The sequence below is a fragment of the Rhodococcus sp. PvR099 genome (assembly GCF_017833315.1).
GTDB classification, from domain to species: domain Bacteria; phylum Actinomycetota; class Actinomycetes; order Mycobacteriales; family Mycobacteriaceae; genus Rhodococcus_G; species Rhodococcus_G oryzae.
Genome location: NZ_JAFIBV010000001.1, coordinates 1,967,501 through 2,198,186, shown reverse-complemented (window position 1 = coordinate 2,198,186; position 230,686 = coordinate 1,967,501). Strand labels below are relative to the sequence as shown.

Sequence of the window (230,686 nt, the reverse complement as noted above, 5' to 3'; positions counted from 1 at the left end):
TCCCTCGGCGGTCCTTTTCGAGATCACCAGCCTGGCGGCGATGGCACTGTTGGTCAGGCCCTCCGCGACGAGGCCGGCGACCTGGAGTTCGCGGCGGGTCAGGGTGGTCTTGCCCGTGTCGGCCCGCTCCCGAGACGACCCGGTGGACTCGCCCAGCGCGTAGGCGACGGCCTCCCCGAAACTCGCGGACGCGCCCTTGCGGTAGCTCGCGTCGAACGAATTCGGCGTGAGTGCCTTGCGGGTCAGTCGCTCGCACTCGTCGTGCTGGGCGCGCAGCCCCGGGATCGCGATCTCCGGAAGGCCACCCGTCTGCCGCATGGCCTGCGCGCAGCCCAGCAGCACCGCGGACCTCGTGTGGTCCCCAGCGGCCGCGGCGATCCAGGCCAGGCCCTCGAGGCTCGGAGCGGCGCCGAACGAATTGTCGACGGACCGGGACAGTCGCAGAGCCTGTTCCAGCAGCGCGATCGCCCTCGCCGGCTCGGTCGTCCACACCGCCAACCCGAGCGTCCGCACGGCCCACGACCGGAACGCGAGCTCGCCGCGCGGCTCAGTGATGTCCAGCACCTGTTCGAGGTAGTCGGCTGCACGCTCCGGTTGTCCGAGCAGCCCGCTGGCCACCTCGGCGCCGGTCAGGGTGATGACCCGCAGGAGGTGGGCGTCGGGCGGACATGTTTCCAGAACGGCGTCGAAATGTGCTGCCGCGGTGGATATGTCATTGGCGCCCAACGCCAGAACGCCTGCGGCGTAGAGCGCGGTCGCGGCGGCGTCCGGGTCGCCGGTGTCCGCTGCCGCCGCTCGCGCCCACCCGATCCACTGGGCGCCGGTCTCGATGTCGCTCCGAAACCCGTTGAGCGCCGCGCCGAGGCTCACCGCCCGCACCCATTCCGGGCCGCGCGGAACGTCCTCGACGGTCAGCAGTCGCTCGGTCCAGCGGGCGCCCTCGTTGATCTGTCCGCTGATGAGCCAGAACGGGTACAGTGCGGCCGTGATGCGCAGACCGGCGGCCACCTCACCCGGCTCCGTCATGCTGGTATCCAGTGCCTCGCGAAAGTTCTGCTGGTCCAGCTTCAGGTGGGCGATCCAGTCCAGCTGGCGGGGCCCTATCCAGTCGCCTTCCGCCCTCAGCGCCAGGCGCCCGTACCAATCCAGGTGGCGTCGCCGCATGAGTGCGTACTCGCCGGACTCCGCCAGCTTCTCGAGGCCGTACTCGCGGATGGTGTCCAGGAGCCCGTACCGCCCCGCCCTGGCCGATTCCTCGTGGATCAGGATCGACTTCTCCACCAACGATGCGACCAGGTCGAGCAGCGCGCCCGGCGTCAGGTCGGCGCCGCAGACCTGCTCCACCGCGGTGAGCTCGAAGCTGCCGGCGAACACGGAGAGGCGGGCCCACAGCTGTTGCTCCTGCGGCGTGCACAACTCGTGGCTCCAGTCGACGCTGAGCCGGAGGGTCTGCTGCCGCGTCGGGGCGGTGCGTCCGCCGCGGGTCAGGAGCGTGAAGCGGTCGGTGAGGCGTTGCAGGATCTGTTCGGGAGACAGTGCGGCCAATCGCCCCGCCGCCAGTTCGATCGGCAGCGGCAACCCGTCGAGCCGGTGGCAGATCCCGGCCACGGCGGCCATGTTCCCCTCTGTGAGCACGAATTCCGGAACGACCGCGGCGGCGCGTTCGGCGAACAGGGTCACCGCGTCGTAGCTGGGCAGTGCCCCCAGATCGAGTTGGCGGTCGGGGGCGGGCGCGCTGAGCGGCGGAACCCGCAGGGTCGCCTCGCCTCCGATCGCGAGCGATTCCCGGCTGGTGGCGATGATGCGCAGCTCGGGGCAGTACCTGAGCAGCGTCTCGGCGAGGGCCGCGACCGCATCGATAACCTGCTCGCAGTTGTCGAGGACCAGCAGGATCTGGCGCGGCTCGAGAAATTCCGCGAGGACCGTCTGCAGCGGCTCGCGAGAGAAGGACTGCAGCCCGAGTGCGGCCGCCACCACGCCGACCACCAGCGACTCGTCGTGCAGGTCGGCCAGTTCGACCAGCCACGCCCCGTCGCGGAAGGCACGCTGGACGCTCGTCGCGATCCGCAGCGAGAGGCGGGTCTTCCCGACGCCGCCGATGCCGGTGAGCGTCACCAGGCGGGAGGTCGTCAGCATCTCCTTCGCCTCGGTCAGTTCGTTGCGACGATTGACGAAACTCGTCAGCTCCGCGGGCAGGTTCCCCTTCCGGCCCCGCGTCGACGGCCCGGTCGGTGGGACCCCGCCATCCGCCGACGGACGACGATCGGACCGCTTCGCGGCGATGGATTGCAGTGCCATCTCGTCGACCGGAAGACCGTGGCGGAACTGGATCTCACGCAGAACGTCGCCGAGCCGCGCGGCCGTGGGGCGGGCGTCCGGATCGGCGGACATGGCGTGCTCGATGGCGGCGGCCACGTCGTCGGGAATGTCGAGTTCGCGCAGGTCCGGAACGGGCTGCGAGGTGATGCGCACGAACTGCGCGACGACCTGCTCGCCGGTGCGACGTTCGAAGGCCGCGTGGCCGGTGAGGGCGCAGAACACGGTGGCACCGAGCGCGTAGACGTCCGCGGCGGCGCTGGGCGGGCCGCCGCCGAGGACCTCGGGCGCGGTGAACGCCGGGGTGGCGGTGAACGTGCCGGTGGCGGTCTCGAACCCGTCGGGGAGATGTGCGATGCCGAAGTCGGAGAGCGCCGACTCGCCGAAGTCGGTGAGGATGACGTTGGCCGGCTTGATGTCGCGATGCAGGATGCCGAGCCGGTGCGCGGATTCCACCGCGCCCGCCAGCTTCACACCGAGTTGCAGCGTCTGCTCGAGCGAGAGTGGGCCGTGTTCGCGGATGCGCACATCGAGCGATCGCTGCGCGTGATAGGGCATCACTATGAAGGGAAGGCCGTTCGCGGTGGTGCCGACCTGCAGGACGTTGACGATATTGGGATGCCCGGTGAGCCGGCCCATCGCCCGCTGTTCCCGGACGAAGCGCGTCCGATTCTCCTCGTCGAGGTCGGCGGTGAGCACCTTCACGGCCACGGTGCGGTCCAGCGTCGCCTCCGTGCAGCGGTAGACGACGCCGAAGCCGCCGCGCCCGATCTCGGTCGCATCGGTGAACCCGGCGGCGGCCAGCTCCGATGTCACCGTCGGGGGCGCACCGCGCTGGGTCGCGAACGGATCGTCACCGACCATCGGTCATGCCGATCTGTGGTGTTCTCGACGATGCGGCACGGCACTCACCTCACGGGCAGATCCCGGGAGCGGACGTGGCCGACCGCGAGAGCTGGCCTGGCTCCGGAACTCCATAGTGCCACCCGAACGTGGTCTCAGCCCCGGTCCTGTTCGACCATCCAGGCGGCGACCTGCGTTCGCGAGGTGAATCCCAGCTTGGCGAGCATGCGCTGGACGTGTCCCTCGGCGGTCCGTTGCGAGATGAAAAGCCGGCCGGCGATCGCGCTGTTCGTCAGCCCCTCCGCGACGAGGCGGGCCACCTGGAGCTCGCGTTTGGTCAGGGTGGGTTTGTCCGTGGCGGCCGGGCTCCGAGGCGGCGCGGAGGACTCCGCCAGTGCGTACGCGACGGCCTTCCCGAAGCTCCTGGAGGCACCCTCCCGGTAGCTCGCGTCGTAGGACTTCTGCCCGAGTGCCTTGCGAGTCTGTCGCTCGCACTCGTCGTGGTGTGCGCGCCAGCTCGGGATTGCGATGCTCTGTACGCCCCCCAGCTGCCGTATCGCCTGCGCGGAGCCGAGCAATACGGCGGACCTCGGGTAGTCGCCGTCGGCCGCGGCGTTCCAGGCCATGCAGTCGAGACACAGCGAGGAGCCGTACGGATCGTCGAAGGATCGGCACAGTCGCAGCGCCCGTTCCACCAGCACCATCGCCCGCCGTGGATCGGTCGGCCACACCGTCAACGCCAGCGTCTGCAGGGCCCATGCCCGGAACACGACCTCGCCGCGGGGCTCGGTGATGTCCAGCATCTGCTGCAGGCAGTCGGCTGCCGTCGCCGTCTGTCCGAGCAGCCCGCGGGTCACCTCGACACCGGTCAGGACGGCGAGCCGCAGGAGGTCGTTGTCGGCGGGGCACTTCTCCAGGGCGGAGTCGAAATATGTTGCTGCGGTGGGCACGTCATTCGTTGTCAGCGCGAGAAGGGCCGCGGCGTAGTCGGTGGTCGCGGCACCGACCGGGTCGTCCGGATCCACTGCCGCGCGCGCCCATCCGACCCATTCCGTGCCTGCGGCGATGTCGCCACGGAAGCCGTTGAGCACCGCGCCGAGGCCCACGGTGCGGACCCACTCCGTGCCTCGCGGAACGCCCTCGACGGTCAGCATGCGTTCGGTCCAGTGGGCGCCCTCGTTGAGCTGGCCGCTGGCAAGCCAGAACGGGAACAGCGCGGCCGTGATCCGGAGACCGACCGCCGCGTCGCTCGGACCCGCCATGCTGGCATCGAGTGCCTCGCGAAAGTTCTGCTGATCCAGCTTCAGGCGGGCGATCCAGTCCAGCTGGCGGGGGCCTATCCAGTCGGCTTCCGCCCGCAGCGCCAGGCGCTGGAACCAGTGCCGGTGGCGTCGCCGCATCTCCGCGTACTCGCCGGACTCCGCCAGCTTCTCGAGGCCGTACTCGCGGATGGTGTCCAGGAGTCCGTACCGGCCGGTGGCCGCCGATTCCTCGTGGATCAGGATCGACTTCTCCACCAGCGACGCAACCAGATCGAGCAGCGCACCCGGCGTCAGGTCGGCGCCGCAGACATGTTCCACCGCAGCGAGCTCGAAGCTGCCCGCGAACACCGACAGGCGAGCCCACAGTTGCTGTTCCTCGGGCGTGCACAACTCGTAGCTCCAGTCGACGGACAGCCGGAGGGTCTGCTGCCGGGTGGGGGCGGTGCGTCCGCCACCGGTCAGGAGCGTGAAGCGGTCGGTGAGCCGCTGCAGGATCTGCTCGGGTGACAGGGCCCGCAATCGTCCCGCCGCCAGCTCGATCGGCAGGGGCAATCCCTCGAGCCGGTGGCAGATCCCGGCCACGGCGGCCATGTTGTCCTCGGTGAGCGTGAATCCCGACACGACCGCGACGGCGCGGTCGGCGAACAGGGTCACCGCGTCATAGTTGGGTAGCGCCCCGAGATCGAGCCGACGGTCGGGGGCAGGCGCGCTGAGCGACGGTACCCGTATTGTCGCCTCACCGGCGATGCCGAGCGATTCCCGGCTGGTGGCGAGTATGCGCAGCTCCGGGCAGCGTTGCAGCAGGGTTCGGGCCAGGTCCGCCACCGCGTCGACGAGCTGCTCGCAGTTGTCGAGCACCAGCAGGGTCTGGCGCGGCGCGAGGTACTCCGCGAGGACCGTCTGCATGGGTTGGGCAGAGAAGGACTTCAGTCCGAGAGCGGCCGCCGCCACGCCGGCCAGCAGCGACTCGTCGTGCAGGTCGGACAACTCCACCAGCCACGCGCCATCGCGGAAGCCGCCGCGCTGGGCGCTCGTCGCGATCCGCAGCGCGAGGCGGGTCTTCCCGACACCGCCGATCCCGGTGAGCGTCACCAGCCGGGAGGTCGACAGCATCTCCTTCGCCTCGGTCAGCTCGCTGCGACGGTCGACGAAGCTCGTCAGGTCGGCGGGCAGGTTTCCCTTCGTGCCCCGCGTCGAGTGTCCGGTCAGCTGGCGCGTGTCGCTCGTCGACGGCCGACGATGACCGCGCTTCGGGGTGGCCACGGACTTCAGGGCCATCTCGTCGACCGGAAGGCCGTGGCGGAACTGGATCTCACGCAGGACGTCGCCGAGCTGCGCGGCCGTCGGGCGAGCGTCCGGATCGGCGGACATGGCGCGCTCGACGGCGGCGGCCACGTCGTCGGGGATGTCGAGTTCGCGCAGGTCCGGCCCGGTCTCGACGGCCGGGTGGCCGGTGAGAGCGCAGCACACCGTCGCACCGAGCCCGTACACGTCCCCCGCGGCACTGGGCGGGCCACCGCCGAGGATTTCGGGTGCGGTGAAGGCCGGAGTCGCGGTGATCGTGCCGGTGGCGGACTCGAACTCGTCCGGCAGGTGTGCGATGCCGAAGTCGGCGAGCGCCGGTTCGCCGTAGTCGGTGAGGATCACGTTGGCCGGTTTGACGTCTCGATGCAGGATGCCGATGCGGTGCGCGGACTCCACCGCACCGGCCACCTTCACACCGAGCTGCAGTGCCTGTTCGAGCGACAGCCGACCGTGGTCGCGGAGGCGAAGGTCGAGCGAACGTCGCGGGTGATAGGGCATCACCAGGTAGGGCAGGCCGCTCGAGGTGGTGCCGACCTGCAGGACGTTGACGATGTTGGGGTGCCCGGTGAGCCTGCCCATAGCCCGCTGTTCCCGGAAGAACCGGGTGAGGTTCTCCTCGTCGAGGTCGGCGGTGAGCACCTTCACGGCCACGGTGCGGTCGAGGGTCGCCTCCGTACACCGGTAGACGACGCCGAAGCCGCCGTGGCCGATCTCGGTCGCATCGATGAACCCGGCGGCGGCCAGCTCCAATGTCACCGAGGAGGTCACATCGCGCTGGGCCACGGACGGATCGTTTCCGGCCATCGGTCACGCCGACCTGTCGCGCGTATGGCGTCCTTGACGATGCGGCACGGCACTCACCTCGGCAGCAGATCCGGCCTTGCTCCGGAACTCCATAGTGCCACCGGTTCGGGGCGGTCTACCAGCGGTCCACCGGGAAGTCGGTGCGCTGTGATAAGCCTGAGCCGACCATCGGGGAGTTTCGAACGTAGGGGGAGTACGTGCTGACGCTGCACCGCGCCGAACGCTCCGACACCCTGGCGGCCGCGCTGGCCGACGTGCTGAGGAGCCCGCTGGCCGACCCGTTCGCCCCCGAGGTGATCGCGGTCCCCGCCAAGGGCGTCGAGCGCTGGCTGACGCAGCGGTTGTCGGCCACCCTCGGCGCGGTAGACGGCGACGGGGTCGCGGCGAACATCGAGTTCCCGTCGCCGACCCGGCTGGTGGACGAGGCCCTGGCCGCGGCGACCGGGATGACCGCGGACGAGGACCCGTGGAACCCGGCGCGACTGCTCTGGACACTGCTCGGCGTCATCGACGACGTGCTCGACGAGCCGTGGGCGTCGGTGCTGGCGCGCCACCTCGGCAACGGCACCGACGACCACCGGCGCGGCCGCCGCTTCGGCACCGCCGCGCACCTGACCGAGCTGTTCCGCAGCTACGGCGCGCAGCGGCCGGCAATGCTGGTCGACTGGGCTGTTGGACGCGACACCGACGGCGCCGGCGGCCCGCTCGACGACGACCTGCACTGGCAGGCGGAGCTGTGGCGGCGGCTGCGCGGGCGGGTGGGTACCGAAAGTCCCGCCGAGCGGCTGGTCGACGCCTGCGCCCGGCTGCGCGACGAGCCGGGCCTGCTCGACCTGCCGGACCGGCTCTCGGTGTTCGGGCCCACCCGGCTCACCGCCGCCCAGATCGACGTGCTGTCCGCGATCGCCACGAATCGCGATGTGCACCTGTGGGTTCCGCACCCCAGCCCCGGCATGTGGGCGGCGTTGGCCGACCGCGCACCGGCGGCGACCCGCGCCGAGGACGACGGCGCGCTCGCCGTCACGCACCCGCTGCTCGCCGGCCTGGCCCGCGACGTCCGCGAGCTGCAGGCCCGGCTGAGCCGCCCCGGCATCGAGCACGCGCACCACCCCGCAGCCCCGACCCCGGACACCCTGCTCGGCCGGCTGCAGGCCGACATCGCCGCCGACCGCGCGCCCGCCGCCGGAGCGAACGCCGACGGCAGCGTGCAGGTGCACTCCTGCCACGGCCCGGCCCGGCAGGTGGAGGTGCTGCGCGAATCCCTGCTGCACCTCTTCTCCGGCGATCCGACGCTGGAGCCGCGCGACGTGCTGGTCATGTGCCCGGACGTGGAGACCTATGCGCCGCTGGTGCGGGCCGCCTTCGGACAGGAATCGGTGGGGCACCCCGGGCACCGGCTGCGGGTGCGCCTCGCCGATCGCGCACTGCACCAGACCAATCCGGTGCTCGCCGTCGTCGCCACGCTCCTCGGGCTGGCCGACGGTCGCGTCACCGCCAGCCAGGTGCTCGACCTCGCCGCCGCCGAACCCGTCCGCCGCCGCTTCCGGTTCACCGACGACGACCTCGAGCGGCTGCGCGAGTGGACCACCGCCGCCGGGGCGCGGTGGGGGATCGGGCCGTTGCAGCGCACCGACTTCGGGCTCGGCGACTTCCCGCAGAACACCGTTCGGTCGGCGCTGGACCGCATCCTGCTCGGCGCCGCCGCCGACGGGGCCGACGGCCAGTGGCTCTCGCTGTCGCTGCCGCTCGACGACGTCGACAGCAACGACATCGACCTCACCGGCCGGCTCGCCGAGTTCGTCGACCGGCTCGACGTGTCCCTGCGCGGGTTGCGCGGACCGCAGCCGACCGACCGGTGGTCGGCGGGCCTGGCCCGCGCGCTTGACCTGCTCGTCGACGTGCGCGAACGCGACGCCTGGCAGCTGGGGCAGGCGCAGCGCGAGCTCGCCGCCGCCGTCGAGCACGGCGACGACCGCGAGCTGCGGCTGGCCGACGTGCGCGCGATGCTCCGCGCCCGGCTGGCCGGGCGGCCGACCCGCGCCAACTTCCGCACCGGCGAGCTGACCGTGTGCACGATGGTGCCGATGCGCTCGGTGCCGCACCGCGTGGTGGTGCTGCTCGGGCTCGACGACGAGGTCTTCCCGCGCGGCGCGGGCGTCGACGGCGACGACGTCCTCGCGCGCAGACCGCTACCGGGGGAACGGGATCCGCGCAGCGAGGACCGTCAGCTGCTGCTCGACGCGGTGATGTCCGCGAGCGAGAGGCTGGTGCTGTTCTACACCGGCGCCGACCCGGTCAGCGGCTCCCGGCGACCGCCCGCGATCCCGCTCAGCGAACTGTGCGACGTCCTCGACACCATGGTGGGCCGCACGGAGGCGGCGCTGACGCGGCATCCGTTGCAGCCCTTCGACGCCCGCAACTTCCGGCCCGGGGACCCGTTCAGCTTCGACGCCGCCGCGCTGGCCGGGGCGCGGGCCGCGCAGCGCCCGCCCGAACCGGAGGCCGCGTTCCTCGCGGAGCCGCTGCCGCCGACCACCCCGGGCGATGTCGACCTCGCCGAGCTGGTCGCGTTCCTCGTCCACCCCACCCAGGCGTTCCTGCGGCAGCGGCTCGGGCTGCGGGTCCCGGAGCTGGATGAGGACATCGCCGACGCGCTGGACCTGGAGCTGGACCCGCTGGCGAAGTGGGACATCGGCGAACGGATGCTCGCGACGCTGCTCGCCGACGGCCGGGACTTCGCGGAGGGCGTCGCGGACTTCCGGGCCGCCGAGTGGCGCCGCGGCACGCTGCCGCCGTTCGGCCTGGGCGAGGGGGCCCTCGGCGAGATCGAGGCGACGGTGCGCTCCCTGGCCGCCGCCGGACGTCAGCCCGGCGGCGCCGAGACGATCGACGTGGACGTCGATCTCGGGTCGGGTCGGCGGCTCACCGGCACCGTCGGCGGCGTGTACGGGACGGTGATCGCGCGGACCACGTTCTCGCGGCTGGCGGCCAAGCACCGGCTGACGGCGTGGGCGCAGCTGCTGGCGGTCGCCGCGTCGGCGGGGCCGCGCGAGACCGCCTGGCGGGCGGTGACCACCGGCCGCGGCCAGTACCGCCGACCCACCTGGCAGTCCACCCTCACCGCGCCGGAGGACGCGCTGGCCCAGCTGGTGCGCCTCGTCGGGCTGCGCGACCGCGGGCTGCAGGCCCCGCCGCCGATGGCGACCGGCGCGTCGGCGGCCTACGCGGAACGCCGCTCCGGCGGCGCATCCGTGGAGATGGCGATGGAGGCCGCGGGCAAGGAGTGGGGCGGCACCTTCGGCGACGCCGCCGACCGGCACCTCGGCTATGTGTACGGGGCTGCGCCCGCGCTCTCCGTGCTCACCGAAGCGCCGGATCCGGTGGAGGGCAGCGTCTTCGGCGCGGTGGCCCGCGAGCTGTGGGACCCGCTGCTGGCGGCCGAGACATTGGGAGAACCGTGAACGGGCGCACCGCCTTCGACCTGCTCGGCCCGCTGCCGAAGGGCACCACGGTGCTCGAGGCGAGCGCGGGCACCGGCAAGACCTACGCCATCGTCGGCCTGGCCGCGCGCTTCGTCGCCGAGGCCGGGGTGGACCCGGCGAGCCTGCTGCTGGTCACGTTCAGCCGCGCCGCGACGAAGGAGTTGCGCGAGCGCACCCGGGAGCGGTTCGCCTCTGCCGCGGCCGGGCTCGCGGACCCATCGGCCAGCCGGGACCCGCTCGTCGCGCACCTCGCCGACGCCGACCCCGACACCGTGGCGCTGCGCAGGCGCCGCCTGTTGCAGGCCCTGTCCGACTTCGACGCCGCCACCATCGCCACCACCCACAGCTTCTGCCAGCGCATGCTCGACGGCCTCGGCATCGCCGGGGAACGCGACCCCGACGCGGTGCTGGTCGAGGAGGCCACCGACCTCAACGCCGAGGTGATCGGCGACCTGTACCTGAGCACCTTCGGCCGCGGCGGGTCGCCCTCGCTCACCCCGGGTGAGGCGCGAAAGGCGGCGCGGGCGGCGATCTTCGACCCGCAGGCCGCGCTGGCGCCCGACGATGCGGACGGGACCCCGGCGGCGGACGCGGCCGCGTTCGCCGCCACGGTGCGGGCCGAGGCGCACCGCCGTAAGCGCGCCGTCGGGGTCCGCGACTTCGACGACCTGCCCGCCCTGCTGCACGGCGTGCTCACCGACCCCGTGCACGGCCCGGCCGCCTGCCGCCGGGTCCGCGACCGCTACTCGGTGGTGCTCGTCGACGAGTTCCAGGACACCGACCCGCTGCAGTGGGGGATCCTGCGCAGCGCCTTCCACGGGCAGTCGACGCTGATCCTCGTCGGCGACCCGAAGCAGGCCATCTACGCGTTCCGCGGCGCGGAGGTGCTGGCCTACCTGGACGCGGTCGGCGCCGCCGACAGCCACCAGGAGCTCACCACCAACTGGCGCAGCGACGCCCCGCTGCTGGACGCGCTCGCGCACCTGCACGGCGGTGCGGCGCTCGGGCACCCGCAGATCGTGGTGCACCCCGTCGACGCCGCCAAGCAGGGGTCGCGGATCGGCGGGGCGGTGCCGCTGCGGCTGCGGCACCTGCCGCGCGCGGGCGCGGGACCGTTGGGCAAGACCGGCTTTCCCGCCGTCGGGCCGCTGCGCGGGCGGGTCGCGGCGGACCTGGCCGCGGACATCGTGGGGCTGCTCGGCGGCGACCAGACGGTGGACCGGGGCCCCGGCCCGCGGCCCGTCGAGCCCGGTGACATCGCGGTGCTGGTGCGCACCAACGCGCAGGTGGCGCTGGTGCACGACGCGCTGGATCGGGCCGGGGTGCCCGCGGTCACCGTCGGCGGGCTGAGCGTGTTCCTCACCCCCGCCGCCCGCGACTGGCTGTGGCTGCTGCAGGCGATCGAGCAGCCGCACCGCTCGGACCGGGTGCGGCTGGCGGCGCTCACCCCGCTGCTCGGGCGCACCGCCGCCGAGCTCGACGGCGCGGGCGACGACGCGGTCGCGCAGATCGGCGGGCGGCTGCGGGACCTGTCGGCGGTGTTCGCGCAGTCCGGGTTCGCGGCGCTGTTCGAGCGGCTCGCCGCGTGGAGTGGGCTCGAGGCCCGGATGCTGTCGCGTGCCGCGGGGGAGCGGCGCCTGACCGACCTGCGGCACGTCGCGCAGCTGCTCAACGAGGCCGCCGTCGCCGAATCCCTCGGGCTCACCGCGCTCACCCGCTGGCTCACCGACCGGATGCGCGACCCCGCGATCGGCGGCATCGACCGCAGCCGCCGCCTCGACAGCGACGCCGCGGCCGTGCAGATCGCCACCGTGCACGCCACCAAGGGCCTCGAGTACCCGATCGTGTACCTGCCGTACGCGTGGGACGCGGCGAAGAACCCGAAGCCGGACAAGCTGCTGCTGCACGACGCCGACGGCCGCCGCATCCTCGACGTCGGCGGGCCCGAGGGGCCCGGCTACAACGAGCGTAAGAAGCGGCACGACGAGGAGGAGGCCGGGGAGGAGCTGCGGCTGCTGTACGTCGCGCTGACCCGGGCCATGTGCCAGCTGGTGCTGTGGTGGGCGCCCGCCTACTCGACGAAGGCGGCGCCGCTGCACCGGATGCTGCTGGCCCGGCGGCCGGGTGAGCTGGCGGTGCCGGCCCAGGAGCGGGTGCCCGCGGATCCGGATGTCGCGCAGCGGCTCTCGGCGTGGGCTGGCGACTCCGAGCTGGTGCGGGTGGAGGCCGTCGGCGCCGACCCGATCGCGGTGCCGGAGTGGACGCCACCGCAGGAGGAGGTGGGGGAGCTGGCCGCGGCGCGGTTCGACCGCGACCTCGACGCCGCCTGGCGGCGCACCTCCTACTCGGCGCTGACCGCGCACGCGCACGACGCCCCGCCGAGCGTCGGCAGCGAGGCGGAGGAACCCGAGCTCGACGACGAGCCGGACGAGCCGCCGCTGGTCTCGCCCACCGAGGCCGTGGGCCTGCCGTCGCCGATGAACGGGCTGCCCGCCGGGGCCGCGTTCGGCACCCTGGTGCACGCGGTGCTGGAGGAGGTCGACACCGCCGCCGCGGACCTGGAGGCCGAGCTGGTGCGGTGCTGCCGCGAGACGGTGGCCGCCGGGTACTCGGGGGTGGACCCGGACGCGCTGGCCGCGGCACTGGTGCCGGTGCTGCACACCCCGCTGGGTGGCGGGCACACGCTGGCGTCCATTCCGCCGTCGGACCGGTTGCCGGAGCTGGACTTCGAGCTGCCGCTCGCCGGCGGCGAGGACGCCGACGCGGAGGTGACCCTAGCCGGGGTCGCGCCCCTGCTGCGCCGGCACCTGCCCGCCGACGACCCGCTGGCCGGTTACGCGGCGCTGTTCGAGACCCTCGGCGCGGCCCCGCTGCGCGGCTACCTCACCGGCAGCATCGACGCGGTGCTGCGGCTGCCCGGGCCGCGGTTCGTGGTGGTGGACTACAAGACGAACCGGCTCGCGCCGGGCGACCTCACCACCGCCGACTTCACCACCAAGACGATGGCCGCGGAGATGATGCGCGCCCATTACCCGCTGCAGGCGCTGCTGTATGCGGTTGCGCTGCACCGCTACCTGCGCTGGCGGCTGCCCGGCTACGACCCGGCCACCCACCTCGGCGGGGTGCAGTACCTGTTCGTGCGCGGCATGGCCGGCCCGGACAGCCCGGCGGGCGCGGGCGTCTTCGACTGGTACCCGCCCGCCGCGCTGGTGACCGAGCTGTCGGACCTGCTGGCCGGAATCGAGGGGGCGCCGTGACCGAGGTGCAGGTGGCGCAGCGCGGCAAGGGCGCGCTGCGGGTGTTCAACGAGGCCGGGGTGCTCGCCGCCGCGGACGTGCACGTCGCGCTGCGTCTCGGCGCGCTCGGCGGGGAGGACGCCGAGGAGGCGCTGCTCGCGACGGCGCTGGCGGTGCGCGCCGTGCGCTCCGGCTCGGTGTGCCTGGACCTGGGCCGGATCCGGGAGGTCACCGTCGACGTGCCCGCGGACGGGGAGGCCGTGGACCTGGAGGCGCTGCCCTGGCCCGACGACGCGGACGTGCTGGCGGCGCTGCGGCGCAGCCCGCTGGTGATCGGCGGCGACAAGGGGCCGCTGCGCCCGCTGCGCCTCGTCGACACCGAGGACGGCGGGCTGCTGTACCTGGAGAAGTACTTTCGGCAGGAGCAGACCATCCGGCGGGTGCTCGACGAGCGCGCCCTCGGCCATCCCGCGGTGGACGAGGACCGGCTGCGGGCGGGGCTGACGGAGCTGTTCGGCGGCTCGGCCGCGCCGGATCGGCAGCGCATCGCCGCGGCGGTGGCCGCCACGCACCGGACGGCGGTGATCGTCGGCGGGCCCGGCACCGGCAAGACGCACACGGTGGCAAGGGTGCTGGCGCTGCTGGTCGCCGAGCACGGCGCCGGGCTGCGGATCGGGCTGGCCGCGCCGACCGGCAAGGCCGCCGCCCGGCTGCAGGAGGCGGTGCGCGAACAGGCCGAGGAGGTGAGGCTGCCCGCCGGGCTGGCGGCGATGACGCTGCACCGGATGCTCGGCTGGCAGCGGGTGGGCGCGAGCCGGTACCGCTACAACGCCGGCAACCACCTGCCCTACGACGTGGTGGTGGTCGACGAGACGTCGATGGTCTCGCTGACCATGATGTGCCGGCTGCTCGAGGCGCTGCGCCCGGACACCCGGCTGGTGCTGGTGGGGGACCCGGACCAGCTGACGTCGGTGGACGCGGGCGCGGTGCTGGCGGACCTGGTGGCGCGGCCGGTGACAGGGACGGAGAACCCGCTGCTGGCGAGGGTGGTCGGCGCGGACCTGGACGCGGCCGACGACCCGGACGAGGCCGCGCTCAGCGCGGGGGAGCGGGACCGGTTGCGCGGCGGTGTGGTTCGGCTCAGCCGCGGGCGCCGCTTCGGCGGCGAGATCGCCCGGCTGGCGGTCGCGGTGCGGGACGGCGACGAGGACGCGGTGATGGCGATCCTGCGGTCCGGGGCGGACGCGGTGTCCTTCGTGGCGCCGGACGATCTGGCCGCGCTGCGGGCCGACGTGGTGTCCAGTGCCGCAGCGGTGACCGAGGCGGCCGTGGCCGGTGACGTCGCGGCGGCGCTGCGGGCGTCGGAGGCGCACCGCCTGCTGTGCGCGCACCGCGAGGGCCCGTTCGGCGTGGAGTGGTGGGCGCGGTCGTCGATGGAGTGGATCGGCGCGGCGACCGGGACCCGGCTCGACCCGGACCGCTGGTACGCCGGGCAGCCGCTGCTGGTGACCGCGAATGATCACGAGGTGCGGATCTACAACGGCGACACCGGCGTGGTGGTGGACCGCGGGGACGGCGAGCTGGTGGCCGCATTCGCTCGGGGCGAGGAGCCGCTGCTGCTGCACCCGAGCCGGCTGTCCGCGGTGCAGACCGTGTACGCGATGACGATCCACCGCAGCCAGGGCAGCCAGTACGACACGGTGTCGGTGGTGCTGCCGGGCGAGGAGTCGTCGCTGCTGACGCGGGAGCTGTTGTACACGGCCATCACCCGCGCGCGCGGGCACGTGCGGATCGTCGGGGACGAGGCGTCGGTGCGGGCCGGGGTGCGGCGGCGGGTGCTGCGGGCGAGCGGGTTGCGGCGGGGGTAGTTCCGGGGGGCCAGCTCAGCGGGGGTCGTCGAACAGGGTGAGCTCGGCCGGGTCCTCGAACAGCTCCATCTGCCGCGGCGGTTCCACGGGTGGCGCGGGGGCCAGCCCGGGCCGGGAGAAGCTGACGACCCGCAGCGCGCCGCTGAGCGCGGCGAGGGTGTCGGACCAGGCCGCGGCCTCGCCCTCACACAGCGCGATCTCGTCCGGATCCGCCTCGGCGCGAGCCTTTTCCAGCGAGCCCCGCCACTCCGCCGCGCGTTCCGCGCTGATCCGCATGTACTCGAGGATGGTGGTGCGGTCGCGTTCGCAGACGTCGGCGGCGGTCTCGGCGTCGAGGTCCCCCTCGCCGAAGAGCACCAGCTGCATCACCGCCATCAGCGACGGCGGCACGTCCGGTACGCACTCGTGGTCCCCGGCGGGCGAGGGGGTGGTGCGATAGCCGACGGCGTCGAAGCGTGCGGCGAACGATCGGTCCACGGTCGCGAGGAACGCGGTGAGCCGGTCCAGCAGGTCGGTCAGATGTCGTGGCACGAAAGGAAACCCGGGCACCTCGATCACCGCGTTGAGGCGATCCTCGCGGAGGACGAACCGCAGGTGCGACCAGCGCGCGGTGAGGTCGGCGACCGTCTCGGCGGCCCGGGTCCGGCCACCGATCCGGTAGAGCAGTGGCACCCACAGCCGGACGACGGGTTCGGTGGCGTGCGGGATCACGAACACCGCGTGCCCCTCGATGGTCAGGACGAAGTCGCCGTCGCTGTCGACCTGCGGCTGGTCGCCGAGCAGATCGGTGAGGGCGGCCTCGACGAGATCACGCAGGTGGTCCGGGTCGCGCGGGGCGACGGCCAGCATCGGGTCGACGTCCGAGGCGAGCCAGTCCCGCACGGTGGGTCCGGTGAGATTGCCGGCACGGCTGCCGACGGCCTCGGCCCGCAGGAAGCTCGGGTGCGGCACGCTCCATACGTCGCGAAAGGCCGCGACGGCCATCGAGGCGAGCTGGTCGGACCAGCGGACGGTGCGGTCCAGGAAGTGGGCGGGCGAGCCGTCGCCTGGGTCGGCGTCGGGCGCGCAGGTGGGGTGCTGCCAGCCCAGCTCGATCAGCAGCGCCTCGTCGGCGGGGGACAGGGCGAAGCGGGGGTCGAGGAACGCGTTGGAGGGAACCTCGCAGCGCACCAGGTCCTCGGCCCAGGCCAGGAACTGCACGCACGGGAGGTAGCCGCCGACGCCCGGTTCCTCCGCGAGCTCGACCACGAGGATGTCCTCGCCGCGCATCGTGCCGATGTGGTCGGCGAGGGTGCCGCGAAACTCACGCCACGCCAGTTCGACGGCCTGGTCGAACTTTTCGAGGTCCGGCAACGGTGTGGTCCCATCTGCAGCGCGCTCCGGCCGCACTCCCGACCGTCGGCATGCAGGGTAACGCGGGGGACCGACTTTCTGGCCGAGGACGCGGCGGAGCGCCGCAGCCCCGACATCACTTGCACTGAGGATCCGTGAGGTATCCCTGTTCGCACCCGTGCCGTGTCTGAACGTCGCCTTCGCGATCCGCGCAACGGGTCCAGACGACGGCTGCGTGGTTCTCGTCTCCTCCGTCGGCGCTCAGCGCCTCGCGGTCACAAGGCGTCCGTGATGCGATCGAAGTCATCCGTCGGCATGACCGCGAGAGAAACGAGGCGACGGTCGGGCATTCGTTCGGCGAGGATCGCCTAGGCAGCGGCGATTGCCTCCGCGAGGTCCGCGGCGTCGTCGAGCGTCATGGTCAGCTGGGTACGTGCGAGCGGTGAACTACTGATGACGCCGTGAAACGGGACCATCTGATCCATCAGGGTGTCGATGGCGTCGTCGTCGAGGTCGTCGATGAGTGCATCGATCTCTGCGATCACGTTGTATTCCATTGAAGCCTCCAGTTGTCGTGGCGGGCCGACGTCGTGCCTGCACGATCGAGCATCGCGGTTCCGAGCAGTGTGGGTTACGTCAGCGCGCGACGCATGAGCGCCGCGGTTTCGTCGTTGTAGGCCACCAGCGTGACGACCTCGACCCCGGTGTTCGCGGCCGAGATCGCCGCTACCGCCTGCTTGATCGCGTCCTCCTTCGGCCACCCGTACGAGCCGCCGGAGATCAGGGGGAACGCGACGGTCCGGGCGCCGACCGAGTCCGCGGCGGCCAGGCTCCGGGTGTAGGCCGCGCGCAGCAGCGCCGACCGGTCCTCGTGGCGGGAGTACCGCGGACCGACGGTGTGGATCACCGTCGGCGCGGGCAGTCGTCCTCCGGTGGTGGCGACGGCGGCGCCGACGGTCAGACCGTCGGGCAGGCTGGTCGCGCGGAGCACCTCGCAGGCGGCGAGGATCTCCGGCCCACCTGCCCGGTGGATGGCGCCGTCGACTCCGCCGCCGCCGAGCAGCGACGGCCTGGCGGCATTGACGACGGCGTCGACGCTCAGGCGGGTGATGTCGCCCTCGACAACCTCGATCTTGGTCGTGATTGCTCCGTCGGGCTTGGCGACGGGTGCGGTGGCGGCCGCCCAGAGGTCGCGCTTGGGGTGTGCCCAGGGCATGGCCTCGAGCACGTCATCGGGGTTCCGCCCCAACAACATCGAATACCTGGCCGCGACGGACGGCGTGCGACTGTGTGCCTGCACGCAATGCAGCAGCACGCGCTTGCCCTCGGCGCGCAGGGCCTGCACGGTGCGGGCGGCATCGTCGATGACGAAGTCGAGGTTCGGGTTCTCCTCCCGGCCCTCGTCGATCAGCCAGAACGCGACGTGCTCGCCGCGAACCTGTTCGGTTCCCATACGGCACAGGCTCACCACGGCGTCGAACCCGCTCCCGGTGACGGCGTCGCTGCCGCCGAGCAGCACGCCGCCGTCGTGGGGGTGGGTGGTCAGGCGTCCGGTGCCGGAAAACTTGCTGTAGTCGAGCACCGGCGTGGACGGCCAACCGTGCTTGTCGTCGCGTCCGCCCTTCGCGGTCTTGACGGCCAGTCGCACCAGGTCCCGGGCGGTGTATCCGGGCCAGCCGTGCAGGATCCGGCGCCAGCGGGCAGGCACCGCGGAAGCTCCCCAGCGGGCGCCGAGGAGCCCGCCTGCGATGGCCGCGGTGGTGTCGGTGTCCCCGCCCGCGCGCACCGCCGCCTCGAGGGCGTCCTGCAGGTGCCGGGCGTCGGAATCGTCGGTGTTCGTGATCGCCCACCACGCGGTCTGCAGGGCGTGCACCACCCAGCCGTTCTTCGGGAAGTCGGCGGGGGACCCGTGTTCGGCCTGATCCAGCAGCGGGCCCCAGAACGCGGTGACGTCGGCGGGTGCGGTGGTCAGGTAGCCCCGCACGCCGTCGAAGGTGCCGTGCAGGACGGCGTGCCGGATCGCGTGGCTCCACAGCTGGCAGGCCTGCGCGGCGCGCGGGTCGTCGTGGGTGAGCGACGAGATCTGGGCGGCGGCGTCTCGGCAGCCGGCCTCGTCGTCGAGGTAGGCCAGCGCGACCGGTGCGGTGCGCATGAGCGAGCCGTTGCCGGCCTTGAGCCCGGTCAGGGCCTGCGCCCGTGCCTGCATGGCCGCGGCGCCGACGGGGCGGCGATCGAGAACCGCACGGGTCTGGTTGCCGACGTCGGCGGGGTCGGTGTCGTACCACCGGACGAACTGCGCGGCAACGGCATCCAGGCCGACTCCGCGGCCGATGTCCGCCCCGGTGGCGGCGACCTCCGCGATCGCGAGCGCCATCGCGGTGTCGTCGGTCCACTCGCCCGGAGCCCAATTGAACGTGCCGCCGCCGATCATGTCGATCGTTGCGTCCGCGGCCGGATGAGTGAATTCGTACCCCGCCCCGAGCGCGTCGCCAGCGGCTGTGGCGAGCAGTACGCCTGCCGCCCGATCGCACTGCTGTGTGGTCAACCCCATGTCAGCCCCTTTGATTGATATTGCTCGAACCATAGAGCACATGTGAGTTAAGATGCAACAGTGAGCAGAAACAGAGACTCGAGCGATAGGACATTGGAGGACTATCCGCGTCCCTCCGTCGCGGTCGATGTCGTCGTGCTGACCTATTCGGAGGGCGCGCTCCGGGTGGTGGTGGTCGAGCACAAACGCGGCATGCTGGCCCTGCCCGGCGCATTCCTGCATGAACGCGAACTGCTGACCGCGGCCGCCGAGCGAGCGCTGCTCAAGGCCGACATGACCGGCACACAGTTCCATCAGCTGGCTCTGTTCGATCACCCCGATCGAGACGAGCGAGGCTGGGTGCTCTCGATGGCGCACACCGCGGTGGTGCCGGCGGACGCGCTTCCCGAGACTGCCATCCTGGTGCCGGTGCACGACGGAGCGGTGGAGCAGGAACTCGGGTTCGACCATGCCGACATGGTGCGGCTGGCGGTCGACGACCTTCGCGCGCGGTACGCGGCGCGGGTCGACCCGGCGGGATTGCTGGGGGAGTCGTTCACGATGCTCGAGCTACGTCAGCTCTACGAGGTGGTGTTCGCGCGGGAACTGCAGAAGGATTCGTTCCGGCGCCACGTGGTCGGGTCCCTCGAGAAGACCGGGGAGTGGTCGAAACTCGGCAATGGTCGGCCCGCCGAACTGTTCCGCAGGAACGGCGACGCCGGGTTGCCGGCGCAGGCCGCGGTGCTGTTCACGAGATGATCGCATCCAGCGGCGGGCCGGGCTCGGCGCCGAGACCCGCTGGCGTCAGAACAGCGTCGGCTCGACCAGCGCACCCTGCCGGGCCTCGCGCAACCGGGCGCTCCACCGCTGCACCAGCCACATCTCGATCAGCTCGGGATGCGTGTTCGCCTGTGCCGCCCACGCATTCAGCAATGCCACGTACCGGTCATAGCGGCGCAGGGTGAAGCCGCTGACGGAGGGATCCTCGAGCCAACCCTCGTGAATCAGGGTGGAGACACCGAACTGTTCGATCAGCTGGGGTCGGGCACCGTAGATCCTCGCTTCGACAGCCCACAGGTATACAGCCAGCAGGGACACCCCGACGCCCGGCGTCTCGGGCCATCCCGACCACGACGCGCTCGCCGCGTGCGGCAACGCGCGCTCGCGTGCGCAGTGGTCCAGGACGGACCTGATCCGGGCGAGCTGGTCCTCGCCGACGCGGGCGTGCGGGTTGACCACGTCGGGGAAGCGGCGCTTGAAGCGGCGGTGCGGGTGGGCACCCTGCCACGCAGCGCACAGGAACAGCAGCCCCAGACCGGCGTGGTCTGTCTCCGCCAGCTCGCTGCCGAGCCGAAGATCGTTGCGCTGCACCGTCGCGATGCCCTCCGGGACGATGCGTCCGTCGAGATCGCGCCCCCGCAGCCGGATCTCGTGTCCGGCACGAGCGAGGTGTTCGTTCCACCAGTCCAGGTCGACCGGTGCGCCGTCATCGAGGACGTGCAGCGGATAGGACCGCGTCCGACACCACTGCAGGCATGCGTCCGGCGGCTCGAACCCCTCGTCACCAAAGTGCATGGGCACAGGTTGTCATCGACCACCGACAGGTCCGAGCAGGAGCGGACAGCCGGGCGCCCGCCGTGGGCGGCCCGGCCGTAGTCGCTCCGCGGTTACTTGGTGGCGGTGGTGATGCCGAGGTCGCCCTCGACGTGCTCGCCTGCTTCGCCGCAGGCGCAATCGCCGCCGCAGCCCCCGCCATCGCAGTCACCGGCGTAGCTGTCGTCGTCGGCGTCGCAGTCGAGGGTGCCGCCGAACTGGGCGGCGAAGTCGTCATCGAGGTCGTGGGTGAGGTCGTGGATCTCGTCGATCAGGTTGAGCAGGTGCTGCGGCGCGAACGGGTCCGCGTCGACGAGCGTCGAGACCAGCAGGTGCTCCTCGCTGAGCGCGAAGCGCAGCCGCGGCCACTCCTCCGACAGCGCGACCAGCTGCGTGGTGGCCTGCGCGCGGTCGGCGATGCCGGTGACGATCGACGACCACACGTGCAGCTGCGGGCCGTCGTCGGCGACCGTCACGTACACCGCGAAGCCGTGCACGGGGATCGCGATGTCGCCGTCCTCGTCGGTGTCCGGCTCGGAACCCAGCAGCTCGGCCAGGGTGCGCACGCAGAGGGTGTGCAGCTGGTCGTGCTGCTCGGTGACCACGGCGAGTGCGCCGTCGATCCGCAGCGGCTGGTCGTCGGTGGTGTCGTGGTCGCTCATGGTTCCTCTGTCCTGCGCCGGACCGGGGTACGGCTGGCCGCTGCTGTGGTGGGCTGGGTGTGCGGGTCCACGGTATCGCGGGGTGGTGTCGGTGGGTCGTCGGGTGGGTGACGGGACAGTATTACCGAACGATCGGGGCCACGAGGTCCCGGTGAGATTCAGGGGAGCCGCGTCCTGATCTCCGCCACGTGTCCGCGAATTCACAGGTTGCCGCCTTCGCTATGGGATACGACGGTGACGCGGGGTTAACGGGATCGCTGGTGCCGCGTACGCGATTGACAGAATCGATCGAGGTGGGCCCGTGAACGTAGCCCTGCGAACAAGGTGACCGCTGGCGCCTGAATTATTGGAAGGGCAATCTGGCCATCACCTGATCAGGCGTACATTCTCGACATGGGGTGCGTTCGCCGATGACGGCCAAGCGTCCAGGTGCTTCGTCGCCGTCCGTCCGTTCTCGGATGCAGGCGCAACGCCGACGCGACACCGATGCCGAACTTCAGGTCAGGAAGCGGCTCCATGCTGCTGGCGTTCGATACCGCGTCGATGTCCGTCTAGAGAAGGATCTCCGCATACGTGGAGACATTGTGTGGCGTGGGCTTCGAATTGTTGTGTTCATCGACGGCTGCTACTGGCACGGCTGCCCAGACCATGCGACCAGGCCGAAGACAAACGCCGACTGGTGGGCACAAAAGCTGGACGGCAACATTGCCAGGGATAGACGCGCCGACCGAGACCTATCGGCGCGAGGATGGACGGTCCTTCGTTTCTGGGAGCACGAGGACCCTACTGAGGTGGTCGCTGCGATCAAGGAGGAGCTTGACCGACAGAGGTGAGTCCAATGGACGAATCATGTGACTCCGCGAACGTATTGCGGTGGTTGTGGTGGGGGCGGGGAACGAGGGCGTCCTTTGGTGGCAAATAGCGGCACGCCCGGTGGTGCCAAACTTTGCGGCTCTCGAGTGGGATCACAGCGACGCGAGGGCTATCGGCGGCCGACTGACAGCCGGGGCTCGTCCTCCCGGGGGACCTCCCTGCTGGTCGTGGCCTGCTTGGCGGAGTCGTGTCGTTGATGTCGTGCCGTCGAAGCGACCTGAACCGCATGGGTTCTTGGAGACTCCTGACCTTAGAAACGAGGATGGAGTCATGCCGAAGGACCGGATCGGGATATGGGGGCGCTGGGTCGGAGAGGGAACGTCAAAATGCATCGTTCATCAATTTGGCTGGAGATCGAGCGTCAGTCTGACGAATCCTGATCGACTGCTCGCAGTATTCGCAGCAGGCCGTTCAACGTTGCGACGTCAGATGAGGAAATCGGGTCGGGTGAGAAGTGCATAAGGCTGTTCCGGATGTCCGCAGCCTGCTTGACCAGATCCACCAAGCTTTGTTGGCGGATCCCATTCCAGCTGAGCTTTCCCCAGCAGTTGGAGTCGGCGAGAAGGTAGGGGTAAGCGCCAAGGGTCAACGCCTCCAGTGTCTTCGCGCGAGCGGCTGATTCCGCGACATCTTGATCGGTGAGCATGTTGACGGACCTCCGCAGTCTCAGCTCGATCTCTTCGATAAGCATGAGAGGTTTACGGTCTCGGCCGAACTCAATCGCGAGATCGGCTGCTGTCACGATCCCCCCGAGGTCGCCGCGTTCAGTGTTGACCCACACATAGCCGTATCGCTCGACCGAGGGGACGACGTCAAGCAAGTCCTCCTTGGACGGAACCTGGGGTGGAGCTGATACCAGCGCGTCGCGCACGTAGTTGGGCTTCTGATAGAAGCTGGCAATCGCGATCGATTGCCATGTGATCGAGCCGACCAGTCGCTCATCTTCAACGACTGCGAGCTGTGAATAGTCGTACTTCAACATCAGTGTTTGGGCGTCTGCGAGGGGCGCGTCCGGGGCGACGGAAACAGGTCTCGTTGACGCGGCCGGGATGGTCGACACCGGAAAATCGATGGTCCGGGTCTGATGTATCGGCGCGGCAATATCTGCATGGCGATCAGCGCCGCCCGCCAGATCTGGAACAGTCTCGGTGGGCTGAGTGACGTTTGCAGCTGGTTCCGACTCGGCATCAGGGATCGGGCGGAGGGTGATCTCGCGATCGATTGGCCCGGACTCGATCGGGCTGTCTGTCTCAATTCCCAGCGATTCCAGCGTTTCCTGAATTTGGGCGACAGTCCCGACGGTCCTTCGGCTTACGCCGTTGTATTCGAGGAGTCTACGCACGGTCATCGTGGTCGGGAGGTTGTCCACGAGCGTCGACAGTGACATCTCCGGATCATCGGCCAGGTCGGCCATTGCCGGGTCGTCGCCAGTCTCTGCGATTGAAGTAAGGCGCCCGACGGCATCATTGCGGGAAAGTCCGCAAACGGTCAGCAAGGAACCCAGGGAGGCACGCAGATCGAGGCCGAAGGAGGAGCGTGGGAAGGGGGTTTCGATCCACTGTACCGCTCGCTGATGTGGGAAGTCGTCATCAGGCTGGAACTGGTAATTGGACTCAACCCAGCCCAACGCGACTCCACCTTCGCCACGCTTGAGTGGCATCGTCACGAGGTCGCCGATGCGTATCTCGTTGACAAATCTGTACAACTGCCCGGTCCAGTTGCCGATTGTCTGGTTCGACTGACCGGGATAATGTTCACGCAAACGCTTTTCGATCTCATTGCGGTCCGCATTGCTCAGATCGCCGGCCACCCAGCCGACACAAGTTATCCCGTTCCGAAGTGCGGGTTGTTCTCGTTCCCCGTCACTGCCCGCCCGAACCATCCATGCCCTCACGAGTCACTTTGTAGCACGTTCTGTGTTCCGTTGTGGAGGGTCAGTCGGGACGAGTGGTGCAGGGCGCAGGCGGCTGTGAGCCTGTCAGGGCACTGCCGGAAGTGGGGTCGGAGACCTCTATTTGCACGTATGTCGTGCGAACGGCGTCACCGACCGCGGATAGAATCCGCGTCTATGAGCGCTGACCAGGCCCCGTCCTTTGACCTGGCGAATCCGTCGATCGTCGACCTGTTTGCCGGACCCGGCGGACTGGACGTCGCCGCTCACTGGCTCGGGGTTCCTGTGGTCGGTGTCGAATGGGACGACGATGCCTACGAGACGCGGAAGGCGGCCCGGTTGGATACACATCACAAGGATGTGCGTGACCTCGGTCCGTGGAGCGTTCCCAAGGCGAACGTCCTCGCCGGTGGGCCGCCTTGCCAGACGTTCACTGTCGCGGGCTCCGGCACGGGCCGCAAAGCCCTTGACGTCGTCCTCGCGCTCGTGGAGATGATGGAGGAAGGTCGCGAGGCTGAGGTGAAGGACATCCTTGCGAACATGGAGGATGAGCGGACAGGTCTGGTCCTCGAGCCGTTGCGATGGGCGTTGAAGGCCCTCGATGACGAGCGGCCCTATGAGGCGATCGTGCTGGAGCAGGTGCCGGCGGTACGGCCGGTGTGGGACGCCTATGCGGCGGTGCTTGAGCGCAAGGGATACGGCGTCGATGTCGGTGTGCTTCGGACCGAACAGTTCGGTGTGCCGCAGACTCGTCGCCGCGCGATCCTCATCGCGAGGAGAGGGCGTGAAGTCAAATTGCCGACGGCGACCCATCGTGCTTTCCGGAAGGGTGTTGCACAGAAGGAAGACTCTCTGCTGCCCTGGGTGAGCATGGGGGACGTATTCGGCCCGGAGAAAGAGTTCGAGGTGATTTCGAACTACGGCACAGGGGGAATACCGTCTGCCCGCGGTCGGAGGAAATCGACCGAGCCGGCATTCACCGTCACCGGAAAGATTTCACGCAATCGCGTGATCGGCCTAGGGCCAAGCTCAACGGGTCGTTTTGAGCCGCACCACGCGGGCCAGCTTCAAACCTTCCCCTCGAACTACCCGTGGAGGGGGAAGGACTGGGCCCAGCAGGTTGGCAATGCCATCCCCCCGCGGCTTGCCGTTCACGTGCTTGCGTCCGTGCTGGGCGTCGAGCCTCCAAGCGAGGCTTTCCTCGAGCGCGCAGTGACAGGTAGTTGGTGGGACCACGTGCCTTGCGATTCGCCACTGCCCGAGGCCGGCTAGAACGCGGGTGAGGTGCCTCCCCCGCGGCTTCACCCAGCGTTTGTCGTGTCCGTCGAACGCACGACTCCAACTTTGTCGGTGGCATCTGGCAATGTTCTAGGGCTCGGCACCGGGCGCCCGAATTGTCTGTAACAAAGGGCGTACGTCGGTCGACATACCGCAGGCGACACCACGTCGGGGGCGGGCTGTTGAACGGACCGACGAGCCAGGGGTGAAAAGCATTGACGGAGAAGTGGATCGGACGTGAAGGGGTGCTGGCCGATCATGTTCGGAGTCAGACCGAACAGTGCCTCGCGGCGTACGGCGCGAAACCAAATCTGATCGAGCAGGATGCAGGTATCGAGCTCTCCAACATCGAGGGTGGATACGGCCGGAAGCAGCTCCACGAGCTCGTGCAGAACGCCGCGGACGCGATGGTTCATGCGGGCGGCCGAATCGCGCTCGTGCTGTCGAATGGTGTGCTCTACTGTGCGAACGAGGGTCGTCCGCTCACCGCGACCGGCATCGAGACCCTGATGGCATCGCACATTTCCCGCAAGCGCGACGACGAGATCGGTAGGTTTGGACTGGGTTTCAAGTCGGTCCTTGGGATCTGTGACGCACCCGAGATCATCAGCCGTGATGTGTCGATCCGCTTCGATCGCGGGGCCAGCGCCGACCTCGTGCGTGCGATCGACCCGGCTGCGTCGCGAACGCCGGTGCTGCGCATTGGTTTCCCGTTCGATCCGTACGAAGCGGCGAAGTCGGACATGGTCCTTGCCGATTTGATGCGGTGGGCCTCCACGATCGTGCGGCTTCCCCTCGTCGGCGATACCGACTGGCTCGGCGACAAATTGCTCGCGTTTCCGTCGGAGTTCCTGCTGTTCGCGAAGCACGTCAACGCGATCGATCTCCGGAACGACGATTCCGGTGACGACCAGAGCTGGTCGGCCGAGCGGGACGGCAGCCGGATCGTGCTCACCTCCGGGAACCTGCAGAGCACATGGAACGTCTTCCGGGCATCGCACAAACCGAGTGCCGACGCACGCAAAGATGCAGGGGAGATCTCCGGCCGTGGCGTCGTGGACGTGGCGTGGGCTGTGCCCTTGAAGGGGCGCAACAAGGTCGGATCGTTCTGGTCGTACTTCCCGACCAACTCCGGTACCAGCCTCACAGGAATCGTGAACGCGCCGTTCAAGACGAATGAAGACCGCCACGACATTCTGGACGGACTCTACAACCGCGAGATCCTGCTCTCTGTCCTGCCAGACCTCGTTGCGTCGAATCTGGCCGAATTGGTCGACCCCGATGACCCCGGATCCATCCTCGACCTTCTACCGAGCCGCGGGCGCGAGGCCCGTTCCTGGGCCGACGACGCGATCAACGAGCCGATCCTGAAGGCGGCATCGCGGGTGCCATGTCTTCCGGACATGGACGGCATGCTGACCCTCCCGGAGAAGATCAAACTCCAGCCCGGCTTCCTGTCCGACTTCGATTCGTGGAAGCCGCGGTGGGCTGCGGTCGCGGGTCGTCCCGCCGACTGGGTTCACGGGTCCGTCGACCGGACCGCGGAACGTCGCTACAAGGCGGAACGCCTTGTGGGTCTGTCAGGTTCGAAGCCGTACGGTGTCGGCGAGTGGCTGCATGACCTCGCCGCGGGCGCTGGTGTGGTGGGGTCGCAGGAGGCGATCAAGCTTGCTCGCCTTGTCGATACCGAGGCCTCCGACCACATGCTCGACATGCGACGGGCGAAGTTCGTTCTCGCGGCGGACGGTTCGCTGAGACTCCCGTCTGCAGGCAAGATCTTTCTGCCGGAGTCGGACGACGAGACGGGAGCTGAGTTCGTTCATCCAGCCGTCGTCGCCGACGGCGATGCCGCGACTGCGCTCGCCGCGCTCGGTATCGGTCGGCTCGATCAACTCGGTCGTCTGCGGGCGCATGTCGTGCGAATGACCGAGTCGGCGGTCACCGGTGCCATGCTCGAAGAGCTCTGGTCGTTGACGCGCGGTTTGCGGGTTGCGGATGCAGCCTCCGTGCTATCGACTGCCTTCGGCGCCGGAGGCGCTCCCGTGCGAACGCTGGCGCGCCGTCACGCCGCTGTCGCCGATGTTCTACTGCCGGGCGTCATCGTGCCCGCCGATGGTTCGCGCGATGTATCACATGCCATCGACACAGCGTTCCACGCAAGAGATCTGGAACTGCTGCGGGCGATCGGTGCCTCGTCCGAGCCGACGCTCGGCCAGCCGGACAAGAGCGAGGCCTGGTTCGCCTCTTGGGTAGACGCGGCGCGCGCAGCGTACGTGACCTGGGTTGCGGATCACGGGCATCGAGTGACCGCGGCACGAGTGCGGATCTTGTCAGGCACCGCCCTTTGCGGACTCGACATGGCTGAGCAGCTGAGCGAGGAGGGTCGCAAGGCTCTCACCGATCACGTGCTTCGTGTGTCCACGAAAGCGTGGACACTCGACGCGACCAGCTCGGCCGGCCTCGCCATGCCATACACGAACCCGGCGGTGTGGTGGGTGCGGCAGCACGGCGTCGTGGACACGGCGTACGGGTTGCGGCCGGTCCGTGAGTCCCTTGCCTCGATCGCTGGCGTGCCAGACGAGGTCTTGCCCGTTGCAAGGATTTCCCCCGAGCACGCCCAGCTGTTGGGGCTGGCGGATCGTATCGACTCGCGAGATTGGGAGCGGATCCTGGCGCGGCCCTTCCGCTATCTCGACCAGGACCGACTCAACCAGCTGTACTCGCGTGCCGCGCTCGTGGGAGCGCCGGCACCCGATGAGCTCGGCGTGACGCATGCCGCCGCGAAGACACTGACGGCGCCCGAAGAGACGTACGTAACCGACAGTCGGCCCGACTACGACGCCATGACCGCTTCCGGGTACCCGGCGGTGCTCGCCGAGGACGAACGCACGATGACAGCCTTGATGCAGCGCTGGGGACTTGTCGACGCTCGAACCGTCATCAGCCGGACGGTGATGGTCGCGGCATCGGGCGACCCGATCTCGCTGGCCGACAAGTTCCCGGGCCTCCGTGCCTTCGTGCCCACGGTGCCCGATGTCAACCTGACCCCGTGCTCGGAGCTGTCGGTCGAGCTGTCGACGGACGGCGGCACCGGCAACTCCGTCACCGAACATATCCTCCTGCGTGACGGCGAGAAGTCCATTTACTTCCGAGACGATCTGTCCGACGATCGCCTGCTTGAACTCGTCGTTGCGGAACTCCATCTCTCGGTGTCTACTGCCGACCGGCAGAAGGTCCACACCATCGGCGCGCGTGGGGAGGCGAACCGGCTGCGCCAGCGAGTCAAGGCTGAAGCCAACGAGGACCGCAAGCTTGTGATGCTCGCGGGTGTAGACGCCCTCGAAAAGGAGATCCCGGCGGGCGCGAAGGCGCTGGCGGAGCGGCGGCTCGGCAAGAAGCTGACGCCAGACGAGATCGCCGGGATGGCTCGCGCCTCCCGCGGTTCCAGCCTCCTGACCCGACTCGCTCCTGCGATCGAGGAGAAGGGCGTTGTGCTCCCGAAACTGTCGGGCGGTGTTCAAGCCGCCACGGCGGTGAAGGAACTCGGATTGTCTCCCGACTACGCGGGCTCCCGGGTGTCGGCGCCTGCGGCGCGGTTCCAGGTCATCGGCCCGGTTGCGCTTCCACCGCTGCACGACTACCAGGAACGTGTCGTGACGAACCTCCTGGAGATGCTGCGTCCGGGTGGTGACAACCGCGGAATCGTCGCACTGCCGACCGGATCGGGAAAGACGCGAGTGGCGGTGGAGTCGCTCATCCGTCACGTCAAGCAATCCGACACCGAGCCGCTGATCATCTGGATCGCGCAGTCCGAGGAGCTGTGTGAACAGGCCGTCGACACATGGTCCTACACCTGGTCGGCGTTGGCGCCCGCCGGTGCACGTCTGACGATCAGCCGGCTGTGGGGAGCCAACGACGCGGCGCCCGCGGACGACGGCGCGCACCTCGTGGTGGCCACCGACGCGAAACTCCTCTCGTTGGCGCGTCGCAGCAATCACGAATGGCTGACGAATGCCGAGGTCGTTCTGGTGGACGAGGCGCACACGTCGATCAGCAAGACCTACACGGAACTCTTCAGGTGGCTCAAGCGCGGAACGAAGGAACGCGATCGGGCCCTGCTCGGGTTGTCGGCTAGCCCGTACCGTGGCCATAACGAGGACCAGACGAAGGCCCTCATCAACCGCTACGACGCGAACCTGTTGACCGACGGCGTCTTCGACGGTGATCCGCACGAGGTGCTGCAGGAGATGGGAATCCTCGCGCGGGTGAGGCACCTCGAGCTCGACGGCATGACCTTGACGCCGGGGAAGCCGCGCAAGGCGTCCGAGGCCGAGGCCATGCACCTCGACGACTACCGCATCGATCTGAATGCCGTCGCCGCGGACACCGACCGGAACCGCGCCATTCTCGATTCCCTGGAAAAGTTGCCCACCGACATGACGGCGCTGGTCTTCGCGGCCTCCGTCCAGCACGCACAGGTCCTCGCCGCCGTGCTCTCCAGCGGAGGAATCCCGGCAGCGTCCATCGACGGGTTCACACCCGCACCGGAGCGGCGCCGGCTCATTCAGAAGTTCCGGTCCGGTGAGATCCGGGTGCTGACCAACTACAACGTGCTGTCGCAGGGCTTCGATGCACCGAAGGTGGGCGCGGTCTACGTCGCGCGGCCGACTTTCAGCCCCAACCGCTACCAGCAGATGATCGGTCGTGGACTCCGCGGTCCTGCGAACGGCGGTTCGGAGGAGGTCCTCATCGTCAACGTGAAAGACAATATCGACGCGTTCGGGACGCAGCTCGCGTTCCATCATTTCGACGGATTGTGGAGGCGGTAGTGGTGTCCGAGCCTTTGGAGCTCAATGACGTGCAGCGGACGGTCGTCGAGGCGCCGATCGAGGACCGGTTGGTGGTGGTCGCCGGCGCAGGTCAGGGCAAGACGGAGGTCGTCGCTGCGCGGATCGGATTCCTCGTCGAGGAGGAGCAGCTGTCGGCGTCGACCGAAGTCCTTGTGCTCAGCTTTTCGCGGGCCGCGGTGACCGCGGTCCGGACACGCCTGGAGCTGCGCGAGGTGGCGGCGGCGAACGTGCGCACGTTCGACTCCTTCGCCGGGCAGATTCTGCTCGACGCGGACATCGAGCCTGTCGGATCGTTCGAGGCCCGGATCCGGCAAGCTACAAAGGTCCTGGTGGAATCAGACGAGACGCCGTTCGACGTGGAATCGCTCCGGCACGTCGTCATGGACGAGGTGCAGGATCTCGTCGGTGACCGCGCGGACTTCGTACTGGCGCTCCTGCGCAGGCTGGATCCCGATGTGGGAGTCACCGCGCTCGGCGATCCGCTCCAGGGCATCTACGACTTCCAGCTCGACGAATCGAGGAGCAAGACGTCGTCGCAGCAGGTCTTCGAGGCGCTGAGGGACGAGTTCGGTGCGCGAACCGTCGGGCTGGGGGAGAACTATAGGGCGCGTGGCGCCGATCCCCGTGCGGTCGTCGAGCTGGGGTACAGACTCCGAGACATGTCGGAGGCGCACGAAGCGGAAGCTGCACTGAGCGAATTCGAGTCGAAGCTGCTCCCCCTGGGCGAGATCGACGAGTGGGCGGACATGCTGTCTGTGGACGGCGCGACTACCGCCGTCCTGTGCGCGACGAATGGCGAAGTTCTCCGGGTCTCGAAGTACCTCAACGAGAACGGTATTCGCCATGCTGTACGACGCCAGGCGCAGGATTTCGGTGCTGCAAAATGGGTCGCGCAGGCGCTCGGTTCCTTGGACGGCGTGGTCGTCAGGCGGTCCGAGGTCGAGGAGGCGCTGGAACGGATCCTCGGTGAGGAACGAGGCGACGACGCCTGGTATCTCCTCAAAGCGGCGGAAGGCGATGCGCGTCGGATCGACGCACTCAACGTGGCTCGGATCAGGGCGTTGGTGAAGTCAGGAGCCCTTCCGCTGACCCTGACCGAGCCCGATGCGAGCAACGTCATCGTCTCCACGGTGCACAGGGCCAAGGGGCTGGAGTTCGATCGGGTGTTCCTCGTCGACCGGGCATTCACGTGGGAGGACGAGGATGCGTGGGCTGCGGTCCGGTCACGGTACGTCGCCCTGAGCCGGGCGAAGGACACGATCCATCTGTGTGAACTGCCGAGGACGTACGCGTTGTACCAGGACATGCACTGGTTGCCCGGTCGGATTCAGGAGCGGGTCAATAATCGGAAGACGAAGAAGAAGCGCACGAAGGCGGTCGAGTTCCAGTGCAGGGACGTTGAGGTCGAAGTGCCGGCCTCGATTGAGGACAACGCGAACGTCGTCCAGAATAATCTCCTCTCTGAGGATCTCGTCGGGGCGCCTGTGGAGGCGGTCCTGGACGTTGCGCAGTCCACCGAGGACCTGCCGTCCTACGTTCTGCGCACCGAGGACGGACGTGTGGTCGGACGTACGAGTGAGGGATTCAACGAGTCCTTTGTCAAGGCATTCAGCATGCGCGGCGGCTCGTGGCCGGCGACTTTGTCGGGGCTCTCCGTTGTGTCGGTCGAAACCGTTGCCGGGGACCCGAGACGCTCACAGGAACTGGATGTCAGCACTTCCGGGCTGTGGCTCGCGCCGCGAGTCATCGGTCTGGCACAACCTGACTGGTCGAACATGGAGGAGATTTCGTGAGTTCGCGGGACACGTCCCTGGATGAGAAGTACCGGTTCAGGACGGAGATGGTCGACGAGCTGGCGGCGGATGTCGTCGGTCCCGGCGGTGGTGAGAACGAGACCATCGCGGAGCCGCCGCTCGACCGGTACATCGTCGGTGCGCTGTGGCCGAGCGACGATGAACGACAGGAAACCCCGGAACCGGACGGCGCTGACGCGGATCGCGAGTCGACGGACGACAGCCCTGTTGCGCAAGCCCTGATGCGATACCCGTCGTCGGTCGGCCTGACGTTCTCGGTCCGGCTCGCGGACGCTCAGGACATCACGATCGGGATCGAAGGTGCGAGCTACGTCCGCACAGGCGTGGATGGCGATGGCGCCGTCGCGGCGAAGGACAAGCGTTCCGGCGACTGGCAGCGGGTGCCCCTGGAAATCGAGCCGCTCACGTTGTCGGTTGGTTCCCCCGGCGTGGTCGGGCCGATCAAGGACGTCGTCGAGGGACTTCAGCTGTACGTCTATGTGAGGCCTCCACGGGACGGTGTCTCCACGATCTCGGTGGCGTTGCGCAACACGAACGCGGTCGCCAAGGGCGAGATGCGCGACGGCAAGGCCTGGTTCCAGGTGGGGCTGAGCATTTCCACTGTGGTGCCGGCGATCGTCGATCGCACCAGCCACGTGAACATCGGTCACGACGAGGACCTCGACAGCTCGGCCCTGCTGTACCGCAACAAGCGCACGTTCGCGATCGGACACGGCTGCGCCGTGAAGTGGGACATCGCAGCCTCAGGTGAGGCCGTGAACCGTGTTGCGACGACGTTCCTGCCCACCTACGAGGTGTCGCGGGCGCGACCGGGTCTGGTCGACGAGTCCGTGAACCTCCGGATGTCGTTCCTGGCGAGCGGTTCCGATGACGAGGTCATCGCCAGCCTGCGTGGATTGGTAAGCCGGTACCGCGAGTGGATCAAGGCTCTGGACGGCGACCTGTCGTCGGGTGAGGCCGATGTCCATGCTGAGTTGCTCGGTGTGGCACGCCGGCACGTCAAGGCGGCGGGTATCGCCGCCGACCGTATCGAGGCGGGAATCGATTTGCTCCGGGACGACCCGGTGAGCATGCGAGCTTTCCGCCTGTCGAACCACGCGATGCAGCTGCAGCGTGCGCGACAGGACTGGGTTCGCGGGGGAGCGAAGGGGACGGTCGGTGACGGCGCCGAGGACGGCTGGTACCCGTTCCAGCTCGCGTACATCCTCCTGAACCTTCCGGGACTCGCCGACAGGCACCACCCGGATCGGGAGATCGCGGACCTGCTGTGGTTCCCGACCGGTGGTGGCAAGACGGAGGCGTACCTGGGTCTCGTCGCGTTCTCCATCCTGCACCGCAGGCTCGGCGACCCCGAGGCGCAGGGCGTCGCCGTCATCATGCGCTACACGCTGCGGCTGCTCACCATTCAGCAATTCGAGCGGGCGACGATGCTCATGTGCTCGCTTGAAACGGTGCGCAAGGCGAACCGAGACATCGGCGACCTGCCGTTCTCGATCGGACTGTGGGTCGGTGGCGGCGGCACGCCCAACACGCTGGCTGAGGCTCGTCGATCGCTGAGCGACCTCGCGTCCGGGCGTGAGCTGCAGGAGAAGAACCCCGTGCAGCTGACTCAGTGCCCCTGGTGCGGAACGCTGATGGACCACAACAACTACGCGATCGTGAAGTCGCCGGAACGACACCTTCAGATCGCGTGCGGAACCGTCGGCTGCGACTTCGCAACCGGGCTCCCGGTGCACGTTGTCGACGAGGACATCTATCGGGAGCGTCCCGAGCTGATCCTCGGCACCGTCGACAAATTCGCTGCGATGGCGTGGAAGGAAGACGTCGGCAAGCTCTTTGCCCGCGACGGTGTCGGGCACCCGCCCAGCCTGATCATTCAAGACGAGCTGCATCTCATTTCCGGTCCCCTGGGCTCGATGGTCGGCCTTTACGAGACGGCGGTCGATGCGGCGTGCTCGACCGATCCCCTCGCGGAGTCGGACGACCGTGGCCGGCCGAAGGTCATCGCATCGACCGCGACGATCCGGCGCGCGGAGAAGCAGATCCGATCCGTCTTCGCGCGTCGGGCAGCACAGTTCCCGCCGCCGGGCATCAACCCGGACGAGTCGTTCTTCGCTGAGCCCGCACCACGGGAGACTCACGGCACCCGCGAGTACGTCGGCGTGATGTCACCGGGTTCCAGCCACGCGACTCTGATGGTGCGCGTGTACTCCGCGCTGCTGCAGGGGGCCAAGGACATCGACGGCGACGATGCAACGCGGGATCCGTACTGGACGTTGCTCGGCTACTTCAACAGCCTCCGTGTCCTCGGCAGCGCGAATCTCCAGGTGGAGGGCGACGTCCGCGAGCGCCTGCGGGTGGTGGCGAACAGGAAGGAGACCGAGGGGCGGGAACTGAAGCCGGCGAACGAGCTGACCAGCCGCGTCGCCTCCTCGGAGATTCCTCTGCGCCTCAAGCAGATCGAGGCGACGCTGGCCGACGGTGATCCGGACGACGTCGTGCTGGCGACCAACATGATCTCCGTCGGTGTCGACATCGACCGACTGGGGTTGATGACGGTGATGGGCCAGCCTCAGTCGAGCTCCGAGTACATCCAGGCGACCAGCCGCGTGGGCCGCAAGTATCCGGGCCTCGTAGTCACCATCTTCAACGCGGCTCGTTCGCGGGACCGTTCGCACTACGAGAGCTTCGTCCCGTACCACCAGGCGCTGTATCGGGCGGTGGAGGCTACGAGCGCGACGCCGTTCGCCGCACGGGCCCGCGATCGTGGTCTGCATGGTGTGTTGGTGTCGTTGGCACGCCTGCTCGTGCCGGGACTCACCCCGGACACGGCCGCGTACCTTGCCGAGGACAACTGGGACGACCTGCGCAAGATCGCCGATCTGATCGCGAAGCGGGCGGCAGTGGTCCTCGAGGATCCGGCGAATCCGGGCGACGCGGAAAGCGAACGCGAACGTGCGGACACGGTACGCCAGGTGGACGAGCTGCTCACCGTGTGGGCTGACGCGGGTGAGGCCAAGCCGAACATGCGGTACCAGAACGTGCGCAACCTCGACGCTGCACTGCTCGTCGACCCCTCCGACGCGTTGACGAACGACCACATCGACTACTCCCAGGAGGAGGCCCCGTGGCCGACGATGCGCAGTATGCGTGAAGTCGACGCGGAGAGCGGCCTGTACCAGATTCCGATGAAGAGGAAGTAATGACGACCGGAGCGAAGGCCCGTAGGGGTCAACTTCTCAGCACGTACGGTATCGGCGGGCTCTTCCCGTCGGAGACGACCAGTTTCATGATCGTCGGGCTGGATGAATGGCACGAGAACCGGACTCGACCGGTGAGTGAGCCGCGCCTGGCGCGTTCTCTGCGGGTGGCGGAACTGAAGTCACCGCCCGCGGGCTCGCGCGACGGGCGCGATGTTCCCGTGATCCGATTCCCGCTGACACAGGTCTGCCCGAATCCGAAGTGCCGTCGCATCGGTTCGCTGTTCGACCTGGCGAAGGACTGGAACATCGCGAAATGTGCTCAGTGCAAGGACAAGCCGCTGCTGACACCGTTCCGTCTCATCACTGCCTGCTCGAAGGGCCACATCGACGAGTTCCCGTACTTTCGGTGGCTCCACAAGGGGGCGGCGTGGGGCGAGGGAACCAAGCATGAGATGAAGATGGTGTCCCTCGGACGCACGTCCTCGCTCGCCGACCTCGTCCTCAAGTGCAGTTGCGGTGTCGCCCCGAAGAACTTGGACGGAACCTTCGGGCCGAAGGCACTCGCCGAATTCGGCACCTGCAGTGGTGCGCGGCCGTGGCTGGGTGCTGAAGCGAAACAGGATTGTGCCGAGACTCCGCGGGTGCTGCAGCGTGGTGCGTCGAACGTGTGGTTCCCGGCGGTGCGGTCGGCGATCTCCATTCCCCCGTACTCGGAAGCGCTGGCGAAACTGGTCGACAAGCACTGGGTCCTGCTCGAGGATCTCGATCCGGTTCCGCCAAAGGTGCTTGAGAAAGTCACGAAGCTGTCCAATGACAAATACTCTGCCGCGGACATCGCCGCGGAGATCGAACGGCGGCGCGGCGCCGAGGCAGACGACGATGTCAGCGAGGACGCACTGCGTCGTGACGAGTTCAGCGCCCTGATGACGGGGCGGGAGGACATCGGGATCGAGGCAGACTTCGTGTGCCTTCCGATGCCGCTGGGCTCGTCGTTGCCCGAGCTGATGACAGACGTCCGGAAGGTGACGCGACTGCGCGAGGTCCGTGCGCTGTACGGGTTCTCGCGCCTCGACGGCGTGACGGAGCCCGGTTCGGAGGGCCTGTGTGACCTGTCGCGTCATCGCACCAACTGGTTGCCGGCGATCGAGGTGATCGGTGAAGGCGTCTTCATCGCACTGGATCGTGCCAAGCTCGCGGAATGGGCCGCGAAGTCCTTCGCGCAGGGGCGGCAGCAAGCGCTCCAGACGGCTGCCGGGCGCAGGGCCGCGGAGTTCGGACGTCCCGAGGCGCCGCGTGTCGACATCGTGGAGGTCGCCGTTCACACCCTCGCGCACGTCCTGATCGACCAGCTTTCCCTGGACGCCGGTTACCCGGCGGCCTCGCTGCGGGAGCGGCTCTACGTCGACGACAACATGGCCGGCATCCTCGTCTACACGGCAAGCTCGGACTCCGCGGGCAGCCTCGGAGGTGTGGCATCGCAGGCCGCACCCGAGAGTTTCGCAGGCGTGCTGCGTGAGGGGCTGACCCGTCTGTCGTGGTGCTCGTCCGACCCGGTCTGCATCGAGTCGACGGCGTCCGGCACCGACGCGCTGAACCTGGCGGCATGTCATGCATGCGTGCTCGTCCCGGAGACCTCGTGCGAGCTGAGCAACACCTTCCTCGATCGCGCACTGCTGTTCGGCACTCCCGAGGAGGGACGCGAGTCCGAGGGCCTGTTCAGCGGATTCATCTCCCACGGCTGATCCGACCGACGGCCGGGGCGAGGCGTCAACGTCTCCCGCCCCGGCGGTCGGTGTCATACAGGTGGTCATCCCAAGATGCCGCCCTCTCGGGGACTAATCTGACCCCGATAGTTCCATGTTCGAAGGAGTCCTGAGTGGCAGACATCGCCGCTGGTGAACGCGTTGTGGTCCGTGACGAGGAGTGGCTCGTGCGGTCGGTGCGGACCACCGAGCGTGACGGCACGCGCGTCGAGGTGACCGGGATCGGCGAGCTGGTCCGCGACCAGGACGCCGTCTTCTTCGATTCCCTCGACACGATCGACCGTCTCGACCCGCGCGACGGCAAGCTCGTGCTCGACGAATCGGCGGGCTTCCGTCGCTCCCGGCTGTGGCTCGAATCGGTGCGCCGCAGCAGCCCGGTGCCAGCCGGCGAGACGCGCATCGCGGTCGGCCATCGGGGTCTTCTCGACCGGATGGACTACCAGCTCCGCCCCGCAGCGCAGGCGCTGCAGAATCTGCGTCCGCGGATCCTCATCGGTGACGCCGTCGGTCTGGGTAAGACACTGGAGATCGGCATTCTGCTGTCGGAGCTGATCCGACGCGGCCGGGGTGAGCGCATCCTCGTCGTCACGCCCCGTGCCGTGCTGGAGCAGTTCCAGCACGAGCTGTGGACGCGGTTCGCGATCCCGCTCGTACGCCTGGACTCGGGCGGCATCCAGAAGGTCAAGCAGACCCTCCCGAGTTCCCGGAACCCGTTCAGCTACTACAAGCGGGTGATCGTCTCGATCGACACCCTCAAGAACCCGGCGAAGTACAAGCACCACCTCAAGAACCACAAGTGGGACGCCGTTGTGATCGACGAGTGCCACAACCTGATGAATCGCACTTCCCAGAACAACGAACTCGCGCAACTGCTCGCTGCGCAGACCGATGCGCTGATTCTGGCTAGCGCCACCCCGCACAATGGTGATCCGAAGTCGTTCGCGGAGCTGGTGAATCTGCTCGACCCGACCGCCATCGCCGACCGGACCGGATACACCGCCAAGGACATCGAGCACCTCTACGTCCGCAGGCACCGGAACTCGCCCGACGTCAAACTGGATGTCGCGCACAAGTGGAAGCAACGGCGGACTCCGAAGATCGTCGAGGTGGTCCCCAACGCCGCGGAGATCGCGGTGTTGCGGGAGCTCGAGGACACCTGGCTCCACCCGGACGGCGGCTCGGTGGTGACGGGGCAGGGGCGGCAACTGTTCCCATGGACCCTGTTCAAGGCCTTCCTGTCCTCGCCGAAGGCGCTGCGCGCGAGCGTCGAACGCCGCCTCAAGACCCTCGACTCCGCGACGTCCGCGGAAGCCAAGGCGCTGCTGCGGCTCGACGAGCTGGCCGAGGAGGCCGACGCGAAGGCACCCTCCAAGCTGGTGACGCTGATCGACCACCTCACCGAGGTCGGAGTCGGCAAGGGCTCACCCACTCGTGCTGTCGTCTTCTCCGAGCGCATCGACACCCTCACCTGGCTCGAATCAGAGGTCGCCAAGCGGCTCAAGCTGCCCGCCAAGGCGGTACAGGTGCTGCACGCCGGCCTGCCCGACGAGAAGGTGCAGGCTGTCGTCGAGAGCTTCGGCCAGGCCAGCTCGGACATCCGCATCCTGCTGGCCTCCGACATGGCCTCCGAGGGCCTGAACCTGCACAAGGAATGCCACCAGCTGGTCCACTACGACCTGCCGTGGTCGTTCATCCGGATCCAGCAGCGCAACGGTCGTATCGACCGGTATGGGCAGATGCACGAACCGCAGATTGCCGCCCTGGCGCTCGCCAGCGACGCCGACGACGTGCCGAGCGATCTGCGGGTGGTCACCAAGCTGCTGCAGAAGGAGTACGAGGCCAACCAGGCTCTTGGCGACGCAGGCGTTCTCCTCAATGTGCGCGACGCGGAGATCGAAGAGCAGACGGTGATGAAGGCCATCCGCGACGGCAAGGATCTGGACACGGTGGTCCCGGAGGCCACGCCCGCGGCCCTGAATCCTTTCGCCGGGCTGATGGCGACCGGCGGCGGTCACGAGGGAGACCCGACACCGGAGGAGGTGCCGCGGCTGTCGCTGTTCACGGATGACGACAACTACCTCGACGACGCGCTCAAGGACGTTGCTGCCGAACCTGGCGGTCACGCCCTGGATGTGACGCGCGACGAAGACAAGGACATGATCGCGTTCAACCCGCCTGCCGATCTGGTTCCGCGGTTCCGCGATCTGCCCTCGGAGTACCTCGACGAGCAGAAGATCGCCGAGCGTCTGCGGCTGTCCGGGAGCAACGAGTTCTCGGAGGAGCGGTTGGACCGGGCGCGGAAGTCGACGGACAGCGCGTGGCCGGACGTGCACTTTCTCGCTCCCATCCACCCCGTTCTGGACTGGGCGGCAGACCGTTCCGTTTCGCGGTTCGGGCGCAACGAGATTCCCGTTCTGTCCGGCAACGTGAGCGAGTCGGTGTTCCTCACCCAGGCAGTGTGGTCGAACTCCCTCGGGCAACCCGCGATCGCGCACTGGGGTGCGGTGCGGGGTCTTCCCGACCACCCCGAGGTCGGGGACTTCGACGAGACCCTCGACGCGGCTGGAATCCGCGAGGGCGCATCGAACGCTGGGTTCGCGGACGTCGATCTGGACGCACTGCAGTACCGGGTGGGCGCTGCGGTGGACGCCGCTACCGAACACATCCGGGACAGGCGCGACGACTTCGAGGCAGACCTCCTCCGCCGCATCGACGACTACCGCAGCGGGCTGAAGGGCTGGGAACAGACTGCCCTCGGCATCGTCACCGACAGCGGCCGCCGCACCGGATCGAGACTGGACATCGAGGCGACGGTCGACCGGTCGACCGCCCTCATCGATGCACTCGCCGCCAGCGGCGACCCCTTCGTTCGCGTCGTCGCCGTGATCGTGCCGAAAGCAGGTAGCTGAGCCATGTTCGACTCCATCTCCAATGTCAACGATTACCTGTCGGAGCACTGGCTCGCGGAGGTCTTCCCCACCAAACTCAAGGACCTCGGGAAGGACTGGAAGGAACGCGCGACTCAGGGCAAGGACACCCCTCTCAAGGGGCTGGTTTCGATCAGCGGCAGCTACCTTCGTGCGCTCGGCGAGCTTCCCGAGCCGACACATCCGGACTACGCCGCTGTCGTCACCGAGATGCACCGTGAGCTGTTGCGCGCAGCAGGATTCGAGACCTTCGAGACGACCCTGGAGACCTTCCAGGGGGAGACCCCGATCGCCGTCCCGCTGCTCGGCCGAGTCCCCGGCGCGGGCGACATCGACGCCCTGCACATCCTGCAGGCGGTACCGGCGACCGACGCCGACTCCCTGTTCTCCGACGACGCCGAGCTGCTGCATCCCCTGCAGTTGACGATCACGAGCGAGAAGACCGAACAGGTCGCGTCGGTGTCCAAGGCGATCACCCAGCTGTTCGTCAGTGACCACGCCCCGCGCTACCTCCTGCTGGTCGCCGGTGGCACGGTGCTGCTCACCGACGCCGCTCGGTGGTCGGAGGGCCGCTATCTCGCCTTCGACGTCGCGACGGCGCTCGACCGCCGCGACGAGAAGGCCACGGGCGAGCTCTCCCATCACGCCGGCCTCTGGTCCGCGGACGTGTTGCTGCCCAACGACGACGGCAAGGCGACCCTCGATGCCTTCACCGAGGACTCCGAGAAGCACGCCGTCGGCGTCAGCGAGGATCTCCGCGAGGGCCTGCGCATCTCGATCGAGAAGATCGCCAACGAGGTGCTCGCGCAGCGCCGCGCGGCAGGGCTGCCGGTGGAGGGCATTCCGGAACTGCCGAAGGATCTGACGATCCAGTCGCTGCGGTTCCTGTACCGAATCCTGTTCCTGCTCTTCGCCGAAGCCCGCCCCGAGCTGGGCATCCTCCCCGTTGGCGCACCGGAGTACGGGTCCGGGTATGGGCTGGACCGGCTCCGCGAGATCATCCAGGTGCCCCTGACCGGTCGCTCCGCCGACGGGCATCACCTGCACGAATCGCTGGACCTGCTGTTCCGGCTCGTCAACGACGGTCACGGTGTCGGCACCGAGGACGGCGACGGGCTGGTGTTCGAGGCGATGCGCTCGGACCTGTTCGACCCGAAACGCACCCCGTTGATCGACGAGACGCGGATCAGCAACCGGGTATTGCAGGAGGTGCTCACCCTGCTGCTGCTGTCGAAGCCGTCGAAGAACAAGAACAAGCAGCGCGGCTACATCTCCTACGCGCAGCTCGGCATCAACCAGCTCGGTGCCGTGTACGAGGGCTTGATGTCGTACTCCGGACTGATTGCCGACGACGACATGGTCGAGGTCGCGAAGGACGGTAACGCCGACAAGGGCTCGTGGCTGGTGCCGTCCACTAAGTCGGGCGACTACGCCGCCGAGGACATCGTGTGGCGCGAGGACCGGCTGACCGGTCGCAAGGACATCGTCCGGCATGCCAAGGGCAGCTTCGTGTTCCGGCTTTCGGGACGCGACCGCCAGCGCAGCGCGTCGTACTACACGCCCGAGGTGCTGACCAAGACCGTCGTCAAGCATGCGCTCGCGGAACTGGTCACCGACGAGACGACAGCAGCCCAGATTCTCGAGTACCGGATCTGCGAGCCGGCGCTCGGCAGCGGCGCCTTCCTCAACGAGGCGATCAACCAGCTCGCAGCCGAGTACCTGATCCGCAGGCAGAACGAGCTGGGGGAGCGGATCGAACCCGAGCAGTACACCACCGAACTGCAGAAGGTGAAGGCCTACCTGGCACTGCACCGCGCCTACGGCGTGGACCTCAATGCCACCGCCGTGGAGCTGGCAGAGGTGTCTCTGTGGCTCAACGTGATGCACCGCGGACTGCAGGCCCCATGGTTCGGTCTGCACCTGCGCCGCGGCAACTCTCTGATCGGTGCTCGCCGCGCCACCTACGACTTCACTTCCCTCGGTAAGGCGAAGAAGAGCTGGCTCACGACTCCACCCGTCGACCGGCCACTCTCGGAAGGATCCATCGGCGACGGCGAGATTCACCACTTCCTCCTGCCGGCCAGCGGCTGGGCTGCCGTCGCCGATGCGAAGCAGGCCAAGGAGTTGATGCCGGAAGCGGTTGAAGCGCTGAAGAAGTGGCGCAAGGAGGTGACGAAGAAGCCGGACAAGAAGCAGCTCGACCGGCTGCGGGCGCTGTCTCGGCGTGTCGAGCGCCTGTGGGAGCTGACGCTGCGCCGCCTCACGATCAGCGAACGCGAGGTTTCGCGTCAGATCGATGTGTGGGGCGCGGACCTGCCCGCCGTCGAAACCGCTGTTGAGCGCGAGAAGGTCGAGTCGGAGCTGCTCGATCCCGAGGGCCCGTACATGCGGCTGCGGCTCGCGATGGACACCTGGTGCGCGATGTGGTTCTGGCCGCTGACCGGATCGGTAGAGGACTCGGACGACGACAAGAACAATCATCCCGGCCCTCCGAGTCTGAACGAGTGGATCGCCACCGTCGAAGGGCTGCTCGGATTTGACGGGGTGCGCAAGGGCGACGAAGACCAGGCCATGTTCCACGAGACGGTCGACAGCTTCGGTCAATTGTCGAAGATGGACGACCTCGAGCGTGACTTCTACGGCATGAGCCCGGTGTGGAAGCTGGTGTCGAAGCACCGGTGGCTCGGGACCGCGCGAGGCATCGCCGAGGAGCAGGGCTTCTTCCACTGGGACCTGGATTTCGCGCAGATCTTCGAACGTGGCGGCTTCGACCTGCAGGTGGGTAACCCGCCGTGGGTTCGGCCCTTGTGGAAAGACGACATCGCACTCGCCGAGTACGACCCGTACTTCATCTTGCAGGAGAAGATTCCCGAGACGACGTTCAAGGCGCGACGAAGCGCGGTGCTTGAAGTTGCGAGTGCTCGGGATCGATACCTCGGCGACCTGAATTCGTGGGCGGGAACCGCTGAGCACCTTGGATCAGCTATCGAGCACCCCATCCTCGCTGGCGTTCAGACGAACCTCTACACGAACTTCATGGAGCGGGTGTGGAGGAGCGCTGGCAGTCGGGGGGTGACTGCCTTGATCCACCCGGAGGGCCACTTCACTGACCCGAAGGCAGGCGCACTCCGGGCGGGCACCTATGCGCGACTCAAGCGGCATTGGCAGTTTGGAAACAACTTGCTGTTGTTTCCTGAGATTGATAACAACATTGTCTTCGGAGTCTCTGTCTACGGCCAGATAGGCGAGCCGGATTTCCTGAACATGGTTACCCTCCAAGCGCCGGCGATGGTGGACGGGTCACTCAATCATGATGGGGTCGGGGAGATTCCGGGAACGCAGTTTCCTTGGGGTGGTTGGGACCTTCGGCCGCACCTCTCACGTGTCACCCGTATCGATGAGAAGATCCTCGGCGACTGGGCACTCCTCTTCGACCCTCCGGGAACGCCCCCTCATGGGGCGCGGCTCGTCCGTCCCCTGACTCGTGAGCACACCGACATATTGTCGACGTTCGCTCGTCAGTCCACGCGTCTTGCGGACGTGGGCTACAGATGGACGAGATGCTTCGACGAGGACAAAGGGAAGAAGGACGGCTATATCGAATGGCGCACAGAGTTCCCTGCGGCCTGGGATGAGGTCGTCTATCAAGGTCCGCATTTTACAGTAGCGAATCCGCTTGTGCGTGAACCGAACAATCCGTGCAAGTCCAACAAGGATTGGTCGACATTTGACCCCGAGCTCATTTCTGAATCAGTGATTCCGCGTACCAATTACCAGCGAGCCTGCGATCGCGATGTGTACGACGGCGCGACTCCGCGGTGGGGCAATCGTCCAGTGACGGACTATTGGCGAGTCGCGTGGCGCAGAATGACGCAGTCAGGACTGGAGCGGTCATTGCATGCTGCGATAATCAGACCCGGCGTAGCGCATGTACACACCATCAACTCGTTGATGGTGTGTACATGCGCTAGCGAATGTAAACAAATCTCGAACACGGTCGGTTCTGCTGACTTGAAGCGCACAGCACTCACGGCGGGGCTTTGGTCCTCGTTGCCGTTCGACTACCTGGTGAAAGTAAGTGGCAAGGCGGACGTTCAGGCTGAGCTGGTTGACCGGTTTCCTGCCCCGATCGATCATCCGGCGTGGCCGTACCTCCTTCTCCGCACGCTCCGGTTGAACTGCCTCACTCGCGACTACGCTCCGCTGTGGGAGGGTCTGTACGAAGGCTCATTCGCAGGCGACGATTGGACTCCGGCATTCGCGACGTCCTTGGGCCTCGGTGTCGGTGAGCGAGATTGGACGATGAACACCCCGTTGCGAACCGAGTTCGAGCGTCGCGCCGCGCTGGTCGAGATCGACGCGCTCGCCGCGCTGATGCTCGGCCTCACCGCCGATCATCTGGCGTTGATGTTCCGTGCGCAGTTCCCGGTGCTCCGCAAGTACGAGTACGAGATGAACTTCGACGCGAACGGTCGCAAGATTGCGAAGGAACATCACGCGCAAGGTGTTAAGCAGCAGAAGGACGACTACAAGCTCCTCCAGGCGTACCTCGAAGGCGAAGCCTGCGGCGACCTGCTCGATCGCTACACGCCGTTCCCGCCCGACGAGAACCACGACAGTCCGTGGTTCTACAGGCCCGACCGTGAGGCCGAGATGCGCACAGCCTACGCCGAGTTCGAGCGGAGGCTCGGTCTGAATGGGTGACATTGCGGCGCCGACTTTCCCGTCTCTGCTCGCGGAGGAAACGAAGGACTCGATCACCGAGTACCTATCCACCACCTTCGCTCTCGCCGATCCGAACGCAGGATCGGCCCTCAGCGAGTTCCTGCGGCACCCGGAGACCGGGATCTTCCGCGGCCCCTACCTGAAGGTGCGCACGCCCTATCAGCAGGTGCCGGCGAAGTGGACCTCGCCGCTGGAATGGATGCCCAAGGGGTTCAGGCCCTTTCAACACCAGGCAACGGCGTTCGAACGGCTCTCCACTCGCGAGGGTGCCGCACAGCCGACCATCGTGACGACCGGAACCGGCTCGGGTAAGACCGAGTCGTTCCTCGTCCCGCTGCTCGACCATGCACGCAGGGCGGCTGCGCGCGGTGAGCAGGGGATCAAGGCGATCATCCTGTACCCGATGAACGCGCTCGTCACCGACCAGGCGCGTCGCCTCGCGAACTACCTGCACGACGACCCGCAACTGAGCGACGTCACCGCAGGCGTCTACATCGGTGGCCAGGGCCGGCGGCGCACCCCTACGCGCAACCAGCTCGTCGACAACCGCGACGAACTGCGCAAGAACCCGCCCGACATCCTGCTCACCAACTACAAGATGCTCGACCTGCTCCTCCTTCGGACCGGTGACAACCCGTTGTGGGACAACGCAGCATCGAGCCTGCAGTACCTCGTCCTCGACGAGTTCCACACCTACGACGGCGCGCAGGGCACCGACGTCGCTATGCTCGTCCGCCGGCTCGGCGCGCGCATTGGTGTCGCCGAGACCGGGCGTCCGTTGGGTCGCGTCACCCCCGTCGCCACCTCCGCCACGCTGGGCGGAGGCAGCCGCTCCAACGAGCTGCGTGAGTTCGCCGAAACCGTTTTCGGTACTGAGTTCCCACCCGAGTCTCTCGTCACCGAGACATCTTTGACCGCTTCGGACGTCGTCCCTCACGTGGATTTCAGCCTCGACATTCCCACCGTTGAGGTCATTCTCGACGCCCCGACACCGGATGCGGCGAAGGCTGGCTCGTGGGAGCCGCTGGCACGGGCTGTCCTCGAATCGAACGCAGAGCCGGGCGCTCATGTCGCCGACATCGACTACACCGACCCCGTCGCGATCGGCGACGCACTCCGCGCCCACTTCCTCACCCGCGCCGTCATCGACGCCCTCAGCGGCGAACCCCTCACCCCCTCCGACGCCGTCACCCGCATCACCCAGGCCGGTGTCCTGCCCTGGGGCGTCCACAACTCCACCCGCCCCGCCGAAGTCCAGCAGGCCCTGCTGAAGTTCCTCGCACTTCTGTCCGTCGCCCGCGTCCGTGACGACCACGGCTCGCTCCGACCTCTCCTCAACGTGCAGGTGCAGTTGTGGGTGCGGGAGCTGACCCGCATGCTTCGTCAGGTCTCCGTCGAACCCAGCTTCGACTGGTGGCATGACGGACCGCCCGCCGACGGCACCTACCTTCCCGCGGTGCACTGCCGGGTGTGCGGCCATTCGGGGTGGATGACCTCCACCACCGAGCTCGGCGATTCTTTCGCGAACGAGCCGCAGGCGATCTGGCGCGACAGCGCACGCCCCGCCACCCGCAACAAGACCCGTACCCTGCTCCTCGCGGACGCCGCCGACCAAGGCGTCAGCTTCGTCGACACCGACACCCTCGAAATCGTCTCCACCCCAGGCGAGAACACGATCGCGGTGCACTGCACCCCGGACGGCGACGAGGCCGTCGAGCAGGCATGCCCTGCGTGCGGTGCGCGCAACGCCATTCGCTTCCTCGGGTCCAGCGTCGCCACCCTCCTCAGCGTCGGCCTCACCAGTGAATTCGGCTCCCCACTGCTGGCGGACGACGAGAAAAAGACCCTTGTGTTCACCGATTCGGTGCAGGACGCGGCCCACCGGGCCGCGTTCATCGAGGGCCGCGCCTTCCAGTTCAACTTTCGCTCGGCGCTCCTCGCGGCCACACTCGGCGAACGCACCACGCTCCAGACGGCGGCGCAGCGACTGTTCTCCGACACCGCAGAAGCGCAGCTGTACTCGATCACCCCACCCGACTTCGTTCGCCGCACCGGCGTCGAAGGCGCCTGGCTCGACCACGACTCCGACGGCTGGCTGCGCAACCTGCTCGCCGTACGCATCGCCTTCCAAGCGCACCTCGAAACCGGCCTGAATGCACGCATGGGCCGGACCCTCGAACTCACCGGCGCGGTCGCCGTCGACGTCGACATCGACCTCGACCACTTCGCGACCCTCGCCCGCGACATCCATCAGAACCTGCCCCAGCTCAGCCTCACGCTGAGGGGCGGCCCCGCCGAGCAACTGAGCCTTGACGTGCCGGACAACCGGGCAACGCAACTTGCCATCGATACCTACACAGGCCCGCGCTACGACATCTGGATTCTCGGACTTCTCGAACACCTCCGCACCACCGGCGGTATCCATCACAAGTGGCTTGTGCGGTACATCCGCGACGAGGGCAAACGGTGGTCCATCTGGGGTGGCAGCGCCGAGGGTATGCCGAAGTTCCCCGCCGGCAGGCCCGCTCCCGGCTTCCTCACCACCGGAGCGGCCGGCGACACCGACTTCCACGCGTTGAACCCGCGCGGCGAGTCGCGGCTGACCGACTGGACCCGCCGGTGCCTTGGCGTCACCGCACCCGAGGCCCGTGCCCTGCTCGCCGACGTCGTCGACGTCCTCGCCGGTGACGACGGCCCCCTCGAACGGCGCAGCGGCGAAAAGGGCTCCAAGATCTACGGGCTCACGGCCGACCGCGTCATCTTGGATCCCAACGGCATCGAACGGCTTCAATGCCCGGTGTGTCACCACGTGCAACCCGCCGCTTCGAACCGCGCGGCCCTCTGGGATGGCGCGCCCTGCCCACGGATGCGCTGCCCAGGCACCTTGGCTTCGGTCGAGATCGAACCGAAGAACTTCTACCGGAACATGTACCAGCAGGGCCGCATCCGGCGCATCGTCAGCGAGGAGCACACGGGCCTGCTCGACCGCGAGGAGCGTGAGGAGGTCGAGGCACGTTTCAAGATGGGCGGCTCGCCCGTCGACCCGAACATCCTCGCCTGCACGCCCACCCTCGAACTCGGTATCGACATCGGTGATCTGAGCACCGTCGCGTTGGCGTCACTGCCGCGGTCCACCGCGAACTACCTCCAGCGGATCGGTCGCGCCGGACGATCCACCGGCAACGCGTTCATCCTCGCCGCCGTGCCCAGCTCGCCGCGAGACCTCTACTACTTCGCGGAGCCGACCCACCTGCTGGCCGGTGAGGTGCTGCCGCCCGGCGCCTACCTCAACGCCACCGAATTGCTACACCGCCAGTTCTTCGCCTTCACACTCGACCGCCTCGCAGCGGGCGGGCTCGGCACCCTCCCTGCGATGCCGTCGAAACTCGGCAGCGCGCTCGGTGGGGGCATGGACGACGGAGCCTGGCTCCGATCCGTGGTCGACGCGGTCACCGCCGACGCGGACGCGCTGAGCACCGAGTTCCTCTCGCTGTTCGGGCAGAACCTTGTTCCGGAGGCGCAGCAGGCGGTACGCGCCTTCGCAGCGATCGGGCTGCGGGGGGAAGCCGCGCGCGTGGCGCTGACCTGGCAGGCCGAGACTGACGAGATCCGCAGGCGGCTCAACGACCTTGCTCAGACCGTCGCCGAACTCGACAAGCACGGTCACCTCGACGACCAGCAGAAGGAGGACCGCAAGCGCTGCATGGGCGAATCGCGTGCTCTCGGTGACCAACTGCGCGAACGCGGTCGTCAGGAAACGCTCACCGGGCTGAGTGGCGTCGGGCTCCTCCCGAACTACAACCTCCTCGACGACGCCACCACCCTCGATGTCCACCTGTGGTGGACCGCGAACGAGGGCGGTCACTCGCCCGAACCGCAGGCCCTCGACCTCACCTACGAGCGCAGCAGCAGCACTGCGCTCACCGAACTGGCGCCGGGCGCCTACTTCTACGCCAACGGTAAGCGCGTCCAGGTCGACGCCGTCGACATCGGTCCCTTGTCCCAGCCGCTGTGGTCTCGCACCCGGCTCTGCCCGTCCTGCGGGTGGGGCACCACCAACGTCGACGCATCGCTCGCTTCCTGCCCGCGCTGCCACAGCAGCGCCGTCACCGACTCCGGTGCCGTCCACAAGGTGCTTCCACTGCAGAAGGTCTCGGCCGTGCACCGGCTCGACGACGTCATCATCGACGACGATGCCGACGACCGCACCCGCACGTTCTTCACGAAGGTCACCGGCGTCGACATCGACCCCGCCGACATCGTCGACGCGTGGAAGCTGAAGGCGACGGTGTTCGGGGCGGAGTACGCGCGCTCCGCGGTCATCCGCTCGCTCAACGTCGGACTCGGCGACGCTCCGGGCAGCGAGGCCATCATCGCGGGGGAGACGGTGAACGCCGCCGGGTTCACCACCTGCTCGCACTGCGGTGTCGTCGCCGCACGGCCCACGGAGAGGGACAGCACCCGGCACCGGGGGTTCTGCGCCACCCGCCGCGGCACCGCCGAGCTGTGGGAGCGCCTGCTCCTCTCCCACGAGCTGCGCACCCAGGCCGTCCGGTTGCTACTCCCGGTATCGCTGCTGCACTTCGAGACGACGATGACGTCGTTCAAGGGGGCGCTGCTGCTCGGGCTGCGCCGCGACTTCGGCGGCGACCCGCAACACCTCGACGTCGTCGCCTCCACCATGAGCGACGGCACCGGATCGGTGCGTCGGTTCCTGGTGCTCCACGACACCGTCCCCGGCGGGACCGGATACCTCGACCGGTTCGGCCAACCTGACCGTTTGCGTGGCATCCTCACCCTCGCCCGCGATGTGCTCGCCACGTGCCCGTGCCGGCTCGAAGGGCGCGCGGCCTGCCACCGCTGCCTCTACGGCGTCCTGCCCTCCCGCGACATGCCCCACGCCTCCCGCGAATCGGCGCTCCGGTTGCTGGACGAGTTCCTCGGTGACTGGGAGGTGGAGACCATCCCGACGGTCAGCACCGTCGACATCGCGAAGGTGCAACTGAGCGAACTCGAGCTGCAGTTCCGGGAGGCGCTCAAGGATCACATCGCGAACCAGGACGGGTGGTCCGTGGAAACCGCGATCGGTTCGAAGGGCGAAGAACTCGACCTCCGGCTCGCCAACACGAGCGGAGAGCCACGCCGCTGGCGGATGCGTCCGCTCGTGGACCTCAAGGCCGGCTCGATTACCACGCAACCCGACTTCCTGTTCACGCGCAGTGATGCACAGGGATGCGATGTCGCGGCGTACCTCGACGGGCAGAAGTACCACGCGAGCGTCGAGCACAACATCACCGACGATGACGCCCGGAAGCGGGATGCGTTGCGCCGCGACGGTCGCCGCGTGTGGTCGATCGCTTGGGACGACGTCCAGGCGTTCGTGTCGAAGTCGCTCAAGGCCGCGGTGCCCGACCTGCTGCACCAGCAGGCGCAGAACACCGCGAGCACCGGCATCGACGATCCGCGGTTGAAGGCATTATGGGGCAACCCCATCGACTTCCTCGTCGAGTACTTGGCCGATCCCGACGCCGATGTGTGGGGCGCCGGCGCGGACGGGACGGCGCTCGCCATCGTCAACCCGGGCAAGCACGGATCCGATGCGCCGATCATGCTCGCGCCCGGTTCGCTCGCGGCAGGTCTGACCTCGCTCGTCGGGGGGCAGACACCGACAGCCGACGCCGCCGGGTCCGTGATGGTGGTGCCACGCGCTGGTCTGAGCGGGCTGCCGCTCGTGATCGTCGCCGACCCGAATGATCACGTGGCGACCCTCGGCGTGCTGTGTGTGCTCGACGACCGCGCATCCGAGGTTGGAGGCCCGACGCACGTCGCGCACTGGCGTGACTGGCTGCGGTGGTCGAACGTCCTGCAGTTCCTCACTCGCCCCCGGTTCGGGCACGACCTACCGATGCGCATGGTCGAGATCTGGACGCGGCGTTCGGAAGACCCGTTCGCCGACGCGATGATCCCGTTGGCGGGCTCGGCGGTGATCAGCGCGGCGGACACGTCGATCGAGCTGAGCCCCGAATGGTCGATCGTGTGCGACTACACCGATCCCGTGCTGTCAAAGCTCATCGCGATCATGGCAAGCGAGGGCGTCGACCTGCCGGAGGCGGGTGCCGAGGTCGGACCCGACGAGTCCGTGTGGCAGGTCGAGCTGGCGTGGCCGGATACGAAGGTCGCGGTTGTCGTCGACATCGACGCCGACCGTGACGAGTGGCTCGAGAAGAACGGGTGGACAGTGGCCTCCGCTGAGGGGGCGTTCGAGCCGGATACTCTTGCACGCGAAATCGAGGATGCGGTGAAGGGGAGTACGCAGTGAAGGCCGAAGTGCGCATGCACGACCTGTTCGACAGCTCGTACGACCGACTCGAGGGCAGCGTCAAGCAGCGCGTCGTGGACTTCATCATGAAGATCCAGCGAGATCCCGAGGCTCCTGGACTCGACTACAAGATCCCGAAACTGGCGCAGAACAACCGGGTGCGTACGGCCCGCGTGACCGACCACTACCGAGCAGTGCTCGTCGTTGCCGGTGAGGACGACGGCACCGCAATCCTCTACCTTGTGGCGGTCAAGAAGCACGACGCCGCATATGACTACGCGAGCAAGCTCACCCTCCAGGTCAACGCAAAGACCGGCGCCGCCGAGCTGTTCGACGCCATCGCGCTCGAGGAAGCCGTCGACAAGGCGCGCAACGCGGAGCCCGCGGAACCATCCGCAAAGCCGATCATGCCCGCGAAGGTTAAGCAGAAGGACCTCGAACGGTTCGGCGTCGAGCCCGAGATCGCCGAGCAGCTCAAGAAGGTGACCGACGAGGACGACCTGATGGCGATCGCCGACGCGCTGCCGTCCTCGCAGGGCAACGCGGTGCTCGACCTCGCCTACGGCAAGAGCCCCGACGAGGTGTGGGCGGACCTCGTCATCGAGGATCCGGGCGAGGTGGACGTCGACGACCTCGACGCTGCGCTGCAGCGTCCGCTGTCGCGCCTCAGCTTCACCACCTACGACGGTGACAACGAGGAGGAGCTGCGCGCAGTTCTCGAGGGAGACTTCGCGAAGTGGCGGGTGTGGCTGCATCCCTTGCAGCGCAAACTCGCTCAGCACACCGGCTGGAACGGACCGTTCCGCGTAACCGGTGGTGCAGGCACCGGCAAGACGGTGACCGCGATCCACCGGGCGCGGCACCTCGCGCGCAGGCTCGAGGCGCACTCGTCCTCGCAGAAGGTCCTGTTCACAACCTTCACCAAGAACCTGTCGCGCACGATCGAGGCCCAGCTCAAGCAGCTCGCGGGGCCGACGATCGGAGATCGGGTCGACGTCGTCAACATCGACTCGCTCGCTCGCCGCGTCGTGAACGCATCGGACGAGCGCCGCAAGGCCGTCAGTTCGGTCAAGTTCGTACAGGCCGATTCCGCGGAGGTTCGGGAGCTCTGGTCCAGCGCATCCCTGGTCGCGGTCGGCCAGTGGGACACGGGGTTCCTCGCAGACGAGTGGTCCCAGGTGGTGCTCGGCAATGCGATCGTGGACGAGGCCGGCTACCTCCGCGTTACCCGCAGCGGCCGCAGCCAGCGCCTGACGCGACCGCAGCGCGCGGATGTGTGGCAGGTGATCGAGCAGTTCGAACGCCTCATGCGCTCACAGGGTTTGATGACCTTCACTCAGCTCGCCGCGCAGGCAGCGGCGCTGCTCGTCGCCGACCCGTCACTGCGGGAGCAACTCGGCTACCGCCACGCTGTGATCGACGAGGCGCAGGACCTGCATCCGGCGCACTGGAAGCTGCTGCGTGCCTTGATCGCACCCGGCACGGACGATCTGTTCATCGTCGGTGACGCGCACCAGCGCATCTACGGCCGCCCGGCGCCGTTGTCCCGCTACGGGATCGAGACGCGGGGTCGCTCACGCAGGCTCACCATCAACTACCGGACCTCCAAGGAGATCCTGAAATGGTGCCTGCAGGTTGTCGATCAGGACGTGGACGACCTCGACCTCGCCTCGGATACTCTCGCCGGCGCGCGGTCGGTCTTCGGCGGGCCCGATCCGGAGGCCGAGCAGTTCAAGAGCCAGAGCGATGAGGACAAGGGCATCGCCGCGCAGATCAACGCGTGGACCAAGGAAGGCTTCGCGTTGTCCGACGTTGCTGTCTTTGCTTTCGACAACAAGGCAGTCGGCGAGATCGCCGAGTCGTTGGATGCCAGCGGGATCGCGTGCGTTGTCGTCACTGACAAGTCCGACGAGGACAAGCTCGGTGATGCCGTCCGCGTCATGACCATGCACCGAGCGAAGGGCCTCGAGTTCCGGGCCGTAATCCTCGCCCGCCTCGGAGCCGACAACTTCCCGCCCTACTACGTGCAGAAGATGACGGGGCCCGAGCGGGAGCTCGAGGAGAACAAGCTGCGGAACGTGCTCTACGTCGCGGGGTCCCGGGCGAGGGAGAGGCTGGCGGTGGTGTGGACGAAGGAGCTGTCCACACTTGTCAACGCGTCCCTGTAGGTAGTTATGAACCGTCTGTGTGCGCTGGCCACTGCCCAACCCTCTCTCAGACGGTTCATTACCACACAGTTCGGTCAGCGTGGCCGGGTACAACTAGCGCGCATCCTGACTTCGGGGCTACCCGCCGCTTCGAAGCCGTGAGTTTGCGCTACAAGGGATGGGCCTACGCATCCTTCGTCGAAGGTTGGTGCCTGGCCTTGAACTCACCGAATCTCGCCCGAAGAACGTAGATGTGGTCGATGAGTGCTTCAGCGAAATCCAATGCATCTTCAGCATCTTGCGCGCTCACCTCCTTCCCGAAATGTGCTCCCGCATTACCTGCGATTCGGAGGAGGTCCGCCCATTCGGCCAGGACTCCATCGATCTTCCCCGATTCCTTCATTTCCTGGAGGTTTGCGGCAAGATTCCTCTTGGTGGCACCTTGATCAACGCATGTGCCTTCGAGTGTCCGGCGCACCATAACCACGGCAGCGCGATAGGCCTTTGCTTCAAAGCACTTTCGAGCCTCGGAGAATTCGGCCCGGATGTCCCGGGGCACCGCGAGGCTAATTCGACGAGGAGACGGGTAATAGATCCCAGGTCGATCGGCCTCGTAGCCACTTCCGAAGTCCTCGCGAACTTGGACGATCGGCGTCATGCACGTTTCCTGATCGCATTGCAAGAGAACGTACTCGGCAGGTGGGCCGAGGTCTGGACCCTGCTGAACGCGGCCATGTACCTCGCTCTTGGTTGGTTCGCCGCACACTGGGCAGAGGAACGCTCGCCCGTCCTGAGGTCTGCTGTTCGTGGTCAACTATTCGAATCCGTTCATTTGTCAGGTCTGGGATTGCTGGTCAACCGCGAATCATGATGCGTCTGTGGTCGGTCGTGCGGCCCGGCGTTGAGCCGAACGGGTGTCGAGGCGTTCGGCGGCGGCGTGCGCGTACTCCCATCCACGGGTGGCGAGTACTCGTCCGCCGGTGAGTGAGATTTCTGACGTATCGGAGCATGCCGGTCCAACCGGCAGCACATCCCAGTCCGCCGGCACACGTGGGGTCTCAGCCACCCACCTCTGGAAGCTGCGGATATCGTCACGTTGAAAGCCAGTCTGGACCTCCGGGGGAGATCCGGCGGTAGCGAGATTCAGGACTCGCGCGAGATCGTTCACATCGTCTGCGGATAGCACGGTCTCGCCGTCGATTGGGGAAATCATGTCGACCAGGGCAAGCGCGAGGGAACGGCATCGCACGAGCGGGCGATGTAGGTAACTGTTCGGCAGATCCTGCCGGATGAACGCGCCGACCACTGGCTCGTAAGCGGCGCCGTTTCGGAACAGCTCGCCGCCCCACCACAACCTCGCGAACGCCTGCTTGTGAATCTCACCTCGCCAGCGGTTCTCGACGATGCCCTTGCGGCCTTCCCAGCGCCACTCGACGTACCAGTGGAATCGGATTGCCAGCCATGCCCAGACATCGGGATCCGAAGCCTCGGCTCGGGTGAGGCGCAGTGCGTAGTGGATTCGGGGTGCCAGCCACCGGTCGCTGGTTGATGGATCCGCCCATGTGTCCAGTCGTGCCGAGAGGTCGTCCATCAGGTCGACGAGCACATCGATCGAGATCTGTGACTCGTCGCGACGAGTCACGGCCTCCGAATCGCTGAGCCATGCGCTGTCGGCGACCAGCTGGGATCGGGAAGCGGGGTCGAGGCGACGGACATAGCGCCGCAGGGTTTCGTGGTCAGCCACGGCGGATCTCCTCGGTCACCATTGCCAGCGTGTTCGGCACGTCCGCGAGCGCGTCGATTGCGACGTCGATGTGCGTCCACAGGTCCGCGGATTCGGCGCGCTTGCCGTGTGAGTCGTGCAGCCGGCGGTACAGCTCGTCGACGGAGGCGAAGTGGGGGATGGCGTCGGCGACCGCTTCGCACACCTGGCGGAACAGTGGGTCTGAGGGTGGTACGGGCTCGTCGTCTTCGCTCGTGATTTCCACCGCGGCGGCCCGGAACAGTGTTGCGAGCGTGTACCGCGCGATCTGCGAACCGAGGAGTTCCCGCGTCCGCCGGCGCTCGAGCTTCGCCGTCTCCGATGACAGCAGGTCCTGGAAGCCGGGGATCGCGCTGTTCAGCAGCAGCATCGGCTTGGCCGCGGACAGGTCCAGCACAGCCGGAGCGTCGGGGCTCTGCCGCGCGACCAGGGGCGAGTTGGGGGCGCCGAAGTCGACCCACGACTGCGAGATCGGAGGCTGGCCGGGCTTGACGGGTGCGGACCCGGTTCGACGACGATCGTCCAGGGAATCGAGCGACCCACAATCCTGGGAGTGCCGCGGTACTCCGACGCGATCTCGGCCACGAGGGTGGCCGTGCCCGCCAGGTCGTCGCGCGAGATGTCGATGGTTCCCTGGAGTTCGTTCGGATTCTCGTCGCGCTGGAAGAGGGGGAACGGCATGCGGATCCTCGTGGAACTGCACGACAGCAGGGCATAACCGGTCAGTTCGTCGTCGAGACCCTTGGGACTTTTCTCGTCGGTACGTGCGGTGAGCGTGAAGGACAGCGCCGCCCAGTCGCCTACCTCGGCGAGGCTCATCCGGAAGGAGTCGGAGTCGACCGCGGGCTGGACGTCGGGAAGGTCGCACTCGACTTCGTTTATCCCGCACAACCATTCACCGTCGAAGGTCGGCCACGGGTAGCGCACTCTCATGCGGTGACCCCCTTTCGTCGGGTGTTCGTCACGTTCCGAAGCTGGATGTCGACCGCGGATTCCTCAGCGGGGATCGGTAGGTCCGACACCGAAACACCGGTCACCGTCGCCTGCACGAACCTTCCCTTGTCCTTCGCTTCGAGTAGTACTGCGCCGTCCTCGATTCGGGCATCGTCCGAATGTAGGCGCTCCCACGCGACCTCCTGGCCTCCGCCGTCCAACCCGACGAAGTACAGGGCGGGACTCAGGGCCCAGCCTCCAGGCTCGTTCCTGGCCTTGACGCGAAACGTCAGGTGCCAGCGACCGTCGATGACCTTCCATTCAGTGATGTCGACGGCAGGCTTGCGGCTCGTGGTTCCTACGGCGCCACTCCCGCCGGCCTCGCCCCGCAGGAAGCTGAGGTGCTTGAACACGGCGGTCGGAGGCTTGTCTTCCGCCGGTGGGGGAGCACCGAACAAGGCGATCAGCTGCTCGGAGACGTTCTTCTCGATCGCCTGCAGATTCGGCACCCACGGTGCAACGTAGTGCGCGCTCAGACTCGACTGCGAACTCTTGTTTCGGCCGCCCCGCGGAATCCACTGATCGTGGGCGGGTGGTTCCGCGAAGCGCAGGAAGTCGTCCGCCCACCGATCTTCCGCCGACGACGAATCCGGGTTGATCGCGCCGCCCGCGAGCAGAAAGGCGTGGTACGTGTGGTTCTCGAATGTCCGGTCCAGCGTCTGCACCACCATCTCCGGCTGGCGCAGCAGGCACACCTTGTTCTCGAGGGGATCCTTCTGCTTGTCGGACTTGGTGACGACCAGCTTTGCGTTGTGCACGAACTTCGCGTGACCGGACCCGGACTTGCGCTTGGAGATCGCAATCGGGATGTCGCGAGCAACAACGGAGTACGTCTCGTCGAGTGACTCGTCGAGATCGCCCGCGTCAAATCGTCGGAGTGCGCGCACGAGTTCCGTGTAGGTGTCCTCGGGGTCGACGATGATGTCGAGTTCACGGACGCCGTCGTTCACCACCTCGATCCGCACCTGCAGACGTCGGCGCGCCAGGAGCGGCCAGAAGCTCTCCTCGATCCCGGCCCGCAGCTCCTCCGCCATCTTCACGAGACCCTCGACAGTGTGGCCACGGTCGGGTTCGTCGGGGTCGTAGAAGCCGACGATCATTGCCGACGTCCCGGGTCGTGCGCCCGAGCGGCCCAGATGGAGGCGGTCGACGAGTTGGTCGGAGGCCCACGTCGAGGTCACGTTGCCCTTCTTGCCTGGGATGCCGAAGTAGCCGCGGCCCTGGTAGGACTGGTTCCCGACGCGGTGAACCACACCCTGGTTGACCCCGAACAGCCGGTTGCGGGTGTTGCCGTCCACCGCATCCGCATCTGTGACCATCGAGTTGAACAGCACCGTCTGGATGCGAGAGAACCGCCAGTACACGGCTTTGCCGAGGCCGAAGCTGCCGCCTGAGGTCTCGTTCTTCCCGCTGAACAGGTCCAGCCGGCAGAGCTTGATGAAGTTGCCGAACCGCTCCGAGTCGATGTCGGAGAACTCGGGACCGGTGAGCCCGCGGCAGCCGTAGTCGGAGACCTTGAGGAGAACCAGAGGATCCGGCTGGGCCATCGCCTCGAGCCCGGTCTTGATGTGGCCGGCGGTGACGGCACCCGTTGATTCGTCGCTCATCGCCCGCAGATGCGGATCGAGTTCGTCCGACCAATTCAGAGCGCGCAGGAAGTCCGACTGCGCCTCGCCGCTCAGACGAATGAAGGTGTAGACCAGGCTGGGGCTTTCCTCGGAACGGGCATCGTTGGAGTTCTGCGTGCTCTCCCGTGCAAGCGAGGCGAGGCCGGCGTTCACGGTCCACTGGTTGGCGTTGCCGTAGTTGCCGTACGTACTGCTCTGCTTGTCCCATTGCCAGGCCAACTCGGCCACGATCTCCCCCTGCGTCAACTGTCGATTGTTCGGAACTGTGTGGGCGACTGTGTCGCTACAACAGCTTGACGTTGTCGAAGTACTCCGAATGTCCCGCAACCTTCGCCGTGACATCGCGGTCCTTGATGTTCGGGTACTTGCATTCGAAACCCTTGAGGCCCACCGCGACACTCCCGGCCTGCGCCGTCGCGTACGCGTACTTCAACACTCCGTCCTTGGTCGAGTAGTAGTTGTTGACGGTCCCGGTGACTGCCTCGCTCAGTGGCCGCCAATCTGCCTTCTTGCCCTCCGCAGCACCGAGGAGGTGCAGGGTCTCGATCGCCGGTGCGTCCTTGCTGGTCCCCAGGGTTTCCGCCGCCGTGATCATCGCGCGCGCACCGAGGCTGTGCCCGACGAGGATGTACCTGTCCACCTTGGTCCGAGCGAGGATGCCGGCGAGTGCGACACCCGTACGATCGGCGCGGACCACCGCGGTGTGCCATGGATTCGTGGCTAGGTCCGAGACCAGCAGCGCGGGTGCGATAGGCGCGAGCGTCTTCGCCGCCAGCTTGCTCGCCCGAGCGGCTGCGCCGGTCGCGAAAGTCATCGCCTGCTTCGTGCTCAGATTCTTCACGACCAGCGATGCCAGCTTGCTCAGTTCCTTGCTCCCCCAGTGGAGACGGTAGATGGGGGAATCGGGGTACCTCTTCTCCACCATCTGCATGGCCGACTTCCAGTTCGGGTCCTTCTCGGTCGTGAAGCCCCGTGCCACGATCACCGGGATTCCGGGGCCGTCACGAAACTTCTCGATCGCAAACGAACTGTCCTCGCTGACATACGCGTTCGTGATGCTGGCGCCCAAGGCGGTACCCAAGGCGGCTCCTGCTGCCGCGACGACGTAGGTTCCGCCAACCATTCCGAGGCCACCGGCCGCAACTGCGCCACCGCCCAGCATCGCGAGACCGTAGCTGGTTGCGGCAGCGCCGGCGTAGCCGCCGACCAAGGTGCCGATCGCGCCGCCGACCGCCGGGGCCGCGAGCAGCCCACCTGTGCCGACGACGCCAGCTGCGAAAGCACCGGCCATCGCGTATTTCGAACCGCGGCTCAGGTTGCTCTTGTCGAACACGCGGAGCTGCTCGTAGTCGTCGACGGTCTCGATCTTGTCGGCGGCGCGCTCGAAGCTGGGAAGTTCGTGGCGGTGCTCCGCGCAGAACCGCGGGATGCGCACCGACCCGGAGCCGCGTGTCGCCATGTTGAAGCACTGCGGTGCTGCACATTTCAGAGTCGGACCGCCGCAGGTCTCGCACAGATAGGCAGGAACACTGAGTCGACCGGTCTTGACCTTGCGGTGTTCGGTGCGGGCGTAGCATGCCGAGCACCAGCCGGACCGCGTGTCGTCGCCGAGTCCGTCAATCAGCTTCGCGATTTCCGCCGCGACGTCCGCGTGCGAATCGGCCTGCTGACGGTGACTGGCCTTCTTCTTCTCGTCCTTGTAACGGCGAAAGAGCTTCTCGTTCTTGGCATAGGCCCAGGTGTTGTGGATCAACGCCAGGTTGCCGGTCATCGGAGGATCGCCCTCGACTGTCGGCTCGACCGCGGTGATGGTTCCCTCCAGGCGCAGCAGAAGCCCGAAGGGCGACCGGACTTCGCAGATCATGCCGTCGTGCGAGACCGGCTTGAAGAGCACGGCATCTGTTGTCACTGTTGCCCCTGTGTTCGTTGCGGATTCGTGCGGAGAGGTGCTGTGTGGGTTCGCTGGTTTGTCGGGTCTAGGCAGATCCGCAGCGGCACCGCGGGTCATTCGACTGCCAGGTAGGAGGCCAGGCGCGGGACGGGCTTCTCTCTCAGGCGCCCGCCCGGATCGTGCCCCCGGTGCGGATCAGTCGACCACTGCGTAAACCGTGGTCGAGGCAGGCATCCAGCCGGTCGCGGCTGGGACCGGCGAGGCGCTTCTGGTTGAACACGGCCATCGTCTCCCGCATGAGGGGCTCGACCTCGAGTTGCCTGCCCCGGCACACCGCGTTCATCGCGTTCACGATCTCCTCGGGCGCGATGTCGCTGAGTGATCGGGTGACGTTGTCGGGCGTTGACCGGTACCCTCCCCATTCGGCACAGTCGAGCTCTCGTGGCCAGACGAAGTTGCCGAGCGGTGTCGCTTGGATGAGCTCCGCGGGCACACAGTCGATCACAAACCCCTTGCGTGAGGCCGAGACTCGGTCGAAGCCGAATCGTCGTCCCACGTCGCGGGCGAGGCGGTCCAGTTCGATCGGACCCTCGATCTCGACGATCTCGCGGACCGCCCCGGTGATCCGACCGCGCACGGTTGCGGAGTTCACACGATCGAGGTCCTCTCGTTCGCCGAGCGCTGTGGTCGGCGCGCACTGGTAGACGCCGCCACGACTGTTCCAGTCGCGGACCACGGACCGAGTGTCCGGCTCGTCGGTGTCGGACGTCGTGCCGACAGTCGCCACAGACGCGATCATCTCGGACTCGTGTTCGGTGACCGTGGGTGTCTGCGGGACGGTCACCGGCATGTCTGTGTCGGTCATGGCGCCCCATGTGAGCTCGCCGTCGTCGGTGGGTGCGGTGTCGTCGGGCATGTCCACGGACGCGTTGGCCTCGGCCTCCGCGATCGCGGCCGCACGCAGGGCCGCAGTCGCTTCGAGCTGTGCGTCGAAGGCTGCACGGCGTTCCTTCGCGACCGCAACTGCCGCGTCGGCCCGATCGAGCACCGCCGCGGAATCGTCGATCCAGTCCGGTAGCCACATCCGCAACGACGACCCCCAGTGCATTACCGATTCGAGAAGCTGCGGCGTCAGGTCACGGTCGGCGACGGTGGGGCGGTCCGCCCACTGTGGTCCGTCGAGGAGCACGGCAACCTGCCAGTGATCGCACCCGGGTTCGCGGACCACGAGATCGAGAACGAAGTCGGACAGTCCGTAGTTCGCCTCCACCTCGTATCCCCTGGCGCGCAGGGCGTCGCCCACGCTCAACTGGATTGCGTCGCAGTCGGAATCGGTGGCGGTCGGTCCCGAGTCGGGGCCTTCGGCCGCGAGCTCGAGGTACCCGCGCAGGTGCGCCAGACCCACCGATCGAGTCCGGGGCAGGTCGATGTCGGAGGGGTCGAAGGAGGTGACGATGACCACCTTGCGTCGAGCCCGGGTGATCGCGACGTTGAAGCGCTTCTCACCGCCGGAGCGGCTCAACGGGCCGAAGTTGAGCGGAAGCTTCGGGTCGCCGGGCTTCTTCGAGAAGCCGGTACTGAACAGGATCACGTCCCGCTCGTCACCCTGGACGTTCTCCAGATTCTTGACGAAGATTCCCTCCTCGGCGTCCGGACGCAACTGCTCGCGGACCAGCGGGTCGTCGCATTCGTCGAGCAGGTCCTGGATGAGGGTTCGCTGTTGAGTGTTGAAGGTGACGACACCGATGGTCTGCCCGGCCAGGTGCGGGGTCGCGAGCCGTGTGCGGATCTCGGCGACGATCGACTCGGCCTCGACCCGGTTCGTGCGGAACTCTCGCTTCTTGTCCTCCCGGTTGAAGTGCCCGTCGACCCGCCGCCATTCGACGCCCGCGGTGATGTCGCCGCCGGGGGAGGGCAGGCTCGCGAGCCGGCCCTCGTAGTAGTTACGGTTCGAGAAGTTGATCAGCGACTCGTCCTGGCTGCGGTAGTGCCACGACAACCACAGGCGAGGGACACCCGATTCGACGCACTCGGTGAGGATGCTCTCGGCGTCCTCCGGCGCGAGAACGCCGTCCTCGTCCTCTTCCTCGTCGTCAGCGGCGCCGACCTGACCGAACGAGGTCGGCGGCATCTGTTGCGAGTCGCCGACGATGACGGCGGACCGTCCGCGTCCGAGGGCGCCGACCGCTTGCGCGACGGTCACCTGGGAGGCCTCGTCGAAGACGACGAGATCGAAGGTCGCCGATCCCGGCGGGACGAACTGGGCGAGGGACCCCGGGCTGACGAACACACACGGGGTAGCGGCGAGGATGTGCTCCGAATACCGGGACATCAACTGGCGGAAGGTTGCTCCGCCCCGCTTGCGGTCGAGCAGTCGACGCAACTCTCCGACGTCACCGCGCAGGGCACCCGCTTGGAAGGGACGTCGAGCCAGGAGGGCGGCGGGTAGTGCACGCACCTGCTCGGCACGCAGGGCGCTTGCCGCGTTCGCGAAGTCGTCGATCTCGCCGTCCCGCAGCGCGGTGTCGAAGTTCGTCAGTCCGGTCGCGCGGCGCCGCTCGACGAGGGACGTCTGAGCCACCCCACGGATGAATGCGACCGGGGCGTCGGTCGCCGCGATTCGGCCGGTCAGCAGCAGGTCGACGAAATCGACCAGCCCCGCTTGGCGCAGCGGATCGAGGAAGGTCGACACTCGCGACCAGTCGAGGAACCTGCGCGGCCCGCCGCTGCTCGCCTCGTCGGCCCACGCGGCTCCGTCCCGCTCCCATGCGGCGAGCCAGTGCCAGCCGTTCTTCCACCGGGTCAGGGATTCGGTGGTGGTTCCAAGGCATCCCCGCCAGCGATCCCACGCCGCCGCGACCTCGGTGAGGAGTCGGATCTCGTCGGCTGTGGGAAATCCCGCGTTCTCGAGCAGTCGCCACGATTCGGGTTCCGCGTCGACGAACGCGACCGTGGCGTCGATGTACTCGAACGTCGGCTGCAGTTGAGCCACGCTGTCGGAAGACAGCGGATTCCACACTGCGGGCGCGAACGGGCCGAGGAGATTGGCCATGAGGAATTGGACGCGGGAGATGTGTTCGCGCGCACTGGGAATGGCACGCAGCAACGGGAGCGCAGATTCCGGAGTGAGATCGGCGCCAGGAACTGCGAACGGTGTGATGCTCTTCTGGAACTGCTCGGCCTTCTTCTTCTTGCCGAAGATCCCCTTGCCTGCTTCCTCAGCTTCCATCACGAAGGCTGCGGTGTCGCCTGCCTCGACGAACATCGGATTGAAGGTGGCGAGCAGGGGCTTGCAGTAGTCGTGCAGACGACTGATCTCGGCCAGGAGCGCGTCCCGATTCGTACCGAACTGCGGTCCCCGGATCCAGGCCAGGGTTTGCGTGTCGGGGACCGGACGGCCAAGTTGGCGTGACGCCGGCGCGAGGATACGTCCGATCTCCGAGGGGTCACCGAGTTGGCCGAGCAGCGACCAGACCCGGGGGTTGCCTCGCGCGGTGGCCAGCGCCGCCGTCACTCTCGTCGCCTCGGCGGTCACCTGGTCCGCGCCGACCCCGGTTGGAACAGTCCCGACAATCGACCAGGGGCAGCCGGGGTGGATCGACAACGATCGCCCGGCGCGCGAGAACTGTTCCACCGCGTCGGTGAGAATGTGACGGTCCACCGAGGGGGTCGCGACGAACGCCGCGGGAATGGGCGCGGTGGCACCGTCCCGGACATTGAGCAGGTCCTCGTAGGAGACCCAGATCGACTGGTCGACGCCGTTGCGGCTGTGCACTTTTGACGGGTAGTCGGCGAGCGGCGCGTGGCGGGCGCGGAAGTCCGCCAGCTTTGCGGTCCACCCGTGCTGGTTGTAGCGGCTGCTGTTGTCGATCGCCGCCTTGAGCTGGTCGCGAATCGCGTTGGGGCTCTGATTCTTGCCGTGCAAGTCGAGCGTGAAATCGCCCAACCCGACCTTGGTCAGGCGTTTCTTCACCACGTCGAGTGCGGCCTGCTTCTCGGCCACGAACAGAACGGTCTTGCCGAGGTCGAGTGCGTGGGCGATCAGGTTGGTGATGGTCTGGGATTTGCCGGTCCCCGGCGGACCTTCGAGGACGAAGGTGCGGCCCTGCGCAGCAAGGGCGACCGCGCGCAGCTGTGAGCCGTCTGCGGGAATCGGCACCGGCACGTCGGTCTCGTCGACCACGACGTCGTCCAAGCCGAGGTCGCCGGTCGCAAGCGGATCACGAAACGATTGCCCCGCATCATGGGTCAGGTGCCGGACGATCGGGCTCTGCTCGAGCACGTCCCAGTGATCGGTGAGGTCCTTCCACATCCCGAAGGTGCCGAACTGGCAGATCGACACCGTCGCGACCTCGTCGATGCGGAGGTCGATGTTGTTGTCGACCAGCGCGGCTCGGATTCCCCGCAGAGCGTGGTCGATGTCGAGTCCGCTCGCGTCGAGCTTCGGTGACTCGAGGGCCTCGATGGATACGTTGTGCTTGAGGCGCAGCCATTCGACGAGGCAATGGTTCGGGGTCGCGACCTCGGTGGCGTCGACGACGATCTGGTACTGGCTGCGCCCGGTTCCGCCGACGATCTTCACAGGGAGGAGGAAGAGAGGTGCGCGAGCCTCGGTGCCGGTCGAGGTGTGGTGGATCAACGCACCCAACGTCAGGTACAGGTTGGAACTGCCGGTCTCCTCGAGCAGTGTCCGTGCGGTGCGGGCGAGCTCCTTGAATCGTCGGGTGTAGCTGTCGCGAGCCACTGTCGCGTACACGGCGTGGTCGTCGGTGAGACTTGCGAGGAGAAGCTCGGGCTCGAGCTCTGCCGCCGCCCGTGCGCCCTGCAATTGATGGATCGCGGACAGCTCGTCATGCGGCAGCATCGTGATCGACTGCCCGGCATGAATGAGGTCGTCGAGGACCGGCAGGCCGGCTTTCGGAATGTGAACGTCGATCACCTGCGCCGACCGGCGAAGGTTCAGCAGCCGGTTGCGGGTGCTCAGATCGAGGAGCGACCGCTTCCACTTGCGCACCCGTGCAGGAGCGTCGTCGGTGAGGTCGAGGACGGTGTCTGCGTCCGTCGCGTTGGCCTTGAGCTGGTCGGGAAGGTCCAGAACGCTGTTCACAAGGGGGATGGGTTCGTCCGAAGGCTCGACAACGATGGTGTCGACGCTGGGAAGTGGGGTGACCCCGTCGCGGTGTGCTCCGCTGACACTGACGACACCGGACAGTTTCTCGGGCTGCGCGAAGTGTCGCCGCCCCGCTGCGACAGCGGACTTGAAGTCGCCGTCGGGAGTGTCACGGTAGTAGATCGCGTCGATGGCGACCGCGATTCCGGACTCGACGAGGTTGACCAATGCGTTCTGCTCGGTGAGCGACGACCGCACCAGCTTCGTGTTCTCGTCCTGGAGGTAACCAGAGAAGGCGTGGGAGTCGGTGAGCCAGATCAATGGGTGCAGCCCGGCGGCTTCGAGACACGCCGCATACGCGACGGACAGGTCGATGCAGGTGCCGAACCGATCTTCGAGCACCTGAGCAGTGGTGCGCACCTTCTGTCCGGTGCGCTCGAACGACGCGGGCGGATCGATGTAGCGGATGCGGCGTGATCGAAGGGACTCGTAGACGGCGGCGGCGATGAGCGCCGCGCGTTCTCGACCTTCCTGGTACCCGGCGATCGAGGAGTTCCCGGTGTTCAGGCGGAGGATCTCGGATGCTCCGTCGAGGACCGACATGACGGCACGCGTGTTCGGTTGAACGAAGGCGGCCAGGGAGTCGTGGTAGCGCGGGGCCGCGAACCACTCGTTGTGTGCGAGCACACGAATGGGCGCTGTCGCCTCGATCGGATCGCCCCACAACCGGGTCACGGTCACCGAGATCGTCGCCGGATGGCTCTCGTTCAGGGCCCTCAGGTAGTCGACCGGGGGCGTGAACGAGGTGAAGTCGTGCCAGACGGCGTCGCCGTCCGCAGGCAGGGTGCCATCGTGCGTGTGGGTCCACGTGGGGGCCAGCTGGCGGCCGTTGCCGTGCAGTCTCACGGTCACGGTCACGTCCGTCACCGGTTCGCCGGATGTGTTCGTCACCGTGAGTGCGGTGATCAGCGGGACGCTGTTGTGCACCAGCGCGAGGTTGACGGCGGGCTGTGCGAGCAGACTCACCCGCATACCCTCGGATTCCGCAATCACACCCTGCTCCAGCGACCCCATCGACCCTCCCGCGTCTGTTCGACCATCAGCGAGGCTGATGTGTCGATCACATGAATGGGCCGACGACAGGATCGTACGGGCGGGCTCGGTGCCCGTTGTCGCCAGAGGGGGCGAGTCATTCAATCGAACGACGCGCGAACTCGCGGCTGCCTCCGGGGCCATCTTCTGGCTGTTCCCGTCGTGTCGCGGCAGGCGAATCGGCGGATTCGGCTGGACCCATGTTCAGGCCGAAGCTGCCGTCGAGGACCCGACGCCATGCTGCCTCGCAACCCTCACGAGACCTGTGCGCGGTCAGAACGGGAACAGCGAGGCCGCCGCGGCGAGGTTGTGCGCCGTGCGATTCGCCACGAACTGAGCCAGAGGTCTGCGATCGAGGCGGTGTTGTCGATCAGTTCCGCCATCAGCGCGGCAAACCGGTCAATCGCCAACTCGAACGCGTCGGCGGTGGGACCCTCCCGCTCGGCCGACAGTGCGCGCGCGTGCCGTCGGAACTCCTCCAGATCGGTCACCAGCTTCGTGACGGGCCGGCCCAGGGATTCCCTCACCTCGAGCGCCGCGTCCGGGGCCGGAACAACTGACATCGCCGCGGTCATGTGGCTCTCCCTCCTCGAGCGCTTCGCACTTTCGGCCGGACCATCGATCTCACTGACTCCGTGCCCGCTGATCCGGGGACTCCGTCCTGCCGATATCCCCGGAAGTGCAATCGCCGCTCAGAGCATCAGCATTGTTGGGCCACAGGCGTTCTCGTTCGCCGTTCCCATGCTAGCGCCTCGACCGTGAGGTGCAGATTGATCTGTTCCCGCACGGGCGCACCGTCGCGGACGTGACGGCTCGGATAGGGTTGCCGATGGCGGGTCGTGGGGGTCCGTTGTCGATCGTTCGGGGGGATGTTCGTGCGGGAATGGCGTGTGTCGGTCGGGGTGGGCCTAAGTGTGCTCGCGGTCGGGTGTTCGGCTGGTGGCGGTGCCGGTGGCACGGCGAACGAGATCGCTGCGCCGACTTCCGAACCTTTGGTGTCGACTGCACTGACTGCAGCGCAACAGGATCCGCGGCCCGTGGGGAACCCGGACGATTACGCCGTCGGCGATGGCAAGCACGCCTTTCGGCTCGACTCGGTGCGGGCGGGATGCTGGTTCAATCCGAACAACCATGACGAATCGGCACCGCACATGTCATGCACCCTGCCGCTGCCCAAGACAGATCCGCCGATCACCGACCTGAACACCGGGCTCGTCGAGCCTGCAAACTCGGTGGTGATCGACGCGGAACACGCCCGCAAGGCTGTCAACGTCGCCGGTGGAATGCTCGCCGGTCCGGTGCTGCCCGCGGGCTCCACACTGACAGTCGGCGCGCTGGAGTGCACCGCGGTGTCGGGCACATCGCTCTCCTGCCGCGGGCCCGCCGGGTCGTTCGTGTTCGACGGGGACCGTGCCGCGGTGGAGGTCACTGATCTGGGTGTGCCTGCGGCCACGAAGCAGCCGACCGCACCGACACCGGCTGCACTCGGTGCGGGGCATGCGTGCGGCGAGGTGCGTGCCGCTGGAAGCGGCAGGGCGCTGCCCATTGTCATCCTTCTCGGCCACGTCGACTGCGCGGCCGCGCTGACGATGGCGGACCGATACGTGAACGATCCCACCGTCGTCAAGCGGGGCAGCGGCCAGTTCGCCGACGTCGACGGCTGGACGTGCATGTGGCCCTACCTACCCGAGCGCACACACGCGGGCTCGTATCTCCAGTGCGACGACGACGCGGTGAACCCACAGAATTCGTTCCGCATCGGGGCGTGATCTCGGTGGGCCCGTCGGGATTTGCACCAACCGACCGGAAGGGGATGTGGTGATGCCGAAAACCGGAGCAGGGGACTTTCCTCGACGCGGACCCATTTCCATTCCGGCGGTATGGCAGCACTCGCGTTACACGCTGCGGGACATTCTCGCGCTCGTGATGTTCTCTGGGTGCGGAGTGCTGTCCGCGCTCGTCGGTCTCGGTGGTTGGCTCGACGGGATGCCTGCGGCGCTCCGCTATGGGCTGGGATTCGCGTGCTTCTTCTTTCTCATCGTGGCGACCGGCGCGGCGTTCCGCAGCGCAGGGCGACGCGACGCCGACATTCGCACGGTCGTGACCGCGGGCGGTGACGCGACCGAGCTGCGTCAATCGCGTCGACTGTGGCTGGTACTCGTGGCGTTGATGGGCTGCATGACCGCACTGATGCTCGGGGCTGCGGTGGAGATCTATCTCAACGTGCCGAGCTCATTCATTCCCGGGGCGTCGGCGGTGCTCGGCGGATTCGGGTTGTACTGCCTGACCTTCCTACTTGCAGTGGTCACCGGGAGGGTGCGGCGCGGATACATTCGATTGTCCATCAACGGGATCCACCATCGCGGATGGAGTTTCGAGTCGTTTCTGCCGTGGACCGCGGTGGTCGGTGCGATCCCCGTCTACTACGACTCCCCGACGGTCCTGGTGGTCGCGCACGCGAACACGGACTGGTCGCGCCGCCCCACGGCGCGGATCTGGCGGATCGATCGACTGCCACCCGCGCCGATGATCGAGGTGGACTGCCGCAAGTTCGCGATCGATGCGGCGCTGCTGTTCCACCTCCTCGCCTACTACGCCAACAACCCTTCGACGCGAACAGAACTGGGCGCCGAGGCGGCGATCGAGAGGGCTCGTGCGGGCGACTATCCGCCGCCCACCGAGGGCATTCCAGCGCCGTGAAGCCGGTGGGGAGACGTCGCTGTGCGTACTCGCCCCACGCGTCAATCGCCTGCCAGGGCGAAGTCCGGATCTCCCACCGCACAGCTCAGGCCCGGACGCCTTCGTGTGGATGTGATCTAATATTGCGCAATATTGATTTAAGTAGGGGGAGTTGTGACCGCGTTCTTGCAATCAACCGCATTCACCGCCTTCGGTGCGCCGACCACCTGGGCGGAGGTGCTCGGCTTCGTCACCGGCGCCTGGTGCGTTTGGCTGGTGGGCCGTCAGTCCGCGTGGAACTGGCCGATCGGCATCGCCAACAACGCCGTGTGGATCCTGCTGTTCGCCACCGCAGGACTGTTCGCCGATTCGGCGCTGCAGGTGGTCTACATCGGACTCGCCCTGTGGGGCTGGCACAACTGGGTGCGCGGCCGCGTGGGGGAGACGTTGCCGGTCACGGGCACCTCCACCGCGGAATGGCGATGGCTCGCCTGCGCGGGGGTCGCGGGAACCGTCGCGCTGACGCTGCTTCTCGACACCGCGACCTCCTCGACCGTCCCGTTCTGGGACGCGGTGACCACCGCGCTGTCGCTGCTCGCGACCTGGGGGCAGGCGAAGAAGCGATGGGAGTCGTGGCTGCTGTGGATCGCCGCCGACCTGATCTACATCCCGCTCTACCTGCACAAGGGTCTGACCCTCACCGCGCTGCTCTACGTGGGATTCCTGCTGCTGTGCGTCCGCGGATTGCTGGTCTGGCGCCGCAGCATGGCCACCGCGCCTGCGTCCGCGCCTGTACCCGTGACGGCAGGCTGAGCGATGTACGAGCACGCGCTGGTGATCGGGAAGTTCTACCCGCCGCACCGCGGACACCACCACCTGGTTCGGTCGGCGGCGCGCGTTGCCGCGCGGGTGAGTGTCGTGGTGATGGCGTCGGCCGCCGAGTCGATCCCGCTGGCGGAGCGGGTGTCGTGGATGCGGCGGTCGCACGCTGGCGACGCGAACGTGACTGTCACCGGGATCGCCTGCGACGCACCGTTGGACCTGGAGGCGACGCCGGTGTGGGCGGCGCAGGTCGCCTGTATGAAGGCGGCGGTGCGGCAGATCGACGCGACACCCGTCGACGCCGTCGTCTCCAGCGAGAAGTACGGCGACGAACTCGCGCGCTGGTTCACGGCGACCCATGTCTGCGCCGACCCCGACCGCGTCGAGTATCCGATCTCCGGGACCGACTGCCGCGCGGGCCTCGCGGACAGATGGGACTGGCTCGACGAGCCGGCGCGGGCCGGGCTGGCGACCCGGATCGTGGTGCTCGGCGCCGAGTCGACAGGCACCACCACGGTCAGTCGCGCGGTGGCACAGCGCTATCGGGACCGCGGCGGGGTCTGGTCGCGGACCGGGTGGGTGCCCGAGTACGGGCGTCAGGCCACCCACGACAAGCTGGCCAGGCTGCGCTCGGTGCAACCCGGCGCCCCGGTGGAGGCGCTCACCTGGACCGGTGACGACTTCGCGCGCATCGCCGGGGAGCAGGCCCGGACGGAGGAGGCGGCAGCCCGGGCAGGATCGCCCGTCCTGATCTGCGACACGGACGCCTTCGCGACCACGGTGTGGGAGCGGCGGTACCTCGGTCCGGGCGGCGGGCGTGCATGGGAGGGCGTCGCAGATCGGCGGGCGTTGTACCTGCTCACCGACCACGTCGGAGTTCCGTTCGTGCAGGACGGCATTCGCGACGGCGAGCATGTCCGGGCCGAGATGACGGGCTGGTTCGAGGACGCGCTCACCGCGACCGGGCGCTCGTGGGTGCTGCTCACCGGTTCGCTGGAGGAGCGGGTGGAGGTGGCGGTGCGCGTGGTCGACCAGGCATTGGCGCAGCGGTCGTCGTTCAGCGCGCCGTTGTGAGCCGGTCGACGGTGACCGTCTGGACTCGCTGCACGGCCGGTTTGAGCTAGTCCGTGAGGTCGAGCCTGGGTGTCCTCCCGCATCGCACACGTACCTCGCCCCAATCGCCGTTGACGAGATAGGAACCGTCGTCGCTCACCAAACGGTCGATGTTGCCGAGGTCTTCTTCGCCGCTGGCGTCCACGAATCTGTTCGTCGATCGCCTGATCCATTCGATCTCGGTGACGTCGTCGAAGACCAGTGCGGCATTGGCATAGCAGTACCGTTCGCCGGGCAACGGGTCGTGATAGCTGGGGTGCTCCGGCGTGAGGACGGCCTCCAGCTTGAATGACAACGTGTGTGGGAGCTCCGAAATGGCGAGTACGAAGCTGTCCTCGAGATACACGCCCGACAGCCCCGGGAGCTGTGCGTAATCGCTTGTCATGGCAGGTCCCATTCGATTGGAGTGTGGTTACCGAGGCTCTTGCGTGTCACCGGGTTGCCGAAGGGGTCGATACGCAGCCCTGTCGGGTCGCGGAGTTCGACGTGCGGGTCTTCGCTTCCAGGAGCGCGCGATGAGCCCTTCTTGATGGTCAGGCGGACGACGCCGTTCTCGTCAACGTACTTGGCGGGGCCATCGGCGGCTTGCATCTTGGTCCATCCCTCCGAACGTGCGTAGTCCTCCAGCTCGCTGGCCTTCGGTTTGTTGCCGTTCTGGAAGAGATCGCCGATGTCCTTTTTCGTCGGCTTCAGTTTCGCCTTGTCGATGATCTTCTTGCCGAGGGTTTTGATTCGCTCGAGAACGAGGCGGAGCCCCCTGAGGTCGTTGCCGGCTTTGACGCCGCGCCCGACATTCTTTGCAGCCTTCCACGCGATGACTGCGTCGCGGACGATACGCCCGAACTTGGTGATCGTCTGGGCAGATTTGGCGGCCCCCGCGGCTGCGGAGATACCGAAACTGACAAACGAGGCCGCGACCGCGATGGTGGCCGTGACTGCGAGCTCGACTGCGAGATCCTCGAGGAGGTTGCTGAGGTTTTGGCGTAGTTCCTCGACGCCTACCTTGTACTCCGAGCACGATTCCGCCATCTCGCGGCATGCATCTTGCAGGCCTTCGACCGCGGACTGAAGTTCCTCGAGGTCGTCGTAGATGAACTCGACTTCCGGGGACGTCACGTCGACGAACAGGTCCATGGTCGCCTGCAACGCTGCAGCCGCGTCGGTGGTTTCGGCGCTGTTGGCAAGGGTGCTCCACACCGTGGAGGCTTCGTTCAGCTTCTCGGTATCACCGTCCGGGACAGGGATTCCGACCTCGGACGCCAGCCCGAGGCCGCCGTCGACCAGTCCGTTTCCGGGACCGCCCGCAGACGGTGGAAGTGCGGGGGTGCAGCCAGGCAGCACGGATGGCAGAGGAGGCGGCGATGGAGGTGCTCCGCCGTCGACATTGGCGTTGTGGTCCGCCATGGCATGGTTGTGACCGGCCTGCCGTAACACGGCACCGTAGTTCTCCAACGCCCGCACCGCGTCGTCGCGCCCGGCCAGGATCAGCTGTGCGCGCTCGTCATACGATGTCGCCCATTCGCGGCCGGAGTCGAACGTGCCGGCCATTCCACCGCAATGTTGTAGTGACTGCACCGCCGTCGTGAAAGCGGTGTACAGGCTGACGGCGGCATCGTTGCACCGAGTGCCCGCCGCGTAATAGGTTTCGGGGTCGGCATCCACCAGTGTCATTCGGCGCCTCCGCGCCCGAGCATCTGCAGGTTTGCGGAAACCGCGCCCGTGTACTGCTCGTGCGCCTGCCTCGCTGCCGTCCTCATTGCGTCGAGACCTTCACGCAGATCCTTCGCTCCGGCTTCCCACTTCCGATGTGCATCGGCATGGGCGGTTGCGGCTTTGCCGGTCCAACTGGCGGGAAGGCCTGCGACTCGATTCTCCAGCTCGTCGAGGTTCTCCTCGACGAAGCCGACCAGTCCGGCGATGCGGGCAATCACGTGGTCGAGCTGTTCGAGGTCGACCGTGAATCGTGACGTCATCGCGTCAGTCAAGCCGCAAAGAGCTGATCGATCCGGCCGCGGCGGTATCTTGCCTCGCGTAGTTCTCGGCGGTCACGCCTAGCAGTTCGGCCATCGAGCTCAGGGATTCGAATACTTGGACGCCGCCGTCGAACAGCTCTCGCCACCCAGCTCCGTAAGCCGCGGCGGCATTACCGGACCAACCTCCGGACATCAGGCTGTCCACCTCGGAGCCAGCAGATCTCAGTGCTACCAGAAGGTCCTGCGCGGTCTTGTACGCGAAGCGCCCGGCCTCTTGCACACCGTCGGCATCGACGAACAGGCCGTTGTTCTCAGAGCTTGATTCAGTCATTGTTCCCCCCGCATGGACGGTAGCGGTCAGCCGGAGGGCCGGGCAAATTGTGGCTGGTCGGTGGTCAGCATTTCGTGATTCAGGCAATGCGAAGGGTCTTCGGATACACCCGCCACCATCGTTGGCCGATTCGCGGCGACTGCCTGGATGGCACGACCTGGAACATCCGCCGTCGAACTCCACGGACGCCCGTCGGCGTTCATCCGAGACACTACGCGGTCGAGCCGTGGAATTTCGCTGCCACGACCCGCTACGTCGTGACGGACGGGAAGGAGGGGCAGTACCTCACCCAGCTGACCGTCACGACCCTCGCGAGTCAGGATGGGGACCTCGCGACCGATGTCGCCGTCCTGAACCTCGGGCTCGAGATAACGCAGCTTTAGAACCGCAGGTCTACGCCGCCAGCAGGTCCTTGTACTCCGGATTCTGCTCAACAAACCTCTCCACATACGAGCACGACGTCGCGATCGAGATGCCGTCCGCCCGCGTCGCGTCCAGTGCCGCCGCGACCAGCTTGCCCGCTAGGCCCTGCCCGCGGAAGGCGGGATCGGTGACGGTGTGGTCGAAGTCCCGGACGCCGTCGATCACGGTGTAGTCGGCGTGCCCGGCGAGGGTGTCGTCGACGTGGATCTCGAAGCGGTTCTCGGCCGGCTTGTGCTCGATGCGGTGCGCCACGGTGACGGGTCCTTTCGACAGAAGATTTCTCGCACGTTACCCATGCGGGGTACTAGCCGGATCAACTACGCGCCGCCGAGCGCTATTCCGGCCTCCGGCAGCGCCGGACGAAGCTCGTCCAAACTCACCGTCTCGTGCAGCCACGTCGGCGACGCGATCGGGTCCTTCAACACCCGCTGAACCGCCAGCGCCGCGACCGCCGCCGTCGCCCGCGACTGGCCGCGCCCGGTGGCCCACCACGACCTGCCGTCGCCGCCGCGGGCGGCGATCACCCAGCCGTCGCCGCCGGGCATGCCGCCCGCCGGCGCCAGCGGCGCCACCCTCGGTGCCCAGGTCAGCGCTGCCAGGCCCAACGTCGCGAGCCGGGAGTCCAGCCGCAGGTAGCTGCGGACCGGAACCCCGAGCTGCGCGGTCAGCCGGTGCTGGTCCGCGAAGTCCGTGCGCAGCGCCGGGAACCGCGGGTAGCCCGCCTCGGCCGGGAGGTCGAACCGCGTCGGCCGGGTGTAGTTGCGCACCCGGGAGCCGTCCGGATCCGGGAAACGCTTGCCCAGCAGCCCGTACGTCCACGCCGTCGCGGCCGGCCCGTGCGCCTCACCGGCCCCGAGCCCGATCAGCACGTCCACCGGCCCATCCGCGCGCGCCGCCTCGGTCGCGAGCAGGCCGCTCAGTCCGGGCGCGATCCCAACGCCCAGCAGCACCGGCCCGTCCACCCGCTCCAGCTCCCGCGCGTACTCGGACGTCGCGGTGATGTCGACGAACGGGATGCCGCGACCGGCGACCGCCGCCGCGACCGCGGGGTCCTCGGCCCCGGAGCAGTTCACCACCGCCGACACCCCGTCCAGCCCCGACTCCAGCGAGCTGGGGTCGGCCAGGTCGACCACTCGGTCCGCCCGCGATGCGTCCCGGCCGGCGGCCAGGGCGTCGATGCCCGCCGCGCGCAGCCTCTCGACCACGTGCACGCCCACTGCGCCGTATCCGCCCAGAACCAGTACCGAGGTCATGTCGATCTCCCGTTCATTTCACTAGAGTGATGCTCTAGTGCGTCACTCTAGATCTACACTTCAGTTCGTGGCAACACCGAACGAGGACGACAAGACACCGGCGCGGCGGAAGATCCTCACCGCGGCGCGCACTCTGTTCACCACCACCGGCTACGCGTCGACCACCATCAAGGCGATCGCCGCGGAGGCAGGCGTCGCGGTGCAGACCGTCTACTTCGTGTTCGGCAACAAGCGCAGCGTGCTCGCCGCGCTGCTCGACGTTTCGATCGCAGGCGACGACGAGCCGATCGCGACGCTGGACCGGCCGTGGGTCGCCGAGGCCGTCGCCGAGCCGGACCCGATGGCGCAGTTGCGGATCCAGGTGCACGGCGCGCGGCTGATCCTGGACCGGGTGGGCCCGGTGCTGCTGGCGGTGCGGGCGGCGGCGGGGGCGGACCCCGAGGTCGCGCAGCTGTGGGCAACCACCTGCGAGCACCACGAGACGGTGCTGCGGCACCTGACGACCGCGCTCGCCGAGAAGGTCGACGGGCTCGACGTGGATCGCTGCGTCGACGTCGGGCTGGCGCTGCAGAGCCCCGAGACCCACGCCCTGCTCATCGACGAACGGGGCTGGAGCGCAACGGACTACGACGACTGGGTGGTCGAGGCGTTGGCGTTCGCCGCGGGCATCGCGAACTGAGCGTTACCCGAACAGTTCCCGGATGTCCTCGGCGGACAGCGTCGCGTTGAACGCCCCGCCCTCGTCCACCACGCTGGCGAACAGCTCCGACTTGCGGGCCTGCAGCGCCATCACCTTCTCCTCGATGGTGTCCCTGGCGATCAGCCGGTACACCATCACGTTCCGGGTCTGCCCGATCCGGTGGGTGCGGTCCACGGCCTGCGCTTCGCTGGCCGGGTTCCACCACGGGTCCAGCAGGAAGCAGTAGTCGGCCTCGGTCAGGTTCAGCCCGAACCCGCCCGCCTTGAGGCTGATCAGGAACACCGGCGCCTCGCCGTTCTTGAACTCGCCCAACACCTTCGCCCGGTCCCGGGTCCTACCGTCGAGGTAGGCGTAGTCGACGCCCTCGGCGTCCAGCCGGGTGCGCACCCGGTCCAGGAACCCGGTGAACTGGCTGAACACCAGCGCCCGGTGACCGCCGTCGATCACGTCCGCCAGCTGCTCGAGCAGGGCGTCGATCTTCGCCGACGCGATCGAGGCGTGCGCGTCGTCGATCAGCGACGCGTCCAGGCTCAGCCGGCGCAGCAGCGTCAGCGACTGCAGGATGGTGAACCGGTTGGCGTCCACGTTCTCGACCAGCCCGAGGATCTTCTGCCGCTCGCGCTGCAGGTGGGTGTCGTAGAGCTTGCGGTGCCGCGGCGACAGCTCCACCTCGAGCACCTGCTCCTGCTTCGCGGGCAGGTCGGAGGCGACCTGTTCCTTGGTGCGGCGCAGGATCAGTGGCTTGATCCGCCGCCGCAGCCGGCCGAGCAGCTCGACGTCGCCGCCGTTCTCGATCGGGGTGCGGTAGTACTCGGCGAACCGGGTCGGGTTCGGGAACAGCCCGGGCGCGGTGATCGACAGCAGCGACCACAGCTCCATCAGGTTGTTCTCCATCGGGGTGCCGGTGATCGCGATCTTCGTCGGCGCCTCGATCCGGCGCATGGTCAGGTACGCCTTGGACCGGTGGTTCTTGACGAACTGCGCCTCGTCGAGCAGCAGCATCGACCAGCGGTGCGCCGCGTACTCCTCGTCGTCGAGCCGGGCCAGGGTGTACGAGGTGACCACCACGTCCGCGCCCTCGATCGACTCCATCAGCGGCGCACCGCGTTTCGCGGCCGTCTCGGACATCGCGACCACCCGCAGGTGCGGGGCGAACCGGGCCGCCTCCGACGCCCAGTTCGAGACCACCGACGTCGGCGCCACGATCAGCACCGGCGGATCGGACGGGTTCGCCTCCCGCGCCTGGCAGATGAGCGCCAGCGACTGCACCGTCTTGCCGAGGCCCATGTCGTCGGCGAGGATGCCGCCGAGCCCGTTCGACCAGAGGAAGCTCAGCCAGCGGAACCCGTCGAGCTGGTACGGCCGTAGCGTCGCCCGCAGCGAGGCCGGTGCGTCGAGGGTGGACGACGCCGCCACGTCCAGCAGCCCCTGCACCTGCTCGCGCCACCGGGCGGCCTGCCGTTCGACCACCCCGAGCGCCGCGAACTCCTCCCACAGCGAGACCTGGAACCGGCTCAGCCGCAACCCGTTCGGGTCCTGCTCGTGCAGGCCGGCGGCCTCGGCGATCAGGTCCTTCAGTCGCTGCAGCTCCGGCTTGTCCAGCGAGAGGTAGGCGCCGTCGGGCAGCAGCAGGTGGGACTGGCCCGCGGTCAGCGCGGCGAACAGGTCCCGGAACGGTACCGGGGCGTCTTCGACGCGGACGGTGATGGACAGGTCGAACCAGTCGCCGCTGTCGGTGGCGTCGGTGCCGACCCCGATGCTCAGGGTGTCGCCGGCGTCGCGGTAGTCGGCGGCGGTGCCCTCGACCCGGACCTCGATGTCCTCGCGCCCGCGCAGCAGCGGCAGCAGCTCGGTGGTCAGCCGCGCGGTGTCGAGCCCGTCGAGGCTCACCCGCGGCAGCAGCCCGCCGCCGGGACCGAGCAGCCGGTGCTGCTCGAGCGGCAGGTCCAGCCCGGCAAGCAGCGCCCGCTCCCCGGCCGGGTCGCGGAACGACTCGTCGGAACCCGGCGCCAGCTCCACCTCGTGGGCCGTGTCGCCGACGGAGTAGCGGAACCGCCAGTGCAGCCGGGCCCGGTGCCCCGCCTGGTACGCGACGTCCAGCAGCAGCGTCGGGCCCGCGATCGTCGGGGCGGTGAACGAGCCGTTGGCCGAGCGAACGCTCGCGGCCCGGCTCAGCCGCGGGTAGTAGGAGGTCGCGAACCGGTCCGCGTCGGCCGCGGGCACCGTGATCGAGGCACCGGCGATCGCCAGCTCCTGCATCGCGCGCGTCGCCGTGCCGGACAGCCGGGCGATCCGGAACGGCCACTGCGCGGGTGAGGTGGCTTGCGGGTCGTCGGGGCGCAGGTAGATCACCCCGTGCGCGTCCTCGCCGAGGAAGCCGAGCACCACCGCGGGCCCGTCGGAGTCGTCGGTGCGCACGGTCGGGGTGACGACGAGGTCGCCGCCGGTGTCGTCGATGTCCACGCACAGCTCGGCGGTGCCGGGGTGGGGGAGGGCGCCCAGCTCCTTGTTGCCGTAGAGCAGCTCGATCCCGGCCCCGGCGGCCTCGTCGAGCAGCGCCCACAGCCGCCGGCTGGTGATCGTGGTGAGGTCGAGGTCCTTCTCGGCGGACCCGTAGCCGCTGCGCCTGCGCCCGCCCAGCTGGTGCACCGTGTGCAGCTCGCTCAGCAGGTCCCGGTGCCGGGGGTCCACCTCGTGCATGGTCGGCAGGTTCGCCCAGTTCATGTTCGCGTTGACCCAGCCGGCCCGGCCGGGCCGGGCCAGCCGCGCGTACAGACGCCAGAACTGGGAGCGGGGGCCGGGGGTCAGCGTCAGCTGCACCGCCAGCGGGACGGTTCCGCCGTCGCGCCGGTCGTCGCCGCCGAGCGCGGCGCCGAGCACGTCCTCCCAGGACGGCGGCGCCGCGACGGCCTGCGTGTCCGGCTGGTCGAGGAGCGCGACCGTGAGCGCGACCGAGTGCTTGCAGTTCAGCCGGACCGGGCAGCTGCACTCGCCGCGCGCGAACTCGAGCCGCTCGGCGCGCAGGCTGAACACCGCCGACGTCCGGTACAGCTCGGTCCCGTCGACCAGGCCGACCGCCCGGCGCTCCGCGGCCAGCCAGTCCAGCTCCAGCACCGAGCCGCCGCGGGCGTAGCGGACCCCGCGGTCGTAGGTGGTCTGCCCGACCGCCCGCACCAGGGTGGTGATGGTGTGGTCGCGATCGGCGGGCGTGAGCATGGCTAGACGGTAGTCGGTGGGGGAGACAGCGCAGGTCGCGCGCCCGCCCGAACTCCTGTTCGCCGTCCTCGTGTCGTCGCGCCGGCGGGAGTACCGTCAGTCAGCGAGGCGAAACGCGTGCGTCGATTGGGGCGGATCGTGGCTGAACGCATCGGGCTGGTCGTAGCGGGAGCGGGCGCACGAGGTGCGTTCGAAGCAGGCGCCATGGCGACGCTGGCGAAACGGATGGCCGCGGACAACACCCCGCCGTCGATCCTGGTAGGCACCAGCGCCGGCGCCCTGAACGTGGTCGGGCTCGGCGGCCTCTTCGACCTCGGAGTGGTGAGGGCGGCGGACGAACTCGCTCGTCGGTGGGGATTGTTCAGGCTGGACGATGTCTTCGAGCCGGTGAACAGCGTCGTCGGGAGCGGGCTGCGCTACCTGGCTCAGATCGCCGGAATCCCGGTACGTCTTCCCAGCCTGCTGGACACCGACCCACTGCGGGACACGCTGAAGCGAATGCTGCCGTGGGACAGGCTGCACGAGAACATCGCCGCGGGAACGATCGGCGCCGTCGCGGTGACCGCCACGTCCGTGGCGACGCGGGGGACGGTCGTGTTCGTGGAGAGGAACTCGTCCGTGGACCTCCCGCTCTACGACGCGAGCCGCAACATCACGTACGTGGACACGATGCTCACCGTCGACCATGTGCTCGCCTCCGCCGCCGTGCCGGCGCTCTTCCGCCCGGTGCACGTGCCGGACTCGCACGGCTGGTCCGGTTGGTACGTCGACGGCGGTTTGCTCCTGAACACGCCCCTCAAGCCCGCGATCGATTTCGGTGCCGACCTGTTGGGTGTAGTCGCGACGCATCCCCCGACCTGGCCGACCGGGTTCCCATCCGAACAGCCCACTCACACCGGGAAGCCCGACGTGTTCGGGGCCGCGGCGCTCTCCATGCGCGCCATGCTGGCCGACCGCATGATCGAGGATCTGCGCGCGATCGAACGCCGCAACGAATATGCGCGCGTCTGCCCGGAGATTGCTCGCCAGATCAGTTTCATCTTCGCCGGTCCTGCACTGGACCAGGCCGGCGAGATCGCCGCGCTCGCGGACAGGATCTTCCGCGAACAATTCGCCTGCCTGCGAGGCACGCAGAACCCGTCGTTGTGGGCCCTGGCCCGGCTGATCGGGGGCGAGGCGGCAGACCGAGGCGATCTGCTCAGCTTCCTCTTCTTCGACCCGGCCTTCACTGAGGCGGCAGCGGAGCTCGGACGTGCCGTCGAGTTGGTCGAATCCGGGTAGGACACGTCGCGCACGACCGCGGCCTCACGCTATCGAAGCGTCGGTTCGTCCTGTGTCAACCCGTGACGCTCGCGTCGAGGGGTAGAGATTTGCACCTTGGGGTGGGTAGTCGAGCTGATGGTTTGGGGCGACCCTGGAACCCGAAGGAGCTTAGCAATGGCAAAGATTCTGGGCAGGCCCAGCGCTTTCGAGGGTAACCCCGGCAACAAGGTGTGGCTGTCGCCCAGGGACGGGCCCGAAACATTCGGGAGGACCACCGCATGGGCATGAACGGTCGAGGACACGGAAACACACCGCGGCGGATCGTCGACTATCTTGTCGACTCCGTGACCGCGCTGGGAGTTCGGCACATCTTCGGGGTGGACGGCGCCAACATCGAGGACCTCTACGACGCCATCTTCGATGCCGACGTGGACGTGACCGGAGTGGTGGCGAAACACGAGTTCTCCGCGGTCACGATGGCCGACGGGTACGCACGCTCGACGAGCGGACTCGGTGTCGTCGCCGCTACCTCTGGCGGCGGCGCGATGAACCTGGTCGCCGGCCTGGCCGAATCCTTCACCTCACGTGTGCCGGTGCTGGCCGTCGTCGGTCAGCCACCGACGGCGTCGGAGGGCAATGGCGCATTCCAGGATTCCAGCGGCCGGGCCGGGTCGATCAACGCGGTGCGGTTGTTCTCCGAAATCTCCCGCTACTGCGCGCGGGTCGAGCGGCCCGAGGACATCGCCGAGCATCTGCAGCGGGCGGTATCCGCCGCCAGGCGCGGGGGGCCGGTGGTGCTGTTGTTACCCAAAGATGTTCAGCAAGCCACCGTGACCGTGCCCCGGTTCACCCCGCCCGCCCGCCGGGTAGTTCACGATCGCATCGGGCTGGCCCGCGTCACCGAGATGATCGCCGCAGCCAGGAGCACCGGAAAAATCGTGCTCGTCGTCGGCGATCAGGTAGCGCGCAACGACGCCCGCGCGCAGCTGCGCGCACTTGCCGTCGCATTGGACGCGGCGGTCGGGGTAGCACCGGATGCGAAGGATTGCTACACCCCCGACGAACGCGGATTCTGCGGTGTCGCGGGCACGATGGGCCACGCCGAACTCGTTGACGCCGTACGGCAATCGGCATTGTGTCTGCTGGTGGGGACCCGGATGCCGATGACCGCGCGGGCCGGCCTCGACGGGGCGCTGGCCGCAGTGCCTGTGGCCAGCATCGGCGCCGAACCACCCTATCTGCCCACGACACACGCGGTCGGCATGAACCTCGGTTCGACGCTGGCCGATCTCGCGGCCGTGTTCCACCCCGACGGCGAACCGGAACCAGCAGCCCCGCAGGCCCTGACGACGCTTGAGGTGCCCGACTCCTCGGGGCCGGGACTTCGCTACCGCGAGGCAGTGGAGGCGATCGGCGCGATGCTGCCGTCCGGGTCGGACGTATTCGCGGACGCCGGGAATACGGGCGCGTCCGTCGTGCATCATCTTTCGGCGCCCCGCGGCGGGCGATTCGTGGTCGCCCTCGGGATGGGCGGCATGGGCTATAGCTTCGGCGCCGGGATCGGCTCGGCGTTCACCCGGAACAGAAGGACATTCGTGATCGCCGGCGACGGCGCGTTCTTCATGCACGGCCTGGAGATCCACACCGCGATCGAGCACAACCTGCCGGTGACGTTCATCATTTTCAACAACAATGCGCACGCCATGTGCGTGACCCGCGAGCAACTGTTCTATCGAAATCGCTACAGCTTCAACCGATTCCGGCCGTCCCTGCTCGGCGAGGGTATCGCGGCGATGTTCCCGACACTGTCGGCATTCGCCGCGCGAAGCGTCGGCGACCTGACCGACGCGCTGGCCCGCAGCGCCAACACCGAGGGTCCGTCGTTCGTTTCGGTGGATTGCGATCCGGACGAGATACCGCCGTTCCTGCCGTTCCTGACCCACCCCTGATCAAAGGAGAACTCGTGACCGTCAATATTCCCGCCCCGACAGGCCTTCCCGCTCTCAGCGACATCACCGAGGACGAAATCCCGGGTGTCCTGCGGATCGAGAATTCCGACAGGGATGCCACCACACCGATCATCATGGACATGCTGCGGTCGGTGTACCCGCACGAGCAGGTGTTCGGCCAGTTCTGCCCGGTCAACGCCTACATCGCGGCGCCGCCGCGGCAGGTGTACGAGTATCTTGCGGACACCCGGTGCCTGGAGGAGTGGACCTACAGCCTCCGCGGGTTCACCGAAGCCGACGAGACCGGGCTGTGGGTCTCCCAGGACAGACTCGGCGACCAGACGAAATGCTTCGTGCGCACCGTCACCGATTCCGGCGCGATGACGGTGGACTACCACTGCGCGTGGGATCAGGGCCAGCACCTGTGGATGATCTATCTGATGCGGGTGGTCGACGCGGAGGCGGTGCTGAACGCGCCGGGATCGGTGGTGCTGTGGAACAACTGCCACCACCCGTTCTACGACGAGAACCCCTACCCGGAGACGGCGCCGGCGGACCGCCCGGTGTGGGTCGGCGACTTCTGGGACATGTTCTCCGCCGGGCATCAGTTGGAGATGGACAACCTCAAGGCCATCTGCGAGTACCGCGCCGCCCACGGACTACCGATCAAGCCGGAGTGGATGAAGTGAGCACGACAGTGCACGCACCTATGACAGCGCCCCTGCCTGCGGTCAGCCTGGTCGACGTCGCCAGTTACCTGCCGGAAAATCGTGTTCCCACCGACTATTTCACCCAGTTCTCCCGCTCGGACCGGATGGCGAAGAACGTCATGTTCCGCTCACCGAGATATCGGCACCACGTGGCCCGTGACGAGACGGCGGTCGACATGGTGGAGCGCGCGGTGGCGCCGCTGATCGACAGGCACGGCGCGGACGCGATCTCCAGCGTGGATGTGCTGCTCACCCACACCCAGCTGCCCGACAATCCCGTCCTGGGAAGCGGCCCGGAGGTGGCCCGCCGGTTGGGGCTGCGACCGGACTGGGTGATCGACGTGCACAACAGCGGCTGCGCGTCGTTCGTGCAGATGATGGCGCTGGCCCGGACCATCCTGCAGAGCACCGATGCCACAACGGCGTTGATCGCCGCGACCCAGAACTGTGCGGGACAGGTCTTCACCCAGACCGCGATCCGCGGGCTGGCGCACGCCCCGGTCCCCGGCGACGGCTGCGGGGTCGGCCTGCTGACCAAATCCAACGACGCGCCGATCCTGGGCATCGAATGCCGCACCCATCCGGAGTTCGGCGGCGACATGACCTTCGAGGCAGTTCCGGTCTCCGATCGCAAGTACTGGGAGCCGGGGCGCGGGCAGGTCTGCGTGGGGTTCACCGAGTCCAAGATCACCAAGGTGTTCGCCCGCGGCAACCGACTGGTGCCGGAGGTCGCGCTCGCAGTCTGCGACCGGATCGGAGTGCAGTCCACCGAGGTCGACACCCTCGTCACCAACCAACCCAACCGGCTGTTCCTGCGGAACTGGCGCGAGGCCATGCAGCTGACCCCCGAGCAGCATCCGGACACCTTCGACGAATGCGGAAACCTGTTCGGCGCAGGCATTCCGGTGACACTGGACACCGCCAACCGCGACGGGCGCATCGGCAACGGGTCACTGGTGTTGATGGCCGCATTCGCCCACGCAGGCGACTTCGCCGGTGCCGCGGCCGTCCGCTGGGGAGCGGGACCGACGACATGACCGGCGACGTCGCGAAGATGCCGACGCTGTCGGTGGCGGGCGGCCGGACCCGGCCGGCGCGCCACTTCGAGCTCGGGCTGAGCGAAAACCCGTTCCCGCCGTTGCCATCGGTGCTGGCAGCGCTCCACGAACAGATGGCCCAGGCGAATCGGTACCCGGAGTTTCTACCGCAACGACTGCCGCAGATCATCGCGCAGCGGATCGGCGTGCAGCCGAGCCAGGTCGTCGTCGGATCGGGCGCCACCGGAGTGGCGATGCAGATCATGCAGACCGCGATCCGCGACGGCGAATCCATGGTGTTCGCGACACCCACGTTCGATGGCTACCCGATCATGGCCGACATGATCGGCATGCGCGCGGTGACCGTGCCGCTCGACCACTGTGGTCGCCAAGAACTACATGCGATGAGCGAGGCGGTCGACGATCGCACCGGGCTGGTGGTGCTGTGCCGACCGCACAACCCCACCGGCACCCTGGTCTCCGCAGCCGACCTGGAGATGTTCCTGTCCTCGATTCCCCAGCGGGTGGTGGTGATCCTCGACGAGGCCTACGTCGAGTTCGTCGTCACCGATGCGCTCGACGTGCACGACATCATCCGCCGTCACCCCAATGTGTTGGTGCTGCGGACATTTTCGAAGGCGTTCGGGCTGGCCGGGTTGCGCATCGGCTACGCGTTCGGAGCCGACGACCTGGTGGCGCGCGTGCGACGCCGACAATTGCCGTTCGGAATGAGCTGCGCGGCGGTGGCGGCGGTGACCGCATCCTATGCGGCCGAGGACGAATTGCAGGCCCGGGTCGCCCGGATCATCGCCGAACGCGAACGGTTGCGGAACCGGCTGCAGCAGCATGGACTTCGGGTGCCGTCCAGTCACGCCAACTTCCTTTACCTGAGCGGGCCGCGTACCGCGGACGCGCTGCAGCGCGCTGGCATAGTGGCCAAGTCCTACCCCGACGGCAGCGCCCGCATCACGGTCGGCGACCCCGCCGCCGGCCGCGCGGTGCTGCGGGCACTTCGGACGATGTGAGCCCGATCGTGTCGATGATGCTTCCGCGCGCTGCGCGGTTGAGTGCGGCCGGGCTCGGTGCGGTTCGCGCGCTCACCGCCGGAACCGATCCCGATCGCTACTTCCGGTGGCGGCGCGACCGCGACGGTGACCCGTTCGAGGTGCGGTTTCCCGGCTTCCCGCCGATCCTCTTCACCGGGCATCCCATGGGTGCCCGCGACATCTTTCGTGCGCCTGTCAATTTGGTCGAACCCCCCACGCCGAATCCGATCGCGCCGCTGGTCGGGGATGCGTCGCTGATCTTGATTTCCGGAGAGCGGCACCGCCGGGAACGGAAATTGCTGACACCACCGTTCCACGGGCCGCGGATGCGGGCGTACGGCGAGATCATCCGCGACTCGACGCTCGATGAGATCGGCAATTGGATTCCGGGACGCACCGTCGACTCGCGGTCCGCCCTGCGGGCCATCACCCTGCGCGTGATCCTGGAGGCAGTGTTCGGACTCTCCGGCACTGATCGCCCCGCCGAGTACATCCGGGTGGTCGCCGGTTTCCTCGCCGCCTACACCGTCCCACTGATGTTCGTTCCACCGCTACGCCGCGGCGTGTTCGGACGCGCGCCCTGGGATCGATTCGTCCGCGCGCGCGAGAGATTCGATGCGTTGCTGACCGAGGACATCGAGCACCGGCGCGCGAGCCCCGAGAACGACCGGGTCGACATTCTGAGCATGTTGCTCGCCGCGACCTATGACGACGGATCGCGGATCGACGACGCCGAGCTGCGCGAGGAACTCCGCACCTTGCTGGTCGCCGGGCACGAGACCACCGCGACTTCGGTGTGCTGGGCGTTGTTCCACCTGCACCGGCACCCCGCGATCCTGGAGCAGGTGGTTGCCGAGCTGCGGGACGTGGGTCCGACGGCGGCGCCCGACGAACTGGCCCGGTTGCCCTACCTGGACGCTGTGTGCAAGGAAACGTTGCGGCTGAACCCGCCGGTGCCGATCGTGCTGCGCCGACTGACCGGGCCGCTCACCGTGTGCGGCGTCCCGGTAGCCAAGGGTCGAACGGTCGGTATCGCGCTGCCGCTCCTGCACACGCACCCCGACGTCTGGGAACGGCCCGACCAGTTCGATCCGGGACGCTTCGAGGAGCGGCGCTACAGCCCATTCGAGTTCGCCCCCTTCGGCGGAGCACATCGACGGTGCATCGGATCCGCACTGGCGGAGTACGAGATGCCGATCGTGCTGGCGACCATCCTGTCACGGGTCAAGCTGGCGCTGCCGGAGCGGGACCGACACCGACCGCCCCCCGTGTCGGTCCCGCACAACATCGCAACCGGACCGCGCCGACCGATCAGGTTTGAAGTGGTTGGCCTACGACACCAGCGGGACGGGTCGGTCGCGCAGCGGGTGCCGCACCGTCCCCGCTGAGTCAGCTCAGCGCGACCGGGTGGTAGTACAGCGCGGTGTCGGTCTCCTCGACCCGGACGTCGACCATGTCGCCGACGTCGAGGTAGTCGCTGACGTTGATCCGGGAGCTCGAGCCCACGAGCCTGCGGACCGAGCGCGCCGGGATCAGCCCTTGCCGGCCGTCGAGGGTGACGGCGAGGGCGTAACGCGGGCCGGTCCGGGTGACCCGCGCGTAGACCGTCGGCTCCTCCGAACCCTCCGGCGCCGTGCCGTCCGGGTCGGCGTCGAGCTGCGCCGTCTGCCGGTCGAGCTCGGCCGCGAGCAGGTCGGCCATGGAGTCCACGTTGTCCAGCAGCTGGGCCATCTGCCGCGCCACGTCCTGGTGAAACTCGTTGGGCTTGAGTGCCTTACCCGGCTTGTACATGTCCTCGTGGGTCAGCTCGCCCCACGCGTCCTGCAGCAGCGTCTTCACCTGCACCTCGACCTTGACGCCCAAGTCGCCCTCGTGGGTGGCGACCTTGATCATCAGGACCGCGTGATAGGCCCGGTAGCCGCTGTCCTTGGGATTGGCCACGTAGTCCCGCGGCGGAACGGCCAGGCGCACCGAGCAGGCGGGCGAGGTGCAGGCCTCGTACAGCTTCTCGGTGAATGCGGAAAGGTCCCGCGGCGTCTTGCACAGCACCTTGATCCCGACCAGGTCGTGGATGGCGTCCGCGATGTCCTCGGTGGTGGTGGGCCGGGCCATCTGGCCCTCGGCGACCCGGCGCCGGACCTTGTCCGCGGTGCGCTCGCGATCCTTGATCCGGGCGGTCTTGGCGTTGAGCCGGTCGCGGTCGAGGTCCTCGAGCACGTCGTCGGCGAGGGTGTCGAGGAACGTCTGGGCGGTGACCAGCGCCGCGGCCCACGCGCGTTCGCGCTCTCTGTAGAGCTGGTTGACCAGCGCCGCGACGTTGTCCGACTTCTTCTTGGTGCGCATGATCCGATCCGGGTTCAGGGTGTACGGGTGGGCGTGGGGCCCGTCAGCTCGGCTCGTCGAACAGGGTCTGCTCGCCGGGGTCGGTGAACAGTTCCATCTGCCGAAGCGGCTTCGGGGCCGGCGCAGGGGGAGGGGTGGTGAGCTCCCCGTGGTCGACCTCCATCGGCACGGGGTCGGGCTCCGGGAAGCCCTCCAGCCGCCCGCCGAACCGCGCCGCGAACTCGTCGTCCACGGTCTGCGCGAACGAGAACAGCTGCTCGAGCATGTCGATGAGGTGCTGCGGGACATACGGATTCGCGAGCACCGCCGCCCAGGCCTCCACGCGGTCGGTCGCCAGGGTGAACTTGAGGTGCGGCCATCTGCGGTTCAGGTCGGCGATCAGCTCGCTGGCCCGGGTCCGGTCGCTGACCTCGCGCACCAGCGGCACCCGCACCTGCACCTCGCCGCCGTCGAGGTGCGGCCCGACGAACCCGACCACCCGGCCGAGGGCGAGCATGAAGTCGCTGTGGCCGTCGTCGCCCGGCGGCTCGTCGAAGAGGCGGGTCAGGGTCAGCCCGACCAGCTCGTAGAGGTGCTCGTCGTCGCGCGGCACCACCGCGGCGCCGAGATCCAGCGCGAACGCCTCCTCGTCTTGCAGATCCGGCTCGAACTCGAGCGCCTCCAGCGTCCCGACCGCCTCGGTCCGCAGGAAGCTCGGGTGCGGCACGCTCCAGGTCTCCCGGAACACGGTGATCGCCATCGCGGCGAGCTGATCGGCCCAGTTCGCGGCCTTGTCGACGAAGAACGCCGGCGATCCGGCGTCCGGCTCGTCCTCGGGCGCGCGGGTCGGGCGATGCCAGCCCAACTCGACCAGCCGCGCCTCGTCCGCGGGGGACAGCCGGTGCCGGGGATCGAGGTACGCGTTGGACGGGACCTCGCATCGCACCTGGTCGCCGCCCCACGCCAGGAACTGCACACACGGAACGAAGCCCTCCACCGAGGACTCCTCACCCAGCTCCAACGCGAGGAGGTCGTCGTCGACCATGGCAGCGACATGGTCGGCGAGGACCAACTGGAAGTCGGCCCAGGCCTGCTCGATCCTGTCGTCGAAACTCTCGGTCATCGTTCCCCCTGTCGCGTGTCGTGGAACCCCTGACATCAGCAAACCTATCGCGAGGGTCCGACGATGTCCGGGAGGCAAGCGGAGCGGGGACATCTCGATCCGGCCGCACGGTGGAACCGATGGGTGGGTCGCTGCGTCTATCTAGGGTGGACCGGTATCGATCGGCCGGGAGTGGGGAGTGTCGGGTGCGGTTGCATTTGCGGGGTCTGGCCGGGTTCGGGCTGGTGTGTGGAGCGTTGGTGCTGGTCGGGTGTGGTTCGGAGAGTGTTGCGGGGGAGGCCGAGGCGGTCGGGGCTGGTGCCGGGGAGCCTGTGTTCAGTCCGTGCGATGACATTCCAGATGAAGCGCTGACGACCGTCGGAGTGGATCCGGCGACGGAATCGCGGGACGTGCTTGGCGTCAAACAGCCTGGATGGAACGTCTGCAGCTGGAGCGGGTCTCAACATGACCTCACTGTGTTCGCGACCACGTACACGCTGGATGACGTTCGTTCGAACAAGAACAACGAGGAGTTCATTCCGCTAGAACTGGGCAACAGGACTGCGATCTCTTACCGGGAGGTCTCGGACCATGATCGGCGAAACTGCGATGTTGCGCTGGAGTCGGCCGGCGGAGCCGTTCTTGTGTCGATCGCGTACGCCAGTGGCGCACCGGTAGGTGAAGATTCATGCGCCATCGCGACGATGACGACACGGGAGCTGTTGGGGCAGATTCCGAAGTAGCGGAGGGGACGAAGTATGTCTGAAGTGCAGGATTCGGGCTGGGGTGCGATGGGGTCCGCGATCGATGGAGGACACCTCTATCTCGAACCGGAGGTAGCACGCCGCTGTGCGCAGCGCTGCGGTGAGTTTGTAGCCCAGTTGGACGAGATCAAGCGCGGTGCGCGCGCTCTTGGGAAGATGGACGGCTTCGGCGATCATCTCCAGTCGGCCGTCACGCTCGCCACGAAATTCGAGAAGAAGGCAGTCGGCGGCGACTATTCACTCGAGCAGGCGATTGGCGACCACATCGTGGAGGTCCAAAAGATGCAGCAAACGTTCGAGAAGATCGCGACCATGTACGCCTCCTCGGAGGAGCGCAACTCCTCGGGCATCGATAGCGCGGGCGCGCCCCTTGACCGCTGAAACGCGGAACGGATCGGCCCGTTAGTGCGTCTATCTAGGGTGGACCGGTATCGATCGGCCGGGAGTGGGGAGTGTCGGATGCGGGTACGAACACGGGGTCTCGTTGCGTTGGGCGCGGCTTGTGGTGCGTTGATGCTGGCCGGGTGTGGTTCGGAGACTGTCGCGGGGGAGGCCGAGGCGGTCGGGGCTGGGGCGGGCGAGCCTGCGTTCAGTCCGTGCGATGACATTCCGGACGAGGCTTTGCAGTCATTGGGAATGGATCCTGCTAGTGAATCGCCGGACGTTGCGGGCGTGAAGCAGCCGGGGTGGAAGATCTGCAGCTGGAACGAGGGCCCTCAGTTCCTGGGTGTTTTCGCGACAACACGTTCCATGGACGAGGTGCGCGACAACAAGAACAACGAGGATTTCACCCAGGTGAGTGTGGGTGATCGTCGCGGTATGACGTATCGGGAGGTTGCCGATACTGACCGGCGGAGCTGCGACGTTGCCGTGGAATCTGGAAATGGGGTCGTCTTGATCCAGATGTCCAACCTCGGCAGAGATCCGTTGGTCGAAGAGCCGTGTGCGGCAGCTACTCGAGCTGCAAGCGCCCTCTTGTCGTATGTACCTGAATAGTCGTCTCACCTGAACAGGAGTTGATTGTGGCTGAAGGGTCTGCCGGAGCTGGGTGGGCAGCGATGGGTGCCGCGGTCGGCGCGGGTCGGCTCTCCCTGGAGCAGGGAGTAGCGCGCCGTTGCGCAGCGCGGTGTGCTGAATTCGTCGACCAGCTTCGTCGAATTCAGTTCGATGCGAGTAAGCAGGCGAAGGTTGATGGTTTCGGGACACTTCAGTCCGGCATCGACCTGGCGGCCAAGTTTGGGAAAAAGGCGTCTGGGGGCGACTACTCAATGGTTCAGGCAATCGACGACCACATCACTGTGGTCCTCGAGATGCAGCAGACGTTCGAGAAGATCGAGGCCATGTACTCCGCCTCGGAGGACCGCGGCACTGCCGGCATCAACAGCGCGGGATCCCCTCTCTGACCCTGCTACCTACTTGAGCATCGCGCCCGGATTCAGGATCCCGTCCGGGTCCAGCGCGGTCTTTATCCGCCGGTTCAGCTCCATCACGTCCTCGCCCAGCTGACTCGGTAGCCAGTCGCGCTTGAGTCGACCCACCCCGTGCTCGCCGGTGATTGTGCCGCCCAACGCGATCGCCAGGTCCATCACCAGGCCGAACGCCCGCTGCGCCCGATCCGACTCGTCCGGGTCGGTGGGGTCGAACACGATCAGCGGATGCGTGTTCCCGTCGCCCGCATGCGCGACCACGCAGATCAGCACGTCGCAGTCCTCGGCGATCTGCTCGACGCCGGTGATCAGCCGCGGCAGCGCATCCATTGGTACGCCGACGTCCTCGAGCAGCAGGCTGCCGAGTGCCTGCACGGCCGGGAACACCGACCGCCGGGCCACGGTGAACGCCTCGCCCTCGGCGGGGTCGTCGGTGGCGAACACCTCAGTGGCGCCGTGCTTTTCGCAGGCCGCGACCATCGCCGCGATCTCCTCCGCGGCAACCGCGCCCGGTGCGTCGGACTGTGCGAGCAGCAGCGCCCGCGCCTTCCGGTCCAGGCCCATGTGCACGGAGTCCTCGACCGCGTTGATGCTGGCGTGGTCCATGAACTCGAGCATCGCGGGCCGCAGGTTCCTGGTGATCGCGAGGACCGCGTCGGCCGCGTCCTGCACCGAACCGAACGACGCCACCACGGTCGAGGCGGGCGGCTGCGCGGGGATCAGCCGCAGCGTCAGTTCGGTGATGATCCCGAGGGTGCCCTCGCTGCCGACGAACAGCTTGGTGAGCGAGAGCCCAGCGACGTCCTTGAGGCGCGGGCCGCCCAGGCGCACCGCGGTGCCGTCGGCGAGTACCACCTGCATGCCCAGGACGTAATCGGTGGTGACGCCGTACTTCACGCAGCACAGGCCGCCCGCGTTGGTCGCGGCGTTCCCGCCGATGGAACAGATCTCGAACGAGGACGGGTCCGGGGGATACCAGAGCCCGTGCTCGGCTGCGGCCTTCTTCACCTCCGCGTTGAACAGGCCCGGCTGTGCGACCGCGATCCGGGTGACCGGGTCGACGCTGATCTCCCGCATCCGCTCGGTGGTGAGCACGAGGCCGCCGTTGACCGCGGTGGAACCTCCGGACAACCCGGACCCGGCGCCGCGCGGCACCACGGGCACCCCGTGCGCCGACGCCCACCGCATCACCGCCTGCACGTCCTCGGTGCACGTCGCGCGGACCACCGCCAGCGGGCGCCCCGCGTTCGGGTCCGCCGCCCAGTCCTGTCGATACCCCTCGGTCAGGTCCGGATCGGTGAGCACCGAACCGTCGGGCAGTGCGGCGACGAGCTCGGTGAGGTCGGCGGTCGACATGCCACCCATCATGCTCCGAAACCCGCCGATGTCGTCGGATGTTTCCGACTCAGCGGGCAACGGCCGTACTCCGAACGTGCGGGCGCCTACCCGCCCGCGACCACCGCCGTGACCTCGAGCTGAGTGACCTCAGGTGCGGTCTTCGCGCACCCGGTCCCCGGCATCGGCAGGAACAGTGACGCGTACGCGTTCGGCGGGAACACCCGCAGCCCGGCGACAGGGGTCGGATCACACAGCTCGGGCGGGTAGTTCGCGACCTGGATGGCTCGCACCTGGGCGGTCGCCTTGCCGTTCGAGGTCAGCTCCACCGGGCCCTGGCCGGCGCCGGCCCGGGTGGCCGGCGCGCCGACCTCGGGGCCGTGCTCCTCGGCCACGTAGGAGACGCCGGGGAAGCCGTCCAGCAGGCAGGTGCGGCCGCCGATGTTGGTGAACACCAGCGGGATCATGGTCGACCCTGCCGCGCCCTCGACCTGCCCGGCCGTGAGCATCAGCTCGGTGGCCGCGCAGGTGTTCGGATCGTCCGGGGCTGTGGTGGGCGGCGGGGGACCGGCGGCCGTGGTGTCCACCGGCGGCGCCTCGCTGGCGGTCGTGGTCGTGGTGGTGGTCGGCACGGGCGCGGCCGTCGGGTTGCCCTCGGTGCCGGAGGAATCGCACGCGGCCAACGTCAGGGCCGAGGTGGCGAGCAGTACGGCGACAATCCGGGTACGGGTCATGTCATCCCCTCCGTTTCGGCATCGGACATCACAAATCGTAGTGCCTTGATCGATCTTCGATGGATTGCTCCGATTCCTATCTTTCGAACGTATGTTCTAGTAGGCTTCGAATATGGATCTGGACGAGATGCTCATCGCGCCACTGGATGTGGCCGCATGGCAGCTCGCTGATGCCGAACTTCTGCGGCTGATTCCCGCGCTCTCGCTGCGAATGCGGCAACTCGAGGCGCTGCGGGTGCGCCTCATGCACCAGGTCGACCAGCGCTGTGTGGCCGAACAGGCGGGGGCCTCATCGCCCGGCAACTGGCTCGCGGGCGCGACCACCATGACGCCGGGCCAGGCGAACAAGATCGTCCGGCTCGGGCGGGGGCTGGCGGAGCATCCGGAGGTTGCCGCCTCCTTTGATGCAGGCAGGACCGACTACGACCAGGTCCGCGTGATCGTCGAACTCCTCGCGAAGGTCCCGGACGGAGACGACCCGGCAGGCCTGAACGCTGCCGCGAAGGCTGGGGAGAGCTCCGGCGAACCCGATGACACCCAAACCGAAGCTGACGGGGATGCCGGCCCGAACGGTGACGATGGCGAAGGCGATGCGCACCGCGCCGACGGAGATGGCGCCGAGGCCGCTGACGAGCCGGACATCGAGTCGGTGATCTTCGGGCCCGACGTCACACGGTCCGAGGCCTGCGCCCGGTACCTCCTCTACGCCGCCCGCACCGAAGACTCCACCACCCTCGCCCGCCGCGCGAAGGCGCTCGATCAGATCCTCAACGGGGACAAGAAGAGAGCCGATTCGGAGAACGCCGAACTCAACGAGTTCTACGCCTCGCCCGGGCTCGGCGGCCGCGTCCACCTCAAGGGACACCTCGACGCCGCCTCCGGCGAAGCCCTCCTCACCGCCCTCTCCGCCCTGTCCAAGCCCCGTCCCGGGGCCGAAAACCGCGACGGACAAACCGGCAAGGACCAACGCTCGCCCGCTCAACGCCGAGCCGACGCCCTCACCCACATCGTCCGGAACTTTCTGGACTCCGGGCAGGCACCCGTCGAAGGTGGCGAACGACCCCACATCAACGTCTTCGTCGACGCCGACGACCTGGCCGCCACCACCGACGACCACCATCACGAACGCGACCGCCACCGCCACCTTCGGGGGCGCCGGCGCGGACCCGCCTGGATGCCCTGGTTGGGGCCGATCTCCCTCGACCTCGCCGCCCAGATCTCCTGCGACGCCGACATCACCCCCATCACCATGGACTCCGACGGCAACCCGATCGACGTCGGACGCACCACCCGCCTGATCCCCCGCAGACTCCGCCGCGCCCTGAACGCCCGTGACTGCGGCTGCGCCTTCCCCGGCTGCGGACGACCCGCCGCCTGGACCGAAGGCCACCACATAATCCACTGGTCCAACGGCGGACCCACCAACCTGTCAAACCTGGTACTGCTCTGCCGCTTCCACCACACCACCATCCACCGCGGCGACTGGACCGTCCACATCAGCAAAGACGACAGCCATCCGTGGTTCACCCCACCCACCTGGATCGACCCCAGGCGACAACCCATGCCGGCACACAACCGGCGCAACCAACTCACCTTCGCCGCCTAAAGGCGAAACCACCGGGCACCGCCCGACACCACCCCGAAACGGGAGGCGTCGGCGCGGTGCCCGCCCCGCGTTCGGGGGAGTGATGGCGGCCTCGCCGTCGAGTTGACCGCCTGGATGCAGACCCTCGCCCTCACCGAGACCGAAGCCCCGCAATGGGATCCGAACAAGTTACGACTGCGGCAGTTTTCGATCGCGGATGGATCGTCCGACATGCCCGGCGAACCCACTTGAGACGGTCTGCGTACGTACCGTAGCGACACCTGATCGAGGCCGCCCTTGTGCCAGGATCGGCGCTTGTTCCGTCCCAGCCTGACTAGTTTGAACCGGCCCTTACAGGCCGACACGGATATCACCGGAGCTCGTGGAACGCGGCCGTCAAACCCGGCTACCTCGGGTGCGTGATCGGCTCACCTCACCTCACACGCGGTAGCGGCGAGCGTCGGCGATCGGATGAGACCTGACCCATTCGGAGGTGCGGGTGAGCCCGTCGCGCAGGGAGACCTGCGGGACCCAGTCCGTCAGCTCCCGCACCCGCCTGTTGTCCGACAACAGCCGATGGACCTCGCTCCCCGCGGGGCGCTGGCGTGAGTCCTCCGTGGTGATCGATGCGGAGGAACCCGAGATCTCGATGAGCAGACCGATCAGGTCGCGGATCGAAATCTCCTTGCCGGTACCGAGATTCAGCGTCTGGCCCAATGTCCGCTCGGACTCGGCGATAGCCATGAAGCCGCGAGCGGTGTCCTCGACATAGGTGAAGTCCCGGGTCGGGGTCAGTGCGCCGACGGCGATCTCCTCTGCGCCGGAGTGCAACTGGTGCAGGATCGCGGGAATCACGGCGCGCGTCGATTGTCGTGGGCCGAAGGTATTGAACGGACGGCAGACAGAGACCGGCGTGTCGAACGAGTGGAAATGCGACAGCGCGACCATGTCCGCGGCGATCTTTGATGCCGAGTAGGGCGACTGCGGTTGCAGCGGGTGCGCCTCGGAAATGGGCACTTCTCTCGCGGTTCCGTACACCTCGCTTGTCGATGTCTGGACAACCCGTCGCACCTCGCGTCGGCGCGCGGCGTCGACGATGTTCTGGGTGCCCAGCACATTCGTCTCGAGATAGGTCAGGGGAGCCTGGTAGCTGTACGGGATTCCGATCAGTGCCGCGAGGTGGAAGATGGTGTCGACACCCTCGGCGGCATCGAGGACCTGTCCGCTGTCGCGGACATCTCCCGCGATCATCTCGATATCGTCCAGGTGTTCCGACAGGAAGCCGGCCGACGCGTAGGGCTTGTAGTGCGCCAGCACCCGTACCTCAGCGCCCTGGGTGAGCAACTGTTCGACCAGGCTGCTGCCGATGAAGCCCTCTCCGCCGGTGACCAAGACTCTTCTGCCGGACCAGAATTCATTCACGGGTACACCCCTTCGTTTGATGTGCTCAGCGTTTGATGTGTTCATGCGTTGACGACGTCGCGTGCCGCGGACTTGTGACCGCCGAGCTGCCGGATCCAGTTCGCCACCGTTCGCGCGGAGTCATTCATTCCCGGATGGGTGGCGTGTTCGACCGTGGCGCGCCCAGTGGCGTCGCCGACCAGGTCGTCGATTGATCGCGCCAGGGTTGCCGGGCTCAGGTCACCGTCCGCCAGCATCCTGGCGGCGCCGCGAGCCACGAGGGCCTGCGCGTTGTGTCGCTGATGGTCACTGATCGCGTGCGGGTAGGGCACGAGGACGCTGGGCACGCCCACGTGGGATATCTCGGCGACCGTGATCGCGCCCGCCCGTCCGACGAAGACGTCGGCACCGGCGTACACCAGGTCCATCCTGTCCAGATACGGCAGCACCAGCACGTTGCCGAGGCCTTCGACCGCGGCCGACGCCGTCGCGAAATGCTCGGGCCCCGCCTTCACGACCAGGCGGACGTCGTCGCGGGTGCGCCACTCGCGCGCCAGCGACAGCGCCGTATCGGTCAGCCGGCGAGATCCGAGGCTGCCGCCGCACACGACGACGAGTTTCTGGGCCGGCGCCGCGCCGAAGACGGTGCGTGCCTGATCGCGAATCGCCCACTTGTCGAGCCTCGCGATCTCGCGCATCAGCGGTGTGCCGACCACCCGAACCTCATTGCGGGTGAAGGCGCGCGCCGCCTCCGGGAATGCCACCGCCACCCGGGACGACAAGAGCGCGCTCAGGCGGTTTGCCCGTCCGGGCACGGCGTTGGATTCGTGAATCAGCGTCGGTATGCCCGCGAGGCGGGCGGCCAGCACGATCGGCAGGCTGGGATATCCGCCGGTGCCGAAGACGACGTCGATGCCGAGCTCACGGATCTGTCTCGCGCACTGGGCGCTGGCTCGTACGAGTCGTGTTGCCGCCCTCGCGCTGCCGCGCATGCCGGTCAGTCCGTCGACCTCGGCGGTATGAAGTCGGTAGCCCGCCGCGGGCACGAGTGTTTCTTCGAGTCTGCCCTTGGCGCCGAAGAAGTCGATCTGAACGTCGGTGTCTTCGCGCAGAGCCTCGGCGACGGCAAGACCGGGATAGATGTGTCCACCGGTGCCGCCCGCGCCGATGGCGACTCGAAGCGTCGATCGCGGTTCGAATGTCATGTCCGCACTGTGCGCGACGGAGATTAGAGCTCCGTTAGATCTCGGATCGGGCGGGCAGTGATCGCGGCCGGGCCGAGCAACGAAAGCGCCCGGCGGCCTGGAACTTCCAGGCCGCCGGGCGCTTCGCGAAACGAGTGGACAGTCTCACCACGCGTTCAAGGTGTTCAGGATCTGGGGGCGCGCCTTCCACAGTTCGGCGGACCAGTATTGCCACGAGTGGGTGCCGTTGGCCGGGAAGCTGTATGTGGCCGGGATGCCCATCGAGTTCAAGCGGAACTCGAAGGCGCGGGTGTTGGCCAGCGCCAGTGCCTCGAGTCCCATGCCCGCCGCGGTGTTGAAGTACTCGATCGGGGCGTTCGGCTGATCGTAGGGGCCCGGAAGACCGCTGGCCGCATAGACATACATGGACAGGCCGCGCAGCTGCTCGGCCTGGACGAACGGGTCGTTGCGCAACCACGCGGGCGACCAGGGCGGGCCCCACATGGAGTCGACGTTGTAGCGACCGGCATCGAGCATCGCGACGCGGATGGCCTCGCGCATGCCCGGTGCGGACAGGTTGAGGTAGCCCGACAGGGAGCCGGCGAAGGTGAACTGGTCGCGATGGTGCGCCGCGAGCGTCATCGCCGCGGAGCCACCCATCGACAGACCGAGCACGCCGTTGTTGTTGCGGGAGACCCCGCGGGTCTCGAGGTAGTTCGGCAGGTCGCGGGTCAGGAAGGTCTCCCACTTGTAGGTGGTCTGCTGTCCGTTGAGGTTCGACGGTGCCATCCAGTCGGTGTAGAAGCTGGACTCGCCGCCGACCGGCATCACCAGGGTGACGTTGTCGTTGCGGAACTGGTCGAGCGCGTTGGTCTCGAACGTCCACGCGTTGCGGTCGTCACGCGCCCTCAGCCCGTCCAGCAGGTACAGCGCGGCATTGCCGCCGCGGGAGGCCCACTGGATCTGCACCTTGATCGGGCCCATCTCCGAGGGGACCCACACTTCCTCGTACCCACCCGACGGCGCGCGGTGCGCGACGGGCGCGGCGCCCGCGGTTGCCTGACCCGAGATCCCCGCGAGCATCGCGCACGCTAGCAGCGCCGCTGTGACGGTGAGCAGGCGTTGGAGAAGTCGGTTGGTCCATTGTGGTCTGGCAATGCTCATCAAAACTACTGGGTTCCGTCCTGTCCGTGCGATGTGCGGCGGCCGCCCCAGCGGAGAGTGGCACCGCCCCGACCCACATCGGGCACGAAGGTACGGACGAATTATTAGCGAACCTTAAGAAATGGGAGCCCTCCTGGGGCAACCCGAAATCGGCGAGTTCTACATCACATGGGTGCGCCTGCCCGATGGGGACCGGGTGGCGATCCGGCCCTACTGGTGCCCGTCGTGCAGGCATTCCTCGAACAGCGTCCGCACCTCGTCGACGTGCTTGTCGAGCGTCTCCACGGTCCAGTTCTCGGTGCTCACCGGCTCCAGCACGTCCACGTACACCGTGCCCGGATGTGCGACAAGTGAGTTGCGCCACATCAGTTCTCCGGCGTTGTGGATGACGATCGGCACGATCGGCACCCCCGCCTGGATCGCCAGGTGGAAGCCGCCCTTCTTGAACCGGCCGAGGCGCGGCGTCACCGTCCGGGTCCCCTCCGGCGAGATCGCGATCGAGATGCCCGACTTCAGCTTGTCCACCGCCGGCGCCAGCGCGGCCTTCGCCTTCTCGCTGTCCGACCGGTCGATGTACGCCACGTCCAGCAGCGCGCCGATCGGCACGAAACGCGGATCGCGGGACGCCTCCATCTTCGCCACCCCGGTCACGTCGCGGCGGATCACGCCGCCGACGATCAGCATGTCCAGGGAACTGGTGTGATTGAACATGAACACCGCGGGCCGATCGCTCCACGCGTTGTCCTTGCCGCTGATCTTCACCGAGACCCCGCAGATCGCCAGGGCCAGGTCCGGGCCGAAGGTGCCGACGAGGTTCGCCGCGCTCTGCCGGTTGCGCAGCACCAGCCCGGCCGCGCCGCCCGCCACGGCCGTCGCCATCAGCGCGCCCACCGCGGTGGAGGTCCGCAGCACCGACACCGGATCGGCGCCGAGCTGCGGCTTGCGCAGGTTCACCACCGGCCAGCCCTTCCGCTGGGCGACGCCGGTCAGCTTGCGGTCCGGGTTCAGGGCCACCGGATGGCCCACCGACTCCAGCATCGGAATGTCCTCGCCGCCATTGGAGTACGCGAAGCTGCGGGACAGATCGGCCTCCTTCCGCTCGGCATACGAGCGCAGCGCGTCGGCCTTCGCCTGCCCCCACAGCGGCGGCGTGCTCAGCTCGCCGGTGAGCATCCCGTCCACCACCTCCGGTTCCGTCGACAGCACGTCCGCGATGTCGAGGTCCGCCGCCACCCACTGGGCTTGGTACGGGGTGGCGGAGGTTGCCATCACGATCGTGTGGCCGGCGCGCCGGTGCGCGGCGAGCAACCCGCGGACCTCCGGGTAGATCATCCCGGCGATCTCCTGCCGGAACAGCCGCTGCCCCCACTCGCGCAGCTCGTCGTCCATCCGCCCGGCCAGGGCCTGGACCCCGATCCGCATCAGCCCGCCGACGTCGGCGCCGCGGAACTGGGTGTCGATCGCCGCGCCGGTGGTGCGCAGCAGCTCGGCGAGGCTGATGTCGAAGCGGCGCAGCCGATCCCGATACACCACGCTCGCGGAGTAGCCGCTGATCAGGGTGCCGTCCAGGTCGAACGCGGCGAGGGTCCGCGGGCCGGGCTCGGCGGCGGCGATGGCCTTGTGCAACGCGTCCACATCGCTCACAGATCACGCTCCTCGGGCGAAGTGCTGGGCTCCCGGAACTGGTCGAGGCGCCCCTGGGTGAGGCCGCGGATGTGCCGTATCCGGGCGACCAGGGTGCGGATCTCGGCGGCGAATGCCGTCCGCCGCCGCGCCAGGTCGCCGTCGGCGTCCCAGTCGGCGGCCTCGACCAGATTGCGGTTGCGTGCCAGTTTCAGTGCGGTGCCGAACAGCTCGCTCGAGATGGACTCGCTGCTGGCGATCTGCTGGCGCAGCCGGCGCTGCTCGGCCAACGCGAGACACGTTGTGATGAAGTCCTTCTCGTTGAACTTTCCGGACAACGGGGTGTGGACCAGCTGATCCGCCACCACCTCGTAGGCCTCCAGGAATGGTTGCAGGACCCGGTGCGCCAGGTAGGGGCGTACCCGGTCGAGCATCTTCTCGGCCAGCTTCGGATCATCGAGGTTGCTCTCCCACGTCGGGTCGATCAGGCCCATCTCCCGGCGCATGTCGTGCTCGAAGGTGTCCCGGTCACTGAAGAAGAACTCGAACTTGAGCAGATCGCGGATCCGCTTCGCCTCGATCCAGCCGTCGACCTCCAGGTTGCCGTACTGCGCTTCGATGGCGCCCAGCAGCACCAGCTCCGTGATCGCCCGGACCACGAAGAAGTGGATGGTGTTGTTGCGGTAGAACGCCGCCACCAGGTGCTGGTCCTTGCCGAGGTAGTAGACGCGCGTGCCGCCCTTGTCGAAGCACTGCAGCACACCGGATTCGACGTGCGTGTCCAGGGCCTTGCGGTACACCTGCGGGTTCTGCAGGTCCACACCGCCTGCGGTCGGTAGCGAGCGGGCGGAGATGTAGTCGACCAGTGGCGTGAGGATGAAGGCCAGCTCGGGGACGGTGAGCGCGCGGTCCTCGATGCCGAGGAAGGCGAGCATGACCAGTGACGACACCGTGATCGGGGTGACCTCGTTGATCCGATGGCACACCTCGAACGCGGTCTTCTGAATGGCCAGCCGCAGGTCCTTCTCGCCGCCGAGCGACTCGGCGAGCGAGAGCGGCCGTCCGATGGTCACGTGCGCCACGCCGTGCCGCTTGCCCTGGGCGCGCACGTAGCCGACCATCCAGCGCAGGCTCTCCTTCGTCTTCGCCTCGCCGTGCGCCTCGGCGGCCATCGCGCTGACCTCGTAGAGCTGGTCGTAGGTGAGCGAGACCGGTACCAGGTAGACGTCCTTGATGCCGCTGGATTGATAGGCCTTGGTCAGATAGGTGAGCAGCCCGAAGCGCGGTGGCCGCAGCTTTCCGGTGCGGCTGCGTCCGCCCTCGATGTACCACTCGAGGTTGAACCGCTTGATCAGCAGATAGCGCATGTACTCGCGCAGCGTCCACTTGTAGACCTCGTCGCCGTCGAACTTGCGGCGGATGAAGACGGTGCCGCTGCGCCTGCTGATCGGCCCGATCGGCCAGAAGCTGACGTTCAGCCCGCCCATCACGTGATTGAGCGGCAGGTCGTTCGCGAGCAGCGCCGGCCGCAGCACCAGCGGATCCAGGTACGAGCGGTGACTCGGCAGGAACACCAGCGAGTGCTCCCGGTTCAGCTCACGCAGTTCCTCGAACCGTGAGGTGTCGACATCGAGCCGGTAGGCGCGGGAGAAGTAGCGGCCCAGCCGATCCCACAGGGCGATCGCCCGCCTGCTCTGCGCGGCCACCATCTCGCCGAGCGCCTCCCTGGCCCGCTTGTCGACCTCGGCCGGCGGGACGTTCAGCCGCAGGGACAGGTCGCTGATGCCGGCGTGGAAGCGGGCGGTGTCGGTGATCTCCTCGGTCACGAACCTCGACACCTTGTACTGATTGCCGAGCAGGGCGCGCTCGGACCGTTCCAGCGCGAGGGCGGCCTGCCTGCGGATGTATTCCGGCAGCGAGCCGCCGCCGCTCTCGTCGAGCCTGCGCTTGAGGTCGCTGAGGGGGGCGGGCTCGCCCTCGATCACCTGGCAGCGCGCCGGGTCGCTGCGCAGCACCCGCCGCTGTGCGCCGTGGCCCGGGTGCAGCGGATCCCTCGGGGACAGCGCATCCCGCAGTCCGGGTCGATGCCCGTTGTCGGGCGGTGGCAGCCACACCACGCGCACGGGGGTGAGCATCGGGTCGTCCTGCCTGCGGGTGAGCTCGGCCAGCGACTGGCTGCCGATCGGCACCGCGGTCGCGGGCTGCCCGGTGTCGGTGGGTCGGCGGCTGAGCCATGACCGCAGCACGTCGTCCTCGGCCGCCGTCACGGTCTCGGTGAGATAGACCCGAGGGTGCTGCGTGCTCGTCATCGTTGCGTCCCTTCGTTCGGGCCGGCCAGTGCGACAACCTCGTCCAGGCTCTCCTGCAGGCAGCGCATGAACAGTTTGGGAGCGGTGACCGCTGCGGTGTCGAGGTTGACACCGATGCAGCAGGTGCCCACGTGCGAGACCAGGGTTGCCATCACCGCGCAGCCGGGTGCGGGACCGAACGGGAACATCCGCTCGATCCGGGCCCCCGCGAGATACACCGGGACCGGGACGCCCGCGACGTTGCTGGCCTGCAGGTCGAGGCCGGTGGACTGGGACAGGTACCACTCGGCGAGCAGCCAGTTCGGCAACCGCTTGAGCACTGGAGCGGCGAGGTCGATCGCGTCGATCGCCGGTTCCTCGCGCAGTCCGAGGACGATGGCGCGCACCTTCTTGATCCGCTCGACCGGGTCCGCCTCGGCGGCGGGCCCGGCGAACCGGACGGCCGCGAACCGATTGCCGCCCGAGGGGTCCGAGGCCGCCCGCATGTTCACCGGCATGCCCATCGGGATCGGGCCGATCTGCTGGCCGTGGGCCTGCGCGTAACGGCGGAAACCGCCGAGCAGCGCGGCGACGTACGCGTCGTTGATCGAGCCGTGCGCGGCGCGGGCGGCGGCCTTGAACTCGGGCAGGCCCACCTCGAGTACGCCGAACCAGCGACCGAGCCCACGCCCGCGCAGCAGTGGCAAACCCGCCGCCGGGGGAGGGGTGACGATGCGGCGCAGCGAATTGGCATAGCCGAGTGCGTCGCTCGCGGCGCCGATCGGGTCGGCGAGGGCGCCCACCGCGGCCCTGGTCGCGCCCGTGATGAGCCCGGTGATCCGGCCGGGCGCCTTGCGCACCTCCGTCATTACGTCCTGGCCGAGCGCCTCGAAGTGGGAGAGGTGCTCGGGCGGCGCGGGCAGCCGGTCCGGCTTGTTGGGGCTGGGCGCGGACCGGCGGCTGTGCAGCAGCGTCATCATCCGGATGCCGCCCATGCCGTCGGTCATGCTGTGGTGCGTCTTGACGACATACACCGCGCGGCCGTCGTCGAGGCCCTCGATGAGCATCGCCACCCACGGCGGCCGAGCCTTGTCGAACGGCTCGGTGCCCATGTGCCTGCAGATCCGCAGCGCGTGGTTGAAGTCGGCAGGCGCAGGCAGCCGGATGCGCCGCAGGTGATAGCCGAGATCGAACTCGGGGTCCACCGACCACACCGGGTTGCCGAGACCGAACGCGGGCTCCACCGCGCGCATCCGGATCCGGGGGACGATGTGCGAGGCCCACTCGTGCGCCCGCACCAGGCGATCCCAGTCCGGCGGGCGATCGAGGAGGTCGACCGCGACGATGGGGGTGCGCAACCGTGGCTGGGACTCCTCCATCCGCCACATGCCGGTCTCGAGGTCGGACATCGACCGGTCCCAGCCGTCCGCGACGGCGGACAGGTCGACGTCGACCGCGCTCGGTGGTATCTGCGGAACGCCGTCGGTCATGCCCGCACTCCCTCGGTCGTCGAGTCCTCCCGCGGTTGGCACTCCCGGCGCAGAGCCAGCGGAGCGCCCACAAAGCCAGTGTGGACCCGTCGGGTGGGGGACGCACAGGGTTTCGGGGCCCCGGTGGCCACTGGTACGGGTGGTTACTCGGCGACCCGGATGTTCTCGTTCCAGCGCGCGGGTCCTTCCCCGAGTGACCGCGTCATCATCCGGTGGGCTCTACGCTGTCAGTGCCGACACGTCGAGGTCGGTTTGACCACTTGTTTAACGGTAGGTGATGCGCATTACACATGTGGTGACCTGGTGATATATGGCGAGAGTGCGAGTTCGGGACTGCCCGGCGGTTCCGGGCGATCACGCTCGGCACCTCAGTTGGTCGGGCGTTCATCCGATCGGCCGCGCCGCGACACATGCATCGCCTAACGTGCACATGTAGTTGCTCTATTGAGGGGTCGGATTTTGTCGTTGGAACGCGGGCCCGTCGGGGGTCAGGGTGCTGCAGGCTCCACCGAGGAGCGCTCAACCTCCAGGGGTGAGTTGTTTCCACTTTCGGCAGCTCAGCGTGGTATTTGGTTTGCGCAGCACCTGCTCGGGGACGTGCCGATCGCGATCGCGCAGTACGTCGAGATCGTCGGCGACCTCGACATCGAGGCCCTTGCCGATGCCGGCGCCACCGCCGCCCGTGAGATGGGCACCGGCATGCTCCGCATCACCGAGGTGGACGCCGAGCCCTTCCAGCAGATCGACCACTCCCTGCGGGACCGGATGGCGCAGGTCGATTTCCGCGGCGACGAGGATCCGCACGCCGCGGCCCAGGCCTGGATGCGTGCCGAGTACAGCGCGCCGATGGACCTGCTCTCGGACCGGCTGATCGAGTCGGCGACCCTGCGCGTCGGCGACGACCATTACTACTGGTACTCCCGCATTCACCACATCGCGCTCGACGGCTTCGGTGCGATGACCTTCATGGGCCGCACCGCCGAGCGGTACACCGCGATCGTCGAGGGCCGCGAGCCCGACGAGCTCAGGGCCACCGCGCTGCCCGACATCAGTGCCGAGGAGGCGACCTACCGTTCGTCCAGCCGGTTCGAGAAGGACCGCGAGCACTGGGCGGAGCGGGCGCGCGACCTGCCGCCCGCGATCAGCCTGTCCGGCCGCACGGGCCCGGTCGGGCCCTCGTCCCTGGTGATCAGCGGCCCCCTGCCGGCCGCGGCCGAGGCCGCCGTCGCGCGCGTCGCGGACCGTCAGCCCGGTGCCTCGCTGGCGACGGTCGCGGTCGCAGCCGTCGCCGCGTACCTGTCCCGACTGACCGGTGAGGACGACATCGCGCTGAGCCTGCCGGTGTCCGCCCGCACCACCGCCAAGCTCCGTCGCTCCGGCGGCATGGTGTCCAATGTCGTGCCGCTGCGGCTGGCGGTGGCCGACGACACCACCCCGACCGATCTGATCGGCGCCGTCGCGCTCGAGCTGACCGGCGCGCTGCGACACCAGCGGTACCGGCACGAGGACATCCGGCGCGACGCCGGGTCGGGCGGGGCCAGGCGCGGCTTCTTCGGACCCGCGATCAACATCATGATGTTCCACAGCGAGATCCGGCTCGGTGAGCTGATCGGCCGCCTCAACGTGCTCACCACCGGGCCCGTCGAGGACATCTCGGTCAACATCTACCCGAGCGTGGCGGGCAGCCACGCGCACATCGACTTCGAGGCCAATCCCAATCTGTATTCGGAGGAGGAACTGCGCGGGCACCACGCACGTTTCCTCGAGTTCTTCGCGGCCTTCGCCGCGGCCGAGCCCGACGCAGCCGTCACGGCCCTCGAGGTGCTGCACCCGGACGAGTACGCCGACCTGGTGCCGTTCCGCGGTCCGGCGGCCCTGCCCGCCCGCACGCTGCCGGACCTGCTGACGGCAGGGTTCGCCGCGAACCCGGACGGCATCGCGATCTGGACGACGGAGACCGAGGTCAGCTACCGGGAGCTCGAGGCCAAATCGAACCAGCTCGCGCGGTTGCTCATCGATGCCGGAGCGGGGCCCGAGACCTTTGTCGCGCTTGCGTTCTCGCGTTCCGCCGACGCGCTGGTCGCGTGCTGGGCGGTAGCGAAGGCGGGGGCCGCGTTCGTCCCGATCGACCCGAAGCTGCCCGCCGACCGGATCGGCCACATGCTCGACGACTCGGGTGTGCTGCTCGGACTCACTGGTGCGGACCGGGTCTCGCTGCTGCCGGATTTCGTCGACTGGATCGTCCTCGACGACAGCGCCGTCCGGCGCCGGTGCGAGTCGCGTTCGGCGTCACGGATCTCCGACGCCGACCGAGTGGCGCCGCTCGTGGTGGAGAACACCGCGTACATGATCTACACCTCCGGCTCCACCGGTGTGCCGAAGGGCGTGCTCGTCACCCACTCGGCGCTGGTCGACTTCGCCGCCGGCTCCCGCGACGAGCTGCGGGTCTCCGCTGCCTCGCGGGTGCTGCGGTTCTCCTCCGCCAGCTTCGACGCCTCCGTCTTCGAGATGATCCAGGCGTTCAGCGCGGGGGCGACCATGGTCGTCGCGCCTGAGCAGATGTTCGGTGGCGACGAACTCGCCGAACTGTTGCGGGAGCAGCGGGTCACCCACATCTTGTCGGCGCCGACCCTGCTCAGCACCGTCGAGACGAAGGGTCTCGAACACCTCGAGGCCGTGGTGGTGGGCGGCGACATCTGCACCCCCGACCTGGTCGAGCGGTTCGCGGAGGTCTGCCGTTTCACCAACAGCTACGGTCCGACGGAGACCACCATCGTCATCACCACCGGCGATCCGCTCGACGGCAGCACGCCGATCACGATCGGCCGCCCGATCCAGGGCGCCGAGGTGATGGTGCTGGACCGCAAGCTGCGGCCGGTTCCGGTCGGCGTCGTGGGTGAGCTGTATCTGGCGGGCGCCGGGTTGGCCCGCGGCTACCATCGACGCCCCGAGTTGACCGCGGACCGGTTCGTGGCCAACCCCTTCGGTGCGCCCGGCTCCCGGATGTACCGCAGCGGTGACGAGGTCCGCTGGACCGCCGATCACCAACTCGACTTCGTCGGCAGATCCGATTTCCAGGTCAAGATCCGCGGCTTCCGGATCGAACTCGGCGAGATCGACGCGGCGCTGCTCGCCCAGGACGGCATCGACTTCGCCGTCACCATCGCCTACGAGACCGCCAGCGGCAGTACGGCCCTGGTTTCTTATGTGCGGCCGGAACCGGGCGTCGACATCGACCCGGGCGCCGTCACCGCGCGACTGGCGGAGTTCCTGCCCGCGCACATGGTGCCGGCCGCGGTGATGCCGCTCGAGCAGGTGCCGCTCACCTCGGCGGGCAAGCTGGACCGGCGGGCGCTACCCGAGCCGGTCTTCGGCTCGCGCGACCAGCAGTACCGGGCGCCGAGCACCGACGCCGAGCGGCTGATCGCGGGTGTCGTAGAGGAGGCGCTCGGTCTGGACCGGCTGAGCGTGGACGAGTCGCTCTTCGCGGTCGGTGCGGACAGCATCATCGCGATGCAGATCGTGGCCCGCACCCGTGCACTGGGACTGAGCTTCACCGCGCGGGAAGTGTTCGAACGCAAGACCGTTGCCGAGATCGCCAAGATCGCGGTGCCTGTGACCGCGGCGCCCGCCGTGGCACTCACCGAGCTCGAGGGCGGGGGAGTCGGGTCGGTGGCGCTGACCCCGATCGTGACTTCGCTCCTCGATCGCGGCGACTTCGACGCTTTCTACCAGTCGGTGCTGTTGACCCTGCCCGAACAGGTCGACGGCGACCGGCTCCGGCGGGCGCTGCAGGCCGTCCTCGACCGGCACGACGCGCTCCGCTCACGCCTGCGCCGCGACGTCGGTGGTGACTGGGTCTTCGAGACCGGCGCGCCGGGAACAGTCGACGCGCCCGCGCTGATCACTCGCGTGGTGACGCCGAGTGTGCCCGGCAGCCCCGCCTTCGACGAGTTGGTCCTCGCCGAATGCGGCGCAGCCGCAGCGCGTTTGGATCCCACGGCCGGGGTCATGGTCCAGCTCGTGTGGCTCGACCCGCAGGAGTCCGCCGGCCGACTGCTCGTGGTGATCCACCACCTCTCCGTCGACGGGGTGTCCTGGCGGATCCTGCTTCCGGACCTCGCCACCGCCTGGACCCAGCTCGGCGCGGGCCTCGAACCGGAGCTTGCGCCGGTCGTCACCTCGCTGCGCCGGTGGGCGCACGGCGTGCTGGACTCGGCGCGCAAGGGCGACCACGCCGCGGAGCTGCCCCGGTGGAGCGAGATCCTCGAAGGCCCTGACCCGCAGCTCGGCCGCCGCGCGCTGGACCCCGCCCTCGACCGCGTCGGGGACGCGGAGCGGGTGCACGTCGAGCTCGCAACCGCGACCACGCAGAGCCTGCTCACCACCTTGCCAGGCGCATTCGGGTGCGGCGTGAACGACGGACTGCTGTCCGCTCTCGCCGTCGCGCTGACGGCCTGGCGCCGCGACCGCGGGATCGACGGGTCGTCGGTGCTGCTCACCCTGGAGGGCCACGGCCGCGAGGAGGAGGCCGTCGCGGGGGCGGACCTGTCCCGCACCGTCGGCTGGTTCACCAGCGCCTTCCCCGTTCGCCTCGAACTGCCGAGCGCAGATCTGGACGACGTGCTGGCGGGTGGCCCCGCGGCGGGCACGGTGATCAAGGCGGTCAAGGAGCAGCTTCTCGACGTGCCCTCGCGCGGAGTCGGATTCGGCGTACTGCGTCATCTCGACGCGGAGGCGGGCGCAGTCCTTGCGCCGCTGCCCGTGCCGCAGATCAGCTTCAACTACCTCGGCCGGCTCGGCACCGGCCACCTCGGCGAGGCGCTACGGCACCTCGGCTTCACCCCGGATCCCGCCGCACCGGACCTGAACGCGGGCAGCGGGCTCGCGATGACCGCGGCCGTCGCCGTGGACATCAACGCGATGGTCGTGGACGGCGCCGACGGCCCGATCCTGCGGGCGTCGTTCGCCTTCCTGCCCGGCCTGCTGACCGTCGAGGAGATCGACGCCTTCGCGGCGCTGTGGCGCCGCGCGCTCGAGGGCCTGGCCGGGCACGCCGAGCAGCCGGATGCGGGCGGACTGACCCCGTCGGACCTGCCGCTGGTGTCCGTCAGCCAGCACGAGATCGATCGCTGGCAGCACCGCTACCCCTCGCTGACCGACGTGTGGTCGTTGTCCCCGCTGCAGTCCGGCATGCTGTTCCACGCAACCCTGGCCGCGGAGACGATCGACGTCTACACCGCGCAACTCGTGATGGATCTGGCCGGCACCGTTGATCCCGCCCGCCTTCGCGGCGCTGCGAACGCGCTGGTGGCCCATCATCCGAACCTGCGCACGGCATTCGTCTACGACGACAACGGAATCGCCGCACAGCTCGTGCTCGATCAGGTGGACGTGCCGTTCGTTGAGGTCGACCTGACCGAGGTCGCGGCCGCCGGCCGCGAGGCCGAACTCCGGCGCCTGCTCGACGAGGAGCGGGTCGCTCGCTTCGCGATGGATCGGCCGCCACTGCTCCGGATGCTGCTGATCCGCACCTCCGCCGATCGGTGCGTGCTCGCACTGACCAACCACCACATCATCCTCGACGGCTGGTCGATGCCGCTGCTCGTGCGCGAGCTGCTGGTCCGGTACGCCGCGGGCGGCGCGGGACCGGCCCTGCCCGATGCCCGCCGCTACCGGGATTACCTGGAGTGGCGGGCGTACTGGGACTCCGACGAGTCCGCGCACGCATGGGCGGGCGTCCTCGACGGGGTCACCGAGCCGACGCTGATCGCGTCGGCGCAGGCCCCGGCCGCCGGGCTCGGCTTGCCCGGCGAGGTGGACGTCGCGCTGCCAGCCGGTCTGGTCGATGCGCTCGGCGAGCTCGCCCGTGCACACGGCGTCACCCTCAACACCGTCATCCAGACCGCGTGGGGACTGTTGCTGTCCCGCTTGCTCTCCCGCGATGACGTCCTGTTCGGCGCGACCGTGTCCGGTCGGCCCGCCCAGCTGCCCGGCGTCGAGGAGATCCTCGGACTATTCATCAACACCGTGCCGGTGCGGGTCCGGGTGGATCCGCACGCGACCGTCGCGCAGTTGCTGCGCCTGGTGCAGGACGAGCAGACCGCGCTGCTCGAGCACCACCAGCTGGGGCTCGCCGACATCCAGGCCGAGGCCGGTCTCGGCGCACTGTTCGACACCCTGACCGTCTTCGAGTCCTACCCGGTGGACCGGGCCGGCTTCGACGAGAACACCGACATCGCCGGCATGCGCGTCACGGGGCTGCAGGGCCACGACGCGACGCACTATCCGCTGACGCTGATGTCGATCCTCGACCCGCAGCTGCATCTGCACCTGCGCTACCGCACCGATCTGTTCGATCTCGTGGATGCAACCACGCTCGCGGATCGGCTGGCGCTGGTCCTCGGTGCGATGGCCGAGAACCCGGAAGCGACCGCGGCCGGTGTGGAGGTGCTCGGCCCCGCCGAACGCGAACTCGTGCTGCGGGCGTGGAACGAGACCGACCACGAACTCGAGCCGGCAACCCTGGTCGACCTGTTCGAGGCGCAGGTGGCCCGCACCCCTGACGCGAACGCCGTCGTGTTCGGCACCGATGCACTGTCCTACGCGGAGTTCGACGCCAGGGCCAACCGGTTGGCGCGTCACCTGATCGGCGCGGGCGTCGGGCCGGAGTCGCTGGTCGGGATCGCGATGCGCCGCTCGGTGGAGATGGTGATCGCGATCTACGCGGTGCTCAAGGCGGGTGGTGCCTACCTGCCGATCGACCCCGAGCAGCCCGACGAGCGGATCGAGTATGTCGCGGGGCTGTCCGCCCCTGTCCTGGTGCTCAGCACCGTCGCCGACCGCGAGTCGATGCCCGCGTCCGTCGCAACAGTCGCGGTCGACGAGCTGGACCTCGCCGATCTGTCTCCGTCGGCGGTGCGCGACGGTGACCGGGCGGCGCCGCTGCGACCGCATGCCACCGCGTACGTGATCTTCACCTCCGGCTCGACCGGCAGGCCCAAGGGCGTGGCGGTCCCGCATCGGGGGATCGTCAACCGGCTGCGGTGGATGCAGGACAGCTATCCGCTCGCCGGGGATGACGCGGTGCTGCTCAAGACCCCCGCGACGTTCGACGTCTCGGTGTGGGAACTGTTCTGGCCGTTGCAGACCGGGTCCAGGATGGTGATCGCGGAAGCGGACGGCCACCGCGAACCGGTCTACCTGGAGACCGCAGTCCGCGAGTACGGCATCACCACCATGCATTTCGTGCCGTCGATGCTCGAGGTGTTCCTCTTGGGCGCCGACATCGCCCGGTGCGGCTCGCTGCGCCGGATCTTCACCAGCGGCGAGGCGCTCGCGCCGGGCACCGTCGCGGCGCTGCACGGCCGCACCGATGCCGAACTGCACAACCTGTACGGGCCCACAGAGGCGTCGGTCGACGTCACCTACCACCGCACGGCGGTGGACGAGACGGTCGTCCCGATCGGGGCGCCCGTCTGGAACACCCAGACCTACGTGCTCGATGCAGGGCTGCGCCCGTCGCCCGTCGGTGTCGCGGGAGAGCTCTATCTCGCGGGCGTCCAGCTGGCCCGCGGGTATGTCGCGCGGCCGGACCTGACCGCGGACCGCTTTGTGGCCAACCCGTTCGGTGAGCCCGGCTCGCGGATGTACCGGACCGGTGACCTGGTGCGCTGGAACGCAACCGGGGAACTGGAGTACATCGGCCGCACCGACTTCCAGGTCAAGCTGCGCGGCCAGCGCATCGAGCTCGGCGAGATCGAGGCCGCGCTGCTGCGCGACGATCGTGTGGCCCAGGCCGTCGTGGTGGTCCGAGGCGACGGACCGGCGGGGGACTACCTGGCGGCGTACGCGGTGCCCGCCACCGGTTCCGGCCTCGACGATCAGGTGCTGGACACCGGCGCTGTGCTGGACGCCGTCGCAGGGGCGCTGCCGCGCTACATGGTGCCGTCCGTGCTGACGGTCCTCGACGCGCTGCCGCTGAACCCGAGCGGCAAGCTGGACCGCAAGGCGCTGCCCGCCCCCGAGTTCGCCGGTACCGCCGAGTTCGTCGCCGCGAGCACCCCCACCGAGCTGGCCCTGGCCGAGATCTTCTCCGGGGTCCTCGAATCCGCGCACCCGGTGGGCGCGACGGACAGCTTCTTCGACCTCGGCGGCAACTCGCTGGCCGCGACGCGGCTGCTGGCCAGGGTGAACGCCGAGTTCGGCACCCGGGTGAGCGTGCGCGAGCTGTTCGAGGCGCCGACGGTCGCCGGGCTGGCAGCCGTCGTGGATGACGTGCTCACCGGCCACGTGCACCGCCAGGAGTTGCTCGCCGGCCCGCGTCCCGACCCGATCCCATTGTCCCCGGCGCAGTCCCGGATGTGGTTCCTCAACCGGTTCGACCCCGCGTCCGGCGCATACAACGTCGCCGCCGCGCTGCGGATGACCGGGACACTCGACGTGTCCGCGCTCGCGGAGGCCGTCGCCGACATCCTCGAACGGCACGAGTCGCTGCGGACGGTGTACCCGGACTCGCCGTCCGGCCCCTACCAGCAGATCCTGCCGACATCCGAGGTGCTCGACGAGCTCGCGCTCGACTCACTCCGAGACGACGAGCCACTCGGGGCGGACGAACTGGCCGAGCGGGTCCGGGCCGCGGTGGCCTCCGGCTTCGACGTCACCGCGGAGATCCCGCTCGAGCTCACCCTGCTGACGGCCGGGCACGACGACCACGTGCTGGTGGTCGTGGTGCACCACATCAGCATCGACGGATGGTCGATCCAGGCGCTGGCCCGGGACCTGGTGCAGGCCTACTCCGCCCGCACGGGCGGGCAGGCGCCGTCGTGGACGCCGCTACCGGTGCAGTACGCGGACTACGCGGTGTGGAAGCGCGCAGTGCTCGGGTCCGAGGACGACCCGGACTCGACCGCAGCCCGCCAGATCGACTACTGGACCGCAGCCCTGGCAGGCGCACCCGAGGTGCTGGCCCTGCCGACCGACCGCCGACGACCCGCCGTGCCGTCCTATCGCGGCGGCACCGTCGAGTGCGAACTCGACACCGCCGCCTATGACGCGGTGAAGGCCCTCGCCCGGTCGACGAATTCGACGCCCTTCATGATCCTGCATGCCGCCCTCGCGGTGCTGCTGGCACGGATGAGCGACACCGCCGACATCGCGGTCGGCACCCCGGTGGCCGGCCGCGGTGAGCAGGCCCTCGACGATGTCGTCGGCATGTTCGTCAACACCCTGGTGCTCCGCACCGAGGTGGACCCGGCCCGGTCGTTCGCCGCGCTGCTCGAGCGGGTCCGGGCCACCGACCTCGCCGCATATGGCAATGCCGACGTGCCGTTCGAGCGTCTCGTCGAGGTGGTCAGCCCGGCCCGCTCGACCGCCCACCACCCGCTGTTCCAGGTGGTGCTCGCGCTCGAGGACGCCCGCGAACACACCATCGCCCTGCCCGGACTGCAGATCGCCTCGGAGCCGATCGATTTCGGGCTCGCCAAGTTCGACCTGCAGCTGACCGTGACCGAGCACTTCGACGGCAGCGGTGACCCTGCCGGTGCGATCGCCGCCTTCACGTACGCGCGGGACCTGTTCGACCGCCGCACCGTCGAGGGCTTCGCCGCGCGGTTCCTGACCATCCTGCGCGACGGCACGGGCGATCCGTCCCGGCCCATCGGCGACTTCGACCTGCTCGACGGCCATGAGCGCGCGACGCTGGTACCGGTGACGGGCCAGGCGCCCGCCGAGACCCGTACCCTGCCCGAACTGCTGCTCGAATCGATCCGGAACCCGCGCGACATCGCTCTGGTCGAGGGCGAGGCCGAGCTCACCTATGGCGAGCTGGACGAGCGCTCGAACCAGCTCGCCCGAATCCTCATCTCGCGCGGCGTCGGACCGGAATCCTATGTCGCGCTTGCGGTCCCGCGCTCCATGGAGTCGGTGCTGGCGTTGTGGGCCGTGGCCAAGACGGGCGCAGCCTTCCTGCCCATCGACCCGACCTACCCGGCCGAGCGGATCGCGCACATGGTCACCGATTCGGCTGTGGCCATCGGTGTCACCGTGACCGCACACCGGGGCGAGCTCCCGGACACGGTGTCCTGGATGTCACTCGACGACGAGGTCACGGTGGCGGAGCTGTCTCGCGCGGACGCCGAACCTGTCGGCGACGTCGACCGGCTCGCTCCGCTCCGGCCGGGGCATCCCGCGTACATGATCTACACCTCCGGCTCCACGGGCACGCCCAAGGGTGTGGTCGTGACCCACCTCGGGCTCGCCTCCTTCGTGGCCGAGCAGCGCGCCGACTACGCCGTCGGGCCGGATTCGCGCACCCTGCATTTCGCGTCGCCGAGCTTCGACGCATCGATTCTCGAACTGCTGATGGCGGTCGGCGGCGGCGCGGCGATGGTCGTGGTGCCGGTCGGCGTCTACGGCGGCGCCGAGCTGGCCGGGGTGCTCCGGTCCGGCCGTGTCACGCACGCCTTCGTGACCCCCGGCGCGCTCGCCACCCTCGACCCCGACGGGTTGGACACGATCGGCGTGGTCGTCGTCGGCGGCGATGCCTGCGAACAGGCACTGGTTCGCCGTTGGGCGCCGGGACGCCGGATGTTCAACGCGTACGGCCCGACCGAGTCGACCATCATGGCCACCCACCAGGGCCCGCTGGAGCCGGGCCTGCCGGTGCTGATCGGGGCACCGGTGGTCGGCACGGACGTGGTGGTCCTCGACGGGCGGCTGCATCCGGTGCCCGCCGGCGTCGCCGGCGAGCTGTACGTGGCGGGCGTCGGCCTGGCACGCGGCTACCACGGCCGGTCCGGGCTCACCGCGGACCGCTTCGTCGCGAACCCGTTCGGCGAGCCGGGTTCGCGGCTGTACCGCACCGGTGACCTGGTCCGCGCCAACCCGGCAGGCGAGGTGGAGTACCTGGGCCGCACCGACTTCCAGGTGAAGGTCCGCGGACACCGCGTCGAGCTCGGCGAGATCGATGCCGTGCTGGCCGGGCACGCGAGCGTGCAGGCGGCGGTCACCGTCGGCCATACCGGCGCCGATGGCGTGGTGACCGTGATCTCCTACGTGCTCCCGGTGCCGGGCCGGACCACCGACGCGGACACCCTCACCGCGCACGCGCGGGAGCTGCTGCCGGTCTACATGGTGCCGTCGGCGATCACCGTGCTGGACGAACTGCCGTTGACGCCTGCGGGCAAGGTGGACACCCGCGCGCTGCCGGAGCCGGTGTTCACGGTCCGCGAGTTCGTCGCGCCCCGCACCCGCACCGAGACCTCGGTGGCCGACGTCTTTGCCGAGGTGCTCGGCGTCGAACGCGTCGGTGCGGACGACGACTTCTTCGCGGTCGGCGGCAACTCGCTGAGCGCGACCCGGGCGATGGCCCGGATCAACGCGATCGCGGGCACCGGGCTGGGCGTGCGTGAGCTCTTCGAGGCGACCACGGTCGCGGCGCTGGCCGCCCGCGTGGACGGCGCGCAGCGCGAGATCGTCCGCCCGGAACTGGTGGCCGAGGCGCGCCCCGCGTGGGTGCCGCTCTCCGCCGCGCAGCAACGGATGTGGTTCCTCAACCAGTTCGACCCGACGTCCCCGGCCTACAACATCCCGCTGGCCGTCAGCCTCACCGGCGCCCTCGACGTGCCCGCGCTGGCGGCTGCCGTGCGCGATGTGATCGATCGGCACGAGTCGCTGCGCACGGTGTTCCCCGCCTCGGAGCAGGGCCCGCACCAGGTGATCGTGCCCGCGGCTCGGATAGATCTGGACCTGACCCCCGTCCCAGTATCGGGCAGGGACGAGCTGCGCGCCGCCATGGTGGCGTTGCTGTCGCAGGGCTTCGATGTCACCGCGGCGGTTCCGGTGCGCGGGAGCCTGTTCCGGCTCGCGGATCGGGAACACGCTTGCTCCGCAAGCTCCGCTCAGAAGCACGTGCTGGTGCTGGTGGTGCACCACATCAGCGGCGACGGCGCCTCGACCGTGCCGCTGGCCCGCGACCTGATGATCGCGTACTCCGCGCGGACCGTCGGGGAGGAGCCGTCCTGGCGGCCGCTGCCCGTTCAGTACGCCGACTTCGCGCTCTGGCAGCGGCGGGTCCTCGGCGACGAGGACGACCCCCTGTCCCTCGCCGCCCGGCAGCTCGCGTACTGGCGCGGCCAGCTCGCCGGTACCCCGGGCGTGCTCGAGCTGCCGACCGATCGGCCCCGGCCAGCCGTCGCGTCGTATCACGGCGCCCGCGCCGACCTGGAGATCGGCGCCGAGCTGACCGCGGCACTGAACGCACTCGCACGCGAACACAGCGCCACCCTGTTCATGGTGCTGCACGCCGCGCTGTCGGTGTTGCTCGCCCGGCTCAGCGGGAGCACCGACATCTCGGTGGGCACCCCCATCGCAGGCCGAGGTGAGCAGGTGCTCGACGATGTCGTCGGCATGTTCGTCAACACGTTGGTGTTGCGCACCGAGGTCGAGCCGGGCACCGCCTTCACGGACCTGCTGGCGACCACCAGGAGCACGGACCTGGCCGCGTACGGCCACGCCGACGTACCGTTCGAGCAGGTCGTCGACGCGGCGAATCCGCCTCGTTCGCAGGCGCACTCGCCGCTGTTCCAGGTGGGGCTCTCGCTCCAGAACCAGGGCGTCGGCTCGCTCGAGCTGCCGGGCCTCACCGTGGCCGCGCTCGACCCGGGTGTCGATGTCGCGAAGTTCGACCTGGAGCTCACCTTCCGCGAGCACGGCTCCGGCGGTGGCATGGCGGCCTCGGTGACCTACGCCGCCGACCTGTTCGACCGGGACACGATCGACGGGTTCGCACGGCGGCTGGTGCGGGTGTTCGAGTCCGTCGCGGCGGATCCGGCGATTCCGGTCGGCGAGATCGAGGTGCTCGACGCAGCCGAACGGCTCGCCGCCATGGCGGGCCCCGCGTTGCCCGCGCCGCCGGTGCGTACCCTGCCGCAGATCCTCGCGGCCGGTGCGGGAATCGACCCGGCGGCGGTGGCCCTGCGCTGCGCAGGCGATGTCGAGGTGTCCTATGCGGATCTGGAGGCCGAGTCGAACCGGCTGGCGAGGCTACTGCTCGGACGCGGCATCGGTCCGGAATCGTTCGTGGCCACTTCCTTTGCCCGGTCCGCCGAATCCGTGCTCGCCCTCTGGGCGGTCGCGAAGACGGGCGCGGCCTTCGTGCCGATCGACCCGGCGCTGCCCGCCGATCGCGCGCGGCACATGCTCACCGACTCGGGGGCGGTCCTCGGCCTGACCGTCGCGGCCGAACGCGATCGGCTGCCAGGCACGGTCGAGTGGCTTGCGCTCGACGACGTCGAGCTCACCCGCCAGCGGTCCACACTGCCCGCGGGCCCGGTGTCGGCCGACGAACTCGCCGCGCCGATCGACCCGGCGAGCGCCGCGTACATGATCTACACCTCCGGCTCCACCGGCGTCCCGAAGGGCGTGGTGGTCACCCACACCGGCCTGTCCACCTTCTGCGCGGACGTGCGCACCGAACTGGCCGTGACGAGTTCGTCACGGGTGCTGCGGTTCTCGTCGTCGAGTTTCGACGCCTCGGTGTTCGAGATGCTGGTCGGTTTCAGCGCAGGCGCCACCATGGTCATCGCGGCGCCGGGGATCATCGGAGGCGGTGAGCTGGCCGCACTGTTGCGGTCCGAGCGGGTCAGTCACATCCTGACCGCGCCCGCGGCACTCGGCACGGTCGACGCGGACGGGCTCGAGGACCTGCGCTCGGTGATGGTCGGCGGCGACGTCTGCCCGCCCGAGCTGGTGGCGAGGTTCGCGCCCGGCCGCAACTTCTTCAACAGCTACGGGCCCACCGAGAGCACCATCGTCATCACCGTGACGGCGCCGCTTGGCGAGGGCGACCGGATCACCATCGGGACACCGCTCGAGGGTGCCGGGGCGGTCGTGCTCGACCGCCGCCTGCGCCCCGTCCCCGTCGGGGTGGTCGGCGAGCTCTACCTCTCCGGTCCCGGTCTCGCCCGCGGCTACCACCGCCGCGGCGCGCTGACGGCGGCGAGCTTCGTGGCGAACCCGTACGGCGACGGCCAGCGGATGTATCGCACGGGCGACCTGGTACGCCGGACCCGTGACGGGGCACTGGATTTCATCGGCCGGGGCGACACCCAGGTCCAGCTGCGCGGCCTGCGCATCGAGCTCGGCGAGATCGAGGCTGCGCTGGTCGGCCGTCCTGGCGTTGCCCAGTCGGTGGTCGCGCTGCACCGCGACCCGCACACCGGGGAGAACCTGGTCGGATACGTGACGGCCGAGGCGGGCGTCGCGCTGGACCCGCAGGAGCTACGCACCGCGATCGGCGAGGCGTTGCCCGCTTACATGGTGCCGTCGGTGGTGATGGTGCTCGACGCGCTGCCGATCAACGCGACCGGCAAGCTGGACCGGCGCGCGTTGCCGGTGCCGGAGTTCGTGACCGACCGCGAGTTCCGCGGCCCGACCAATCCGGTCGAGGAGGCCATCGCCCGCGTCTACGCCGAGCTGCTCGGAGCGGAGCGGGTGTCGGTGGACGACAGCTTCTTCGAGCTTGGCGGCAACTCGCTGCTGGCGACCAGGCTGGTGGCCCGGGTGAACTCCGCCCTCGGTACGTCGCTGGCGATCCGCGCGGTGTTCGAGCATCCGACGGTGGCGGAGCTGGCCGTGCGCGCCGAATCCGCGTCGCTGGAGGCGGGCCGCATCCCGCTGGCGAGGATGCCGCGGCCGGAACGGATTCCGCTGTCCCTTGCCCAGCAGCGGATGTGGTTCCTCAACCGTTTCGACACTGCGTCCGCGGTGAACAACATCCCTCTCGCGCTGCGGTTGTCCGGCCGGCTCGACGTGACGGCGTTGCGCGCCGCGGTCGCCGACGCGGTCGAGCGGCACGAATCGCTGCGCACCGTGTACCCGGACGGCGATGACGGGCCGTGCCAGGTGATCCTGCCGACCGAACAGGCGGTCCCGGAGCTGGTGCCGGTCCCGGTCGTCGAGGACGAGGTGCTCGCCCGCGTGATCGAACTGGCGACCACCGGTTTCGATGTCACCACCCAGGTCCCGTTGCACGTGCAGTTGTTGCGGGTCAGCGAGACCGAACACGTGCTTGCGCTGGTGGTACACCACATCTCGGCGGACGGCTTCTCGATGGGCCCGCTGGCGCGGGACGTGATGGTCGCCTACGCGGCGCACCTGCACGGGGCGCAGCCGACCTGGGCGCCGCTCGAGGTGCAGTACGCGGACTACAGCCTCTGGCAGCGCGCGGTACTCGGCGACGAGCAGGACCCGGCCTCGGTGGCCGCGCGTCAGGTTGCGTACTGGACCGCCGAGCTTGCCGGCCTGCCCGAGCAGCTCGATCTGCCCGCCGACCGGCCGAGGCCCGCCGAACAGTCCTACCGCGGCGACACCTACGCGTTCACCCTTGACGCCCGCACCCACCGGGCCTTGCTCGACCTCGCCCGCGGCCAGGACGCCACGCTGTTCATGGTCATGCACAGCGCATTGGCGGTGCTGCTGAGCAGGCTCGGCAACGAGCCCGACATCGCGATCGGCTCGCCCATCGCCGGTCGCGGCGAGGAAGCGCTCGACGACCTGGTCGGCATGTTCGTCAACACCCTGGTGCTGCGCACCCGGGTCGGCCAGGACCAGCGTTTCAGCGAGGTGCTCGACCTGGCGCGCGCGAACGACCTGGCCGCCTTCGGCCACGCCGACGTGCCGTTCGAGCGGCTCGTCGAGGTGCTCAACCCGACCCGGTCGACCGCGCGGCACCCGCTGTTCCAGGTGGCGCTGTCCTTCCACAACCTCGAGCGCAACCGGTTCGCGTTGCCGGACCTCGAGATCGGGGTGCTCGACGCCGGGTTCGAGCCCGCGAAGTTCGACCTGCACCTGACGCTGGTGGACCGCCATGACGAGACCGGGGATCCCGCCGAGATCGCCGGGTCGTTCACCTACGCGACCGACCTGTTCGACCGGGACACCGTCGCACAGTTCGCGGCCCGGTTCGAGCGGATCCTGAGGACGGTGATCGCCGACCGGGACACCGTCGTCGGCGACATCCCGATCCTCGACCCTTTGCACCGCGAGGAGCTGGTGACGGGGCGGAATCAGACCGGTCACCCGGTGCCCGAGACGACGCTCGCCGAGATGTTCGACGCGCAGGTCCGCCGGACCCCTGGCGCGACCGCGACGGTGTTCGAGGGCGCGGAACTGACCTATGCGCAGTTCGACGCTCGGGCAAACAGGCTGGCCCGCGAGCTCATCGCCCGCGGTGTCGGTCCGGAAGCCCGCGTGGCGCTGGCCATCCGGCGTTCGGTGGAGCTGCTCGTCGCGATGTACGCGGTGGCCAAGGCGGGCGGCGTGTATGTGCCGATCGACCCGGACCACCCGGCCGAGCGCACCTCCTACGTGCTCGACTCGGCGCGGCCGGTGGCGCTGCTGACCACGACCGGCGTCTCCGTCACCCCGCCCGACGGGGTGGACCTGCTGCTGGTCGATGGCCTCGGCAGTGTCCTCGACGAGCACAGCGCGGCGCCGATCACCGATGCGGACCGGATCTCCCCGCTGCGGCCGGAGAACACCGCCTACGTGATCTACACCTCCGGCTCGACGGGCAGGCCGAAGGGCGTCGCGGTGCCGCACCGCGCCATCGCGAACCAGTTGCTGTGGAAGCAGTCCGAGTATTCGCTCGGGGCCGACGACGCGGTGATGCTGAAGACCGCGGCCACCTTCGACCTGTCGGTGTGGGAGTTCTGGTGGGCGTTGACCACCGGGGCGCGGTTGGTGATCGCGAAGCCGGGCGGCGAGCAGGACCCGTCGTACCTGGCCCGGTTGATGCGCGAGACCCGGGTCACCACAATCCATTTCGTGCCGTCGCTGCTGACCGCGTTCCTGGCCTCGGTTGGCTCGGAGCTGATCCCGTCGCTGCGCCGCGTGATCTGCATCGGCGAGGCGCTGCCCGCCGAGACGGTGCGCCGGTTCGCCGAGTTCAGCGATGCGGCGATGTTCAATCTGTACGGCCCCACCGAGGCAGCGGTGAGCGTCACCCACCACCGTTGCGGGCCCGAGGACGAGCGCACCGTGCCGATCGGTGTGCCCGAGTGGAACACCCAGGTGTACGTGCTCGATGCGCGGCTGCACCCGGTGCCGGTCGGGGTGCCGGGCGAGCTGTACATCGCGGGCGCCCAGCTCGCCAACGGCTATGCGGGTCGCGCCGACCTGACTGCCGACCGCTTCGTCGCGAATCCGTTCGGCCCGAACGGGTCCCGGATGTACCGCACCGGCGACGTGGTCCGATGGCTGGGCCGTGAGCAGGGCGTGCTCGACTACGTCGGCCGCAGCGACTTCCAGGTCAAGCTGCGCGGGTTCCGGATCGAGCTCGGCGAGATCGAATCGGCGCTGACCGCGCACCCGGCGGTCGACGCGTCCGTTGTCCTGGTGCACCGCGGTCCGCACGGCGCCGAGAACCTGGTGGCCTATGCGGTGCCCGCCGCGGGGGAGGCACCGACCGTGGAGTCGCTGCTGGCCTTTGCCGGCGAGCGGGTACCGAGCTACATGGTGCCGTCGGTGGTGGTGTTCCTGAGCGAACTGCCGCTCGGCGTGACCGGCAAGCTCGACCGGAAGGCCCTGCCCGAGCCGGAGTTCCTCAGCGCCAGCGCGTTCCGAGCGCCGACGACGCCGAGCGAACAGATCATCGCGGGCATCTTTGCGGACCTGCTCGACCGTCCCCGGATCGGCGCCGAGGACAATTTCTTCGACGTCGGGGGCAACTCGCTGCTCGCGACCAGGGTGACGGCGCGTATGGGTGAGGTCTTCGACGCCACAGTCAGCGTCCGCGAGTTCTTCGAGGATCCGACGGTGGCGGGGCTGGCCAGCCGGGTGGACGCGCACGACCCGAACCGGCCCCGGCTCGGGGCCCGCCCGCGGCCCGCGCAGATCCCGCTGGCACCCGCGCAGGAGCGGATCTGGTTCGCGAACCACGAGACCCGCAACGGGGACTGGAACATCCCGGTCGCGTTGCGGATCCGCGGCCCGCTCGATGTCGCGATCCTCGCGGCCGCCGCGCGCGACGTGGTGGCCAGGCACGAGGCGCTGCGCACCGTGTATCCGAGCACCCCGACCGGACCGGTCCAGGTGCTGGTGCCCACCGAGGACGCCGTCCCGGAGCTGAGGCGGGTGCCGGTGTCGGCGGAGCAGCTCGAGGAGCAGGTGCAGCGGTACCTGTGGGCCGACTACGACGTCACCAGTGAGCTGCCGTTGCGGATGCGGTTGTTCGCGCTGGGCGAGGACGACCACGTGCTGGCGATCGTGGTGCACCACATTGCTGCTGACGGCGCCAGCATGGGCGTGCTCACCCGCGACGTGATGATCGCCTACGCCGCGCGGACGGCTGGCGCCCTGCCGCAGTGGACGCCGCTCGAGGTGCAGTACGGCGACTACACGATGTGGAAGCACGAGGTGCTCGGCGATGTCGCGGTCGGTGGCAGCGAGGCGCACCGGCAGCTGCAGTACTGGCTGGGTGCGTTGGAGGGCAGGGCGGGGCGTCTCGAGCTTGCGGGGGCCGGGCGTGCGAAGCGGACGTCGGCGGGGGCAACCGCGCCCGTGTCGATCGACGCGGCCACCCACGCGGCGTTGCTGACGCTGGCGCACGAATGCCGGGCGAGCCTGTTCATGGTGATGCAGGCCGCGTTTGCTGTCCTGGTCAGCGACCTCGCGTCCGTCTCGGACGTCACGCTGGCCACCTCGATCGCGGGTCGCGACGAGGCCGCGCTGGCGGAGGTCGTCGGCAACTTCTCCGATGACGTGCTGATGCCGGTGACAGTCGAGGAGGGCGAGCCGTTCACCGACCTGGTCGCCCGGGTCCGCGACGTCGCGCTGGGCGCCTTCGCCCACCCGGACGTCTCGAACACTCGGCTGCAGGCCGCACTCGGGACACGGGAGCGGCTGTTCCAGGTCGAGTTGATCCTGCAGCCCGGCGGCGCGAGCATCGACGTCGACCTGGGCGGACTGCGGATCGAGGGGCACCCGTTCGTCACGGAGGTCGCCAAGCACGACATCGAGTTCAGTCTCAACGATCACTACGATGACGACGGCGCGCCCGCCGGCATCACCGGTGGGGCGCTGTACTCGACGGATCTGTTCGACACGGCGGCCGGGGAGCTGCTGGTGAAGAAGTACACAGAGATCCTGTGCACGGTGAGCAGGGGGACGGAATGAGGGAGCTGCCGAAGCTGGTGTCGGTCGTCATGCCGGCGTACAACGCGCGTGCGGTGATCGACACCCAACTCGAGGCGCTCGCCGCGCAGGACTACGCCGGCGAGATGGAGGTGGTGGTCGGTGACAACCGTTCCACCGACGGGCTGCGAGAACACCTGGCCGACCATCCCTTACGGGATCGGTTGCGGCTGCGGCGTGTGGAAGCTGCGGACGCGCAGTGCGCGTCGCACGCCCGAAACGTCGCGGCGGCGGCATCGGGTGGTGAGTTCCTGGCCTTCTGCGACGCGGATGATCGAGCGCACGTCGGCTGGCTGTCGGCGCTGGTGGAGGCCGCTCGCGAGGCCGACATGGTGAGCGGTGCGCTGGAGACCGGGTCGATCAACGCCCCCGAGGTCGCCGAGCGGGTATCCATCGAGGCGCCGGAGCGCGGCTTCGAGTTCCCTGGATTTCTCCCGTTCGCCAGCGGAAGCAACTGCGGTGTCTGGCGGGACGCCTTCGAGGCCGTCGGGGGATGGGACGAGTCGTTCCGCCGCGCTGGGGAGGACATGGACTTCTCCTGGCGTATCCAGCTCGCGGGATACACGCTCGGCCACGCCCCGACGGCGATCACCGCGTACCGGCTCAAGACCACCTATCGGGAGCTGTGGGACCAGAGCCTGTCCTACGGGGAGGTCGATCCGCGGCTGTACAAGCGGTACCGAGCCGCCGGGTTCCGACGGAATCTGCTCGCGCTACCGGTGGTTGCTGTGCTGTTGTTTATCCGAAACCCGTTGCTGCCCACCGCGGTCACGCGACTTCCACGCGGGCAGTGGTTGGCCTACCTGGCCCGTGCTTTCGGCCGGGTCCGAGGAAGCATCCAGCACCGCGTCTGGTTCGTCTAGATGTACTGACCGGAGAGGTTGATCGAGTGCCTCACTCACCTTGACCATTCACGGGTCTTGCTGTCGCTGGGGGGATGCCGATCTCGTCAATGTCATGGCCGCTGCAGGCAATCTTGGTTGCCCTGGCGTGCTCGATATGGGACACGAGGAACCACCGCATATCGCTGCGTAGCCTGCACCACCCGATCAGGTACCAATGGCCGTTCGTGGAGGCGAACATCACCGGCTCGACGTCGCGGGTTGTCTTGTTGCCGTCACGCGAGGTGTAGCGGATTCGCACCACCCGTTGCTCGGCCATCGCTTCCTCCAGCGCTGACTTGATCGTGCGCGGAGTGGGGGGCGCGTTGACCCAGACGCGACTGGCCAGCTCATCGGCCTTCGTCCGGGTCCGTGGATCGAGTACGTCCATGATCTTCCGAACGCCCGCTAAGGCGAGATCGGCGTAGGGGGCATCGGGTGCAGCAGAGACTGCCGCGAGTAGCGCCACTGCCTGCACAGGGGTCAAGCTGACCGGTGGCAGGGTGCCTCGGGCGACTAGCCCGTAGCCACCGCCGGGGCCCGGGCGCGACCAGATCAGCGCGCCACTGTTCTCGAGTGCGGTGAGGTCTCTCTTGACCGTCCGCACGGACACGCCGAACTCTTTTGCCAGTCGCTCAGCAGTGCATCCACGCGGTCCGCTGCGGCGCAGCATCTCGGACAGGGCGTGGAGTCGCTCCGTCCTCTTCATTTCCCACCCCGGCAAAAAATCATGCCAAAATGGTGACATACCCTTGTCCTAGAGGCTTGAGAGCATCGTGGTGTGACGACAAACGCGAGCAACCCGACCATCATCCTGATCGCTGGCCATTGGCTGGGCGCTTGGGCATGGGACGAGGTGCTGGAACACCTGACCGCTGACGGCTGGCGAACCATCCCGATGACGCTTCCCGGCCTCGATGAGCGGGACCCCAAGCGGGCGTCCAGGACGCTCGATGACCAGGCGACGGCGATCGAGCAGACTATGACCCAGGCTGAGGCTTCCGAGGCCCAGCCGGTAGTCATCGTGGCGCACAGCGGAGCCAACGCGCCGGTAAGCCTTGTGCTCGATCAGCATCCTGAACTTGTCCGCCGAGTGGTGTGGGTCGATAGTGGGCCCGTCGCGTCCGGCAGTGTCTTCGCCCCGGATGCGCCCGAGGATCTGGACGAGTTTCCCCTGCCGCCCTTCGACGCGCTCGGGGAGCAGGCCAGCCTTGAGGGCCTGAGCACTGAGGCTCTCGAGCGCTTTCGAGCAAGGGCCGTTCCAGAACCCGGTCCCGTGCTACGCCAGCAAGTGAAGCTCACCAACGACGCGCGACTGGCGGTCCCGACCACTCTGGTGTGCTGCTCGATCCCGAGCGCGCAGATAATGGAGTTGGCCAACGCGGGTCATCCCATGTTCGCCGAGGTGTCAAACCTCGACCATGTTGACCTCATCGACCTCCCGACCGGGCATTGGCCCATGTGGAGCCGCCCCGGCGACCTCGCCCACATCCTCGCCACAGCAGCGACTTCCCCAGCTAACTGAACTGCACACAGACCTGAAGAGGGCCAGCCGAAGCGGCTGGCCCTCTTCCATTCCCGAAAGATCTCATGACACACCCCAATGCCGCGCTCACCCCAAGACACCGCCTCAAGGTTGCCCGTCTCGTCGTAGAGGAGGGGTGGCCGATCAGCGAGGTCGCCGCCCGTTTCCAGGTGTCCTGGCCGACCGTGAAGCGCTGGGTCGATCGCTACCTCGCCGGTGAGCCGATGCACGATCGCTCCTCGCGGCCGAGAACATCGCCGAACAAGACGGGCAAGGCCGTGACGAAGCGATGTGTGAGCCTGCGGATGCGGATGCGCGAAGGCCCGGTTCAACTCGCGAGCAGGCTTGGTGTCGCCCCGTCGACGGTGCATCGCATCCTGTGCTCCGCGCGTCTTAATCGGCTGTCCTATATGGACCGGGCGACGGGTGAGCCAATTCGCCGGTACGAGCACGACGGCCCGGGATCGCTCGTCCACGTGGACGTGAAGAAGCTCGGGAACATCCCCGACGGCGGCGGCTGGCGCTACGTCGGCCGCCCCCAAGACGACCGCAACCGCGCAGCCGCCCCTGGCAAGCCGAAGAACAAATGGCGCAACCCGAAGCTCGGGTACGCCTTCGTGCACACAGTTCTCGATGATCCACCCCAGGTGGCATACACCGAGGTCCACGATGATGAGACAGCCGTCGCCGTTCTGCGCCGTGCAGTTGAATGGTTCGTCGACCGCGGCGTCACGAGCGCTTTCACCGCACTATGGCCGACGGATGGGCCTATGCCCGCTGCTACACCTCAGAACAAGAGCGGCGGGGAGCGCTTGGGGCGTGGTTGCACCAGTACAACCAGCATCGCCCGCACACGGCGTGCGGCAACCAGCCGCCGTTCGCACGATTGATCAACGTCCCCGGGCAGTACATCTAGACGAACCAGATCCGGTGCTTCACGCTGCCGGAGATCCGGCCGGCCGCGAAGGCGGTGTAGTAGATCCAGCCGCCCGTCGAGAGCCGGGAGATGAACCGGGGGACCACCGGACACCTGACCACCAGGGCCAGCGCGAAAACGAGCAGCGGCAACGGCTTGGTGGGCCGCAGGCCGTACCACCGGTAGTGCCGGTAGAGCTCGGGACCTGCCTCGCCGTATGCAAACGACTGACGCCACAGGGCGCGATAGTTGTCACGAAGCCGGTAGGCCACCATCGCCTTCGGCTCGTGGCCGAGAGTGAAGCCCGCGAGCTGAATCCGCCAGGTGAAGTCGACGTCCTCGCCGACGTTCAGGGACTCGTCGAAGCCGCCGACCGTTTCGAACACGCTGCGCCACATCCCGAGGTTGCCCGACAGCCCGAAGTCGAGGAAATCCGGTGTCTCCTCGGGCTTGTCCGGCGGCTGCACGGGTCGCCAGGAGGCGACCTTCGGGGTGTTGAGGGTGGTCGTCTCGACGGGCCCACTCACCGAGTCGTACTTCTGCCCGGCCGCAACCAAGGCGCCGAGCCATTCCGGGTGCACCATGTCGTCGGCGTCGCAGAACACCAGGTACTCGCCGCGGGCCGCCGCCGCGCCTGCGTTGCGGGCGTGGGGGGCGCCTTGAGTGGCGGAGGAGTCGACGCGGCGGAGGCCGAGGATCTCGCGGAGCGGGTGGCCGTCGATGTGCCCGGCCAGGCCGTCCGTTGACCCGTTGTCACTCACGATGACCTCGAACTCGCCCTCGTAGTCCTGCTCGGCGAGTGCCGTCAGCTGTACATCGATGACACCCATCGCGTTGTATGCGGGGATGATCACCGAGACGAGTTCTGGGGGATTGGTTGTTCCCATCCGTTGTTCTCGCTTTCGCTTAGACGTAGAAGACACGATGTTTGACGCTGCCGCGGACGCGTCCCCAGAGCCAGGCGGCATGCATCACCCAGTGGCCGGTCGGGGTGCGTCGAATCGCGCGGGGAACGAGCGGGTTCAGGAACACCAGTCCGGCAAGGAGATTGATGAAGACGAGTGGCTTGCGGCGCGGGAGGCCATCGGCTTGGTACCGAGCGAACAGTTGAGCGTCGACCTCGCCGTACCCACGGATCTGACGCCACATCGACCGGTAGCTGTCGCGGAGTCGGTAGGCGACGAGTGCATTCGGGGCGAAGCCAAGGGTGTGGCCGGATTGCTGTATCCGCCAGCAGATGTCGATGTCCTCCCCGCCGAGGAACGACTCGTCGAAGCCGCCCACGGCGGCAAAGGTGTCCGCCCAGATCGCGAAATTGCTACCGTGCGCGAACGGGAGAAAACCGGGAACGTCGCACAACCCGTCCTCGGAGATCTGGCGCCACGACGCTACCTCTGCGGAGTTGATCGTTGCCGTCTCGAGAATTCCGCCCACCGCGTCGAATTCGATCGCGGCCTCGACCAGTCCGGTGAGCCAGCCGGTGTGGGCAACATCGTCCCCGTCGCAGAAGGCCAGCAAGTCCCCTGAGGCCGCTGCGGCACCGGAGTTGCGCGCGTGCGAGGCCCCCTGCTTGTCGGAACTGTCGTGGTACTCGAGATTGAGCCGGCCGGTAGAGTCGATGCCGCCGAAGCGGTCTCCTAGACCGTCGGTCGATCCGTTGTCACTCACGATGACCTCGAATGGCCCCGTGTAGTCCTGCTGGGCAAGTGCCGCGAGCTGCGCGTCGATGAGGTCGCCCGCGTTGTAGGTGGGGATCACTACCGAGACGAGCTCTGGCGCATCACGGTGGGTGGATGTGGAGGTCATGTCCGAAATTCCTTGCTTCCCCTGTATGGATCGGATCCCCGTCGGTGGGCGATCGGCATGGTTCGTCTGAGCGCGGTCCGAGAAGGGGCTGCGATCACAGATAACGCACCCGCAGTCTGACGCTCTCGCGCAGTCGACCGGTCATGAAGGCGGTCTGTGCAATCCACATGCCCCGCGGCGGGACAGCGCCGATTCGCGGGACGAGCGGATTGAGCACGAGCACACCGACCCAGCCGAGCGCCGAGTCGCGGATGGACGGGCGTGGCAGCCCGCGGTCGCGGAACCGGAGATAGAGGTGCACGGAGCCGCGACCGTAGTTCACCATCTGCCGCCAGGTGCCGCGGCGGGAATCGCGAAACCGGTAGGACACCACGGCTTCCGGGGTGTGGCCGAGGGTGAAGCCTGCCAGTTGCAGCGACCAGGACAGTGCGGCGTCCTCGCCGCCGCCGACGAGGCTCTCGTCGAAGCCGCCCACCGCGTCCAGCGCGGAGCGCCAGACGCCGAGGTTGCACCCGATCGCATAGGAGAGGTAGCCGGCATGCTCGAAACGCTCCTCGGCGTTGGGCATCGAGCGCCACGAGGCGACGGCGGCGGTATTGAGCGCCCGTGTCTCGACTGCTCCGCCGACCGCATCGAAGTCCTGGGCCGCGCGCGACATCGCGCCGAGCCAGCCGGGGTGGACGGCGTCGTCGGCGTCACAGAAGACGATGAACTGACCGCGCGCGGCCGCGGCACCGACGTTGCAGGCGTGTGATCGGCCCTGGGCGCCGAAGGAGTCGACGCATCGGAGTGCGAGTCGCTCGGCCAACGGGTGTGTGGCCAGGTGCTCACGAAGCCCGTCCGTGGACCGGTTGTCACTGACGATGACCTCGAACTCGCCTGCGTGGTCCTGTGCCGCCAGGGCAACCAGTTGATGGTCGAGCAGCGGAAGGCCGTTGTATACGGGGATCACCACGGAGATCAGCCCCGGGGCGGCTGCCTTCGGCGCACAACCCGACATTTCCGACATGTAAGCGTCGGCCGACACATCCGACATTTGTTCGATGCCCCCGGAATCTGAAGGATCGGACACCCGCGCCGCAGCGCCGCGTGTGGTCCGATCGGTTGGGCGGCCGTATAGGCAGCCCCCGGCCGGAGTCTAGGTGAACGGTGCGCGGCGTGGCCCGCCACCCGCCACCGCAAATTGTGACGCCCATCACTCAATGGACTGGGCGGTCGTCCGGTTCGTGTCGTCGAACTAGGGTGACGGTCGATTCGCGAGCGAAAGTGGGAGCTACAGGTGCGTGTACGGACGCTGGCGGCAACCTTGTTGACCGCAGTTCTGCTTGGTGTTGCTCCTGCCGCCGCGACTCCCGCGCCGCGGGTGCCCGCGACCGCGAGCGTTGAGGGCATCGACAAACACTCCGACAGGCAGTGGGACGTCAACGTCTACTCGCCCTCGATGGGGCGGGCGATCCCGTTGCAGGTGATCAGGCCCGCGGACACCAGCGAGCCCCGGCCAACCCTGTACCTGCTCAACGGCGCCGGGGGAGGCGAGGACGGGGCCGACTGGGAGAACCAGACCGACATCCTCGAGCTTTTCGCCGACAAGAACGTCAACGTCGTGATCCCCGCCGCGGGCATCTTCAGCTACTACACCGATTGGCAGCAGGTCGACCCCAAGCTCGGGGTCGCCCACATGTGGCAGACGTTCCTCACCAAGGAACTGCCGCCGGTTATCGACGAGGCGCTGGGTACGAACAAGGTGAACTCGATCGGTGGTCTGTCGATGTCGGCGGGTTCGGTCCTCGACCTGGCGATCCAGGCGCCCGGCCTCTATCGCGGTGTCGCCTCGTACAGCGGCTGCGCGCGGACGAGCGATCCGGTCGGCCAGGCGTACATCCGCACAGTTGTCGAGGTGATGGGTGGTGCCAAGACCACGAACATGTGGGGCCCATACGACGGGCCTGCCTGGCGCGAGCACGACCCGTACCTCAACGCCGAGAAGCTCCGGGGCCTGGCCATCTACATCTCGACCGGTAACGGGCTGCCTGGTGCACACGAGGATCCGAACGCGCCGCGAAACCCCAAGTCGCCGCCGCTGGCCGATCAGGTCGCGATCGGCGGTGCGATCGAGGCCGCCACCAACGTCTGCACCCGTCAGCTTGCCGACCGGTTGCGCGAGCTGAACATCCCAGCCACGGTCGATCTCCGGCCGAACGGGACCCACTCGTGGGGATACTGGCAGGACGACCTACGCAAGTCGCTGCCACTGCTGTCCGCTTCGCTCGGGATCTGAGGCGCGGGCTCGTCACCCGCCGGCGACTGCATGCGGGTCGTTCGAAAGAGACCGCGGGGACTTATAACGCCAGCGTGATCCATAAAACAGCACAGTTGTCGGTTCGTAACCGAAGGTTCTCACAACGGCAACCCAATCTCCCCGCCCGCTGGGTTAGGTTTCCCCCTATCGCTCGGTAGCGCGAATGCGTTACACGTAGACGTCGACCAATTTCGGGAGGCGTCCGATATGAATCGGGAAGAGGTGGGCGATGAGCGGGCTGCCCAGTGGAGTCGACGGGATCATCCGCGCGATTTTCGCCTATGAGTTCGAGGACCGTGACGTGGTCGACGAGGTGGTGATCGGTGCCATCAGGTCGGGCGAGTTCGGGGAGTACCTCGACACGGTCGGGTCCTCGGGAATGTTCACCCCCTCGGTGGTCGACACCATCGGGACCGCCTGGTCAAAAAACCCAGAGTTGCTCGTCGACGCATTGCTCGACGGGGTGAGGGTCGGATAGCGGCATCGCATGCCACATGAGTCACATTCGTCACGCCGGTCACTCTGTTATCAGATCGTTGGCGAGCCGAAGGTTCTGGGCACGGAATCGGCGATAGCGTGAGTTATCGCCACAGCACCACACAGTGTTACAGCGAAGATGCCGTCAGTATTGACGAAGGGACCGACACGATGAGAGACCTGGGATCCCACACAAAAGACCTCGTCAGCGCCGTGCTGTCGTACGAGTTCGACGGCGGCGAGATCGACGCCTGGGCGATCGATCTGGTGCGCGGGGGAGAGTTCGCGCAGTGGCGCGACGCCCTGACCGATTCGGGTTTGTTCACCGACAATGCGGTTGAGGTGATCGGGTCGGCCTGGCGGCGGGATCCGGAGCTCCTCGTCGACGCCCTGCTCGACGGGGCGGACGAGGTCTCGCGCCGCAGGCTCAAGACGATGCGCCGTCCCTCGCTCCTGCCGGTCCACATCCCGGCCGACCGGATCGTCGGATTCGGCTGACCAACGGCTGACCGGTGGCCGGGCCTTCGGGTCCGGCCACCACTCATATCCGCCCGTCGACGACCATCGCGTCGTCGTCGGTCAGGGTCCGGTACGGGATGCCCGCCAGCCGGTAGCGCTCCGCGACCTCCTCGAGAAGGGCTGTCTCCTCGCTCCCGTAACCAGGCGAGCGAAAGTGCGGCACGATCGCCTGATCGATCAGGCCGAGTCCCTCCCAGATCACCGGCGTCCCGCAGGCCGGCCCGACCTCCGCCGGATCGTCGAGCAGCTCGAGCCCCCGCAGCGACGGCGACATCACGCAGGCCCCCGCGCTGTACCCGGCGTAGACCAGCGCGTCGGCACGCAGCAGCTCCGGCAGCACCACGTCGGCGCCGCTCCGCGCGAACTGGGCGCGCAGGACGAAGGTGTTGCCGCCGCGCACCCACACCATCGACTGCTTCGTCAGCTCCGCGCGCAGGGATTCCGGGTCGCCGATGAACTCGCGCAGGTCCAACTCTCGTGCGTCGAAGCCCATCCGTCGCAGCGGCGTCACGTCGCTGACCACCGCCGAGTCGCGTCCCACCTCCCACGCGTCCGCGGCGTTCGCGATCACCGCGACGGGGCCGGGTTCGCCGAGCAGTCTCAGCAGTCGATCGGGGTCGGCCCCGAACCTGTACGAGGACAGGAACAATCGCATCAGATGGTGAAGGCGAGGTTGGCCGCGATCTGGCGGCCGAGGGCCTCGTCGCCGAGCACCTCGATCTCCCCGGCGTGATCCGCGGCGGATGCCCGCCCGCCGCAGAGCCGGGTGAACAGCCGCGAATCGAGCCGCAGCGTCGTGGTCGCGGGCGCGTCAAGGGCGGGGACGACGGCGGCCCGGCCGTGGACGGCGACGTGGATGTCGCGGGCGAGCGGGCCGGTCAGCGCGAATGTCACTGTGGAGCCGTCCGGTGCGCCGCCCTTCTTGCCGACCGCGAAGCCGAGGCCCCCGACCAGTTCCGCGAACGAGTACTCGGCCCGCGGGCCGCCCTCCTCGCCGGGCAGGCCGACGGCGTCCCGGATGTCGTGCTCGTGGAACCAGCAGTCGAACAGCCGGGTGCGCATGAACCGGCCGTAGCTGTCGGGGCCGACCGGCGTCATGGACGGGGCGTCGAAGTCGTCCTGCGTCATCGCCGACAGCGCCTCGCGGCGGGTGCGGACGATGTCGCGGAACCGGGACAGCACCTCGGCATGGCTGTGCGAGCGCAGGCCTGCGACCCAGCGCTCGTTGAAGGCGCCGATCGCGTTGACCACGTGGGGGGAGTCGGGCACCTCGTCCGCGGTGAGCGGCGGCTCGACGTCGCTGAGCATCGACTCGATGCCGATCAGGTGGGCGACGACATCGTGCACCGTCCAGCCCGGCAGCGGGGTCGGGCTGGACCACTGCTCGTCGGTGAGCCCGGCCAGCAGGCCGTCGAGGATGTCCCACTCCTCGAACAGGGCGGCGGTCAACGGCTCACGGTCGATCAGCGTCGGCTGCTTCGCATCGCTCACCGGCGCCACTCTAGGTGCTGGGCAGGCGGGTCGCGGGGATATGCGGCTCGGCGTCGCCCGCGCACCGCGGGCAGCCGCCCTCGGTCCCGTCGGGCCGGAACGCCCCGCACCCGGGGCACACCCGGTCGAGCCAGCAGGCCGGGTCGCCGCCGATGTCGTCGGAGCTCACGAGTCCGACTCCCGCAGGAACTCGGCGAGCACCTCGGCGTGGCTGTGCTCGAGGTCCCTGGTCGCGGTGAGCAGGACCAGCGGGCGACCGTGCGCGAGCTTCTGGACGCGGGCGATGGCCTCCTGGCCGAAATCGGACTCGAGCTCCGCGCGGTAGCGCGCCCGGAACTCCCGGAAGTGCGCCTCCTCGTGGCTGTACCACCGTCGCAGTTCGGTCGACGGCGCGAGGTCCTTCGCCCAGTCGTCGTAGTGGAATGCGTCCTTGCGGATGCCCCGCGGCCAGAGCCGGTCGACGAAGATCCGGGCACCCGGCTCGGGTTCGGGGTGGTCGTAGACGCGCTCGATCGTGACGGTCGGCTTGGTCTGCCTGCTCATCGGCACCTCCGATGCGGTCGGAAATCCCAGACTACGCGTGTGACCGGTGCCACATATCGATGTCCGAGTTGGGCGATTGGTCCTGTTCGGATTCGATTCAGTTTCCACCCGCTGGGATGAGAATCCCCTATCGTGGCGCCACTCTGGCTAGTGTTGTGAACTTCGTGCCAGCTGGGTCATCATCCGCAAGTCGCACGGGTGCCGCCGTCCGCCGCGGTTCCAAAACCACCTACCGCAGGAAGTAATCAGACAGTTGGATACATCGCAGAGCTCTAAGCAGCCGCGCCCAACGGTCGGCGTCGTTCGGGAAACGAACGACGGCGAACGCCGGGTCGCGTTGGTACCCAAGGTCGTCGCAACGCTTCGCGGCAAGGGTCTCGACGTCATCGTCGAGTCCGGTGCGGGGCTCGGCGCCCTGATGCCCGACGAGTTGTACGAGGAAGCGGGTGCGACCATCGGCGACGCGTGGTCCGCGGACGTCGTCCTCAAGGTCGCGGCCCCGAACGCCAAGGAGACCGCCCGGCTGCGCGCCGGCCAGAAGCTGATCGGCTTCCTCGCCCCGCGCACCAACGAGACCGGCATCGCCGCGCTCGCGGACGCCGGGGTCGAGGCGTATGCCGTCGAGGCGATCCCGCGCATCTCCCGCGCCCAGGTGATGGACGCGCTGTCCTCGCAGGCCAACGTCGCCGGCTACAAGTCCGTCGTGCTGGCCGCGTCGGAGTCCACCCGGTACTTCCCGATGCTCACCACCGCGGCGGGCACCGTCAAGCCGGCCACCGTGCTGGTGCTCGGCGTCGGCGTTGCCGGCCTGCAGGCGCTGGCCACGGCCAAGCGTCTCGGCGGCCGCGTCACCGGCTACGACGTGCGACCCGAGGTGGCGGACCAGGTCCGTTCCGTCGGCGCGCAGTGGCTGGACCTGGGCATCGACGCGGCAGGCGAGGGTGGCTACGCCCGCGAGCTGACCGAGGACGAGCGGGCCCAGCAGCAGCAGGCGCTCGAGGACGCGATCAAGGGCTTCGACGTGGTCATCACGACCGCGCTTGTACCCGGCCGTCCGGCCCCGCGCCTGGTCACCGCCGCCGCCGTCGAGGGCATGAAGCCCGGCAGCGTCATCGTCGACCTGGCCGGCGAGACCGGCGGCAACTGCGAGATCACCGAACCCGGTCAGACCGTCGTCAAGCACGGCGTGACCATCTGCTCCCCGCTGAACCTGCCAGCCACCATGCCGGAGCACTCGAGCGAGCTGTACTCGAAGAACCTGTACGCCCTCATCGAGCTGATGCTCGACGAGAGCGGCGCGCTCGCGCCGGACTTCGACGACGAGGTGCTCGCCGCCGCGTGCGTCACCCGCAAGGAGGCAAAACCCTGATGTACAACGAACTTCTTGCCAACATCGCGATCCTGGTCCTGGCCGGGTTCGTGGGCTTCGCGGTCATCTCCAAGGTGCCCAACACGCTGCACACGCCGCTGATGTCGGGCACCAACGCCATCCACGGCATCGTCGTGCTCGGCGCGCTTGTCGTGCTCGGGCACCTGCCCGGCGATGCGCCGTGGAGCATCAAGATCATCCTGTTCGTCGCGCTGGTGTTCGGCACCCTGAACGTCGTCGGCGGCTTCGTCGTCACCGACCGCATGCTCGCGATGTTCAAGCCCAAGAAGGACGCCGCAGTGTCCGACAAGAATGCGGCGGCCGAGAAGAAGGGGGCTGACGCCTGATGGGCTACCTCGTCACGATCCTCTACATCGTCGCGTTCTCGATGTTCATCTACGGTCTGTCCGGCCTCACCGGCCCGAAGACCGCGGTACGCGGCAACTACATCGCCGCGGTGGGAATGCTGATCGCGGTGGTCGCCGTCCTGATCGACATCCGCGACACGGACAACTGGGCCCTCATCGCGGGTGGCCTGCTGGTCGGCGTCGTCCTCGGCGTGCCGCCTGCGCTGCGCACCAAGATGACGGCGATGCCGCAGCTGGTCGCGCTGTTCAACGGCGTCGGCGGTGGCACCGTCGCGCTCATCGCGTGGGCCGAGTTCCTCAACTCCGACGGCTTCACCGCTGTCGAGGCGGTGCCCTCGGCACCGTTCATCGTCGGATCGCTGTTCGCCGCGATCATCGGTTCGGTCTCGTTCTGGGGCTCGCTGGTGGCGTTCGCGAAGCTGCAGGAACTGCTGAACAAGAACGTGGAGAAGGTGTTCGTCTCGAACGCGAAGGCGTTCCAGGTTGCGAACATGATCCTCGCGTTGGTCTCGATCGGGCTGGCCGTGTTCATCGGCATCAATGCCGACGGTGACCCACAGTCCTCGCTGCTGATCGTCGGGCTGCTCGTCGCGGCCGGTGTCATGGGCCTGTTCGTGGTGCTGCCGATCGGCGGCGCCGATATGCCCGTGGTGATCTCGCTGCTCAACGCGTTGACCGGTCTGTCGGCGGCGGCGGCGGGTCTGGCCTTGAACAACCAGGCGATGATCGTCGCAGGCATGATCGTCGGCGCGTCGGGCACCATCTTGACGAACCTGATGGCGAAGGCGATGAACCGGTCGATCCCGGCGATCATCTTCGGCTCGTTCGGTGGCGACGCCGCCGCGGCGGGCGGCGCCAGTGCGACCGGCGGCACCGTCAAGGCGACCTCCGCCTCGGATGCGGCGATCCAGATGGCGTACGCCAACCAGGTCATCGTCGTCCCCGGTTACGGTCTGGCGGTGGCGCAGGCGCAGCACGCGGTCAAGGAGATGGCGGCGCTGCTGGAGGCCAGGGGCGTCGAGGTCAAGTACGCGATCCACCCGGTCGCGGGCCGCATGCCCGGTCACATGAATGTGCTGCTCGCCGAGGCGGACGTCGAGTACGACGCCATGAAGGAAATGGACGACATCAACGGTGAGTTCTCGCGCACCGACGTCGCCATCGTCATCGGCGCCAACGACGTCACCAACCCCGCCGCGCGCAACGATCCCAGCAGCCCGATCCACGGGATGCCGATCCTCAACGTCGACGAGGCCCGGTCCGTCATCGTGCTCAAGCGGTCGATGTCCTCGGGCTACGCCGGCATCGACAACCCGCTGTTCTTCGCGGACACCACCTCGATGCTGTTCGGCGACGCCAAGAAGATGGTCGCCGCGGTCACCGAGGAGCTCAAGGCCCTCTAGCCCGACGCGTTCGCTGACGAAGGCGCCCTTCCCCGAGTCGATCGGGGGAGGGCGCCTTCGGTGTTCGCGGTGTCTAGAAGATGATGCTGCCGGTCGGGATGAGGGCGGTGGTGATCATCGCGATCACCATGGCGAGGGGGTCGACGTCGTTGCTGCCCATGCGTTGTGGCTCCTTGACTCGGTGAGATGGCGGTGCGCGGCCCGAACCTACAAGGAGCCCGGCGGCGGGGTGATCGAATCGCCCGAATCGCCGGGTGCTCAGACCGACTCGTTGAGCTCGCTCAGCACCCGGGGACGGCCGACGAGTCCCGCGTACCGCGACGCCAGCAGCACGAACACCAGCGGCACCAGCATGGTCGCGGTCAGTGGCATCAGCTTGGTCAGCCAGCCGAGCAGCGCGGGACCCGCGAGCAGCCCGACGTAGCCCATGCCAACCACGCGCGACATGTTCACCCCCGCCGATCCGACGCTCAGGTTGCCCGCCGCGGTGAAGATCTGCGGGATGCAGCCGGACAGCCCGAGCCCGAACAGTGCCCAGCCGGCCAGCGTCAGCCACACCCAGCCGGACACGATCACCATCCCGATGCCCGCGGCCGCGATCAGCGTGCCGTAGCGCACCACCGCGACCGGTCCGAGCGCGGCGCTGACCCGGTCGGCACCGAACCGGCCGACCGTCATCATCAGCGCGAACGCGCCGAAGGCCAGCGCGGCGGTCGCGTCGGATGTCCCGAGGTGCTCCTTGACCTGCAGCGTGCTCCAGTCGTTCGCGGCCCCCTCGGAAAGGAACAGCGCGAAGGCGAGCGCTCCCAGGGCCAGCACCTTGCGTGAGGCCCCGGCGCCTCGCCTGCCGGTGACCCGGTCGGGGGCCGTGTGTTCGGCGGGGGCGACGTGCGGCAGCAGGAAGGGGGCGCACCCGGCGACCGTCACGAACCCGATCGCGGCCGCGACGGCCAGCGAGGTCAGCGGCGGCCACCCGGCAGCAAGGGCGGCGGCGCCGAGCAGCGACCCGACGACCCCACCGATCGAGAAGAACGCGTGGAAGGCCGACATGATCGGCCGCCGGTAGAGCCGCTCGACGTGCACGGCCTGCGAGTTCATCGACACGTCCAGCGCGCCGTTGCCGAACCCGAACACGGTCAGCGCCACGCCGAGCCAGACCGCGTCGGTCGCCGGCCCCGGCCCGATCACCCCGAACGAGATGAACACCCCGGCGAGGATCACCATCAGTCGGCTGCCGTAGCGGTCCGCGAGCGGGCCCGCCACCTGCATGCCGATCAGGGCGCCGCCCGCCAGCAGCAGGAGCAGCCAGCCGAGGGTGGCGTGGCTGATGCCGGTGCGCTCCGAGATGGAAGGGATGTGCACCACCCAGGCGGCCAGCAGGAATCCGTTGACGGCGAAGATGCCGAAGATCGCGGCGCGGGCCCGTCGGAGCCGGACGGGATCCGCGAGGGTCGGGCTTTTCGGGCGCACCCACTCTTTCTACCCCGGCCAGCCGCCCGCCCGGCCGGCCCTGTCAGAGCAGGGTGAGTGGATCGGTCAGTGTCGCGGCGATGTCGGCGAGGAAGCGCGAGCCCTGCTCACCGTCGACCAGGCGGTGATCGAAGGACAGCCCCAGGGTGGTGACCGAGCGGACGGCGAGTTCGCCGTCGACCACCCACGGCCGCGGCGCGATCGCGCCGAGGCACAGGATGGCCGCCTCGCCCGGGCTCAGGATCGGGGTTCCGGTGTCCACGCCGAACACCCCGACGTTGGTGATCGTGATGGTGCCGCCGGACAGGTCGGCGGGGGTGCAGCGGCCGGCGCGGGCGGTCTCGACGAGCTGGTGGATCGCCCGGGTGAGCTCGAGCAGGCTCATCAGGTGCGCGTCCTTGACCGACGGCACCAGCAGTCCGCGCGAGGTGGCGGTCGCTATCCCGAGATTGACGTAGTGCTTGGTGACGATCTCCTGGTGCTCCTCGTCCCAGCTCGAGTTGAGAGAGGGGTGCTCGCGCAGCGCCACCAGCAGGACCTTGGCCACCAGGGTCAGCGGGGTCGGCTCGAGGCCGGCGAAGGCGGGACTCGCGCGCAGGCGATCGACCAGGTCCATCGTCGCGCTCACGTCGACCGTGACGAACTCGGTGACGTGCGGGGCGGTGAACGCGCTCCGGGTCACCGCGTCCGCGGTCCGCCGCCGCACACCACGGATCGGGGTGCGGGTCTCGCGATGTGCGGGTGCTTCCTCGGGCGGAGCCGTTTCTCGTGGAACATCGTGTGCGCGAACGTCCTCGGGTGTGATCGCCCCGCCGAACCCGGTGCCCTGCACGTCGCTCAGGTCGATGCCGAGCTCGTGGGCCAGCCTGCGCGCGGAGGGCTTCGCGTCGGGCCGCGCGCGTTCGAGGTCCGGGGACCCGGGGGCGGGTATGGCCCTTCGCCTTCGCCTCCGGCTCGCGGGCGCGGCGGTCGGTCCGTACCCCACCAGCGTGGCCGGATGGTCCGGTGCTTCCGCGGCGCGCGGCGCCGCTCCGCCGGGGGAGTCGTCCGCGCCGGGTTCGCCGATCCGGATCAGCGGCGCCCCGACCTCGACGATGGTGCCGGGTTCGGCGAGCAGGGCCAACACCGTCCCGGCGAAGGGGGAGGGCAACTCCACCAACGCCTTTGCCGTCTCCACCTCCGCGATCACCTGATCGAGTTCGACGGTGTCACCCACCGCGACCGACCAGCGGACCAGTTCCGCGTCCGTCAGGCCCTCGCCGAGGTCGGGCAGCCGGAACTCGTTCGCTGGGTGCACGGCGGATGTCCCTTCATGCGGCGAGCGTCTGGTCGACCGCGTCGAGGATGCGGTCTGGGTCGGGGAGGTAGTACCGCTCCAATCTGGCGGGCGGGTAGGGCGTCGCGAAACCGCCGACCCGGGCGACCGGCGCCTCGAGCTGGTAGAAGCACCGCTCCGTGATCCGGGCGGCGATCTCCGACCCGAGCCCGAGGAACACCGGGGCTTCGTGCGCGACGACCAGCCGCCCGGTCTTGCGGACGGAGGCCTCGACGGTGTCGAAGTCGATCGGGGATAGCGAGCGCAGATCGATCACCTCGATCGAATGCCGCTCCTGCCGGGCGATCTCGGCCGCCGACAGCGCGGTGGCCACCATCGCCCCGTACGCGACAAGGGTGACGTCGGTGCCGGGGGCCGCGACTCGGGCCTGGTGCAGCTCGAGCGCGGCGGGTGCGTCGAGGTCCACCTCGCCCTTGTCCCAGTACCGGCGCTTGGGTTCGAAGAACACCACCGGATCGTCCGAGGCGATGGCCTGCATGATCATGTGGAAGGCGTCGTCCGGGGTGGACGGGGTGACAACGCGGAGGCCGGGTGTGTGCGCGAAATGCGCCTCCGGGGACTCCGAATGATGCTCCACCGCACCGATTCCGCCGCCGAACGGCACCCGGATCGTCAGCGGCGCCCGCACCCGGCCCCCGGTGCGGAAGTGGATCCTGGCGACCTGGGACACGATCTGGTCGAAGGCCGGGTAGACGAACCCGTCGAACTGGATCTCGCACACCGGCCGGTAGCCGCGCAGCGCCATCCCGAACGCGGTCCCGATGATGCCGGATTCGGCGAGCGGGGTGTCGATCACGCGGGCGGCGCCGAAGTCCTTCTGCAGCGTGTCGGTGACCCGGAAGACGCCGCCGAGCTTGCCGATGTCCTCGCCCATCAGCAGCACCTTCGGGTCGCGTTCGAGGGCCCTGCGCAGCCCGGCGTTCAGCGCGGCGCCCAGCGCCATCGTGGTCACGGCTGCGCCTCCTCGAGGGTGTCCAGGTACGCCGAGAACTGTTCGCGTTCCTCGTCGATCAGCGGATGCGGGTCGGAGTACACGTGATCGAAGACCGTCAGCGGGGCCGGGTCGGGCAGGGCGAGGGCGCCCGCCCGCAGGGCCTCGGCCGCCGCGGCGGCCTTGGTATCGACCCCGCGGGTGAACTCCTCGTCCATCGCGCCCTCGCGCAGCAGCAGCCGGCGGAGCCGGTCGATGGGGTCGCGGGCGCGCCAGTGCTCGATCTCCGCGCCGGTCCGGTAGCGGGTCGGGTCGTCGGAGGTGGTGTGTGGGCCCATCCGGTAGGTGATGGCCTCGATGAAGGTCGGTCCGCCTCCCTCACGCGCGCGCCGCACGGCGGTGCGCGTCACCGCGAGGACGGCGAGGACGTCGTTGCCGTCCACCGCGATCCCCGGGATCCCGAACCCGCGGGGCCGGGCCACGAGCGGGAACGGGCTCTGCAGTTGAACGGGTTCGCTGATCGCCCAGTGATTGTTCTGGCAGAAGAAGACCACACCCGCGCCCCAGCTCGCGGCGAACCCCAGCGCCTCCGACAGGTCGCCCTGGCTGGTGGCGCCGTCGCCGAAGTACGCCATGACCGCGATCTCGGCGCCGTCCATATGGGCGGCCATCGCGTAGCCGGTGGCGTGCAGACCCTGTGAGCCGACGACGATGGCCGGGTTCGTCAGGTTGTACTCGGCGGGATCCCAGTTCGACAGCGCCACGCCGCGCCACAGCGGGGGCCACTGCGCGGGTGGCACGCCGCGGCAGTACGCGAGGCCGTGCTCGCGGTAGCTGGTGAAGACGTAGTCGTCCGGTGCGAGGGCCCGCGCGGACCCGATCTGGGACGCCTCCTGACCGAGGCTGGGTGCCCAGATCCCCAGCTGTCCCTGGCGCTGCAGGGCGGTGGCCTCCGCGTCCACGCGGCGCAGCACCACCATGTCCTCGTACAGGCCGCCCAGCTCCGCGGGGCCGATGTCGGTGACCTCGCCCGCGTAGCCGGCTCCGTGTACCCGGGCCCCGTCGGGCTGGATGAGTTGGACCGGATAGTCGATTTTCTCGGACACCGGACCCTCCTCGCTGCTGTGCCGGGGCGGTCCTCGTGAGACCTCGGCGGCGCTCGATGTGTCCTTACTTCTCAGCATCCACCTTTGGCGGCGGGGCGCAAGTGAGCCGGTCGTCGAGCCGTCAACACCGTTCTGACCTGCATGGACGATCAGTTCGTCACGAGCAGGGTGGCGATCACGATCACCGAGAGATTTGCCAGTGCGAATGCCGTCCAGGCGTTATTGCCGGAATCGGGGTTGCCGAAGTCGCCGTACCTGATGTGAAAGGCGACCGCGGACCCGAACAGGACGAGCAGGCCGACGGCGGCGGCGATCCCGACCGGCCACCAGTACAGGCCCACCATCAGCCCGGCCGCGCCCGCGAGCTCCGCCGCGCCGATGAATCGGACCCGCGCGGCGCTCAGCCCGCGCCTGCGCAGCGCCGTCCAGGCCGGCCCCCGCAGCATCACCTTGGGCACCCCCGCGCCGAGCGCGGCGACGGCGAGAAGGACGGTGCAGACGATGGTGAGGATCTCCATGGGTGTCCTTCGCTGTCAGCGGCGGTGCAGGCGCAGCCGGAACCCCTCCGGCTTGAGGGTGAGCAACTCGGTGACGTCGAGCTCGTAGTCGGGCTCGGGCTCGAGGTCGTAGCGGTGCAGCAGCAGTGCCAGGGCCATCACGATCTCGTGGATCGCGAATTGCCTGCCGATGCAGGAGCGGATACCGGTGCCGAACGGCTTGTAGACGTGGCCGGGGCGGGTGCGGACGTTCGCGGGCAGGAACCGGTCCGGGTCGAACGAGTCCGGGTCGTCGCCCCAGACGGGGTCCCGGTGCAGCTGCGGCAACAGCACGAACGCGGCGTCACCCGCCTTCATCGGATAGCGGCCGCCCAGCACGGTGTCCTCGCGGGCCTCGCGCATGTAGCCGGGCGCGGTCGGCCACAGTCGCAGTGTCTCGTCGAGGACTCGCCGCACGTAGCGCAGCTTCGGGATCTGCTCGAACACCGGATCGGGGTCGGTGCCCTTTGGCCACATCGAGTAGATCTCGGCGCGGGCGCGCTCGGCGATCTCCGGGTTGTTCGCCAAGTAGTACAACGCGAACGACAGGGCGCCCGAGGAGGTCTCGTGACCGGCGATGAGGAAGGTGATCACCTGGTCGCGGACGTTCTCGTCGTCGAGACGCTCGCCGGACTCGGGATCCTCGGCGGAGAGCATCAGACCGAGCAGGTCGTCGCGGTGCTCCTCGGGGTTCGCGCGGCGCGAGCGGATCACCTCGTCGACCACCTCGGCCATGTAGGCCAGGTCGGCCTGGTTCCTGCGGATCGCCGTGCGCTTGATCGCCCGGTCCAGGATCGGGATCGGGATGGTGAACGAGGCCTTCTGCGCGAACCTCAGTGAGCGGATCATCGCCCCGACGAACGGGTCCTGCTCGGCTCGGTCGAAGGAGCCGAACTCGTATCCGAAGCCGGTACGGCCGATCGTCTCGAGCGTCACCTTGGTCATGTCCGGGGTGACCTCGACCGGTGTGGAGTCGCAGCGCTCGTCCCAGTGCACGATCAGCTCACGCACGGTGTCGAGCATGGTCTGGTGGTAGCTGCGCATCGCGGACTGGGTGAAGGCGGGCATCAGGATGTTGTGGGCCTTCGACCAGTTCGGTTCGGAGTTGTAGGCGGTGAACAGCCCGTCGTTCCCGATCGGCCGCAGGTTCCGCAGCGCGACGCCGACGTGCTTCTGGAACCGGCTCTCGTCGTTGAGCTCGGTGGCCAGGTCCACGCCGGAGACGAAGGTGAACACGTAGTTGAAGATCTTGCGCTGGTAGATCGGGCCGAGGCGCCGCGCGCAGGCCATCGCGTTCTGCGTCGGCTTGGTGACATCGACGTCGAGCAGGTCCCCGAGCAGGGGGATCCGCCGCGGCGGGTGGGGCATCGACGGACGATCGACCGTGAGGACTGCCATGGGCTCCATCTTGGCGTGCCGGCGCGCCCGCGGGCGGCGGAACGCGCCCAACCGCGGGGGTTCGTCGACTTCGGGTTCGTCAGCGTCGCCGCAGACCCAGCCGCAGGCCGACGGGCTTGAGCGTGAACTCCTCCGCGACCTCCAGCTGGTAGCCGGGAACGGGAGCGAGCTCGTAGCGATGCAGGATCAGCGCGAGCGCCAGTGTGGACTCGTGCAGGGCGAGCTGGCGTCCGATGCACGAGCGCATGCCCGTGCCGAAGGGCTTGTAGATGCCGGTCGGGCGGGTGCGGGCGCGCTCGGGGAGGAATCGGTCCGGATCGAAGGCCAGCGGGTTCGGGCCCCACACCGGGTCCCGCTGCACGCGCAGGGTGAGCGCCAGCAGGGCCTGGCCCTTCCGGACCGCGTGGCCGCCGAGGGTGGTGTCCTGTTTCGGTTCCCGGAAGTAGCCGGGGGCGATCGGCCACAGGCGCAGCGTCTCGTCGACGACCCGGCGCACGTACTTGAGCTTGTGGATGTCGGCGAACACCGGGTCCGGCTCCGTGCCCGCCGGCCACAGCGAGGAGACCTCGGCCCGGGCCCGATCCGCGATCTCGGGGTGGGTCGCGAGCAGATGCAGCGCGAACGAGAGTGTGCCGGAGGTGGTCTCGTGGCCGGCGCTGAGGAAGCTGATCACCTGATTGCGAATGTTCTCGTCCTCGAGACGCTGCCCGCTCTCGGGGTCCGCGGTGCCGAGCATCAGCGCCAGCAGGTCGTCGGGCTGACCGTCCGGGTGGCGGCGGCGCTCGCGGATGATGTCGTCGACCACGTGCCGGACGTAGTCGACATCGCGGGCGTTCTGCCTGATGTCCTTGCCGTGGACCGCGTTCTCCAGCCAGTGCACCGGGATGCGGAACCCGGCGCGCCCGATATAGGCGAACATGCGCGCCACCGCGACGGCGAAGGGGTCGGGCTCGCTGCGAGTGAACGAATCGAAGTGATAGCCGAATCCGATGCGGCCGATCGTCTCGAGCGTCAGCTTGCTGGTGTCGGTGTGCACGTCGACGGTGGTGTCCCAGTCGGCCAGGGTGTCCCAGTGGGCAAGGAGTTCGCCGACGGTCTCGAGCATGATGTCGTGGTAGCCGCGCATCGCGGAGAGGGTGAAGGCGGGCATCAGGATGTTGTGCGCTCGCGCCCAGTTGGGTTCGTCGCTGTACGCGGTGGGCAGCGCGTCGCCTAGGAACTCGCGGGAGGCCGCGAAGGCGAAGCCGACGTGCTTGCCGAACCTTTTCTCGTCACCGAGCTCCGCGTACGCCGCGGGCCCCGAGACGACCGTGAGGTGTCGATTGAAGATCTTGGTCTCGTAGATGGGGCCGAGGAACCCGGCGAGCTCGGCCAGCCGCTGCGCGGGACGGGCGGCGTCGCCGGAGAGCACGTCGCCCAGCACCGGTAGCCGATGCGGTGGGTGCGGCAGCGTGTCGGTGGTCATCGCCGGAAGCGGACGAGCCATGACTGATTCTCGCGCACTTCGGGGGTATTTGTCGCCCATCGGCGCTCGCCCCGGATCACGTTTCGTGGTCTGGCGAAATCGAATCGGCCCCGATTTGTTGCGGCTCGGCGGCGATATCCGCGTCCGCAGGTGGTAACGGCATCCGCGAACTAGCATCGCTGCTTGGGTAATTCCGCCGCGGTCGCGGCCGTCACGGGCACGCTGATCCAGGGAGAGGGAAGCAGATGGATTTCGCACCCACCGAACGCTGTCAGGAGTACCGCGACAAGCTCCTGGCCTTCATGGACGAGCGGATCTACCCGGCCGAGGCGGTGTACGAGCAGCAGATGCGCGAGTCGGGAGACCCGCACTTCCAGCCGCCGATCATCGAGGAACTCAAGGTCGAGGCGCGGTCGCGGGGGTTGTGGAACCTCTTTCACCCGCATCCCGGGTACGGGCCGGGGCTGACCAACTCGGAGTACGCGCCGCTGGCCGAGATCATGGGACGGAGCCACCTCGCGTCCGAGGCGTGCAACTGCTCCGCCCCGGACACCGGGAACATGGAGGTTCTCACGCTCTTCGGCACCGACGAGCACAAAGAGCGCTGGCTGCGGCCGCTGCTGGAGGGCACCATCCGCTCCGCGTTCGCCATGACCGAGCCCGACGTCGCCAGTTCGGACGCGACCAACATCCAGATGACCATGGCCCGCGACGGCGACGAGTGGGTGCTCAACGGGCGCAAGTGGTGGACCTCGAATGCGTTGCACGCCAACTGCCGGGTGCTGATCGTGATGGGCAAGACCGATCCCACCGGGCCCGTCTACAGCCAGCAGTCGATGATGGTGGTGCCGATCGACGCCCCCGGGATCACGGTGGTGCGCGGGCTGCCGGTGTTCGGCTACCAGGACCGCGAGGGCCACGCCGAGGTGCTGTTCGAGAACGTCCGGGTCCCCGATGCCGACGTGTTGGCCGGTGCCGGTGCGGGATTCATGATCAGCCAGGCCCGGCTCGGACCGGGGCGCATCCACCACTGCATGCGCGCGGTCGGGATGGCGGAGCGGGCGCTGGAACTGATGTGCCTGCGGGCGTCGACCCGGGTCACCTTCGGTCGTCCGCTGAGCGCGCGCGCCAACATCCAGGACTGGATCGCCGAGGCGCGCATCGAGATCGAGATGGCCCGGCTGCTGACCCTCAAGGCCGCCTGGTTGATGGACACGGTCGGCAACAAGGAGGCGCGCACCGAGATCGCCGCCATCAAGGTGGCTGCCCCGCAGATGGCGCTCAAGATCGTCGACCGAGCCATCCAGGTGCACGGCGGCGGCGGGGTGTCCGACGACTTCCCGCTGGCAATGATGTACGCGCACCTGCGCGCCCTGCGGCTCGCCGACGGCCCCGACGAGGTACACAAAATGACCATCGCGCGCCAGGAGCTGCGGCCGTACCGGCTCGCAGCCGAAGAAGCCGTCGCCGCCGCGAAATGACAGACACCGCACCACAGTCCGTGACAGGAAGGGAACCCGATGAGCAACGCCGTAGGACTCGACGAAGAGGCGGTGTCGAACTGGATCGCCGACATGGGGGTCGGTGCCGTCGCGCCGCTCGAGTTCAAACGGATCGGCAACGGCCAGTCGAACCTGACCTATCTGGTGTCCGACTCGGGGGGTGGCCAGTGGGTGTTGCGCAGGCCGCCGCTGGGGCACCTGTTGGCGTCCGCGCACGACGTGGCCCGGGAGTACCGGATCCTGTCGGCCCTGCAGGGGACCGGGGTGCCGGTGCCGAAGGTGCTGGGCCTGACCGAGGACCCGGCGATCACCGACGCGCCGCTGATGCTGATGAACTACGTCGACGGTGTGGTGATCGACAGCATCGGGGTGGCCAAGCAGCTGACGCCGGAACGTCGACGGGCAACCGGGCTGTCGATGCCGAAGGCGTTGGCCAGCATTCACGCCGTCGACCTCGAACTGTCCGGCCTCGACGATCTCGCGAGCCACTCGCCCTACGCGGAGCGCCAGCTCCGGCGCTGGTCGGGGCAGTGGGAGAAGTCGAAGACCCGCGACATCCCGGCGATCGACGAGCTGGCGGCGCTGCTCACCCGGTCCATCCCCGCGCAGACCGAGCTGACCCTGGTGCACGGCGACTTCCACCTGAGCAACGTGATCACCGCCCGCGACGACGGCAGGGTGGTCGCCGTCGTGGACTGGGAACTGTGCACGCTCGGTGACCCGCTCGCGGATGTCGGTGCGCTGCTGGCATATTGGGCGCAGGCGGAGGACGAGGTTCCCGGTCCTTTCGCGGCGTCGACGCTGGAGGGCTTCCCGACCAGGGAAGAGCTGACGAAGGCCTACATGCAGGAGACCGGCAGGGATCCGGCCGCGCTCGGGTTCTGGCACGCACTGGCCCTGTGGAAGATCTCGATCATCGCCGAGGGGGTGCTCCGGCGGACGATGGAGGATCCACGGAACACGGCCGCAGTGGGAGCACCGTCGACGAAGTTGATCGACGACATCGTGGCCCAGGCGATGGAGATCGCGCGCAAGGCCGGCCTCCGGTAGCTAATCGTATGCAAATCGTGACCAAAAGAATCTTGTAAAAGAAACCATCAATCCGCTAGACGGATCCGGGATCGGCGTGCACACTTCTTTGTGAGCCGGAACACGGTGGCAAAAATCACACTGAAGGGAACAACATGGACAACATTCTGAGCCAGCTGATCTCGGTGCTCGGCGGCCTCACGGGCGGTCTCACGTCGGGCTCGTCGAAGCCCTCGACCACGACGTGAATACTCCGACCTGATCGAATGCCCCGCTTCCCGAGAGCGGGGCGTTCGGCGTTTCGGGGGCGTCGAGATCGGGGCGACTACGCTTCACCGCCATGGCCACCACTGACTCCGCGGAACGCTCGGGCAAGTTGTCGCGTGCGCGGATCCTCGAGATCGCCTTGGCGCACTTCGCGGTTCACGGCTATCGGGGCAGTTCCCTGGCGAAGATCGCGGCCGAGGCCGGGATCTCCCAGCCCGGACTGCTGCACCACTTCCCCACCAAGGCGGCGCTGCTGATGGCGGTGCTCGCCGACCGGGACGTGCAGGATCTGCACGCGACGGGCACGGATCCCGAGACCCTGTCCGAGATGGACTTCGCCGAGCTGATCGCCTTCCTCATCCGGATCGTGCGCCACAACGTCCAGAATCGTGACCTCGTTCAGCTCGCGCACCTCACGGCCGCCGAGGCGACGGGATCGGAACACCCCGCCCGCGAGTGGGTCATCGGCCGGCAGAAGTTCCTGCAATCGCTGGTCGAATCGTCACTCCGCCGCGGCATCGAGGCGGGCTCGGTGCGCCACGACGTCGACCCACGGATGACCACCTTTTTGCTGGTCGCCGCCGTGGAGGGGCTGGAAAACCAGTGGCTGGTCGACGACGAGGTCGACATGGTCGGCTCCTTCGTCCACTTTGCCGAACAGCTGCAACGAGCGGTGGCACCGACCGCCTGATCATCCGACCTGAGCAGGGAGTTCCCGGCTCAGGACGGCGGGGTCAATTGGCTCACCGCGTCGCGGATCTCCTCGGGAATCGCCACCGGTTTCCGGGTCTGCGCGTCGATGTAGACGTGCACGAAGCGTCCCGTGGCGGCGAGATCGAGCGCGCCGCGCTCGCCGACCCGGAAGATCGCGAGCGCGTAGACGATGCTGCGCGCGCCGAGCCGGGCCACCGACAGTCCGACCTGCAGCTGGTCCGGGAAGCTCAGCTCGCTGTGGTACCTGCACGAGGTCTCGGCGACGACGCCGATCGCGGGCAGGTCGCGGATGTCGACGCCGACCGCCGACATCAGCCAGCCGTTCACCGCGGTGTCGAAGTACGAGTAGTAGGTGACGTTGTTGACGTGGCCGTAGTGGTCGTTGTCCGCCCAGCGGGTGGGTACAGGCCACAGCACGGGGTAGTCGGCGGCGGTGGGCTCGGATTGGGCGGAGGTCATGGTGGCGACCTTAGATCAGGCGTGTCGGGACAGTTGCCTCGGTGGTGGCGTCGTATGGATCAGCGAATCGACGAGCTTGGTCATCGCCGAACCGGCGGCGTCGGTGGCGGTGGGCCCCAGCGCGACCAGCGAGACGATGAGGGCCGCGGCCTCACCGGGGGTGAGGGTGATCGGATCGACGTGCCGCCTGGCGTCGATCGCGTACCCGCCGCCTGGCCCGTTGCGGACCTCGATCGGGATGCCTGCCTCGCGCATCCGGGCGATGTCGCGCTCGACGGTTCGCGGGGTGACGCGCACGGTGTCGGCCAGCGCGCGTGCCGTCGTGAACTCCGGCGACCGGGCGCGTAGGCACTCGATCACCGCGTGCTGGCGTTCGATCCGCCGTAGCGTCAGGTGCGGGTCGGTGGACTTCGAGAAGGCCATGGCGACGAGGTTATAGAAGCCGACAGCTGCTTGTCGGGCTCTCTGTCTACTGTTGCGTTCACCCTCACATTCAAGGAGTGCGCATGAACACCGAACCGAAGTCGACACCGATCGTTTTCCTCAGCGGCGCAGGGCTTCCGGCCTGGATCTGGGACGAGGTGCGGGCCTCGTTGCCCGTCGACTCGGTCGTCGCGTCATACCCGAAGCGCGCGGACGCGACGCTGCGGGACTACGCGGAGGCGGTGCTGGCGCAGGCACCCGACGGTGAGTTCACCGTGGTGGCGCATTCGATCGGCGGCGTGGTGGCGACCGAGGTCGCGGCCCTCGCCCCCGAGCGCGTCGGCGGGCTGCTCGCCGTCGCGGCCTCGGTGCCGTCGGCGGGCCGCTCGTTCCTGGGCGCGCTGCCCGCGCCGCAGCGGTACATCGTCGGGCTGATCATGCGGCTCGCGGGCACCCGGCCGCCGGAGAAGGCGATCCGCTCGGGCCTGTGCGCCGGTCTCGGCGAGGATGACATCGCGCGCATCGTCGCGGACTTCGCGCCGGAATCGCAGCGCCTCTACCGGGATCGCGTCTCGGCGCGGACCCTGCCCACGCGCACCGGCTACCTCGTGGCGACGGCGGACAAGGAGTTCCCGGCGGCGCTGCAGGGCCGGTACGCCGACGAGCTCGGAACCCGGTGGCGGCGCGAGATGGCCACGGGGCACCTGCCGATGCTGCAGGACCCGGCGTCGCTCAGCCAGCTCCTCAAGGAGTTCGCGGCCGGGGCCTGACGCCGCGCACCACCAGCCGGAAGACCAGCCCGGCGACGAGCGCCCAGAAGGCCGACCCGATGCCGAGGATGCCGACGCCCGACGCGGCGATCAGGAAGGTGAGTACCGCCGCCTCCCGGTCGGATTCGTCGGCCACCGCCGCCGCCAGTGAGCCGCCAAGGGTCGCCAGCAGTGCCAGGCCCGCGACGGCCTCGACCACGCCCTGCGGTGCGGCGACGACCAGCGTCGCCAGCGCCGCCGAGCACAGCGCGAGCACCAGATAGGAGCAGCCCGCGGTGAAGGCGGCCACCCAGCGCCGCTTCGGGTCCGGGTGCGCGGAGGGCGCGGCGGCCAGGGCGGCGCTGATGGCGGCGAGGTTGATCGCGTGGCCGCCCGCGGGTGCGCCGATCACGGTGCCGATGCCGGTAACGGTCATCGCCGACTTCCACGGCACCCGGTACCCGAAGGACGACATCACCGCGGTGCCCGGGATGTTCTGCGAGGCCATCGTCACGATGTACAGCGGGACCGCGATGCCCACCAGCGCCTGCCACGTCCAGTGCGGGGCGGTGAGCTCGAGCGTCGGGGCGAGTGCGGAGGTGTCCAGGGAGCCGTTGCCGAAGGCGATGCTGATGGCGATCACCACGGCGGCCGCGGCGAAGGCCGCGGGCACGGCCCAGCGCCGGGAGAACCGCAGCAGGACCAGCCAGACGAGGACGACAGGGGCGACCGCGGCGGGGGAGTCGCGGAAGGCGGTGACCGGGGCGAGGCAGAGCGGGAGCAGCACCCCCGCGAGCATGGCCTGGGCGAGCGGGGTGGGGATCGCCGCGATCAGCCGACCGAGCCGGGGCCACAGGCCGGTGAGGGTGACCGCGAGGCCGACGACGATGAAGGCGCCCACCGCCGCGGGCCAGCCCCCGACGACCAGGCCCGTTCCGGCCAGCAGTGCGGCGCCGGGGGTGGACCAGGCCAGGGTGATCGGCATCCGGTAGTGCCGGGACAGCCAGAGCATGCCGATCGCCTGGGTGACGCACAGCGCCATCAGGCCGGACGCGGCCTCGGTCGGACTCGCGCCGACCGCGCGCAGGCCGGTGAGGACCACGGCGAAGGAACTGGTGAAGCCGACGAGGGCGGTGACAACGCCCGCGCTGATCGGGTGCGAGAGGCCCGGTTCGCGCGCGACCGCGGGCCCCGTCTGTTCGGCTCCCGTCGGATCGGGCTCGAGGGTTCGTGACACGACCGCCATCTTGCCGCAGCCGCGGTCGCGGTCGGTCGCGGCGCCCCCGCCGAGTGTGCAGCTGCTGTCGCGCTATCTGGGCGTTTGCCCCGGCAACCGCACACTCGGCGAGGCGGGCGGCTGGGTGCGGGCCTTCTTGCGTCAGCCGATCTGCTCGAACAGGGACACGATGATCCCTTCGGGCCCACGCACGTAGGCCATCCGCACGCTGTTCTCGTACTCGCCGATGCCGCCGATGAGCCCGTACCCGTCCGCAGCCACCGCGTCGACCGCCGCCTGGAGGTCGCCGACCTCGAAGGACACGTTGCGCAGCCCGACCTCGTTGGCCATCGCCGTCGGCGATCCGGGCACGTGGTCGGGCGTGACGAAGGTCGAGAGCTCCAGCCGGGACCCTCCGCCGGGCGGCCGCAGCATCGCGATCTGACAGTGCGCGCCGGGGATGCCGCAGACGGTCTCCACGAACTCGCCCTCCACGGATCCGGTGCCCTCCACCTCGAGGCCCAGTCCGACGAAGAACGCCGTTGCCGTGTCGAGGTCCGCGACGGTGATGCCGATGTGGTCGAAACGCTTTACGTGTGCCATGGGATCCATCCTCCGATTGTTGTGTGCCGATTCGATGCTGGGACGGAGCCGGGGCCGGGATCTCGACATGTTCTTGCCGCAAAGCTGTGGTCATCCAGGATTTCGAGTAGTCGTGCGGGACGACAGGTTGCGTCGAGCGCCAGTATCGTGTGTGTCGCTGGCCGTGCCGCCCGAGTGATCGAGCCGACCCACGGGCGGTGGCGGCCGCCGGTAGGGTGGAAACGACATGGAGATCGTGATCCGGTCCACGCCAGACGAAGTCGCCTCGACCGTCGCCGACATCGTCGAGCGCTCCGTGCGCCGAGGCCCGACGACGCTTGGCCTCGCGACCGGGTCGTCTCCGCTCGGCAGTTACCGCGAGCTGATCCGGCGGCACCACGACGACGGGTTGGACTTCTCGTCCGCCCGGGTGTTCCTGCTCGACGAGTACGTCGGGCTCCCGAAAAGCCATGAACAGTCCTATTTTTCCGTGATCAGATCCGAATTCGTCGATCGGGTGAATCTCGACCCCGACCGGGTGCACGGCCTCGACGGGCAGGCACCGGACCTGGCCGCGGAGGCCGCCCGCTACGACGCCGCCATCGCGGCTGCCGGTGGTATCGACGTGCAGCTGCTCGGGATCGGCACCGACGGACACATCGGCTTCAACGAGCCCGGGTCGTCGTTGACGTCACGGACGCGCATCAAGACGCTGACCGAGCAGACCCGACTCGACAACGCCCGCTTCTTCGGCAGCGTCGACGACGTCCCGCTCCACGTGCTGACCCAGGGCCTCGGCACCATCGGCGAAGCCAGACACCTGGTGATGGTCGCGGTCGGGGCGGGCAAGGCGGACGCCATCGCCGCGGCGGTGGAGGGCCCGCTCACTGCGATCTGCCCGGCGTCGGTGCTGCAACTGCACCGGCACGCGACCGTGGTCGTCGACGAGGCGGCAGCGGAGTGGTTCGCGTTGGCCGATTACTACCGGTACGCGCTGCGGCACAAGCCGGACTGGCAGCAGTTCTGAGACGACGGTCCTCCGGTCAAACGAGGGTGGGACCTGCCGGTACGGAGTAGGTTCTGCAGGCAACTGCACGTCTGACGACGGGACCCGGCGATGACAGCACAGGTCGTGACCAGGACACATCGGCGGCGGGGGTTGTTGGCGGCGGCGGCCGTCACCCTGCTCATAGCGGCGGGATGCGCAGACGATTCGACCTCGGAGCAGGCGGCCACCAGCACGCCAGCTGGTGCCGAACCGAGCGCGGAGATGGATTCCGCCGTCGCCCAGCGCCTGGACGACGCGATCAACTCGACCATGACCAAGACGTCCGTGCCAGGCGCGATAGTCGGCATCTGGGGGCCGGAGGGCGACTACGTCAGGGCCTTCGGCGTCGCCGACAAGTCCACCGACGTGCCGATGGAGACCGGCTTCTACACCCGGATCGGCAGCCTGACGAAGACGTTCACGGCCACCGCCATCCTGCAGCTGGTGGACGAGGGCAAGGTGGGACTCGACGACCCCATCTCGAAGTACATCGACGGCGTCCCCGCAGGCGATCAGATCACCATCCGGGAGTTGGCCCGCATGCAGAGCGGGCTGGCGAACTACTCGGCGAGCCCGGAGTTCCAGCAGGCGCTCTTCGCGGATCCCAAGGCGCCCTTCACCCCGCAGCAACTGCTGGACTATGCGTTCGCCCAACCCGCGACGTTCCCGCCCGGCCAGGGATTCCAGTACTGCAACACCAACTACGTGCTGCTGGGACGCGTGGTGGAGAAGGAAAGCGGGCTGGCGCTGCAGGACTACATCAACGAGCGGATCCTCCAGCCGTTGCGCATGGAGAAGACGAACTTCCCCACCACCAACGCGTTCCCGAGCCCGCACGCGCAGGGCTACACCGTGCAGACCGCCGACGGCAAGGAAGCCACGGCCACCGACTGGGACCCGTCCTGGGGCTGGGCGGCAGGCGCGATGATCTCGACCCTCGAGGATCTGCACATCTGGGGTCCGGTGCTCGCGACCGGCACCCTGCTCAAGCCGGAAACCCAGGCTCAGCGGCTCGAGACGGTGAATGCGCCGGGTTATCCCCCCGACGTCGGCTACGGCCTGGGGGTGTTCAACGCCGCGGGCTGGATCGGCCACAACGGCAGCCTGCCCGGATACCAGACCGTGACGGTCTACCTGCCGGAGCAGAAGACGACCCTCGTCATCATGACCAACACCGACATCGCCTACGAGGGCGGCGAGCCGAGCACCGAGTTGGCGACGGCGATCACCGAGATCATCTCCCCGGAACACGTCTATCGGCTGAGCGCGGCCGAGCCGAGTGCGGTGACGACGACTTCGGTGACGACGACTTCGGAGGCGACGACCCAGTTGACCGAGCCCACCCGTTGATCCGGGGGCGCTCGAACGCCCCATTTCGGTGACGGACCTATCCGCGCGACCCATCGGCTCCGAAGACCTTGCGAACTACCATGCAAGGGAGCGGAGGCGGGCATGCCGGAAACGAGTTCGACGTCAACGGAGGGGAGCCCCGTCGCCAGGAACGCGGCGCTGCGGCTGATCGCGCGGGCGGTGTCGGGTGTGATCGCCGCAGGCGTGGTGCTGGGCGTCGGCGAACTGCTGTCGGCGCTGACCGGCCCGGAATCGTCGCCCTTCTTCGCGGTCGGATCGACCACGGTCGACCGCAGCCCGGCCTGGGCCCGGGAGTTCGCCATCACGACCTTCGGTACCAACGACAAGCCCGCGCTGTTCATCGGGATGTCGGTCCTCGTCGCGGTGATCGCCGCGATCGCGGGCATCGTCGAACGGCCGTCGCGGCCGTACGGCAGCGCGATCCTCGCCGGGCTCGGACTGGTCGGGATGTATGCCGCCTACAACCGGCCCGGCGCGAGCGGGGCCGATGCCGTGCCGACGGTGGTCGGGGTGATCCTGGGCATCGTGGTGTTGCGGCTGCTCACGGCCCAACTCGACGAACCCTCGCGCGGCAGCGACGGGGGGATGGGACGGCGCCGGTTCCTGGTGATCGCGTCGGTGGCCGTCGCGGTGGCCGCCGCCGCGGGGGTCGCCGGGCGGCAGATGAACCAGCGGCTGAGCGGGGTGCTCGAGAGCAGGCGTCGGGTGAAAGTGCCCGTGGTCGCGGATCGGGCGGCGCCCATCCCGCCCGGGGTCGACCTGGAGATCCCCGGCGCGACCTCGTTCACCACCCCGAACCCGGTCTTCTACCGCATCGACACCGCGCTGCAGGTGCCCCGCCTGACGACCGAGGACTGGCGCCTGCGCATCCACGGCATGGTGGACCGCGAGGTCACGCTGGGCTGGGACGAGTTGCTGCGGCGGACGCCCATCGAGCGCCGGATCACGTTGACCTGCGTCTCGAACGAGGTGGGCGGCGAACTCGCGGGCAATGCCACCTGGGTCGGCTTCCCGATCGCGGAACTCCTCGACGAGGTCGGGGTGCAGCGCGACGCGGACATGCTGTTGTCGAAAAGCGTCGACGGCTTCACCGTCGGTACGCCCGTCGAGGTGCTGCGCGATGGCCGCGACGCGCTGCTGGCCATCGCGATGAACGGCGAGCCGCTGCCGCTCGAGCACGGGTTCCCGGTCCGCCAGGTGGTGCCGGGACTGTACGGCTTCGTCTCGGCCACCAAGTGGGTCGTCGACTGGGAGCTCACCAGATTCGATCGGGCACAGGCGTATTGGACCAAACGGGGATGGGGGGACAGGGCGCCGATCAAGACGGCCTCCCGGATCGACGTGCCCGCCGCGTTCGCGCCGGTGTCCGAGGGACAGGTGACGATCGCGGGCACCGCCTGGGCGCAGCACCGGGGCATCGAGAGGGTGGAGGTGCGGGTGGACGAGGGGCCGTGGCAGCCCGCGACCCTCGCGCCGCAGTACTCCATCGACACCTGGCGTCAGTGGTCCTGGCAGTGGGACGCGCCCGCGGGGGTGCACAACGTGCAGGTGCGTGCCACGGATCTTGACGGCAACGTCCAGACCGAGGAGCGCGCCGAGCCGATCCCCGACGGCGCCACCGGCTGGCACAGCCGCACCATCACCGTGCGCTGACGCCGAGTGTGCAGCTGCTGGCGCGCTTCCTGGGGTTTGCGGCGGCAACTGCACACTCGGCGGCGGTACGGTGTGGCCATGGTGGCTATCGAGGTGCTTCGCGGGGACATCACGAAGGTCGAGGCGGACGCGATCGTGAACGCGGCGAACTCCGGACTGCTCGGCGGCGGGGGAGTGGACGGGGCCATCCACCGGGCCGGCGGCCCGAGCATCCTCGAGGAATGTCGACGGCTGCGCGCGAGCACGCTGCCGGACGGGCTGTCCGCGGGCGACGCCGTCGCCACCACCGCGGGAGATCTGCCCGCGCGCTGGGTGATTCACACGGTGGGACCGGTGCACTCGGCAGACGAGGACCGGTCGGCAGTGCTGCGTTCGGCTTACACCCGCAGCCTCGAGGTGGCCGACGAGCTGGGCGCGCGGACGGTGGCCTTCCCGCTGATCTCGGCCGGCAGCTACGGCTGGCCGCACGCCGACGCCGTGCGCCAGGCAGTCGCCGCGGTGCGCAGCTCCGGCACCTCGGTGCGGACCGTCACCTTCGTCGCCTTCGGCGAGCCGATGGCCGAACTGCTGCGGCGCGAACTCGGGGTACTCGTCACCGCCGAGCAACTCGCAGCCCGGCTGGGCGCGCCCCGGCCGCCGGTACTGCTCGACGTCCGCTGGGCGCTCCGCGACCCGAACGGCTGGGAACACTTCCACGACGGGCACATTCCCGGCGCCTCGTTCGTGGACCTGGAAACCGAGCTGGCCGCGCCGCCCGCGCCGGAACACGGCAGGCACCCGCTACCCGAGATCGCCGACCTGCAGTCCGCGGCGAGGCGGTGGGGGATCGACACCGGCGACGCCGTCGTCGTCTACGACGCCACCGGGAACACCGCCGCCGCGCGCGCCTGGTGGCTGCTGCGCTGGGCCGGGGTGCCCGACGTCCGGATGCTCGACGGCGGGCTGTCCGGGTGGACGTCGGCGGGACTCGACCTGGAATCCGGTGCGGGCCAACCGGTGCGGGCCGGGGACGTGGAGCTCACCGCCGGTCACCTGCCGACGGTGACGGCGAGCGAGGCCGCCGAGCTCGCGGTGGACGGGGTGCTGCTCGACGCCCGCGCCGCCGAGCGATACCGCGGCGAGGTCGAGCCGGTGGATCCGCGTGCGGGTCACATCCCGGGGGCGCGCAGCGCCCCGACTGCCGAGAACCTCGACGGCGCCGGACGATTCGCGGACGCCGAGGCCCTGCGTCGACGCTTCGCCGGGCTGGGTGCCGACGGTTCGGCACCGGTTGCGGTGTACTGCGGGTCGGGGGTGACGGCCGCGCACGAGGTCGCCGCGCTGGCCATCGCCGGGATCGACGCGGCCCTGTACCCGGGCTCGTGGTCGCAGTGGTCCAGCGATCCGGATCGTCCCGTGGCGACCGGCCCGACCCCCTAGTGCCTCACCCGGTCAGGACCGCGAGTACTCCGAGGCCCGGCGGATCTGGTCCGGGCTCGGGCGCACCCCGGTGTAGAGCTCGAACTGGGCCGCGGCCTGCAGCGCGATCACCTCGGCGCCGGTGATGACGGTCTTGCCCAGCGCCGACGCGGCCCGCACGAGCGGGGTGTCGGGCGGCAACGCCACCACGTCGAACACCGCCTCGGCCCTGCGCACGGCGTCCTCGCCGAAGGGCAGGTCGTCGGCCCCTGGCCCGCCCGACATCCCGACCGGGGTGGCGTTCACCAGCAGCCCCGGCCGCAGCTCGCCCAGCTCTGGGCGCCAGTCGAAGCCGTACTGGTCGGCCAGCGCCCGCCCGGTGACCTCGTTGCGGGCGATGACCGTCACCTGGCCGAACCCGTTGTCGCGCAGCGCCGCCACCACGGCCTTGGCCATCCCGCCGCTGCCCGCGACCGCGGCGCTGAGCGTCGGGGGGACCCGGTGCTCGGCGAGCAGCGTCGCGACCGCCTCGTAGTCGGTGTTGTAGGCATGCAGCACACCGCCGGAATTGACGATGGTGTTCACCGAGGCGATGGCGGCGGCCGAATCGTGCATCACGTCGACGTGCTCGATGCACGCCTCCTTGTACGGCATCGAGACGCCGCAGCCGCGGATGCCGAGCGCCCGGATGCCCGCGACGGCGGCAGACAGGTCGGTGGTGGTGAACGCCTTGTAGACGAAGTCAAGGCCCAGTTCCTCATAGAGGTAGTTGTGGAACCGGGTGCCGATGTTCGACGGCCGCGCGGCGAGGGACATGCACAGGCGGGTGTCCTTGGTCAGGGCGTCTCGGATGGTTCGGCTCACCCGCTCGACGCTATCGCCGTCGGCCGTCGGTGGTCCACCTCGGCGGAAGGTCACGGCCGCCGATCGCAGGTTCGCCGACTCAATACACGTTGATCTGGGTGACGCTGGGGAGGTGCGGACGATCGGTTGTCAGGGTGACCTCGACGCGGCCGGACCCCGTCTCGAGGTGTGTCCACGGCTCCGCCGGGAAGTCGATCACCCCGCCACTGACCTCGGCGGACCACGATCCCGCAGCGCCGGTTCCCAGGTTGCGCCAGTGCAGCGTTGCCAATACCGAGCACAGCGCCCCTGGCGTGGTCGATATCCCGACGAACGTCGCGTTCAGTCAAACGTAGACCAGCCCGGGGAGACTGTCCGTGGCGACCGTGACGCCTCCGATTCGGCCGCCACAAGCAAGTCCGTCAGCGACGGTCGCGGTGTCCGGGATGTTCACCCACCTGTCCTGCTCCGGACCAGCCGCCGCAGGCGTGCAGGCACCGAACAACCCGGCGAGCACGAGGCCGCTGATCGCGATCGACCTGCCGAGCGTGGGAAGCGACATGGTGCTCCGATCGTCGTCGGACAGTGGTTCGACGGTACCTCGGCGGGTTGGCCTGGCATTTCCGTTTGTCGGGGACCGGGACACCGGTCACCGACGCCGGACGCTCAGCCGGTGAACGGCGGGACGAACATGCACGGCACCTCGCGCCGGTGCATGGGGTCGAGCGCGTTGAACACCATGTACGCCGCGCGCTTGGAGCCGGCGATGGCGGCGTGCTCGGAGTAGTCCTGCGCGCAGGTGTCCTGCACGACGATGTTGTTCACCGTGTAGCCGGGAGGGCCCTGCACCTGACCCTGCGGCAGCGCGATCGCCTCGTCGTACCGGGTGGAGATGTTGGTGTAGTTCACGCCCTTGACGTAGGGGGTGCCACCGGCGTTGATCTTCTTGATCAGTTCGGAATCGGCGGTCATCTCGCCGCAGCCCTGACACACGGGGACCGAGGTCTCGGGCACCCCCAACCGCTTGGCGTAGGCGGGCAACGCGTCGACGCCGAGGGTGGTCAGGCCCAGCCACGGCGGCGCGACCGAGACGTAGTTGGTGATCGTGCCCTCGCCGCCGAGGTGCTTGAGGTAGTACGTCGGGATCAGCGTGCCCTGCGAGTGGCCGACGACGTCCACCGTCGGGGCGCCGGTGGCGGAGCGCACCCGGTCGACGAAGGTCTTGAACTCACCGGCGCTGTTCTCGAGCGGGCCCATCCCGCCGATTGCCGAGATCGGCCAGGGTGCGCCGGGAATCGCCCCGTAGGTCAGGGCGAACACACAGAAGCCAGCGTTCTTGAGCATCGGGACATAGGCGCCCCAGTTGGTCTGCTGCCCGCCGCCCGTCCCGTGCACCAGCACCACCGGTCGCGGATGCTCCGCGGTCGGCTTGCATCCGAAGTCGTTCGCGCCGGGCAGCGAGCCGCCGGGGTTGGCCAGCTCGTTCGGGATGCCCGCGAAGAAGTTGTAGTTCTCCGGCAGCGGCTCGGCCTGGGCGGCCCCCGCCCCGAACGGCAAGATCAGCGCGGCCAGCGACAGGACGAAGGCCGCGGTGCGTGACGCTCGGAACATGTGCCCCCCATTGTTGTGTGGATCACTGTGATTGCGGATCACAGCAACCTAGCAATTGCTCGGTTGGTTGCATAGGGGGAAACCGGACGTTCTGGTACCGGCCACTCATGGCATCGGGAAGCGGGTGGCGGTGATCGACTCGAGGTTGCTGCCGTCGTGGCCGATCAACCAGGAGCCGCCCTGGCGCTCACAGTTCGCGAGGTCGTCGAAGACCCGCATCAGGAAGTAGACCGAGAGGTCGGGCGAGGGCGTCAGCGCCAGCTGGTGCGACTCGCCCGGCCGGGTCATGTCCAGCCACACCCCGGACTGCCCGTCCAGCCGAAGGCCGACGATGTGTGCGGCGTCGACGAACTGGTATCTGCGCTGCTGCCACGGCGTGCTGTGCGAGTAGCCCTGCTCGAGCACCTGAACCAGGATGGTCATCTGTCGCTCCCGACGCGATTCGCCCAATGGCCCATTATCCCGCTGGTCAGACGGATTAATCCAGCGTCGTCGCGGTTTGTCGTGGCCGCCTGATTGGATGGGCTGATGGTGCACGCGGTGTGGTCCCCGGGATCGGGGCTGATGCTGTGGCGCGACGGCGGTGCTCCCGAGCCGGTCGACGACGAGATCGAGCACCTGCCCGCCTCGTTGCGGCGGGCCATGGACCGCAAGTTCCGGCACCGGGTCACGGTGTCGCTGCCCAACGGCGACGGCACGCTCGGTGAGGTGACGGTACCCGCCCTCGCGCTGGCGCCGCCCGCGGCCGCCGCGCTGCTGCTCGACCTCCCCACCGGCCCGACTCCGGGTCTGCCCGGCGACCTCCGCTTCCTCGCGCACGTCGCCAGGGGAGTGCGGAGCTGGGTTCGGGCGGGCCGGGTCGTGCCCGAGCTCGAACGCGCGGACGGCCAGTGGTGGGCCCGGTGGCGGCTCGTCGGCGGCGATCGGCAGCGGGCCTGGATCTCGGAATTGGCGGCGGCGACGCCCGCCGTGCTCCGCGGATCGGGTGGCGCGCGAAAGGTGCTGGAGGATCTCGTCTTCGAGATCACCGACCCGATCGTGCGCGAGCTGCTCCGCGACCGCGACGGCGGCGAGCACCCGTTGCTCGCGGCGCTGGCCGCGGGCACCCCGTTCGCCGAGGGCACCCAGCGGATCGCCACCGATCTGCAGCAGTGGCGGCAGAGCCTCACCGTGGAGGAGCCGGACCTGGTCCTGCGGCTGCTCGAACCGGAGGACGACGACGAGCCCGCTCTCGAGGACGGTGCCTTGGTGCTCTGGCGGCTGCAGGTCTGCCTACGGCCCGAGGGCGAGGCGCCCAGCCCGGTGCCGGTGCACCTGGGCGACCCCAAGGCACTGACGGTCGGGGTGCGCAAGCTCGCCGAGGCGATGGCCGCCTACCCGATGCTGCGCGCGGTGCCGTCGGACCCGGACAGCCTCGACCTGCTGCTGCCGCTGGAGGTGGTGACCGACCTGGTCGCGCACGGCGCCCAGGTGCTCGCCGACGCGGGCGTCACGTTGATGCTGCCGCGCGCGTGGAGCGTGGTGGCCCCGTCGCTGCGGCTGCGGGTGACCAGCCCGCCGGTGGCGGCCGACAGCGAGGACAGCGCGGTCGGGATGAACCAGCTCGTCGCCTACAACTGGGAGCTCGCGCTCGGCGACATGGTGCTCACGCCCGCGGAGATGGCGCAGCTGACCCGGGCCAAGACCGACCTGGTCCGGCTGCGGGGACAGTGGGTGCAGGCCGACAAGACCGTTCTCGCGCGGGCCGCCAAGTACGTCATCCGGCAGTCAGGCGACGGCGGGCGCACCCTCGCCGACCTCCTGGGGCAGCTCACTGCGCCGGAATCGCCGCCGGTTCCGGTGGAGGAGATCACGGCCACCGGTTGGGTTGCGGGACTGCTCGATTCGGGAGCGCGGCCGACCAGTGTGCCGCAGCCGCCCGGGCTCGAGGCGCGGCTGCGGCCCTATCAGCGGCGCGGGCTGGACTGGCTGGTGTTCATGAGCGACCTCGGGCTCGGCGCGGTGCTCGCCGACGACATGGGCCTGGGCAAGACGGTACAACTGCTCGCGCTGCTCGCCCACGAACGGGCCGACGGGGCGCAGCGCCCGGGGCCGACCCTGCTGGTCTGCCCGATGTCCGTGGTCGGGAACTGGCAGCGCGAGGCCGCCCGGTTCACGCCGGGGCTGCGGGTGCTCGTGCACCACGGCACCGACCGTCTGCGCGGCGAGCAGCTGACCGCGGTGGTGGCCGAACACGACCTGGTGATCACCACGTACGCGCTGCTGGCAAGGGACACGGCCGCTCTCGGCGAGCAGAGCTGGCGCCGGATGGTGCTCGACGAGGCCCAGCACGTCAAGAACTCGGGCACGGCCCAGGCGCGGGCGGCGCGGGCGATCCCGGCGGCGCACCGGCTCGCGCTGACCGGCACCCCGGTCGAGAACCGGCTCGACGAGCTGCGCTCGATCCTGGACTTCGTGAACCCGAGGATGCTCGGCAGCGCCCAGCAGTTCCGGGCCCGGTTCGCCGTGCCCATCGAACGCGAGCACGACGAGGGCGCGTTGGCGCGGCTGCGGACCGTGACCTCGCCGTTCGTGCTGCGCCGGGTCAAGACCGACCCCGAGGTGATCTCCGATCTGCCGGAGAAGTTCGAGATGACCGTGCGCGCGAACCTCACCGCCGAGCAGGCCTCCCTCTATCGGGCCGTGCTCGACGACATGATGGAGCGGATCAGGGACACCGAGGGCGCGGCCCGCAAGGGCGCGGTGCTCGCGGCGCTGACCCGGCTCAAGCAGGTGTGCAATCACCCGGCGCACTTCCTCGGCGACGGCTCGCCGATGTTGCGTCGCGGCAGCCACCGGTCCGGCAAGCTCGGCCTCGTCGAGGACATCCTGGAGTCGGTGCTCGCCGACGGCGAGCGCGCGCTGCTGTTCACCCAGTTCCGCGAGTTCGGCTCGCTCGTGGCCCCGTACCTGGCGGAGCGGTTCGGCGCCGAGGTGCCTTTCCTGCACGGCGGGGTGTCGCGGGCCAAGCGTGACGCGATGGTGGAGGGATTCCAGGGCGGCGACGCCGCGCCCATAATGCTGCTCTCGCTCAAGGCCGGCGGTACGGGACTCAACCTCACTGCGGCCAATCACGTTGTGCACCTGGACCGCTGGTGGAACCCCGCGGTCGAGAACCAGGCCACCGACCGGGCCTTCCGTATCGGTCAGCGTCGCCACGTGCAGGTCCGCAAGCTGGTGTGCGTCGGCACCCTCGAGGAGCGGATCGACGCGATGCTGGCGAGCAAGTCGGAACTGGCGGACCTCGCCGTCGGCACCGGCGAGAACTGGATCACCGAGATGTCCACCGATGAGCTCCGCGAACTGATGATGCTCGGCGAGGAGGCGGTGGGCGAATGAACCGGCGGCGAACCGATTTCAGCCAGTTCGGCACCCAGCGCGCGGCGCGCGGCGGCCCCTTTGCGCAGTCCTGGTGGGGCCGCGCGCTGGTGTCCTCGATGGAGAAGATCGCCGACTCCGGCCGGATCGCACGTGGGCGCGGCTCCGCCCGCGCGGGACAGGTGATCAGCTATCGGATCGCGCCTGGAGCGGTGGTCGGTGAGGTCCAGGGCAGTCAGATCGACCCGTTCACCGCGACGTTCACCCTCCGCCCGCTGGATCCCGACACCGTCGACGTGCTGATCGACCGGGTGCGCTCGACGCCGGGCATGCTCGCCACCCTCGCCGCGGGGACGGTGCCGATCGAGCTCGGGGAGCTGTTGCTGCCCACCGAGTCCGGCGACCTGGACTTCGGCTGCACCTGCCCGGACCAGGGCTGGCCGTGCAAGCATGCGGCGGCCATCGTCTACCTCACCGCGCAGCGCCTCGACACCGAGCCGCTGGTCATCCTCACCCTCCGCGGGCTCGACCTCGACACCCTGATCCGCTCGTTCGACTCGGACGGGGCGGACGCCGAATCCGCGCCCGATCTCGACGACTACTTCGGGGACCGGATCGAGCTGCCGCCGCTGCCGCGGTTGGAATTCCGGCCCGCGCCGGACGATCTCACCCCGGAGCCGCTGCGCAAGGCGCTGCGGGCGGGCGGGGTGGAGGAGCCGGTGGTGGCCGACGCGCTGCGCGAGCTGACGGCCACCTACCGGATCCTGGGCGGGCAGTGACGCCCGACTACCGCTGCGAGGAGATGTTTCCGCCGTCGACGACCAGCTCGCTGGCCGTGATGTAGCTGGCCTCGTCGGACAGCATGAAGCGGACCACTCGGCCGACCTCTTCCGGGCGGCCGAGGCGGCCCATCAGGATGCGGCGCTCGAACGTGCCCTCCGGCAGCATGTCGACGGTCGGCTGAAGCATCGGGGTGAGGATCTGTCCGGGGGAGACGCAGTTGATGCGGATGCCGTCGGGCCCGAGCCGATCGGCGAGCGAGCGGACGACCGCGAGCATGCCGCCCTTGGCAGCGCTGTACACCGGGTTGATGGCGTTGCCGAGGTGCGCGTTGATCGAGGCGATGCCGACGATTGCCGAGCCCGGGTTCGCCTTGAAGTCCGGCAGCAGTTCCTTCGTCAGCAGCACCAGCGGACGCAGGTGGGTGTTGATGCCGAGGTCCCACACGTCCACGGTGACGCCCTCGAGCGAACCGGTGTCGACGACGCCCGCGGCGTGCACCAGTCCGCCGATGTTCGGCAGCGCGGCGCGGGTGGTGGCCAGCGCGTCGGCATACAGGTCGGGGTTGCTCAGGTCGACCGCGACACCGATCGCATCGACGCCGAACTCGGCGGCGATGGCCTCGGCCTCTGACTTGGCCTTCGCCTCGTTGAGGTCCCAGAGGGCGACCGGACGGCCGGCCTCGGCGAGGGAGCGGGCGGACGCGAGGCCGATGCCCGATGCGCCGCCGGTCACGATGACGGCGGTCGTAAGGGTCGCGGGGGTGTTGGTGGCTTCAGACATGTACCCAGCGTCGACCCGCCCGGGGGCGCCCACAACCCCCTCGTCCCGCTCAGCGGCTACAGGCCGCGGGCCGGGGTGGTGCCCGTCCGCGCCATCGCGGCGAACAGCTCGGTGTGCATGGCAGCGGCCTGCTCAGGGGCGTAGTAGCCGACGTTGAGCGGGTTGGCGCGGTTGTGCATCTCGAGGGGGTCCTCGACCAGGCCGTACAGCTCGTACTGCGGCGAGGCGACGCCCGCGGGGTCGAAGTACGCGGAGTACTTCCATCGTGTCCCTGACACAGCGGATGTGGTTGGGCTGGGTGACGATGAACTGGCCGTCGGGGGTCGCGCAGTTCTGGTCGTCGTAGGTGAACAGGATGCTGTCCTGCACCGCCGCGGTGGGGTTGTCCGGGTGCGCGGCGGCGTCCGCGACCACCGGCATCAGATCGGTGCCGAGGAACCGCCACGGGGCCGGGTCCGCGCCCGCGAGGGTGGCCAGGGTGGGCACCACGTCGATGAGCGATGCCATGGCGTCGGTCTGCACGGGCCTCGGGAACATCACCGGGTTGCTGATGACGAGGGGCACCCGGAGCGTCTCCTCGTACGCGTTGAAGATCTTCTGGCGCAGGCCCCCGTGCGAGAGCCCCATCTCGCCGTGGTCGGACATCCGGACGATCACGGTCCGGTCGATCAGCCCCGGCTCGGCCTCGAGCGCGTCGAGGACGGCGCCGATGTGGTCGTCGACCACCTTGTGCATGTAGGCGTAGAAGTTCACGTAGTTCTGTGCCGCCTGGGGGCCGATCAGCGGACCGAGCCCGGCCGCGAGCAGCAGTTGCGACTGGATCTGGGCGGTCGGCTTGTGACCCCGGGCGAGCATCTCGTCGACGCTGGGCGGCAGCGTGATGCCCTGGTTGAACGCCTGCGTCGCCTCGGTCCCGTAGTTGTTGCAGGTGCCGTTCAGCGCGTCCCACGTCTGCGGGTAGGCGAGGACGTCGTGCGGGTTGATGAACGAGACGATCAGCGCGAACGGCCCGTCCCCGTCGGCGCCCTGGCCGCCGATGAACTCGACCGCCTCGTTCGCGATGCGTTGGTCGATGTCGGCGCAGCCGCCGCCGAAGTGATCCGGGTTGGTGTCCTGCCCGCCCTCGGGCGGGACCCAGCCCTGGAACCCGTAGGCCGCGATGTCGGCGCTGCTCGGGTCGCCGCCCGCGGCGCCCTTGCTCATGTGCCACTTGCCGCGGTAGTGGACGGTGTAGCCGGCCGACTCCAGCACCCTGGCCATGTTCTGCTCGCCGACCTGCAACTGAGGTTCGTTGGGCGAGACCGTCCCGCCCTCGGTCAGGGTCGCGGTGACACCGTGCTGGGCCCGGGTAGAGGCCGGTGAAGAACGTGCTGCGACTGGGGGAGCACATCGCGGTGTTGCAGAAGGACCGGGTGAAGGAGAGCCCGTGGTCCGCGAGGCGCTTGCGGTTGGGCAGGTTCACGTCCGCCCACCCGGCGGGCCAGTGCATCGGGTGCCGTTCCTGATCGGTGATGATCACGACGATGTTGGGGCGATGGACGGGTACGCCGGACCCTTGGGCCGCGCTCGCCCTCGGACCGGTCGAGCCGATCCCGGCTACGCCCGCCGCGACAAGGGCGCCCGCGGCGCCGAGGAAGGTGCGGCGGGTCGTCGCCGTGGAGAATCCGGCGGACCCGTCCGAGCACTGAGGTGATTCGTTCGCGCGCCGGGTCGATTCGGTCTGGGGCTCCATCGGGCGATCTCCATCCTGAGACGAGAGAGTGCAGCTGACAGGTTTCATGCCCGTTCGCGCGCGCCCGGTGGCGGTCCGGCCGGCACCTTGTGACCGTGATTGTTCTCCGTCGGCGGTGTTCGCACCCCCGGTTTCGGATGATCTTGTTCGACGGGACCGGGATTCTCGCCTGGTCGGCGCCACCTCTAGACATACATGGACATCCAACTATAGGATGGCAACATATCCGGAACTCCGCACCGCGCCCGTGGGTTGCCATGGGGTCGGCGCGGGCATTCGCCCTAGCGAGAACAGGTCCAAGAAAATGGTTCAGGAACTCACCCACTTCGTCGGTGGCAAGCGCGTCCCCGGCACCTCCGACAAGTTCGGCGACGTCTACGACCCCAACACCGGCGAGGTGCAGTCGCGCGTGCCGCTCGCCGACAAGGCCGAGACCGAGGCGATCATCGCCAATGCGGTTGACGCTCAGCGTGAGTGGGCCGCCTTCAACCCGCAGAAGCGTGCCCGCGTCCTGATGAAGTTCCTCCAGCTCGTGCAGCTGGAGATGGACTCGCTCGCGCGACTGCTGTCCTCGGAGCACGGCAAGACCATTCCCGACGCCAAGGGCGACATCCAGCGCGGCCTCGAGGTCATCGAGTTCTCGCTCGGCGCGCCGCACTTGCTCAAGGGTGAGTACACCGAGTCCGCGGGCACCGGCATCGACGTGTACTCGATGCGGCAGCCGCTCGGCGTCGTCGCAGGCATCACCCCGTTCAACTTCCCGGCGATGATCCCGCTGTGGAAGGCGGGACCGGCGCTTGCCGCGGGCAACGCGTTCATCCTCAAGCCCTCCGAGCGCGACCCCTCGGTGCCGCTGCGCATCGCCGAGCTGTTCGTCGAGGCAGGCCTGCCCGCAGGCGTGTTCAACGTGGTCAACGGCGACAAGGAGGTCGTCGACGTGCTGCTCACCGACGACCGGGTCAAGGCGGTCGGCTTCGTCGGCTCGACCCCGATCGCGCAGTACATCTACGAGACCGCGGCCGCCAACGGCAAGCGCGCGCAGTGCTTCGGCGGGGCCAAGAACCACGCCATCGTGATGCCCGACGCCGACCTCGACGAGGTCGCCGACGCCCTGATCGGTGCCGGCTACGGCTCCGCGGGCGAGCGTTGCATGGCCATCTCGGTCGCCGTTCCCGTCGGCGAGGAGACGGCAGACGCGCTCGTCGCGAAGCTGAAGGAGCGCGTCGCCAAGCTGAAGATCGGCCGCAGCGACGACGAATCCGCCGACTTCGGTCCCCTCGTCAGCAAGGACGCCCTCGACCGCGTCAACAACTACGTGCAGATCGGCATCGACGAGGGCGCAACGCCGGTCGTCGACGGCCGCGGCTTCACCCTCGAGGGCCACGAGGGCGGATTCTTCGCAGGCGCCACTCTCTTCGACAATGTCACCGCGGACATGCGAATCTACAAGGAAGAGATCTTCGGACCCGTCCTCCAGGTGGTTCGCGCAGCCGATTACGAGGAGGCTCTGCGCCTGCCCACCGAGCACGAGTACGGCAACGGTGTCTCCATCTTCACCCGTGACGGCGATACCGCGCGTGACTTCACCGCTCGCGTCAACGTCGGCATGGTCGGCGTCAACGTCCCGATCCCCGTGCCGATCGCGTACCACACCTTCGGCGGCTGGAAGCGGTCCGGCTTCGGCGACCTCAACCAGCACGGCCCGGACTCCTTCCGCTTCTACACCAAGACCAAGACGGTCACGCAGCGGTGGCCTTCGGGAACCAAGGAGCACGCGACCAACCACTTCGTCATCCCGACGATGGATTAGGAACACCATGTTCACCCTGACCGATGACGAGCGGGCGATCAGCGACACCGCTCGGGACTTCGCCTCGGAGTACTTGGCCCCCAACGCGATCGAGTGGGATCAGACCAAGCACTTCCCAGTGGACGTGCTGCGCAAGGCCGGCTCGCTCGGCATGGGCGGGATCTACATCAGCGAGGACGTCGGCGGGTCGGGGCTCACCCGGCTCGACGCCGTCCGGATCTTCGAGCAGCTCGCCAAAGGCTGCCCGTCCATCGCCGCCTATGTGTCCATCCACAACATGGTCACCTGGATGATCGACTCCTTCGGGACCGACGAGCAGCGGCACCAGTGGGTGCCTGCACTGGCCTCGATGGAGCACCTCGGCAGCTACTGCCTGACCGAGCCGGGTGCCGGCTCCGACGCAGCGGCCCTGAGCACCAAGGCCGTGCGGGACGGCGACGACTACCTGCTCACCGGGGTCAAGCAGTTCATCTCCGGCGCGGGCACCTCCGACGTGTACGTGGTGATGGCCAGGACCGGATCCGCGGGCGCCAAGGGCATCTCGGCGTTCATCGTCCCGAAGGGCGCCGAGGGCCTGTCCTTCGGAGCCAACGAGAAGAAGATGGGCTGGAACGCGCAGCCGACCCGTCAGGTGATCCTCGACGAGGTGCGGGTGCCCGCCGCCAACCTGCTCGGTCAGGAGGGCGACGGCTTCCGCATCGCGATGTCCGGACTCAACGGCGGCAGGCTGAACATCGCGGCGTGCTCGGTCGGCGGCGCCCAGGCCGCGCTGCAGAAGGCGGTCAACCACCTGGCCGAGCGCAAGGCGTTCGGCTCGCCGCTGCTCGACTCGCAGGCGCTGCAGTTCCAGCTCGCGGACATGCGCACCGAACTCGAGGCCGCTCGCACCCTGCTGTGGCGGGCCGCGGCCGCGCTCGACGAGGACGCGAACGACAAGGTCGAACTCTGCGCGATGGCAAAGCGATTCGCCACCGACACCGGATTCGACGTAGCCAACAAGGCACTACAGATGCACGGCGGGTACGGCTACCTGTCCGAGTACGGATTGGAGAAGATCGTGCGTGATCTGCGGGTCCACCAGATCCTCGAGGGCGCCAACGAGATCATGCGGGTGGTCATCGCCCGCGCTGTCGTCGGAACGGCGGGGGCGGCGTGAGCGCGGGCGCGGCGGAGGTGACCGAGGCGGAGGTGATCGTCGACAAGCGCGACGGCCTCGGCCTGCTCACCCTGAACCGGCCCAAGGCGATCAACGCTCTCAACCACTCGATGGTGCACCAGCTCGCGGCGGCGCTGGAGGATTGGGCCACCGACGACGAGGTGCGCGCGGTGGTGCTCACCGGTGCGGGGGAGCGCGGGCTCTGCGCGGGCGGCGACATCGTCTCGATCTACCACGACGCCCAGGACGGCGGCGACGGCTCGCGCGAGTTCTGGCGCGACGAGTACGTGCTCAACGCCGCGATCGCGGGCTACCCCAAGCCGTACGTCGCGATCATGGACGGCATCGTGATGGGCGGCGGCGTCGGGGTGTCTGCGCACGGCAGCGTCCGGATCGTCACCGAGCGCTCGATGATCGGGATGCCCGAGGCCGGAATCGGATTCGTGCTCGACGTCGGCGGCACCTACCTGCTCTCGCGCGCCCCTGGTGAGCTCGGTACCCATATCGCGCTGACCACCGCACGGCTGACCGCGGGCGATGCCATCGCCTGCGGGCTGGCCGACCACTTCATCCCGTCCGGCCGCGTGCCCGCCTTCCTGGCTGCGCTCGCTGCCGGACCCCTCGAGCGCGCGCTCGAGGAGTTCACCGAGCCCGCACCCGAATCCGCGCTGCTGGCGCAGAAGGGGTGGATCGGCGACGCCTACTCGGCGGACACCGTCGAGGAGATCGTCTCGCGGTTGCGGGACAGCGGGATACCGACGGCCGCGGACGCCGCCGAGCAGGTCCTCGCCAAGTCGCCGACCGCGGCGAAGGTGACGCTGCGCTCGCTGCGCCGCTCCCGCGACCTCGGCAGCCTCGAGGAGGTGCTGAACCAGGAGTACCGGGTGTCCTCGGCCTGCCTGGATTCCCACGACCTCGTCGAGGGCATCCGCGCGCAGGTGGTGGAGAAGGACCGCAATCCCGCCTGGTCGCCCGCCACTCTGGAGGAGGTCACGGACGAGCAGGTGGATCGCTTCTTCGCGGATCTGGGGGCGTTCGAGCTCGGCCTCGTCCCCGGCGGAAACACCCACAGCTCCATCACTCTCGGCAACACCCAGGAACTCAGCAGCGTTGGGGAAGGAAAGTCATGAGCGCCGCAGGCAATCTCCGGATCGGCTTCATCGGTCTCGGTCACATGGGCGGCCCGATGGCCGCGAACCTGGCCAAGGCCGGATACCAGGTCAACGGCTTCGACCTGGTGCCCGCGGCACTGGAACAGGCCACCCGCGACGGCATCACGGTCGTCGCCTCGGCCGCCGACGCCGCCACCGGGTCGGACATCGTGATCACCATGCTGCCCAGCGGCAAGCACGTGCTCGGGCTGTACGAGGGCGGACTGCTCGAAGCCGCGGCCCCCGGCACGCTGTTCATCGACTGCTCGACCATCGACGTCGCGGACGCCCGCCAGGCACACGACCTCGCGGTCAAGGCCGGGCACCGCGGCATGGACGCCCCGGTCTCCGGTGGTGTGGCGGGCGCGACCGCGGGAACCCTGGCCTTCATGGTCGGCGCGGACGAGGCGGACTTCGAGTCGGCGCGGCCGCTGCTCGAGGTGATGGGCGCCAAGGTCGTGCACTGCGGCGCATCCGGGGTCGGCCAGGCCGCGAAGATCTGCAACAACATGATCCTCGGCGTGTCCATGATCGCGATCAGCGAGGCGTTCGTGCTCGGCGAGAAGCTGGGCCTGAGCAACCAGGCACTGTTCGACGTGGCGTCCAACGCCTCGGGTCAGTGCTGGGCCCTGACCAGCTACTGCCCGGTGCCGGGCCCGGTGCCGACCAGCCCGGCGAACAACGATTACCAGCCCGGTTTCGCGGCCGCCCTGATGGACAAGGACCTCGGCCTTGCCGCGAACGCCCTGCGCGGCAACGGCGTTCCCGGCGAGCTCGGCCTTCGGGCCGCGGAGATCTACTCGCGGTTCCACGAGGAGACCGGCGGCACGCTGGACTTCTCCGCCATCGTCAACGACATCCGCCGACGTGCGAACGAGGAGAACGCGTGAGTGACTTCGAGACCATCCTGCTCGAGCGCAAGGGCAGGGTCGGCGTCATCACGCTGAACCGGCCGAAGGCGCTCAATGCGCTCAACGCCCAGCTGATGGGCGAGGTCGTGGCCGCGGTCGTCGACCTCGAGCGCGATCCGGAGATCGGCGCGATCCTCATCACCGGGTCCGAGCGGGCCTTCGCCGCGGGCGCCGACATCAAGGAGATGGCGCCGAAGTCGTACATGGACATGTACCTCGACGACTGGTTCGCGGCGTGGGATCGCCTCGCCTCGGCCCGCAAGCCCACCATCGCCGCGGTCGCAGGCTATGCGCTTGGCGGCGGCTGCGAGCTGGCCATGCTCTGCGACATCATCCTCGCCGCGGACAACGCCAAGTTCGGCCAGCCGGAGATCAAGCTCGGGGTGATCCCGGGAATTGGTGGCTCGCAACGGTTGACCCGCGCCGTCGGCAAGGCGAAGGCGATGGACCTGTGCCTGACCGGACGCAACATGGACGCGGAGGAGGCCGAGCGCGCGGGCCTGGTCTCGCGGATCGTGCCCGCGGCTGACCTGCTGACCGAGGCCATGGCGACGGCGACGACGATCGCCGAGATGTCGCTGCCCATCGCGATGATGGCCAAGGAGAGCGTGAACCGGTCCTTCGAGTCCACCCTCGCCGAAGGGGTCCGCTTCGAGCGCAGGGTGTTCCACTCGACGTTCGCGACCGCGGACCAGAAGGAAGGCATGGCGGCTTTCGTGGACAAGCGGGCGCCGAAGTTCACCAACAGCTAGCCGGTGAAGCCGGGCTTCACCAGCCGCCCGGCCTCACCAACCGCTGAGCGCCGGACCTCGGCGCGAGGACGGCATGCCGGTGGCGGCGGCGAGGAGCACCGCTCCTCGCCCCGCCACCGAGGCCGGTTCCGGCGGCATGACCACCGGGATCCGCATCAGGGCCTCCAGGCGTGGGCCGAGGGACGGGGTGTGTGCGCCGCCCCCGAGCAGCACGATCGTCGACGGGGTGGTGCCCGATTCACGGATCATGCTGCGCAGCACCGTGCTCGAGTGGGCGACGGCGTCCGCGGCCAGTCCCGCCAGATCGTTGTTCGTCAGGACCTGGCAGGCGCCGGTCTCGGGATCCTTGGCCGTGACGATCCGCTCGAACCCGAGCTGCTCCTTGAGATCGCGGCACGCCGCCTGCTCGAGCCGGATCCCGCGGCCCGCCAGGTGCTCCTGCACCAGCCGGTCGAACTGGTCCCCGCCGACCACCGCGCTGCGGCGCGAGGCCAGCACCTCACCGGACACCGTGTCCGCCACGCAGGCGGCCAGTCCCGAGCTCCCCACGTCGTAGAGCAGGACCGAGCCGCGGCGCGGCAGCCGGCCCGTGAACCTGAGATACCGCAACTGGGCGGAGGTTTCGGGAACCACCCGCACGTGCTGCCGGGTGGTCGCGGCGGTGGCGCTCTCCACCACGTCGGGGTCGATGCCGGTGCGCAGGGTCACCGCGGTCGCACCGATGAACGCGGCCTGCTCTACGGCGGTGGCGCGCAGGGTGCGGATCGCGGAGATGACCGGCTCACCGATGGTCGTGCCGGGGCGCCGCCGAACGTCGCAGCGCGCCACCGGTTCGTGATGCGGTCGATCCGAGAGCGCCAGCACCGCGCGCGCTCCACTAGCGCCCGCCGACACGCCAAGAACCAGCACCAACGTCGCACTCCTTGCTCGCTGATCAGCTCACCACTTGGTGGGTGCGTCCCCGGTGTCGAAGTCGCCCGCGCTACGGCGGAGCTCCGCGAGAATCCGCACGAGGGTGTCGAGCTTATCGGCGGACAATCCGGGTTGAGCGAAGACCTGGGTGTTGAGCTGTTCGGTGGCCGTGAGAGCCAAATCGCGGCCGGCCTGGGTGATTTCGATCAGAGTAGCGCGACGGTCGCTCGGATGCGGAACTCTGCGAACGAGTTTCGCGGATTCGAGCCGATCGACGGCGTTGGTGACGCTGGTCGGGTGCACCTGGAGGCGGGCGCTGGCCTTCGCCATCGGCAGGGCGCCGGTCCGGGTGAAGGTGAGCAGCGTCAGCAGTTCGTACCGCGAGAAGGTGAGTCCGGTCGGCTTGAGCACCTCTTCGACCCGGGCCATCATGATCTGCTGCGCGCGCATCAGCGAGGTGACCGCGGCCATCCCGTCCGCGACATCGCCCCAGCCGTGCTCCTCCCATTGGCGGTGGGCCTCCTCGATCGGATCGAGTGGCAAAGGTGACGAAGGCGGCATTCCGCCATCATCCCATGCCGACCGCCACCTGCAGGTATCTCATGGCGCCGTCGGCGCCAGGTGGCCAGTCAGGCGGTCGGCCCGCAACCGCAACAGGTCGTCGGCGCGTTCGGGATGGGTGTAGATCCAGAACCGTCCCGCGGCCAGTCCCTCGAACATCGTGTCCGCGGCCTGCTCTGGGGTCACCCCGTTCTCGCGGAGGAAGGACTCCATCCGGTCCCGGGTGGCTGCGCCGGCCGAACCGTCCGACCCGGCGGACTCGTAGATCGCGGTGTGTACCGGGCCGGGCAGGAGCGCCGCGACCGTGATCGGCGCCCGCTCGGCGGCGAGTTCGATTGCCAGGCACTCCGTCATGGCCAGGGTCGCGTGCTTGCTGGCGCAGTAGGCGGCCTGGGTGGGGACGGTGGTGACGGCCCCGATCGAGGCGGTGTTGACGATGTGTGCGGGCCCGCCCGCCGCGAGCATCCGCGGGACGAAGGCGCGGATTCCGTGGAAGACGCCGGTGACGTTGACGCCGAGGACGCGGTCGAATCGCTCAGGGTCGAGCTCCCACAGTCGTCCGGTGCTGTCGATGCCCGCGTTGTTGACCAGCAGGCGCACCGATCCGAACCGGTCGACGGTCGTCGCGGCCAGGCGTTCGAGGTCATCGGGGGCGGTCACGTCGCAGCGCACGGCGAGTGCCTCGCCTCCGGCAGCGGCGATCTCGCGCGCGACCTCGTCGAGCCGGGCGCCGTCGAAGTCGGCCAGTGCCACGCGCATCCCGAGCCCGGCGGCCCGGCGGGCGATCGCCGCGCCGATGCCGGAGGCCGCCCCCGTGACGACCGCGGTGGTGCCCGCCAGGTCCCGCAAGTCGAATGCAGTCATGACCGCACCGTAGGAGCCCGGGTGCGGCCGGGCACCACCGCTTCCCTGTCAGCGGGAGTCGACCGCGGGGGCGGCCGACCCGTCGCGGTAGCGTCGGCGGCGAAGGAGAGAGTCTTGACGCAGCCGCACACACCCTGGCGCCAGCACCTGCTGATCCACATGGTGTTCTTCCTGATGGGGGCCGAACTCTTCCTGGCATCCCCACTGCTGCCGACCATGTCGGCGGACTTCGGCACCACCGTCACCGCGACCGCATGGGTGGTCACCACGTTCGGGGTGTCGTATGCGATCGCCAGCCCGCTGCTCGGGGCGCTCACCGAGCACCTGCCGCGCAGGCGGGTGATCCTCGCCGGGCTCGGGGTGTTCGCGACGGGGGAGACGCTGTGCGCGCTGGCCCCGAATCTCGGCTGGCTGCTCGCGGCCAGGGCGATCGCAGGCGTGGGCGGGGCGCTGATCGGGCCCGCGATGTGGGCGTACCTGGCGGAGACCGCGGTGCCGTTGGAGCGGGGCAGGGCGATCGCGCGCGGCGCCGCGGCGTATGCGGGCGGCCAGATCGTCGGGGTGCCGCTGGCGACGTTCGTGGCGGCCGGGTCGAGCTGGCGGCTCGCCTTCGCCGCCGTCGCGGCCGGCCTGATGGTGGCGGGCACGCTGATCGCGCTGCGGCTGCGGGAATCGGCGCGCGCCATCAGGATCCACGACCGGGGCGCGTGGGCGGCGCTGCGGTCGTCCTTCGCGCTGTGGCGGGGCGGGGTGTTCCGGTTGATCATGGCGGGCAACTTCTTCGTCCAGGCCGCGCGGCTGGGGACCTACGCCTACGCGGGCGCGCTGTTCGCGACGAAGTTCGGATTCGCGACCGGCGTGCTGGGCCTCGTCGGCGCCCTCGTCGGTCTCGGCTCGCTGATCGGCTCGCTCGTGGCCGGGCCGCTGGTGGATCGCTGGCGCTCGCGCGGGCGGCGGGAGCCGCTGCTCTGCGTCGGCTGGGGGTTGGTCCTCGCGGCGGCCCTCGGCGCCGCGACCACAGCCGACAGCTGGCAGCTGTGCCTGGCGGGCTTCGTGACCGCCTTCTTCGCGGGCACCGCGTTCTTCAGCACCGCGCAGGTGTACCTGACCACCGTGATGGCGGAGCGTCGCGCGCCCGCGGTGTCCTGGAACAACTCGGTGCTCTACATCGGCACGGGTGCGGGCACCACCGCGCTGGGCTTGACGACCCTCGGCGGCACCGCGTTCGCGTTCTGCTCGGTGGCGTTCGCGTTGCTGGCCGCGGGGTTCAGCGCGCTGTCGGCGCTGCGACGGCCGAGCGTGGCGGACTAAGAATCACGCTGAGCCGAACCCTGGTCGGATCGTCCCCGCGTCGGCAGAGTGTCCTATCGATGCGGGTGTGGCTGAGTGGTTAGGCACCGGCCTGCAAAGCCGTCAACACGGGTTCGATTCCCGTCACTCGCTCAAATGTCGGGGCCGGCCAGCAGGGGCCGGCCCCGACTGGTCTCCGCACCGGCCTGGATCTCCGTTGCCTGTGACCAGATCGCCTGCCAGCGGCCGTCTCTGAGCTCGTAGCTGTCGGTGTGCCAGTAACTCGTCCGCGGAACCCGGTACCCGCCGAAGATGACCTCGAGCGTCGCTCGATAGCGGAGGATCGCCGCGTCTCCGAGTAGTCGAACCTCGATCTCGCCGGGTTCCCATAGCAGGTAGTCGATCTGGCCAGCGGCGATCGCGGCCAGGTATTCGTCTCGGGTCAGCGCGGCGCCGACGGGCGTGATGAGTTGGAAGTCGGTGCCGTGCATCGTCTGCGCGGACTCGATGTCGGCAGCGACGAGCGCGCGCAGGCGTGCGATCTCGGTACTGCGGATGACGTCGAATGTCGAACTCGTATCTGCTCCCATGTTTGGACACTCTGACACTATTTGTTTACTTAGACAACTGGACGATAGAAGTCCAATCTGTCAGGCTTTCGTTCGTGGCTGACGACGAAAAGACCGAGCGGATCCTCGACGCTTCCCTCGCGGTCTTCTGTCAGTACGGTTTCGGCAAGACGACCATGCAGGACATCGCGCATGCGGCCGGGATCTCCCGCGCGGCGCTCTATCTCCACTTCAAGAGCAAGGAAGACCTCTTCCTGGCCGGATCCGAGCGCGCCCACCTCCAGGTCAGGGGCGAGGTCGACGCTGCCCTGGCGGCCGATGGCGACGTCATCGACCGGATCGACGCGGCGCTGACCGCTTACCTCGGCGGGCTCATGGAGGAGATCAGCACCAGCGTGCACGGCGCGGAGCTCTTCGGCGTGGGTCTCGCCCTCACCGGCGAGATCAGCCGAAACACCCAGACCTGGCTCATCCAGCGGCTGAGCGAGGTCCTCGACGCCGCCGCCGCAGCGGGGGAGATCGACCTCTCCGCCGTCGACGCGACTCCCGACGAACTGGCCGCCCTGATCCTTGGGGCCGTGAACGGCATCAAGGACGCGCAGGGTGGCGGTGCGGCGCTGCGGGCCGGCACCTCGCTGGTGATGCGTGTGCTGCGGGCGGCGCTCATCCGCTGATTCGCACAGCTCGACGGAAGAGACCGGACGGAAGAGACCATTTGGAACGTTTCGGATGGACGGCCGTCTAGCATCGGTCGGCGTGACCGTTAGCGCCGTAGACGAACGACCGCAGCCCAGCCGACCGGACCCAGCAGGGGTGGCCCGAGTGGAGGCCGGTCGGGTTCGCCTCCTTGCGGTGGTGTCGTCCGTTCTCGCGATCCTGGCCGCACTCTCGGTACCGTTCCTCCCGGTGCAGCAGGAGAGCGCGAGTCTGTCCTGGCCGCAGGCGGACTCGATCGCCGGCTTCGACGCTCCGCTGGTGTCGTACGCACCCCTCGAATTCGACGCGACCATCCCCGCCGCCGCGGCGGCGCAGCTGTCCGACACCGGCGGGGTCGTGGTCTCGACCGCCCCGGTCGGGGCGGCGGACGCGGCAAGGTACGGCGTCGTCGCCCGGGTCAGCGAGGGGGCCGACGGCGGGCCCGTGCAGTTCGAGATCGTCCAGCGCGACCACACTCTGCTGTCGATCCCGGTCGACGAACTCGACGGGCGTTCGGTCACCGTCACCTCGAACGCGGAGCGGACCACCGCCACGCTCGCGGGCGACGATCCGATCACCCTCGTGGGCGACTTCCGGCCGCAGATGGTGGGTGTGTTCAGCGACCTCCGGGGCGTCGTTCCCGAGGGCCTGGCCGTGCGCGCGGACCTCGATACCCGGTTCACGTCGACGCCCTCGGCGATCAAGCTCGTCGCGATGATCGTCGCGGCGCTCGCGACGGCCGTCGCCCTCGTCGGGTTGCACCGCATCGACGGCCTCGACGGTCGCCGGGCCCGCCGGTTCCTGCCCGCGCGCTGGTGGAGGTTCCGTCCGATCGACGCGGTGGTGATCGGAACGCTGCTGCTGTGGCACTTCATCGGCGCCACCACCTCCGACGACGGCTACCAGTTCACGATGGCCAGGACGTCGCTCGAGTCGGGCTACATGGCCAACTACTTCCGCTGGTTCGGTGTCCCGGAGACGCCGTTCGGCACCCCGTACTACGACCTGCTCGCGCTGCTGACGACGGTGTCCACGGCCAGCCCGTGGGTCCGGCTCCCTGCCCTGATCGCGGGGATCGTGAGCTGGCTGGTGATCAGCCGCGAGGTGGCCCCGCGCCTCGGTGCCGCGGTCCGCAACAACCGGGTGGCGTTGTGGACCGGCGGACTGGTGTTCCTCGCGTTCTGGCTGCCCTACAACAACGGCCTGCGGCCCGAGCCGATCGTCGCCACCGGTGTGCTGCTGACGTGGTGCTCGGTCGAACGTGCCATCGCGACCAGGCGTCTGCTCCCCGCCGCCGTCGCCGTGCTGGTCGGCGCGCTCACGGTGACCGTCGGGCCTTCCGGGATCATCTGCTTCGGTGCGCTGATCGCAGGCGCCCGGCCGGTGCTGGCGATCGTCGCCGCGCGCGCCAAGGCCGTCGGCTACCTCGCCGTACTGGGCCCGATCGTCGCGGCGGGCCTGGTCATCCTGGTCGCCATGTTCGCGGACCAGACCCTCGCCGGTGCCCTCGAGATGCAGCGCGTGCACGCGATCCCGCCGACCAACGCGTGGTTCGAGGAGTACAAGCGGTACGACTGGCTGTTCATGATCAACGCCGACGGGTCCCTGGCCCGACGGTTCGGGGTGTTCGTGATGGTGCTCTCGATCGTCGCGAGCCTCGTGGTGATGCTGCGCCGCGGCGGGCGGATCCCCGGAACCGCAGCGGGTCCGTCCCGCCGGATCATCGGCATCACGATCGCCGCGATGGTGCTGATGATGTTCACGCCAACGAAGTGGACGCACCATTTCGGGATCTACGCCGGCCTTGCCGGTTCGCTCGCCGTGCTGACCGCCGTCGCCGTCGGCCCGCTGGTGTTGAGGTCGCGGCGCAACCGGGCACTGTTCGCGGCCGCGGTGCTGTTCGTCCTCGCGCTCGCCTTCACCAGCAGCAACAGCTGGTGGTACATCTCGGCCTGGGGCGTCCCTTTCTGGGACAAGCCGGTGATGATCGCCGGGTTCGGCGCGGGCACCATCCTGCTCGCCGCCACGGTGGTGATGCTGCTCGTGGCGGCCTGGTGCTTCGTCCGGGAACCACACGAGGACCGGTCGGCGTCTCCCCGCAGGCCGTGGTCGATTCCCCCACTGACGGTCGCGGCCGGGGCCATGGTCGTGTTCTTCGTGCTCTCGATGACCAAGGGCGCGATCGCCCAGTACCCGTCCTTCTCTGTCGCAAAATCCAACTTCGGTGCCCTCGCCGGACACGCCTGTGGCCTGGCCGAGGACGTACTGGTCGAGACCGACACCAACGCCTCCATGCTGCAACCGCTCACCACCACACCGGCGAACGCGTTCGCAGCGCAGAGCGCCGGATTCACCCCGAACGGGGTGGCCGGCGACCTGACCTCCGACGAGAAGGCCGCCTCCGAGGGCATGGCCACCTCCCTCGACAACGAGGACTCCAAGTCCAGCAACGCCGCCGGCACCGCAGGCGGACAGGGCGCCTCCGGCATCAACGGCAGTTCCGTCGCGCTGCCCTTCGGTCTGGACCCGGCCCGGACGCCGGTCCTCGGCAGCTACGGGGCGAAGGGCCCGGCGTCGCTGACCTCGGACTGGTACGCCCTGCCCACCGAGGGTGACCTCGTCTCGATGTCCGTCGCGGGCCGGGTGTACTCGGTGAACTCGGACGGGATCGAGACCCCGGGTGCCCGCGTCGACCTCGACTACGGCGTGCGCGGGGCGGACGGGACCGTCCAGCAGTTGGGCAGTGCGCTGCCGATCGACATCGGCCCGGCCCCCTCGTGGCGCAACCTCAGGGTGCCGCTCGACCAACTCCCGGGCGAGGCGAATGCCGTCCGGATCGTCGTCGACGACAGCGACACCGACCCCGATCAGTGGGTCGCCGTCACGCCGCCGCGGGTCCCGCAGACCCAGACCCTCGACGCCCTGCTCGGGTCGACCACACCCACCATGATCGACTGGGAAGTGGCACTGCAGTTCCCGTGCCAGCAGCCGTTCAACCATCGCCTCGGCGTCGCCGAGATCCCTGAATACCGCATCCTCGGGGACCGCCCCGGCGCGGTGATGACGAGCCTGTGGCAGGACCACTTCGGCGGCGGCCCCCTGGGGTGGATCGACCTGACCGCCACCGGCCGCACCCTGCCGACCTACCTGAAGGACGACTGGAGCCAGGACTGGGGCAGCCTGGAGAAGTACACCCGCCGCGACGCGAATTCCGTACCGGCACAACTCGACACCGCGACGGTGCCGCGCTCGGGCACGTGGACTCCGGGGCCGATCAACATCGCCTGGTGACACGGCCGGGGTTCGATTCCCGCCTTCGCTCGACCGTCGGGGCCGGCCATCACTGGTCGGCCCCGACGCGTATGTGCACCAGCAGTGCGGCGAGTGGGTACCTCGCTCACTGCGGCAGTGACAGCATCGACAGATGCGTTAGTGGCTGCTAACGTATTTCTTGTGACTGACCCGTTGACTGCCGCTGCCGAGCCGAACCGGCGACGCATCCTGCAGTTGCTGGCGGGGCACCCGAGGACCGTCAGCGAGGTCGCTGCCGAGTTCCCGGTGACCCGGTCGGCGATCTCCCAGCACCTCCTGGTGTTGGCCGACGCCGGGCTGGTCGAGGCCGAGAAGGTCGGCCGACAACGGATCTACCGAGTCCTGCCGAGTGGGCTGCTCAAGCTGCAGGCCGAGATCGACAAGTTCTGGACCGACGAACTCGACCAACTGGTCGCCGACGCACACACCCTGAGGAGCAAGTCATGAGCTACACGAAGACAGCGGTCCTGCCGGTCAGCCCTGACGAGGCGTTCGCACTGATCACCGAGCCGGAGCGGTTGCGCCGCTGGCTGACCGTCTCGGCGGTGGTCGATCTGCGCGCGGGCGGCTCCTACCGGTGGACGGTCACCCCGGGTCACATCGCGGCGGGCACCTTCCGTGAGGTCGATCCCGGCCGCCGGATCGTGTTCGGGTGGGGCTGGGACGGCAATGCCGACCTGCCATACGACGCGTCCACGGTGACCGTGACGGTGGAGCCCGCGGACGCCGGTTCGCTGGTGACGTTGGTACACGAGGGGCTCACCGAGGAGCAGGCGAAGTCTCATGCCGAGGGCTGGGATCACCACTTCGAGCGTCTCGAGCGCCTGGCAACCACCGGCGATGTGGGCCCCGACGAATGGGCCTACGCGCCGGAGAACCTCACCCCCGTGGTGGCGGCGGAGGCGGCCTTGGCGGTGCTGCAGCCGATCCTGCGCAATCTGACTGCCGAGGATCGCTCCAAGCCGACGCCGTGTGCGGACTTCACCTGTCACGAGCTCGCCGAGCACCTCTTCACGTCGCTGGTCCAGTTGGGCGCCACGGAAGGCGCCCCCGTGTCGGGATCGCTGGAGAACCGCGTCTCGACCCTCGCCGGCCGGGCCATCGACGCCTGGCACACGGTCGACCTCGACGGCACCGTGCCCGGCCCCGGCGGCTCGCAGATGCCGGCATCGTTCGCCGCCGGCATCCTTCCGCTCGAACTCACCCTCCACGCCTGGGACTTCGCTCAGGCGAGCGGCCAGTCCCTGCACATCTCCGACGAACTCGTCGACTATGTCCGCGGTCTCGCCGAGACGATCGTCCCCGCAGTCCGGGGAACGGCATTCGCCGACGAGGTCACCCCGGCCGGGGACGCCACCCCGATCGATCGGCTCGCGGCGTTCTCCGGGCGTACGCCGATCGCCGCGTGAGAGCGACGAGCCCGGCAGGTGGTCACCTGCCGGGCTCGGGTGTCTGTGGGGTCAGCCGGCGGTCGGCGGCTGATCCACGGTCTGCGCGAGGTAGAGCTGCTCGCCGAGCTTGTCGATCAGCTCGAGCTGGGTCTCGAGATAGTCGACGTGGTCCTCCTCCTCGGCGAGGATCTTCTCGAAGATGCCCGCACTCGTGTGGTCGCCCTTCTCGCGGCACATCGTGATGCCTGGGCGGAGGCGCTGCACGACCTCGACCTCGATCGCCAGGTCGGATTCGAACTGCTCCCGGATGGTCTGTCCGATGCGCAGCGGCAGCAGCCGCTGGTAGTTCGGCAGGGCCTCGAGCATGAGGATCCGGTCGGTGAGCAGCTCCGCGTGCTGCATCTCCTCGAAGGACTCCTCTCGCGTCTTTTCCGCGAGCTTGGTCAGGCCCCAATTGGCCTGCATCTTCGAGTGCAGGAAGTACTGATTGATCGCTGTGAGTTCACTGGTCAACTGCTCGTTCAGAAGAGCAATGACCTCGTCGTCGCCGCGCATGACACCTCCGGTGGGGGTGGGCTGGACACTAGAGTCAGCCTAACCCTCACCGGGTGAATTCACTCGGTGTATTTGTGCACGAATCGCAACTAGGCGCTGATCGGTTCTGCCTCGCATTCGACGACGGTGGCGTAGTGCTGTTCGATCATCGACTTGATCCGGTCGCGGCACATGCCGCAGCCCCGCCCGCGCCCCGCGCCGCAACCCAGCGCGACGTGCTTGGCGGTGCGAGCCCCCGCAGAGATGCATTGCTGCACGTGTTCTTCGGTGGCTGCTTCGCAAACGCAGACGTACATGTCGAGATCCTCCAGCCCTGCTTCCTCAGGGAAGGCTACACTAAGGATCGTCCAATGAAAAGGGTAGGCTACCCCAACTTTTTGATCTTGATCGTGGGCCGATCGCGGCCCGCGGGCGCACCCACGGGTGTACGTTGCTGAGGCAATCCTCATCGGGGATTCCCCGATGGTCGCAGCGGCCGAAGGGCACCGTCATGACAGCAGGATGGAAGACGATCGCGGGCGCGATGTTTCTGGCATCGACGCTGGTGGGGTTGACCGCCTGCTCGAACGACTCGGACACCTCGAATGAGCCCGAGCAGATCACCGTCTACAACGCCCAGCACGAATCGCTCACCCAGGAATGGGTCGACGAGTTCACCGCCCAGTCCGGGATCAAGGTGAACCTGCGCAACGGCGACGACACCGAGCTCGGCAATCAGATCGTCGCCGAGGGTGGGGCGTCCCCTGCCGATGTGTTCCTCACCGAGAACTCGCCCGCGATGGCGCTCGTCGAGACCGCGGGGTTGTTCGCCGACCTCGACCCCGACACGCTCGCGCAGGTACCCCAGCAGTATCGGCCGTCCACCGGGAAGTGGACGGGGATCGCGGCGCGCTCGACGGTCTTCGTCTACAACAAGGACAAGCTGCCGCAGGACCAGCTGCCGAAGTCGCTGCTCGACCTGCAGGACCCGAGCTGGAAGGGGCGCTGGGCCGCCTCGCCGTCGGGCGCCGACTTCCAGGCCATCGTCAGCGCGCTGCTCGAGCTCAAGGGGGAGGACGCGACGCGGGCATGGCTGGCGGGCATGAAGGAGAACGCCGTCCCCTACAAGGGCAACAGTGCCGTGATGAAGGCCGTCAACGCGGGGGAAGTGCCCGGCGGGGTCATCTACCACTACTACTGGTTCGGCGATCAGGCCAAGACGGGCGAGAACAGCGCCAACACCGCGCTGCACTACTTCAAGAACGAGGACCCGGGCGCGTTCGTCAGCGTGTCCGGCGGCGGCGTGCTCGAGTCGAGCAACAAAGCCGTTGCCGCGCAGCAGTTCCTGAGGTTCGTGACCGGCAAGTCCGGCCAGGAGATCCTGCAGAAGGGCGATTCGTTCGAGTACGCGGTGGGCAGCAACGTCCCGTCGAATCCGGCGCTGGTGCCGCTCGCGGACCTGCAGGCTCCGACCGTCGATCCGTCGAAACTCAACAGCCAGAAGGTCACCCAGTTGATGACCGAGGCCGGCGTCCTCTAGTGCGATGATCGCGCCCACGCTCGCGCGCCCCCGATCCGGGCGGTCGGAGCGACGGCGGGTGCCGCCGGTTGTCGCGGCGGTGGTCGCGGTGCTGGTGGCGGTGACCCTCATTCCGCTCGGCTATGTCATCGCCACCACCATCGCCACCGGCTGGGAAACGGCCTCCGCGTTGATCTTCCGGCCCCGGGTCGGGGAGCTGCTGCGCAATACCGTCGCGCTCGTGGTCATCACCGTTCCCGTCTGCATGACCCTCGGGGTCGGCGCCGCGTGGATCGTCGAGCGCACCACGGTGTTCGGGCACCGGTACTGGGCCCCGATCCTGGCCGCGCCGCTCGCGGTGCCCGCGTTCGTGAACAGCTACGCGTGGGTGAGCGTGATCCCGTCCCTGCACGGGCTGTGGTCCGGGGTGCTGGTCGCCACGCTGTCCTACTTCCCGCTGGTCGCGCTGCCTGTCGCCGCGACCCTGCGTCGGCTCGACCCTGGCATCGAGGAGTCGGCGGGCGCGCTCGGGGCCGGTCCGTACCGCGTCTTCTTCCGGATCGTCGTGCCGCAGTTGCGGCTGCCGATCCTCGGCGGGGGACTGCTGATCGGGCTGCACCTGCTGGCCGAGTACGGGGCGTTCGCGATGCTCCGCTTCGACACCTTCACCACGGCGATATTCGAGCAGTTCCAGTCCACCTTCAACGGTGCGGCAGGCAGCATGCTCGCGAGCGTGCTGGTGCTGTGCTGCCTCGTCCTGCTCGTCGCCGAGGCCGCGGCAAGGGGCTCGGCCCGGTATGCGCGGGTGGGTTCGGGTGCGCCCCGTCGGCCGGACCGGATCCGGTTGCGGTGGAGCGCGGTTCCCGCCGCGCTCGGGCTGGTGGCGCTGACCGTCGCGGCCCTCGGCGTCCCGCTGTGGACCATCGCGCGCTGGCTGCGGATCGGTGGCACGGATGTCTGGCGGACGGGGACGCTGTGGCCCGCGTTCGCCCAGACCCTCGCCCTCGGGCTGCTCGGCGCGGCGGTGACCACCGCGCTGGCGTTCCCCGTGGCCTGGATCGCGGTGCGGCGACCGGGGGTGTTCAGCAGGATGGTGGAGGGCTGCAACTACGTGACGAGTTCGCTGCCGGGGATCGTCACCGCGCTCGCACTGATCACCGTCACCATTCGCTACGCGAACCCGCTCTATCAGACCGTCATCGTGCTGATCACCGCATACGTGCTGATGTTCCTGCCGCGGGCGCTGGTGTCGCTGCGCTCGGGCCTGGCGCAGGTCCCGGTCGGGCTCGAGGAGGCGTCGGCCGCGCTCGGACGCTCGCAGGCGAGCACCTTCGTGCGGGTGACGCTGCGCCTGACCGCGCCCGCGGCCGCGGCGGGCGCCGCGCTGGTGTTCATGGCGATCGTGACGGAACTGACCGCCACGCTGTTGCTCGCGCCGATCGGGACGCGGACCCTCTCGACCCGATTCTGGTCGCTGACCAGCGAACTCGACTACGCCGCCGCCGCGCCCTTCGCGCTGGCGATGATCCTGCTGGCGTTGCCCATGACCTACCTGCTGATGCGGCAGTCCCAGAAGGCGGCCGGGCTGTGAGCGAGGTGGAGATCGAATCCCTGTCGAAGTCGTACGGCCCGATCGAGGTCCTGGACGCGGTGACCCTCCGGGTCGAGCGCGGCACCACCACCGCGGTCGTCGGCTCGTCGGGTTGTGGGAAGACCACCCTGCTGCGGGTCGTCGCGGGGTTCGACAGCCCCGACGCCGGGACGGTGTCCATCGCCGGGGCCCTGGTCGCGCGGCCCGGTCGGGTGGTGCCCCCGCACCGGCGGCGGGTCGGCTACGTGGCGCAGGACGGGGCGCTGTTCCCACATCTCAGCGTCGCGGGGAACATCGGGTTCGGCCTGCGCGGCACGCGATCGGGGGACCGGGCGCGGTCCGGCAGGCGGGTCGCGCAGCTGCTGGAGATGGTCTCGCTCGACGAGTCCTATGCGCGGCGGCGGCCGCACGAGTTGTCCGGCGGCCAGCAGCAGCGGGTGGCGCTGGCCCGCGCGCTCGCCCGCGAGCCCGAGGTGATGCTGCTCGACGAGCCGTTCAGCGCCCTGGACGCCGGCCTGCGCGCCTCGACCCGGAAGTCGGTGGCGCAGACGCTCGACGCGGCGGGGGTGACGACGATCCTGGTGACCCACGATCAGGAGGAGGCCCTCTCCTTCGCCGGGCAGGTCGCGGTGATGCGGGCGGGCCGGTTCACCCAGGTCGGTGCGCCGGAGCAGGTGTACCACCGTCCGGTGGACATCTTCACCGCCGAGTTCCTCGGCGAGTGCGTCCTGCTGCCCGCCGTCGTGGCCGGCGGCATCGCGGATTGCGCCCTCGGCCGTATCCCGGTGCGGGCGAACGCGTTCGAGGGGCCGGCCCGGATGATGCTACGTCCGGAACAGATCGTGGCCTCGGACCCGGGGGAGGACCCCGACGGGCGCAAGACCGGCACGGTGACGGCGACCGAGTTCCTCGGCACGCAGGCGCTGCTCGACATCACCCTCGATTCCTCACCGACACACATCAGGGTCCGTCAGGCCGGCACCCGCACCCCGGCGGTCGGCTCGCTGGTGGCCATCGAGGTGCTGGGTGAGGCCGAGGTGTTCCCGGTCGCGAACCGCAACGGTTAGGGCGTGGCGGTATCCGGCTGCGCCGCGGCCAGCGCGCGGGCGATCTGCTCGACGTCGAGGCCGGCGGCGGGCAGCAGGTGGTAGAAGGCGCGCTCGCACAGCTCGATCACCTCGACACGGGTCATGGTCGGCTCATCCAGCCAGGACAGGACCACCTCCTCCATGAAGGCCTGCCAGCCCTGCACTGCCGCGTCGACGGCGGGGGTGGTGGGCAGGCCGAGTTCGGCAAGCGCGCGCACGATCCAGTCGGTGAAGGTGCGCCGCATCCCGCGGTAGATCCGGCGCATGCCCTCGTCGCCGCTGCCCGCCAACCGCATCACGGCCAGGTAGCTCGTCGGGTGCGCGACCACCGCGTCGACGAAGGTCTCCACGCCCGCGCGGAGCTGGGCGGACGTCGGCAGCGTCGGGTCGGGCGTCATCCGCTGCTGCAGGGCCTCCGCGCTGGCCTGGAGCACCGCGTTCCGGAAGCCCTGCTTGTTCTTGAAGTAGTGGAACAGCAGCGGTGGAGACACGCCTGCCTCCGCCGCCACCCGGTCCATCGACAGGTCGTCGAAGGACTCGGACTCGAGCATCCGCACCGCGACCTCGAGGATCTGGGCGCGCCGATCGGCGGGGGAGCGAGGGGCAGCGGCCATGCCGAGCACTCTATTGAGTAATGCTCAACCGGTCCATTGACTTCTACTCAACGGGATATGTAACCTCGGGTAACACTTACCCGATGTGAGGAGCGCGACAATGCCCGAGTTCGACATCGTGGTCAACGGCGGCCTGTGGTTCGACGGCACCGGGGCCGGTGGTCAGCGGCGCAATCTCGGGATCCGGGACGGCGTCGTCGTGACGGTCTCCACCTCTGCGCTCCCCGTCGGGCCGGACACCGAGGTCATCGACGCGGCAGGCAAGTGGGTGCTCCCTGGCTTCGTCGACGTGCACACCCACTACGACGCGGAGGCGCTCGTCAGCCCCGGGCTGCCCGAGTCGGTCCGGCACGGCGTCACCACCGTCGTCCTGGGCAATTGCTCGCTCTCGACCGTCTACTCCACCCCGCGCGAGTGCGCGGACCTGTTCAGCCGGGTCGAGGCAGTGCCGCGCGAGTCGGTGCTGCGGATCCTGGAGGAGAACAAGACCTGGCGCGGGCCCGCGGAATACGTCGACGCGCTCAACGCGTTGCCGCTCGGGCCGAACGTCGCCGGCTTCATCGGCCACTCCGACATCCGCACCCACGTCCTCGGCCTCGGCCGCGGCACCGACAAGAAGACCAAGCCCACCGCGGCCGAGCTCGACCGGATGGGCTCGATGCTCACCGAGGCAATCGACGCAGGGTTCCTCGGACTGTCCTCGATGACCAACGCTCTCGACAAGATAGACGGCGATGAATACCGTTCGCGCTCACTGCCGTCGACGTACGCGCGTTGGCGCGAGTTCCGCTTCCTCAACCGGATCCTGCGCGATCGCGGCAAGATCCTGCAGAGCGCGCCGACGATCAACCTGCACCCCAACGTGGCCGCGTTCTTCGTCGAGAGCTCGGCGATCGGGCGGAAGAAGGCGCTCAAGACCTCGCTGCTCTCCGGCGCCGATTCCAAGGCCTACCCGGCGATCGTGTACTTCATGCTGACGGCGGCGCCGCTGCTGAACCGCTTCGCCAAGACGAACTTCCGCTGGCAGCACCTGCCGGTGCCGTTCACCGTGTACGCGGACGGCATCGACCTGGTGGTGTTCGAGGAATTCGGCGCGGGCGCCGCCGCCCTGCACCTCAAGAACGAGGTGGAACGCAATGCGCTGCTCCAGGACGAGGAGTACCGCCGCTGGTTCCGCAAGGACTACGACAACAAGTTCTCACCGCGTATCTGGCACCGCAATTTCTACGACGCGGTCGTCGTCGGGTGCCCCGACGAGACCCTGATCGGCAAGACCTTCGGCCGGGTGGGCGACGAGAGGGGGGTCCACCCGGTCGATGCGTACCTGGACCTGGTGGTGGAGTACGGCAAGAGCTTGAGGTGGCGGACGACGGTCGCGAACCACCGGCCGAAGTTCGCCGACAAGCTGGCCGCCAGCCCGGGCGTGCAGATGGGCTTCGGCGACGCGGGCGCGCACCTGCGCAACATGGCGTTCTACAACTACCCGATCCGACTCCTCAAGCGCGTCAACGACGCCCAGTCCGGGCGCAAGCCGTTCCTCACGATCGAGCGTGCGATCCACCGGCTCACCGGCGAGCTCGCCGACTGGTACGGCATCGACGCGGGCCACCTGCGCGAGGGCGACCGCGCCGATCTCGTGGTGATCGATCCGGCGGGCCTGGACGCCTCGGTCGACGGGCTGTTCGAGGAGGCGGTGCCCGAGTACGGGGGCCTGCGCCGGATGGTGAACCGCAGCGACGCCGCGGCGGTGGCCACCGTCATCAACGGCAGGCTCGTCTACCGGGACGGCGAGTTCACCCCCGGCTTCGGCGTCGAGAAGACCGGGCAGTTCCTGCCCGCGGGCGCCAAGGCGCCGTCGGTGGGTGGACGGGTGCGCACCGGGGCTACCGCGTGAGCAGCGGCCGGATCGCCTCCTTCCGCCGGGACGGGCTGGTCTTCGACGTCCGCGACACCGGACCCCTCGATGGTGTCCCGGTGGTGCTGCTGCACGGCTTCCCGCAGGATTCCCGCTCCTGGGATCGGTTGGCGCCGCTGCTGCACCGGCGCGGCTTCCGGACCCTGGCGCCCGACCTGCGCGAGGCCTCGCCCGGTGCCCGGCCGCGATCTCGCTGGGCCTACCGCAGTTCCCAGCTGACCGCGGACGTGGTCGCCCTGATCGAGCAGGCGGGTGCGGGGCCCGTGCACCTGGTCGGCCACGACTGGGGAGCCGCGGCCGCATGGAGTACCGCGGCGGCCCGCCCCGACCTGGTCCGCACCCTGACGACGCTGTCCGTGCCGCACCCGGCCGCCTTCGTCCAGGCGGTGCTCACCAGCAGTCAGGTGCTCAAGTCCTGGTACATGCTCGCCTTCCAGGTCCCCGTGCTCCCGGAGCTGGTGCTGTCCCGCGGCGCCATGCGCCGGCAGCTGATCGCCACCGGGATGTCGCCCGACGACGCGACCCGCGACGCCGTGCCGATGCGCGAGAAGGCCAGGGCCCGTGGCGGACTGAACTGGTATCGCGGCATGGCCTTCACGACGCCGGGTCGGGCGTCGGCCAGCGTGCGGGTGCCCACCCTGCACGTGTGGAGCGACGGCGACACTGCGATCGGGCCGGTGGGTGCCGCCCTGACGCCGCGGTATGTCGATGCCCCGTACATATTCGAGGTACTCGAGGGGGTCAGCCACTGGATCCCCGACGAGGCGCCGGAGCGGGTGGATGCGCTGCTCGGTGAACACCTGGCGGCATACTCGCAGTAGGCCCCCGACCTCCTGGTCGGGCGGTGACCGAGTGTCGCTACCGTCACACGGCGCTCGGACGGGGCGACTGTGCGCGGCCGGCGCCCGTCCAGGCCCTCAGTAGTGACTCGCTCAGTTGGCGTTCGAGCGTTGCCAGGTGAGGGACGACGCCCTGCGGTTCGAGTGACTCGCGGAGCAATGTGAGGAACCGTGCGGGTGTGACGCCGAACGTCTCGAACAGCTCGGCCGGGCTCGCGCCGCCGAACGGCGCCCATGTGATCGCGAAATCGATCACCCTTCGGGCGTGCGGACTGACGGCGCCGGCTTGCTCGAGGAAGTCGCCCAGTCGACGCCACGCTCGAATTCGCTCGGCGTCGTTACCGTCGCCGGCCGACGGTGGTGCGGGGTGGAGGAATACGTGCTGGTCCTGGTGCATCTGAGCCTCGGCAAATGGGGGACGGTAAGTGATGTGGATCACACTGTTCACGCCCTCGTCCTCGCCGGCGACCGTGGAACTACGGGTATTCCTACCTGTTTCCGGCCGGGCCGGGGATTGCCGGGCGGTAGCGGGTCGATGTACCCGTCGGGTCGGGTCAGTGAATGTCAGGCGATCGCCCTGCGAATTCCGAGTTCTGCGCTCGCGGTGGCACGGGGGCGTGGCTACTGTCCCCGCCATGCACGTCTTGTTCGTCTGCAACGGCAACGTGTGCCGCTCGGCCATCGCCGAGCGCCTCGCAATCGCCATTGCCGCGGAGCTGGAACCCGCCGCGCCCGGTGCGATGCTCAGCGCGGAGAGCGCGGGGACCAGGGCGCTGGTCGGGTTCCCGATGGAGCCGGTCGCGGCCGACGTGCTCCGCGGGCTGGGCGGCGATCCGTCGGGCTTCGTCGCCCGTCGGTTGCGGCCCGAGCTGATCGAACGGGCCGATCTCGTGTTGGCGATGTCGGAGTCCGTGCGCGACGAGGTGGTGCGACAGCTGCCGGAGGCCGCGGATCGGAGCTTCACGCTGCCGGAGGCGCACCGCATCGTGTGGCTGACCGGGGCGCGGACCGTGTACGAGATCGCCGCGGGCCGCGACGACGTCCGGCCCGGCGGCGAGTCGATCAGCGATCCGGTGGGTTTGCGCCGGGAGGCGTTCGAGCGGGTGGGGGAGGAGATCGCGGAGGCGCTGCTGCAGGTGATCCCCGCCCTGCACGCCGGCGGGGTGCCGGAGGTCGCGTGACGGGCGGGGTCGCCTGGAGCCGGGTCACCCGGTGACGCGCTCCCGGGTGCTCGAGCCGTCGATCGGCAGGCCGGCGGACTCCCAGTCCGCGATGCCCTCACGGTACTTGCGCACGTTCGTGTAGCCGAGTTCGCGGAGCCGGTTGGCCACGATCTCGCTGTTGCGGCACGAGGTGTTCGCGCAGTAGGTCACGATCGCCGCATTTCGGTCCGGAAGGACCTGCGCTGCTGTGGATTCCACGTCGGCCTCGATGAGGTTCAGCGCGCCGCGAATGTGTGCCTTGTCGTAGTGGTCGACGGGGAGCGTGTCGAGGAGCACCACGGAGTCGTCGCGGAGCGCGGCGGCCAGTTCGTCGCGCGAGATCAGCTCGGTCATCGTGTCACCTTCCATCGGGTCGCCCGCACTCATGTGCGTGCGTACGCACATTTAATATCAATGTGCGTACGCACGCAACTGATGGGGTGGATCCGGTTAGACTGCCCCGGTGGCAGCGACACGGAATTCCAGGAGGCGTCACCTGGAGACGAGCGCGTGGGGCGCGCTCCTGCAGGTCCATGCGCGGCTGGTTCCCGAGCTCGACGGCGACCTGAAACGCACGACCGGGTTGCCGCTGGCCTGGTACGACGTGCTGCTCGAACTGGCGGGAGCGAGCGGCACCGCGCTACGCATGAGCGACCTCGGGGAGCGGGTGGTGCTCAGTCGTACCCGCGTCAGCCGCCTGGTCGCCGAGATGGAGACCCACGGGCTCGTACAGCGGGACGCGAATCCGGACGATCGAAGGTCGGCGTTCGTGACGATCACCGACGCAGGCAGGCGCCGATACCGTGAGGCCGCGCCGATCTACCTGCGCGGCATCGCGGAGCGCTTCGCGGACAGGCTGGACGACGAGGAACTCCGCGCGATCACGGCTGTGTTGCAGAAGGTCCTCGAGCCGGCAGCCGCCACCGACGACCGAGCCGGGTCCCGGCCGACCTGACCGCCGGTACCCGCCGAATCGGTGGTCGCGGCGCCACCCGTGGACGCCGCGACCACATCCGGTCAGGCTCCGAAGCGTTCCTCGACCTCGGCGGCGGTGAGCCCGAACTCCTCGAGGGTGTACTTGTGGGCGGGCCGCCGGTCACCGGACCGGCTCTCCTCGTGCATCGCCTCCATCGCCTGCTGGGCCTGCGTCGTCAGCGGGAGGTCGAAGCGGGTGTAGATCCCCTCGACGGTGCCGAGCGGGTCGGCGACGAAATCCTGGTAGTCGACGTCGATGAACTGGGCCGGATCGTGCTGGGCCCGTGCGGCGTTGAACTGCTCGAGTCCGCGCGCCCACAGCTCGAGCTGGCTACGGCCGATCACCTCGCCCGTGAACTTGTTGGACCAGCCGGCGGTCGCCTGCTCGGCCAGGCTGCACACGGACGGGATGATCGTGCTCGGCGCGCGGTGGGTCTGCACGATCAGCGCATCGGGGTACACCGCGAGCAGCTCGTCGAGCGCGAACAGGTGGCTCGGGTTCTTCAGCACCCACCGGCGGTCCCGATCCGGCAGGCCGATCAGCTGCAGGTTCTTCTTGTGCCGCGCATAGGCATTGGTCCAGTCCTGCCCCTCGAGCCACTTCGAGTAGGTCGGCAGGTTGGCCAGGCACTCGTAGGACACCGACTTGAAGGTCTGGCGCAGCAGCTGCCAGCACTCCTCGACCTCGGCGGCCGACATGTAGTGCACGCCCATGAACTCGGGGTGCTCGATGTGGTGCTTGCTGAACTGGGCCTCGATGCCCTGGAAGACCGGGTTCGACTCCCAGGTCTCGCGCGGCGGACGCGGCTGCGGCATCTCGGTCAGCCACATCTCCAGGCCCTGGTGCGCGGGATCGACGGTCAGCAGCCGGTGCAGCGCGGTGGTGCCGGTCCTGGGCAACCCGGTCACGAAGATCGGCCGCTCGATCGGCACGTCGGCGTGCTCGGGGTGCTGCTTCCACGCGGCCTCGCTGAGCAGTCGCGCGACCAGGGCCCCGCGCAGGAAGACGCGAGAGATCTTGCTGCCGAACGGCGTCAGGTCCTCGTCGCTCGCGTAGGAGTCGAGCAGGACTCCGAGCGCCTCGGTGTAGTCGTCGGTGCCGAAGTCGGTCAGGCCGGTCATCCGGGTGGCCGAGGCGTGCAAATCCTCGACGGTCCCGACGGTGGTGCGTTCAGTCATGGTGCTTCGGTGGCCCTTCGCCTAGTGGTGGAACTCGCCGCAGTTGACGTCGAGGCACTGGCCGGTGATGGCGCTGGCCATCGAGGAGGCCAGGAAGATCACGGCGTCCGCGATCTCCTCCGTCTCCGGCAGCCGCTTGAGGTCGGTGGCCGCCGCGGTGTGCTCGTAGATCTGCTCGACGGTGATCCCGAACTTCTTCGCCTGGTGCTCGAAGTACTGCTTGAGGGTGTCGCCCCAGATGTAGCCGGGCGCGACCGAGTTGATCCGAATCCCCTTGGGGCCCAGCTCGGTGGCGAGCGATTGCGACATCGCCAGCAGGGCGGACTTGGCCATCTTGTAGCTGCCGTAGCGTTCCTGCGAGTGGCGCAGCACCATCGAGTTGATGTTCACCACCGCGCCCTTGCTCTCCTCGAGGGCGGGGGTGAACAGCTGGGTCAGCCGCAACGCGCCGAGCACGGTCAGTTCGATGCTGTCGCGGATGTGCTGGTAGTCGGTGCGCGCGAGCGGCTTCATCGACGGAACCGAGAATGCGTTGTTCACCAGGACGTCCACCTTGCCGTAGGCGTCGACGCTAGCGGCGACCAGGCCCTCGGCGGAGGCCTGGTCGGTGATGTCGGTTTGCACCGTGACCGCGCGCCTGCCGAGGTCGGTGACCTCCTTGGCCACCTCGTCGAGCCGGGACTGGGTGCGGGCGGCCAGCACCAGGTCGGCCCCGGCGGCGGCGCACCGCAGCGCGAGGGTGCGGCCGAGCGCGGGTCCGACACCCGAGATCACAACGACTTTGTCCTGCAAGAGATTTGTCATGGTCGTACTACCCCAGCATCCGGTTGGCGACGGCGGCCTGGCGCGCGGCGATGCGGGCGGTCCAGTCCTCCGGCGTGATCTTGTTCTGTTCGTGGAAGGGCAGTTTCGCGGCGACCTCGTCGATGCCGACCACCTCGACGGTGGGGCCGTCGGCCGGGGTGAACTCCCGTGAGGTGCGCTGCCAGCGGAACTGCAGGATGCCTCGTGGGTGGCCGACGGTCTCGATCCAGTTGGTGACGCCGGGATTGCGCTCTGAGACCACCATGCGGATCATGCCGTCCGGGTCTGCCTGCGCCTGGGTGTTGTTCAGCGAGGTCTGGTGTCCTGTGTAGTCCAGCGAGATGTACCACATGCTCCCGAGCTGGAAGCCCTGGTAGGGCGCATCGGACTTCGGGACGGTGATGATCATCGCCTGGCCGTCGGCGAGTTCGTAGTGCCCGACCGAGGAGAACTGGGTGGCCAGGCCGCCCGGCGTCAGCCGCGGCTCGGTCATCGTGTTGACCGGCAGCTTGAGGTAGAACCACTCCGGGAACTGCAGCCACGTCTTGACGCGGCTGACCAGGGCCTTGCCGGCGCGGGCGAAGCGCTTCGCCGTCTCCTCGGGCGTCAGCGGGTCGAACGGGACGCCCCTGCGGTCCACGCGCTCGACGCGGATGGTGCCCCGGCGCTGGGACCAGTCGCTGTAGACCTCACGCACCACCAGCTGTGACGCGCCCGGCGCGAGCGTGAAGTGGTTGCGGCGCCCGGCGTTCTTCTCGGCCCATGCCCCGCCCGCGGGCCCGAACCGGACCTCGAAGTTGCCGTCGGCGTCGATGTCGATGTCCCGGTCGTCGAACGCCGATGCGCTGCCGGGCACGTTGGAGTCGGTGTAGTTGCCACTGAGCACCTGGAAGCTGAGGTCGCAGGTGGTGCCCCGGGTTCCGGTCACGACGTACTCGGCGTCGTCGTTGACGCGGGTGCCGAAGTACAGGGTGTCGGGGTTGTCGAGGCCCATCTTCGTGTACGGACCGGTGCCCTGGATGAAGCCCGGATGCGTCTTCTCGGTGGCCCACGCGGCGTGCACGGTGGCCAGGATCCCGCCCGCGAGGTACTGGTAGCCCTCGAGCAGGTCCTGTTCGGACCGGATGTGTGGGGCGGCCTCGACCAGCTTCTCGGCCTCGGCGATGGCCTCGGCCAGGGGTTCTGTCAGCACTCCCGCTCCTCGCGTTCAAGTGGTACAAATATGTACCTAGGTGGTAGACCGGTGATGGTCCGACAATAGAACGTGTTCTAAGGAGTGGTCAATGGCTGAGGAGCAGGACACCGTCGCCGGGCGTCGCTCGCCCCCGACCGAGCGGGTGGTGCAGGTCCTCGACTACCTGGTCGCCCGCCAGGAACAGCGCTTCGGCCTGTCCGAGCTGGCCCGCGCGCTCTCGATCAGCAAGCCGACCTGCCTGGGGATCCTCTCCGCCCTGGTCTCCGGTGGATATCTCACCCGCGATCCGGCGTCGAAGACCTATGGGCTCGGCCCCGCGCTGATCGCCGCCGGGCGGGCGGCGCAGCGGGGCTTCGCGGTCGGCCCGATCGCGCGCACGCACCTCGACCGCCTCGCCGCCGAGTTCGGGGCCGTCTGCACGGCGTCCGCCGTGGTGGGTGACCGGATCATGATCCTCGAGGTGGCCACGCCTGCTGGGATGAAGGGCGGACGGACCGCCGTCAAGGTCGGGCAGGCGTACCCGTTCGCGCCCCCGGTGGGGCTCATGTACGTGCTGTGGAGCGCCGACGACGACCTGAAGGCGTGGCTGAGTCGCGAACCGACGCTGCCGGTGGTGCTCGATCGCGACCTGTTGCGCGAGGTCGTCGAGGACTGCCGCGATGCGGGCTACCTCGTCGAACGGCTGACCCCGATGGGGCGCAGGCTCTTCTCGCTGATGCAGGGCGTCGCCGGGCAGGACCTGCCGTCCGAGATCCGCGAGCTGCTCGGCGAGATGGTCTCGAGCCTGGGTGAGCGGGTGTATCTGGGGCGCGAGCTCGCCGCCGACGCGGAGTATCCCGTGAGCCTGATCGCCGCGCCCGCCTACGACGCCGACGGGCACCAGTCGCTGGTCCTCACCCTGGACGTGGGCTCGTCGATCAGCGGCGCCGAGATCGAACGTCGCGGAAAGGCCCTAGCGGCGGCGGCCGACGCGGTGACGGCGGAGGTGGGTGGGAGATGGCCGGACCGGCGCGCGGATCCGGGTCCGGCGTCGATCGGCGGGGGGATTGACCCGACCTAGAACACGTTCTATTGTCGGCTCAGACTTCAATTTCGAACCGCCCCGGTACAAAAATGTACCGATGGCTCGGACCCCGATCCAGTCGAGGAGCCGCACGTGACAACCCGACACGCACCACCCGCCTACGAGCTGTCCCACCTGGGCGCGCTCGAGGCGGAGGCGGTGCACATCTTCCGTGAGGTGGCCGCCACCTTCGAGCGCCCCGTCCTGTTGTTCTCCGGAGGCAAGGACTCGGTGGTGATGCTGCACGTCGCCGCCAAGGCCTTCTGGCCCGCGCCGCTGCCCTTCGCGGTGATGCACGTCGACACCGGCCACAACTTCGACGAGGTAATCGAATTCCGGGACCACGTGGTCGAGGAGTTCGGCCTCCGCCTCGTGGTCTCGCGGGTGCAGGACGACATCGACGCGGGCCGCGTCACCGAGGAGCAGGGGCCCCGCGCCAGCCGCAACCGGCTGCAGACGCACGCGTTGCTGCGCGGCATCCGCGACAACGAGTTCGACGCGGTCTTCGGCGGTGCCCGCCGCGACGAGGAGAAGGCGCGCGCCAAGGAGCGGGTTTTCAGCTTCCGCGACGAGTTCGGGCAGTGGGATCCGCGCGCGCAGCGGCCCGAGCTGTGGAACCTCTACAACGGCAAGCATCGCAAGGGCGAGCACATCCGGGTGTTCCCGCTGTCGAACTGGACCGAACTCGACATCTGGCAGTACATCCTCGAGGAGCAGATCGAGCTGCCCGCCATCTACTACGCACATCGCCGCCAGGTGGTGCCGCGCGACGGAATGCTGCTGGCGCACACCAGGTTCCTGACGCTGCTCCCGGGGGAGGAGCCGTACGAGGAGCTCGTCCGGTTCCGGACCGTCGGCGACGCCACCTGCACCGGATGCGTGGAGTCCTCGGCGGCCACCCCGGCCGCCGTCGTCACCGAGGTGGCGGCCAGTCGCATCACCGAGCGCGGGGCCACCCGCGCCGACGACCGGATCTCCGAGGCCGGGATGGAAGACCGCAAGAAGGAGGGGTACTTCTGATGTCGCAGTCCCACCACGCCCTGCAGCTGCTTCGCGTCGCCACCGCGGGCAGCGTCGACGACGGCAAGTCGACCCTGATCGGGCGGCTGCTCTACGACTCCAAGTCGATCTTCGAGGATCAGCTCGAGGCGGTCGAGCGCAGCAGCCGCGAGCGCGGCGACGAGTACGCCAACCTCGCCCTGCTCACCGACGGGCTGCGCGCCGAGCGGGAACAGGGCATCACCATCGACGTCGCGCACCGCTACTTCGCGACCCCGCACCGCAAGTTCATCATCGCCGACACCCCCGGTCACGAGCAGTACACCCGCAACATGGTCACCGGGGCCTCCACCGCGGACCTCGCGTTGATCCTGGTCGACGCGCGCAAGGGCGTGCTGGAGCAGACCCGCAGGCATGCCTTCCTGTCCACCCTGCTCGGGATCCCGCACCTGGTGCTGTGCGTGAACAAGATGGACCTGGTCGACTGGTCGCAGGAGCGCTTCGAGGAGATCAAGGAGGAGTTCCGGCAGTTCGCGATCAAGCTCGACGTGCACGACCTGACGTTCATCCCCGTCTCCGCGCTCAAGGGCGACAACATCGTCACCCGCACCGAGAACATGCCCTGGTACGAGGGCTCGTCGCTGCTGCACCACCTCGAGGACGTGCACATCGCCTCGGACCGCAATCTCATCGACGCGCGGTTCCCGGTGCAGTACGTGATCCGGCCGCAGCGTCAGACCGACGCCGAGCTGCACGACTTCCGCGGCTACGCGGGCACCGTCGCCAGCGGCGTGTTCAAGCCCGGCGACGAGGTCGTCGTGCTGCCCTCGGGCTTCACCTCCACGGTCGAGGCCATCTTCGGTCCAGGCGGCACCGTGATCGAGGAGGCGTTCGCGCCGTCCGCGGTGACGATCTCGCTGGCTGACAACCTGGATGTCAGCCGCGGCGACGTGCTCTGCAGGCCGAACAACCGCCCGCAGGTCGGCCAGGAGATCGACGCGATGGTCTGTTGGCTCACCGAACAGTCCTCGCTCTCCGAGAACGCCCGGTACACCCTGCTGCACACCACCAAGTCCACCAAGGCGCAGGTGGTCCGGCTCGACTACCGGCTCGACGTCAACACCCTGCACCGGGACGAAGTCGCGCAGTCGTTGTCGCTCAACGAGATCGGCCGGATCCAGCTGAAGACACAGCAGCCGCTGCTGTTCGACCCGTACCGTCGCAGCCGGGTGACCGGCAGCTTCATCCTGGTCGACGAGTCGACCGGCAACACCGTCGCGGCCGGCATGATCCTCGGGCCCACGCTCAAGGAGTCGAAGGTCGTCTGGCACGCCGCGTCGGTCTCCCGTGCCGAGCGCGCCACCAAGGGCGCGACGGTGTGGCTGACCGGGCTGTCCGCGTCCGGGAAGTCCACGGTCGCCGTCGAACTCGAGCGACGGCTGGTGGCCTCCGGCGTGCCCGCCTACCGACTGGACGGGGACAACCTGCGGCACGGGCTCAATTCCGACCTGGGCTTCGGTGCCGCGGACCGGGCCGAGAACGTCCGGCGGGTGGGCGAGGTCGCCCAGCTGCTCGCGGATGCGGGGATGGTCGCGGTCGCCTCGCTGATCAGTCCGTATCGCGAGGACCGGGATCGGGTGCGGGCCCAGCACATCGCGGCAGGCCTGCCGTTCATCGAGGTGTTCATCGACACCCCGATCGAGCAGTGCGAGGCCCGCGACCCGAAGGGCATGTACGCCAAGGCGAGGGCGGGCGAGATCACCGGCTTCACCGGAGTCGACGACCCGTACGAGGCGCCGACCGACGCCGAACTGGTGCTGCGACCCGAGGACGGCGATCCCGTCGCCCAGGCCGCCACGATCATGGAGTATCTGAACCTATGACGACCGATGCCGCGCTCGCCGGCGAACTGGCCACCCGTGCGGGCGAACTCCTCCTGGAGCTGAGGAACCGCGAGCTGGGCGAGGCCCCGCTCGAGAAGACGCAGGCGCGTGAGCTCGGGCGCAGGGGCGACAAGGAGGCGAACACGCTGCTGCTGGGGCTGCTCGGGGAGCGGCGTCCGGGCGACGCCGTGCTGTCCGAGGAGTCCGCGGATGACCGTGCCCGCCTGGACAATCCGCGGGTGTGGATCATCGATCCGCTGGACGGCTCGCGGGAGTACGGTCTGCCGGGACGTCCGGACTGGGCCGTGCACGTCGCGCTGTGGGAACGCGGCGCGGGGATCACGGCGGCCGCCGTCGCCCAGCCCGCGCTTGGTGAGGTCTACGTGAGCGGGTCGGCACGACCGGCGGACCCGGCGGGGCGGGCCCGCCCCCGTCTCGAGTCGACGACGCGGCCGCGGCCGCGAATAGTGGTCAGCGACAGCCGCCCTCCCGAATTCATCGGGGCGCTCGCCGAGCGGGTCGGCGCCGACGTCGCGCCGATGGGCTCGGCCGGTGCCAAGGCGATGGCGGTGCTGCGCGGCGAGGCCGATGCCTATGTGCACGCCGGTGGCCAGTGGGAGTGGGATTCGGCGGCCCCCGTCGGGGTCGCGCAGGCGGCCGGTCTGCACTGCTCGCGGATCGACGGGACACCGCTGGTCTACAACGAGGCGCACCCCTACCTGCCGGACCTCGTCATCTGCAGGCCCGAGCTGGCCCGGCCGCTGCTGGACGGGATCGCCGCGCTGACCGGTGCGCCCGCCGACAGTCCCCGGGTGGCGATGGCGCGCGAGTACCTCAGCAGCCTGGTCACCCACGACGCGAGCAAGGTGCGGCTGGCGGCGGACTGCTTCCGGGTCGAGAACGGCCAGCGGACGGGCGATTCCGGGCCGGAGATCGTCGCCGAGCTGGAGCACGGCGACCAGTACAAGCCGATCACCGGCATCCGGGACCTGGAGTTCCGGGAATGGGGGCCGAACGTGGTGGCCCGCTTCCTGCTCGACATGGGTGCGGGCGAGCACGTCATCACCGTCGCGATCACCGAGCACTTCTCGGTGCCGGGCGGGGAGATCGAGTCGATCCTGGCGATCATCGAGCCGCACCCGGCGGCCGGGTGACGGCGGCGTGAAGGTCTTCACCGGAGCGGATCCGCGGATGGGGCTCGGCGACGTCGGCGCCTACGCCCGGCGGGTCGAGGCCGCGGGCTACGACGGCATGCACGTCTCGGAGACGGTGCACGATCCGTTCCTGCTCGCGCTGATCGCGTTGCAGAGCACCTCCCGGATCGTGGTGCGGACGTCGGTCGCGCTGGCCTTCGTCCGCAGCCCGCTGCTCACCGCGTACACGGCATGGGACCTGGCGAGGATGTCCGGCGGCCGGTTCCACCTCGGCCTCGGCAGTCAGATCAGGCAGAACATCGAGCAGCGGTACGCGATGCCCTGGGCCGAGCCTGCGGCGCGGATGGCGGAGTACGTCCACGTGGTCCGGGCGGCGTTCGAGACGTTCCGGACCGGGACGCTGACGCCGTTCGAGGGCGAGCACTATGGCTTCACCCGGATGCAGCCGTACTTCAATCCGCACGACGCGACCGACGCCGAGACGCCCTGCCCGCCGATCTACCTGGGCGGGGTCGGCCGCCGGATGTGCACCGTGGCGGGGGAGGTGGCGGACGGGCTGATCACGCACCCCACCGGCTCGAGCCCGTCGTTCCTGGAGCAGGACGTCCGGCCGGCGCTGGCGGCAGGCGCGGCGGCCGCGGGCCGGAACCCGGCCGACTGCGAGCTGGTCGCGGGGTTCCAGGTGATCACCGGCGAGACGCAGGCCGACCTCGACGCCGAGCGCGAGCGGCACCGGCGCCAGTTCGCCTTCCTGTACTCGACCCCGGAGTACCGCCGCGAGCTCGAACGCTGCGGCCTCGGCGATCTGCGCGAACCACTGGCCCGGATGGTCCGGGCGAACGACTGGGGCCGGCTCGGGGAACTGGTCACCGACGAGGTGCTCGACGCGATGCTGCCGTCGGCCAGCTACGGGGAGCTGCCCGAGCTGATCCACGAGCGGATCGGCGGGCTCGCCGACGCGGTCACCCTGCCGCTGCCCGCGGATCCGGCGCGCGACCGCGCTATGGCCGATGTGGTGCGGCGACTGCGCGATCTGGACTGAGCGGACCGCACGTGCGGCGCTGAGGAATGCGCATGCGCGGCGAGTGTTCCATCCATCGGGCGGATGCTGGTCCGGGTGTTCCGATGCAGCCTAGCCTCGGGGGCAATCGAACTCAGGACGGAGATGGTCATGGAATCGGCCCAGCAGGTGTTCAACGGCAAGGTCGCGGTCATCACCGGTGCCTCGAGCGGGATCGGCGCGGGCCTCGCGCGGCACGCCGCGGGTCTCGGCATGCGGGTGGTGCTGGCCGATGTCGACGCGGAGCGGACCGAGTCGCTCCGGGCGGAGCTCACCGCGCAGGGCGCCGAGGCGGAGGCCGTGGTGACCGACGTCGCCGACCCGGCCGCGGTCGAGGCGCTGGCCGAGCGGGCCTGGCGGCGATTCGGTGGGGTGGACATGCTGGTCAACAACGCCGGGATCATGGCGTTCGGGTACTCCTGGGAGATCCCGGCGGAGCGCTGGGACGCCATGCTCCGCGTCAACATCGGCGGGTACGTCAACGGCCTGCGCGCCTTCGTGCCGCGGATGCTCGATGCCGGGACCCCGGCGTGGGTGGTCAACGTGTCCTCGGTCGGGGGCCTGCTGCCCAGCCCGCTCATGACCCCGTACAGCGTCACCAAGTTCGGCGTGCTGGCGCTCACCGAGAGCCTGCACTACGAGATGCAGATGAAGAAGGCACAGATCCGGGTGTCCGTGGTGACGCCGGGGCACGTCAAGAGCGACATCTTCCGGGCCGCGCGCCCCGGTGCGGACACCCCGCCCGAGGTGCAGGGCTTCCAGCAGTGGCTCCAGAACGACGCGGACGAGCACGGACTCACCCCGGACGAGCATGCGGAGCGGGTGTTCGCCCAGGTCGCCGAGGGGCAGTACTGGGTGGTGCCCCAGCCCGAGGCCCTCGATCCGGCGCTGCAGCCCCGCACCGACATGATCCTGGGCCGGGTCACTCCGGTGGTGCAGTTCGGCGGCTGACCCCCCGCGGCTCCGGTCGCACCCGGCCCGGTCCGCGCCTGGGGTGCTGCTGTGGACCGGGCCGGGGTTCTGCCGCGACGGATGCGAAGCCAGCACCTGTGGGGCGCTCCGCTGCGGACGGCCCCCGAGGCGCTGGGGGCCATGGTCGCCGTGCAGGCACAGGAGTACGCCTACGCGAAATGGTCTCTGGCGCAACGAACCCGGACCGTCGTCGATGCTGACGTCCGGGACGACTACGCGCGTGGCAGGATCCTGCGCACCCACCTGCTGCGACCGACCTGGCATTTCGTCACCCCGGACGACGCGAACTGGCTGCTGGAGCTGACGGCACCGCGGGTGCAGGTGGTCAACGGCCACCACCTGCGCTCGCTCGACCTCGACGAGGGCACGCTCGCGAGGACCGGCGAGCTGATCGCGGAGGCGGTCGAGGGCGGAAACCACCTCACCCGCAGGCAGATCGGCGCGATGCTGCAGGCCGCGGGCGTCGGGGCAGACGGGATGCGGCTGGGCTACATCCTGATGGCCGCCGAGCTGCACCGGGTGGTGATCAGCGGCGTGCCCAGCGGCAGGCAGCACACCTACGCGGCGTTCGGTGAGCGGGTGCCTGCGAGCGAGCCGCTGGACCGCGACGCGGCGCTGGCGCGGCTGGCCCGCCGGTACTTCGCCACCAGGGGACCGGCCACGGTCCGCGATCTCGCACGATGGTCGGGCCTGACGCTCGCCGACTGTCGGACGGGGCTCGACGCCGTCGCGGACGAGTTCCGGGTGGCCGAGGTGGAGGGGCGGTCGCTCTGGTACCCGCCAAGGCAGGACGCGGCACCACGGCCGCCCGTCGTGGACCTCGTCCAGGGCTACGACGAGTGCATCATGTCGTACAGCGACACCAAGGACTACCTCGCGGATCCCGACCTGGCCGGGCGCGGCGCGCCTGCCCACGTGCATGCGGTCCTCGTCGACGGCCTCGTGGTCGGGCACTGGAAGCACACGCTCTCCGCCCGGTCCGCCACCATCGACCTGGCGCTACACCGGACGCTGTCGGCGCCGGAGACGGCGGCACTGGACGCGGAGATCCAGCGGTACGGGGAGTTCCTGGAATTGCAGCGTGAGAAGGTTTCGGCACACGAACACCACCAACCGAAGGGGAACCCATGAATCCGGAGTCCATCGTCACCGAGTTCTGCGCGCTCTGGGCGCAGGCCGATCCCGATGCGATCGTCGAGTATTTCGCGGAAGACGCCGTTTACCACAACATCCCGATGGAACCGGTGGTCGGGAAGTCCGCGATCAAGGACTTCATCACGGGCTTCATCGGTTCGTTCGGCGGCATCGCGTTCAACGTGCACCACCAGGTGGCCAACGGCTCGATAGTGATGAACGAGCGCACCGATGTGTTCGCCATCAACGGCAAGCAGATCGACCTGCCGGTGGTAGGGGTCTTCGAGATCGCGCCGGACGGCAAGATCGTGGCCTGGCGGGACTATTTCGACATGACGCCGCTGACGGCGCTCGGCAACTAGCCGACGGGGCCGCATTGCGCTCACATTCTGTGCGCGCAATGGCGGTTTCCGCGCTTTCGCGCCACACAGTGTGAAGAGAGTCCGCTGATCGCGGCTGAGAAATTGCACCGATCCATCGATGGTTCTTGGTGATGGTGGTGCCCCCGGCAGGATTCGAACCTGCGGCCTTTCGCTCCGGAGGCGAACGCTCTATCCCCTGAGCTACGGGGGCCCGCCGAAACTTCCGGCGTGCCATTGGGCGGGGTTAGCGTAACCCACGATTGGCCGGATCCATATTTGGACCCCCCGGTTGGGTAAAGTGCCTGGTACGCACCCGGTGTCCGCCACGAATACCGAAGGGCTCGTCGATGGCCGATCAGTATTACCCCGATGCCGAACTCGACCTGGACCTGCGCTGGTGGGCCGCCGCCAACTACCTGACGGTCGCCCAGATCTACCTGCGGGACAACGCATTGCTGCGAGAGCCGCTACGCGCCGAGCACATCAAGCCGCGGCTGCTCGGACACTGGGGGACCAGTCCAGGCCTGTCCGCGATCTACGCCGTGCTCAACCGGCACATCCGCCGCACCGACGCGAACTGGCTGTACGTCACCGGTCCGGGCCACGGCGGCCCGGCGCTGGTGGCGGCGACCTACCTCGAGGGCACCTACTCGCAGATCTATCCGCAGGTCAGCGCGGATGCGGCCGGGATCGAGCGGCTGTGTCGGCAGTTCTCGGCGCCGGGCGGGGTGCCGAGCCACGTGAGCGTGCAGACCCCGGGCAGCATCCACGAGGGCGGCGAACTCGGCTACGCGCTCGCGCACGCAGCCGGAGCCGCGTTCGACCGGCCCGACCTGCTGGTCGCGTGCGTGATCGGGGACGGGGAGGCCGAGACGGGCCCGATGTCCGCCTCCTGGAAGCTGCCCGCCTTCCTCAATGCGCGCCGGGACGGGGCGGTGTTGCCGATCTTGCACCTGAACGGCGCGAAGATCGCCGGACCGACGGTCCTCGGGCGCAGCGCCGACACCGATGTCGCCGCCTACCTCTCCGGTCAGGGGTGGGCGCCCGTTTTCGTCGACGGCGACGACCCTAGGCTCGTGTTCCGCGCGCTGGCGGCCGCTGTCGATGCCGCGCACGAGTCGATCACCGCGATCCAACGGGCGGCCCGCGCCGGTACCGCCTCCGCCGACACGCCCCGGTGGCCGGCGATCGTGCTGCGCACCCCGAAGGGCTGGACCGGTCCGCACACCGTCGACGGCGTGCTGGTCGAGGGCACGCACCGGGCCCATCAGGTGCCGCTGTCGGCGGTGCGCACCAACCCCGCCCATCTCGCGCAGCTCGAGCGATGGATGCGGTCCTACCGACCGGACCGGCTCTTCGACGAGAACGGCACGCTGGCAGCCGAACTCGCGGCTCTCGCGCCCGCGGGGGACAAGCGGATGGGCTCCACCCCGTACGCGAACGGCGGGCGGCTGCGCCGGGCGCTGCCGGTCCCGCCACTAGAGCGCTACGCCCTCGACGTGCCCGCACCGGGGACGACATTCCACGAGACCACCCGGGTGCTCGGCGAGATGCTCCGCGACATCTACGCCGAGGGCACCCGGTCCGACGGCGGTGGCGACTTCCGGCTCTTCTGCCCGGACGAGACCGCCAGCAACCGGCTCGGCGCGGTGTTCGAGACGACGGACCGCTGCTGGCAACTGTCCGTCACCGACCACGACGACGGGCTCGGCCCGGACGGCCGGGTGATGGAGGTCCTCAGCGAGCACCTGTGCCAGGGCTGGTTGGAGGGATACCTGCTGGCGGGCGGGCACGGGATATTTGCGAGCTACGAGGCGTTCGCGATGGTCAGCGTCTCGATGCTGATCCAGCACGCCAAGTGGCTCCAACACGCGCGGACGCTGCCCTGGCGGGAACCCGTCTCCTCGTTGAACGTGCTCCTCACCAGCACCTGCTGGCGCAACGATCACAACGGTTTCAGCCACCAGGGCCCGGGCATGATCGACGCGGCCATCCCGTTGTCGCCCGAGGTGGTCCGGATCTGGTTGCCGCCGGACTCGAACACGCTGCTCTCGATCGCCGACCACTGCCTGCGCAGCACCGACCACGTCAACCTGATCGTCGTCGACAAGCAGCCGCACCTGCAGTACCTGAGCCTCGAGGAGGCCGATCGGCACTGCGCCGCAGGCGCTTCGGTGTGGCGGTGGGCGGGGACCGAGGAAGACGGGGCAGGCAGGCCGGACGAGCCGGACGTCGTGCTGGCGGCGGCCGGGGACGTGCCGACCCAGGAGATCCTGGCAGCGGCCGAGCTGCTGCGGGTCTGGGTGCCCTACCTGCGGGTGCGGGTGGTCAACGTCGTCGACCTGATGGCGCTGATGCCCCAGGACGTGCATCCGCACGGGTTCACGGACGAGAGCTTCGCCGAACTGTTCACCGAGGACACCGACGTGGTGTTCGCCTTCCACGGGTACTCGCGTGCGGTCCACCAATTGCTGCACGGCCGACCGAACGCGGACCGCTTCCACGTCCGTGGGTTCAACGAGCAGGGCACGACCACCACGCCGTTCGACATGGTGGTGCTCAACCGGATGAGCCGATACGACCTGGTGCTCGAGGCGCTGCGCCGCGCCCGCCGGGTGCCCCAGCGGGGCGACGAGCTCGCGCGGTACTGCCGGGCTCAGCTCGAGCGGCACCGGGACTATGTCATCGCGCACCTCGAGGACATGCCCGAGGTGCGCGACTGGACATGGGGTACGACCGCCCCCGCCGAGCCCACGACGCGTTGACCGTTGGCTCGGCGGACGGTCAGTTCATCGGCAGGGGAGCCGCGCCCTTCTCCTGGAGCATCGCGGTGATCCGGTCCGCCTCGCTCTGCTGGGTGTCGACCATGGTCTGAGCCAGCATCTGGACGGTCGGAACCTCCGCATGCTGTGCGCCGTACTCCATCATCGGCAGGCCGCCCTGGTGATGACGCAGCATCAGCTGCAGGTAGAGGACGTCGGCGGCCGGACCGCGGGCCTGCCGCAGCGCGGCCATGTCCTCGGAGCTGGCCATACCAGGCATCGCGCCCGTCGACGCGGGCGCTCCGGCCTCGGAGGTCATCGTGCCCATGTCGTGGCCGGATTCCGCGTGACCGTGCCCGTCCCCACCGTGCCCGGATTCGTCCGAGTTCATCCAGGTCATGTAGTCGCCGGTCGGGAGCAGCGGCTGATTCCACAGCGACAGCCAGCCGGTCATCTGCCCGATCTGGTTCTGCTGGGTGGTCAGGATGTCGTACGCGAGGTCGCGGACCATCGGATCGGTGGCGTTTGCGATCGCGATCGCCGACATCTCCACGGCCTGGTTGTGGTGCACGGTCATGTCCTGCGCGAACCCGACGTCCACCGAGCCCGCACCCGGGTTGTCGGCGCCGCCGTCACGCAGCGGCAGGCTCGCCAGGAACCCGATGGCGAACCCGATCGCGACGGCGGCGATCAGGCCGAGCACGGCGAGGGCGGTGCGCTGACTGCGCTTGCCGCCGTCCCGTGCCTGCTCGGGTGCTTGCTGCTCGACTGCGTTCTGGTCGGCTCCGGTCTGATCAGTCATGTCAGCCAGCCGGCGCCGGTGCCGGGGCCTCGGGGACGGCGGGCGGGACCTGGAGGTCCGACAGCTGCATGCCACCGGGCAGTCCGCCGGGCGCTCCGCCGGTGCCCAGCTCGCCCTGATCCTGTGCCAGGCCCTCACCGTTCATCGGCACCGCGTCGGGGCCGGGTGCCGAGCCGTCGAACGCAGGCGGGTTGTCCGGGTCGAACGCGCCAGGGATGGTCGAGCAGCTGGCGCCGACCTCGGGGTAGACCCCGAAGTTGTTCAGGCGCAGCGCGGCGATGAACTGGCCGATCCGCGGGTCGCTGGCGTCGTCCAGCTTGAGCTGGTGCCCCCAGCTCTGCAGGGAGATCGGGGAGTCGAGGCCCGGGTACGGCGACATCAGCATGTAGGACTTGCCGTCGACCCGGTCCGCGAGCGCGTCACGCTGGTCGTCGGAGACCTTGTCCGGGTTGTAGGCGATCCACACCGCGCCGTGTTCGAGCGAGTGCACGGCGTTCTCCGTGCGGATCGCGTTCGGGTACACGATGCCGGTGCAGGTGGCCCACGTCGCGTCGTGCGGGCCGCCGTACGGCGGGGTCTGGTCGTAGGCCACCCGCTGCGTCGCGCTCACGTGCAGCGCCGGGGGGTACTCGTTCCGGACGACACCGTCGATCTCGATCGAGGGGTCCTTGTTCTCGGAGCTCGGCGCGAACTTGTCGGCCTCGGCCTTGTCCTGGTACTTCGGGAACAGATTCACCGCGAGCACGCCGATCAGGGCAAGCACGGCAATCACCGCACCGATGGTCAGCCAGGGGATGTTGCGTTGCTTGGGGAGCCCGGCCTTGGGCTTGGCGCCGCCGGCACTCTTGTTGGCGGCTTTGATGGCCTTGGCTGACTTGGCGCCCGAGTTCTTGGCGCCGCGATTTTCCGAACCGCTTGGCATCGGTGAGTGCTCTTTCGGTGGTTGGACAGTCACAGGGCGGCGGTGGGGTCCCGCCGGGGCCCCACTCTACGTTCAGTGCCTGAGCGCAGGCCGCGAACGGCCAGACCATAGGATAGATACCTGTGACTCCTGCCGACCTTGCCGAACTGCTCCGAGGGACCGCCGCGAAGGTCCTCGCCGAGCGTGGGCTCGACGCGAGCGTCCTCCCGGCGACGCTCGCCGTCGAACGCCCCCGCAACCCCGAGCACGGGGACTACGCCAGCAACGTGGCCATGCAGGTCGGCAAGAAGGCGGGCGCCAATCCGCGCGATCTGGCGACCTGGCTGGCCGACGCGCTGACCGCCACCGACGGCATCGAGACCGTCGAGGTGGCAGGTCCGGGATTCCTCAACATCCGGCTGGCCGCGGCCGCACAGGGCGTCATCGTCGCGAACGCCATCGCCGCCGGAGAGGCCTTCGGTTCGTCCAAGGCGCTGGCAGGTAAGCGGATCAACCTCGAGTTCGTCTCCGCGAACCCGACCGGCCCGATCCACCTCGGCGGCACCAGGTGGGCCGCGGTCGGCGACGCGCTCGGACGCATCCTCGCCGCCCAGGGCGCTGCGGTCACCCGTGAGTACTACTTCAACGACCACGGCGCCCAGATCGACCGGTTCGCGCGGTCGCTGATCGCCGCGGCCAACGGCGACCCGGCGCCCGAGGACGGCTACGCGGGGGCGTACATCTCCGACATCGCTGCGGAGGTCGTCCGGCAGCGGCCGGACGCGCTCGCGCTGCCCGCCGACGAGCGTCAGGAGACGTTCCGGTCCATCGGTGTGGCGCTGATGTTCGACCACATCAAGAAGACCCTGCACGAGTTCGGCACCGACTTCGACGTGTACTTCCACGAGAACTCGCTCTTCGAGTCCGGTGCCGTCGAGACGGCGGTGGCGACCCTCAAGGCGTCCGGGAACCTCTACGAGGAGGACGGCGCCTGGTGGCTCAAGAGCACCGACTTCGGTGACGACAAGGACCGGGTCGTCATCAAGAGCGATGGCAACGCCGCGTACATCGCGGGCGACATCGCCTACTTCCAGGACAAGCGTTCGCGCGGCTTCGACCTGTGCATCTACATGCTCGGGGCCGACCACCACGGCTACATCGGCAGGCTCAAGGCCGCCGCCGCCGCGTTCGGCGACGACCCGGACACCGTCGAGGTGCTGATCGGTCAGATGGTGAACCTGGTCCGCGACGGCGTCGCGGTGAAGATGAGCAAGAGGGCGGGCACCGTCATCACCCTCGACGACCTGGTCGAGGCGATCGGCGTCGATGCCGCCCGGTACGCGATGATCCGGTCCTCCGTGGATTCGAGCCTGGACATCGATCTCGAGCTGTGGACCAGCACCACCAGCGAGAACCCCGTCTACTACGTGCAGTATGCGCACGCCCGGCTCGCCTCGCTGGGCCGCAACGCGGCCGAGCTGGGCATCTCCACCGAGAACCCGAAGCTGGAACTGCTCACCCACGACCGGGAGGGCGACCTCATCCGGACCATCGGCGAGTACCCGCGGGTGGTGGCCGCGGCGGCCGAGCTGCGGGAGCCGCACCGGATCGCCCGGTACATGGAGGAGCTGGCCGGCACCTACCACCGCTTCTACACCGACTGCCGGGTGCTCCCGCAGGGCGACGAGCCCGCGGGCGATCTGCACACGGCCCGCCTGGCCCTGTGCGCGGCGACCCGCCAGGTCCTCGCCAACGGCCTCGCCGTGCTCGGCGTCAGCGCACCGGAGCGAATGTGAGCGCGCATCCGGCGGGACCCAAGCACGCCGAGATCCCGCACGCGCCCGGACTGCCGCCGCGGCCGGAGTCCGCGGCCGAGCTGACCGCACTGCCCGCCGCGGTCTGGCCCCGCAACGCCGCCCGCGGCGAGGACGGCGTGGTCCGGCTGGCCGGGGTGGCTGTCACCGAGCTGGCGGAGCAGTACGGCACGCCGCTGTTCGTCATCGACGAGGACGACTTCCGGTCCCGGTGCCGTGACATGGCCCGTGCCTTCGGCCCCGCCGGCAAGGTGCACTACGCCTCGAAGGCGTTCCTCTGCGGTGAGGTCGCCCGCTGGGTCGCCGAGGAGGGACTGTCGCTGGACATCTGCTCCGGCGGCGAGCTGGCAATCGCGCTGCACGCGAACTTCCCGGCCGAGCGAATTGCCATGCACGGCAACAACAAGTCCGTCGCCGAGCTCGAGGCCGGGGTGGCCGCGGGTGTCGGGCACATCGTGCTCGACTCGACCCAGGAGATCGATCGGCTGGACCGCGTCGCCGGTGCGCACGGCGTGGTGCAGGACGTGCTGATCCGCGTCACGGTCGGCGTAGAGGCGCACACCCACGAGTTCATCGCAACCGCTCACGAGGACCAGAAGTTCGGGTTCTCGCTCTCGGACGGATCGGCACTGGACGCCGTCCGCCGCGTGTTCGCCACCGAGAACCTGCGGCTGGTAGGGCTGCACAGCCACATCGGCTCGCAGATCTTCGAGGTCGACGGGTTCGAGCTCGCCGCGCACCGCGTGATCGGGCTGCTCCGCACCATCGTCGCCGAGTTCGGGGTGGACAAGTCCTCGCAGATCTCGATCGTCGATCTCGGCGGCGGGATGGGGATCTCGTACCTCGCGACCGACGACCCGCCGCCGGTGGACGACCTGGCGGCCAAGCTCGCGCACATCGTCGCCACCGAGTCGGCGCTCGCCGGACTGCCGGTGCCGACCCTCGCGGTCGAGCCGGGCCGGGCGATCGCGGGACCGGGCACCGTGACCCTGTACGAGGTCGGTACGGTCAAGGATGTTCGCTTGGGTGCCAACGCAACCCGGCGATACATCAGCGTGGACGGCGGGATGAGCGATAACATCCGCACGTCGCTGTATCAGGCCGAGTACGACTCGCGTCTGGTCTCGCGCGACAGCGTGGCCGACCCGGTCGTCGCCCGCGTGGTGGGGAAGCACTGCGAGAGTGGCGACATCGTCATCCGGGACGCCTGGATGCCGGAGGACGTCAACGCGGGAGATCTGCTCGCGGTCGCCGCCACTGGCGCATACTGCTATTCGATGTCCAGCCGCTACAACCTGCTCACCCGGCCTGCCGTGGTCGCGGTGCGTGACGGTCAGTCCCGACTGATCTTGCGCAGGGAAACAGTGGAAGATCTGCTCAGCTTGGAGGTACAGCAACATGACTGAACCGAGTGGCAATGCCGCGATCGGTGTGGCGGTCCTCGGCCTCGGCAACGTGGGCAGTGAGGTCGTGCGAATTCTGCGCGAGCACGCCCGCGAGCTCGAGGCGCGGGTCGGCGCACCGGTGGTGCTGCGCGGCATCGCGGTGCGCCGGATCGAGGGTGACCGCGGGGTTCCGGCCGAGTTGCTGACGACCGACGCGGACTCTCTGGTCACGCGCGCGGACGTGGACATCGTCGTCGAGGTGATCGGCGGTATCGAGGTGCCGCGCAAGCTCATCCTCGCCGCCCTCAACTCGGGCAAGTCGGTGGTCACCGCGAACAAGGCGCTGCTGGCCGACTACACCGGCGAGCTCGCCGAGGCGGCCGAGAACAAGAGCGTCGATCTGTACTTCGAGGCCGCGGTCGCGGGCGCGATCCCGGTGATCCGCCCGCTGACCCAGTCGCTCGCGGGCGACCGGGTCAACAAGGTCGCCGGAATCGTCAACGGCACCACCAACTTCATCCTCTCCGCGATGGACGAGACCGGCGCCGATTACGCCGACACGCTCGCCGAGGCGGGCCGGCTCGGCTATGCCGAGGCCGATCCGACCGCGGACGTGGAGGGCTACGACGCCGCGGCGAAGGCCGCGATCCTCGCGTCGATCGCGTTCCACACCCGGGTCACCGCCGCCGACGTGTACCGCGAGGGCATCTCGAAGATCTCCTCGGCGGACCTCGAGGCGGCCAAGTCGCTGAACTGCACGGTCAAGCTGCTCTCGATCTGTGAGCGGATCAACGGCGCGGACGGCTCCGAGCGGATCTCGGCCCGGGTCTACCCGGCGCTCGTCCCGCTCGATCACCCGCTCGCCTCGGTGAACGGCGCGTTCAACGCGGTCGTGGTCGAGGCCGAGGCCGCGGGACGGCTCATGTTCTACGGACAGGGCGCCGGTGGCTCGCCGACCGCCTCGGCCGTGATGGGCGACCTCGTGATGGCGGCCCGGAACCGGGTGCACGGCGGCCGCGGTCCCCGTGAGTCGAAGTACGCGGACCTCAAGATCGCGCCGATCGGCGAGATCCCCACCCGTTACTACGTCAACATGCAGGTCGCGGACCGTGCGGGCGTGCTGTCGGCGGTCGCGGCGGAGTTCGCCAAGCACGACGTCAGCATCTCGACGGTCCGTCAGGAGGGCATGGGCAACGGCGCCGGGCTGATCGTGGTCACCCATCTGGCGACCGACGCGGCCCTGTCCGAAACCGTTGCGGCCCTCGGCAAGCTCGAGTTCGTGACCGCGGTCACCAGTGTTCTCCGATTGGAAGGTTCCAGTGAATAGCCCCCGCCTGCACACTCCCGTTCACACCCCCTGGCCGGGGCTGATCGAGGCGTACCGCGATCGACTCGCCATCGGGCCGAACTGGAAGACGATCACGCTGCGCGAGGGCGGCACCCCGCTGCTGCCCGCCGCCCACCTGTCCGAGATCACCGGTTGCGAGGTCCACCTCAAGGTCGAGGGTCTCAACCCCACCGGGTCGTTCAAGGACCGCGGCATGACCATGGCCGTCACCGACGCGCTCGCGCGGGGCCAGAAGGCCGTGCTGTGCGCCTCGACGGGCAACACCTCGGCGTCGGCCGCGGCCTACGCGGCCGTCGCGGGCATGACCTGTGCGGTGCTGGTGCCGCAGGGCAAGATCGCGATGGGCAAGCTCGCCCAGGCCGTCATGCACGGCGCGAAGATCATCCAGGTCGAGGGCAACTTCGACGACTGTCTCGAGCTGGCCCGCAAGACCACCGCGGAGTTCCCGACCATCGGTCTGGTGAACTCGGTCAACCCGGTGCGCATCGAGGGGCAGAAGACCGCGGCGTTCGAGATCTGCGACGCGCTGGGCAAGGCGCCCGACATCCACGCCCTCCCGGTCGGCAACGCGGGCAACATCACCGCGTACTGGCGTGGGTACTCGGAGTACTACGCGGACGGGATCACCTCGGTTCGCCCGCGCATGCTCGGCGTGCAGGCGGCGGGCGCGGCTCCGCTGGTGCACGGCGCCCCGGTCAAGGACCCGGAGACCATCGCCACCGCCATCCGGATCGGCTCGCCCGCGTCCTGGGACGGTGCCGTCGCGGCCAAGGAGGAGTCGAACGGCGTCTTCCGCGCCGCCACCGACGAGGAGATCCTCGAGGCCTACCGGCTCATCGCCCGCACCGAGGGCGTGTTCGTCGAGCCCGCGTCGGCGGCGTCGGTGGCCGGCCTGCTCGCCGCGCACAAGGAGGGCTGGCTGGACGCCGGGCAGACCGTGGTGTGCACCGTGACCGGTAACGGACTCAAGGATCCCGACACCGCGCTCGCGGGAATGCCTGCTGTGCAGCCGATCCCGGTCGATCCGGTGGCGGTTGCCGCGGCGCTCGAGCTCGTCTAGTGGTCGCACCGCGCATCGGAGGGAGCACGATGACTCAGACGCTGCCCGCCGGGCTCACCGTGACCGCACGGGTGCCCGCGTCGACGGCGAACCTCGGTCCGGGCTTCGACACGCTGGGGCTCGCCCTGGCGCTGTACGACGAGATCACGGTGACGACCACCGATGCGGGGCTGACGATCCGGGTGGAGGGCGAGGGCGCCGAGGACGTGCCCTGGGGCCCCTCGCACCTGGTCGTCCGTGCGATCGAGCGGGGTCTCGAGTCGATCGGCGTCTGGGCCGGCGGTCTGGACGTGGTGTGCCGCAATGCGATTCCGCATTCGCGCGGACTCGGGTCGTCGGCGTCTGCCGCGGTCGGCGGGCTCGCGGTGGCGAACGGGCTGGCGAGTAAGCTCGACCCGGCGCTGGCGCTCACCCAGGAGCAGCTGGTCCAGCTGTCCTCCGAGTTCGAGGGCCATCCCGACAATGCGTCCGCGAGCGTGCTCGGCGGCGCGGTGGTGTCCTGGTCCGAGGACACCGGCGTCGCGGACTCGCCGCGCACCTACGCCGCGGTGCGCCTGGACGTGCACCCCGCCATCCGGGTGGTGGCGCTGGTGCCGTCGGAGCGTTCTTCGACGGCGCAGACGCGTGGCCTGCTCCCGGAACTGGTCCCGCACGCCGATGCCGCCTTCAACGTCAGTAGGGGAGCGCTGGCCGTGGTGGCCCTGACCAGTCGTCCGGACCTCCTGATGGCCGCGACCGAGGATCGGCTGCACCAGAACCAGCGGGCGTCCGCGTTGCCGCTGACCACGCGCTGGATCGAAACCCTGCGGCAGGCAGGCATCGCGGCGACGGTATCGGGCGCGGGCCCCACCGTGCTGGCGCTGTCGACCAGGGCGTTCCCCGACGAACTCCGCGCCAAGGCGGAAGCGGACGGGCTCCGGGTGCTCGAACTCGGCGTCGCGGACGGTGTGCAGGTCGGTTGATCGGCCGACCGGACGCCGATACCGGCGGGTCGGTCCTTGCCCGCGGGCCGGTTGGAGGCTATCCTGAGGGTCGTTCGCCCATCGTGCGCATCAGACGCCGGTGTTCTACCAGGGCATTCACTCCGAGAATTGGCTCCCGTACCCCGGGACTGCCGAGGCAGGGGTAGACGCACCTGGCTCGATTCCCTCGCGTGATTTCCGCGGTGATCGACTTGGAACGTGCCTGTTCGAGAGGCCACGGGGGTGGACGAGCCGATAGTTCCATCCAGCGAACACGTCCGGCATAACCGAGTTCAGCGAGTGAGCTGAGCTTCGGGACGAACCCTCGACACGCGCCGCGCGAGCGAGGGAAGGAAAGGATCTCCGTGACCGATACGGACCTGATCGCCACACCTGCTCTCGATACCCCGGTTGACTCCGCGGCGAGCCAGGCCGGCGGCACTGCACGAACTTCAGAAGCCACCGGCGACGCGGTGGCAGCCTCCACCAAGCGCGCCGAGGCCCGGCGCGGTGCCGGCCTGTCCGGCATGGTGCTGGCCGAGCTGCGCGGACTCGCGACCGAGCTCGGCATCAAGGGAACGTCCGGCCTGCGCAAGGGTGACCTGATCGCGGCCATCAAGGAGCGTCAGGGCGGTGGCGCCGCCACCAAGTCGGCGCCCAAGACGGCTCCCGTCGAGGCCGCGGCGAGCGAGGTCACGGCCGCGCCGCAGCGGGTCGCCGAGAATGCCCCCGCCGCCGAGTCGGCCGCCACCACCACCGAGCGTCCGGCAGCGCAGCCCGCCGAGTCCGCCGAGGGCGAGCAGGGTGGCCGCCGAAACCGGCAGCGCCGCGGGTCGTCTCGCCAGGCCGGCTCGCCCGAGCAGGGCGAGTCGACGGCATCGACGGCCCCCGCGACCGAACAGGGCGGCGATCGCCAGCCCCGTCAGGACCAGGGCGGCGAGCGCAACCGTCGCGACCGCAACCAGGGCGAGCGTGGCCAGGGTGAGCGCAACCAGGGTGAGCGTGGCCAGGGCGACCGCAACCAGGGCGAGCGTGGCCAGGGTGAACGTAACCAGGGTGAACGTAACCAGGGTGAGCGCAACCAGGGTGAACGTAGCCAGGGCGACCGCAACCAGGGCGGCAACGGCCCCCGTGGCGAGGGTCGCAATGACAACCGCGGCGGCGAGGACGAGGACGGCCGGGGTCGGCGGGGACGCCGGTTCCGTGAGCGTCGTCGTGGACGCGACCGCGGTGAGGGCGGCGGCGCAGGTGTGGACCGCGACATGGAGATCCGCGAGGACGACGTCCTGCAGCCGGTCGCAGGCATCCTCGACGTGCTCGACAACTACGCCTTCGTGCGGACCTCCGGCTACCTCGCGGGCCCGAACGACGTGTACGTCTCGATGAACCTGATTCGCAAGAACGGGCTCCGTCGCGGCGACGCCATCACCGGTGCCGTCCGCGTCGCCCGTGAGGGCGAGGGCGGCGGCGGAAGCAGCCAGCGTCAGAAGTTCAACCCGCTGGTCCGCCTGGACACCGTCAACGGCGGCGACGTCGAGGCGGCCAAGCGGCGGCCCGAGTTCGGCAAGCTGACGCCGCTCTACCCGAACCAGCGTCTGCGTCTCGAGACCACGCCGAACATCCTCACCACCCGTGTCATCGACCTGGTGATGCCGATCGGTAAGGGCCAGCGCGCCCTCATCGTCAGCCCGCCGAAGGCCGGTAAGACCAGCGTGCTGCAGGCGATCGCGAACGCCATCGCCACGAACAACCCCGAGTGCTACCTGATGGTCGTCCTGGTCGACGAGCGTCCGGAAGAGGTCACCGACATGCAGCGTTCGGTGAAGGGTGAGGTCATCGCCTCCACCTTCGACCGGCCGCCGTCAGACCACACCTCGGTGGCCGAGCTCGCCATCGAGCGGGCCAAGCGCCTCGTCGAGGAGGGCAAGGACGTCGTCGTGCTGCTCGACTCGATCACCCGACTCGGCCGCGCGTACAACAACTCGTCGCCCGCCTCGGGACGAATCCTGTCCGGTGGTGTCGACTCGACCGCGCTGTACCCGCCGAAGCGGTTCCTCGGCGCGGCCCGCAACATCGAGAACGGCGGCTCGCTCACGATCATCGCCACCGCGATGGTCGAGACCGGCTCCACCGGTGACACCGTGATCTTCGAGGAGTTCAAGGGCACCGGCAACGCCGAGCTCAAGCTCGATCGCAAGATCGCCGAGCGTCGGGTCTTCCCGGCGGTCGACGTCAACCCGTCCGGCACCCGTAAGGACGAGCTGCTGCTCAACCCGGACGAGGCCGCGGTGCTGCACAAGCTGCGCCGGGTGCTCTCCGGCCTTGACTCGCACCAGGCGATCGATCTGCTGATCGACCGGCTCAAGAAGAGCAAGAACAACCTCGAGTTCCTGATGCAGGTCTCCAAGACCGCGCCGGGAGCGATGGGCGACGACGACTAGTAGTCGCGTGCGACGAGGCAGGCCCAGGAAACCGCACGGTTTCCGGGGCCTGCCTCGTTGTCGGCGCCGGTCGGGAACAGATCGCGGCACCTGGTCGTTAGGACTTGATGCACGCGTTCTGGCAGAATGAACGATCGCGCCCGTGGCACTCGCCGCGTGCGAGTACAACAATGTCCGGTTCCGGTTCACGGCTTCGATTGGCGAAGGCGACCCGGCGACCACCGAAAGGGACACCATGAAGGCAGGAATCCACCCCAACTACGTGGCGACCACCGTCGTCTGCGGTTGCGGTAACACGTTCGAGACCCACAGCACCAAGGAGTCCGGACGCATCAACGTCGAGGTCTGCTCGCAGTGCCACCCGTTCTACACCGGCAAGCAGAAGATCCTCGACACCGGTGGACGCGTCGCGCGCTTCGAGGCTCGCTACGGCAAGCGCGCCGGCAAGAAGGCCGACGCCGACAGCTAGCTGTCCCGCCGACGCCCGTCCTGTGTTCCATTGCAGGCCGGGCGTCGGTTTTTTTGTACCCGTGGTGCGCGCGCCGGACCCGGCGCCAACATCCACCCATTGCACTGCCCGGCATCCCCTCGGGGGTGTCGACAACCGAGGAGCGAACCATGGCGGGGACCACCCAGCCGTCGGCGATCGATGACATCCTGGCCGAGCACGCAGGTCTCGAGCTGCAGCTGTCCGACCCGTCCCTGCACAACGACCCCTCGGCCGCCCGCCGGGTCGGCAAGCGGTTCGCCGAGCTCGCTCCCATCATGGCCACGCACACCAAGCTGCAGGCCGCGCGCGAGGACCTGGAGGCCGCTCGCGAGCTGGCCGCCGACGACTCGAGCTTCGCCGCCGAGGTGCCCGAGCTGGAGGCCAAGGTGGCCGAGCTCGACGTCGCACTCACCGACCTGCTCGCGCCGAGGGACCCGCACGACGGCGACGACGTGGTGCTCGAGGTGAAGTCCGGCGAGGGCGGCGAGGAGTCCGCGCTGTTCGCCGCGGACCTGGCCCGGATGTACCTGCGCTACGCCGAGCGGCACGGCTGGCGGGTCGAGGTCCTCGACGCGAACATCTCCGATCTCGGCGGCTACAAGGACGCGACCCTGTCGATCAAGTCGAAGGGCGACACCCGCGACGGTGTCTGGGCCCGGCTGAAGTTCGAGGGTGGCGTGCACCGCGTCCAACGGGTGCCCGTGACCGAGTCCCAGGGCCGGGTGCACACCTCCGCGGCGGGCGTACTGATCTACCCGGAGCCCGAAGAGGTCGAGGAGGTGCAGATCGACGAGACCGATCTGCGCATCGACGTCTACCGCTCGTCCGGCAAGGGTGGCCAGGGCGTCAACACCACCGACTCCGCGGTCCGGATCACCCACCTGCCCACCGGCATCGTCGTGACGTGCCAGAACGAGCGCTCGCAGCTGCAGAACAAGGCGCGCGCGATGCAGGTGCTCGCGGCCAGGCTGCAGGCGGCTGCCGAGGAGGCGGCCGCGGACGAGGCCTCGGCCGGACGCCAGAGCCAGGTGCGCACCGTTGACCGCTCCGAGCGCATCCGTACCTACAACTACCCGGAGAACCGGATCACCGATCACCGGATCGGGTTCAAGGCGCACAACCTCGACGCCGTGCTCGACGGCGATCTGGATGCGCTGCTGGACGCGCTCGGCAAGTCGGACCGGGAGGCCCGGCTCGCCGTCGAGTAGCCACGTGGCCACGGTCGGGTAATGCGGGGTTCCGGCGGCGGCCCATGGCAGGCTGGACGGGTGAGTCGTCAACCCCTCCGCCTCGCGATCCTCGAGGCCACCACGCTGCTCGAGGAGGCGGGCGTACACAGTCCCCGCACGGATGCAGAACTGCTCGCCGCGCACGTCGTGGGGGTGGAACGGACCAGGCTCGGCCTGGTGCCGCTCGTCGACCCCGAGGTGATCGAGCGGTACCGCGCGCTGGTCGCCCGGCGTGCCGAGCGGGTTCCGTTGCAGTACCTCACCGGTGTGTCGTCGATGGGCGACATCGACCTGCAGGTCGGTCCGGGGGTTTTCGTGCCAAGGCCGGAGACCGAGCTGTTGTTCGCGTGGGCCCTTGCCTTCCTGGAGGGACATCCCGCGCATCCGCCGGTGATCCTCGATCTGTGCACGGGTACAGGGGCGCTGGCGCTGGCGCTAGCGAACGCCCGCCCGGACGCGATCGTGCACGCGGTGGAACTGGATCCCGCGGCGCTGGCCTGGACCCGCCGCAATGCCGAGGCCAGGGCGAACGAGGGCGACACCCCGATCACGCTGCACCAGGGCGATGTCACCGACCGGTCGTTGCTCACCGAGCTCGAGGGCAAGGTCGACATCGTGGTGTCGAATCCGCCGTACATCCCCGAGGGTGCCGAGCTCGATACCGAGGTCGCGGATTTCGACCCGCACCTGGCGCTGTTCGGCGGGCCGGACGGGCTGTCGGTGATCACCCCGATGGTCTCCAACATCGCGCGCTGGCTGAAGATCGGCGGTGCCATGGCCATCGAGCACGACGACACCAACGGCGGCCAGGTGGCGGCCCTGCTGCGCGAGCGTCGGGTGTTCGGCGAGGTCGCCGAGCATCCGGACCTGGCGGGCAAGCCCCGCTTCGTGGTCGCCCGCCGGGTCGCAACGGACGCCGAGGCGGCCCGCGGGCACTGAGCAGGTGCGTGGAGCTCTGCGGAACGACCAGTGTCTGCGTGCGTGGAGCCTGCGGAAGGGCCAGGCGTGTCTGCGACGGATCGACGCGGATGGAAGGATGGGGGAGTGAGCATCGTCTACGACTGCCGGAACACCGATTCGCGCGAGGCGGGCATCGCTGCCGCGACGAACTCGCTCAAGGCCGGGCGCCTGGTCGTCGTGCCGACCGACACCCTCTACGGACTCGCGGCCAACGCCTTCGACGGCGAGGCCGTCACCGCGTTGCTGCGCGCCAAGGGCCGCGGACGGGACATGCCCGTGCCGGTGCTCGTCGGCTCGTGGAACACCATCGACGGACTCGTCTTCACGGTGCGGCCGCAGGCGCGTGAGCTGATCCGCGCCTTCTGGCCCGGTGGGCTGAGTCTCGTTGTGCAGCAAGCTCCCTCGTTGGCGTGGGACCTGGGCGACACCAGGGGGACGGTGATGCTGCGGATGCCGCTGCACCCGGTGGCCCTCGAACTGCTGCGGGAGGTGGGACCCCTCGCGGTGTCGAGCGCGAACATCTCCGGGCACGCACCCGCCTCCACCGTCGAGCAGGCCCGCGATCAGCTCGGCGGCGCCGCATCGGTGTACCTGGACGGTGGTCCCGCCCAGCACGCTGTCGCCTCGACGATCGTGGACCTGACGGCCGACGAGCCGCGGATCCTGCGTGAGGGGGCTGTCGCGGCCGCGGACATCGCGGAGGTGCTCGGCGTGACCATCGAGAGCCTGCTGCCGGGACGGGTACCGGAGTGAGCGAGGCGGGTTCCCCGCGGCAGGCCCACGCCGATCAGGCGTTCTGGGGCCCGGACTTCTCCGAGCTCGAACGGACCGACCCGGAGATCGCCGAGATCACCCTCGCCGAGCTGGACCGGCTGCGCGGCGGGTTGCAGCTGATCGCCAGCGAGAACCTGACCAGCCCCGCGGTGCTGGCGGCGCTGGGGTCGACGCTGAGCAACAAGTACGCAGAGGGGTACCCGGGTCACCGGTACTACGGTGGCTGCGCCGAGGTCGACCGTGCCGAGAGCCTGGCGATCGAGCGGGCCAAGACGCTGTTCGGGGCCGAACACGCCAACGTGCAGCCGCATTCGGGGGCCAACGCCAACCTCGCGGTGTACGCCGCGTTCGCGAAGCCCGGCGACCCGGTGCTGGCGATGAGCCTGCCGCACGGCGGTCATCTCACCCATGGGTCCAAGGTGAGCTTCTCGGGCAAGTGGTTCACCCCGATCCCGTATCACGTGGACAAGTCGACCGAGCTCATCGACTACGACGAGGTCCGTGACCTCGCTCTGACCCATCGGCCGCGGATCATCGTCGCGGGCGCGACCGCGTATCCGCGACTGATCGACTTCGCGAAGTTCCGTCAGATCGCCGACGAGGTGAGCGCCATCCTGTGGGTCGACGCCGCGCATTTCATCGGGCTGGTGGCAGGCGGGGCGATCCCGTCGCCGGTGCCGTACGCCGATGTCGTCTCCGCGACCACGCACAAGGTGCTGCGGGGGCCGCGCGGCGGCATGCTGCTGTGCCGGGCCGAGCACGCCAAGGCCGTCGACAAGGCGGTCTTCCCCTTCAGCCAGGGCGGCCCGCTCATGCACTCGATCGCGGCCAAGGCCGTCGCGCTGAAGGAAGCGGCCACGGACGACTACCGGGCCTACGCAGGGAGCGTGGTCGACAACGCCGCGGCGATGACCAAGGCACTCGAGTCGGGCGGCATGCGCGCCGTGTCCGGCGGCACCGACACCCACCTGGCACTGTTGGACCTGCGCGAGCTCGGGGTGACCGGGGCCGAGGCCGAACGGCGATGCGATGCGGCCCGAATCACGTTGAACAAGAACGCGATCCCGTTCGATCCGGCGCCGCCGATGGTGGCGTCCGGGATCCGGGTCGGATCCGCGGCGGTGACCACGCAGGGTTTCGACACCGACGACTGCGCGGCGGTCGGTGCGCTGATCGCCAGGGCGATGCGGGCCGAGGACGGCACCACCGCGGGCGACGCGGAGCTGGCCGATGTGGCGCGCGAGGTCTCGGAGTTGGTGGCGCGCAAGCCGGCCTATCCCCGGCCGGCGACGCAGACGAGTGCAGCGGCAGGGGATGGCGCGCGGTGACGGTAGCCTCTTCGACGTGATCGCCGCCCATACAGAATTGCTCGCTCAGTCGGGCCGGGGGGCCGGGGTCCCGATCAGGGAACTGCTGCTGGTGCTCTTCACCGCGGCGGTCATCACGTTCCTGGCGACCGGGGCCGTCCGGTTGTTCGCCCTCAAGTTCGGCGCCGTCGCAGTCCCACGCGACCGCGACGTCCACGTCACGCCCACGCCCCGGCTCGGTGGCGTCGGCATGTACGTCGGATTCGTCGCCGCACTGTTGTTCGCCCAGCAACTACCCGCGCTGGCCAGGGGATTCGACTACAACACCAAGGACATCCCGGCGGCGCTCGTCTCCGGCGGCGTCATCGTGCTGGTCGGGATCATCGACGACCGGTGGGGACTGGACGCGCTCACGAAGTTCGTCGGCCAGGTCACCGCGGCGGGCGTGCTGGTGGTGATGGGGGTCAGCTGGTTCGTGCTGTACCTGCCCTTCAATGGCACCACCCTGGTCCTGGACCAGTTGCAGTCGGGCCTGGTGACGGTGCTGATCGCGGTCGTGATGATCAATGCCATGAACTTCGTCGACGGGCTCGACGGGCTCGCGGCAGGCCTCGGCCTGATCGCCGCGCTGGCGATCTGTGTGTTCTCGGTCGGCCTGCTGCACGAGCAGGGCGGTGACGTGAGTGCGTATCCACCCGCGATGCTGGCCGCCGCCCTGGCGGGCGCGTGCCTGGGCTTCCTGCCGCACAACTTCCAGCCGGCCCGCATCTTCATGGGGGACTCGGGGTCGATGTTGATCGGCCTGATGCTGGCGGCGATCTCGACGAGCGCCTCCGGCCGGATCCCGCTCAGCGCCTATGGCACAAGGGACATCCTCGGTCTGCTCTCGCCGCTCCTGCTGGTGGGCGCGGTGATGTTCATCCCGATCCTCGACCTGCTGCTCGCGGTGGTCCGCCGGACCAGGGCCGGGCGCAGCCCCTTCAGCCCCGACAAGATGCACCTCCACCACCGCCTGCTGCAGATCGGACATTCGCACCGGCGTGTGGTCCTGTTGATCTACTTGTGGGTCGGCGTGCTCGCATTCGGCGCAGTCGGCTCGGCCCTGCTCGACCGGCGGATCGTCGTCCTGCTGGTGGCGGGTGGCCTGGTGTTTGCGCTGGTGGTCACCGCCGTGCCGTCGCTGCGCCTGAAGCAGGTCCCCGGTCGCGATCGGGCCGACAGTTCGTAGCCCGCTAGGCTGGCGGACCGTGACCTTCTCTCCGGAACCCGTGCCCGACCAGTCCGCTCCGCTGCGTGCAGCGGTTCGCTATGGCGTGATCGGCCTGATCGCGCTCGCGGTGATCGGCTCGATCATCGCCTTCGTCGCGGCAGGCCTGCCCGGACTGTGGGGTGCGTTGATCGGCGTCGCCGTCGGCGGCGGCTTCATCCTGTGCACCGCGCTGGCGGTGCTGTTCACGGAGAAGCTCCCGCCCGCCACCTCGGGTGCGGTGCTGCTGGGCAGCTGGCTGCTCAAGATGATCCTCGCGATCCTGGTCCTTGGCGTGCTCAAGGGCATGGACTTCTACAGCAAGCAGGCGCTGGTCATCGTCATGGTGCTGGCCCTGATCATCGTGCTCGGCGCCGAGACCTACGGGCTGCTCAAGGTGAAGGTGCCCTATGTCACTCCCACACGGTCGGACGCGGCTCCCACACAGCAGGACGGCCCCTCCGGTGAGCCTGAATCCGACGAAAAGTAGTACGACGACCTGTCGTAATCGGTCAAGCAGGACCCCCATCTACACAACGTCGTAGTTGTATTGGTAGGGTCAGGGCCAAGCGAGAGCCGAAACTACGCGAAACACACATTTCGCCGGGTCAGGCATCCTCGCAGGTGACCACGATCGCCACTTCCGCGTGTTCGGAAATGGCTGGTCGGGGACCACCGAGTCGACGACAGTCCGCCGACACCGACAGACGCGGGGCCGAGTGAATCGGCCACAGCAGCTGACGAATACGCGAGCCGACCTTGTCGACTTGTTAGATCGTCAATGTCCGATCGAACCGCAGGCGATGCCGCCTGCGGCCACGACTACGGGAGAGACCGCTGAGCGTCACCACCCTGGCCGCGGAGTTCCATCCGCCGTCACTTGCAGACTTCTTCCCTCCCGCCGTGCTGTTCGAGGGCACGCCCTTCGAGCTCGACCGGCTGATGCTGATCCGCATCCTGATGACGGTGGTGCTCCTCGCGTTCTTCGCGATCGCGATGCGCAGCCCGAAGCTGGTGCCACGCGGCGCGCAGAACGTCGCCGAGATGGGCCTCGGGTTCGTCAAGAACCAGATCACCGATGAGGTGCTCGGCAAGGAGCAGGGCAAGCGCTTCCTGCCGGTCATCGCCACGATCTTCTTCGCGGTGCTGTTCCTGAACGCGTCCGGGATCATCCCGTTCCTGAACATCTCCTCGAACGCCCGAATCGGGATGCCGATCGTGCTGGCCGCCCTCGCGTACATCACGTTCAACTACGTCGGCATCAAGAAGTACGGCTTCTTCAAGTACGTGAAGAGCAGCATCGTCGTCCCCGGCGTGCCGGTCGCGCTGCACGTGCTGCTGATCCCGATCGAGTTCGTGTCGACGTTCATCCTCCGGCCGTTCACGCTGACCGTCCGTCTCATGGCCAACATGCTGGCCGGCCACATCATGCTGGTGCTGTTCTTCAGCGCCACCCAGTTCTTCTTCTTCGAGGCCGCGGCCGGAATGAAGATCTTCGGTGTGTTCTCCCTGGCAGCAGGTTTCGGGTTCACCCTCTTCGAGATGCTGGTGATCTTCCTGCAGGCGTACGTCTTCGCCCTGCTGACCGCCGTGTACATCGACCTCGCGCTGCACGCCGACTCGCACTGACCGCACTACACACAAACTGACCCATCCGCCGAATCCCGGTGGTGGGCAACGGAAAGGGAACGGAAACCAAATGAGCCTCGCGTACCTGGCACAGGAAGCCGTTGAGCAGACGACCACCGGCAAGGGCTACGGCGCCATCGGCTACGGCCTCGCGGCCATCGGCCCCGGCATCGGCGTGGGCATCGTGGTCGGTAAGGCCATCGAGGGCATCGCGCGTCAGCCCGAGCTCGCCGGCCAGATCCGTACGAACATGTTCCTCGGTATCGCATTCACCGAGGCCCTCGCGCTGATCGGCCTTGTCGCCGGCTTCATTTTCTGATCTCGCCATGTCAACCATTGCATTGATCGCGGCCGAGGAGGGCGAGGTTATCAATCCTCTCGTCCCCGAGACCTACGACATCGTGTGGTCGGCGGTCTGCATCGCGGTTATCGGCTTCTTCTTCTGGAAGTACATCCTTCCGAAGTTCCAGCAGGTGCTGGCGGACCGTACCGAGCAGATCGAGGGCGGCATCCAGCGCGCCGAGGATGCTCAGGCCGAGGCCAAGGAGACGCTGGAGCAGTACCGCGCCCAGCTCGCCGAGGCGCGGACCGAGGCCGCGGCCATCCGTGAGGATGCCCGCACCCAGGGCCAGCAGATCATCGCCGAGATGAAGGTCCAGGCACAGCTGGAGAGCGACCGCATCGTGGCCGCAGGCAGCAGCCAGCTCGCAGCTCAGCGTCAGCAGATCGTCACCGAACTGCGCAGCGATCTGGGCAAGACCGCGGTCGATCTGGCCGAGAAGGTCATCGGCGAGTCTCTGGCCGACGAGGTCAAGCGGTCGGGTTCGATCGATCGTTTCCTCAGCGAACTGGACGCCGTCAGCGCTGACTCCGCAGCCGGAAAGTGAGCACCATGTACGCAGCAAGCCGTGAGGCGCTGACTCATACGAGGAGCGCCCTGGAATCAGCGTTGGCCGGAGTTTCGGCCGGCGCGGCGACTGCAGCTGCGGCACAGACCGGTGCCGAGCTGTTCACGGTGGTCGAGGTTCTCGACGGTCAGCGCACGCTTCGTTCCGCGCTGTCCGACCCCTCGGCCCCCGCGGCGGTTCGGCAGGCCTTGGCCGAGCAGGTGTTCTCGGCCAAGGTTTCGGCCGAGGCCCTCGCCACGCTGAAGGCGGCCGTCTCCCAGGACTGGTCGAGCTCGGCTGACCTGCGGAACTCGCTGGTGCTGCTCGGTCGGGAGTCGCTGCTCAAGGCGGCCGACGATCAGGGTCAGCTCGACACCGTCGAGGACGAGCTCTTCCGCCTCGGCCGCATCGTGGCGGGCGACTCGAGCCTCGAGCAGGCGCTGTCCGATCGCGCGACGCCCACCGCGGCGAAGCGCGAACTGCTGACCAAGCTGCTCTACGGCAAGGTCACCGCGATCACCGAGGCCCTGGCCACCCAGGCCGCAGGCCGGTTGCGGACCGCACCCGCGGATGCCTTCAACGAGCTGTCGGAACTGGCGGCGGCGCGACGCGACAAGGCGGTCGCACACGTGCGCAGCGCCTCGGCGTTGTCCGCCGAGCAGGAGGAGCGGCTCGCCGCGACCCTGACCCGCACCTACGGCAAGCCGGTCACCGTGCACGTGGAGGTCGACCCCGAGCTCCTGAGCGGCCTTGTCGTTCGCGTGGGCGACGAGGTCATCGACGGCAGTGCGGCGGGACGTCTCGCGTCTCTGCGCAAGACCTTCAAGTAGTCCCGGCGGCCGCGGCCGACCTCAAACTCCAGATATTCGAAGACCAGATACCGAGAGCAGGAAAAACATGGCGGAGCTGACGATCTCCTCCGATGAGATCCGTAGTGCGATTTCGAACTACACCGCGAGCTACTCCCCGGAGGCCTCCCGCGAGGAGGTCGGAACGGTGTCCGACACCAGTGACGGCATTGCGCACGTCACCGGCCTGCCTTCGGCGATGGCCAACGAGCTGCTGGAGTTCCCCGGCGGCGTGCTCGGTGTGGCACTGAACCTGGATGCCACCGAGATCGGTGCCGTCATCCTGGGTGATTACGAGCACCTCGCAGAGGGCCAGCAGGTCAAGCGGACCGGCGACGTGCTGTCCGTGCCGGTGGGCGACGCCTACCTGGGCCGCGTGGTCAACCCGCTCGGCCAGCCGATCGACGGCCTCGGCGAGATCGAGTGCACCGAGACCCGCGCCCTCGAGCTGCAGGCCGCCTCGGTCCTCGAGCGTCAGCCCGTCGAGGAGCCGCTGCAGACCGGCATCAAGGCCATCGACGCGATGACCCCGATCGGCCGTGGACAGCGCCAGCTGATCATTGGCGACCGCAAGACCGGCAAGACCGCGGTCTGTGTTGACGCCATCCTGAACCAGAAGGCGAACTGGGAGTCCGGCGACGACACGAAGCAGGTTCGCTGCATCTACGTCGCGATCGGCCAGAAGGGCTCCACCATCGCGGGCGTCAAGGCTGCCCTCGAGGAGCAGGGCGCGATGGAGTACACCACCATCGTCGCGGCCCCGGCCTCCGATTCGGCCGGCTTCAAGTGGCTCGCCCCGTACACCGGTTCGGCCATCGGCCAGCACTGGATGTACCAGGGCAAGCACGTCCTCATCGTGTTCGACGACCTGACCAAGCAGGCCGAGGCGTACCGCGCCATCTCGCTGCTGCTGCGTCGTCCGCCGGGCCGCGAGGCGTACCCCGGTGACGTCTTCTACCTGCACTCCCGTCTGCTCGAGCGTTCGGCCAAGCTCTCCGACGAGCTCGGCGGCGGTTCGCTGACCGCACTGCCGATCATCGAGACCAAGGCCAACGACGTCTCGGCCTACATCCCGACCAACGTCATCTCCATCACCGACGGTCAGGTGTTCCTGGAGTCGGACCTGTTCAACAAGGGCATCCGCCCCGCGATCAACGTGGGTATCTCGGTTTCCCGAGTCGGTGGCGCCGCGCAGACCAAGGGCATGAAGAAGGTCTCCGGCTCGCTCCGTCTCGAGCTGGCCCAGTTCCGTGAGCTGGAGGCCTTCTCGGCCTTCGCCTCCGACCTGGACGACGCCTCCAAGGCACAGCTCGAGCGTGGACAGCGTCTCGTCGAGCTGCTCAAGCAGGACCAGTACTCCCCGATCGCCGTCGAGGACCAGATCATCTCGATCTACCTGGCCGGCGAAGGCGTGTTCGACTCGGTGCCGGTCGGCGACGTCCGCCGCTTCGAGTCCGAGCTGCTCGAGGACCTGCACCGCAACGCGGGCTCGGTCTACGAGGCCATCAAGGGTGGCAAGGCCCTCGACGAGAACTCGATCGCCGACCTCAAGGCCGCGACCGACAAGTTCAAGGAAGGCTTCATCGCCTCCGACGGCAGCCGCGTGGTCAACGAGGCCGAGGCCTCGGCACTCGGCGCGAACGAGGTCAGCCAGGAGCAGGTTTCCGTCACTCGCAAGCACGTCAGCAAGTGAGCGTGACTGCCGTGTCGGAATCTCGTGGGAAGGGAGTGTGACTGAGTAGATGGCAAGCCTGCGCGAACTGCGCTCACGTATCAAGTCAGTCAACTCGACCAAGAAGATCACCAAGGCGCAGGAGCTGATCGCGACCTCCCGCATCACCAAGGCTCAGGCCAGGGTTGCGGCGTCGAAGCCCTACGCCGAGGAGATCACCAAGGTGCTCTCCGCGCTGGCGAGCGCCTCCGGGTCGCTCGACCACCCGCTGCTGAACGAGCGGCCGGAGCCCAAGCGGGCTGCCGTGCTGGTCGTCACCAGCGACCGCGGTATGTGCGGCGGCTACAACTCCAACGTCCTCAAGGAGGCGGAGGAGCTGATCCAGCTGCTGCGCTCCGAGGGCAAGGAGCCGGTGCTGTACGCGATGGGCGCAAAGGGCCTGACGTACTACACCTTCCGTGACCGCGATCTGAAGGGCGCCTGGACCGGGTTCTCTCAGCAGCCGGGTTACGCGGATGCCGCCAAGGCGAGCCGTCACCTGGTCGAGCTGTTCATGGCCGGGTCGGGCGCCGAGGTTGCCGCGTACAACGGCGAGGGCACGGTCGAGGGCGTTGACGAACTGCACATCGTCTACACCCGCTTCGTGTCGATGCTGACCCAGACGCCGGAGGTCCGGCGCATGGCTCCGCTCGAGGTCGAGTACAAGGACGAGAACTTCGAGCTCGGGGAGGACATGCTCTCCGATTCGAACGGTGCCAATCCGACGGCGCAGTACGACTTCGAGCCGGAGGCCGGGACGCTGCTCTCGGCGCTGCTGCCGAAGTACATCAGCACCCGGATCTACTCCTCGCTGCTCGATGCGGCGGCCTCGGAGTCGGCTTCACGTCGTACCGCCATGAAGGCGGCAACGGACAACGCAAACGAGCTGGTGAACACCCTGAGCCGCCAGGCCAACCAGGTGCGCCAGGCCCAGATCACCCAGGAAATCAGCGAGATCGTCGGTGGCGCTAATGCGCTCGCCTCGAGCGCAGGAAGTGACTAGACACATGACCGCAGCAGTAACCCAAACCAACGCGAACGGCTCGGGCACCACGTCCGGCCGGGTCGTGCGGGTCATCGGTCCCGTTGTGGACGTTGAGTTCCCGCGTGGCGCCGTTCCCGCCCTGTTCAACGCGCTGAACGCAGAGGTCACTCTGCCGACGGTCGCGAAGACGCTGACCCTCGAGGTGGCGCAGCACCTGGGCGACAACCTGGTGCGCACCATTTCGATGCAGCCGACCGACGGCCTGGTCCGCGGCGCGGCTGTCGTCGACTCCGGCAAGCCGATCTCGGTTCCCGTCGGTGACGTCGTCAAGGGCCACGTGTTCAACGCCCTCGGTGACTGCCTCGACACCCCGGGCCTCGGTCGCGACGGCGAGCAGTGGGGCATCCACCGCAAGCCCCCCGCCTTCGATCAGCTCGAGGGCAAGACCGAGATCCTCGAGACCGGCATCAAGGTCATCGACCTGCTCACCCCGTACGTCAAGGGCGGCAAGATCGGTCTGTTCGGTGGTGCCGGTGTCGGCAAGACCGTTCTGATCCAGGAGATGATCACCCGTATCGCCCGCGAGTTCTCCGGCACCTCGGTGTTCGCAGGCGTCGGTGAGCGCACCCGTGAGGGCACGGACCTCCACCTCGAGATGGCCGAGATGGGCGTTCTCCAGGACACCGCCCTTGTGTTCGGTCAGATGGACGAGCCGCCGGGAACGCGTATGCGCGTCGCCCTGTCGGCGCTGACCATGGCGGAGTACTTCCGCGATGTGCAGAACCAGGACGTGTTGCTCTTCATCGACAACATCTTCCGTTTCACGCAGGCCGGCTCCGAGGTCTCGACCCTGCTGGGTCGTATGCCCTCCGCCGTGGGTTACCAGCCGACGCTGGCGGACGAGATGGGTGAGCTCCAGGAGCGCATCACCTCGACCCGTGGCCGTTCGATCACCTCGCTGCAGGCGATCTACGTCCCCGCCGACGACTACACCGACCCGGCACCCGCGACCACCTTCGCGCACCTCGATGCGACCACCGAGCTCTCGCGTCCGATTTCGCAGATGGGTATCTACCCCGCTGTGGACCCGCTGACGTCGACCTCGCGCATCCTCGAGCCCGGCATCGTCGGTGCGGAGCACTTCCGCGTCGCGAACGAGGTCAAGCGGATCCTGCAGAAGTACAAGGAACTGCAGGACATCATCGCCATCCTCGGTATGGACGAGCTGCAGGAAGAGGACAAGATCCTCGTCGGCCGCGCGCGCCGTATCCAGAAGTTCCTCGGCCAGAACTTCATCGTGGCCGAGAAGTTCACGGGTGAGGCCGGTTCCGTGGTGCCGCTGCGCGACACCATCGAGGCGTTCGACCGCGTCTGCAAGGGCGAGTTCGATCACCTGCCCGAGCAGGCGTTCAACAGCTGCGGTGGACTCGACGACGTCGAGGCCGCTGCCAAGAAGATCGCCGGGAAGTAGTCGACAATGGCTGAGATGACTGTTGAGCTGGTTGCCGTCGAGCAGCGGCTGTGGTCGGGTTCGGCGACGCTCGTCAGCGCTCAGACCACCGAGGGCGAGATCGGCATCATGTACGGACATGAGCCGGTCCTCGGCCAGCTGATCGAGGCAGGCGTGGTCGCCATCACCACCGCCGACGGCGAGCGCGTCGTCGCCGCGGTGCACGGTGGCTTCCTCTCGGTGACGGGCACCACCGTCACGATCCTGGCGGAGTCCGCGGACTTCGCGGGCGACGTCGATGTCGAGGCCGCCAAGGCGGTCCTGGCGGAGACGACCGAGGATCTCGAGGCGATCGCGATCGCCAAGGGTCAGCTCCGCGCCGTCGAGCGCGCCTGACCGGTACCCCGATAGCCGCGACGAGCAAGGCCGACGAGCAGTGACAACCGGAGTGACAGTTCTTTTCGTTCTGGTTGTCCTGCTCGCGGCGCTCGTCGCGGCTTTCGTGTATCGGTTGGGGGTGCTGCGCCGCGGCGGCACGGCGGCGATCGTCCGGACCACTCCCGCGGGTGTCGGCCAGGGCTGGCGGCACGGTGTCATCCGGTACGGCGAGGAGGACCTCGTCTTCTACAAGCTCTCCAGCCTCCGGCCCGGGCCCGACTCGCGGATCAGCAGGCAGGGCATCGAGGTGGGTGATCGGCGCGGGCCGCGCGACACCGAGTTCGACATCATGACCGACGAGATCGTGATCCTGTCAGTTCAGGACGGCGATCACGGTTACGAGGTGGCCCTCGATTCCGGCGCCCTCACCGCGTTCCTGTCCTGGGTGGAATCGCGTCCATCGGGGCGCTCCATGCGGGGCCGTCCGGCCTGACCGAATACCTCCAGACCCCGGCTCATCGCCGGGGTCTTTTGTCGTTTCAATGCCCGTCCGCGGATTCGGTGCCGCCCGCGCCCGGCTTCCACAGCACGTCGCCGTCGGGGTTCGCCGCCCGGCTCAGGATGAACAGCAGGTCGGAGAGCCGGTTCAGGTACTTGGCCGGCAGCACACTGGTGTCCTCGGGGGAGGCGTCCACCGCCGCCCACGCGGATCGTTCGGCGCGGCGCACCACGGTCCTGGCCACGTGCAGCAGCGCCGCAAGGGCGGTGCCACCGGGCAGGATGAAGGAGTTCAGCGGCGCCAGCGGCTCGTTGTACTCATCGCACCAGCCCTCGAGCCGCTCGATGTAGCCGGCGGTGACCCGCAGCGGCGGGTACT

At 68.7% G+C, this 230,686-nt stretch carries 174 protein-coding genes, 2 tRNA genes and 3 pseudogenes (2 of these 179 cut by a window edge); 102 read left to right on the top strand and 77 right to left on the bottom strand.

Features of this window, described 5'->3' with window-relative positions:
• Both JOE46_RS09870 and JOE46_RS09865 read right to left on the bottom strand, forming a co-directional pair.
• A protein-coding gene (locus JOE46_RS09870) for a protein kinase (RefSeq protein ID WP_209927114.1) crosses the window boundary here: on the bottom strand, nt 1–3,180 show its 5' portion. It extends 84 nt beyond the left edge of the window; 3,180 of the gene's 3,264 nt are visible here — the first part of the coding sequence; its start codon is at nt 3,178–3,180; its stop codon lies beyond the left edge, outside the window.
• A gap of 134 nt (nt 3,181–3,314) precedes the next feature.
• Nucleotides 3,315–6,530, bottom strand: a complete 3,216-nt coding sequence (locus tag JOE46_RS09865; protein WP_209927113.1) for a protein kinase — start codon at nt 6,528–6,530, stop codon at nt 3,315–3,317.
• Nucleotides 6,531–6,727: 197 nt separating this feature from the next.
• Here JOE46_RS09865 and recC point away from each other — a divergent pair, with 197 nt between their 5' ends.
• Genes recC through recD form a run of 3 tightly spaced genes read left to right on the top strand, consistent with a single transcriptional unit; the run spans nt 6,728 to nt 15,116 of the window.
• The gene (gene recC, locus JOE46_RS09860; protein ID WP_209927110.1) at nt 6,728–9,991 is read left to right on the top strand and encodes an exodeoxyribonuclease V subunit gamma; all 3,264 of its coding nucleotides are present in this window, start codon (nt 6,728–6,730) and stop codon (nt 9,989–9,991) included.
• On the top strand, nt 9,949–13,269 hold the full coding sequence (locus JOE46_RS09855; RefSeq protein WP_209927108.1) for a UvrD-helicase domain-containing protein: 3,321 nt from the start codon (nt 9,949–9,951) through the stop codon (nt 13,267–13,269). Before recC ends, JOE46_RS09855 begins: the two co-directional genes overlap by 43 nt.
• Entirely contained in the window at nt 13,266–15,116 is a 1,851-nt protein-coding gene (gene recD, locus JOE46_RS09850; RefSeq protein WP_209927107.1) for an exodeoxyribonuclease V subunit alpha, read from the top strand. The genes JOE46_RS09855 and recD overlap by 4 nt, the downstream gene beginning before the upstream one ends.
• Nucleotides 15,117–15,131: 15 nt before the next feature.
• Here the strand turns inward: recD and JOE46_RS09845 are convergent, their stop codons facing one another.
• From JOE46_RS09845 to JOE46_RS27105, 3 genes are all read right to left on the bottom strand, one after another.
• Nucleotides 15,132–16,469 carry a hypothetical protein gene (locus JOE46_RS09845; RefSeq protein WP_209927105.1) on the bottom strand — a complete coding sequence of 446 codons (1,338 nt, stop codon included), beginning with the start codon at nt 16,467–16,469 and terminating at the stop codon, nt 15,132–15,134.
• Between the two features lie 347 nt (nt 16,470–16,816).
• A complete protein-coding gene (locus JOE46_RS09840; RefSeq protein ID WP_209927104.1) occupies nt 16,817–17,005 on the bottom strand; it encodes a hypothetical protein in 189 nt (62 codons plus the stop codon).
• Between the two features lie 74 nt (nt 17,006–17,079).
• A complete protein-coding gene (locus JOE46_RS27105) occupies nt 17,080–18,999 on the bottom strand; it encodes an O-acetyl-ADP-ribose deacetylase (protein ID WP_209927102.1) in 1,920 nt (639 codons plus the stop codon).
• A gap of 60 nt (nt 19,000–19,059) precedes the next feature.
• Between JOE46_RS27105 and JOE46_RS09830 the strand changes: the two genes are divergently transcribed.
• Entirely contained in the window at nt 19,060–19,737 is a 678-nt protein-coding gene (locus tag JOE46_RS09830) for an NUDIX hydrolase (protein WP_209927101.1), read from the top strand.
• A gap of 45 nt (nt 19,738–19,782) precedes the next feature.
• Here the strand turns inward: JOE46_RS09830 and JOE46_RS09825 are convergent, their stop codons facing one another.
• Both JOE46_RS09825 and JOE46_RS09820 read right to left on the bottom strand, forming a co-directional pair.
• Nucleotides 19,783–20,553, bottom strand: a complete 771-nt coding sequence (locus JOE46_RS09825; RefSeq protein WP_209927100.1) for a hypothetical protein — start codon at nt 20,551–20,553, stop codon at nt 19,783–19,785.
• A 92-nt stretch (nt 20,554–20,645) separates the two neighbouring features.
• Nucleotides 20,646–21,233, bottom strand: coding sequence for a hypothetical protein (locus JOE46_RS09820; protein ID WP_209927099.1), 588 nt, complete (start codon nt 21,231–21,233; stop codon nt 20,646–20,648).
• 410 nt (nt 21,234–21,643) lie between these two features.
• Here JOE46_RS09820 and JOE46_RS09815 point away from each other — a divergent pair, with 410 nt between their 5' ends.
• Nucleotides 21,644–22,066, top strand: a complete 423-nt coding sequence (locus JOE46_RS09815; protein WP_209927098.1) for a very short patch repair endonuclease — start codon at nt 21,644–21,646, stop codon at nt 22,064–22,066.
• 401 nt (nt 22,067–22,467) lie between these two features.
• Here the strand turns inward: JOE46_RS09815 and JOE46_RS26735 are convergent, their stop codons facing one another.
• Complete coding sequence (locus JOE46_RS26735) at nt 22,468–23,916, bottom strand: CBS domain-containing protein (protein WP_209927096.1); 1,449 nt, start codon at nt 23,914–23,916, stop codon at nt 22,468–22,470.
• A gap of 258 nt (nt 23,917–24,174) precedes the next feature.
• Here JOE46_RS26735 and JOE46_RS09805 point away from each other — a divergent pair, with 258 nt between their 5' ends.
• The 9 genes from JOE46_RS09805 (at nt 24,175) to JOE46_RS09765 (ending at nt 53,044) form a co-directional block, all read left to right on the top strand.
• Entirely contained in the window at nt 24,175–25,269 is a 1,095-nt protein-coding gene (locus tag JOE46_RS09805; protein WP_209927094.1) for a DNA cytosine methyltransferase, read from the top strand.
• Between the two features lie 221 nt (nt 25,270–25,490).
• Nucleotides 25,491–30,104 (top strand): DEAD/DEAH box helicase, encoded by a 4,614-nt coding sequence (locus JOE46_RS09800; RefSeq protein WP_209927092.1) that lies wholly within the window; start codon nt 25,491–25,493, stop codon nt 30,102–30,104.
• On the top strand, nt 30,092–31,918 hold the full coding sequence (locus JOE46_RS09795) for a UvrD-helicase domain-containing protein (RefSeq protein ID WP_209927091.1): 1,827 nt from the start codon (nt 30,092–30,094) through the stop codon (nt 31,916–31,918). Before JOE46_RS09800 ends, JOE46_RS09795 begins: the two co-directional genes overlap by 13 nt.
• A complete protein-coding gene (locus JOE46_RS09790; protein ID WP_307861271.1) occupies nt 31,915–35,142 on the top strand; it encodes a helicase-related protein in 3,228 nt (1,075 codons plus the stop codon). The genes JOE46_RS09795 and JOE46_RS09790 overlap by 4 nt, the downstream gene beginning before the upstream one ends.
• Entirely contained in the window at nt 35,142–36,884 is a 1,743-nt protein-coding gene (drmB, locus tag JOE46_RS09785) for a DUF1998 domain-containing protein (RefSeq protein ID WP_209927090.1), read from the top strand. The genes JOE46_RS09790 and drmB overlap by 1 nt, the downstream gene beginning before the upstream one ends.
• A 134-nt stretch (nt 36,885–37,018) precedes the next feature.
• Nucleotides 37,019–39,814, top strand: a complete 2,796-nt coding sequence (locus JOE46_RS09780) for a DEAD/DEAH box helicase (protein ID WP_209927089.1) — start codon at nt 37,019–37,021, stop codon at nt 39,812–39,814.
• Between the two features lie 438 nt (nt 39,815–40,252).
• Entirely contained in the window at nt 40,253–44,536 is a 4,284-nt protein-coding gene (locus JOE46_RS09775; protein ID WP_245221007.1) for a restriction endonuclease subunit M, read from the top strand.
• Entirely contained in the window at nt 44,529–50,876 is a 6,348-nt protein-coding gene (locus JOE46_RS09770; protein ID WP_209927087.1) for a DEAD/DEAH box helicase, read from the top strand. The genes JOE46_RS09775 and JOE46_RS09770 overlap by 8 nt, the downstream gene beginning before the upstream one ends.
• Nucleotides 50,873–53,044, top strand: a complete 2,172-nt coding sequence (locus tag JOE46_RS09765; protein WP_307861270.1) for a 3'-5' exonuclease — start codon at nt 50,873–50,875, stop codon at nt 53,042–53,044. The genes JOE46_RS09770 and JOE46_RS09765 overlap by 4 nt, the downstream gene beginning before the upstream one ends.
• 163 nt (nt 53,045–53,207) lie before the next feature.
• On the opposite strand, the gene JOE46_RS09760 is transcribed toward JOE46_RS09765, so the two are convergent.
• The 8 genes from JOE46_RS09760 to JOE46_RS09725 all read right to left on the bottom strand — a co-directional run bounded on the left by JOE46_RS09760 (nt 53,208) and on the right by JOE46_RS09725 (nt 66,074).
• Entirely contained in the window at nt 53,208–53,681 is a 474-nt protein-coding gene (locus JOE46_RS09760) for a DUF4145 domain-containing protein (RefSeq protein ID WP_209927085.1), read from the bottom strand.
• Nucleotides 53,682–53,888: 207 nt separating this feature from the next.
• Nucleotides 53,889–54,767, bottom strand: coding sequence for a DUF6339 family protein (locus JOE46_RS09755; RefSeq protein ID WP_209927084.1), 879 nt, complete (start codon nt 54,765–54,767; stop codon nt 53,889–53,891).
• Complete coding sequence (locus tag JOE46_RS09750; RefSeq protein WP_209927083.1) at nt 54,760–55,182, bottom strand: hypothetical protein; 423 nt, start codon at nt 55,180–55,182, stop codon at nt 54,760–54,762. Before JOE46_RS09750 ends, JOE46_RS09755 begins: the two co-directional genes overlap by 8 nt.
• Nucleotides 55,143–55,712 (bottom strand): hypothetical protein, encoded by a 570-nt coding sequence (locus JOE46_RS09745; protein WP_209927082.1) that lies wholly within the window; start codon nt 55,710–55,712, stop codon nt 55,143–55,145. Before JOE46_RS09745 ends, JOE46_RS09750 begins: the two co-directional genes overlap by 40 nt.
• Nucleotides 55,713–55,714: 2 nt before the next feature.
• On the bottom strand, nt 55,715–57,652 hold the full coding sequence (locus JOE46_RS09740) for a hypothetical protein (RefSeq protein ID WP_209927080.1): 1,938 nt from the start codon (nt 57,650–57,652) through the stop codon (nt 55,715–55,717).
• Between the two features lie 37 nt (nt 57,653–57,689).
• Nucleotides 57,690–59,315, bottom strand: coding sequence for a DUF726 domain-containing protein (locus JOE46_RS09735; RefSeq protein ID WP_307861269.1), 1,626 nt, complete (start codon nt 59,313–59,315; stop codon nt 57,690–57,692).
• A gap of 142 nt (nt 59,316–59,457) precedes the next feature.
• Complete coding sequence (locus JOE46_RS09730; RefSeq protein WP_245221587.1) at nt 59,458–65,439, bottom strand: DUF3320 domain-containing protein; 5,982 nt, start codon at nt 65,437–65,439, stop codon at nt 59,458–59,460.
• A gap of 314 nt (nt 65,440–65,753) precedes the next feature.
• Entirely contained in the window at nt 65,754–66,074 is a 321-nt protein-coding gene (locus JOE46_RS09725) for a hypothetical protein (protein WP_209927078.1), read from the bottom strand.
• A gap of 462 nt (nt 66,075–66,536) precedes the next feature.
• Here JOE46_RS09725 and JOE46_RS26395 point away from each other — a divergent pair, with 462 nt between their 5' ends.
• The 4 genes from JOE46_RS26395 to JOE46_RS09705 all read left to right on the top strand — a co-directional run bounded on the left by JOE46_RS26395 (nt 66,537) and on the right by JOE46_RS09705 (nt 70,074).
• Nucleotides 66,537–67,268, top strand: a complete 732-nt coding sequence (locus JOE46_RS26395) for a hypothetical protein (RefSeq protein WP_245221006.1) — start codon at nt 66,537–66,539, stop codon at nt 67,266–67,268.
• 154 nt (nt 67,269–67,422) lie between these two features.
• Nucleotides 67,423–68,199, top strand: coding sequence for a hypothetical protein (locus JOE46_RS09715; RefSeq protein ID WP_209927076.1), 777 nt, complete (start codon nt 67,423–67,425; stop codon nt 68,197–68,199).
• A gap of 153 nt (nt 68,200–68,352) precedes the next feature.
• Nucleotides 68,353–68,991, top strand: a complete 639-nt coding sequence (gene pnuC / locus JOE46_RS09710) for a nicotinamide riboside transporter PnuC (protein WP_209927075.1) — start codon at nt 68,353–68,355, stop codon at nt 68,989–68,991.
• Between the two features lie 3 nt (nt 68,992–68,994).
• On the top strand, nt 68,995–70,074 hold the full coding sequence (locus JOE46_RS09705) for an AAA family ATPase (protein WP_209927074.1): 1,080 nt from the start codon (nt 68,995–68,997) through the stop codon (nt 70,072–70,074).
• Between the two features lie 46 nt (nt 70,075–70,120).
• Here the strand turns inward: JOE46_RS09705 and JOE46_RS09700 are convergent, their stop codons facing one another.
• Genes JOE46_RS09700 through JOE46_RS09685 form a run of 4 tightly spaced genes read right to left on the bottom strand, consistent with a single transcriptional unit; the run spans nt 70,121 to nt 72,417 of the window.
• Entirely contained in the window at nt 70,121–70,498 is a 378-nt protein-coding gene (locus JOE46_RS09700) for a hypothetical protein (protein WP_209927073.1), read from the bottom strand.
• Nucleotides 70,495–71,784 (bottom strand): hypothetical protein, encoded by a 1,290-nt coding sequence (locus JOE46_RS26390; RefSeq protein WP_245221005.1) that lies wholly within the window; start codon nt 71,782–71,784, stop codon nt 70,495–70,497. The genes JOE46_RS09700 and JOE46_RS26390 overlap by 4 nt, the downstream gene beginning before the upstream one ends.
• Nucleotides 71,781–72,098, bottom strand: coding sequence for a WXG100 family type VII secretion target (locus JOE46_RS09690; RefSeq protein ID WP_245221004.1), 318 nt, complete (start codon nt 72,096–72,098; stop codon nt 71,781–71,783). Before JOE46_RS09690 ends, JOE46_RS26390 begins: the two co-directional genes overlap by 4 nt.
• The gene (locus JOE46_RS09685; RefSeq protein WP_209927072.1) at nt 72,091–72,417 is read right to left on the bottom strand and encodes a WXG100 family type VII secretion target; all 327 of its coding nucleotides are present in this window, start codon (nt 72,415–72,417) and stop codon (nt 72,091–72,093) included. The genes JOE46_RS09690 and JOE46_RS09685 overlap by 8 nt, the downstream gene beginning before the upstream one ends.
• 86 nt (nt 72,418–72,503) lie before the next feature.
• Here JOE46_RS09685 and JOE46_RS26385 point away from each other — a divergent pair, with 86 nt between their 5' ends.
• Nucleotides 72,504–72,800, top strand: coding sequence for an LpqN/LpqT family lipoprotein (locus JOE46_RS26385; protein ID WP_245221585.1), 297 nt, complete (start codon nt 72,504–72,506; stop codon nt 72,798–72,800).
• Nucleotides 72,801–72,810: 10 nt separating this feature from the next.
• Here the strand turns inward: JOE46_RS26385 and JOE46_RS09675 are convergent, their stop codons facing one another.
• A complete protein-coding gene (locus JOE46_RS09675; RefSeq protein WP_209927069.1) occupies nt 72,811–73,092 on the bottom strand; it encodes a GNAT family N-acetyltransferase in 282 nt (93 codons plus the stop codon).
• A 65-nt stretch (nt 73,093–73,157) separates the two neighbouring features.
• Nucleotides 73,158–74,093 (bottom strand): NAD-dependent epimerase/dehydratase family protein, encoded by a 936-nt coding sequence (locus JOE46_RS09670; protein WP_209927068.1) that lies wholly within the window; start codon nt 74,091–74,093, stop codon nt 73,158–73,160.
• Nucleotides 74,094–74,160: 67 nt separating this feature from the next.
• Between JOE46_RS09670 and JOE46_RS09665 the strand changes: the two genes are divergently transcribed.
• Complete coding sequence (locus JOE46_RS09665; protein ID WP_209927067.1) at nt 74,161–74,772, top strand: TetR/AcrR family transcriptional regulator; 612 nt, start codon at nt 74,161–74,163, stop codon at nt 74,770–74,772.
• 3 nt (nt 74,773–74,775) lie between these two features.
• On the opposite strand, the gene JOE46_RS09660 is transcribed toward JOE46_RS09665, so the two are convergent.
• Entirely contained in the window at nt 74,776–78,009 is a 3,234-nt protein-coding gene (locus tag JOE46_RS09660) for a DEAD/DEAH box helicase (RefSeq protein WP_209927066.1), read from the bottom strand.
• Between the two features lie 138 nt (nt 78,010–78,147).
• Between JOE46_RS09660 and JOE46_RS09655 the strand changes: the two genes are divergently transcribed.
• From JOE46_RS09655 to JOE46_RS09630, 6 genes are all read left to right on the top strand, one after another.
• A complete protein-coding gene (locus JOE46_RS09655; protein ID WP_209927065.1) occupies nt 78,148–79,290 on the top strand; it encodes a patatin-like phospholipase family protein in 1,143 nt (380 codons plus the stop codon).
• A 260-nt stretch (nt 79,291–79,550) separates the two neighbouring features.
• The gene (locus JOE46_RS09650) at nt 79,551–81,221 is read left to right on the top strand and encodes a thiamine pyrophosphate-binding protein (RefSeq protein ID WP_209927064.1); all 1,671 of its coding nucleotides are present in this window, start codon (nt 79,551–79,553) and stop codon (nt 81,219–81,221) included.
• A gap of 14 nt (nt 81,222–81,235) precedes the next feature.
• Entirely contained in the window at nt 81,236–81,910 is a 675-nt protein-coding gene (locus tag JOE46_RS09645) for an SRPBCC family protein (RefSeq protein WP_307861268.1), read from the top strand.
• A 20-nt stretch (nt 81,911–81,930) separates the two neighbouring features.
• Nucleotides 81,931–82,968 (top strand): 3-oxoacyl-ACP synthase III family protein, encoded by a 1,038-nt coding sequence (locus JOE46_RS09640; RefSeq protein ID WP_245221003.1) that lies wholly within the window; start codon nt 81,931–81,933, stop codon nt 82,966–82,968.
• Between the two features lie 17 nt (nt 82,969–82,985).
• Entirely contained in the window at nt 82,986–83,993 is a 1,008-nt protein-coding gene (locus JOE46_RS09635; protein ID WP_209929026.1) for a histidinol-phosphate transaminase, read from the top strand.
• Between the two features lie 17 nt (nt 83,994–84,010).
• Entirely contained in the window at nt 84,011–85,402 is a 1,392-nt protein-coding gene (locus JOE46_RS09630) for a cytochrome P450 (protein WP_245221002.1), read from the top strand.
• Between the two features lies 1 nt (nt 85,403).
• Here JOE46_RS09630 and JOE46_RS09625 read toward each other — a convergent pair whose 3' ends face one another.
• Nucleotides 85,404–86,357, bottom strand: coding sequence for a S1 RNA-binding domain-containing protein (locus tag JOE46_RS09625; RefSeq protein ID WP_209927061.1), 954 nt, complete (start codon nt 86,355–86,357; stop codon nt 85,404–85,406).
• 43 nt (nt 86,358–86,400) lie between these two features.
• Entirely contained in the window at nt 86,401–87,459 is a 1,059-nt protein-coding gene (locus JOE46_RS09620; protein ID WP_209927059.1) for a hypothetical protein, read from the bottom strand.
• Between the two features lie 185 nt (nt 87,460–87,644).
• Between JOE46_RS09620 and JOE46_RS09615 the strand changes: the two genes are divergently transcribed.
• From JOE46_RS09615 to JOE46_RS09600, 4 genes are all read left to right on the top strand, one after another.
• The gene (locus JOE46_RS09615) at nt 87,645–88,181 is read left to right on the top strand and encodes a DUF3558 domain-containing protein (RefSeq protein ID WP_307861267.1); all 537 of its coding nucleotides are present in this window, start codon (nt 87,645–87,647) and stop codon (nt 88,179–88,181) included.
• A gap of 15 nt (nt 88,182–88,196) precedes the next feature.
• The gene (locus JOE46_RS09610) at nt 88,197–88,583 is read left to right on the top strand and encodes a hypothetical protein (protein ID WP_209927056.1); all 387 of its coding nucleotides are present in this window, start codon (nt 88,197–88,199) and stop codon (nt 88,581–88,583) included.
• Nucleotides 88,584–88,661: 78 nt separating this feature from the next.
• A complete protein-coding gene (locus JOE46_RS09605; protein WP_209927055.1) occupies nt 88,662–89,198 on the top strand; it encodes a DUF3558 domain-containing protein in 537 nt (178 codons plus the stop codon).
• Nucleotides 89,199–89,260: 62 nt separating this feature from the next.
• On the top strand, nt 89,261–89,605 hold the full coding sequence (locus JOE46_RS09600) for a hypothetical protein (protein ID WP_209927053.1): 345 nt from the start codon (nt 89,261–89,263) through the stop codon (nt 89,603–89,605).
• 9 nt (nt 89,606–89,614) lie between these two features.
• On the opposite strand, the gene JOE46_RS09595 is transcribed toward JOE46_RS09600, so the two are convergent.
• Both JOE46_RS09595 and JOE46_RS09590 read right to left on the bottom strand, forming a co-directional pair.
• Nucleotides 89,615–90,985: an FAD-binding oxidoreductase gene (locus tag JOE46_RS09595; RefSeq protein ID WP_209927052.1), complete on the bottom strand. Its 1,371-nt coding sequence runs from the start codon at nt 90,983–90,985 to the stop codon at nt 89,615–89,617.
• Between the two features lie 86 nt (nt 90,986–91,071).
• Entirely contained in the window at nt 91,072–91,698 is a 627-nt protein-coding gene (locus tag JOE46_RS09590; protein ID WP_209927050.1) for a DUF4232 domain-containing protein, read from the bottom strand.
• A gap of 112 nt (nt 91,699–91,810) precedes the next feature.
• Between JOE46_RS09590 and JOE46_RS09585 the strand changes: the two genes are divergently transcribed.
• Nucleotides 91,811–93,304, top strand: a complete 1,494-nt coding sequence (locus JOE46_RS09585) for an HNH endonuclease signature motif containing protein (RefSeq protein WP_209927048.1) — start codon at nt 91,811–91,813, stop codon at nt 93,302–93,304.
• A gap of 417 nt (nt 93,305–93,721) precedes the next feature.
• Here JOE46_RS09585 and JOE46_RS09580 read toward each other — a convergent pair whose 3' ends face one another.
• The 6 genes from JOE46_RS09580 to JOE46_RS09555 form a co-directional block, all read right to left on the bottom strand.
• Nucleotides 93,722–94,675 carry a GDP-mannose 4,6-dehydratase gene (locus JOE46_RS09580; protein ID WP_209927047.1) on the bottom strand — a complete coding sequence of 318 codons (954 nt, stop codon included), beginning with the start codon at nt 94,673–94,675 and terminating at the stop codon, nt 93,722–93,724.
• A 71-nt stretch (nt 94,676–94,746) separates the two neighbouring features.
• Entirely contained in the window at nt 94,747–95,889 is a 1,143-nt protein-coding gene (gene murG / locus JOE46_RS09575) for an undecaprenyldiphospho-muramoylpentapeptide beta-N-acetylglucosaminyltransferase (protein ID WP_209927046.1), read from the bottom strand.
• A 144-nt stretch (nt 95,890–96,033) separates the two neighbouring features.
• On the bottom strand, nt 96,034–97,032 hold the full coding sequence (locus tag JOE46_RS09570; RefSeq protein WP_209927045.1) for an alpha/beta hydrolase family protein: 999 nt from the start codon (nt 97,030–97,032) through the stop codon (nt 96,034–96,036).
• Nucleotides 97,033–97,242: 210 nt separating this feature from the next.
• Nucleotides 97,243–98,676 (bottom strand): HAD-IB family hydrolase, encoded by a 1,434-nt coding sequence (locus JOE46_RS09565; RefSeq protein ID WP_209927044.1) that lies wholly within the window; start codon nt 98,674–98,676, stop codon nt 97,243–97,245.
• Complete coding sequence (locus JOE46_RS09560; RefSeq protein WP_209927042.1) at nt 98,673–100,964, bottom strand: glycerol-3-phosphate 1-O-acyltransferase; 2,292 nt, start codon at nt 100,962–100,964, stop codon at nt 98,673–98,675. The genes JOE46_RS09565 and JOE46_RS09560 overlap by 4 nt, the downstream gene beginning before the upstream one ends.
• Nucleotides 100,961–102,433 (bottom strand): wax ester/triacylglycerol synthase domain-containing protein, encoded by a 1,473-nt coding sequence (locus JOE46_RS09555; RefSeq protein ID WP_209927041.1) that lies wholly within the window; start codon nt 102,431–102,433, stop codon nt 100,961–100,963. The genes JOE46_RS09560 and JOE46_RS09555 overlap by 4 nt, the downstream gene beginning before the upstream one ends.
• A 444-nt stretch (nt 102,434–102,877) precedes the next feature.
• Here JOE46_RS09555 and JOE46_RS09550 point away from each other — a divergent pair, with 444 nt between their 5' ends.
• Nucleotides 102,878–121,609 (top strand): non-ribosomal peptide synthase/polyketide synthase, encoded by an 18,732-nt coding sequence (locus JOE46_RS09550; RefSeq protein WP_307861266.1) that lies wholly within the window; start codon nt 102,878–102,880, stop codon nt 121,607–121,609.
• Nucleotides 121,606–122,490 carry a glycosyltransferase family 2 protein gene (locus JOE46_RS09545; protein ID WP_209927039.1) on the top strand — a complete coding sequence of 295 codons (885 nt, stop codon included), beginning with the start codon at nt 121,606–121,608 and terminating at the stop codon, nt 122,488–122,490. The genes JOE46_RS09550 and JOE46_RS09545 overlap by 4 nt, the downstream gene beginning before the upstream one ends.
• A 31-nt stretch (nt 122,491–122,521) precedes the next feature.
• Here the strand turns inward: JOE46_RS09545 and JOE46_RS09540 are convergent, their stop codons facing one another.
• Entirely contained in the window at nt 122,522–123,256 is a 735-nt protein-coding gene (locus tag JOE46_RS09540) for a YafY family protein (protein WP_245221000.1), read from the bottom strand.
• A 33-nt stretch (nt 123,257–123,289) separates the two neighbouring features.
• Here JOE46_RS09540 and JOE46_RS09535 point away from each other — a divergent pair, with 33 nt between their 5' ends.
• Together JOE46_RS09535 and JOE46_RS09530 are read left to right on the top strand one after the other, a co-directional pair.
• Entirely contained in the window at nt 123,290–124,033 is a 744-nt protein-coding gene (locus JOE46_RS09535) for an alpha/beta fold hydrolase (RefSeq protein ID WP_097213758.1), read from the top strand.
• A 65-nt stretch (nt 124,034–124,098) separates the two neighbouring features.
• A pseudogene (locus JOE46_RS09530) lies at nt 124,099–124,949 on the top strand (helix-turn-helix domain-containing protein).
• On the opposite strand, the gene JOE46_RS09525 reads toward JOE46_RS09530, so the two are convergent.
• The 3 genes from JOE46_RS09525 to JOE46_RS09515 all read right to left on the bottom strand — a co-directional run bounded on the left by JOE46_RS09525 (nt 124,946) and on the right by JOE46_RS09515 (nt 127,764).
• The gene (locus JOE46_RS09525) at nt 124,946–125,836 is read right to left on the bottom strand and encodes a glycosyltransferase family 2 protein (protein ID WP_179800688.1); all 891 of its coding nucleotides are present in this window, start codon (nt 125,834–125,836) and stop codon (nt 124,946–124,948) included. The pseudogene JOE46_RS09530 and the gene JOE46_RS09525 overlap by 4 nt on opposite strands.
• A gap of 19 nt (nt 125,837–125,855) precedes the next feature.
• Nucleotides 125,856–126,755: a glycosyltransferase family 2 protein gene (locus JOE46_RS09520; RefSeq protein WP_097213756.1), complete on the bottom strand. Its 900-nt coding sequence runs from the start codon at nt 126,753–126,755 to the stop codon at nt 125,856–125,858.
• 94 nt (nt 126,756–126,849) lie between these two features.
• Nucleotides 126,850–127,764 (bottom strand): glycosyltransferase family 2 protein, encoded by a 915-nt coding sequence (locus JOE46_RS09515; protein WP_179800687.1) that lies wholly within the window; start codon nt 127,762–127,764, stop codon nt 126,850–126,852.
• Between the two features lie 270 nt (nt 127,765–128,034).
• Between JOE46_RS09515 and JOE46_RS09510 the strand changes: the two genes are divergently transcribed.
• The 3 genes from JOE46_RS09510 to JOE46_RS09500 all read left to right on the top strand — a co-directional run bounded on the left by JOE46_RS09510 (nt 128,035) and on the right by JOE46_RS09500 (nt 130,029).
• A complete protein-coding gene (locus tag JOE46_RS09510) occupies nt 128,035–129,033 on the top strand; it encodes an alpha/beta hydrolase family protein (RefSeq protein ID WP_373560291.1) in 999 nt (332 codons plus the stop codon).
• Between the two features lie 250 nt (nt 129,034–129,283).
• Entirely contained in the window at nt 129,284–129,532 is a 249-nt protein-coding gene (locus JOE46_RS09505; protein WP_077042304.1) for a hypothetical protein, read from the top strand.
• 170 nt (nt 129,533–129,702) lie between these two features.
• Nucleotides 129,703–130,029, top strand: coding sequence for a hypothetical protein (locus JOE46_RS09500; protein WP_097213754.1), 327 nt, complete (start codon nt 129,703–129,705; stop codon nt 130,027–130,029).
• Between the two features lie 43 nt (nt 130,030–130,072).
• Here JOE46_RS09500 and JOE46_RS09495 read toward each other — a convergent pair whose 3' ends face one another.
• From JOE46_RS09495 to JOE46_RS09480, 4 genes are read right to left on the bottom strand one after another with little or no spacing between them, the layout of a single operon-like run.
• Nucleotides 130,073–130,705, bottom strand: a complete 633-nt coding sequence (locus tag JOE46_RS09495) for a Type 1 glutamine amidotransferase-like domain-containing protein (RefSeq protein WP_097213753.1) — start codon at nt 130,703–130,705, stop codon at nt 130,073–130,075.
• Nucleotides 130,705–131,541 carry a maleylpyruvate isomerase family mycothiol-dependent enzyme gene (locus tag JOE46_RS09490; RefSeq protein WP_209927037.1) on the bottom strand — a complete coding sequence of 279 codons (837 nt, stop codon included), beginning with the start codon at nt 131,539–131,541 and terminating at the stop codon, nt 130,705–130,707. Before JOE46_RS09490 ends, JOE46_RS09495 begins: the two co-directional genes overlap by 1 nt.
• 10 nt (nt 131,542–131,551) lie before the next feature.
• Nucleotides 131,552–131,710, bottom strand: coding sequence for a hypothetical protein (locus JOE46_RS09485; RefSeq protein WP_209927036.1), 159 nt, complete (start codon nt 131,708–131,710; stop codon nt 131,552–131,554).
• Entirely contained in the window at nt 131,707–132,084 is a 378-nt protein-coding gene (locus tag JOE46_RS09480) for a DUF488 domain-containing protein (protein WP_097213752.1), read from the bottom strand. The genes JOE46_RS09485 and JOE46_RS09480 overlap by 4 nt, the downstream gene beginning before the upstream one ends.
• A 253-nt stretch (nt 132,085–132,337) precedes the next feature.
• Here JOE46_RS09480 and JOE46_RS09475 point away from each other — a divergent pair, with 253 nt between their 5' ends.
• From JOE46_RS09475 to JOE46_RS09465, 3 genes are read left to right on the top strand one after another with little or no spacing between them, the layout of a single operon-like run.
• Nucleotides 132,338–133,453 carry a Re/Si-specific NAD(P)(+) transhydrogenase subunit alpha gene (locus tag JOE46_RS09475; protein WP_097213751.1) on the top strand — a complete coding sequence of 372 codons (1,116 nt, stop codon included), beginning with the start codon at nt 132,338–132,340 and terminating at the stop codon, nt 133,451–133,453.
• Nucleotides 133,453–133,800: an NAD(P) transhydrogenase subunit alpha gene (locus JOE46_RS09470; protein WP_097213750.1), complete on the top strand. Its 348-nt coding sequence runs from the start codon at nt 133,453–133,455 to the stop codon at nt 133,798–133,800. The genes JOE46_RS09475 and JOE46_RS09470 overlap by 1 nt, the downstream gene beginning before the upstream one ends.
• Nucleotides 133,800–135,224 carry an NAD(P)(+) transhydrogenase (Re/Si-specific) subunit beta gene (locus JOE46_RS09465; protein ID WP_077042300.1) on the top strand — a complete coding sequence of 475 codons (1,425 nt, stop codon included), beginning with the start codon at nt 133,800–133,802 and terminating at the stop codon, nt 135,222–135,224. The genes JOE46_RS09470 and JOE46_RS09465 overlap by 1 nt, the downstream gene beginning before the upstream one ends.
• A 258-nt stretch (nt 135,225–135,482) precedes the next feature.
• Here JOE46_RS09465 and JOE46_RS09460 read toward each other — a convergent pair whose 3' ends face one another.
• The 7 genes from JOE46_RS09460 to JOE46_RS09430 all read right to left on the bottom strand — a co-directional run bounded on the left by JOE46_RS09460 (nt 135,483) and on the right by JOE46_RS09430 (nt 143,466).
• A complete protein-coding gene (locus JOE46_RS09460; RefSeq protein ID WP_209927035.1) occupies nt 135,483–136,694 on the bottom strand; it encodes an MFS transporter in 1,212 nt (403 codons plus the stop codon).
• A 43-nt stretch (nt 136,695–136,737) separates the two neighbouring features.
• On the bottom strand, nt 136,738–137,991 hold the full coding sequence (locus JOE46_RS09455; RefSeq protein ID WP_209927034.1) for a dihydrolipoamide acetyltransferase family protein: 1,254 nt from the start codon (nt 137,989–137,991) through the stop codon (nt 136,738–136,740).
• Nucleotides 137,992–138,004: 13 nt separating this feature from the next.
• Nucleotides 138,005–138,973 (bottom strand): alpha-ketoacid dehydrogenase subunit beta, encoded by a 969-nt coding sequence (locus JOE46_RS09450; protein ID WP_209929025.1) that lies wholly within the window; start codon nt 138,971–138,973, stop codon nt 138,005–138,007.
• Between the two features lie 5 nt (nt 138,974–138,978).
• Entirely contained in the window at nt 138,979–140,067 is a 1,089-nt protein-coding gene (gene pdhA, locus JOE46_RS09445) for a pyruvate dehydrogenase (acetyl-transferring) E1 component subunit alpha (protein WP_097213746.1), read from the bottom strand.
• 149 nt (nt 140,068–140,216) lie between these two features.
• Nucleotides 140,217–140,585, bottom strand: coding sequence for a DoxX family protein (locus JOE46_RS09440; protein ID WP_097213745.1), 369 nt, complete (start codon nt 140,583–140,585; stop codon nt 140,217–140,219).
• Between the two features lie 15 nt (nt 140,586–140,600).
• Complete coding sequence (locus JOE46_RS09435) at nt 140,601–142,010, bottom strand: cytochrome P450 (RefSeq protein WP_374102889.1); 1,410 nt, start codon at nt 142,008–142,010, stop codon at nt 140,601–140,603.
• Nucleotides 142,011–142,080: 70 nt separating this feature from the next.
• The gene (locus JOE46_RS09430; protein ID WP_097213776.1) at nt 142,081–143,466 is read right to left on the bottom strand and encodes a cytochrome P450; all 1,386 of its coding nucleotides are present in this window, start codon (nt 143,464–143,466) and stop codon (nt 142,081–142,083) included.
• 245 nt (nt 143,467–143,711) lie between these two features.
• On the opposite strand from JOE46_RS09430, the gene JOE46_RS09425 reads away from it, so the two are divergent.
• From JOE46_RS09425 to JOE46_RS09415, 3 genes are all read left to right on the top strand, one after another.
• Entirely contained in the window at nt 143,712–144,947 is a 1,236-nt protein-coding gene (locus JOE46_RS09425) for an acyl-CoA dehydrogenase family protein (protein ID WP_097213744.1), read from the top strand.
• A 39-nt stretch (nt 144,948–144,986) separates the two neighbouring features.
• A complete protein-coding gene (locus JOE46_RS09420; RefSeq protein WP_209927030.1) occupies nt 144,987–146,018 on the top strand; it encodes a phosphotransferase family protein in 1,032 nt (343 codons plus the stop codon).
• Nucleotides 146,019–146,337: 319 nt separating this feature from the next.
• Entirely contained in the window at nt 146,338–146,955 is a 618-nt protein-coding gene (locus tag JOE46_RS09415; RefSeq protein WP_209927029.1) for a TetR/AcrR family transcriptional regulator, read from the top strand.
• Nucleotides 146,956–146,984: 29 nt separating this feature from the next.
• Here JOE46_RS09415 and JOE46_RS09410 read toward each other — a convergent pair whose 3' ends face one another.
• Both JOE46_RS09410 and JOE46_RS09405 read right to left on the bottom strand, forming a co-directional pair.
• A complete protein-coding gene (locus JOE46_RS09410; protein ID WP_097213741.1) occupies nt 146,985–147,437 on the bottom strand; it encodes a thioesterase family protein in 453 nt (150 codons plus the stop codon).
• A gap of 15 nt (nt 147,438–147,452) precedes the next feature.
• Nucleotides 147,453–147,860: a YafY family protein gene (locus JOE46_RS09405; protein ID WP_209927028.1), complete on the bottom strand. Its 408-nt coding sequence runs from the start codon at nt 147,858–147,860 to the stop codon at nt 147,453–147,455.
• A gap of 83 nt (nt 147,861–147,943) precedes the next feature.
• Between JOE46_RS09405 and JOE46_RS09400 the strand changes: the two genes are divergently transcribed.
• Nucleotides 147,944–148,630, top strand: coding sequence for an alpha/beta fold hydrolase (locus JOE46_RS09400; RefSeq protein WP_209927027.1), 687 nt, complete (start codon nt 147,944–147,946; stop codon nt 148,628–148,630).
• Here JOE46_RS09400 and JOE46_RS09395 read toward each other — a convergent pair.
• Both JOE46_RS09395 and JOE46_RS09390 read right to left on the bottom strand, forming a co-directional pair.
• A complete protein-coding gene (locus tag JOE46_RS09395) occupies nt 148,605–149,855 on the bottom strand; it encodes a benzoate/H(+) symporter BenE family transporter (RefSeq protein WP_209927026.1) in 1,251 nt (416 codons plus the stop codon). The genes JOE46_RS09400 and JOE46_RS09395 overlap by 26 nt on opposite strands.
• A gap of 132 nt (nt 149,856–149,987) precedes the next feature.
• Nucleotides 149,988–150,428 (bottom strand): VOC family protein, encoded by a 441-nt coding sequence (locus tag JOE46_RS09390; protein ID WP_097213737.1) that lies wholly within the window; start codon nt 150,426–150,428, stop codon nt 149,988–149,990.
• Between the two features lie 226 nt (nt 150,429–150,654).
• Here JOE46_RS09390 and nagB point away from each other — a divergent pair, with 226 nt between their 5' ends.
• From nagB to JOE46_RS26370, 5 genes and pseudogenes are all read left to right on the top strand, one after another.
• On the top strand, nt 150,655–151,434 hold the full coding sequence (nagB, locus tag JOE46_RS09385; RefSeq protein ID WP_209927024.1) for a glucosamine-6-phosphate deaminase: 780 nt from the start codon (nt 150,655–150,657) through the stop codon (nt 151,432–151,434).
• 90 nt (nt 151,435–151,524) lie between these two features.
• Nucleotides 151,525–152,805 (top strand): serine hydrolase, encoded by a 1,281-nt coding sequence (locus JOE46_RS09380; RefSeq protein WP_209927023.1) that lies wholly within the window; start codon nt 151,525–151,527, stop codon nt 152,803–152,805.
• 102 nt (nt 152,806–152,907) lie between these two features.
• On the top strand, nt 152,908–154,479 hold the full coding sequence (locus tag JOE46_RS09375) for a molybdopterin-dependent oxidoreductase (protein WP_209927022.1): 1,572 nt from the start codon (nt 152,908–152,910) through the stop codon (nt 154,477–154,479).
• Between the two features lie 78 nt (nt 154,480–154,557).
• A pseudogene (locus JOE46_RS26375) lies at nt 154,558–155,049 on the top strand (O-acetyl-ADP-ribose deacetylase); the annotation flags it as partial.
• Nucleotides 155,035–155,898, top strand: coding sequence for a sulfurtransferase (locus JOE46_RS26370; protein ID WP_245221573.1), 864 nt, complete (start codon nt 155,035–155,037; stop codon nt 155,896–155,898). The pseudogene JOE46_RS26375 and the gene JOE46_RS26370, both read left to right, overlap by 15 nt.
• Before the next feature lie 12 nt (nt 155,899–155,910).
• Here JOE46_RS26370 and JOE46_RS09365 read toward each other — a convergent pair whose 3' ends face one another.
• The 5 genes from JOE46_RS09365 to JOE46_RS09350 all read right to left on the bottom strand — a co-directional run bounded on the left by JOE46_RS09365 (nt 155,911) and on the right by JOE46_RS09350 (nt 158,754).
• On the bottom strand, nt 155,911–156,741 hold the full coding sequence (locus JOE46_RS09365; protein ID WP_209927019.1) for a shikimate 5-dehydrogenase: 831 nt from the start codon (nt 156,739–156,741) through the stop codon (nt 155,911–155,913).
• A gap of 79 nt (nt 156,742–156,820) precedes the next feature.
• A complete protein-coding gene (locus JOE46_RS26365; RefSeq protein ID WP_245220998.1) occupies nt 156,821–157,012 on the bottom strand; it encodes a hypothetical protein in 192 nt (63 codons plus the stop codon).
• A 54-nt stretch (nt 157,013–157,066) separates the two neighbouring features.
• A complete protein-coding gene (locus tag JOE46_RS26360; protein ID WP_245220997.1) occupies nt 157,067–157,282 on the bottom strand; it encodes a hypothetical protein in 216 nt (71 codons plus the stop codon).
• A 104-nt stretch (nt 157,283–157,386) separates the two neighbouring features.
• Nucleotides 157,387–158,331, bottom strand: a complete 945-nt coding sequence (locus JOE46_RS09355; protein ID WP_209927017.1) for a triacylglycerol lipase — start codon at nt 158,329–158,331, stop codon at nt 157,387–157,389.
• 105 nt (nt 158,332–158,436) lie between these two features.
• Nucleotides 158,437–158,754, bottom strand: coding sequence for a hypothetical protein (locus JOE46_RS09350; RefSeq protein WP_097213730.1), 318 nt, complete (start codon nt 158,752–158,754; stop codon nt 158,437–158,439).
• 105 nt (nt 158,755–158,859) lie between these two features.
• Between JOE46_RS09350 and JOE46_RS09345 the strand changes: the two genes are divergently transcribed.
• Together JOE46_RS09345 and JOE46_RS09340 are read left to right on the top strand one after the other, a co-directional pair.
• The gene (locus JOE46_RS09345) at nt 158,860–161,709 is read left to right on the top strand and encodes a DEAD/DEAH box helicase (protein WP_209927016.1); all 2,850 of its coding nucleotides are present in this window, start codon (nt 158,860–158,862) and stop codon (nt 161,707–161,709) included.
• Nucleotides 161,706–162,467 (top strand): SWIM zinc finger family protein, encoded by a 762-nt coding sequence (locus tag JOE46_RS09340; RefSeq protein ID WP_097213728.1) that lies wholly within the window; start codon nt 161,706–161,708, stop codon nt 162,465–162,467. Before JOE46_RS09345 ends, JOE46_RS09340 begins: the two co-directional genes overlap by 4 nt.
• A 7-nt stretch (nt 162,468–162,474) precedes the next feature.
• Here JOE46_RS09340 and JOE46_RS09335 read toward each other — a convergent pair whose 3' ends face one another.
• The 4 genes and pseudogenes from JOE46_RS09335 to JOE46_RS27100 form a co-directional block, all read right to left on the bottom strand.
• Nucleotides 162,475–163,251, bottom strand: a complete 777-nt coding sequence (locus tag JOE46_RS09335; RefSeq protein ID WP_097213727.1) for an SDR family NAD(P)-dependent oxidoreductase — start codon at nt 163,249–163,251, stop codon at nt 162,475–162,477.
• A 56-nt stretch (nt 163,252–163,307) separates the two neighbouring features.
• A complete protein-coding gene (locus tag JOE46_RS26730) occupies nt 163,308–163,430 on the bottom strand; it encodes a hypothetical protein (RefSeq protein ID WP_280923544.1) in 123 nt (40 codons plus the stop codon).
• Complete coding sequence (locus tag JOE46_RS09330; RefSeq protein ID WP_354580695.1) at nt 163,384–164,532, bottom strand: sulfatase-like hydrolase/transferase; 1,149 nt, start codon at nt 164,530–164,532, stop codon at nt 163,384–163,386. The genes JOE46_RS26730 and JOE46_RS09330 overlap by 47 nt, the downstream gene beginning before the upstream one ends.
• 121 nt (nt 164,533–164,653) lie before the next feature.
• Nucleotides 164,654–164,740 (bottom strand): annotated as a pseudogene (locus JOE46_RS27100) (hypothetical protein); the annotation flags it as partial.
• 34 nt (nt 164,741–164,774) lie between these two features.
• Between JOE46_RS27100 and JOE46_RS26355 the strand changes: the two are divergent.
• From JOE46_RS26355 to JOE46_RS09305, 6 genes are all read left to right on the top strand, one after another.
• A complete protein-coding gene (locus JOE46_RS26355) occupies nt 164,775–164,939 on the top strand; it encodes a hypothetical protein (protein WP_245222401.1) in 165 nt (54 codons plus the stop codon).
• A 348-nt stretch (nt 164,940–165,287) separates the two neighbouring features.
• The gene (locus JOE46_RS09325; RefSeq protein ID WP_209927015.1) at nt 165,288–166,793 is read left to right on the top strand and encodes a CoA-acylating methylmalonate-semialdehyde dehydrogenase; all 1,506 of its coding nucleotides are present in this window, start codon (nt 165,288–165,290) and stop codon (nt 166,791–166,793) included.
• Between the two features lie 7 nt (nt 166,794–166,800).
• Nucleotides 166,801–167,949, top strand: a complete 1,149-nt coding sequence (locus JOE46_RS09320; RefSeq protein ID WP_209927014.1) for an isobutyryl-CoA dehydrogenase — start codon at nt 166,801–166,803, stop codon at nt 167,947–167,949.
• Nucleotides 167,946–169,079: an enoyl-CoA hydratase/isomerase family protein gene (locus JOE46_RS09315; RefSeq protein WP_257017756.1), complete on the top strand. Its 1,134-nt coding sequence runs from the start codon at nt 167,946–167,948 to the stop codon at nt 169,077–169,079. The genes JOE46_RS09320 and JOE46_RS09315 overlap by 4 nt, the downstream gene beginning before the upstream one ends.
• Nucleotides 169,076–169,990, top strand: a complete 915-nt coding sequence (gene mmsB, locus JOE46_RS09310; RefSeq protein WP_097213723.1) for a 3-hydroxyisobutyrate dehydrogenase — start codon at nt 169,076–169,078, stop codon at nt 169,988–169,990. The genes JOE46_RS09315 and mmsB overlap by 4 nt, the downstream gene beginning before the upstream one ends.
• On the top strand, nt 169,987–170,763 hold the full coding sequence (locus tag JOE46_RS09305; protein WP_097213722.1) for an enoyl-CoA hydratase: 777 nt from the start codon (nt 169,987–169,989) through the stop codon (nt 170,761–170,763). Before mmsB ends, JOE46_RS09305 begins: the two co-directional genes overlap by 4 nt.
• A 33-nt stretch (nt 170,764–170,796) precedes the next feature.
• Here the strand turns inward: JOE46_RS09305 and JOE46_RS09300 are convergent, their stop codons facing one another.
• The 3 genes from JOE46_RS09300 to JOE46_RS09290 are packed head-to-tail and all read right to left on the bottom strand — an operon-like array spanning nt 170,797 to nt 173,100.
• Entirely contained in the window at nt 170,797–171,675 is an 879-nt protein-coding gene (locus JOE46_RS09300; protein ID WP_209927013.1) for a hypothetical protein, read from the bottom strand.
• A 27-nt stretch (nt 171,676–171,702) separates the two neighbouring features.
• Nucleotides 171,703–172,236, bottom strand: coding sequence for a MarR family winged helix-turn-helix transcriptional regulator (locus JOE46_RS09295; protein ID WP_077042273.1), 534 nt, complete (start codon nt 172,234–172,236; stop codon nt 171,703–171,705).
• 39 nt (nt 172,237–172,275) lie between these two features.
• Entirely contained in the window at nt 172,276–173,100 is an 825-nt protein-coding gene (locus JOE46_RS09290; RefSeq protein ID WP_209927011.1) for an SDR family NAD(P)-dependent oxidoreductase, read from the bottom strand.
• A gap of 114 nt (nt 173,101–173,214) precedes the next feature.
• Between JOE46_RS09290 and JOE46_RS09285 the strand changes: the two genes are divergently transcribed.
• Entirely contained in the window at nt 173,215–174,411 is a 1,197-nt protein-coding gene (locus JOE46_RS09285; RefSeq protein ID WP_245220996.1) for an MFS transporter, read from the top strand.
• Between the two features lie 61 nt (nt 174,412–174,472).
• A tRNA-Cys gene (locus tag JOE46_RS09280) sits at nt 174,473–174,543 on the top strand.
• Here the strand turns inward: JOE46_RS09280 and JOE46_RS09275 are convergent.
• Nucleotides 174,543–174,980 (bottom strand): nuclear transport factor 2 family protein, encoded by a 438-nt coding sequence (locus JOE46_RS09275; protein WP_209927010.1) that lies wholly within the window; start codon nt 174,978–174,980, stop codon nt 174,543–174,545. The genes JOE46_RS09280 and JOE46_RS09275 overlap by 1 nt on opposite strands.
• Before the next feature lie 74 nt (nt 174,981–175,054).
• On the opposite strand from JOE46_RS09275, the gene JOE46_RS09270 reads away from it, so the two are divergent.
• The 4 genes from JOE46_RS09270 (at nt 175,055) to JOE46_RS09260 (ending at nt 180,376) form a co-directional block, all read left to right on the top strand.
• Nucleotides 175,055–175,633, top strand: a complete 579-nt coding sequence (locus tag JOE46_RS09270; protein WP_209927009.1) for a TetR/AcrR family transcriptional regulator — start codon at nt 175,055–175,057, stop codon at nt 175,631–175,633.
• 82 nt (nt 175,634–175,715) lie between these two features.
• On the top strand, nt 175,716–178,946 hold the full coding sequence (locus JOE46_RS09265) for an arabinosyltransferase domain-containing protein (RefSeq protein WP_374102888.1): 3,231 nt from the start codon (nt 175,716–175,718) through the stop codon (nt 178,944–178,946).
• Nucleotides 178,947–179,108: 162 nt separating this feature from the next.
• Complete coding sequence (locus JOE46_RS26350) at nt 179,109–179,414, top strand: helix-turn-helix transcriptional regulator (protein WP_097213716.1); 306 nt, start codon at nt 179,109–179,111, stop codon at nt 179,412–179,414.
• A complete protein-coding gene (locus JOE46_RS09260) occupies nt 179,411–180,376 on the top strand; it encodes a TIGR03086 family metal-binding protein (RefSeq protein ID WP_097213715.1) in 966 nt (321 codons plus the stop codon). The genes JOE46_RS26350 and JOE46_RS09260 overlap by 4 nt, the downstream gene beginning before the upstream one ends.
• 51 nt (nt 180,377–180,427) lie before the next feature.
• Here the strand turns inward: JOE46_RS09260 and bfr are convergent, their stop codons facing one another.
• Nucleotides 180,428–180,913 carry a bacterioferritin gene (bfr, locus tag JOE46_RS09255; protein WP_097213714.1) on the bottom strand — a complete coding sequence of 162 codons (486 nt, stop codon included), beginning with the start codon at nt 180,911–180,913 and terminating at the stop codon, nt 180,428–180,430.
• 89 nt (nt 180,914–181,002) lie between these two features.
• Nucleotides 181,003–181,209 (bottom strand): (2Fe-2S)-binding protein, encoded by a 207-nt coding sequence (locus tag JOE46_RS09250; RefSeq protein ID WP_027502064.1) that lies wholly within the window; start codon nt 181,207–181,209, stop codon nt 181,003–181,005.
• A 194-nt stretch (nt 181,210–181,403) separates the two neighbouring features.
• Between JOE46_RS09250 and JOE46_RS09245 the strand changes: the two genes are divergently transcribed.
• From JOE46_RS09245 to JOE46_RS09235, 3 genes are read left to right on the top strand one after another with little or no spacing between them, the layout of a single operon-like run.
• Complete coding sequence (locus JOE46_RS09245; RefSeq protein WP_209927006.1) at nt 181,404–182,432, top strand: iron ABC transporter substrate-binding protein; 1,029 nt, start codon at nt 181,404–181,406, stop codon at nt 182,430–182,432.
• 4 nt (nt 182,433–182,436) lie between these two features.
• The gene (locus JOE46_RS09240) at nt 182,437–184,002 is read left to right on the top strand and encodes an iron ABC transporter permease (RefSeq protein ID WP_209927005.1); all 1,566 of its coding nucleotides are present in this window, start codon (nt 182,437–182,439) and stop codon (nt 184,000–184,002) included.
• On the top strand, nt 183,999–185,069 hold the full coding sequence (locus JOE46_RS09235) for an ABC transporter ATP-binding protein (RefSeq protein ID WP_097213711.1): 1,071 nt from the start codon (nt 183,999–184,001) through the stop codon (nt 185,067–185,069). Before JOE46_RS09240 ends, JOE46_RS09235 begins: the two co-directional genes overlap by 4 nt.
• Here the strand turns inward: JOE46_RS09235 and JOE46_RS09230 are convergent.
• Nucleotides 185,066–185,704 carry a TetR/AcrR family transcriptional regulator gene (locus JOE46_RS09230; RefSeq protein WP_097213772.1) on the bottom strand — a complete coding sequence of 213 codons (639 nt, stop codon included), beginning with the start codon at nt 185,702–185,704 and terminating at the stop codon, nt 185,066–185,068. The genes JOE46_RS09235 and JOE46_RS09230 overlap by 4 nt on opposite strands.
• Before the next feature lie 100 nt (nt 185,705–185,804).
• On the opposite strand from JOE46_RS09230, the gene JOE46_RS09225 reads away from it, so the two are divergent.
• Nucleotides 185,805–187,598, top strand: a complete 1,794-nt coding sequence (locus tag JOE46_RS09225) for an amidohydrolase family protein (protein WP_097213710.1) — start codon at nt 185,805–185,807, stop codon at nt 187,596–187,598.
• Nucleotides 187,595–188,440 (top strand): alpha/beta fold hydrolase, encoded by an 846-nt coding sequence (locus JOE46_RS09220; RefSeq protein ID WP_209926999.1) that lies wholly within the window; start codon nt 187,595–187,597, stop codon nt 188,438–188,440. The genes JOE46_RS09225 and JOE46_RS09220 overlap by 4 nt, the downstream gene beginning before the upstream one ends.
• A 43-nt stretch (nt 188,441–188,483) precedes the next feature.
• Here the strand turns inward: JOE46_RS09220 and JOE46_RS09215 are convergent, their stop codons facing one another.
• A complete protein-coding gene (locus JOE46_RS09215; RefSeq protein ID WP_143548508.1) occupies nt 188,484–188,906 on the bottom strand; it encodes a hypothetical protein in 423 nt (140 codons plus the stop codon).
• Nucleotides 188,907–189,093: 187 nt separating this feature from the next.
• Between JOE46_RS09215 and JOE46_RS09210 the strand changes: the two genes are divergently transcribed.
• A complete protein-coding gene (locus JOE46_RS09210) occupies nt 189,094–189,639 on the top strand; it encodes a low molecular weight phosphatase family protein (protein WP_097213707.1) in 546 nt (181 codons plus the stop codon).
• 24 nt (nt 189,640–189,663) lie between these two features.
• On the opposite strand, the gene JOE46_RS09205 is transcribed toward JOE46_RS09210, so the two are convergent.
• Complete coding sequence (locus JOE46_RS09205) at nt 189,664–190,014, bottom strand: rhodanese-like domain-containing protein (RefSeq protein ID WP_097213771.1); 351 nt, start codon at nt 190,012–190,014, stop codon at nt 189,664–189,666.
• A 109-nt stretch (nt 190,015–190,123) separates the two neighbouring features.
• Between JOE46_RS09205 and JOE46_RS09200 the strand changes: the two genes are divergently transcribed.
• A complete protein-coding gene (locus tag JOE46_RS09200; RefSeq protein WP_097213706.1) occupies nt 190,124–190,615 on the top strand; it encodes a MarR family winged helix-turn-helix transcriptional regulator in 492 nt (163 codons plus the stop codon).
• A gap of 62 nt (nt 190,616–190,677) precedes the next feature.
• Here the strand turns inward: JOE46_RS09200 and JOE46_RS09195 are convergent, their stop codons facing one another.
• From JOE46_RS09195 to JOE46_RS09185, 3 genes are read right to left on the bottom strand one after another with little or no spacing between them, the layout of a single operon-like run.
• Entirely contained in the window at nt 190,678–191,814 is a 1,137-nt protein-coding gene (locus JOE46_RS09195) for a sulfotransferase (protein WP_097213705.1), read from the bottom strand.
• Between the two features lie 21 nt (nt 191,815–191,835).
• Nucleotides 191,836–192,618: an SDR family oxidoreductase gene (locus JOE46_RS09190; protein ID WP_097213704.1), complete on the bottom strand. Its 783-nt coding sequence runs from the start codon at nt 192,616–192,618 to the stop codon at nt 191,836–191,838.
• Between the two features lie 7 nt (nt 192,619–192,625).
• Entirely contained in the window at nt 192,626–193,810 is a 1,185-nt protein-coding gene (locus tag JOE46_RS09185) for a hypothetical protein (protein ID WP_097213703.1), read from the bottom strand.
• Nucleotides 193,811–193,901: 91 nt separating this feature from the next.
• On the opposite strand from JOE46_RS09185, the gene JOE46_RS09180 reads away from it, so the two are divergent.
• From JOE46_RS09180 to JOE46_RS09145, 8 genes are all read left to right on the top strand, one after another.
• The gene (locus JOE46_RS09180; protein ID WP_209926995.1) at nt 193,902–194,873 is read left to right on the top strand and encodes an IclR family transcriptional regulator; all 972 of its coding nucleotides are present in this window, start codon (nt 193,902–193,904) and stop codon (nt 194,871–194,873) included.
• A gap of 96 nt (nt 194,874–194,969) precedes the next feature.
• Nucleotides 194,970–195,896 (top strand): sulfate adenylyltransferase subunit CysD, encoded by a 927-nt coding sequence (gene cysD / locus JOE46_RS09175; RefSeq protein WP_209926993.1) that lies wholly within the window; start codon nt 194,970–194,972, stop codon nt 195,894–195,896.
• The gene (gene cysN / locus JOE46_RS09170) at nt 195,896–197,758 is read left to right on the top strand and encodes a sulfate adenylyltransferase subunit CysN (RefSeq protein WP_209926991.1); all 1,863 of its coding nucleotides are present in this window, start codon (nt 195,896–195,898) and stop codon (nt 197,756–197,758) included. Before cysD ends, cysN begins: the two co-directional genes overlap by 1 nt.
• Nucleotides 197,755–198,912 (top strand): 3'(2'),5'-bisphosphate nucleotidase CysQ, encoded by a 1,158-nt coding sequence (locus tag JOE46_RS09165; RefSeq protein ID WP_209926989.1) that lies wholly within the window; start codon nt 197,755–197,757, stop codon nt 198,910–198,912. Before cysN ends, JOE46_RS09165 begins: the two co-directional genes overlap by 4 nt.
• Nucleotides 198,913–198,919: 7 nt before the next feature.
• Nucleotides 198,920–199,954 (top strand): TIGR03617 family F420-dependent LLM class oxidoreductase, encoded by a 1,035-nt coding sequence (locus tag JOE46_RS09160; RefSeq protein WP_209926987.1) that lies wholly within the window; start codon nt 198,920–198,922, stop codon nt 199,952–199,954.
• Nucleotides 199,955–200,083: 129 nt separating this feature from the next.
• Nucleotides 200,084–200,923 carry an SDR family NAD(P)-dependent oxidoreductase gene (locus JOE46_RS09155; protein ID WP_097213697.1) on the top strand — a complete coding sequence of 280 codons (840 nt, stop codon included), beginning with the start codon at nt 200,084–200,086 and terminating at the stop codon, nt 200,921–200,923.
• An 81-nt stretch (nt 200,924–201,004) separates the two neighbouring features.
• Nucleotides 201,005–202,075: a winged helix DNA-binding domain-containing protein gene (locus JOE46_RS09150; RefSeq protein WP_209926985.1), complete on the top strand. Its 1,071-nt coding sequence runs from the start codon at nt 201,005–201,007 to the stop codon at nt 202,073–202,075.
• Complete coding sequence (locus JOE46_RS09145; RefSeq protein WP_097213695.1) at nt 202,072–202,440, top strand: nuclear transport factor 2 family protein; 369 nt, start codon at nt 202,072–202,074, stop codon at nt 202,438–202,440. Before JOE46_RS09150 ends, JOE46_RS09145 begins: the two co-directional genes overlap by 4 nt.
• Before the next feature lie 135 nt (nt 202,441–202,575).
• On the opposite strand, the gene JOE46_RS09140 is transcribed toward JOE46_RS09145, so the two are convergent.
• Nucleotides 202,576–202,651: transfer RNA gene (locus JOE46_RS09140), tRNA-Arg, on the bottom strand.
• Between the two features lie 136 nt (nt 202,652–202,787).
• On the opposite strand from JOE46_RS09140, the gene JOE46_RS09135 reads away from it, so the two are divergent.
• The gene (locus tag JOE46_RS09135; RefSeq protein WP_209926983.1) at nt 202,788–205,205 is read left to right on the top strand and encodes a phosphoketolase; all 2,418 of its coding nucleotides are present in this window, start codon (nt 202,788–202,790) and stop codon (nt 205,203–205,205) included.
• Between the two features lie 19 nt (nt 205,206–205,224).
• Here JOE46_RS09135 and JOE46_RS09130 read toward each other — a convergent pair whose 3' ends face one another.
• Nucleotides 205,225–206,004 (bottom strand): DUF305 domain-containing protein, encoded by a 780-nt coding sequence (locus JOE46_RS09130; RefSeq protein WP_209926981.1) that lies wholly within the window; start codon nt 206,002–206,004, stop codon nt 205,225–205,227.
• 1 nt (nt 206,005) lies between these two features.
• Entirely contained in the window at nt 206,006–206,926 is a 921-nt protein-coding gene (locus tag JOE46_RS09125; protein WP_097213692.1) for a DUF3105 domain-containing protein, read from the bottom strand.
• Nucleotides 206,927–207,048: 122 nt separating this feature from the next.
• Here JOE46_RS09125 and argS point away from each other — a divergent pair, with 122 nt between their 5' ends.
• The 22 genes from argS to JOE46_RS09015 all read left to right on the top strand — a co-directional run bounded on the left by argS (nt 207,049) and on the right by JOE46_RS09015 (nt 230,302).
• Nucleotides 207,049–208,701, top strand: coding sequence for an arginine--tRNA ligase (gene argS / locus JOE46_RS09120; RefSeq protein ID WP_209926979.1), 1,653 nt, complete (start codon nt 207,049–207,051; stop codon nt 208,699–208,701).
• On the top strand, nt 208,698–210,125 hold the full coding sequence (gene lysA, locus JOE46_RS09115) for a diaminopimelate decarboxylase (protein ID WP_097213690.1): 1,428 nt from the start codon (nt 208,698–208,700) through the stop codon (nt 210,123–210,125). Before argS ends, lysA begins: the two co-directional genes overlap by 4 nt.
• The gene (locus JOE46_RS09110; RefSeq protein ID WP_097213689.1) at nt 210,118–211,431 is read left to right on the top strand and encodes a homoserine dehydrogenase; all 1,314 of its coding nucleotides are present in this window, start codon (nt 210,118–210,120) and stop codon (nt 211,429–211,431) included. Before lysA ends, JOE46_RS09110 begins: the two co-directional genes overlap by 8 nt.
• A complete protein-coding gene (gene thrC / locus JOE46_RS09105; protein ID WP_077042250.1) occupies nt 211,424–212,512 on the top strand; it encodes a threonine synthase in 1,089 nt (362 codons plus the stop codon). Before JOE46_RS09110 ends, thrC begins: the two co-directional genes overlap by 8 nt.
• A gap of 29 nt (nt 212,513–212,541) precedes the next feature.
• On the top strand, nt 212,542–213,474 hold the full coding sequence (gene thrB, locus JOE46_RS09100; protein WP_209926977.1) for a homoserine kinase: 933 nt from the start codon (nt 212,542–212,544) through the stop codon (nt 213,472–213,474).
• Nucleotides 213,475–213,839: 365 nt separating this feature from the next.
• Nucleotides 213,840–215,915: a transcription termination factor Rho gene (rho, locus tag JOE46_RS09095; RefSeq protein ID WP_209926971.1), complete on the top strand. Its 2,076-nt coding sequence runs from the start codon at nt 213,840–213,842 to the stop codon at nt 215,913–215,915.
• A 235-nt stretch (nt 215,916–216,150) separates the two neighbouring features.
• A complete protein-coding gene (rpmE, locus tag JOE46_RS09090; protein WP_027503018.1) occupies nt 216,151–216,384 on the top strand; it encodes a 50S ribosomal protein L31 in 234 nt (77 codons plus the stop codon).
• A 149-nt stretch (nt 216,385–216,533) separates the two neighbouring features.
• Nucleotides 216,534–217,613 carry a peptide chain release factor 1 gene (prfA, locus tag JOE46_RS09085; RefSeq protein WP_077042248.1) on the top strand — a complete coding sequence of 360 codons (1,080 nt, stop codon included), beginning with the start codon at nt 216,534–216,536 and terminating at the stop codon, nt 217,611–217,613.
• A 60-nt stretch (nt 217,614–217,673) separates the two neighbouring features.
• Nucleotides 217,674–218,573 (top strand): peptide chain release factor N(5)-glutamine methyltransferase, encoded by a 900-nt coding sequence (gene prmC / locus JOE46_RS09080; protein WP_097213687.1) that lies wholly within the window; start codon nt 217,674–217,676, stop codon nt 218,571–218,573.
• Nucleotides 218,574–218,678: 105 nt separating this feature from the next.
• The gene (locus JOE46_RS09075) at nt 218,679–219,347 is read left to right on the top strand and encodes an L-threonylcarbamoyladenylate synthase (RefSeq protein ID WP_097213686.1); all 669 of its coding nucleotides are present in this window, start codon (nt 218,679–218,681) and stop codon (nt 219,345–219,347) included.
• The gene (gene glyA, locus JOE46_RS09070; RefSeq protein WP_209926970.1) at nt 219,344–220,696 is read left to right on the top strand and encodes a serine hydroxymethyltransferase; all 1,353 of its coding nucleotides are present in this window, start codon (nt 219,344–219,346) and stop codon (nt 220,694–220,696) included. The genes JOE46_RS09075 and glyA overlap by 4 nt, the downstream gene beginning before the upstream one ends.
• Nucleotides 220,683–221,903, top strand: coding sequence for an MraY family glycosyltransferase (locus tag JOE46_RS09065; protein WP_209926969.1), 1,221 nt, complete (start codon nt 220,683–220,685; stop codon nt 221,901–221,903). Before glyA ends, JOE46_RS09065 begins: the two co-directional genes overlap by 14 nt.
• A gap of 19 nt (nt 221,904–221,922) precedes the next feature.
• Entirely contained in the window at nt 221,923–222,411 is a 489-nt protein-coding gene (locus tag JOE46_RS09060) for a hypothetical protein (protein WP_209926968.1), read from the top strand.
• A 413-nt stretch (nt 222,412–222,824) separates the two neighbouring features.
• On the top strand, nt 222,825–223,550 hold the full coding sequence (gene atpB, locus JOE46_RS09055; RefSeq protein WP_097213682.1) for a F0F1 ATP synthase subunit A: 726 nt from the start codon (nt 222,825–222,827) through the stop codon (nt 223,548–223,550).
• Nucleotides 223,551–223,620: 70 nt separating this feature from the next.
• Complete coding sequence (locus tag JOE46_RS09050) at nt 223,621–223,869, top strand: ATP synthase F0 subunit C (protein WP_027503025.1); 249 nt, start codon at nt 223,621–223,623, stop codon at nt 223,867–223,869.
• A gap of 7 nt (nt 223,870–223,876) precedes the next feature.
• Nucleotides 223,877–224,437, top strand: a complete 561-nt coding sequence (locus JOE46_RS09045) for a F0F1 ATP synthase subunit B (RefSeq protein WP_097213681.1) — start codon at nt 223,877–223,879, stop codon at nt 224,435–224,437.
• A 5-nt stretch (nt 224,438–224,442) separates the two neighbouring features.
• Nucleotides 224,443–225,267, top strand: a complete 825-nt coding sequence (locus JOE46_RS09040) for a F0F1 ATP synthase subunit delta (protein WP_097213769.1) — start codon at nt 224,443–224,445, stop codon at nt 225,265–225,267.
• 67 nt (nt 225,268–225,334) lie between these two features.
• Nucleotides 225,335–226,978 (top strand): F0F1 ATP synthase subunit alpha, encoded by a 1,644-nt coding sequence (gene atpA / locus JOE46_RS09035; RefSeq protein ID WP_097213680.1) that lies wholly within the window; start codon nt 225,335–225,337, stop codon nt 226,976–226,978.
• A 49-nt stretch (nt 226,979–227,027) separates the two neighbouring features.
• Entirely contained in the window at nt 227,028–227,999 is a 972-nt protein-coding gene (locus JOE46_RS09030; RefSeq protein ID WP_077042242.1) for a F0F1 ATP synthase subunit gamma, read from the top strand.
• A 4-nt stretch (nt 228,000–228,003) separates the two neighbouring features.
• On the top strand, nt 228,004–229,452 hold the full coding sequence (gene atpD / locus JOE46_RS09025; RefSeq protein ID WP_072753560.1) for a F0F1 ATP synthase subunit beta: 1,449 nt from the start codon (nt 228,004–228,006) through the stop codon (nt 229,450–229,452).
• A gap of 6 nt (nt 229,453–229,458) precedes the next feature.
• A complete protein-coding gene (locus JOE46_RS09020; protein ID WP_027503031.1) occupies nt 229,459–229,827 on the top strand; it encodes a F0F1 ATP synthase subunit epsilon in 369 nt (122 codons plus the stop codon).
• A gap of 52 nt (nt 229,828–229,879) precedes the next feature.
• Nucleotides 229,880–230,302 carry a DUF2550 domain-containing protein gene (locus JOE46_RS09015; protein WP_257017750.1) on the top strand — a complete coding sequence of 141 codons (423 nt, stop codon included), beginning with the start codon at nt 229,880–229,882 and terminating at the stop codon, nt 230,300–230,302.
• 46 nt (nt 230,303–230,348) lie between these two features.
• On the opposite strand, the gene JOE46_RS09010 is transcribed toward JOE46_RS09015, so the two are convergent.
• Nucleotides 230,349–230,686, bottom strand: the 3' portion of a protein-coding gene (locus JOE46_RS09010; RefSeq protein WP_209926966.1) for a cob(I)yrinic acid a,c-diamide adenosyltransferase. The gene runs 256 nt beyond the window's last position; only the last 338 of its 594 coding nucleotides appear in the window; its start codon lies off the right edge, out of view — the gene reads right to left on this strand; its stop codon occupies nt 230,349–230,351.

Excerpts from the sequence above, each read along its gene's own strand:
- JOE46_RS09685 (WP_209927072.1), bottom strand. The coding sequence starts at position 72,417 with ATGACTGAATCAAGCTCTGAGAACAACGGCCTGTTCGTCGATGCCGAC.
- JOE46_RS09770 (WP_209927087.1), top strand. The coding sequence starts at position 44,529 with ATGGGTGACATTGCGGCGCCGACTTTCCCGTCTCTGCTCGCGGAGGAA.
- JOE46_RS09600 (WP_209927053.1), top strand. The coding sequence starts at position 89,261 with ATGGGTGCCGCGGTCGGCGCGGGTCGGCTCTCCCTGGAGCAGGGAGTA.
- cysN (WP_209926991.1), top strand. The coding sequence starts at position 195,896 with ATGTCGCAGTCCCACCACGCCCTGCAGCTGCTTCGCGTCGCCACCGCG.
- JOE46_RS09660 (WP_209927066.1), bottom strand. The coding sequence starts at position 78,009 with ATGCTCACGCCCGCCGATCGCGACCACACCATCACCACCCTGGTGCGG.
- drmB (WP_209927090.1), top strand. The coding sequence starts at position 35,142 with ATGACGACCGGAGCGAAGGCCCGTAGGGGTCAACTTCTCAGCACGTAC.
- JOE46_RS09520 (WP_097213756.1), bottom strand. The coding sequence starts at position 126,755 with ATGACCTCCACATCCACCCACCGTGATGCGCCAGAGCTCGTCTCGGTA.
- JOE46_RS09610 (WP_209927056.1), top strand. The coding sequence starts at position 88,197 with ATGTCTGAAGTGCAGGATTCGGGCTGGGGTGCGATGGGGTCCGCGATC.
- JOE46_RS09380 (WP_209927023.1), top strand. The coding sequence starts at position 151,525 with ATGACAGCACAGGTCGTGACCAGGACACATCGGCGGCGGGGGTTGTTG.
- JOE46_RS09225 (WP_097213710.1), top strand. The coding sequence starts at position 185,805 with ATGCCCGAGTTCGACATCGTGGTCAACGGCGGCCTGTGGTTCGACGGC.
- JOE46_RS09130 (WP_209926981.1), bottom strand. The coding sequence starts at position 206,004 with ATGACTGATCAGACCGGAGCCGACCAGAACGCAGTCGAGCAGCAAGCA.
- JOE46_RS09705 (WP_209927074.1), top strand. The coding sequence starts at position 68,995 with ATGTACGAGCACGCGCTGGTGATCGGGAAGTTCTACCCGCCGCACCGC.
- JOE46_RS09730 (WP_245221587.1), bottom strand. The coding sequence starts at position 65,439 with ATGCGGGTGAGTCTGCTCGCACAGCCCGCCGTCAACCTCGCGCTGGTG.
- JOE46_RS09540 (WP_245221000.1), bottom strand. The coding sequence starts at position 123,256 with ATGTCACCATTTTGGCATGATTTTTTGCCGGGGTGGGAAATGAAGAGG.
- atpA (WP_097213680.1), top strand. The coding sequence starts at position 225,335 with ATGGCGGAGCTGACGATCTCCTCCGATGAGATCCGTAGTGCGATTTCG.
- JOE46_RS26385 (WP_245221585.1), top strand. The coding sequence starts at position 72,504 with ATGCGAAGGGTCTTCGGATACACCCGCCACCATCGTTGGCCGATTCGC.
- JOE46_RS09725 (WP_209927078.1), bottom strand. The coding sequence starts at position 66,074 with ATGACCGCGGCGATGTCAGTTGTTCCGGCCCCGGACGCGGCGCTCGAG.
- JOE46_RS09825 (WP_209927100.1), bottom strand. The coding sequence starts at position 20,553 with ATGCACTTTGGTGACGAGGGGTTCGAGCCGCCGGACGCATGCCTGCAG.
- JOE46_RS09150 (WP_209926985.1), top strand. The coding sequence starts at position 201,005 with ATGCGAAGCCAGCACCTGTGGGGCGCTCCGCTGCGGACGGCCCCCGAG.
- JOE46_RS09570 (WP_209927045.1), bottom strand. The coding sequence starts at position 97,032 with ATGAGCATTGCCAGACCACAATGGACCAACCGACTTCTCCAACGCCTG.
- JOE46_RS09590 (WP_209927050.1), bottom strand. The coding sequence starts at position 91,698 with ATGACCCGTACCCGGATTGTCGCCGTACTGCTCGCCACCTCGGCCCTG.
- JOE46_RS09345 (WP_209927016.1), top strand. The coding sequence starts at position 158,860 with ATGGTGCACGCGGTGTGGTCCCCGGGATCGGGGCTGATGCTGTGGCGC.
- JOE46_RS09155 (WP_097213697.1), top strand. The coding sequence starts at position 200,084 with ATGGAATCGGCCCAGCAGGTGTTCAACGGCAAGGTCGCGGTCATCACC.
- JOE46_RS09605 (WP_209927055.1), top strand. The coding sequence starts at position 88,662 with ATGCGGGTACGAACACGGGGTCTCGTTGCGTTGGGCGCGGCTTGTGGT.
- JOE46_RS09260 (WP_097213715.1), top strand. The coding sequence starts at position 179,411 with ATGAGCTACACGAAGACAGCGGTCCTGCCGGTCAGCCCTGACGAGGCG.
- JOE46_RS09065 (WP_209926969.1), top strand. The coding sequence starts at position 220,683 with ATGGCGCGCGGTGACGGTAGCCTCTTCGACGTGATCGCCGCCCATACA.
- JOE46_RS09625 (WP_209927061.1), bottom strand. The coding sequence starts at position 86,357 with ATGCGCACCAAGAAGAAGTCGGACAACGTCGCGGCGCTGGTCAACCAG.
- JOE46_RS09440 (WP_097213745.1), bottom strand. The coding sequence starts at position 140,585 with ATGGAGATCCTCACCATCGTCTGCACCGTCCTTCTCGCCGTCGCCGCG.
- bfr (WP_097213714.1), bottom strand. The coding sequence starts at position 180,913 with ATGCGCGGCGACGACGAGGTCATTGCTCTTCTGAACGAGCAGTTGACC.
- JOE46_RS09250 (WP_027502064.1), bottom strand. The coding sequence starts at position 181,209 with ATGTACGTCTGCGTTTGCGAAGCAGCCACCGAAGAACACGTGCAGCAA.
- JOE46_RS09290 (WP_209927011.1), bottom strand. The coding sequence starts at position 173,100 with ATGACTGCATTCGACTTGCGGGACCTGGCGGGCACCACCGCGGTCGTC.
- prfA (WP_077042248.1), top strand. The coding sequence starts at position 216,534 with ATGGCGGGGACCACCCAGCCGTCGGCGATCGATGACATCCTGGCCGAG.
- JOE46_RS09525 (WP_179800688.1), bottom strand. The coding sequence starts at position 125,836 with ATGGGAACAACCAATCCCCCAGAACTCGTCTCGGTGATCATCCCCGCA.
- JOE46_RS09410 (WP_097213741.1), bottom strand. The coding sequence starts at position 147,437 with ATGACCTCCGCCCAATCCGAGCCCACCGCCGCCGACTACCCCGTGCTG.
- JOE46_RS09125 (WP_097213692.1), bottom strand. The coding sequence starts at position 206,926 with ATGCCAAGCGGTTCGGAAAATCGCGGCGCCAAGAACTCGGGCGCCAAG.
- JOE46_RS09555 (WP_209927041.1), bottom strand. The coding sequence starts at position 102,433 with ATGACCGACGGCGTTCCGCAGATACCACCGAGCGCGGTCGACGTCGAC.
- JOE46_RS09585 (WP_209927048.1), top strand. The coding sequence starts at position 91,811 with ATGGATCTGGACGAGATGCTCATCGCGCCACTGGATGTGGCCGCATGG.
- JOE46_RS09350 (WP_097213730.1), bottom strand. The coding sequence starts at position 158,754 with ATGACCATCCTGGTTCAGGTGCTCGAGCAGGGCTACTCGCACAGCACG.
- JOE46_RS09815 (WP_209927098.1), top strand. The coding sequence starts at position 21,644 with ATGACGGCCAAGCGTCCAGGTGCTTCGTCGCCGTCCGTCCGTTCTCGG.
- JOE46_RS09515 (WP_179800687.1), bottom strand. The coding sequence starts at position 127,764 with ATGTCGGAAATGTCGGGTTGTGCGCCGAAGGCAGCCGCCCCGGGGCTG.
- JOE46_RS09145 (WP_097213695.1), top strand. The coding sequence starts at position 202,072 with ATGAATCCGGAGTCCATCGTCACCGAGTTCTGCGCGCTCTGGGCGCAG.
- JOE46_RS09820 (WP_209927099.1), bottom strand. The coding sequence starts at position 21,233 with ATGAGCGACCACGACACCACCGACGACCAGCCGCTGCGGATCGACGGC.
- JOE46_RS09335 (WP_097213727.1), bottom strand. The coding sequence starts at position 163,251 with ATGTCTGAAGCCACCAACACCCCCGCGACCCTTACGACCGCCGTCATC.
- JOE46_RS09560 (WP_209927042.1), bottom strand. The coding sequence starts at position 100,964 with ATGACGAGCACGCAGCACCCTCGGGTCTATCTCACCGAGACCGTGACG.
- JOE46_RS09295 (WP_077042273.1), bottom strand. The coding sequence starts at position 172,236 with ATGCCGCCTTCGTCACCTTTGCCACTCGATCCGATCGAGGAGGCCCAC.
- JOE46_RS09435 (WP_374102889.1), bottom strand. The coding sequence starts at position 142,010 with ATGGAGCCCATGGCAGTCCTCACGGTCGATCGTCCGTCGATGCCCCAC.
- JOE46_RS09805 (WP_209927094.1), top strand. The coding sequence starts at position 24,175 with ATGAGCGCTGACCAGGCCCCGTCCTTTGACCTGGCGAATCCGTCGATC.
- JOE46_RS09320 (WP_209927014.1), top strand. The coding sequence starts at position 166,801 with ATGTTCACCCTGACCGATGACGAGCGGGCGATCAGCGACACCGCTCGG.
- JOE46_RS09395 (WP_209927026.1), bottom strand. The coding sequence starts at position 149,855 with ATGGCGGTCGTGTCACGAACCCTCGAGCCCGATCCGACGGGAGCCGAA.
- JOE46_RS09630 (WP_245221002.1), top strand. The coding sequence starts at position 84,011 with ATGCTTCCGCGCGCTGCGCGGTTGAGTGCGGCCGGGCTCGGTGCGGTT.
- JOE46_RS09415 (WP_209927029.1), top strand. The coding sequence starts at position 146,338 with ATGGCCACCACTGACTCCGCGGAACGCTCGGGCAAGTTGTCGCGTGCG.
- mmsB (WP_097213723.1), top strand. The coding sequence starts at position 169,076 with ATGAGCGCCGCAGGCAATCTCCGGATCGGCTTCATCGGTCTCGGTCAC.
- JOE46_RS09325 (WP_209927015.1), top strand. The coding sequence starts at position 165,288 with ATGGTTCAGGAACTCACCCACTTCGTCGGTGGCAAGCGCGTCCCCGGC.
- thrB (WP_209926977.1), top strand. The coding sequence starts at position 212,542 with ATGACTCAGACGCTGCCCGCCGGGCTCACCGTGACCGCACGGGTGCCC.
- JOE46_RS09230 (WP_097213772.1), bottom strand. The coding sequence starts at position 185,704 with ATGGCCGCTGCCCCTCGCTCCCCCGCCGATCGGCGCGCCCAGATCCTC.
- JOE46_RS09500 (WP_097213754.1), top strand. The coding sequence starts at position 129,703 with ATGAGAGACCTGGGATCCCACACAAAAGACCTCGTCAGCGCCGTGCTG.
- JOE46_RS09375 (WP_209927022.1), top strand. The coding sequence starts at position 152,908 with ATGCCGGAAACGAGTTCGACGTCAACGGAGGGGAGCCCCGTCGCCAGG.
- JOE46_RS09240 (WP_209927005.1), top strand. The coding sequence starts at position 182,437 with ATGATCGCGCCCACGCTCGCGCGCCCCCGATCCGGGCGGTCGGAGCGA.
- JOE46_RS09865 (WP_209927113.1), bottom strand. The coding sequence starts at position 6,530 with ATGGCCGGAAACGATCCGTCCGTGGCCCAGCGCGATGTGACCTCCTCG.
- JOE46_RS26355 (WP_245222401.1), top strand. The coding sequence starts at position 164,775 with ATGTTGGGGCGATGGACGGGTACGCCGGACCCTTGGGCCGCGCTCGCC.
- rpmE (WP_027503018.1), top strand. The coding sequence starts at position 216,151 with ATGAAGGCAGGAATCCACCCCAACTACGTGGCGACCACCGTCGTCTGC.
- JOE46_RS09470 (WP_097213750.1), top strand. The coding sequence starts at position 133,453 with ATGTACAACGAACTTCTTGCCAACATCGCGATCCTGGTCCTGGCCGGG.
- JOE46_RS09210 (WP_097213707.1), top strand. The coding sequence starts at position 189,094 with ATGCACGTCTTGTTCGTCTGCAACGGCAACGTGTGCCGCTCGGCCATC.
- atpD (WP_072753560.1), top strand. The coding sequence starts at position 228,004 with ATGACCGCAGCAGTAACCCAAACCAACGCGAACGGCTCGGGCACCACG.
- JOE46_RS09275 (WP_209927010.1), bottom strand. The coding sequence starts at position 174,980 with ATGGGAGCAGATACGAGTTCGACATTCGACGTCATCCGCAGTACCGAG.
- JOE46_RS09545 (WP_209927039.1), top strand. The coding sequence starts at position 121,606 with ATGAGGGAGCTGCCGAAGCTGGTGTCGGTCGTCATGCCGGCGTACAAC.
- nagB (WP_209927024.1), top strand. The coding sequence starts at position 150,655 with ATGGAGATCGTGATCCGGTCCACGCCAGACGAAGTCGCCTCGACCGTC.
- JOE46_RS09670 (WP_209927068.1), bottom strand. The coding sequence starts at position 74,093 with ATGACCTCGGTACTGGTTCTGGGCGGATACGGCGCAGTGGGCGTGCAC.
- JOE46_RS09040 (WP_097213769.1), top strand. The coding sequence starts at position 224,443 with ATGTACGCAGCAAGCCGTGAGGCGCTGACTCATACGAGGAGCGCCCTG.
- JOE46_RS09165 (WP_209926989.1), top strand. The coding sequence starts at position 197,755 with ATGACGACCGATGCCGCGCTCGCCGGCGAACTGGCCACCCGTGCGGGC.
- JOE46_RS09495 (WP_097213753.1), bottom strand. The coding sequence starts at position 130,705 with ATGCGATTGTTCCTGTCCTCGTACAGGTTCGGGGCCGACCCCGATCGA.
- JOE46_RS09390 (WP_097213737.1), bottom strand. The coding sequence starts at position 150,428 with ATGGCACACGTAAAGCGTTTCGACCACATCGGCATCACCGTCGCGGAC.
- JOE46_RS09650 (WP_209927064.1), top strand. The coding sequence starts at position 79,551 with ATGGGCATGAACGGTCGAGGACACGGAAACACACCGCGGCGGATCGTC.
- JOE46_RS09760 (WP_209927085.1), bottom strand. The coding sequence starts at position 53,681 with ATGACGCCGATCGTCCAAGTTCGCGAGGACTTCGGAAGTGGCTACGAG.
- JOE46_RS09190 (WP_097213704.1), bottom strand. The coding sequence starts at position 192,618 with ATGACAAATCTCTTGCAGGACAAAGTCGTTGTGATCTCGGGTGTCGGA.
- JOE46_RS09110 (WP_097213689.1), top strand. The coding sequence starts at position 210,118 with ATGACTGAACCGAGTGGCAATGCCGCGATCGGTGTGGCGGTCCTCGGC.
- JOE46_RS26360 (WP_245220997.1), bottom strand. The coding sequence starts at position 157,282 with ATGTCGCTTCCCACGCTCGGCAGGTCGATCGCGATCAGCGGCCTCGTG.
- JOE46_RS09430 (WP_097213776.1), bottom strand. The coding sequence starts at position 143,466 with ATGACCACCGACACGCTGCCGCACCCACCGCATCGGCTACCGGTGCTG.
- JOE46_RS09620 (WP_209927059.1), bottom strand. The coding sequence starts at position 87,459 with ATGACCGAGAGTTTCGACGACAGGATCGAGCAGGCCTGGGCCGACTTC.
- murG (WP_209927046.1), bottom strand. The coding sequence starts at position 95,889 with ATGACATTCGAACCGCGATCGACGCTTCGAGTCGCCATCGGCGCGGGC.
- JOE46_RS09180 (WP_209926995.1), top strand. The coding sequence starts at position 193,902 with ATGGCTGAGGAGCAGGACACCGTCGCCGGGCGTCGCTCGCCCCCGACC.
- JOE46_RS09355 (WP_209927017.1), bottom strand. The coding sequence starts at position 158,331 with ATGTTCCGAGCGTCACGCACCGCGGCCTTCGTCCTGTCGCTGGCCGCG.
- JOE46_RS09045 (WP_097213681.1), top strand. The coding sequence starts at position 223,877 with ATGTCAACCATTGCATTGATCGCGGCCGAGGAGGGCGAGGTTATCAAT.
- JOE46_RS09700 (WP_209927073.1), bottom strand. The coding sequence starts at position 70,498 with ATGACAAGCGATTACGCACAGCTCCCGGGGCTGTCGGGCGTGTATCTC.
- JOE46_RS27105 (WP_209927102.1), bottom strand. The coding sequence starts at position 18,999 with ATGGGGTTGACCACACAGCAGTGCGATCGGGCGGCAGGCGTACTGCTC.
- JOE46_RS09050 (WP_027503025.1), top strand. The coding sequence starts at position 223,621 with ATGAGCCTCGCGTACCTGGCACAGGAAGCCGTTGAGCAGACGACCACC.
- JOE46_RS09450 (WP_209929025.1), bottom strand. The coding sequence starts at position 138,973 with ATGGCGCTGGGCGCCGCGCTGAACGCCGGGCTGCGCAGGGCCCTCGAA.
- JOE46_RS09405 (WP_209927028.1), bottom strand. The coding sequence starts at position 147,860 with ATGGCCTTCTCGAAGTCCACCGACCCGCACCTGACGCTACGGCGGATC.
- JOE46_RS09030 (WP_077042242.1), top strand. The coding sequence starts at position 227,028 with ATGGCAAGCCTGCGCGAACTGCGCTCACGTATCAAGTCAGTCAACTCG.
- JOE46_RS09340 (WP_097213728.1), top strand. The coding sequence starts at position 161,706 with ATGAACCGGCGGCGAACCGATTTCAGCCAGTTCGGCACCCAGCGCGCG.
- JOE46_RS09840 (WP_209927104.1), bottom strand. The coding sequence starts at position 17,005 with ATGGAATACAACGTGATCGCAGAGATCGATGCACTCATCGACGACCTC.
- JOE46_RS09480 (WP_097213752.1), bottom strand. The coding sequence starts at position 132,084 with ATGAGCAGGCAGACCAAGCCGACCGTCACGATCGAGCGCGTCTACGAC.
- JOE46_RS09195 (WP_097213705.1), bottom strand. The coding sequence starts at position 191,814 with ATGACTGAACGCACCACCGTCGGGACCGTCGAGGATTTGCACGCCTCG.
- JOE46_RS26390 (WP_245221005.1), bottom strand. The coding sequence starts at position 71,784 with ATGACACTGGTGGATGCCGACCCCGAAACCTATTACGCGGCGGGCACT.
- JOE46_RS09465 (WP_077042300.1), top strand. The coding sequence starts at position 133,800 with ATGGGCTACCTCGTCACGATCCTCTACATCGTCGCGTTCTCGATGTTC.
- JOE46_RS09400 (WP_209927027.1), top strand. The coding sequence starts at position 147,944 with ATGAACACCGAACCGAAGTCGACACCGATCGTTTTCCTCAGCGGCGCA.
- JOE46_RS09420 (WP_209927030.1), top strand. The coding sequence starts at position 144,987 with ATGAGCAACGCCGTAGGACTCGACGAAGAGGCGGTGTCGAACTGGATC.
- JOE46_RS09425 (WP_097213744.1), top strand. The coding sequence starts at position 143,712 with ATGGATTTCGCACCCACCGAACGCTGTCAGGAGTACCGCGACAAGCTC.
- JOE46_RS09640 (WP_245221003.1), top strand. The coding sequence starts at position 81,931 with ATGACAGCGCCCCTGCCTGCGGTCAGCCTGGTCGACGTCGCCAGTTAC.
- JOE46_RS09135 (WP_209926983.1), top strand. The coding sequence starts at position 202,788 with ATGGCCGATCAGTATTACCCCGATGCCGAACTCGACCTGGACCTGCGC.
- JOE46_RS26370 (WP_245221573.1), top strand. The coding sequence starts at position 155,035 with ATGGCCGAACTGCTGCGGCGCGAACTCGGGGTACTCGTCACCGCCGAG.
- JOE46_RS26730 (WP_280923544.1), bottom strand. The coding sequence starts at position 163,430 with ATGCACAACCGCGCCAACCCGCTCAACGTCGGCTACTACGCCCCTGAG.
- JOE46_RS09245 (WP_209927006.1), top strand. The coding sequence starts at position 181,404 with ATGACAGCAGGATGGAAGACGATCGCGGGCGCGATGTTTCTGGCATCG.
- JOE46_RS09505 (WP_077042304.1), top strand. The coding sequence starts at position 129,284 with ATGAGCGGGCTGCCCAGTGGAGTCGACGGGATCATCCGCGCGATTTTC.
- JOE46_RS09205 (WP_097213771.1), bottom strand. The coding sequence starts at position 190,014 with ATGACCGAGCTGATCTCGCGCGACGAACTGGCCGCCGCGCTCCGCGAC.
- JOE46_RS09020 (WP_027503031.1), top strand. The coding sequence starts at position 229,459 with ATGGCTGAGATGACTGTTGAGCTGGTTGCCGTCGAGCAGCGGCTGTGG.
- JOE46_RS09635 (WP_209929026.1), top strand. The coding sequence starts at position 82,986 with ATGCCGACGCTGTCGGTGGCGGGCGGCCGGACCCGGCCGGCGCGCCAC.
- JOE46_RS09595 (WP_209927052.1), bottom strand. The coding sequence starts at position 90,985 with ATGTCGACCGCCGACCTCACCGAGCTCGTCGCCGCACTGCCCGACGGT.